Origin of the sequence: Marinobacter sp. DUT-3 (assembly GCF_050379435.1) — a bacterium.
In the GTDB taxonomy this organism is placed as follows: domain Bacteria; phylum Pseudomonadota; class Gammaproteobacteria; order Pseudomonadales; family Oleiphilaceae; genus Marinobacter.
This window is the reverse complement of sequence record NZ_JBNRMG010000001.1, coordinates 1-230,686: the sequence shown is the minus strand read 5'-3', so window position 1 is coordinate 230,686 and position 230,686 is coordinate 1. Positions and strand designations below refer to the sequence as shown.

Sequence of the window (230,686 nt, the reverse complement as noted above, 5' to 3'; positions counted from 1 at the left end):
TCAGGTTCTCGCGGAGAATCGGACCGTATTCGTATTTACCCGGGCACACGAAGGTACACAGCGCCAGATCTTCTTCATCCAGTTCCAGTGCACCCAGCTTCTGTGCCGTTTCCGTGTCGCCCACAATCAGCGAGCGCAGCAGCTGAGTCGGCAGGATATCCAGGGGCATGACCTCTTCATACGTGCCCACCGGCACCATGGCACGTTCACTGCCGTTGGTGGTGGTGGTGAAGTTGAAAAGCTTGCTGCGTGCCAGCTTGGACAGGTAGATGTTCAGCACCGAGAACTTGTTCGGCCCCGGAGACAGCCAGCCCATGAACTCACGCTTATAGCCCTCTTCCAGAACAGATATCTGGTTGGCAAAACGACCAAGATAAGCACAGGGACCGTCACCACGACGACCGCCGAACACCGAGCCGGAGATCATGCGTACATCGCAGTCGGTGGCCAATTCGTCCTTCAGAAGCTCGTTCAGGTTAGCGCCAATACGAGTGCGGATAAGACGCGGCTTAAGGGCCTTGGGACCACCAATGGCAACCACCCGCTCCACCGGCAGTTCTCCGGTTTCAAACAGCCTGGCAATGTCGATCACATCCTGGTAGCCAATCGACCAGACCACCTTGTCACCGGCAATCGGGTCAAGGTAATGGATATGGGTGCCTACGTTACCGGCCGGATGAACACCATCAAACTGGTGAACTTCGACGCTATCCGTTTTGGGAACAGGCACATCCGAGCCAGGCTTACCGGTGACAAACACCTTGCCAGTGGTCAGCTTGCTCAGGATTTTCAGGCCTTTTTCAAACGCCGCGCTGTTTTCCCGGATGATAACGGTCGGGTCAGCAGCCAGCGGGTTGGTATCCATCACAGACACAAAAATGGAATGAGGGGCCGTATCGATAGCCGGCACCTTGCTGTAAGGACGTGTCCTCAGCGTGGTCCACAACCCGGATTCCACCAGGTTATCGACGACCTGCTGCCGCTCCAGGCCGGCCAGGTCCGCCTCGTTATAGCGAGCGAAGGTTTCGGCATCGTCACCATCGATCTCGATGACAATCGACTGGAAAACACGACGCTCACCACGATTGATCTCTTTTACCACACCGGCAGCCGGGGAGGTATAACGCACGCCTTCGGTCTTCTTGTCCGTGAACAGCAGCGTACCGCGCTTGACACGGTCTCCCTCTTTTACAGCCATCGTCGGCTTCATGCCGTTATAGTCAAAACCGATCAACGCCACGTGGCGAACGGGTTTGCCGTCAGTAATGGTCTGCTCAGGAGCGCCGCTGATGGGAAGATCCAGGCCTTTTTTGATCTTGATCATTAGCCTTATCCAATCATCAGAAACTATTCGATGGATTTGTAACGTCGGTCCCTGTGGCCCAGATTCCCTTGCCGGGATGCACCAGGATGGCTGCACCGACGCAGCGAAAGCTTACAGGTTGAGGTTCACCTTGCTTTCGGCAAAAGGGAAAGATGAGAAACGGGTGCCAGACGTACCCAAAATCGCGCCAATTATAGAGATTATGTCATCCTATTTCCACCTGAAACCCGGCGGAGTTTGTGCTCGAACGTAACACAACCATGGTGGAATTCAGGCCAAAAAGAAACCCCGGCAGCATAAGCTGGCGGGGTTTCTGAACAATTTGCCACTGCGAAGGGCCGTCAGGCGCTCCACAACAACAGGCGCTCTACCACTAAAGCATCAGTCGCGAGCACGCTTCGGGAAGATCGGATATGTCACACCGGCCATCTGGTTGACGCAGCGGACCACCTGGGCACTGTAACCGAACTCGTTGTCGTACCACACGTACAGGATCACACGCTTGCCACCGGCAATCGTCGCCTGGGCATCAACAATACCGGCGTGTCGAGATCCAACGAAATCAGTGGACACCACTTCCGGGGAGTTCACGAAATCAATCTGCTTCTGCAGCTCGGAATGCAGCGCCATTTCGCGCAGGTATTCATTCACGCTCTCGACACTCACATCCGCTTTCAGGTTCAGATTGAGGATGGCCATGGATACGTTCGGGGTCGGAACCCGGATGGCATTGCCGCTGAGCTTACCCTTCAGTTCCGGCAAAGCCTTGGCAACCGCCTTGGCAGCGCCGGTTTCAGTAATAACCATGTTCAGAGCGGCACTACGACCACGACGGCTACCCTTGTGGTAGTTATCGATCAGGTTCTGGTCGTTGGTGTAGGAGTGGACCGTTTCAACGTGACCATCCTCGATACCAAACTCGTCGTTGATCGCTTTCAGCACCGGAGTGATCGCGTTTGTAGTACAGGAAGCGGCCGACAGAATCTTGTCTTCGTCGGTGATCCAGTCGTTGTTGATGCCGTAGACGATGTTCTTGATGTCGCCCTTGCCGGGTGCAGTGAGAATGACCCGACTGACCCCCTTGGATTTCAGGTGCAGCCCCAGACCATCTTCGTCACGCCAGATACCGGTGTTATCAACAACGATGGCGTTATTGATTCCGTACTGGGTGTAGTCGACCTGATCCGGCCCCTTGGAGTAGATCACCTTGATGTAGTTGCCGTTAGCGATCAGCGCCGAATCTTCCTCATCCACGGTGATCGTGCCGTCGAAGGGACCGTGCACGGAATCGCGGCGCAGCAGACTGGCACGCTTCTCCAGATCGTTCTCGGCACCGCCCTGACGAACCACAATCGCACGCAGGCGCAGGTTGTTACCGCCACCGGCTTTCTCGATCAGGATGCGCGCCAGCAGACGACCGATGCGACCAAAGCCATACAGGACCACGTCCTTTGTGCCGTTCCCGGCATCTTCCTCGGACTGGGTCGCGTACTGCCCCACAACGGGACCAATCTCGCGGTTAAGGAATTCCTCCAGCGAGCCGCCTTCAGCCTTGAACTTGACCGCCAGCTTGCCAATATCCACATGGGCACGCCCCAGATCCATGCTGTCCATGGCCTGCAGGATCGGCAGGGTGTCGTGAACCGACAGCTCGCTGTCCTCTACCTGACGGACGAAACGGTGAGCACGAATGATGCCGATAACTGACTGATTGATGATTGAGCGGCCGTATACGGAAGTAACCACATTATTCTTGCGGTATAGGCGGCCGATCAGCGGAATCATGGCTTCCGCAGTGGATTCTCTCTCAGTCCAGTTAGACAGGTGCTGGTTAATCTGTTCGTGACTCACGCTTGAACCTCTGCAGTTGGCACTTGGAAAAGTTGGGCGCATATTATCCAACTTAAAATGCCAGACCGCAAATACTGCCGGCATACCTACCATGACAGCCACCGTTGCGACCGGTAGAATACGCGCCTCGCCGCCCCGGACTTAAACTGCAGGAGAAGACAAACGCCCATGACTGACGGTGCATCCTCACTACGCTCCCGCCCTGCCCTGGTGGCTCCGGAATTCCCGGCAAAGGCTGCCGACCACCGCACATGGGGCCAATTGCACGGCAGCAGCGATGCACTGGCCATTTGCGAAAGCGCAAACCGGCACCGGGGCCTGACGCTGGTCATTACCCGCAGCACCGACGAGGCCATTCGCCTTGAACAGGCCATGCGCTTCTACCTCGGGCTGCCAGCCGAGGAAGACGGCACGGCCGTAACCGGATCGGGCCTTGAGCTGCTTTCACTGCCAGACTGGGAAACCCTGCCCTACGATCTGTTTTCGCCTCACCAGGACATTACATCCCGCCGGATTCGCACGCTGCACCGCCTGCCATCAACCCGCCACGGGGTTCTGGTGGTCCCGGCACGCACCCTGATGCATCGCCTGCCCCCGGCTCAATACCTTCAGGGCAACACCCTGCTACTGGAGGTGGGACAGACACTGGAAATAGACGAGTGGCGCCTGCAACTGGAATCCGCTGGCTACCGTCACACCGAGAATGTCTACGAACACGGTGAATACGCCGTTCGCGGCGCCATTCTTGATATTTTTCCGATGGGCGCGACGCAACCCTACCGGATCGACCTTTTTGATGACGAAATCGAGACCCTGCGCACCTTTGACCCGGAAACCCAGCGTTCGATTGATCGTATCAACAGGATCGAACTGTTGCCGGCCAATGAATTTCCGTGGAATAAGGAGGCCCGTTCCGGTTTTCGCAACCGCTGGTTCGAGCATTTTCCCAATGCCGACAAGGACGCCCCGATCTACCAGGACGTCAGCCAGGGCATCACGCCTCCGGGCATCGAATACTACCTGCCGCTGTTTTTTGATGAATCAGCGACGCTGTTCGACTACCTGCCGGAAGGCACTCACGTTTTCACCGCTGACGGCCTGAACGACGCCATCGCCCACTTTGACGCGGATACCCGGGCGCGATATGAAGACCGGCGCCATGACCGCTTGCGTCCGATCCTACCGCCGACCGAGCTGTTCCTGCAGCAGGACGAGCTGTTCGGGCAGCTCAAGCGTTTTCCCCGGGTTACCCTCACGACCACTACGGCAAGCGCCGCCGGCTCCGAGAATTGCAGCACCGACGAACTACCCGACGTCGCCATGGATGGTCGTGCAGCGGACCCCGCCGCTCGTCTGAAACGGTTCATTGAAGCTTTCGGCGGGCGCGTGCTGCTGTGCGCGGAGTCCTCCGGTCGCCGGGAAGCCCTGATCGACAACCTGGCTGACCACAATGTAAAACCGGCAACGCTGAACAACTGGCAGGCGTTCCTGGAAGACACCGATTGCCCGCTGGGCATCACCATCGCTCCCATGGAACAGGGACTGGTGCTGCCAGGAGAACACCTGGCACTGGTCACCGAAACCGCCCTGTTCGGCGAGCGGGTACTGCAGCGCCGTCGCCGGGAAAAACCTACGGAAGTGGACGATTCCGGCTACCGCGACCTGTCCGAGCTGCGCATCGGCGCGCCAGTGGTTCACATCGACCACGGGGTCGGCCGCTACAAGGGCCTGGAAACCATCACCGTGGAAGGCGAAGCCAGCGAGTTCCTGATGCTTGAGTACGCCGGCGGCTCGAAACTGTACGTTCCGGTGTCCAGCCTTCACCTGATCTCGCGCTACACCGGTTCCGACACTGAACACGCCCCTCTTCACAAACTCGGTACCGAGCGCTGGAGCAACGCCAAACAGAAAGCCCTGGAGAAAATCCGCGACACCGCCGCCGAACTGCTGGATGTCTACGCCCGCCGCGAGGCCCGCAAAGGATTCACCTTCGAAGACCCCCAGGAAGCCTACCGCGCCTTCGCCGCCGGCTTCCCCTTCGAGGAAACCCCGGATCAGCAGGTGGCCATTGAATCCGTTTTCGAGGACATGACCAGCGAACGGCCCATGGATCGACTCGTTTGTGGCGATGTGGGCTTTGGCAAAACCGAAGTGGCCATGCGCGCGGCGTTTATGGCGACGTTCTCCGGTAAACAGGTAGCGGTCCTGGTGCCGACGACACTGCTGGCACAGCAGCATTACGAATCCTTCCGTGACCGCTTCTCCGATACAGCGGTGAACGTGGAACTGCTCAGCCGCTTCCGCAGCGGCGCCCAGACCAGCAAAGCCATGGAAGCGATCGAAGCCGGCAAAGCGGATATCGTGATCGGCACCCACAAACTGCTGCAGGGCGACGTCACATTCAAAAACCTGGGACTGGTGATCATTGACGAGGAACACCGTTTCGGCGTACAGCAGAAGGAAAAACTCAAGGCGCTACGGGCGGAAGTGGACATGTTGACGCTCACCGCCACGCCGATTCCCCGCACCCTGAACATGGCCATGGGCCACCTGCGGGATCTGTCCATTATCGCCACGCCCCCGGCGCGCCGGCTGTCAGTGAAAACCTTCGTGCGCCAGCGCGATGACGCCATGGTCAAGGAAGCCATCCTGCGGGAAATCCTGCGGGGCGGCCAGGTGTACTTCCTCCACAACGACGTGGCCACCATCCAGAAAACCGCCGAAGACCTGCGCCGACTCATTCCCGAAGCCCGTGTGGGCGTGGCCCATGGCCAGATGCGGGAACGCGAACTGGAACAGATCATGTCGGATTTCTACCACAAGCGCTTCAACGTGCTGGTGTGTACCACCATTGTGGAAACCGGCATCGACATCCCCAGCGCCAACACCATCATCATTGAACGCGCCGACAAGTTCGGCCTGGCTCAGCTGCATCAGTTGCGGGGCCGGGTTGGCCGCTCGCACCACCAGGCCTACGCCTACCTGCTGACACCACCGCCGCGATCGATCACCACCGACGCGAAAAAGCGCCTGGAAGCCATTTCCGAGGCCCAGGATCTGGGCGCCGGCTTCATGCTGGCCACTCACGACCTGGAAATCCGTGGCGCCGGCGAGCTGCTCGGTGAGGAGCAGAGCGGTCAGATCGAGAGTATTGGCTTCACCCTGTACATGCAGCTGCTTGATGAGGCGGTCAAGGCCATCCGCGAGGGCCGCACCCCCAACGCCGACCTGCCCCTGAGCCACGGCACCGAGATGAACCTGCGCATACCCGCGCTGATCCCGGACGATTACCTCCCGGACGTCCATAACCGGTTGATGCTTTACAAGCGCATCGCCAGCGTCAGCAATAAAGATGAATTAAAAGAACTTCAGGTTGAGATGATTGACCGCTTCGGATTATTACCGGACCCAGCCAAAAACCTGATCCATCAGAGTGAACTTCGGCTGCGGGCGGAAGCCCTTGGTATCGTCAAGATCGACGCTGGCAAGGAGTGGGCCCGGCTGGAGTTTGGGGCATCGACACCAGTCGACCCTCTCGTTCTGGTTAAAAAAGTGCAATCCGCACCAGACCAGTACCGCCTGGAAGGAGCCAACAGTTTCCGGTTCCGGCTGAAGGATGACTCAACCAATGGTAAACTCGACGGCATTTCCGACATGCTCGGGCAGTTGACTCCCTGAATTTCGGACCTGCCCGCCAAACGATAGCAACTGACATTGTGGAGTAAAGCCCTTGCGAATGCCCGGTTATGCCCTGCCCGGAAAGGCCCTGATCACCTTCACCGCTGCCCTGCTGGCGCTTGCGCCGTTGCTTGCCACTGCTCAGGAGGGACACCTCTACCGGGCGGAAATCGTCATTGTTGAACGGATTGTTGATCCTGGAAACGTTGAGGAACACATGGCCAGCCGGATGCCCGAGCCGGCGACCAATGTTTCGAAACAGATGAAGGTAATCCGCGAGGACGGCAGCGTGGGCACAACGCTCCGATTGGCGCCCGACAGCGACCTGAGATTGCAGTCCGTCGCCCAACGCCTGGAGAACAGCGGGCGTTACCGGGTACTGATGACAGCAGGCTGGTACCAGTCATTCCCGCCGGACTACGACGGCGAACCGATGCAGATCGCCGTTGGTGACTGGCTGGCGGGCGCCGGCCACCGTGAAGTGGAAGGCCAGATTACGATTGACCGCCAACGCTACCTGCACGTGAACGTGAACCTCAACCACTGGCAGTCGGCCGCCAATGCGGCTTATCCCGTTCAGGAGAGTACTGAGGGGATTGCACAGCAACCGGCAGACAGCGCTCCCCCGGCGGAGCTTCTTACCTGGATCCGCGAGACACGTCGCATGCGCAGCGAGGAAATCCATTTCCTGGACTCCCCCACCATCGGAGTTCTGGTGTTCTTCAGGCCGGTTGAGGGCTGAGCGCCCCCAGCCCGGCCATGGATTCCTCAAGAATCCGCTTCACCCCGGACATTCCCTTCTCAATGGCGGCCTCAATCTCTTCCATCGTAATGATGTGATCGGATTTGCCGGCCGCCCAGTTGACCACCAGCCCCAGACACACGTAATTCATCTTGAGCTCGGCCGCCAGCGCCGCTTCGGGCATACCGGTCATGCCGACCAGGTCGCACCCGTCCCGCTCCATCCGGGCAATTTCCGCTGCTGTTTCCAGACGCGGTCCCTGGGTTGCCCCATAGACACCGAAATCGGAAAACGACAGATCCAGCGCTCTTGCCGCCTCACCCAGCACCTGTCGAGCAGGCTTGGCGTAGGGAAAGGTGAAGTCGATGTGGGTTACTTCCTCTAGCTCACCTTCAAAAAAAGTGCTCCCGCGGCCCCAGGTATAATCAATAATCTGATCCGGAATCACGATGTGGGCAGGCCCCATGGCCTTGTGAATCCCCCCCACGGCATTAACACCGACCACGGTCCTGACGCCAGCGTGGTGCAAGGCCCAGAGATTCGCCCGGTAGTTCACCTGATGCGGCGGAATGCGGTGAGGATTGCCGTGACGGGACAGGAAAATGACAGGCTGATTGCCCAAGCGGCCCTCAACCAGAGCCGACGAAGGCTTGCCCCACGGAGTGTCCAATTCGCGCTCGCCGGTGATTTCCAGTCCGGACAGGGTGGTCAGTCCCGTTCCGCCGATAATGCCGACTGCCGCCGGCGTCTGTTCGTTCGTCATGCCTCGCTCCCGTCAATCACCATTGCCGCCCCCCGTCGCTTCCGCAGCCGATCCGTACCGGGTGCGCTGGGAGGCATGGGACTTGTCCGACCCCTCATCGTTGTTCTCAATAGGCCCTTCATCGTCACTGGCCGCGCCGGATTTTCCGTTGTCGGCGCTGGCCAGCCGCACGCTGTCCGCCACATGCAAGGTGCGCGTCGGGAACGCCACTTCCGCACCATGGCCCTCGATAATCTCACTGATTTTCAGCAACACATCCTGCTTCACCTCGTGATACTTCACCCATTGGGTGGTCTTGGTGAAGGTGTACACCATGATGTCCAGGGACGAGGCGTTGAACGCCAGGAAATTCACGATCAGGGTCTGGCTACTCTCAATCTCCTCGTGATTTTCCAGCATGGTGCGAATTTCGGAGACGATGGTGGCCATCTCACGAACATCAGCGTAGCGGATGCCGATGGTTTCCGAGATACGGCGGTGACTCATGCGGGAGGGATTTTCCACGGCAATCGTGGTGAACGTAGCATTTGGGACATACAGCGGACGCTTGTCGAAAGTCCGGATAGTGGTCAGTCGCCAGCCGATGTGCTCAACGGTACCCTCGATGTTGCGGTCCGGGGAACGCACCCAGTCACCCACCTTGAAGGGTCGGTCCAGGTGAATGATGAAACCGCCGAAAAAGTTCGCCAGCAGGTCCTTGGCGGCAAAGCCGACGGCAATACCCCCCACGCCACCGAACGCCAGTACACCGGAAAGACTGTAACCCATGGATTGCATGATGATCAGTACCGCTGTAATGATCACCACCGCGCGGGACAGCTTGCTGATGGCATTAACCGTGGTGTAATCCATCGGTTTCTTCATTTTCATCGGGGAGACAAGAATGCTCTCACCTTCCTTCACGAAACGAAGAATGGCCCACACCAGCACCCAGATAAAACCGATCCTGAGCAGATGTTCGTTGACCGCAAAAATCTCTGCCTCGGAATAGTGATAGGCGACTTCCGCCGCCCAATAAACCCCCTGAATCCAGACGAATGCCACCACCGGCTTGCGCGCCGCGTGAAGAAACGCATCGTCCCACAGGTTCCTGGTTTTACTGAGACGCTTTTCAAGTGCGTCCACGACATGGCCGGCAACATAAGCCACAGTTGCGGTTCCGAACACCAGGGCGAAAACAACAACACCCACCCGCCAGCTTTCGGAAAGCAGTTCCCAATTTTCAATCCAGCCATCAATGGCGGCTTGCAGTTCCCCGATCATGGACGTCCTCAGTCGTAAAATATCAATGCCAGCAGGGCCGCACCAATGCGCGACGTTCAGGATTCTTCGATGGTAACGAGAGTGCCCGGAGTGACCAGATCATAAAGCCTGATTACATCGGTATTGCGCATGCGGATGCAGCCATGGGATCTGGGCTCCCCCATGGGTTCGGTATCCGGCGTGCCATGAATGTAGATGAAGCGCCGGAAACTATCGACCCCGGGGCCACGGTTTATACCCGATTCACAACCGCACAACCAGAGAATCCTGGAGAGAATCCAGTCCCGCTCAGGATGGCGGGCGGCGAGTTCAGGGGTGTAGATTTCACCAGTTGGTCGCCGGGCAACAAACACAGTACCTTGCCGCCGCCCCTCGCCCACCATGGCGCGAATATAATGCCTGCCGCGGGGAGTGCAACCGCTACCGTTTTGCTCTCCCGGACCGTTCAGGGCCGTGGACACCGGGGCTTGAAACAGCGGTTCGCCGCCGGCGCTAATCAGCGCCAGCGACTGGGACGCGATACTGATGTGGAGATGGGGAAAGCCCCCCTCTGGCGAGTTCATCTGCAGTTAAGCTCCCGACCGACAATGCCAGTGCTGAAGCCTAACCGAGACAGGACAAGTCAGGCAACCGGAGCCTGACCGAATGACGGCACCAGCATGGCGTCCTCGGCTTGCATGCCAGCAGCCAGGAACGGCACCAGGCGTGCAGCAATTTCCTGGACGGAGGTTTCAACACCCAGCTTGTTCTCGAGAATATCCCGCAATGCATCGCTACTGGACATGGTGAACGCGGTGGCCCCGAGCATGAACTGTATCCGCCAGTATCGATCCACCGCCGACAATTGCGGCGTGGCTTCTTTCAGTAGCCCCATAAAGCGACTGAAAGGCTGACTGTATTCCTGCTCCAGGAACTTGCGCAGGTGACCCTGGGACTGGGTATAGGCGAGCCCGAGCAGGCGCATGAAGATGGAAATGCCCTTCTCGTTGCGCTGGGGCATGCGCACGGCGCTTTCCGTCAATGCCCAGAGGGTCTGATTAAGAGTGGGCGGCTTGCCCTCACAACGCTCCTCCAGCTCATCAAACGACGTTTCCAGGGTGGAGGAAAACGGCGTCAGGAACCGGGCAAACACGGCGTGGATCAAGGCATTCTTTGAGCCAAAGTGATAATTGACAGCGGCCAGATTTACTTTAGCCTTGCTGGTAATCATCCGCAGCGAAGTTTCGGAGAACCCCCGGTCTGCAAACAGCTCCTCGGCGGCATCCAGGATGCGGTCAACGGTATCAGACTGAGCCATATTGTTATCAGTGCCTCTAGCAAACGTCTGTTTGAAACATACGTTTGAGACACCGTCATGTCAAGCTCTCTGCTCGGGTGATGCCGCCACTGACGCCCAACCCCGGTCAATCGCCTCCTGATTGCCATCAAAAAAGGCTTTCTGTACCCGATCGTAGGCTTTTTCCGCCTCCAGCAGGTAGATCAGATAAAGCCGGACATACTCGCGGCGAGTCATGTTCCGGGCCAGGGTCCGGTGCTCCGACAAGGCCAGCAGCTCACTGAATCGCGACGAACGCAGGGCTGCGTTGAACTCCGCCATGCGGGCACACTGCCAGACCAGCCCCTCCTTTCCTTCCAGATGCTCGATATGCTTGCGGGCGTCCCGCAACAACCGCTGTCGCATCACGATGAGATCAAGGTAGGACGGGCGCGAGGTGTAGACTCGGCGAACGGCCGGCACCCCCAGCATGAGGATAATAGTGAACGCACCAAAGCCGCCACCAGCAATCCATGCCGGCACAAACCCTGTCAGCCCGCTGAGGAAAATCAGCGCAGCCACCAGCGCACCGAACAGCCAAAGATCCCGACTGCGCCTGGCTTTGGCGAGAGAGTAATTGTCGGGCCATCCCGACATGGCAAGGGTGTCAAAATCCATCAGTAGTACGCGGTCGCACTGCTTCAGCATCAACCGCAGCTTCCTCTGCCGGGACTCCGCCAGGGCCTTTTCAATGGCTGCCGGCTCCTCCGAGGATTCTGTGGCGTCTGCCTGCCCTTCGTCGGCGCTTGTCGCTTCCATTGACTGCTTATCGGCCTCTGGCGCAGCCTCCGTCGCCCGATCGGTCGATGGGAAAGACTGTCCGGCCGGGCGGGCGTCGCTCCCGGCTTCGGCAGGCACATTCGGAGCGCCGGCCGCAGGCACAGGGTCCGCCGCACGGCCCTGCCGCAACACCGGCTCTCCGGGTTTCTCCGCTGTCTGTCGTTTTTCTGCCATAGCCCCTGCCAACCAAATCCTTGCTTGTGACCGGTCGAGCCGGCCCTATGGTTATCCAATACCCGGGTATCGGCCACTTTACGATAACCTTGACCCCTTGGCATCGGGACACCAGGTCGCTATGCTTTGCCGGTATGTCGCCGGCCCGAAGCTGCCGGCCCCACAAAGAGGTTAGTTCATGTTCACTGGCATTGTTCAAGGCGTTGCCACCATTCGGAAAGTGTCCACGGCCCCCGGGCTGAACACTTACGCCATCCAGCTCCCGGCCGACCGGACTGAAGGCGTGACCATTGGCGCTTCCGTCTCGATTAACGGAGCCTGTCTGACCGTCACACGTCAGGAAGGCGACTTCCTGTACTTCGATGCCATGCAGGAAACCCTGAGGCTGACCACACTGGGAAAGCTGACCCGGGGCGACCGGGTGAACTTCGAACGGGCAGCGCGCATCGGTGATGAAATCGGCGGCCACCTGCTGTCGGGCCACGTCCACACCACCGCGACCGTGGCATCCATTGAGCGGCCTGAGAACAACGTCACCATCGAGTTTGAAGTGCCGGAGGCCTGGGCAAGGTACATCTTTCCAAAGGGCTACATCGCCATCAACGGCGCCAGCCTGACCATTGGCGAGGTGGCCGGTAATCGCTTTAACGTCCACCTGATCCCGGAAACCCTGAGGGCCACCACATTTGGCGATATTCGGGAAGGTGATGTGGTTAATATCGAGATCGACAGCCAGACCCAGACCATTGTGGACACCCTCGACAGGCTGGGTTATGACCGCCCCGCTCCCAGGGACTGATGGCGGGCTGAAAACACCACGAATTTGGGATCGGCCTGCAACTGGGTAACCACAGGAAAATACCGCTTCAGGCTGCGGTGATAACCCAGGTGCCGGTTACCCACCATCAACAGCTGCCCGCTTTTCGCCAGATGCCGGGCAGCCTGCTGAAATAATCGCAGCGCGATGTGATCGCCCACCACACCGCCCTCATGGAATGGTGGGTTGAGCAGGATCAGATCAAACGCTCCCGCGTCTTCCGGAACCCCGTCCCCATGACAGAAGCGGGCCTCCACATCCGGCGCCAACCTTTCAACATTGAGCCGCGCACTGGCGACGGCCTGACTGGACACATCACTGAACATCACGCTGAGTGCCGGCTGGGCGGCCAACGCCTCAAGCCCGAGAACGCCGTTGCCGCAGGCCAGGTCCAGCACCCTTGACCCGGGCGCCAGCTTCGCGGCTGCCTGGCGAACGTCCGGCAACAACAGCCGGGTACCGATATCCAGACGCTCCCGGGCAAATACGGCGGGAAGACCACTGACACTACCGCCCTCACCCAACGGGTAGCCTTTCCACTGCCCCTGCCAACCTTCCAGCCCCTGCTCGCCCGGCCCACAGATCACCACGCGGGCCTTCTTGCGGGCGGGGCAGACCTGCTTCGTCTGAACCAGGTCACTGAACACCTCGGCACTCCGGTCCGGCAGGTGTTTGATCATACCGCCGGCAATCAGGACGCCGTCGGGAGCCAGCACCTCGTTTGCCCAGCGCAGCAGCCAGCTCAAATAATCCAACTGCCGGGGAATCCGCATGACGATGACATCAAAAAGGCCTTCTGGCGGCGTCAGCCAGCTCTTCGGGGCTGCCACGCTGACCTCTCCGTTCAGGCGCCCGTTCAGGACCAGGGCCTCTGACAGACTGGCGCTGTCTGCCAATGATTCCGGTGCCAGGCTGCTGAGCCCCAGGGTGAGCGCACCGAACTGGTCATCCACCACCAGCACCCGCGAACCGACACCCTCCGGCATCCGGGCATACATCTGTTCCAGCAGCAACTCATCGGTAGCATCCCAGGCCCGGAGGCTGCGATCCGTGTTGCCAGGGCGTTTCAGGGTCAGAGCGCCTTTCGGCGTTTGCAGGGTGTCACTTGTCATTTCGGGCACCAAATCAGGCGGTTTTACAGAGCGGGACCATTCTAGGCTGATTATTCTAGAAATTAACCCTAAAGTGCCCTTCAAGTTGATTTGCAACCGATTCAGATGAGAGAGCCACTATGATCCGCGATTCCATCAAGAACCGCCTTGAGTCTGTCCAGGCAGCCGGCAAACGCGTTGAAGGCCAGTTGCGCCCGCAGCTCGACAAGGCATCCGCCGAATTGAAAAAGGTTCTGAGTAACATGGGCGCCGACGTATCCGAGCCCCGCAGCCTGTCTGACGTTGTCAGCCAGATTCGCAGCAAGAACCCGACGTTCCGCGAACTGACCCTGCGCCTGGATGTCGCCACCTACGACCTGCGCAAGAAACTGTGGTGGGACGCCAACATGATGACCGCCTACTTTACCGACAAGGCGGGCAAAACCTACGAGGCCGAGGTCAAGCCCAAGCTGACCGAAGCCCGCAACCGCGCCGAATCCGAAGCCCGCCGCCTGCTTGAACAGGTACGGGAGCTGACGCCGCGCCGCACCGCCCGCGAGCAGGACGACACCAGCCGGGAAGAATGATTTCAGGTTGTCTCCCTTTCTTTTGGAAACAGCCTTTTTGCCCCTCACCCCAGGGGCTTTTTTTCGTCTGCAGAAACGTTCCGCCGGTTACCGGCGCCTGGCGGAATACACGGTAAAACGCTTGTCGGATTGCAGTCGCGTCACCGGACCAATGCACTTGGCCATCAGCGCCTCATAGGGCAGAAAACTGTTGGCCACCAGCCTCAGCTCGCCCCCCGGCTGCAAGTGGACAGCGGCCTGCTGCAGAAAACGTTCGGTCATTGAAATGTCTGTCCGCACCCCGGCGTGAAACGGGGGGTTGGTCACTATGGCACGATACTTCCGGGTCACGCCCGCCAACCCGTCAGACGCCACAACGTCCCCAACGGCACGGGCATTGGCGTATGTCGCCTTCGCGCAGATCACCGCCTGGGACTGGACGTCTACCGCATCAACCGGGGAAGGTTCAACACCCTGCGCCCGCTGCCAGCACTGAATCCAGCTGCCAATAACACCGGCCCCGCAGGCAAAATCCAGTGCATGCCCGCGGGAAAGAGGTTGCTCTGCCAGGCTATGCAGTAACATCGCCGTGCCGTCATCCAGCTCCCCATCGCTGAAGATGCCAGGCAAGCCGGCCACATCCACTTTTATCCCTGCACATTCCACGGTGTGCCACTGCTTCCAGACCTCAAGGTCAAAGGCGGACACCGGCGTGAACGACTCAGCCAACCACACCTGACAATGACGGGCGCTATCCACCTTGGCGGCGTCGGGAGCAACCTCCTTCAGTTGCCGGACCGCCCCGGCAATCCCCTCGCGCTTCTCACCAATCAGGATCAGCCTGGCACCGTCGTCCGCCAGCCAACGCGCCAGCTCCAGCCGGAAGGTCAATTCCGCACGCGCCTTGGGCAGAAATATCACCACGGTATCGGCAGAAGCCGGTTGCAGGGCCCCATCGTCATAACCAAAGGCGGGGAGCCAGCCTTTCAGTACTGGAAACTGGGCAAATACTCCCGCGTGTTCGGTCATCGCCAGCCCACCGTCAGGTAAACGGGACAACAGGGCGGCATCGGAGAGCCCGATCAGGGCAAGGCGCCCACGGATCAGGTCGCGATTTCTGAGCAGGGCCTCATGGGCATTGGGTAATGCAGACATTGGTTTGGAATATCCCGAACTGGTTTACAGGCGGCATACTCTAACCGGATTCGGACCTGGAGTCTCGGTCCATCAAACTCCAGGCCGGGGAGCTATGAAAGGAATGCGCTTACTTGTACCGTGCCACGGTACCGACCCGCAGGGCGTCTTCCGGAGACATTCCCCAGTCTTCCCGTTGTGCGGGTGGACGGGGTTGCTCGCGCCTGTGGTTATGCTCGACAGAATCTTCTGCGCTCTTGCGCTGATTCAATGCATTCAGAGCTTTTTGCATCAATTCTCGCATGGCTCACCTCCTGACTGACAACGGTACAAGTGTACCGGAACCACAGGAGGCTATCTGTGATGACGACGGGGGTCAACAAGTGACCCTCATCACGATTTTTTGACGCAAATTGACAGCTTCTGAATTACTTTGCCTGGCGACTGGCACGTACCGGACGCAGAATCAGCTCATCCACGCTGTTCTGTTGCACGCCCTCAAGCTCCTGCTCACCGGAAATGGACAGCCCCATATCCCGTAACAAACCGTCAGCAACATCGTAGACAAATCCGTGGACCGTCAACGGCTGACCGCGACGCCAGGCTTCCTGCACAATGCTGTTCTGGCACACGTGCCCTACCTGCTCAACCACGTTGAGTTCACACAGGCGATCAACCCGATCCTGTTCGCTGGAGATCTCGTCGAGCACGGGTATGTATTTGTCCCGCACATCCTGAACATGACGCAGCCAGTTGCTGATCAGTCCGAAACCTTCGTTCAGCAAGGCCGCCCGGACACCACCGCAACCGTAATGCCCCACCACCAACACATGCTTGACCTTAAGCACGTCAATGGCGAACTGGAGTACAGACAGACAATTGAAGTCGGTATGGACCACTACGTTCGCCACGTTCCGGTGAACAAACAGCTCTCCGGGCAGCAAATCGACAATCTGGTTGGCGGGCACGCGGCTGTCCGCGCAACCAATCCAGAGGTATTCAGGCGCCTGCTGATTCGCCAGGCGATTGAAAAACTCGGGGTCCCGCGCTTTTATGCCATCCGCCCAGGACTCGTTATTTTTCAGAAGATGATCCAGCTGCCCCATATACCTTTCTCCCGCTAGTGATTCAGATAACGGAATTGAACGGTAATCAGCGGATTAACGCAATACTCAGTTGGTCGCAGCATCGTCATCACCATGAGAACTGTGCATGGTCGCCTGGGCCAGATCCAGCAACTCCCGCAGGGCCACAGAGAACATGGCGTACTCAGGTTCGCGAACCCCCTTGAGCTCCGCCAGCATGGATTTCCAGCGACTGATCATGGTGGCATGCCGGGCCATCCAGTTGTCCACGCAAGCCGGCACTTCGCCGGGTTTGCCTGCGAGCTTGAGTACGCCGGTGGTCAGCGCCCGCTGCTGCCAGTCCAGGTCTTCGCGGAAGCTTTCCCGGGCCAGGGCCTGCCAGTGAGAGACCGGAACCAATGCCGCAATCGCATTGGCAAACCAGCTCAGATCCAGCTTTTCACCGAGGTCATAGTAAAGATTGGCTACGGTCTTCAGGGGCATACCCGTTGCCTCGCGGGCTTCGATAATGCCCAAAGAGGAATACAGATAATTGGTGCCTGAAAGCACCGAAGCCAACTCTTTCGGCAACCCCGCTGCAGTCAGTTGGGTGAACCGCTTGTCCCAGTGAGCCCGCGCCTGCTCGCCCAGATAGTCGGGCAGATCGGCGGTAATTTTCCACACACTGTCAGCAAAGCGCTCCATATGGGTCTGGATGCTGAGTTCGGCACGACGATTCCGCAGCAGCCAGCGCACCGAACGACGGATCAACCGCATCAAATCGTTCATCAGCTCCATCTGCAGCGGCGCCGGAATATGGAAATCCAGGGATTCGATCTTGTCCCACCAGGTATCCAGCCGGAACACATCCCGGGCAATAATCCACGCCAGAGCGATGGAGGCAGAGTCCGCCCCCGTGGACTGCGACAGGCGCTCCACAAAGGTAATGCCCATGTGGTTGACCATGTCATTGGCGATCTGGGTGGCAATAATTTCCCGCCGTAACTGGTGCTCGCCCAGCTCCCGGGAGAACTTGCGGGTCAACGCCTGGGGAAACACCTTGTACATTTCACCCGCCAGCAACGGTTCATCGGGAAGCGTGCTGTCGATCAGCGCCTGTTTAAGATCGCCCTTTACGTAGGATATCAGCACCGACAGCTCCGGGCGCGTCAGCCCCTTCTTGTCCAGCTTGCGCTCGGACAGGGTCTCGTCATCCGGCAGGAATTCCAGAGAACGGTTGAGTTTGCCCTCGCTTTCCATGGTGTTCATCAACCGGCGATATTCCTCCATCCGCGTGCTCGCCTCTTCATTGGCGATACTGATGGCCTGGGTCTGACGGTAGTTATTCTTCAGCACCAGAGCAGATACATCGTCGGTCATGTCCTCCAGCATGATGTTGCGCTGCTTGGAGGTGAGATCCCCCAGGGCCACAGCCCGGTTAAGCAGGATCTTCATGTTCACTTCATGGTCTGAGCAGTCAACGCCGCCGGAGTTGTCGATGAAATCGGTATTCAGGCGTCCGCCGTTAAGCGCAAACTCGATGCGGCCAAGCTGGGTCATCCCCAGGTTGCCGCCCTCGCCGACCACCTTGCAACGAAGCTCGGCACCATTGATGCGCAGGCCGTCATTGGCCTTGTCACCGACATCGCCGTGGGATTCGTTCCGGCCTTTCACGTAGGTGCCAATACCGCCAATCCACAACAGGTCCGCCTGGGCCTTGAGGATGTGAGTAATCAGCATATTCGGCGGCACCCGGTCCGACTTGATACCCAGCAGTTTCTTCATTTCCGGGCTGACCGGTATCGACTTGGCACTGCGGCTGAAGACACCGCCACCCTTGGAAATCAGCTTGCTGTCGTAATCCGTCCAGGCGGAGCGGGGAAGCCCGAACAGCCGCTTGCGCTCCTTATAGCTCTTCTCGACATCCGGTGTCGGGTCGATAAAGATATGAACGTGATTGAAGGCCGCCACCAGGCGGGTCTTCTCGGAACACAGCAGCCCGTTACCGAACACGTCACCGCCCATGTCACCGATACCGATGGCGGTAAACTCATCGAGAGCCGGATTGATGCCGATCTCGCGGAAGTGTCGCTCAACGGACACCCAGGCACCCCGGGCGGTAATACCCATTTTCTTGTGGTCATAGCCGTTACTGCCACCGGAGGCAAAGGCATCGCCCATCCAGAAACCGTATTCCGCCGACAGGCCATTGGCGATGTCGGAGAAGGTTGCGGTGCCCTTGTCCGCCGCTACAACCAGGTAGTGGTCGTCCTCATCGTGACGGATAACCCGCTCCGGCGGCTCAATGCCCGAATCCACCAGATTATCGGTGATGTCCAGCAACCCCCGGATGAATGTTTTGTAGGCCCTGATACCTTCGGCCTGGAAGGCTTCCCTGTCCGCAGGATCGGGGAGGCGCTTGGCGACGAAACCGCCCTTGGCACCCACGGGCACAATCACCGCATTCTTCACCTGCTGGGCCTTCACCAGCCCGAGAATTTCTGTGCGGTAATCCTCGAACCGGTCTGACCAGCGCAGCCCGCCCCGGGCCACCTTGCCGCCGCGCAGATGCACACCCTCCACCCGGGGTGAATACACAAAGATCTCGAACATCGGCAGCGGAAGCGGCACGTCGGGGATCTGGGTCGGATCAAACTTCACACTGATGTAGGGTTTGTTGCTGCCCTGATCATCAAGCTGGAAGTAGTTGGTTCGCAGGGTCGCCTGCATCAACTCCAGGTACAGCCGCAGAACCCGGTCCTCGCTCAGGTTCTCGACCGCATCCAGCCCGGCGCTGAACTCGATCTCCAGCTTCTGTTGCGCTGCCCTGCTCTTGCCCTCGCTCTGGTAGCGATCCGGATTGAAGCGGACCTCGAAGAACTCCAGCAGTGCCTGGGCCAGATCCACGTGATTAACCAGGGTGTTGGAAATAAAGGTCTGACTGTTGGAGAAACGAATTTGCCTCATGTAACGGGCGTAAGTCCGTAACAGGGCAATCTGCCGCCAGCTCATGTAGGAAGACAGCAGTAACCGGTTAAAGGCATCGTTTTCCGCATCGCCATACCAGACCCGGCGGAACAGGTCCTCGAAAATCGGGCGAATACGGTGGATATCCACCACATTGCCACTGTACGCCTGGAGGGTGAAATCGTGGATCCACACGACCTTGCCGTTACGGTCGATCACCTCGAAGGGATGCTCGCCGATCACCCGGAACCCCAGGTTGTCAAAAATAGGCATCACGTCCGACAGGGGCAACGGTTCATTCGCATAGAACAGCTTGAAATGAAGGGTATTCTCTTCCTCTTCCAGGGCACGGTAGAAACTCATCGTGAGCTGGCCATCGGCGGCGCCGGTGATGTGCTCCAGGTCGATGGCGGCGCGCCGGGGGGAGAACATATCGGTATAGCTGGCCGGGAAGCCGCCGGAATATAACCGGTACAACTCGTTACCCTGCTCTTCGCCGTAGACTTCGTTGAGCGCCTCGGCCAGCCCGTCGCGCCAGGACTGGGCCAACTCAATCACCTTCTCGCGAATTTCGGCAATGGGCAGTTGGCGATTCTCAACCTGGGGCACGCGAATGGTGAACTGCACCCGCGCCAGCACAGACTCTGAAAAATGGGTGACAAACTCAATGTCTTCGGCTTCCAACCGGTCCAGCAGAACCTGCTCTACCTTCAGGCGTAACTCGGTGTTGTAGATATCCCTCGGGAAGAACGCCAGGCAGGTCACGAACTGGCCGTACACATCTTCCCGCATGAACAGTTCGATGCGACGACGCTCCTGGATATAGAGGATATTCTTGGCAACAGTGAGCAGTTCCTGGGGCTCAATCTGGAACAGCTCATCCCGTGGATAAAGGGTCAGGATCTGTTCCAGTTCCTTGCCAGCGTAGTCGTCCCGCAGAAAACCGGATTTTTTCATTACGGTCTGGAACTTGCGCCGCAGCAGCGGGATTTCATCCGGGCGTTCGTTGTAGGCGCGGGATGTATACAGGCCCAGGAAGCGCCGCTCACCCACCACTTCGCCCTTGCTGTTGAATTTTTTGACCGCGATGTAGTCCGGGTACGCCGGGCGATGAACCCGCGACCGCTGTGCTGATTTGGCAAAGATGAAAATGTCATCGCTACGGGTCATTTCGTGGCGTGTGCGTTGGGGCAGTTCGTTCAGCCGAACCTTGTCGGGGCGTTCGTTGTTGACCCGCAGAATCCCCAGTTCAGAATTCTCCACGCGACGGACCACCATGCCGCTTTTGTCTTTGGCGAAATCGTATTCGTCGTACCCCAGAAAGGTGAACCGGTCAGAGACCAGCCAGTTAAGGAATGCCCGAGCCTCCTCCTTGTCTTCGTCACTGATCCCGGCATTGGTGGCATCCAGTTCGGAGATGATTTCATTCACCTTGCCGGTCACCACCGGGAAATCCTCAACCGCAATTCTCACTTCATGAAGAATGGTCTGCAGGACATCTTCCAGCTCCTTGAGATCGGCCGGATCACTGTGGCGGTCAATTTCCAGAACGATGAATGCCTCGTACTCGGACCCCGCGCTCGATTTCTTGGTGGAGTGCAGTTTTTGGAGCTTGCCACCCTCATCGCGATCCACCCGCAGGATGGAATGCTGGATCGAGTGTGTGCCGATCTCCCGTTGATTGATGGCGATGCGAATAGAATCAATCAGGAACGGAATGTTCGGATGCAGGATAAAGATGACGGTATGGGTCGACTGCCAGCCATCGCTCTCCAGATCCGGGTTGAAAACCGATACCGGCGTCTTCTCGGTGCCACGTTTTTGCAGGAACTGCCAGGCTGCAAGGATGGCGCCGTAGGTATCCGAGAATCGTCGACTCACCAATTCTTCAAGGGGAATATGGGCGTAATGCTGCTTGGCAAATTCACTGATTTTCTTTGCTTCCGTCTTCGCGATTTTCTGAGCGAAAGCATCAGCCAGCTGTTCAAAAAACTGTTCCTTGCTGGCAACCGTCAGCGCATTCATAGTCGACCTCAGTAAGTGTGAATTAAACGTAATCAGGGTATTGTCACATAAGCATAGTCAAGCCCTTGATTTTTGCCGCCCAGATGCGAAAACTGCGGCAAATACTTAGGTTAAAGAGCCTCCACACAGGAACAACCACTACCCATGTCACTACAGCATACGTTTGGGGAACTCCGGTCTCAGTTAGCGAAAAGGATTATAGGCCAGGAAAAACTGGTGGACCGGCTGCTGATCGCCCTGCTCGCCGACGGACACCTGCTGGTCGAAGGCGCCCCCGGACTGGCCAAGACCACGGCGATCAAGGCACTGGCCGATCACCTGGACGGAGATTTCCACCGCATCCAGTTCACGCCGGACCTGCTGCCATCGGATGTCACCGGCAGCGAAATCTATCGCGCCGAAACCGGCCAGTTCGAATTCCAGCACGGCCCCATCTTTCATAACCTGGTGCTTGCCGATGAAATCAACCGGGCGCCCGCCAAGGTGCAGTCGGCACTGCTGGAGGCCATGGGCGAACGACAGGTCAGCGTGGGCATGCGCACTTTCCCGCTTGATCCGCTGTTCATGGTGATGGCGACCCAGAACCCAATCGAGCAGGAAGGCACCTATCCACTGCCGGAGGCGCAGCTGGACCGGTTCCTGATGCACGTGGTGATTGACTACCCCTCCGCCGATGCCGAAAGGGCTATCCTCCACCTGGCCCGGAACGATTACCGCCAGGGTCAGCCTGCCGCCGCTGTTCGCCTGAGTGCGGATCAGGTGTTCCAGGCACGGTGTGAAATTGCGGATATCTATATGGCGGAACCGGTCGAGCAATACCTGCTGGCATTGGTACTGGCAACCCGTGACCCACAAGGCCTGGACCCGGAACTGGCCCGCTGGACCGCCTTCGGCGCCAGCCCCAGGGGTACCATCGCCCTGGACCGCTGCGCCCGTTCCCTGGCATGGCTGGAAGGCCGTGATTATGTCAGCCCGGACGATGTCCGCAACATTGCGTTTGATGTGCTCCGTCACCGCATCCTGCTGACGTTCGAAGCCGAGGCCGAAGGCATGACCGCCGATGCAGTGATCCAGAGACTGATCGATCATGTCCCTGTCACCGCCTGATCACAGCCGATGATGCAAACGCAAGACGCTATCCATATCGACCTTTCCGGTCTGATCCGTCTCCAGGCCGATGCCCGTGCCCTGAAGCTCCCGTCTGCCCGCCCCGTGCGCAGCAAGCAGGCGGGCCTTCAACGGTCCCCCATGCGCGGCAGGGGCATGGCGTTTGCCGAGGTCCGGCAATACCAGCCGGGAGACGATATTCGCAGTATTGACTGGCGGGTGACCGCACGGCGCCAGTCGCCACACACCAAGCTTTACGAGGAGGAACGGGAACGCCCCGTCCTGCTGTTATGCGACCTGGGCCCGAGCCTGTTCTTTGCCAGCACCGGCGCCTATAAACAGGTGCGCTGCGCCCAGCTTGCCGGCATCCTGTCATGGCTGGCGCTGTGGTCCGGCGATCAGGTGGGCGGCATCGTCTTCAACGGCAGGGAACTGACCGTACTACGTCCTGCCCGCCGCAAGAAATCAGTGCTCCAGTTGCTCGACACCCTGGCCAGGCAGCAGAAAACGCCGGAAACCAGGCAAAGTCCCGATCTTCAGGTGTCATCACTGACGGCCAATCTCGACACCGCCCTGCGGGAAGCCCGCCGTGTCGCCCATACCGGTAGCCGCATCTTCGTGCTCAGCGACTTCCTCACCATCAGTGCCGAAACTTCCCGGCTGCTTGGCGCCCTGGCCAGACACAACACCGTCAGCGCGCTACGCATTGCGGATCCCCTGGAACTTCACTTGCCGGAAAGCGGGCGGTTTGCGGTTGCCGGTGACGATGGCCCGGTATGGTTCGATGCCGACAACCCACGTTTCCAGCAGGCCTGGCACGACAAAGTGGCACACCATGAAACACAACTGGCGGACTGCTTCCGTACCTCCGGCGTGACTCCGGCCACAGTGATGACCGGCGAAGAACCTGCAGTAATCCTGCAATCCTTGCTGGGTCCGCGAGGGAGGATCGGTTGATGGAACAGGATCCGCTAAGCCAGCTCCGTGACATACATCTGCCGGAAACCGGAGGCATCTGGCCGCCTGCACCGGGTTGGTGGGCATTGCTGGCACTTGGTCTGCTGCTGGTGATCGCAGGATTGCTGCTCGTCCGTCGCAAGCGTAGAAAGAACCGCTGGCTCAGGGTTGCCCGTCGGGAACTTGACCAGCTCGCCAGTCACGCAGCACGGGAACCGCAGTGGTTTGCGCAGCTCAATACATTGTTGAAGCAGTGTGCCCGGGAACGGTATCCCGCCGAACGTCCGGAAGCGATGAGTGGGCAGCGGTGGGCTGACTTCCTGATCCGTACCAGTCCGGAAGAACATGCTTCAGCACGCCCCGTTGTGGATGCCATGATTAACAGCAGCTGGCAGCCGGTAGCGGACGCCGAGCCGGATCAGGCGCTGGCGTTCGCACAAGCCTGGCTGGAGGGTCAGAAATGCTGAACCTCGCCTATCCCTGGGTACTGATACTGGTGCTGGCGCCTTTGCTGGTGAAGCTTACAAGGCGCACCGAGCAGTCTGTGGATGCGCCAGTGTTACCGGTGGGTCACTGGCTGTCCGAGCTTCCCGGAGTCAGCCGCAGCGGGAACCGGCTGCCCTGGTGGCAGGCTGTGATGTTACTGGTCATGTGGCTGTTGCTGGTGATCGCGGCCGCAAGACCACAACACGTGGGCGAACCGGTTCAGTTGCCGGTCAGCGGTCGCGACCTGTTACTGGCGGTGGATATCTCACCCAGCATGGACGAACAGGACATGATCATTCAGGGGCGGGGCATCAACCGCCTGCAGGCCGTCAAACGGGTCGTTGACGATTTCATTCAGCGCCGTGAAGGGGACCGCCTCGGGCTGTTGCTGTTCGGCACCGAGCCCTACATCCAGGCCCCGCTGACGTTTGACCTGGCCACTGTCCGAACGCTGCTGCACGAATCCGGTATCGGTATGGCCGGACGCGCTACAGCCATTGGCGATGCCATCGGCCTGGCCGTCAAGCGCCTGAGAGACCGCCCCCAGGAACAACGAGTGGTAATACTGTTAACCGACGGCGCCAACACCGCCGGTGAGATCACCCCGGACAAGGCCACCGAAATCGCTAAGGCGACCGGTGTGCGTATCTACACCATCGGCATCGGGGCTGAATCAATGGTGCAACGCGGTCTGCTCGGATCGAGGCAGGTGAACCCCTCTCGCGACCTGGATGAGGCCCTGCTGGAGCGCATGGCGGAACAGACAGGCGGTGAGTACTTCCGTGCCCGCAGCCTGCCGGAACTGGAACTGATCTACGAGAACATCGACCAGCTTGAACCCATCGAGCTGGAGGGCAAACACTATCGCCCGGTCACCGACCTGTATGTCTGGCCCGCTGCAGCAGCGGTTCTGCTGTGGTTGCTGCTGCAACTGGTTAAACTGGCCCGAGCCACCGGCCGACGACGCTCATCCGGTGGTGAACGCCCCGGCGGCATAGCGCAGAGGTCTCCCCATGGCTGATTTCCATTTCCTGCGCCCATTGTGGCTACTGCTGATCCTGGCAATACCGCTCATGCCCCTGCTCTACCGCAAGGCACGCCAGAGCGACAGCGGTTGGTCGCGTGTTATTCCCGAACCAATGCTACGCCCGCTCATCAGCCGGTTTGGTCAATCAGGCTCGCGGACACGCTCCCCTGTATTGGCTGCCGCGGCGGCACTGCTGATTCTCTCCATCGCCCTGGCCGGACCGGCCTGGCGACAGGCGCCGACACCACTGCAGCAACAGAACGACAGCCTGGTAATCGTACTGGATCTGTCCCTCTCCATGCTCTCGACCGACGTGGAGCCGGACCGGCTGACACTGGCCAAACGTAAAATTCGCGATATTCTCAGGCAGCGGGAAGGCAGCCTTACCGCTCTGGTGGTCTATGCCGCCGATGCCCACGCCGTCAGCCCTCTGACCGATGACAGGAAAACCATCACCGGTATGCTGGGGATACTGGACCCGGTAATCATGCCGGCGGCGGGCAATCGCGCCGATCTTGGCATTGCCAGGGGCCTGGAACTTCTGAAACAGGGGGCGCCGGGCAAAGGCAGGATGCTGCTGATTACCGACAATGTCCGTGATGACTATCAGGATCAAATTACCCAACAACTCCAGGGCAGCCGTTTTTCCCTCAACGCCCTCGTCGTCGGCACAGCGGAGGGCGGCCCGATTCCACTGCCCAAAAGGGGATTCATAAGGGATAATGGCGACATTGTGATTACCAAAGCGAGCCCGTCGGCGTTACAGCACCTGGCCCAAAGCAATGGTGGCAGAAGTCATCAACTGACCATCGACGATACCGACATCAGCAACCTGGGCTTACTGGCCGAGGATGCCGAAGACTGGCAGGAGAGTGAACGGGACCTGACAGTGGATCGCTGGAAGGATGATGGATACTGGCTACTCTGGCTGGCACTGCCCCTGATACTCATTGGCTGGCGCCGGGGAGCCCTGGCCGTCGCGCTGCTTGCAATCCTTCCACTGACTCCCCGACCAGCCCTCGCCCTGGAATGGTCCGAACTGTGGGCGCGGGAGGACCAGCGGGCTCCGGAAATGATTGCCGCGGATCCCGAATCGGCAGCCCGGCGGCTGGAGGACCCGCAATGGCGCGGCTCCGCCCAATACCGTGCCGGCAACTATGACGCAGCTGTGAATTCCTTTGCCTCCGACGACAGTCCCCGGGCGCACTATAACCGGGGCAATGCGCTGGCCAGGTCTGGCAAACTCGAGGAAGCGATCCGTGCTTACGATCAGGCCCTGGAGGCTCAGCCAGACATGGAGGACGCTCGCTTCAACCGCGATATCGTTAAACAAATGCTGGAGCAACAACAGCAGAAAAATGATTCCGGAGAAGGCAACGATTCCGATCAGCAGAACGATGAGCAACAGGACCAACAGCAACAGCAGGATTCCGATGGCGGCTCCGGTGAGCAAAGCCAGGACAATCAGCAGGGTGACCAATCCGGAGACCAGCAGCAGAACAGCGAGCAGCGCCAGCAGGGCGAACAGAGCGGCAATCAGGACCAGGAGCCGTCCTCGCCACAAGACCAGCAACAACAGCGTAGCGGCCAGGCGGACGGCTCGAATGAAACCGCCGAACAAAGCCGACAGGCGCCAGCGGAACTCTCTGAAGAACCGCTGACCCAGGGACAGGAGCAGTGGTTGAGACGAATCCCCGATGACCCCGGCGGGCTCCTGAAACGAAAATTTCTCCAGCAATACCAGCAACGAGATACCCAACCCGATGAGGGCGACACCCCATGGTAAGACGGCATGCGATCCCCTTTATTCTGATCACCCTACTGCTCGCACTGGCCGGGCCAGCCAGCGCCGACAGTGATCTGACGGTTGAGCCAGACCGCACCCGGCTTTACGAGGGCGAAGTGCTGACTCTGACCGTCAGGGGCAGCATGAAGATTGATGTAAACCTCGGCAATCTGTTTGACCTGGATGTCTCCAGCCTGCCCTCACCGGATATAGACAAGGTGGAAGAAAACTTCGACATTGTCGGCCGCAACCAGCGCTACAGTATTCGCACCGTGAATAGCGAAATGGTGGGCGAAATCACCTGGACCTACCAGTTGGCTCCGAAAAAAACCGGACAGCTGACCATTCCCGCACTCACCTTTCAGGATGCCCGGTCCGATCCTGTTGATATCAACGTTATCAGCGGAACGTCGCCCGAAGAGCAATCCGAGCCGCGGGACAGCTTCATCGAACTGTCAGCCGACAAGGACGAAGTGTATGTGCAGGAACAGCTGGTCCTGACCATCAAACTGTTTTTCAGTGGCAATCTCATTCGCGGCGAACTGTCGGAGCCGGAGCATCCGGACGCCATCATCGAAAGCCTGGGTAAGCAGAGGGAATACAGTCGTTACCGCAACGGCGTCCGTTTTCGCGTGGTTGAGAGGCGATACGCCATTTACCCGCAACAGACTGGGGAATTGAGCCTCGATGCCATCCGTTTCGAGGGCCGTGCCCGTACGCCCGAGGGGCAACTGAAATTCCTCCGAGATAGCGAAAAGCTGTTCGACATCCCCGTGAAAGCCATTCCGGCCGATTTCAGCGGTGATACCTGGCTTCCGGCCAGTCAACTGGAGCTTTCGGAATCCGGCCTGCCGAACGAGCAGACTCTTGCCACCGGTCAAAACCTGACCCGGACGCTGGTACTGGAAGCCCATGGCTTGCCTTCCGAGACCTTGCCGCCGTTCCCCGAACAGGCCATTCCCGGCATTCGCACCTACCCGGAGCAGCCTGCACGCGCTGCGGACAGCGACCGGGATGGCATAACATCCAGCCTGACACAGACCACCGCACTGGTCCCGGTTCAGGACGGTGATCTGGTGTTACCGGAAATCCGGATTCCATGGTGGGACACCGAAGCTGACGAAGAGAAAGTCGCCGTTATCCCCGCCCGGACCCTGTCAGTCAGTGCCCCTCCCGGACAGGCTTCCACATCCGTTCAGGACTCAGAAGATCCGACGCAGGGGGAGAACGCCGCAAGCAGGCGCGAGGCGGATGAGGACAGCGAGCCTGCGCCCACTTCCCTGTTCTGGCCAATCCTCAGCCTGATACTGGCCATCGGCTGGCTGGTGACCGCACTCGCTTGGTGGAAGAACCGCGGGAAACGACAGCCTGCTACATCGGCGCATCCTTCTGTCGATCACGAGGAAAAGGCGCTGTTCCGGGAGCTGTGCCAGGCTGCGGATGCAGGAGCCGCGCGAACGCTTGAACTGCTACCCAGATGGGCCTGCCGCTGTTTCCAGGACCAGCAGTTTGACAGCGCTGCCGATGTCGTTCGCTTTGCAGCGGACGACACGCTGACCCAGGAGCTGGAAGTGCTACAGCGGCGGCTGTTCGGCAGGCATCGTGGTAATGTGGAATGGGACGGCAAGCCTTTGATAACCGCCCTGAAGAAACTGCGTGGGAAGGACGCCAACCACCCGGAAAAAAAACAAGATCTGCCTCCCCTGTACCCGGCAGGACTGATCAGTCAGTGACAGAAAAGGCCCCGGATGGGGCCTTTTTCAGTTCCGCAGCTGATGATCAATCACCAGGGTCGCTGCCACCCCTTCATCATCAGTCACGGCCACCGGATCATTCAGCTCACCCTGCCAGTCTCCGGCCTGGGGCATGGCGTTGCCGGAACGGGACAGGCGCGCAACCAGCAGAACTTCGGAAGCCCCGGAGAGCCGGTTGTCCGGTGACATGGCATTGCCATCATCCAGACGGACCTCCGCCGGCAGGTCGCGGGCACTCAGCCGTGCCACTGCCAGCGGCGCCGAACCCTGGCTACCCGCCTTGCGGGCGAAAACGAACAGAGTGGTATCGTCCGGGATTTCTCCCGCAAAGGCCTCCGACAGCTCGATCCGGACGGTCACCCCCGGTCCGGACACGGCGTCTTCGGCGGTATGCGGGGCGTCGCGCCCGAGACGTTCATAGGCTTCGTTAATACCCTGGCGAATCGAGCCAAGCTGGGGGTGATCAGGCGCCGCCTCAACAATACGCTCCCAATAGCGGATGGCATCTTCATAGTTTTCCTGGCTGAAGGAAGATATGCCCAATAACCCAAGGGAATTCACCTCATCGGGATTCAGCGCGCGCGCTTTTTCGATCGCCCGTGTGACATCGGGGTCCAATGCCCCCTGACTCCTGAAGAACAGCGCCTGGGCCGACAACCCCCAGGCCGTGGCTTCCGCCCGGTCATCGTCTTCAACCTGTTCGGCCAAACGTTCAAATGCCCATGCGGCATCCTCAAACTGTTCCAGGCGCATGTAACTGCGACCCAGCATGGCCCAGCCTTCGGTGTTCTCCGGTTTGGCTTCCAGCCGTTCCCGCAACTGGGCCGTCAGCCGGGTCATCTGTTCGACGCGGTCGCCATCCGATGCCGTCATTTCCTGCATCGCCAGGTATTGCTTCAGGTCGTCCATCGCACCCCATTGCTGGTAAAGGAAAATCGCCGCCGCTGGCACCAGCAAGAGACAGACAAAGGCAATCACCAACGAGCTGCGACGGCCACGTCCGGCCACCGCAGGTCTGGTCACCGTCTTGTCGGCATCGGGCACATCGTCAAGCATGCTGCCCGCCAGCTCCTCTTTCAGCTGTTGATAGTTTTCCTGATCGAGATTGCCGGCCTGGTACTCGTTCTCCAGTTCCGCCATGCGCGAGCGATACGCCATCAGGTTCTGATTACGGAGATCAGTCTGCTGCCGTCTGTCGGTCCGGTGGGAAAACAGTGGCCAGACAACAAAGGCCAGGGCCAGAACAATGAGCGCTGCGGCGATAATCCAGAAAGTATCGGTCATAAGAAGATCGTGAAGTTTCCGTGGGGAATTGGGTAGTCAGTTCAGCTGAGGGCATCCCGGTCATCGTCGGATAGCAACCGGTCGACACGAGCCTTTTCTTCCGCGGTCAGCGGCGGTTGCTGGCTGTTGCGTCGGCGGGAGCGAATCACGATGCCGGCAACCACCAGTAAACCACCTCCCACGGCGATGGCGGGTGTTGCCCACAGCAATAGAGTGCGGCGATCTACTTCGGGTTTGTAGCGGACGAATTCGCCGAAGCGGTCCACCAGTGCGTTGACGATCTCCTCGTTGCTGGCTCCTTCCCGCATCATCCGGTAGACCCTGTCACGCATGTCTTTGGAAATGGGAGCATTGGAATCAGCAATATTCTGATTCTGACATTTCGGGCATCGCAGCTCGGCAATCAGATCCCGGTAGCGTTGCTCTTCCTGGAGTGAGTCGAAACCATGCACGTTGGCTTGGTCCGCCACTACCTGAAACGAGAACAGTGCGGCGAGCAGGATCAGGACCAGTCGTGCCATCAGGTGTCCTCCCGGTAACGCTTCACCAGGGGCTCGAGGTCTTCCTGCCAGACTTTCTCATTGACCACCCCCACGTGCCGATAGCGAACCACGCCCTCGGCATCGATGACGTAGGTCTCCGGAGCGCCGTATACCCCGAGGTCGAAGCCCAGGGTGCCTTTGGGGTCGTAGATAGTCAGGGCGTAAGGATTCCCCAGACGGTCAAGCCAATCCAGCGCATCCTCACGATTGTCCTTATAGTTCAGGCCAATAATGTGTATGCCTTTCTCTTCGGCGAGCCACACCAGGTCGTCGTGCTCGTCGCGGCAGGCCGGACACCAGGTACCCCAGACGTTCAGCAGTGAGACCTGCCCCCTGAAAACTTCCGCATCCAGCTGTTTGTCGGCCTCGGCAAGGTCAGACAGCGTGAAGGCCGGAACCGGCTTCCCGATCAATGCCGAATCCAGGTGCGTGGGATCCTTGCCAATCCCGGCAAACAGCACAACGCCCAGGACGATTACCAGGACGAGTGGCAGGAACAACAATACCCGCTTCATGACAGCACCTCTGCGACACCGCGATCGCCCTGACGGCCCGCTTCCCCCGAATCCCGTTTTTCAGCGACCCGCTCACGGATGCGGTACCGCCGATCAGCAATGGCCAGGAAACCGCCGGCTGCCATGAACAGCGCTCCCAGCCACAACCAACGCACCAGCGGTTTGTACTGCAGGCGGATGGCCCAGGCGTCGTCACTGATGCGCTCACCTATAGCCACAAAGACATCCCGGAACAGTCCGGCGTCGATATCGGCTTCGGTCATGACATTGCGCTGAACCTGATACTGCCGTTTCTCCGGGTGCAACGTTGCCACATGCTGGCCATCCTGTGTGACCTCAAATGAGCCGTACTGGGCCGTGAAATTCTGGCCCTGGCGTTCGCCAATTTTGGTAAAGAGAACCTGGTAGTCCCCGACCATCGCAGTGTCACCGGGTGTCATTCGCACGTCCCGCTCGACGCCATAGTTCGACACCACGGTTGCCCCGGCCATGGTAATGGCCAGCCCGAGGTGCCCCAGAACCATGCCGTAGTAGCTTCTGGATTGCCGCTTGAGGCCGTGCAGCCGCCCTTTCTTCGAGGACGACTTGTCCCACAGGTCCCAGGCGGTAGCCACAGTGACCCATATAGCCACGAAACAGCCGGCAAAGGCCCAGGGCCTGAACCCGCCATAGACCACCATGACCGCCGCCGTTGCCACAATGCTGATCGCCAGCGGCCAGAGCAGTTTGCGGCCAAGCCAGCCACCGTCGGTTTTCTTCCAGCGAGAGAAAATACCCGCGCCCAACAGCAGCCCTGCGGCCAGGGCCAGCGGGCTGAAGGTCAGGTTGAAGAAGGGCTCGCCTATCGACAGTCGTCCCATGTCCAGATAGTCCAGAACCAGCGGGTACAGCGTGCCGATCATGACCAGCAGTGTGGCTGACACCAGCAACACATTGTTGAGAAGCAGGAAGATCTCCCGGGACAGGGAGCCATAACGCGACCGTACATGCACCACCGGCGCCCGCACCGCGTACAGGGTCAGGCTGGAAATGATGGTGATGGCCAACAGCGCCAGCAGGAAAGTACCCCGCTCCGGATCGGAGGCAAATGCGTGTACGGACGTCAGCACGCCGGAACGCACCAGGAATGTTCCCAGCAGACTGAGGGAGAAGGTGACAATGGCCAGCAGCACGGTCCAGCTCTTGAAGACGCCCCGTTTCTCGGTCACCGCAAGGCTATGCATCAATGCGGTGCCGGACAACCATGGCAACAAGGAGGCGTTTTCAACTGGATCCCAGAACCACCATCCGCCCCAGCCAAGCTCGTAGTAGGCCCACCAGCTGCCAAGAGCGATGCCCAGCGACAGGAACGACCAGGCGACCGTGGTCCATGGGCGGGACCACCGGGCCCACGCCGCATCAAGGCGGCCATTCATCAGAGCGGCGATAGCAAACGCAAACGCCACGGAGAAACCCACATACCCCATGTACAGCATGGGCGGATGAATAATCAGGCCAAAGTCCTGCAGCAACGGGTTCAGGTCGGCACCATCCGCCGGTACGTTTGGCAGCATGCGGTCAAAGGGATTCGATGTGACGATGATAAACAACAGGAAACCCACGCAGATGATGCCCATGACCGACAATACCTGGGCGATCATCACCGACGGCAGACGGCGACTGAATATGGCCACCGCCAGCGTCCAGCCTGCCAGCATCAGGATCCAGAGCAGCAGCGACCCCTCATGGCCGCCCCACACCGCACTGAACTTGTAGTACCAGGGCAGCATGCTGTTGCTGTTATTGGCCACGTAGGCGACCGAGAAATCATCGGTCACGAAGGCATGGGTCAGGATCGCAAAGGCAATGGCGATGAACACGAACAGTCCGGCGGACAACGGGCGCGCAAACGCCTGCAGTGTGTCACGACCGGTCACCGAGCCCACCAGCGGGACCACGGAAAGGAGCACTGCAAGCAACAGCGCGAGTATCAGTGCAAAGTGTCCGAGTTCCGGATACATCAGACCTCTCCAAACATCAGGAATTTATCGTCTTCTCAGTAGGCCGATTCGGAGCCACTGCCATCGCCTGCCTTGTGTTTGCCAGCGGACGCCCGCTCAAGGGCCTCCGCCACTTCCGGCGGCATGTAATTCTCATCGTGCTTGGCCAGCACCTGATCGGCTACAAAACGGCCATTGTCGGTCAGCCGCCCCATGGCCACCACGCCCTGCCCCTCTGCAAACAGATCCGGCAGGATGCCGGTGTACTCGACCAGCACCGAGGAATTGAAGTCGGTGACCTTGAACTCCACCTTCAGGCTTTCCGTATCCCGCAGCACCGATCCTTCCTCGACCATGCCTCCGGCGCGAATCCTGACGTCCACCGGGGCATCGCCCGCGGCAATCTGGCTGGGATCGTAGAACAGGTTAATATTCTGGCGCAGGGCATACGTCGTAAGCCCAACGGCAACGGCAATCCCTGCCAGCAGGAAGAGAACTATCGTCAGTCGTTTTTTTCGAGTCGGGTGCATCGTTTTTTCTGCCATTCAATCTTGAGAAACGTTCACACGTGTAAAACTGGCGGCCCGGGCTCTTTGGTCCGCAGCCATGTTGCCGGCAGGCGCCCGGGCCAACTCACGCCGCTGGGCTGCCATAACCTGGCGGCGCTGGCGAAGCGACCAGTAGACCAACCCGCCCAGCAGCAGGAAGAAAACGCCATAACAGGTCCAGACATAAGAACCATGCCCTTCCATGGCAATAAACGAAGTCAGGGAATCAAACGCCATGCCGTCAGCTCCTTCCCGCCTGCACCAGCTCTTTAACCCAGCGGGTGCGGCGTTCACGAATCAGAATTTCCGTCTGCATACGCAAGCACGCAAACCAGCCAAAAACCAGATAGAGCCCCAGCACGGATAATAACAGGGGCACCCACATTTCCGCGGGCATGGAGGGTTTCTCCGTGAGCTTGAAAGTGGCGGGCTGATGCAGGGTATTCCACCACTCCACGGAATACTTGATGATAGGTATATTCACCACTCCGACCAGCACCAGCACAGCAACCGCCCGCGCCGAGGATTTCTCATCGGAAATGGCCGCGCCAAGGGCAATCACGCCAAAATACAGAAACAGCAGAATCAGCATGGACGTAAGCCGGGCGTCCCATATCCACCAGGTTCCCCAGGTGGGCTTGCCCCATACCGCACCGGTAAACAGCGCGAGGAAGGTTAACACCGCACCCACCGGAGCCACCGACTTGACGAAAACATCCGCCAGCTTCATACGCCAGACCAGGGTAACCACCGCCGCCACCGCCATCATGATATAAACAGACTGGGCCAGGAATGCCGACGGCACGTGAATGAAGATGATCCGGTAACTGTTGCCCTGAAGGTAGTCCTGCGGAGCAAACGCCAGCCCCCAAATCAGGCCGGCAGACAACATTGCCACCCCGCCCCACAACAGCCAGGGCATCAGCCGGTTGGCAATGCCGAAGAACCATTTCGGCGACCCCAGCTTGTGAAAGATTTGCCACATCAGGTGTTACCTTCTACCTATTAACTGTTAGACAAACTGATACGCAGGGCCGCAGCCGATGCGAAGGGCGCCAGCGTCACCGCCAATGCCAGGAACGCCCCCATCAACGCCATATAGCCACCCACTGGGGCGCCATCCGCCGCCGCAGCCACGGTGCCCGTGCCAAAAATCAGCACGGGAATGTACAGCGGAATGATCAGCAGAGACAAGAGTACCCCCGCCGACCGAAGCCCCAGGGTCAGTGCCGCGCCGATAGCGCCGATCAGACTGAGAACCGGCGTTCCGATCAGCAGCGTTAGACACAAAACCGCGATAGAGTTCCCTTCAAGATGCACCATGACCCCCAAAAGCGGTGCCAGCAACACCAGTGGCAGCCCGGTCAGTACCCAGTGGGCGACAACTTTGGCCAGCACCAGAAGGAACAGGGGCTGGGGCTGCAACACCAGTTGTTCGAGGGTGCCGTCATCAAAATCGTGCCGGAACAGATGATCAAGGGAGAGCAACACCGACAGCAACGCCGCTACCCACAGGATACCGCTCCCCGCCTGCTGCAGAAATGACACTTCCGGGCTAACACCAAGGGGGAATAAAGTCACCACCATGACGAAGAACAGCAACGGGTTGAGCAGATCCTGCCGTTGCCGGAACGCCGACTTGAGGTCACGCAGGAACACCGCCTTCATGGCGTGACCGGTGCCAACCGCTTCGGTAACCGGTCGCCATCCGCCCCGGGAATCAGACGTCATCGCTGCTGCCTCCCAGGGTGATACGCTGCATCGATGGCAGCTGCAGGTCATGGTGAGTGGTCACCACAATGGCGCCACCATCCCGGGCTCGTTGCACCAGCAGGGATTCCAGGGCGGTCACGCCGTCAATATCGATTGCGGTAAACACTTCGTCCAGAATCCACAGGGGCTCGTCGGCAATCAGCAGGCGCGCCAGCGCCACCCGTCGCTGCTGTCCGGCCGACAGGCGCCGGCAGGGTACGTCTTCAAAACCGGCCAGGCCAGTGCCGGCCAGCGCTTGTCCGAGCATGCTGTCACTGACCTTTTTCCTGCCGGCCATCAGCGCACGCAGATTCTCCATGGGTGTCAGCAGCGGTTTGATGCCGGGGCGATGGCCAATGTACAGCATGTTACGCACGAATTCTTCGCGAGTTCGGGACCGGGGTTGTCCCCGCCAGAGCAAGTCACCAGACCAGCCATCATTCAGGCCGGCCAGAATTCTGAGCAAGGTGGTCTTGCCGGAACCGTTGGGGCCCTCGACACGGGTCAGAGTACCGGGCAGTATGGAGAAAGAAAGTTCCCGGAACAGCATCCGGTCGTCGCGCTCACACTGCAGATTGACAGCCTGTAGTAACGGCTCAGACATCAGGGCCCCAGATCTGGAACAACGCGGTGGATACAACCGGCGTTGTGGACATTCAATTCTGCCTCCGTTCAGGTGTCGCGAATCAGGAAGGGGCAGAGATTTCAGACAGGCAATAGTTACCAGCGCGGCGTATTATAACGAAACCGTGACACGATTACTCTTGTCGAGAATCAAAACAGCACCGATGAAATTACCAAACGGTAACCCGACACCGCCGCCGTCCGGCGAACAAACCAGACCGCCCGCAGGTGGGGCCACCAGGGGAGCGCAACCTCAGGACTCCGGGGCCGTATCGGCGCGTCAGCAACTGGACCTATTACAACTCACCAACCGGGAAAGCGTACTGGCCCGGGTCGCGGAAGTCATCAGTCGTCAACAGGATGCCGGGCAGCAATTGCTGCTGGAAGTCCGTGGCCGCAGCCTGACCGTGCAGGCCGCCATCGGCGAGACCTCCCTGGAACCCGGAGACTGGGTCAAAATCATGCGCGCCGGCAATGAGCTGCAATTGATGGGCAAGCTCGCTCCGGCCCAGGAAGCCGGTATCGCCCGTGCACTCGCCCAGCGGCTGCCATGGCAACAGAGTATCGACGGCGGGCTGGCGAAGGTTCTTTCCAGCCTGACCCAGGGTATCCGGCCAGAGACGGGCGGAACCACCCCGCCCTCCGCGCGACAGCCGCAACCACTGCCCCTACCGGTGCGACAGGTTATCGAGCAATTGGTAAACCGACTCCCTGCCAGTACCGGACTGGCCTCTCCAGGCAATGCAAACGAGACAGGGCAGCAGATACGCCAGTGGATTGCCGAAAGCGGGCTGTTTGCCGAGGCCCGGCTCGCCCAGAGTCGGGAGACCGCCCTACCCGACCTCAAACTGGCACTGGGCCGGATTGTGACAGCACTGCTCAGCCACCAGGGCAGCGGTCCGGAACACTTCAACCGGCTGACCCCGCTGGCGACTCCCGAACTGGTCCAGGCCCCCCTGCAGTTCCCCAACACGCTATCGCCTCCGGCGCCACAGAGTTCGGCGGAACCACCCACGGTGGGGCAGATGCTGCGACTGCTCGCCGGCATGCTCAACCGGATCACCGTCAACCAGCTTCACAGCCAGGTGCTATCGACGCGTACCACAGCAGACACGCCGGCACCGGTGTCCACTCTGTTACTGGAGCTGCCCTGGGTGACACCGCAGAGTGAGCCGAGGATTGCGCAGCTGAGAATTGAGCACGAACAGCCAGACAATGAACACACTGGCGGGAAACGTGCCGGTGTCGCGGAATGGCGACTGTCCCTGGCCATGGATCTTGACGAGGCCGGCCCGGTGCATTTTGACGTGGCCCTGCGCCAGGAGCAGGTGTCTGCCCGCGTCTGGGCGGAAAAGCAACGCACCCTGCAACAGGTTCAACAGGACCTGCCAACCCTGCGGCAGAGCCTGTCGGAACTGGGGCTGGAGGTAACGGATCTGGAATGCCGCAGGGGCAGCCCCCGGGGAGCAACCACACGACTGGAACACCGACTGGTGGACACCAAGGCATGAGCAAAACGGATCAGCAGCAATCCAGCGCGGCGGTGGCGCTGAAATACGATGGCAAGTGCGCGCCGACCATTGCCGCCACGGGCACTCACGAACTGGCGGAGGAAATCGTCCGGATCGCCCGGGAACACAACGTCCCTCTCTACGAGAATCCGGAACTGGCCAGTGTCCTGGCGCGACTGGAACTGAACGAGGAAATTCCGGAAACCCTGTACCAGATCATCGCGGAAATCCTGGCGTTTGCCTTCAACCTCCAGGGTAAGACACCGGCGGACGCCGGCAGGACCACCCCGGAGAGCGAGTAACTCCCGACGAATCCCGGCTTAAGCCGCCTCACGCTTCCTGAGCGCAGAGACCAGCTCCGCTTCGGGCCGGGAGATGCCACAGGTGTTCATCAGATCGTCGATATCCGCCCCCAGGTCAACCAGCCTTGAGGCCTCATCGTAGGAAATTCGCAGGGGGTCGTTCTGGCGCATTTCATCCAGTGCGCCGGCGAGCTCATGGAGCTGACGCTCACAGGCTACCAGCCGCTGGCCGACCCCCATGCTGCCGCTGGCGGTGGCATGAAGTTCGCGGCCAAGGGTGTCACAACGATCCTTGAGCCGGGTTCGAAGCTGACGGATCTCACGACGCTGCACAATGGCCTGCACCGCCAGCAGGCCAAGGACCGCTGTTGTCAGCAGCCAGGGAATCAGGGAAGAGTACTCTGCAAACATGATGAACGCCCTCAAGTAGGTTAACCACCGGGGCGTCCATCATGCCGGCCTGTTCCGGAAAGCGTTTCCGGGATTACAGTGCCGCGATTTCAGCCCACTCGTGGTCAGACAGCATCTTGTCGAACTCGACCAGAATGATCAGTTCGCCATCCTTATTGCACACGCCCTGGATAAACTTGGCACTTTCCTCGTTACCCACGTTCGGTGCAGTTTCAATTTCACTGGCTTTCAGGTACACCACCTCGGCCACGGAATCCACTAGGATTCCCATTACCTGGTCCGCGGATTCCATCACCACGATCCGGGTCGCGTCAGTGACTTCCGAGTCCGCCAGACCGAATCGGCGACGGGTATCGATCACCGTGACCACGTTACCACGCAGATTGATGATGCCGAGTACATAATCCGGCGCACCCGGAACCGGTGCAATTTCGGTGTATCTCAGCACTTCCTGAATCTGCATGACGTTCAGACCATAAGTCTCGTCATCCAGGCGGAAGGTCACGTACTGCAGTACCTGATCGTCCTGGGCCTGATGTTGGTGTCCGCTCGGGGATGCCATAGCGTTGTCTCTCCTCTTTGGCTGCCCGGCGGGCAACCTGATCGTCAAAAAATCATCATCAGTGCCCAATACTATAGTTAAGGGCACAAACCGTGCCAGCACCGCACGGTTTCATTCAGTAACGGCTTATTAACTGAGATCCAGGTGGTGCTCCCGCTCCGCCCGGACCAGCAAATCCGCCATGGTGCGCACGTCAATCAGGGCGCACATGTGATTGACCACGGTTCCCGCCAGCCAGGGGCGTTTGCTGCGAGCTGTCCGCCAGCGAACCTCATCCGGCTTCAGGGTGAAGGACTGGGCCACATCATCACAGGCCAGTCCCCAGTCGCTGTTATCCAGCCGGATCACAAAACGATAGTTGTCACGGGCATTGTCGGGTGCCCGCCCCGCCATGATCCACTCCGCAGTGTCCACCACCCGCAGGTTATGATCGCGATCGGCACGGATCCCCATGTACCAGCGGGGGCTGCCGGGAATCGGCTTGATGCTTTCTTCGATGCGGTGAATGGCGCCCAGCAGAATCAGCGGCACCGCCAGCTGCAGGCCCGCCACGGTAAAGATCAGGCATTCAAAAGGCTGTTCAGACCACTCAGGACGCGACGGGGGCGATTCAGGCTCCACCTCCGGTTGAGGCGCCGATGGGGCAGGTGTCTGCTGAATGTCCGCTGCCTTTTTTGTGACGGGCTCCGGCGCGGGTCGGCTGATTTCAATCCGGGGCGCTGGCTCAACCGTTGGTTCCGGTTCCGATTCCACTTCCGGCGCACTAACAGCGACCTCGTCCTGGCGCGCCGTATCCGTCGCCGTGTGCAACAGCTCATCGAGATAACTGGCAATGGCACTGGCGGGATCCGCCAGCTTAGTCAATTTTTCGTCAGCCATGCCTGCGCTCCCGCTCCACGCCAGTACGGGCCATCAGATCCTCGAGCAGGCTGCTGTATGCCCGAACTCCGTGGGTGCCGGCATCCAGGGATGAGGGCACCACCCCGCCCTGGCTGGCGTCGCGGAATTTGGTGTCCACCGGAATGGCAAAACGCCAGAGTGTATCCGGATAGGTTTTACGCAACAGGTTCAGGCTTTTTACGGACGCCTGGGTACGACGGTCAAAAAGCGTCGGAACAATGGTGTAAGCCAGCTCGTTCTTCTGGGATTTCATGATCATCTGCAGGGTGTGCAGCATGCGCTCCAGGCCCTTGATCGCCAGGAATTCCGTTTGTACCGGGATAATCAGGTGCTGCGCGGCCGCCAGTGCATTCACCATCAACACACCGAGGGACGGCGTGTTGTCGAGAATCACATAATCAAAATCATCCCAGAGCTGCGCCAGTGCGCGGGAGATGATCAACCCCATGCCTTCCACGCCCACCATCCGGCGCTCAAGGGTTGCCAGTGCGGTACTGGCCGGCAGCAATGACACGCCTTTGCAGCTGGTTTCAGTAATCAACTGGGCGGCGAGGCCATCTGGCACCTTGCCCTGATGCTGGAACAGATTGAACACACTCTGGGCGATGGTGTCGGGATCATAGCCAAACCAGCTGGTCAGCGAGCCATGAGGATCCAGGTCCACCACCAACACCCGCTTGCCGCGCTCTGCCAATAGCCCGGCCAGCGCCACCACCGATGTGGTCTTTCCGACACCGCCTTTTTGATTGGCTACTGCCCAGATTCGCACGTTACGCTCTCCACTCATTTATCCCCGGATATGCCATGGCACCACAGCGGTCCCTACCCATCGTTATCGGCAGCGGACCGCCCAACTTGAACGCTATCGGCAAGTGTTTGCCGCGAAAGACGGTACAGGGAAGATCAATACAGAAACCATGCCAACCAACAGCAGCGCGATTACCGCATCACCCCACGGATGCTGGCATCACGGGAAATCAGCAAAACCACCCGGCGGTTCCGGCGGCGGCCTTCTTCGGTATCGTTACGGGCCACCGGCTGGTGCGCCCCGTATCCGACAGCGGCCAGCCGTTCAGGTTCCACGCCCTCCATGGTCAGCATTCTAACCACCGCCGCGGCCCGGGCCGCCGATAATTCCCAGTTAGAGGGAAAAGCACTGGTACGAATCGGACGGTTATCGGTGAAGCCTTCCACCTTGACCGCGTTGTCCCGGTTACGCAGAACTCCGGCGATTTTTTCAACCACCGCGAAACCGTCGTAGTGGGGTTCTGCGGCGCCACTGCTGAACAACAGGCTGTCGGGCAGATTCAACTCCAGCCAACGGTCATTGCTTTCCAGGGACACCACGCCCTGGTTGATCAGCTCATCGAATTCCAGGGCGAGCTGGTCAGCCATGGCCCGCAGCGCTTCGGTCCGCCCCTGCTCACTGAGTTCCGGATTACTCGGGGCTTCGGTTACTTCGGGCACAATGACACTGTCGGATGACGAGGAACCTGAACGCCGGGATTGGTCCCCCACCTCTATGGGCTGAAAGGACCGTTGCGGTGCATTGAAAACGCCGGTCAGGGTTTCCGACAGCACCTTGTACTTGCCTTCGTTGACGGAAGACACGGAGTACATGACCACAAAAAAGGCAAACAGGAGGGTGATGAAATCCGCATAGGAGATCAGCCACCGCTCCTTGTTGTGGAGGTCATCCTGAGGTGGTTGCCTACGACGCCGCATAGTCCCGCCCGGCGGTCACTGCAGGAAGCCCCGCAGCCGCAGTTCGATGGATTTGGGGTTCTCCCCTTCCGCGATAGCGATAATGCCGTCAATCATCATGTCTTCGTAGCGGGTACGCTCCCGCACAATTCCGCGCAACTTGTTGGCAACCGGGAAAAACAGCAGGTTCGCCAGAGCTACGCCGTAGATGGTGGCGACGAAAGCCGTTGCGATGCCGCTGCCGAGGGACTGGGGGTCCTCCAGGTTGGTCATCACCTGAATCAGCCCCATGACGGCACCGATGATGCCTATGGTCGGCGAATAGCCACCCATGGCTTCATATACCCGCGCCGATTCCAGGTCCCGCTGTTCGCGGGAATCCAGGTCCACCTCCATGATGCTGCGAATGGTCTCGGTCTCGGCGCCATCGACCAGCAACTGGAGGCCCTTGCGCGCAAACCGTTCCGGCTCCTTTTCCGCCAGCCCCTCCAGCCCCAGCAACCCCTGCTTGCGGGCCTTGACGCTCCAATCGATCACTTTGCCAATGCCATCCTCCAGACTGACATAGGGCGGCAAAAATACCCACCGCACCTGTACAAACGCACGCTTCAGCAATGGCCAGGAGGTCTGCAGGATGGTGGCAGCCAGTGTACCGCCGATGACGATCAGCGCCGCCGGAGCATTAAACAGAGAACTGAGGGCGCCGCCCTCAAGCAGATTGCCGCCCAGGATGGCAGCAAACGCCAGAATGATGCCAAGTAGGCTGAGAATATCCATTAACTCACACCTTCCACCAGCCGCGGACCGATGTCGTTGAGGGCCAGCACCTCATCGGACAACCCGGCCCTGGCAACGGCCATGGGCATGCCGTAGATCACGGAGGATTTTTCATCCTGGGACCAGATCACGGATCCGCCCTGCTTCATCAAACGGCAACCTTCTTTGCCATCAGACCCCATGCCGGTAAGAATGACGCCCAGGGTCTTGCCGGGAAAGCTGCGGGCCAGGGAGCCAAAAGTGACATCCACACAGGGCTTGTAATTGAGACGGTCGTCGCCGGGCAATATGCGCACCCGGGCCTGGCCACTGCGATTCTCGATCATCATCTGCCGGCCTCCGGGCGCCAGCAGGGCCAGGCCGGGCCGAAGCACATCGCCATCCTCGGCCTGGCGCACTTCGATGCGGCAGAGTTTGTTCAGACGCTCGGCGAAGGCAGGCGTGAAGCTGGCCGGCATGTGCTGAACCAGCACGATAGGCGCGGGGAAACTGGCCGGCAACGCGGTTAACACTTTCTGAAGGGCAACCGGACCGCCAGTGGAGGTGCCGATGCCCACCACGTTGTAGTGCCTGGCCGGCCCCCGTCGGGTGGCGCGCCTGGAGGATTCCTCTTCTGCGGGGGGCTCCGGTTGCGTGGAACGTGCCGGAGCCGCAGGCGTATCGGTACGGGGACGCCCACGGGGCATTTCCCTTTCCTGACGAGGCGCGGGCGCTGTGGCCGATTTTGTTGCCGGTGGTGCAGCAGGTGCGGTTTTTGCGCCCGGGCTGCTACCGGCGACATCCAGTATACGACCAATCAGGATCTTCTGGAGCTGGCTGGAATCCCGGGCGATTTCCTCAAAATTCTTGGGAAGGAAATCGACCGCGCCGGCCTCCAGGGCATCGAGCGTCACCCGGGCACCCTCGTAGGTCAGGGACGAGAACATCAATACCGGCACCGGGTGGCGCTTCATGATCTCGCGAACGGCTGAAATGCCGTCCATTATCGGCATTTCGTAGTCCATGGTGATGACGTCCGGCCGCAGCTTTTCCGCCAGCTCCACCCCTTCCCGGCCGTTGGTAGCCGCGCCAACGACTTTGATCTGACCGGATGCCGTCAGGATTTCCGTCAAACGCTTGCGGAAAAATCCCGAGTCATCAACAACCAGGACAGAAACTGTCATCCCATTCTCCTAAACCGTGCGGTCCGTGCGCCTCAACCGTACTGCTGAAGCAGGCTGGGAACGTCAATAATCAAGGCAATACGCCCATCACCGGTAATCGTCGCCCCCGCCATACCCGGCGTGCCCTGGAGTGCTCGGCCCAGGGGCTTGATCACCACCTCTTCCTGGCCGATCAACTGGTCCACAACGAAGCCAACTTTCCGGGTGCCCATCGCGACGATGACAACGTGGGCGTTCTCCGGCTCCGGTTCAGCGGACGCGCCCTTCACCAGCCAGCGCTTGACGTGGAACAGCGGGAAGACCTTCTCCCGCACCACGATGCACTCGCGGCCATCGACGATGTTGGTCTTGCTGAGATCCAGATGGAAGATCTCCACCACATTCACCAGTGGCAGCGCGAACGACTGTTCACCCAGCATGATCATCAGCGTGGGCATGATGGCCAGGGTCAGCGGCACTTTAATGACGATTCGCGAGCCTTTGCCAAGCTCCGATTCCACGTTCAGTTGACCGTTCAGTTGGCCGATCTTGGTTTTTACCACGTCCATGCCGACACCACGGCCGGACACATCGGAAATCTGGTCCTTGGTTGAAAAGCCGGCGGCAAAGATCAGGTTGAAACACTCGCTTTCGGTAAGCCGGTCCGCGGCGTCCTGATCGTATAAGCCTTTTTCAACGGCCTTACGACGCAACACCTCGGGATCCATGCCGGCACCGTCATCCTCGATGGACAACAGGATATGATCCCCTTCCTGCTCGGCATTCAGGGTCACTGTACCGGACCGGGGTTTGCCAGCCTTTTCACGGACATCCGGCGCCTCGATACCATGGTCTACCGAGTTACGAACCAGGTGGACAAGGGGGTCCGAGAGGGCTTCCACCAGGTTCTTGTCCAGGTCAGTGTCTTCCCCGTGCATCACCAGGCTGACTTCTTTCTTGAGGCTCCGGGCCAGGTCCCGCACCACCCGGGGAAAGCGGCCAAAGACTTTCTTGATCGGCTGCATCCGCGTCTGCATCACCGCTGACTGGAGGTCCGTGGTGACTACATCGAGATTCGACACCGCCTTGTGCATGTGCTCGTCTTCGCTTGCGGCGCCCAGACGCTGCAAGCGGTTACGCACCAGCACCAGCTCGCCGACCATATTCATGATGTCGTCGAGGCGCTTGGTGTCCACCCGGACAGAGGTCTCAGTTGCGGGCGCCTGTTCTTTCGATGCTGCGGGTGCTCGGGTTTCGGCTTTCTCGGGCGTCTCCGCTTTGGCGGCCGGCGCCGACTTCGCAGTATCGGGCGCGGGCTTGCTGGCCGCCTTCGGGCTGCTCTCAGCCGTGGGGCCGCCGCCCTTGCCGTGGAGGTCATCCAACAGCTTCTCGAATTCATCGTCAGTGATCAGATCGTCATTGCCCTTGCTGGCCTGATCACCGGACTCGGTCGGTGGCTCGATATCAGCATCACCGGCCGGCGCACCGGCGAATTGCCCCTTGCCATGGAGCTCGTCCAGCAGCGCTTCGAACTCGTCATCGGTAATGTCATCGTCACCGGCGGCGCTGTCGTCCCCTGCTGGGTCAGAGGCAGTTTCCGGACCGGCTTCGGCTTTTTCACCATCCAGCGCGTCCAGCAGCTGTTCGAATTCGTCATCGGTGATATCACCATGATCATCACCGCTGGCGGCGTCACTTGTCGTTTCCACAGGGGCTTTACCGGCACCCGCGGAGGACGCCCCTTCCGGCTCAGCCAGGGCGTCCAGGGCGGCAATCAGAGCTTCCGGAGCTGGCGTCAGTTCCTCATGGTTACGCACCTGCTCAAACATCGCATTGACGTTGTCCAGGACCTCAAGCACCACATCCATCAACTCCGAATCCACTTTGCGCTTGTGATTCCGGAGAATATCGAAGACGTTCTCTGCAGAGTGACAGCAGTTCACCAGGGCTTCCAGCTGAAGGAAACCCGCGCCACCCTTTACGGTATGGAAGCCACGGAATATGGCGTTGAGGAGATCACTGTCATCCGGATTCTGTTCAAGATCCACCAGCTGCTCAGACAGCTTTTCAAGTATCTCGCCTGCTTCAACCAGAAAGTCCTGCAGGATCTCTTCATCGGCATCAAACGCCATGGGTTACCCTCTTAATTCAGAAACCGAGACTGGACAAAAGATCGTCAACATCGTCCTGACCCGATACCACATCTTCACGCTTATCGGCGTTCATCTGCGGGCCAACGCCCTGCTCTGCCGACACTTCGCTTGATTCAATCTCATGTATGGTGCCGGTCAGCTGATCCACATGACTCGCCATCATCACCAGGCCTAGCAGGTGTTCCTCCACTTCCTTCACCAGGTCGGTGACCTTCTGGATCACCTGCCCGGTCAGGTCCTGGAAATCCTGGGCCAGCAGGATTTCCGAGAGGTTGTTGTACATGGTGTCGGCATCCCGGGTCAGCGTTACGAAGAACTGGTCAATCCGACCGTAGAGGTCCCGGAATTCCGCCGGCTCCATTTCCCGCCGACGCAGACGCTGCCACTCGTCTCTCAATACCGCCGCCTCATCACGGATAGCATGGGCCTGAGGCATGGTTTCCTCGACCAGGTCCATGGTGCGATTGGCAGCCTGACCGGTCATTTGCACAACGTATTCCAGGCGATCGGACGCATCGGTCATTTTTGACAGCGCTTCCTGCTGCTCGGCATTGCGGGGATCGATCTGGAAATTGCGAATCGCTTCGTGGAGGCTGCGGGTAAGCCGCCCGACTTCCCGATACAGGCTTTGATCCCGGACTTCGCTGAGATCATTGATTACGTTCATAGCCCCTGCATAGTCACCGGCATTGACCTGTTCAACCAGCTCGTTGGCCTGTGCGCGGAGCTTTTCCGTCACCTCCGGATCAAGGCCCTGCGGGTTCTTTTTGCTATCGCTCATGAGAGCCCATCCGACCTTTGGTTACTGGATTCGTTCGAAGATTTTCTCAATCTTCTCCTTGAGTACTGCGGCGGTAAACGGCTTCACAACATAGCCATTCACCCCTGCCTGCGCGGCGGCGACAATCTGATCCCGCTTTGCTTCGGCGGTGACCATGAGAACCGGAAGGGTTTTCAGGTTTTCATCGGCACGTACAGCCTTTAGCAGATCAAAACCGGACATACCCGGCATGTTCCAGTCAGTCACCAGGAAATCGTATTTACCGCTTTGCAACATGGGCAACGCGGTGTTGCCGTCATCCGCTTCGTCGGTATTGGTGAATCCCAGATCACGCAGCAGGTTCTTGATGATCCGTCGCATTGTGGAAAAGTCGTCCACAATGAGGATTTTCATGTTCTTGTCCAATGGGACCTCCAGTTTTGTCACACCCGGAATGCGTTTTATCTTTCTGCCAGACTCTGGCAGGCCGGTGGTTTAACCGCTTATTGTGTGGTGTTTGAACCCGTTGTAAAGCGCCGGTTACCAAAAGCTACAGACAGCCAACCTCAATACACGTTGGGCTCATGTCGCCAGCCCGTCAGCCTGCCCCGAAGCCTCAGCGCGGCCTGACTGTGGATCTGGCTGACCCGGCTTTCACTCACCCCCAGGACAGCACCGATTTCCTTGAGGTTCAGCTCCTCCTGGTAGTACAGGCTGAGCACCAGTTTTTCTCTCTCGGGGAGCTCGCCAATCGCTTCCGCCAGACTGCGCTTGAAAGCATCGGACGTAATATCGTCCAGCGGATTATCACTGGCCTCTGCTTCCTCTATCGGCAGGTCGCCGGATTCATTGAGCTCATCCAGGCTAAAAAGTTTGCCGCTGTTGGCATCGCTCAGGCTGGAGTGGTATTCATCAAGGGACATCTCCAGCTCTTCAGCGACTTCCTGGTCCTGGGCCTCACGGCCAAGACGATCCTCAACAGCCTTGATGGCCTGGGAGATACGGCGGGCATTACGATGAACGGAACGGGGTACCCAGTCGCCCTTGCGGATTTCATCCACCATGGCGCCCCGGATACGGATACCAGCGTAGGTTTCAAAGGTTGCGCCCTTGGTAGAGCTGTACCTTTGCGCAGCCTCAAGCAGCCCGATCATGCCGGCCTGCATCAGGTCTTCCAGCTGCACCGAGGCCGGCAAGCGGGCCATCAGGTGCAACGCGATCTTTTTCACCAGCGGAGCATGCTCTTCCACTAGCCGGGAAGCACCCCCGACGCCTGCTTTTTGGTAGATTCCCAGGTTTTTCGTCAATGTCATGTATCCAGCTTTTTGGTGACAGGATCAATGTCAGACTTCGACGAGCCGCTCCACAAAGAATTCCAGGTGTCCGCGGGGAGATGACGGCAGCGGCCAGTTGTCGACCTTCTCAGCCAGAGCCCTGATCGCCAGTGACGCTTTGGCCCTGGGGTAGGCATCCAGCACCGCTTTCTGCCTCTGCACCGCTTTCCGGACGGCTTCGTCGTAAGGCACCATACCCACGTATTGTAGTGCCACATCAAGAAACCGCTCGGTGACCCGGGTCAGTTTTTCAAAAAGATGCTTCCCTTCCTGCTCGTTCCGGACCTGGTTGGCAAGAATACGGAAACGGTTGGTGCCGTACTCACGGTTCATCAGCTTGATCAGAGCGTATGCGTCGGTAATGGATGTCGGTTCGTCACACACCACCAGCAGCAGCTCCTGAGAAGCTCTCAGGAAACTGATGACGGATTCGGAAATCCCCGCTGCGGTATCGACGATGAGGACGTCAATCTGGTCACCGAGCTCGCTGAACGCATTGATCAGACCAGCGTGCTCCATGGAGGTGAGCTGGGTCATGCGCTGGGTTCCCGAGGAGGCCGGGACAATCTTGATACCACCCGGGCCATCGACCAGGACATCCCGCAAGTCGCAATCACCCGCCAGCACATCCGAGAGGTTGCGATTGGCGGTGATACCCAGCAGAACATCTATGTTGGCCAGACCCAGGTCAGCATCCAGCAACACGACACGACGGCCTTTCTGGGCCAGGGCAATACCCAGGTTAACTGACACGTTGCTCTTACCAACGCCGCCCTTCCCGCCGGAAACTGCAATCACCTGTACCGGATGTGGTTTGCTCATACTTGGTTTTATCTCTCGCCACGTTTGACCGAAGGCTCAGTTGTATTTCAACGGCGCCTGTTCACGCCGGATAGTCCGTCATCCGGTATGGCCGGGGAGTGTTTCAGGCCCCCTCTGCCACCGCCTGCTGTTGCTGGAGTGTTTTAAGCCGCTCCACGGCCAGTCGAACCAGGGGCACCGCTTCGGCGTGGTGCAGATCTTCGGGAATCTTCTGGCCATCCGTGTAATACGCCACGGGCAGACCGGACTCCATGACAAACCCCAAAGATTCACCCAGGGTCAGGGCTTCGTCGACTTTTGTCATCACACAGCCCGCAAGGTTAGCCATCTTATAGCAATGCCACACTGATTTCATAATACGCGGTTGGCTGGTCGCTGACACTACCAGGTGCGTACGAATCCGGTGATGGCTCCTGGCCAGTTCTGACAGTTGTTGCTCATAGCCCTTGTCAGTGCTGGTCAGGCCGGCGGTATCAATCAGCACCAGGTGGCGATCCGACAACTCGTCGAGGATATCATCAAGGGAATGGCTCTCATCCACCACCCGCACCGGCACATTCAGGATACGACCGAACACAAACAACTGCTCATGGGCGGCCACGCGATAACGATCCGTGGTGACCAGGGCCAGGGAATCCGCACCATGGCGCAGGACATGGCGCGCCGCAAGCTTGCCAATGGTTGTGGTCTTACCGGATCCGGTGGGCCCAACCAGCGCGTATACGCCCCCCTGATCCAGCCACTCGGTTCGTGAGGTTTTCACCCCGGTGGCCAGCATTTTCAGGGACTGCTTCCAGCCATCGTCAAGGCGCCCGCCTTTATGGCGGCGGGACAGGGAGCCGGACAGATCGAGGCTCAGGCCGAATTCCTGCAAACGTTCGGACAGGCGCTGCTGAACCGCGTTGTTCGCCGGCTTTTTCGGCTCGGCGGTCCGGGCCCCCACCATGTCCCGTAATGAACTGATCTCGGCCCGCATCTGTGCAAGCTCATCGGAGTAGCCGCCCGGTGCGCCTGATGAGGCGACCGATCCGGACTCCGTTGCGGCAGACTCAAGCCCCAGCGCCGAATCGTCGATGAACGCCGAGTTATTGGCATACCCGGCGCCAACGCTTGCCCGCTTCTCGCGAACCTCGCGAATACGGTCCCGGGAACGCCCCAGTTCCTGTTCCAACCGGCGATGTTGTTCCGCCTGCATTTCCGCAAGACGGGACCCGTTGGTGGCCTCCCGGGCCTGATCACCAAGACGCTGACGCGCCATGTTTTCGTCGTAGTCCAGCGCCGTCACAATTTCGACACCGCCGTCCACCCGGCGATTGGAGAGTATCACGGCGTCCGGACCCATCTGTTCCCGAACCTGCTTCAGTGCCTCTGCCATGGTCTGAGCAAAAAAACGTTTTACTTTCATGATGCCTCATCCTCCACCGGCAACGCCGTGCCTGCGTTGTCCGCTTTGTCATCCGCGGCCTTACTGCCCGACGGACGCCACAATGGTGATCTGTTTGTTATCCGGAACTTCCTGGTAAGACAGTACGTGCAATCGCTCCACCCCATAACTGGCAAACTTCGCCAGCACCGGTCGCAACGGGCCTGACACCAGCAGAATCGCTGGCTTGCCAAGCATCTCCTGGCGCTGGACACTCTCCTGCAGGGATCGCTGCAGTTTCTCCACCATGTTCGGCTCCAGCACCAGCCCGATGTCTTCCTGACCGCCGGATTGTTGACTCTGTTGAACTGACTTTAGCAATAACTGTTCCAGGTCTGGATCCAGGGTGATCACCGGGATCTCCTGCTCGTTGCCACAAATGCTCTGAATGATCATTCGGCGCAGGGCCTGGCGGGCAACGGTGGTAAGCAGCTTCGGATCCTGACTCTTCGGATGAACGTTCACAATGGACTCCGCGATGGAACGCATATCGCGGATCGGCACCTCTTCCTTGAGCAGATTCTGCAGTACCTTCAACAGCAGGCTGATGGAAATGGTGGTTGGAACCAGCTCTTCCGCCAGCTTGGGAGACACCTTCTCCAGCTGGTCCAGCCACTTCTGGGTTTCTTCGTGGCCAAGCAATTCGTGGGCATGCTTCTGCAATATCTGGTTCAGATGGGTGGCCACCACGGTACTGGCATCCACCACTGTATACCCCAGGGTCTGGGCCTGGTCTTTCTTCTCGGGCTCAATCCAGCTGGCATCCAGGCCAAACGCCGGATCCTTGCCTGCAATTCCCTCGATTTTGCCAAACACCTGGCCAGGGTCGATGGCCAGTTCCCGGTCCGGGTGAATCTCGGCCTCGGCCAAGGTCACGCCCATCAGGGTGATGCGATACACATTCGGCATCAGGTCCAGGTTGTCGCGAATATGGACCGACGGCATCAGGAACCCCAGATCCTGGGACAGTTTCTTGCGCACCCCCTTGATACGACTCAGCAACTGACCGCCCTGGGATTTGTCCACCAACGGGATCAGACGGTAACCCACTTCCAGGCCCACGATGTCGACGGTGGCAACGTCGTCCCAGCCCAGTTCACGGGTTTCGCCCGGCGCAGGCAGAGCCTGCCCCTGATCTCCGCCATCCCCTCCGGGCGGTATATCCCGTCCCGCAGGCTGCGCGCCTCCGCGTACCGGGAATACACCCTCTTCCTCGACCGTCTGGCGGTCACGTTGCCAGATCAGGTAAGCTGCGGTGGCAGCGATACCGCCAAGCCCCAGAAACGCAACGTGGGGCATACCGGGGATGAGCCCGAGAATAATCAGGATAGCGGCAGCAATAGCCAGCGCCTTGGGCGCACTGAACATCTGTTGCAGAATCTGGCCACCCATATCCTGGCTGGACGTTACCCGGGTCACCATGATCGCAGCTGACGTTGACAGCAGCAGCGAAGGAATCTGTGCCACCAGGCCATCCCCGATCGTCAGCAACGCGTAGTTCTGAGTGGCCGTTCCGAAATCCAGGCCATGCTGCAACATACCAATGGCGACACCACCAATCAGGTTGATAGCGAGGATAAGAAGGCCGGCAACCGCATCGCCCTTGACGAACTTGCTGGCACCATCCATGGAGCCGTAGAAATCCGCCTCCTGGGCCACCTCCGAACGCCTGTGCTTGGCCTCTTCCTGATTGATCAGGCCAGCGTTCAGGTCGGCATCGATCGCCATCTGCTTGCCGGGCATGGCATCTAGAGTAAAGCGCGCACTGACCTCAGACACCCGGCCAGCGCCCTTGGTCACCACCAGGAAGTTGATGATCATCAGGATGGCGAACACCACCAGGCCCACGGCGTAGTTACCGCCGATCAACACCGCACCAAAGGATTCGATCACCTTACCGGCGGCATCACCACCCTCATGACCGTTCAGCAGTACGATCCGGGTTGAGGCCACATTCAACGCCAGGCGCAACAGCGTAGCCACCAGCAACACCGTGGGGAACGAGGCAAACTCCATCGGCCGTAAGGCGTAAACGCACACCAGCAGAATCACGATGGACAGGGTAATGTTGAAGGTAAAGAAAACGTCCAGCATGAACGCCGGCATGGGCAGGATCATCATTCCCAGCAACCCCATCAGCATGATGGGTATGCCCAGGTTTCCCCGTGTCAGGGTTTTGACGTTGTTCAGGACTAAAGCTCTGTCCATGCCAGGAAACTCTCCGCGTGGCCGTGCCTGACGGCATTCAAAGGGTCGGAATTATGACGCTGACGCATCGTTTGCAGGGGTCTTCGCAAGATCCGTACCAGCCCTTACGGGATTTCACTTTTCAGTGCCTGACGCAACCTTTCAGATACGGTATCCTTGCGCCAATCCGACCACAGCCGACAGATGAAAGGTGACCCATGCCAATCCACGAGGTTAAACACCCCCTGATCCGCCACAAACTCGGCCTGATGCGCCGCGCGGACATCAGCACCAAAAATTTTCGTGAACTGGCACAGGAGGTTGGCGCCCTGCTGACTTACGAAGCCACCCAGGATTTCTCCCTGCAGGAAAAAACCATCGAGGGTTGGGCCGGTCCGGTGAAAATCGAACAGCTCCAGGGCAAGAAAGTCACCATCGTGCCGATCCTGCGTGCTGGCATGGGCATGCTGGACGGTGTCCTCAGCCTGATTCCCGGCGCCCGCGTCAGCGTGGTGGGCCAGATCCGCAACGAGGAAACCCTGGAAGCCAGCACTTACCTGGAAAAACTGGTGGGCGAGCTGGACCAGCGTATGGCTATGATCATCGACCCCATGCTGGCCACGGGCGGCTCCCTGATCTCCACCATTGATTTGCTGAAAAAGGCCGGCAGTACCGAAATTCGCGCGCTGATTCTGGTGGCCGCGCCGGAGGGCGTGCAAAAGGTTCTGGAGAAACATCCGGACGTGTCCATCTATACGGCCTCAATTGACGAGCGCCTGAACGACAAAGGCTATATCCTTCCCGGACTTGGTGATGCTGGCGACAAAATTTTCGGCACCAAGCAGAAGGACGTCTGAACATGCAGGATCACACCAACGACCCGATCTGGAAACAGGTTGTCGCGGGCTCGCAAATGCTGCTGGTGGCCTTTGGCGCACTGGTGCTGATGCCGCTGATCACCGGCCTTGATCCCAACGTCGCGCTGTTTACCGCCGGTCTCGGCACGCTGATCTTCCACATTGTCACCGGCGGTCAGATCCCCATCTTCCTGGCCTCCTCTTTTGCCTTTATCGCCCCGGTCATTGCCGCCAAGGGCCGCTTCGGCCTGGAAGAAACCCTGGGTGGCCTGATGGCCGCCGGCATTCTCTATATTATCCTCAGTGGCGCGGTCAGACTCCGCGGCACCGGATTCATTACCCGCCTGCTGCCACCTGTGGTGATCGGTCCGGTCATCATGGTGATCGGCCTCGGGCTGGCACCGGTGGCTGTGCATATGGCCTCGGGTCGTAGCGGCGACGGCGCCACAGAACTGGTGCCCTACGACACCGCCATCTGGATTGCGATGATTTCCCTGGTGGTGACCGTCATCATGTCGGTATGGGCAAAAGGCATTTTCCGGCTGATTCCCATCATGTTTGGCGTGATCGTCGGCTATACCCTCTCCGCGTTTGCCGGCATTGTGGATCTGACACCCATTCAGGAAGCGCCCTGGCTTGCGATTCCGAACTTTGTCGCACCGGCATTCAGTTGGAGCGCCATCCTGTTCATGATCCCGGTGGCCATTGCACCGGCCATTGAGCACATTGGCGACATCCTCGCCATCGGCAATGTGACCCGCAAGAACTACCTGGAAAAGCCAGGCCTGCATCGCACCCTGCTGGGTGACGGCCTGGCCACCAGCGCCGCCTCCCTGCTTGGCGGACCGCCCAACACCACCTATTCGGAAGTCACCGGCGCCGTGGTGCTGACCCGCAATTTCAACCCGAAAGTGATGTGGTGGGCTGCGATCATTGCCATCGTGCTGGCCTTTGTCGGCAAATTTGGCGCGGCCCTGCAGACCATCCCGGTACCGGTCATGGGCGGCATCCTCTGCCTGCTGTTCGGCTCCATCGCGGTAGTGGGCCTGAACACCCTGATTCGCCACCAGGTGGACCTGTCCCAGTCGCGCAACCTGGTGATCGTTGCCATCACCCTGGTGTTCGGCATCGGCGGCATGGCTATCGGCCAGTTCGAGGGCATCGCCCTGAGCGCCGTGGTGGCGATTGCCCTTAACCTGATACTGCCGGGCACACGTGAAGCCTGGGGAAAGGCCATTTATGAGCAAAAAGCCGACTGACAGTTCCGGCATCAGCTTTACTGCCCTCTACACCGGTGCCGTCTGGCACCGGCACGGGCTTTCAGACGACGCCCTGTCCACCGAACAGGGCCGCTGGCTCTACCACCTGATGAGCCCCTTCGAAACCGCCAGCAAAGCCGCCATCGGCGGCAACATCCGCACTTTCCTGCTGCAACGCCACCTGATCATCGACCACCTGATAGACCAGGCTGTCCAGGAGGACGGCGTAGACCAGGTCCTGGAAATCGCCTGCGGCATGTCCCCCAGAGGCATCCGATTGCGGGAGAAACACCCCAACCTGAAGATGGTGGAAGCCGACCTGCCCGACATGGCCACCCGTAAAGCGGCCCGTCTACTGGCGGCAGGTCACCTCGGAGAGCACCACCAGGTCACCCCGATCGATATCCTGGCCGAATCCGGCGACCAAACCCTGGAAGCCGTAGTCGCCCGCGCCTTCGACAACACCAAGCCCATCGTGGTGGTCACCGAGGGCCTGACCAGCTACTTCTCCCTGGACGTCATCTCCGAGTTCTGGCAGCGCCTGGCCAAAATCCTGGCCAACCGCCCCGGCTCGGTGTACCTGTCCGAAAGCTACCTGATGCCAAGGCAACCGCTGCTGAGAAACTCCCTGAAAACCCTCGGCGGCCTCCTGGGCACCATGACCCGCAGCCAGGTCAGCTTCCACTTCGAGGATGACCAGCAGGCCTGTGACCATTTCCAAGCTTCCGGGTTTCCTTCAGTTCGCGTCTACAATCCCAGTGAGTTCTATGGCCTGCTGCCGATTCCTGAAAGCCGGCATGATCCTATGGTTCGGGTTGTTGCAGCTCGGGTCTGAGTTTGGTCTTTTTGATCGGTAGCCTGCTGGCTTCGGTGAAGGGCATTTGTTGGTGGCCCTGCCAAAAAACCGCTACAAGCACATCCATGTGCGCTTCTCTCCGGCCATCCATGGCCTCCGAAATTTTTTGGCAGGGCCACCAACAAACGCCCCGATAGCTTTCCGATATATCAACAGGAGCTTGGCCGCTTGTATTCGTTGTAGGCTGGATGACTCGTAGGTCGGATTAGCGAAGCGTAATCCGACAAATGTTATCGATGCGGGGAACGGTGTCGGATTACGCTTCGCTAATCCGACCTACATGTGGACATTGCTGTTGAGATATCGATGGGCCCGGGGTGGTTGTGGTTGCCCCCTCCCAAAAATTTCGGAGGCCATGGATGGCCGGAGAGAAGCGCACATGGACGTGCTCGTAGCGGTTTTTGGGAGGGGGCAACCACAACCACCCTCCCCCAAAACCAGCAGGCTACAAAAGACCAAAAGCACCAAATCAGACATCCCGCCGCATATCAGACGGTATAGGAAAGTCCGGCATACCGGGCCGATCACCGCGCCCCTTGCGGAACTGCCGCAGCTGGAACACGTAGGCCAGCACCTGGGCGATGGCCATGTAGAGACCATCGGGAATCTCCCCGCCGACCTCGGTGTTGTGATACACCGCCCGGGTCAACGGCGGCGTCCGCAGAAGTTCGACTTTGTTCTCGCGGGCAATCTCCATGATCTTGAAGGCCATCTCATCGGCCCCCTTCGCCACCACGATCGGCGCCGCCATGGATTTCTGATCGTACTTCAGGGCCACCGCGTAGTGGGTCGGGTTGGTGATCACCACATCGGCGCCGGGTACGTCCTGCATCATGCGGCGCTGGGCCATTTCGCGTTGCAGCTGACGGATTCGACCTTTCACCTCCGGCTTGCCTTCGGTGTCCTTGAACTCGTCTTTCACCTCCTGCTTGGTCATGCGCAGTTTCTTCTGGTGATCGAAGATCTGGAAGGGCACATCGATGGCAGCAATGATGATAGTCGCCGCAGACAGGAAGAAGAAGGTCCAGCCGAGGGTCCAGAGTACGTGTTCCATGGCCGGTATAGCCGGTTCTTCAGCGATACTCAGCAGGTCTTCGGTGCGCAGGTTGAGGACCAGGATGGCGAGTGCCAGTACCAGTCCGACTTTCAAAATGGCTTTGACCAGTTCGATCAGGGACCGCATGGAGAACATGCGTTTCAGGCCTTTGATCGGGTCCATGCGGTTGAGTTTTGGCGCTATGGCCTTGCCGCTGAACAGTAGGCCGCCAATGCCGATGGAGCCGGCGATGGCGGCGATCAGCAGCAGGATCAGGATGGGTGACAGGGCCAGTGCCGCTTCTTTGGCGGATGCCAGGAGCTGTATGCTCATGTGGCGGGTATCGAAGATGGCGGAGCGTTCCAGCACGAAGCTGTCGCGCATGATGCCTTCGAGGGAAGCGCCCAGGCTGCTGCCAAACATGAGCAGGCCGCCGGCACCGGCCATCAGCACGGCCATGGTGGCCAGTTCTTTGGAACGGGCGGTCTGGCCGTCCTCCTTGGCTTTTTCCAGCCTTCGGGGGGTGGCCTCTTCCGTTTTTTCCTGACTGTTGTCGTTTTCTTCAGCCATCAAGGCTGCCCCTGCAGGTTCCGCATAAACTCGAAGGTTTCCCTCGTGTACTGCTCAAAGTGCGGCAGAAAATTGGCGTGCAGCACCCATATGGAGAACAGTCCAAAAATCAGGCCAATTGGAAAGCCCAGGGCGAAAATATTCATCTGGGGCGCGGCGCGGGTCATCACGCCGAAGGCAATGCTGACGATCAGAACAGCGGAGACCGCCGGTAATGCCAGCAGCATGGCAGACACGAACATCCAGCTGATGCGATGCGCCAGTTCCCAGACCCCGACCTGGCCCAGGCCTTCAAAGCCGACGGGCAGTGTCCGGAAGCTTTCGATGAAGACTTCGAACATCACCAGGTGGCCGTTCATGGCAAGGAACAGCAAGGTGATGGTAATGGTGTAGATCTGTGACAGCACCGGGACGTTGACGCCGTTGGCCGGGTCGACCATGGAGGCGAAGCCGAGGCCCATTTGCATGGCGATCATCTGGCCAGCGACGACGAAGAGTTGCCACAACGCGGTCATGGCGAATCCCAGGCCAACGCCGATGAGGATCTGCTGCAGGGTGATGACTACCGCGTCGGCGCTGAACGCTTCCACCTGGGGCGCCGGAGGGAGCAGGGGCACGATGAGGACGGTGATAAGCAGGGCCAGGCCCAGGCGCGCTCTGGCCGGTACCAGCTGGGTGCCAAAGATGGGAATGACCATCAGGAAGCTGCCGATGCGGAACAGTGGCCAAAGGTGCTGACCAACCCACTGGCCGATCAGGTCAGCACTGATTTCGGTGGGTATCATCAATCAGCCAATCAGGTAGGGAATGCTGGTTATCAAGCCTTCCGCGTGATCGAGCAGTTTCGTCAGCATCCACGGGCCGGCGGCGATGATGACGATCAGGGTGACCATCAGCCGCGGCAGAAAGCTGAGGGTCTGTTCGTTGATCTGGGTGGCGGCCTGGAAGGTGCTGACCACCAGACCGACCACCAGTCCGGGGCCGATGATGACGCCAGCCAGCAGCACGATCATCCACAGGGCTTCACGGACGATGTCTATGACGGTTTCCGGGGTCATACGCGGCTCCTATATCCCGTAACTGGCGGCCAGTGTACCCATGATCAGCGCCCAGCCGTCCACCAGCACGAAGAGCATGATCTTGAATGGCAGCGAGATGATGATCGGTGACAGCATCATCATACCCATGGCCATCAGCACGCTGGCCACGACCATGTCGATGATCAGGAAGGGAATAAACAGTATAAATCCAATCTGGAAGGCGGTTTTCAGCTCGCTGGTGACGAACGCGGGCAGCAGTACCCAGAAGGACACGTCTTCCGGCGAGTCATACTGTTCGTCCGCGATGCGCATGAACAGTCCGAGGTCACTTTCCCGGGTCTGGCCCAGCATGAATTCGCGGAACGGCATGCTGGCGCGTTCGACCGCTTCCAGGGAGGTAATTTCTTCCGACATGTAGGGTTGTAGGCCAACCCGGTTTGCCTCTTCCAGAACCGGCTTCATGATGAAGATACTGAGGAACAGGGCCAGCCCCAGAAGAATCTGGTTGGACGGCGTTGCCTGTAGTCCCAAAGCCTGACGCAGAATGGCAAAAACGACGATGATGCGGGTGAACGAGGTCATCATCATCAGCATGGCCGGCAGGAACGTCAGCGCGGTCATCAGCGCGACAATCTGCAGGGTTACCGAGTATTCTTCGACGCCCTGTTCCTCGCCGGGTGTCATGGTGAAGGCGGGAATACCCGGAAGGTCCGCCAGTGCCGCCGGGCTCCAGCCCGCCAGCAGAAGAAGAGGGATCAGCGCCAGGCCGCGTTTCAGGTAAAGCGCAATCATCGGCTCAGCCTTCCTTCGATGACGGAGAGTTCCAGGACTTGCCAATCATGCCCTGCAACCGGCGGGCGAATTCACTGGAAGAGCCCTGCCCGGGGGTCACGACCGGTTCTTCGAATACGTGAAGGGTGCGAATGGCTGACGGGGTAATACCCACGAGGATCTGCTTGCCACCCACCTCGATCAGGGCAATCCGTTCCCGCGCCCCCAGCGCCATGACCGACACCACTTTCATGGCCTGGTTATTCATTCCGGTCATGCCGTTCATGCGGCGGATAATCCACGCACAGCCGTAGATAATAGCGATCACCGCCAGCAAGCCGCCCCCAAGACTCAACATGGTGACGAGGGTGTCCGGGGCACGGCTGACTTCCTCCGTTGCCGGGGCCTCTTCCGCCAGGGCCAGCAATGGCGCCAGCGCGATCAGGACGACACCGGCAGGACGACACCGGCGCAGGCTGACGATTCCGCTCATTCGCGCCATGTTACTTCTGCAACCGTTTGATGCGCTCACCCGGGCTGATAACGTCGGTCAGGCGGATGCCGAATTTCTCGTTCACCATGACCACTTCGCCATGGGCAATCAACGTGCCGTTGACCAACACGTCCAGCGGTTCACCTGCCAGGCGATCCATTTCAATGACGGAGCCCTGGTTCAGCTGCAGCAGGTTGCGGATGGGAATCTGGGTATTGCCCACTTCCATGGAAATAGTGACCGGGATATCCATAATGACGTCCAGGTCCGGCGACATCCCCGAGCCCTGGGGACCCTCGGCAGATTCCTCGAATTCCTCCATTGGCGCTGCGCGGACATTGTCACCGCCGGCGCCCTCTTTTTCCCCGGAGCCTTCCGCTTCTGACATCGCCGCTGCCCACTCGTCCTCGCGGGAATCGCCGTCATCACCGGACTCTTCCATGGCGGATTCCCATTCAGCCGCCAGTTTCTCGTCCTCGCTGAGTTCCTGCTCGTCTTTTTTGTCGTCGTCAGCCATTGCGTCCCACCTTCAGTTGTTTCTTGATCTTGGGCAGCGTTGCCCGTTCGTGAATTCTCAGCGCCAGTTTTCCGTCACGGGTTCCCATGGTGGCCTTATAAATGGGAATACCGTTGGCCGTGACCGTCAGAAACTCGGGGATCTCGACCGGAATGATGTCGCCTTCCTTCATCTTTGCAATGTCGCGCAGGGATATTCGCCGCCGACACACTGTGGAATTGACCGGTACATTGACTTCCTTGATGTCTTCCTGAAGAGCATTCACCCAACGCTCATCAATGTCGTCAATATCACTCTGCACCCCCGCATCGAGTACGTCGCGAATAGGCTCGATCATGGAATACGGCAGTGCCATATGCAGCTCACCGCCTCCGCCGTCCAGTTCAATATGAAAGGTGCTCACCACCACCACTTCGCTGGGGCTGACGATGTTCGCCATCGCCGGATTCACCTCGGAACTGAGGTATTCGAAATCCACTTTAAGAACAGCGTGCCAGGCTTCCCTCATGTCATGGAATACCTGATCCAGCACCATCTGCACAATGCGGGTTTCCGTCGGTGTGAATTCCCGGCCTTCAATCTTGGCGTGCCTGCCTTCGCCACCAAAGAAGTTGTCCACCAGCTTGAACACCAGTTTGGCGTCCAGCACAAACAGGGAGGTACCGCGCAAGGGGCGGATCTTGCACAGGTTAAGGCTGGTGGGCACATACAGAGTGTGAATGTACTCACCGAACTTCATGATCTGGACACCACCGGTGGACACATCGGCATTACGGCGGAGCAGATTGAACAGGCTGATCCGGGTATAGCGCGCAAAGCGCTCGTTGATCATTTCGAGGGTGGGCATTCGCCCACGGACGATCCGGTCCTGGCTGGCAAGGTCGTAGGACTTTACACCGGCTTCGTCGGTTTCTTCATAGGTATCGATATCCCCATCGTCCACACCGTGGAGAAGGGCATCGATTTCATCCTGTGACAGTAGGTCCTGCATACGTTTTCCTGCCCTGACAAGCCGCCCGTTACCGGGGCCTATTGCACTACAAAATTCCTGAAAAGTACCTGTTTCAGAGGAGGTTCCCCCTCATTTTCCAGCACCTGGTTAATGGTCTGCAGCATGCTGTCAGCCAATGCCGACCTGCCGTCCGGCGTCTGCAGCTCCATGAAGTCACTGCTTCCCAGCAAGGTTACCAGCCGACTGCGAATCAGCGGCAGATGCAGCTCGGCGGCCGCAAGTGCTGGTTCGCCATCCGCCTCCAGGGAAAGAAAGACCTGGGCATAGCGCTGGCGGCCCCCTTCGGCCTGGATCGTCGTCACCAGTGCCTTCTCTATATCGAGGTAGACGCTGGGCCTGAAGGTGCTGACCTCGGTTTCCTCAGAGGACGCATCGCCGCCACCCATGCCCGGCAGCCCTCCTCCGAGGAACCACAAGGTGCCTACCACGGACAGCCCCACGGCCAGGACAATCACCAGAACCAACAGGATAATGAGCTTCAGCTTGCCCTTTTGGGCCGGTGGGGCCGCAGGTGTGTTGTTTTCAGCCATAACCTTCCAATCGCCAGAAATCCGTCATCCGGATGGTTTTTTGGGTATATACGGGGAATGAAGCAAAGGCCGGGCCAACAGACTCAACACCCCGATTCAGGACAGCAGTTTAGCGTTGTGGGAGGGGATCGGCAAAGAAGAATCAAAGCCGGGACCCAGGGGCCCCGGACAGTCCATCAGGCGAAGATATCCACTTCGCCTTTCCAGGTGAGATCCAGGGCATTGACGTGTGCCTCGGCCTCTTCGGGAGACACACCAGCCAGTTCATCACGGGCCCGGCCTTCGGCGTTCTCTGATTCACCATCGGCATCCTGCCCGTTGGTCTGCCGTTGGGCAGAGTCAGCAACATCGAACTGTTCCAGCGACAGCCCCTGCTCACTGAGCATATCCCGCAAGCGGTGGCTGTGAAGTTCCAGCTGATCCCGAACTGCCGGATTGGCCGCGTGCACCGTAATATTCGCCTGCTCCTGGTGGACCTGAACGCGGACTTCCATGGGCCCCATGTCCGGCGGGGTCAGATGAATTTCGGCGACGGACAGTTTGTTGGCGGTCAGCCAGGTCAGTTTCCCCACCATCTTATCGCCCCATTCCGCATGCCCGACCGGCACATCAACCGAGGTGGCATACCCTTTGAGACCAGTGGCATCGGCTGGCAGCCTGGCAGCCGCATTGGCCAGTTGCTGACCCGGAACATCAGCCAGTGTCTGCAGACGGCCAGCGGTCAACAAAGCGGTGTTGTCCTGAGCTCGACCGGATTCCGGCGTCAGTGCCGCCAGGGCGTCGGTCAGCTGGAAGCTGGCTGACATACCCTGCCCTGAACCCGCTGTCTCACCAGGCTTGCCGCCAGGCATGCCCGGCAACCCGGCGATCATGCCGGCAAACCGCTGCATCAGGGGTGCCTGGCCAGTCGCCTTGCCTGGTAACTGCGTTGAGTTTCCTGCCATGCCTGAGGTCCCCCCTGCAGGCTCCAGCATCGCTTGCAGGTTGGCAAAGGTCAGAGATGCAATTTCTTCCGGAATGTCCACATCTGACGGTTTTTCCCCCAGGCCATCAGCTGGCGTCACGGATTCCTCTGAGACTGCCGCCTCTCGGACAGTACCGGAAGAACGGCTCTGTGCTCCGTCTTCGGTACGCTTATCGCGTGCGCCATCCGACCGGGACCTGGCGTCTGCCGGAGCATCTTTTCGCTTGTCAGGGCTGTTGCGGGCATCCTCGCGACGTTCCGCCTGTGCACGCCGGTCCGCCTGTTTGCGGTCCAGGCGCTGCTGTTCCGCCCGGGAAACCGAGTCGAACTGGCTGTCGCCGGATTTTTCATGACCCGCCGGCGCTTTTTTGCTGCCGGTATCGGGCTGCCCCCCTGGGGCCTGGGTTTGTGGTAAAACCATCTGGGACATGGCAACCTCTTGCCGCTTTTCAGGGTTGGAGTTCAGGAAATCCTCGTTACCCGATACACAGCAAAAGCGATGCCATCCTTGGAGGGCGTCGACAATCAGTCGACCAGAAAGCCCTCCAGCATCTCCCGCACCTTGCGGAATTCCGAATCAATCGCCTCCATGAGCGATGCAACCTCGTTAAAGCGTGGCTCCCGCCCGGCATTCTCTATCTCCAGGCACAGGGCGCCCAGACGGGGCGCGCCAATATTAACGCAACTGCCTTTAAAACTGTGGGCGGTTTTGACGAGTGCATCGGCATCACCAGCATCAAGCGCCTGGCGTATGGATGAGATCCGATCAACAGAATCGTTAATGTAGGTACGGATCAATACGTCAAACTCGTCCTCCATAACATCCTGAAGCTCCGCCAGTGCTTCCTCGTCAAGATGCGGCTTGTCGTTCATGACGAACCCCCGGATTGAGTGATGGCCGCGACTTTGCGGTCTCCGGCCTCTGAAAAGTGCCAATCATATACGATTTCAACGTGATTGCCCCGCTCCCTGAACGTCAGTGAGTCCGCCAGTCGCTGCAACAACATCAGCCCACGACCGGCGTAACCAGACGTTTCATCACAGGTATTGGTGTGACCCTGGTAGTCGAATCCGTGACCGCTATCCTCACAGACCACGATCAGACGTCCTCCCGAATCCGTCATTGAATGGGTTAATCGGAACTTGATGTAATGCTCCCTGACGTTACTCAGTCGGCGTTCCCGCTCGGCGTAGTAATGGCCGAACCCATCGGCGGTTTTCTTCCATTCCGACGGCAGTCCGAGAATACCGTGCTCCAGGGCGTTGGTGTACAACTCCGACAGCAGTGTGTAAACCTCGCCACTCCGGCGTCTCAGCCCGGGCACCTCCATGCAGATATGCAGCAACAGTGGCAACGGACTGAACTGGCCGAGGGTCCTGTCCCTGACCTCGTAGACACAGCGCCATTCTGCCGGCCCCTCTAATGCTGACAGCGGCACCTCTTCCGACATGGCTTCAAAGTCTTCGCCTTCGGCCATATCCAGGGTCACCAGCGTCAGGTCATCCTGATCAAGCTGGCCGCCGGAAAACGTCTTCACCTGCTCAATCACCGCATCAAAAGGATGAAGACCGTCAAGGACCTTATCCAGTGCGTGGATCACCCGACGATCGCCAAACATGTCACCATCGGAACCTTCAGTCTCCAGCACGCCGTCAGTCATGAACATCAGGGTATCCCCGGGACGGGTCTGGATGATGGTCATTGAGGCCTCGAAGCTATTGGAGTCAAGCACGCCCAGTGGCAGCTGGGACGATGGCAGCGCCCTGCGACTACCATCCTGACGGACCAACCAGCCGTCGGGCAACCCGCCGTTCCACACCTGCACCTGGTTAAGGGAAGAATCCGCCTGGATCATCGCCGCACAACAGAACATGCCCCCCGGCAGAATACGCTTGAGTTTCTGGTTGATCTCCCGCAGCACATCGCTGCCACTGAACCCTTTGGCCGTCATGCCATAGAAAATCTCCGCCACCGGCATAGCCCCGACCGCCGCCGGCAACCCGTGTCCGGTAAAATCACCGATCAGTATCTGCAGACCGCCGGCGGGACGCGGGCAGGCAAACAGAATGTCGCCATTGAAAATAGACATCGGAGAGGCGTGGAAACGGATGCTATCGGCGTCCAGGCAACCGGTGTGGGCGATGTTGTCGAAGACCCGTTTGGCGACGTGCTGCTCCTCCGTCAGCTTGCGGTTGCGTTCGTGGATCAGATCCCGCTGGTGACTGAGGGTCTGGTGCATAACACGCATACGATTGAAGGCATTGATCTTGGCTTCAATGATTACCCGGTTGTAGGGCTTGGTCAGGAAATCATCACCACCGGCTTCCAGGCAACGGGCCAGCGCATCGGCATCGGAAAGGGAGGTCAGAAAGATCAGGGGTACGAGACGCTCACCCGCCAGGGCCTTGATATTCTTCGCCGCTTCCAGGCCGTCCATGTGCGGCATCATGGCATCCAGAAAAACAAGTTGGGGAGACGCCTGACGAAACAGCTCAACGGCCTCGACACCGTTGGCAGCATCCAGAACGTCATGGCCAAGACGTCGTAGCAGAGCCTTGAGGATCAGACGATCGCTGTCGCTATCATCAGCGATCAGGATCAGCAGGGAGTGATTGCCGGTTTGTGCGTCATCCACATCGGACCTCCCGAAGGGTTTACCCAGCCTCTGTCAGCGGATAGCAAACAACTGCTCGAAGTTGGAAATGGCCAGGATTCGACGAACATCGCTGTTACAGTTTTCAATACTGATGGCGGCGCTGTCGCCACCGGCGTAATCACGAAGCAGCAGTAACATCCCGAGGGCCGAGCTGTCCAGATAGGTGGTGTCGGACAGGTCCACCACATACCCCTTGATATCCTGGTCACCATGCTCATAGGCATCACGGAAGGCCTGATGGGTACTGAAATCAAACCGGCCGTCAATCTTTATGATCAGCGTCTGACCATCCTCGCTGCGGCGCGTGTGAATAGGCATTCCTGATCCTCCGCGGGAATTTTTCCGAAAAGATATTGTACAGGTAAGGATAGCGTAGTCGGGACGTTTTGCACCCACGACACCGGCACAAAACCGTGGAATTATCGCCGTCGCCGGACAAAGGCACGCCCGGCGGCTTCATCGGCAAGTTTTTGTTCTTTCAGGTCTTGCTCGCGTTGTTCCTGCCGCCGGCAGGTCTCTATGTACTTTTCCATGCCGCGACGTCGCTCCCAGGCTTCCTGCCATTGCCGCCGGGATTCATCCAGCCGCTCCGCGAGTATATCCAGTTGCTGTTGTTGCTGTCTGAGCACCTGATCCAGCTGGGCGATAAACGCCTGCCAGGCCTGGAGGCGGGCTACCGGCACCACTCCCTGCTGGTTCTGGCGGATCTGCTCCCGGTATTCCTGCTGGTAGCGGTTCAGGTTATCGATCTGTTCCTGCTGAGCTTCATACCGGTTGCGCGCTTCACCCATCTTTTCCAGCGCTTCCTGCTCTTTGCGTTCTTCCAGGTCCAGCACCACCGCCAGCCGCCGGGACCGGAGCATCATTCAGCCCCTCTCGCCGGTGCCGGGGCGCCGGATTTCCGGCGATCTGGTGAACGACGCTCAGGAACCACCGCCAACAACTGGTCAATACTGTCCTGCAGCGGGGCGCTCTCATTCAGCCCCTGCTTCAGGAACTGGGTCATGTTGCCTATGTGGGTAATCGCAAAATCGGTTTCGGAATCGGAACCTTTGACGTAAGCCCCGACACTGATCAGATCCCTGGCCTGTTGGTAACGGGAATACACCTGCTTGAAACGCTGTGCCCGGGCGAAGTGCTCTTCCCCGGTTACCTGAGGCATGACCCGGCTGATGGAAGCTTCCACGTCAATCGCCGGATAATGACCCTCCTCGGCCAACCGACGGGACAACACGATGTGGCCATCCAGAATCGCCCTGGCGGCATCGGCAATGGGGTCCTGCTGATCGTCCCCTTCGGTTAACACGGTATAGAATGCGGTAATAGAGCCACCACCCTGACGTCCGTTGCCGGTCCGCTCCACCAGTTGCGGCAGTTTGGCAAAAACAGATGGCGGATAGCCCTTGGTGGCCGGCGGCTCGCCCACTGCCAGCGCAATTTCGCGCTGGGCCTGGGCATACCGGGTCAGGGAGTCCATCAGCAGCAGTACCCGCTTGCCCTTGTCGCGGTAATATTCGGCGATTCGCGTAGTCAACATGGCGGCCCGCAGGCGCATCAGGGGGGAGTCATCCGCCGGGGAAGCGACAACCACGGAACGGGCCAGGCCTTCTTCACCCAGAATATCCTCGATAAATTCCTTGACCTCGCGACCCCGCTCACCAATCAGACCAACGATGGTGATATCCGCATCGGTAAAGCGGGTCATCATGCCCAGCAACATACTCTTGCCCACACCGCTGCCGGCGAACAGACCAAGGCGCTGACCCTGGCCAACGGTCATCAGGGAATTGATCGCGCGGATGCCCACATCCATGGATTCGCGCACCGGCGCCCGGTCCAGCGGGTTAATAATATCGCCGTTGAGGGATACCCTGGACTCCACTTGCAGTGGCCCCTTGCCATCCAGTGGCTCACCGCTGCCATCCACAACGCGGCCCAGCATCTGGGGGCCAACCGGCACACGGCTGGCCGCTGACAAGGGCACTACCCTGGCGCCAGGACGCAGACCTTCAATGGCAGTCAATGGCATCAGGTACACCCGGTCATCCTCAAAACCGACCACTTCGGCTTCAACACTGCCGCTTCCCTGCCCCTGGATCACGCAACGGTCGCCCACCACCATGGGGCAGCCCACGCATTCCAGGGTCAGACCCACCATGCGGGTCAGGCGTCCGGACAGTTCCGGGGCCGATTCGCGGTCAACAAATCCCTGAAGTCGCTTCAGACGGTCAGCCAGGTTCCCGGTCATCGTCCTCGCTCCCGTTGGCGTCATCACTGTCGGAGTCCAGCACATCCCGGTGGAAATCGGTCAGGTCACCCATCATGGTATCCAGCTCTTCGCTTTCGCCAGCCTCCTCGTTACCGAGCTGCTGTTCAAGCATGCCCTGAACCGCTTTCTGGAAACGCTTCTCCACCGTGAAGTCTACCAGGCTGTGACGGGTTTCGACCTTGCAACCACCCCGCAGGATGCTGTCATCCTCCACTACCGAGTTGGTTGCTTCAAAACGCTCCGCCACCTGCCTGACCCATTCCGCGTCCTCCGGATTCACCAGAATGCGCACATTGTCTGTGGTGGACGGCAGCGAAGCCATGGCCTGGCGGACCACCTGCCGGATCTGGGAAGAATCAATGGACAGCTCGCGGTAAACCACAGTGCGGGCAAGAATGGTGGTCAGGTTGACCAGGGCGGTTTCCAGTTCGTCTTCGTGACGACGGATCGGAATCAGCAGCTCTCCCAGCAAATGTTCAAGCCGGTCAATGTGGGAGTCCATTTCCTTGCGGGTTTCTTCCAGGCCCTGTTCCGCGCCCTGCTCCCGGCCTTCCGCAAAGCCGGCATCGTAACCGTCCTTATGGCCCTGCTCCCGGCCTTCGTTGAAGCCGGCCTGGTAGCCGGCATCGCGACCTTCAGCGTGGCCATCTTCCCGGGCAGCCTGGCGGATGTCCTCGATGTCCGCCGCCGTCAACGGTTTGACATCCCGTTCCTCTTCCCGGGCAACTTCGTTTCCCCGGGCATCAAGCAGGGGCAACTCCCAGCGCTCGTAGGCCGTCAGTTGCTCCTTGGGAATCCGGTTGAGGCTCTTGTCGGAATCTTTCATCACATCATTTCTTCGCCGGCTCCGCCCAAGGTGATCTCACCGGCTTCGGCCATACGGCGGGCAATGGTAATGATGTCTTTCTGGGCAGCCTCGACCTCACTGACGCGAACCGGCCCCTTGGCCTCCAGATCGTCCTGCAGCAGCTCGGCGGCCCGCTTGGACATATTCTTGAAGATCTTGTCCTGCACCCCGTCATCGGCGCCTTTCAGCGCAACAACCAATACCTCGGATGACACTTCACGCAGCAACGCCTGGATACCCCGGTCATCGATATCCTTGAGGTTGTCGAAGACAAACATCAGATCCTCGATGGTGGAGGCCAGGTCCGGGTCCATATCCTTGATGGAATCCATCAGGTTGCCTTCAACACTGCGGTCCATGAAGTTCATGATATCGGCTGCGCGCTTGACGCCGCCAATACGGCTGGTCTGGGCAGCGGAACCACCTGAGAACTGCTTTTCGAGGATGTTGTTCAGTTCCTGGAGGGCCTGGGGCTGGATGCTTTCCAGCGAGGCCACCCGCATCATCACGTCCAGCCGCACCTTGTCATCCAGTGTACGGAGAATTTCAGCGGCCTGGTCCGGATCCAGGTAGGAAATCACGATGGCCTGAATCTGCGGGTGCTCGTAACGGATGATATCGCCAACTGCCCTGGGCTCCATCCATTTCAGAGTATCCAGACCCGTGGTATTGCCACCGATCAGGATACGGTCAATCAGGCTTGATGCCTTATCGTCTCCCAATGCCTGGGTCAGCATGGTCCGGATGTAGTCATCGTTGCCAACGCCGAGGCCGGTCTGCCCCCCCACCGCATCGACAAACTGATTCAGCACAAAGGTCACGTCGTCCTTGCTGACGTCCTTCATCTGCGCCATGGCCACACCAACACGCTGAACCTCCTTGGGGCCCATGTGTTTCAGTACTTCCGCGGCGTCTGCCTCACCCAGTGACATCAGCAGAATAGCAGCCTGTTCAACACGGGGAATCTTGCGCTGCGGCTTCTGGGGCGCCTGTTGGGCGCCCTCCACCGGACGGTTGGTTTCTTCAGTCATCGACATTCACCCACTGGCGCATCACCTGGGCAACCCTCGCCGGGTCTTCTGCGATCAGGCCCTTCAGTGCATTTAACTGCCTATCATAGCTGTCCGTGGCGCCCGGCAAAAGCAGCTCATCCTGTGACGACATGGCCTGGCGCAATTCATCGCCACCGTCAATCCCGTCAAGACCGCCACCATAATCACCGCCGGCATCGCCCCCACGCTCATTCCTACCAGCGCCGGAAAGACTCTTGAGCGTCGGGCGCAGCAGCCCGAGTACCAGCACCAGGATGACCAGACCGGCCAGTACCTGTTTCATCAGATCCCAGAACCAGGGCTGCTCCCAGAAACCCGGCGCCTCGAATTGTACTTCCTCCTCGGCGGCGAAGGCGGTGTTCATCACCGTAACACTGTCACCCCGTGCGGCGGAGTAGCCCACGGCGTCACGGACCAGCATGTTCAGCCGCTGCAGTTCCTGCTCCGGCCAGGGTTCGTAGCTGACCTCACCGGTTTGCGGATCAACCACTTTCATATCATCCACCGCCAGGGCCACGGTTACCCGCTCTACCCGGCCGAGTTCCTGGCGGATATAGCTGACGGTGCGGTCCATCTCGTAATTGCGGGTGGACTCGCGCCGTACGTTTACCGGCTGTGGCGCGGGCTCGCCGTCTTCACCTTCTTCGGCCTGACCCGCCTGCTCCGGCACCTGGGCCTCGCCCGGGGGCTGGTTGGCCAACGCACCCGGCACGCCACCGGCCCCTCCACTGGTGCGCTGCTCGCTCATTTCCCGCTCGCTTCTAACCGCCTGTTGTTCCGGGTTGAACAACTCTTCCGCCTGCTCCACGGAGGAGAAGTCCAGATCCGCGGTGACTTCCGCCCGGAAACGGCCATCACCCACAATCGGCCCCACCAGCGAGGCCACACGACGGGTCAGACGCTCTTCAATGCGGGTTGTATAGTCAAACTGGTCCTTGATCTGACGACTGTCGCCGTCTGCTTCACGACCGGTCAGCAGGTTGCCGTTCTGGTCGACGACGGTCACGTTGTCCTTGTTCATTTCGGGAATACTGCCCGCCACCAGGTTGACGATGGCGGCGATATGTTCTTTCTCCGGCTTGCGGCCGGCAAACACATCAAGGAATACCGACGCTGTCGGGGTGCGGGCGTCGCGGACAAACACCGAGCGCTCCGGAATCGCCAGATGAACCCGGGCGGACCGGACCCCGCGCATGGCGGCGATGGTGCGGGCCAGTTCGCCTTCCAGGCCGCGACGGAAGCTGACAGTTTCCATAAATTGCGAGGTGCCCAGGCCACGGTCCTGATCAAGCAATTCATACCCCATGGTCTGCTCGTCGGTCACGCCCTCGGCCGCCAGTTTCAGGCGGGCATTGTAGACTTCGTCAGAGGGTACCAGCAGAGCGCCGGTGCGGGGATCCATACGATAGGTAATGCCGCTCTGATCAAGAATGGACGTCACGTCTTGCGGATTGTAACCGGACATATCGCCGACCACCGGCTGGTAGTTCGGTTCCTGGGCCCAGAGTACGACGGCGACGCCGAGGGCGACACTGGCAGCCAGCCCTACCATCAGGCCAATCTGTCGCAGCAGATTCAGGCGATTGAAACCGAACAGCAGATCGCTGCGGCCCTCGCGGTTATCGGTATCCGAAGCTGCCGGTACGTTGGCGCTGGAGGTTTCTGCTGGTAGGCTCGCCATGGCTCTGCTCCGCTATTACACCGGCATGTTCATGATATCTTCGTAAGCCTTCACTACCCGGTTACGAACCTGGGTCAGCGCTTCGAAGGAGACCGAGGCTTTCTCGGAGGCAATCATCACACGGGTAATGTCCACGTTGGGATCACCCATATCGTAGGCCGTCTTCAGGTCGCTCGAGGTTTGCTGCAGCTCATTCACACTCCCCACGGCCTGACTGAGCATATCGCTGAAACTTGAGGTTTCCCGGCCCTGCTCAACACGCTGGGGGCCATCAATTCTACCGCGAACGTCATTGTCCTGTTCAACACGCTGGTTCTGCATCATCTGCGAACGCATGTTGCGGATTTCCGACAGCACATTGTTGATATCTGCACGTTCGACCATTATTCACTCCCCCGGGATTGGCTGCTTCAGCAACACCCCATTGAACTCTGATTCTGTTACCCCGTAGAAAGCAAACAGCAGGCCAACAAGATTTATTTCTTATTTTTCATTAAATTACAGACACACATTGAGATGAAAATCAGGGAAGCGACGGGGATTTGACAGAAAAAAAGGGCACCGCGAGGCGCCCTGAGGAAGGAGTGGAGACAATCCGGATCAGGCCATAGCCAGTTCCGAGTCCAGGTCAATGCCTGCATCACGCATCTGGGCCAGCTTGTATCGAAGGGTCCGGGGGCTGATACCCAGTTGCTCAGCCGCCCGATTACGGCGACCGCGCTCTTTTTTCAGCGTGTCTATGATGATACGGAACTCTCGCTGGCGCAGATCATCCCCAAGCGCAACCTGGCCACTTTCTTCTATAGCAGCGACCGGTGAAACCGCATTACTGGCAGACACGACGTCCTGCTCCGCTGGCACAGATACCGACTCCGGAGCCTGAGCCATCACCGGCGCACTGCCATCCACGCGACCGTTGATCCCTAGTTCGAGGCACAGGTCATTGGCATGAATCACGTTGCCCTGATGCAGCACCAGCGCCCTCTGGATTGCATTATCCAGCTCCCGCACGTTCCCCGGCCAGGGGTGGCTGACCAACGCCTGCCGGGCATCGCCGGCAAAGCTGACGCCGGTGAGCTTCATCTTGCGGCAGTGCTTTTTCAGCAACGCCGTGGCCAGTGGCATGATATCCAGGGAGCGATCCCGCAGCGGTTGCCAGTGCATTGGAAACACCGTCAGTCGGTAATAGAGATCTTCCCGGAACTTGCCCTCGCGGACGTACTCACTCAGATCACGATTGGTGGTGGCAACCACCCGTACATCCAGGGTAATGGTCTTGCGACCGCCGACCCGCTCAACCTCCCGCTCCTGCAGCACACGCAGCAACTTGGACTGAAGCCCCAGGTCCATTTCAGAAATCTCATCAAGCAGGAGGGTCCCGCCATTGGCCTGCTCGAATTTACCGGGCGACGAAGCAACCGCGCCGGTAAACGCGCCTTTTTCGTGGCCAAACAGGATGGCCTCAAGCATGTTTTCGGGGATAGCTGCACAGTTAATCGCTACAAACGGCTGGCCGGCGCGGGGCGATTGCTGATGAATGTAGCGGGCCAGTACCTCTTTACCGGTGCCACTCTCGCCGGAAATCATGACGGTGGAATCACTGGCAGCGACTTTCGCCGCCAACTGGAACATGCGTTTGCTGATCGGGTCCTCGGCCACCGGCTCGTCCCCCCTGGCTTTCTCCCGGGGCCCGCCCACCACTTTGGTGACCGCTTCTACCAGGACCTGGGGCTCAAAGGGTTTTACCAGGTAATCAATCGCGCCGGACTGCATCGCGGACACCGCATGGCTGATCTGGCCGTATGCGGTGATCAGCATCATCGGCAGCCCGGGATACAACCGCTGCACCTCCCCCAGAAGATCGTGGCCGGACATGCCAGGCATGTTGACGTCGCTGACCACCATATCCACTGGAGATTCCGCCAGCCGCGCCAGCGCTTCTTCGGCGTTGGCAGCTTCACGCACCCGGAATTTTGCCAGCTCCAGGGTTGTAACCAGCGCTTCCCGCAAGTCATGGTCGTCCTCAACGATCAGAATCTGGGCCTTGGCCATGGTTGCCTCCAATGATTGTTCTTGATTAACCAACGAGCGGCAGGGTCAGGGTCGCCACCGCCCCCCCCTGCTCCGGGGATTCAATGGCAAACCGCCCCTGGTGCGCTTTTACCACTGCCTGAACAACGGCCAGCCCCAGGCCAGTACCGTGAGACTTGGTGGTGTAGAACGCTTCCATCAGCTGTCCGGCCTGGCCGGTTTCAAACCCCGGACCGTTGTCCGCAACACGAATCATCAACTCGCCTTTCACAGGAACCAGCTGAACCACAACCCGGGTTGCACCGGCTTCCACGCTGTTGTTCACCAGATTGGTACAGGCGCCGACCAGAGCATCGCGATTACACATAACCCGGCAGTCGTCGACCTGGCTGTCCAGATGAACGTTCACCCCGGCCGCCAGTTTCAATCCGTCCAGCGCGGACCCCAGGGCACTGACCAGCGTCTCAGCAGACAGCTCTTCTGCCAGCCGGGTTTCCCCGCGGGCAAAGATCAGCATGTCACGCACCTGCTGTTCCAGATGTGTCAGCCGTGACATCAACCGGGACGCGCAGCGCTGGCGCATCTCTTCGTCGAGGTCTTCCTGGCTGAGATGGCCACCATAGAGAATAGCGGCGGATAATGGCGTGCGAATCTGGTGCGCGAGGGAGGCCACCATTTTACCCATGGCCGACAGTCGCTGTGCGTGAGCAAGCTGTGATTGCAGGTGACGGGTTTCTGTCAGGTCGGTCAGCAGTATCAGCTGCCCCGGCTGGTTTTCCATGGTCCGGATTTCGATACTGACCCGCCGGCCGTCTTTCAGGGACACTTCGTGACCATCGTCCCGGCGCGGCGCGAAACAGCGGCGGATCACATCCACCCAGCGCTCGCCATCCAAGGGCTCTCCCAGCAGGCTGATTGCCGCGGGGTTGGTCTGGGTGACCACACCTTGGCTGTCCAGCACGACAACGCCGGCAGGTAGCGCAGTCAACAGCGTCGACAGCCGGTCTGCGAGTTCTTCCTTCTCTTCCAACTCCTGCTGGCGCTGCAGCGATTCTGCGGTCAGCTCTCCGGACAGCTGGTTCACCCGGGATTCCAGCGTGCGGTAGGAGTCGGTAATCTGTCGCGACATCTGGTTAAACAGTTCGAGGGCCGAACCCACAGCCTCGTCGTCCTGTTCCGGAAACAGAGCGGTAACCTTGTCGTTAACATCCGCCGCGGCGTTGGTCTGCGCCTGCTTCGCGGAAGACTGAACAACAAACTGTAGCTGACTCATAAACTCGTCCCCTGACTCACCCGAACACCGGGTCAAACTCTACGGATGATTTCTTTTCGGGGGACTCAAGCCAGCATCATGCCAACTTGAATTTTTGTTTATATTTCAGCAGGAAAGAAAAATCACCAGCCTGGAAACGACGATTTTACGTCGGCCAGAAACGACGACGGCGCCTCGGGTTACAAACCTTTGACGCCTTCGATTCTATGTACTTTGCGGGATGATTTGACTGGGGAGTGGAGAGTCAGGAGTCCTCGGACTCCCCCTCTCGAAGCCCATACTTGCGAACCTTCTCCACCAGAGTCGTCCGCCGAATCCGCAGCTTCTCCGCAGCACGAGCAACCACACCACTGGCCTCATCCAGCGCCTGCTGAATCAGCTGCTTTTCAAGGTTCGACAGGTAGTCCTTCAGGTCGATGCCATTGACCGGCAGCAAGGCCGGCGCATCCAGGCCCACCAATCCCGGAATGCCGGACGGCATGCCGGAATCCTCGATGGGTCGGTTTTCGTCATAGTCGTCCACGTAGCGGAACTTTTTGGGCAGCTCCTGAACGCCGATGACGCCATAAGGGTGCATGATCGCCAGGCGCTCCACCAGGTTGGCCAGCTCCCGCACGTTGCCCGGCCACTCGTGTCGGCACAGACTCATGATGGCGGCGGAATTCAATCGCAACGAACCGCGCTTCTCCTTTTCCATGCGTGAGATCAGTTCGTTGATCAGCAACGGTATGTCTTCGACGCGATCCCGCAACGATGGCATCTCAATGGGGAAGACGTTGAGACGGTAATAGAGGTCTTCGCGGAAGTCTCCGGTTTCGATCATGTCTTCGAGATTCTTGTGGGTGGCCGCAATCACCCTGACGTCGGCAGACAGGGTGCGGTTGCTGCCAACGCGCTCAAACGTGCGTTCCTGCAGCACCCTCAGGATTTTCACCTGCATATTCAGGGGCATGTCGCCGATTTCATCCAGGAACAGGGTGCCCCCTTCGGCCATTTCGAACCGCCCGACCCGTGCCGTGATTGCGCCTGTGAAGGCGCCTTTTTCGTGACCGAACAGTTCACTTTCCAGCAACTCGGCGGGGATCGCACCGCAATTCACCGGGACAAAAGGCTTTTCACGGCGACTGGAGTGGTAGTGCAGGTTTCGTGCAACCACTTCCTTGCCGGTGCCGGACTCGCCGGTGATCAATACACTGACTTCCTTATCGGCCACCTGCTGCATCAGCTCGCGCACTGACTGAATGGTACGACTGGTGCCAACGAGGCTACGGAACAGTTGCAGGCCGCGCTGCTGGCCGCGCTTCTGGGAGCGGGTGAACTGGTCGTGGTAGATCTGGGCACGGTAGAGCGAGTCCACGAACTTGGTGTACGTCAGGGGCCATGACATCCGGGCGATGATACGCCCGCGATCATCTTCGGATACGCCTTTCAGCGGCGGATCGCCTATCATCAGGAGGGGAACACCCTGAAGCTTGCTGCACAGATCAGACACGGTTTCACTGATCTGCCGGTCTTCACCATTCAGGATGACCACGCTGATGGAAGCCAGCGCCTCAGAGTCGCCGCTGGCCAGCAGTGTACGAGCGTCTTCGCCTGAAAATATCTGTTCTTCGCCAATAAACTCCAGAACGGTAACAATATCGTGGCGGCGGGATTCGTCCTCGCTCAGCACCAGCACTTTGTTATTTTTGGACATCCACATGAATCTCTTGGAAGGATTTGTGCGGTATTTAAGACCCTAAGAGCCCGGGAGTCAATTTTATGACGCTATTTGGAGCGGTTTGTTGAAACGCTTTGGTACGCGCGGGCTGCATTCTTGTTACGGTTCACTCCTTTCAGGGCCTGTTCCGCCTCCTGACGAGATTCCGCTGCCCCGTCGCTGGCGGCGTCGCAGAAGGTCTGGAGACGCTCCAGACGCTCCCTGACCGGCTCCACCGACACCTCACCCGCTTCCAGTTGCGCCATCACAGGCTCAACCGTAGCCTTTACCTGGCTATTGAGCTCCGCCAGTCGATCCCAGTCCTTATCGGCCAGCGCACCGGCAAGCGCCTCGATCAGTTGGTCCATGACCTTGAGATGGTTCGGGGTTCCTGTCATTCATGATTCTCCTGTGCTTACCAGAGCGACCCCGACTGCGGGCGGAAGATGCTCTCCCGCCCGGCGTCCTCACTACCGGCGCGCAGCCCGTCGGGCGGCAGAGGCGGTGAACTGGTTGCCACGGAACCCCGGGTTGAAGTTGTACGCGGGGAAGCCGTCATCCAGGCCGTCAATGTAGTAGCGTTTGGCTTTAAGATCGTACGTCATCTCCATGGTAGTCCAGAACGCCGGCTCACTGTAATAACTGATATTGTGAGCTTCGGAAACGCGCCACAGATTACCCTCGGCATCGTACTCCTCGGACGCCAGGATCTGCCAGCTGTCTTCATCCACATAAAAGACCCGGCGAGCGTATATATGGCTGATGCCCGTACGCAGGACAGCTTCCACCACCCACACCCGGTGCAGTTCGTAACGCGTCAGTTCCTGGTTGATATGGCCAGGGCGAATCACATCATCGGGGCGGACCTCGCCATCGTGCAGCTTGTAGGCGTTGTAGGGAACGAAGATTTCCCGCTTGCCCTTGAGCTCCCAGTTGTACTGATTGGGCGCACCGTTGTACATGTCCTTCTGGTCAACCGAGCGCAGGGAGGAAGAGTTCGGTAAGTCGGTTTCATAGGCCAGGTTCGGAGAGCGGCGCAGGCGGCGGGATCCGGCATCGTAGCGCCAGGCCAGCCGGGGCGAGCGGATCTGGTCGAGGGTTTCGTGGACCAGCGTAATGGTTCCCGCCAGATTGGATGGCGCGATGGTGTCGGTCTTCAGGTAGAAGATCTTGTTGTCGATGTCATCCAGGTCCGCGCCGCTGCGGCTGTAGGCGAAGAAATAATCGTACTCGTTGACCACCTGATTGAACGAACCGTTGACCTGGGGCGTTGCAGAGGCACTGCGGAAGGAAATCTCCTCACCGCGATAACGCAGGATGTGGTTCCAGATCACCTCCAGGCCATTCTTCGGAATCGGAAACGGGCTCGTCATGATGGTGTCCCTGACGCCATTACCGTTGTCCAGCAACTCGGCGGAGACGGCATTCTCGCGGAACTTGTCATACACCTGGTCAGGAAAAGCGGCAGTACGACGCGTCTGGTAGACCGGCATGAAAAAATCCGGGCCGTACTGTTCAAGCATACGGACATGGCCGTCGGTCAGCTTGTCACGGTACAGGTCAAGATTCCCCCGGGTAATCACAAACAACGGCTCGTCTTCCGGGAAAGGGTTAATTTCGACGCTACCGGGCTCCCAGCCTGCCGGTGGTTGCGATAATCCACCCGTCCACTCCGGAATGCTGCCAGAAGCGTTCGCCTGCTTTTCGGCCCCCACCGGGGTCAGTTCACTGTCCAGCTTCCGCGCCTCGGACACACTGACAGCCGCTGCCGCCTGGCCGCTTACAAACAACGCCAATACGGCAACGCCTGTAACCAATTGCTTACGCATCCCTCACTTACCTCCGTTATACCGATGACACCCCGCAACACACTGCAAGGCGACCCACCCTGGCAACACATCAAAATCGTGCAAATGTCGTTCAATGGGCAGCCTTTTTGCCAAATTCAAACGATCGTTTCAACTTAATGTTTGTGTTTTCTTGTTAAACCTATAGGTAGCAACACGGGGGAGGAAATCCATCGCTGAAAATGGTAGACTGTCAAATTAATCTGAAGCGCACTCTTGTCTCGCTTTTGCGCGCCCAACCCGTTTGGCAGGAAACCATGGCATCACAGTGGCATTCACTGGTATCGCAAAAACTGTTTATGGCCAGGACCTTGCTGCGCCAGGTCGATAGCGACGCGAACACCGCTGACCCGCATCGGGCATTGCAACGGGAAGCAGCGATCCAGGGAACCATTGAGCTGGCGTTGCGCGCCCGCAGTCTACTGCTGGTTATGGTCGCCCGCATATACCAGCAGAAAAACGAAGAGCCGGAATCTCTGGCAGCCTTGGCATCACTACTGGGAACCGAGTTGCCGGAAATCGCGGAACTGCTGGCATTGGCTCATCAACCTGGAAGCTGGTGGAATCTTCTGGATCAACTGGATGCCGCCCAGGGCAAGCCGCCAGCCACACGGAAAACGGTCAGCGCGGAGAACATTATTGCAGTTTCTGCGGAAACGGGACCAGATCGGTCGTCACAAGGACTTAACACATTGCTCGACGCGCTCAAACAATTCGCTGACACCCTGGAAGACCGTCACAGCGAGTGGTAAATCGCATGACACAGCAGGGTAGGAATCAACAGAAAGGTTATTTGAATGTCACCATCTTTTTTTGAAATCGTACAACTGAGCGATGGCGATTATGCCCTGCGTCGCATTGATGACGATGCCGCACCGCTGGTACGCATTTCATTCTCTTCAGAAGCACGCGAAATGATGGAAGACCGCGACATGGCGGTAGCCAAAGCCATGATTGCCGCCGGCATCGAGGCGGTTGGCAACGTCACCCACGATATCGACTGGGAAGAGGATGAACTGGAAACCCAGGACGTCCAGCCTTCCTACACACTTCACTGACTTCACCCCCGGCCAGCGCATCATCAGCGCTGGCGCAAGACGACTCCGTGACTGTTCCCTTGGGCGGACGCCTTTTGCAGCGTCTCCAGGGCTTCCCGGCTGAGCTTCCGGGTCCACATCACGACCGCGTGACAGGTACCGGCGCTGAGTGCACGCTCAGCCAGATCGCGCGCCGGGTAATCCGGCGTGGATCTCAACACCAGTAATTCACCGGCAACGATACCGTGCATCTTCTGCCATTTACTGACCAGGGCCTGGGGCGGGTCAATCCAGGCCAACCAGCGTTTTTCCTGGTTGAGCTGGGTCAGCATCGGCAACAATAGCTGAAAATTCTCAACCTGGCCTTCCGGCAGGATAATCTCGGTGACGTTGCCAGTGACCGGCGCAGACGCTGGGTCTGCTCGCCGGGCCCTGGCAGGTCCCGTGCGAACAACGGACGATTTCCCCGAATGCCTGGCAGACGCCTGGTAGCCACAGGCTGCCGGTGAATAAGCCAGATTCTGGTTAAAACTGAGTTGTTCCATGATACGCCTCGCCTTCAAGTTGACCGTTGCGGATCAGTGCATGTCCGAGCGACGGATAACACCAACACCAAGCCCTTCGATGAACAGTTCCTGTTCCGAGAGGTCCACCTCGATCGGTTCAAACTCCTCGTTCTCTGCGATCAGGTATACCTTTGCACCATCCTTGCGGAAGCGCTTGACCGTCACTTCCTCCCCGACCCGGGCCACCACCACTTGTCCGTTATGCACATCCTGGGTGCGATGAACCGCCAGCAGGTCGCCGTCAAGAATGCCAATGTCCTTCATGCTCATACCGCGAACCCGTAGCAGGTAATCCGCCGACGGAGAGAAGAAGTCCGGCTGCAGGGTGCAGTGATCCTCTATGTGCTCCTGGGCAAGGATCGGACTGCCCGCTGCGACCTGACCGATCACTGGCAGGCCGGGGTCCTCCTCCGCTTCCGGCAGACGAATACCCCGGCTTGCCCCCGGCACCATCTCGATGGCGCCCTTGCGGGCCAGCGCCCTGAGATGCTCCTCTGCAGCATTGGCGGAACGAAAACCGAGTTCTGCTGCAATTTCCGCGCGGGTAGGCGGATACCCGGTTTCGTCAACGTAACGCCGAATGATATCCAGTACCTGGGTTTGTCTTGCTGTCAGCTTCATGCGGTTGCCCCGTTATCCCTGTCTTTATATACAGTGATTTGACTATATACAGTGTTTTATCCAGTGTAAAGATCAGTTCCTGTATTTTTTGTCAGCATGCGCCGGGATGCACCACATACGGTCTGTGATATGGTAAGGCCAACCCATTGAGGAGGCACAGGAATGAGCGACCAAAAGGCATGCAGGATGCCAGACATTCTCAGGACCGAATCCGGCGAAGAACGCCGTGTTGGCGTTGAAATTGAACTGTCCGGACTGAGTTACGAAACCCTGGTGCAACTGAGCGAAAAACTCCTGTCCGGGCAAGCCCGCCAAGCCTCCCGCTATGTGGCGGAGCTGGACACCGATCTGGGCAAGTTCACTATCGAGCTGGATTCCGACCCTATCAAGGATCTGGACCTTCAGGATGAGAGGCTGCCGCAGTCCATGCGGGAACTTGGCGGTCAGGCCATGGAGTTCATTGATGCCGCAGCGGAAAAGATCGTTCCACTGGAGATTGTCAGCCCGCCGCTGCCTTTCACGTCACTTGAGCGGGTGGAAGCACTGTGCGACGAACTCAGAAAGGCCGGCGCCCTCGGCAGCCGAGAGGCCCTTTACTATGCCTTTGGCCTGCAGCTTAACCCGGAACTTCCGGATCTCGGGGCGGACACCCTGGTGCGTTATCTCCAGGCGTTCGCCATCCTGTATGACTGGCTGAAATCCAGACATCAGATTGACATCAGTCGCAAGTTCACCAGCTATATTGAACCCTGGAGCAGCACCTACACGGACATGCTGATTGCCGGTGACTACGCTCCGGATATCAAACAGCTGATGCGGGATTACCTGAAGTACAACCCTACCCGCAATAAGGCGCTGGATCTGCTGCCGCTGTTCGCCCACCTGGATAAAGCAGTGCTGGCGGAATTTGTCGAAGATGAGCGCATCAAGAGCCGGCCAACCCTGCACTACCGCTTGCCGGACTGTGATATCGACAATCCACGGTGGCACTTTTCCACCGTCTGGAATGACTGGGTGGTGCTGGAACAACTGGCCAATAACGCCGAGGATCTGGCGGAGCTGAGAGAAATGTTCCGGCAAAGCCGCAAACTGAGCATTCGCAATCTCACTCTGAGCTGGCTTGATACCTGTGAGCAATGGCTGCGTAACAGGGACTATGTCTGACCCTATCGACGAAGCACCCGAACAGCCGGGGCTGACCATCGGCATCAGTGGGCCCGCAAGGCGCAGCACCGCACACCGCCTGATCAGTCTGGCGCTGCGTTTGCACGGGGCGAAGATCCACTATATTCGCCCCGGCTCCAGGGTAGACGTTGCCTTGCTGGATGGGCTGGTACTGTCGGGCGGCACTCACGTTCACCCGGAGCTCTACGGCCAACAGCCGACCGTGACCGCCCGTTACGACCACCGGCGCGACCAGACCGATCACAAGCTGCTGGCAAGGGCGGAACAGCTCTACATCCCGGTGCTTGGCATCTGCCGGGGCGCACAGTTCATCAACGTGTTCCACGGCGGCTCGCTGTGCCAGAACGTCACCCCGCTGCGGATAAACACTCGTCACCGGCCACTGTTGCTACCCATGCAAACGGTGAGGCTGGTGAAGAACTCCCGGCTCGGCCGCCTGATGCATAGCCCGGTCATCGGCGCCAACCGGATCCACAGCCAGGCAATCAAACGCCTGGGGCGTGGTCTGAGAGTGGTCGCCCTGGACAATGACCACTTTGTGCAGGCCATCGAAAACACCGGCCACCAGTGGTTGATGGGCGTGCAATGGCACCCGGAATACCTGCTTTACCACGGCGGCCATCGCCGCATCTTCAGCCACTTTGTCCATGCTGCCCGGGCACGAAAGCTCGAGCGCCTGGAAGAAGAAACCGACGAAGCAACCTGACAACTGTAACCAGAACGGAGATCTGACCATGTTTTATGCACTTAAAAGGCATTTCGTAACCGGCCTGGCCGCTACCCTGATTCCGCTGGCCGCACAGGCCGGGGAAGTGAGCCTGAGCGGCGAGGGTTCGGTAAAATACGCCCCCGATAGCGCCCGCCTCCAGTTCACGGCCAGTGCCGAGCACAACCTGCCTGCCAAGGCCTCGGACAAGGTCAATGAGTTGATGGGGCAGTGGCGTGACAGCATCGGTGAGTACCGGGACCAGCTCAACGATTACAGCGATGCCGACGTCACCCTGTACACCCGCACCCTGCCGGTCCAGGAGCGTGATCAGGAACCCCGGAAAATGGCCGTGGCCTCGCAAACCGTGAGCTTCACGATTGACGACCTGACGCTGCTCAACCCATTGCTGGAACAGGCCCAGAAACTGGGGCTGGACTACCACCTCGGCGCCGGGAACTTTTACCATTCCGACGAGCAGGGACTCGAAAAAGAGGCCCTGGCACGAGCCATTGCCGATGCCAGATCCCGTTGTGAGTTTGTCGCCAGCCAGCTCGACCAGAGCTGCGGTGATGTGGTCAACATCAGCGTCAATGGCGGCCACCGGCCCATGCCAATGATGATGGCGGAAGCCAAATCCCGCTCGGATGCGGTATCCAGTGTTGGAGACCGGGAACTCCAGGCCAGCGTCAGCGCCACGTTCGAGCTGGATTAAAAGTCCCGGGTGTAGAAGATGTCCAGGGAAGCAGCCAGGCCACTGGCTGCTTCCAGATAGAAGTAACGGCCCAGATCATACCGCAACGCCACCGTGGTAATGGGCTCGAAGATACCCACCCCATACCGCAGGCTGAGCTCATCGGTGATGTAACCACTGGCAACAACGGATGCCTCGTCCCCCGTGCCTTCCGCTTCCAGCATCAGGTTGCGAATACCCAGTTCATCCCCGATTCCCTGAGTGAGTTTACTGGCCTGGGTAAGTCCCAGCGACAGCGCCGCACGACTCATTTGCCCTTCATCTCCCCGGCCCTGGGGCGGTCTTCCGAGGATGACGTAAGACAGGGCATCGCTTTGAGGCATTGAGGGCTCGGAGAAGACTTCCGTTTTCGGTTCACTGACCGGCCCACTGAGCCGAATCCCGGCAACCACGGTATCCACATGGCGTACCGCTTCAATATCCAGATATGGCTCGGTAAGCGGCCCGACAAACACTATCCGTGCCCGGCGCAGCTCCAGTTCCTGACCGTAGGCCTCGTACTGCCCGTTCCTGAGCTGCAGCGATCCCCGGGTATCCATGTCATTGCCAATACGCAGCGTGCCCTCAAGGTCGCCGGTCACCCCGAACGCGGCGAAGGTGACCTGGTCCTCCCCTACCACCACGGTGACATCCATGTTGAGGGACCGAACGGCGGGTTCGTCCTGTTCCACTCCCACAATCACCTCATCCTCTGACACCGACACCGCCTGTTCCGGAAGCGCCTGCACTTCGATTTCACCCCTGGGCACGTCCACTCGTCCGGTGACCGACAAATCTCCGTCCCGATAAGCCAGGGTAATATCCGGCGCAACCTCCACCCGGGCATAGGGGTCATAAGTCACTGGCAGGCGGTCCCCGGTGATGGTCACCTCCACGGCCGGCGATGTTTCCCAGGACAGCTCGCCAGACAACCTGCCTTCGCTGCGGTCATTGCTCTTCCAGCGACCACTCAGATCCGCTGAGTAACCCTTCAGCGTCAGCGCGAGCACCACGTCTTCCAGTGGCAGAGGCAGCGAAGGATCCACAAAACGACCACCGCTGAGGGCGATTTCACCATTGACCGCCGGTTTCATCAGCGGTCCGGACAGCTGCCCCTGCCCATTGATTTCGCCCTCGACTTCGTCCAGGCCGGCAACAACGCCAGCCAGCGCAATATCCAGTCCCTCCAGACTGAAATCACCACTGACAGTGCGGTTCCCGGCAGTCGGATCAACCGACAGGTTGACGGCAAAATCCCCGAGTTCCGGCCCGGACAGCCGCAAAGCCACATCCGCCACTTGCGGCTTCATATCCACATTCATGGTAAAAGTCTCGTGGCGTAATGTTTCCCAGTCCTCCTGAACCAGCACCTCGAACTCGCCAGCCCCCGCGTCGAGGGCAATCGAACCATCCGGGCCCTGGTCCGTCATGGCCAGATTGATATTGGCGTTGATCCGCGAACGCCAGCGCAGGGTTTCCGGGAGCAGCGAGGCAAGGGACTGGGACGGAAAGTTACTCACCCGGTAAGCCACTTGCGGATTCGGCATCAGCGTCTGGTCTTCCCCACAGATCGAGCTGTCCTGCCAGCGCCAGCAATGGGCGCCCAGAGCCAGCGTGCCCTGGTTGTCATACTCAAGTTGCGCTGGCTGCTCCAGGGTCCAGGTCTGGGACTGGCCCGGCAGGTCGAGCTCACCGCTGTCGAGGAAACCACGCCAGCTGTCCCAGGCTTCACCAGCGCCGCCCGCCAGAGCCAGTTTGAGGTCAGCTTCTTCATGGACTGCGCGAACCGTTAACCGGTGCTCCTGCTGCGTGCCCGACAGGTCCAGCTCCACTCGCTCCAGGCTTTGGCCACCCGCGCGGATGGCATCCGCTCTTGCGCTGGCGTCCAAAACCAGGCCACTGGCAAGACTGGCTTTGACCTCTGCATTCGAGATGGCCACCTTGTCCTGCCATACCAGGTCATTTGCGGTAACGCTCACCTCGCCCTGGGGATCTTCGGGACTTCCGCTGACCGTCAGAGACGCCCTCAACTCCCCCGCCAGCCCAGGTACCAGGATGTCCGGCTCCGGCACCTGGATATCCAGGTTACCGGCAATCTCGGAGCCCCAACGGCCACGACCATGGATCCGGTTTTTGCCAACCTCAAGGTTCAGGCCCGCGACATCCCAGACACCCGCCACAGCTTTCAGCTCGCCGCTGGTCGTGGCCGGCTTATCCTGCCAGGTACCGGAAATCTCCCAGTCGGCTACCATGTCCGGTAGCCCATCATCCGCCAGTTTCCCCTGGCTGTTGAGATCGCCGCTCAGGTTGGCCTCGAGGATCGGCACCCAGTATCCGGGGTTAAACTCATCGAGGGTCAGGCCGGCATTCCAGGCCAGTTGCCCGGCAAAATCGATATCCGCATCACCGGTAAGAGAGCCGGCACCGGTCCTGACCGTCAGGTTGGTCAGTGACACCGTTTCCAGGTCACCCTCCAGGGCCGTCTCAAGATCCGCATCCCCCAGGGGGCCAGACACGGCAGCGTTCAGCCGGGCGTTGTAGCGGTTATCACTATAGGAGACCTCGCCCTCCAGGCGACGAAGAGCAACCGGCGGCTCCTCGAAGTCGGGAATCAGGCTGTACCAGGGGAAAGACTCCAGACCGATGTTGGCAGTCGCACTCAGGGTTTCCTCCCAGCTTACATCCCCCTGAACCTGCAGGGTGCCTTGTTCCGAACCCTCACCGGGCCCGGCCATCTCCAACACCAGGTCCGATACGCCGGTGGTCGTCAGCAAGCCACGGAGCGAGGTTTCAATCCCCCCCCGCGTACCCGGCAATGTGGTCGTGGAGCGGGTAACGAAGCCTTCTTCAAGGCTGCCATTAACAGACAGTTGCCAGTCTTCCAGGATCAGGGTCGGTGGCAGGGTATCCAGTGCGAGGAACGACGGCGACTGGAGATTGAGCCTGGCGGGCAAACGTTTATCCAGTGGTGCGAGCCGACCTTCAATGGCGGCTGCGAGGTAACCGCTGCTGCGTCCGGACACCCTGAGATCCCTGGCGCTGCCTGTCAGGTTCAGGGCCAGTTGCCAGTTATCGCCTCCGGGGGGCGGCAGCGACACATCCACGTTCAGGTCCAGCGGCCAGTCACCACGGGTTTCCAGGCGTCCGGCGGCGTCCACGGCAATCTCGTCCAGACGGTAATTCACCCGGTCGATCACCCAGTCGGTCCCGGATCCGCCGGCTTGCAATTCCAGCTGGTCCCAGACCTTGCCGTCATTCATGGTGAACGGGCCCAAACGCACGTCGCCAATTCGCACACCCAACGGCAGGTTGACCAGCGGCAGATCGATATCTTCCCGGGGCTCTTCCGGTTCCGATGAAGGTTGCAGTTTCAGATCAATAGCATCGGCATGGAGGGTGTCCAGGCACAATTCCTTGCTGAACAGGCAGCCCGGGGACCAGTCCACCACCACCGCATCCAGGCGAAGTCCGACACCATAACCCTGCCACCGGACCGATTCGGCTTCCCAGTAACCAAACAGAGACCCCCTGTCTCCTTCGGTCTGCAGTCCTGGCACCTGATCAAGCACCCACGCCGTACCAGCCTCAGAGCGCAGCACCACCAGCGCTATGGCGACCAGGATAATCGGCAGCAGGACAACCGTCAGTACCACAACCAACAGCCAGAAACGCCAACTGCGACGCTTGCTACCGTGATCGGCGGTGCCCTGGCTCTCAGGCTCTGTTGTTGATTCCCTTTCCACGTCCGTCACAGCTCCGGCCCCATCGAGAAGTGAATCCGCCAGTCACCACCAAATTCATCATCCAACCCCTTGGCGATATCCAGGCGCAAAGGCCCCACCGGGCTCACCCAGCGAATGCCCATGCCTGCCCCGGTCGCCAGCGGATCGAGCAGGTCGTCCACCGCGTTGCCCCTATCGACAAAAGCGGCCACCCGCCAGTTCTGTATGAATTCATACTGGTATTCGACACTGCCCACCATCAGGTAACGACCACCAACGGCCACGCCGTCCTCATCTTCCGGTGACAGGGTTTCGTAGCCATACCCCCGCACGCTCTGGTCCCCGCCTGCAAAGAAACGCAATGACGGCGGCACGTCATCAAAACGATTGGTGGCCACCCCTCCCATCTGGAAACGCGCCAGGAACCGGTGTTTGTTGGCCAGGGTATACAGCCCCCGGACCAGAAAGCTTACATGGAGAATATCCGCATCGGACAATACTTCCCGGTGCGCTCCGGTCACGTCGAACTGGACCCGATACCCCCGTGAAGGATCCAGTGGCGAGTTGGCGTGCAGTTTTGAATAGCCCAACCCCGGCAGCAACAGGCTACTCGTGTCCTCTTCACCGTCACCGATCCGAAAGCGTTCGCCCTCCCATCGCAGGGAGGCCACCTGCATCCACTCTGAATCCAGCTGATGCTGCCACTGCTGACCGAAGGTGAGCCTTTCGGATTCCACATCCTCAATATCCTCACGCTGATACCCTGCGCTCAGGCGGATGGAATCTGTCATCGGCGGATCCAGGGGCAGCTCATACCAGGTACTGAGGCTCTGGCGTGGGCCGGACAATTCTGTTTCCGCGCCCCGGCGATGGCCCATGGGGTTGATCCAGTGCTCTCGCCAGTTGCCCCGGAGACGCGGGCCAACGTCCGTGGAGAACCCCACACCGGCCGCAACGGACCTGGGCGGACGAGTCCTCAGGTTGATCGTGACCGGAATGACCCGGTTCTCGGCACTGCCGGGAGACGCATCAATGTCCACTCCGGAAAAGTAACCGCTGTTGGACAGATCCCGGCTCAACCTGGCAATTTCATCGGCATGGAAAGGTTGCCCGGGAGCAAAGGTGACAAACCGTTCAAGGAGGTCGTTCTCAAACCCATGCCCCTCTGCAAAGCTCACCTCCCCAAGCCGGTACCGCTCTCCGCTGCGAAAACGGATGACAATGTTCGCGGTTCTTTTTTCCGGATCCACCTCCAGCTTGCGGGTGACAAACTCCCCGTCAAAATAGCCCAGCACCCGGGCGCGGTTCTGGATCGACTGCCGCAGGGAGCTGTATTGACCGTGGTTCAGCACGTCCCCCTCCGCCGGTGACTCCGGTATGGCGCCCAGAAAGCCGCCATCATCCGATGCCGGGCCTTCAATCACCACTTCGCGGGAGGCGATGCGCACCGGCTCGCCGGGTACCACCGTCAATGTCAGTTCGGACAGCGCGTCCTCCCCCTCACCTTCCGCCACGCTCCACTCAATGATGGGATTGTAGTAGCCGAGCGCCTTCAGCGCCTGCTGTACCTGCTTCTTCGCAGTACTGGCGTAACGGCGCAGGTTATCTGCACTTCGTCCTTCAACTTCGCCGACAAATACGTCGGCATTGTCCTGCAATTGAGGAAAGTCACCTTCAACTTTCACCACCACCTGGTTCGCCAGGACCGGCACCGGAAACAACCACAGAAAACACCAAAGCAGTGCGCCTGGAAACCGAACTTGTCTGGTATGAGAGAACATCCGTTTTTGAATCGTCTTATGAATGAGGAAAGAAGGCGCCAGCACGAGCAAGTTTAACGGATTGACCGGACCGACCACCAGCAACGCGGGTTTTGCCAATGGCTCCCGCCGTCGACACGCCCATGATCAGACCAGATTCTATCCAATAACAATCTATCTGATAGTAACAGGAGCGCCGGGTTCCCGCGCGCTTCCACAGGAGACTGACGATGACAAGGGATCCCATAGGACTTGCCCTGTCCATGATGAACCGCCTTGCAGCCAACCCGCTGCTGGACCGCTTTGGCCTGCGTACTACCACCGAGAGAACCGCCTATCACGGCACCCGGGTCGGTTTCCGTACCCTTGCTCTCGCTGGCCGTGAATTCAAACGGGTCTCCAACTGGCTGCCCAGGAAACGCCTGCCCGGCAAACCTGCACCTGCCCTGTTTGATCTTACGCTGGATGACGACCAACAGATGATCGTCGACAGCCTGCACCGCCTGGCGCGGGATACCCTGAAACCGGCCGCGGCGGATGCCGATGAGGCCGGAGCCCTGCCCGCCGATGTATTCGACGCTACAACAGAACTGGGATTGACCCTTTACGCCGTACCAACGGAATTTGGCGGCGTTGCCGAAACCCGGTCCCCCGTCACCAGCGTTCTGATCGCAGAACAACTGGCGTGGGGCGATATGGGGCTGGCGATTGCCCTGCTGGCGCCATTCAGTGTTGCCCAGGCCATTACCCGCTGGGGCACGGGCGAACAGCAGTCCCGGTACCTGCCAGCGTTTTGCGAGGAGCGCCCGCCGGTCGCCACCATCGCCATCGACGAGCCTAGGGCGCTGTTTGACCCGCTCAACCTGACCACCACGGCCGAAACCACAGACAGCGGATACCGGCTGAATGGCGAAAAAAACGGTGTCATCCTGGGTGCCCAGAGTGATCTGTTGCTGATCGCCGCTGCACTCAACGGCCGGCCGCGTCTGTTTATTGTGGAAGCCGGCACCCCGGGTATGACACACCAGGCCGCCCCCACCATGGGACTGCGGGCGGCCCAGCCGGTAACGCTCACCCTGAACAACGTTGAAGTGGCCACCGACGCGCTGCTGGGCGATGACGACTTTGATTACCAGGCTTTTCTGGACCTCGGTGCCCTGTTGCGCTGTGGCCTGGCCATCGGCACCTGCCAGGCCGTGCTGGATTACGTCATTCCTTACTGCAATGAGCGGGAAGCGTTTGGCGAACCCATCAGCCACCGTCAGTCGGTGGCATTCATGATCAGCAACCTGGCCATCGAGACAGACAGCATGCGCATGCTCGCCTGGCGTGCAGCCAGTCGCGCGGAAACCGGCCAGACTTTCCAGCGGGAGGCCAGCCTGGCCAGACTGCTGTGCGGTGAAAAAGCCATGGAAATCGGCACCAACGGCGTCCAGTTGCTCGGTGGCCATGGCTTCGTGAAAGAACACCCGGTTGAGCGCTGGTATCGCGACCTGCGCTCCGTCGCCACCCACACCGGCGGCGTCCACGCCTGAGCCTGAACAACACTGGAGTAGCACCATGAACCTGGAAATACCGAAAAAATTTACCCCGATTGTTCACCAGGCCCGGCAGGTCGCCCAGGAAGTCTTCCGCCCCATTTCCCGCAAATACGACCGGGCGGAACACGCCTACCCTAAGGAACTGGACATGTTTGCCTCCATTATGGACGGCATGAACGACGGCGCGCCGGATGGCGGCGCCGGCGCCGGCAAGCTGGCGCGCTCCGGTGACAACGGTGGCGGATCGGGCAATCGCAATGGCACTAATATGAAAACCGTACTGGGATTGACGGAACTGTGCTGGGGCGATGTCGGCCTGGCCTTATCCATCCCGCGCCAGGGGCTGGGCAATTCCGCCATCGCCGCCGTTGCCAGCGAACAACAACTGGCGCGGCTGGGCGACACCTGGGCGGCCATGGCCATTACCGAACCCGGAGCCGGGTCCGACTCCGCCGCCATCCGCACCACGGCCAGGGAGGATGGCGACCACTACGTGATCAATGGTGAGAAAATCTACGTGACCGCCGGCGAGCGGGCCAACGCCGTCGTGGTCTGGGCCAGCCTTGATCGCAACAAGGGGCGGGCCGCCATCAAATCCTTCGTGGTTGAGAAAGGCACCCCCGGCATGACCGTTGAGCGTCTGGAGAAGAAGCTGGGCATCCGCGCTTCCGATACCGCCGCCATCCGCTTCGAAAACTGTCGGGTACCGAAGGAAAACCTGCTGGGGGATCCGGAAATCAGCGTCGACAAGGGGTTTGCCGGCGCCATGCAGACTTTTGACAACACCCGCCCGGTGGTGGCCGGTATGGCCATTGGCGTGGCCCGCGCCGCGCTCGAGCGCACCCGGGATATAGTGGAACGGACTGGCATCGACCTCAGCTACAGCTCCCAGACCTGGACCCAGCCCGCCGTAACACGCGAGCTTCACCTGCTCGAAGCAGAACTGGAGGCCGCCCGGTTGCTCACCCTGCGGGCCGCCTGGATGGCTGACAACGGCCTGCCCAACTCCAAAGAAGCTTCGATGGCAAAGGCCAAGGCCGGACGCGTAGGCAACACCATTACCCTACGCTGCGTGGAACTGTGTAGCAGCCTGGGCTATGGCGAAACCGAACTGCTTGAGAAATGGGCCCGTGACTCAAAAATTCTCGATATTTTCGAGGGCACCCAGCAAATTCAGCTGCTGATCATCGCCCGCCGGTTGCTCGGGAAGTCGTCCGCAGAGTTGAAATAGGCTAACCTGTGTGAAAATTCACAGGAATTCAGGCACCTGAATGCTGAAAATCAACCGGGAAAATCTCAAGACCAGTCACCAGACGATCTGGCTCATCATCGACTTCCTGATGCTGGGCCTGCTTATCGCCAACCTGTCCCTGATCATTTTTGATTCCGTCTACGCCTTCAGCGCCATTGAAGGCTTTTTCGCGGAACATACGCCAGGATTTCATGGCCTTTACGAGCCGATCCACGAAAACTTCCTGTTCTATGACCTGATCTTCGTCAGCATCTTTCTCACCGAATTCTTCCTTCGCTGGGGATACGCAGTGAAGGCCAGTGTTTACGACCGCTGGTATTTCTACCCCTTCATCCACTGGTATGACCTGGTAGGTTGTATCCCGGTCGGCAGCTTCCGCTTCCTGCGGATCCTGCGGGTTATCTCTATTGTTTACCGGCTGCATCAGTACAAGATTATCGACGTCACCAGCATGCGCGTGTACCAGTTCGTGAACTTCTACTATGAGGCCTTCATGGAAGAGCTGTCGGACCGCATCGTGCTCAAGGTGTTGTCCGGCGTGCAACAGGAGGTAAAGCGAGGTTCGCCGCTGTTTGAACGCATCCAGCACGACATCGTCTATCCGCGAAAGGACATGCTGACGGACTGGATTTCACAACGGGTGGCCCAGGCAGCCCAGGAAGGTTATGTACCCAACCGCGGGGCGCTGCGAAGCTATCTGGAAGACCGGGTGGACAGCGCCCTCAAACAAAACCTTGAACTGTCACGGCTAAAGTACCTGCCGGTGGTGGGCCCCACCATCCAGGAAACCCTCGAAGAAGCGGTAGGCGATATCGTGGCCAACGTTATTCACCAGATCCTCGAGGACCTGGCGTCTGCGTCCAACCACGCCTTCATTGAAGACATCGTCAACGTGTTCATGCCTGATCCGGACGACGCCCGGGCAGAATCCGTCGCAAACGAAGCACTGATCAACCTGATCCTGGAAATCCTGGATGCGGTCAAGACCCAGGTGCGAGTCAAACACTGGCGCGAAGAATTGCCATAACAACAGCAAAAGAGTCGAGATCCATGCCTTCATCACAACAGGCCCTGCACTACCGGCCAGCTCATGAGCTTGTACAGGAACTCAACAACGGTACACTCACCAGCGAAGCCGTAACACAACATTTTCTGGACCAGGTCCGGCATCACAACGACACCATCAATGCCGTGGTTACCCTGGACGAACAACAGGCGCTGAAGAAAGCCCGGGCGGCGGATGACAAACGCGCATCCGGCGCCAGCCTCGGCCCGCTGCACGGCCTGCCCCTGACCCTGAAGGACACCTGGGAAGTGGCGGGAATGACCTGCACCGCGGGCGCGCCGGCACTGCGGGAACATCAGCCACAACACCATGCCGATGTGGTCCAGCGCCTTGAGGACGCTGGCGCCATCATTATCGGCAAGACCAACGTCCCTATCTACGCCACCGATCTGCAGAGCTACAACAAACTGTTTGGCGTGACCAACAACCCCTTTAACCGCGATCACACCCCCGGCGGTTCATCCGGTGGCGCCGCCGCGGCGCTGGCCGCCGGCATGACCCCGCTGGAGGTGGGCAGCGACCTGGCGGGCTCGATCCGCACGCCAGCCCACTTCTGCGGGGTATTCGGTCACAAACCGTCCAGGGCGCTGGTGTCCTTTCGCGGCCATATTCCGGGGCCGCCCGGCACACAGTCCCGCCCGGACCTGGCCGAAGGGGGTCCGCTGGCCCGCACCGCCAGGGATCTGCAACTGTTGCTGAGCGTCATCGCCGGCCCCACGCCACTCGAAACCCGCAGCTGGTCGGTGAACATGGCGCCCGCCGCCTTTTCATCCCTGGACCAGGCCCGCGTTGGCCTTTGGCTGGAAGATCCGCTTTGCCCGGTGGAGGAAGAGCTGACCAACGGTTACCGCACCCTGGGGCGGGAACTCGAACAACGGGGCGCCCTGGTTGCACAGGCCCGGCACCCCCTGCTCAACCTGGAACATATCCTGCCGCCCTACTTCAACTTGCTGGGCAGCCTGTTGAGTACGTCCCTCAAGCCCGCCCAGCGGCGGCAGATGCTCTGGGTGGCGCGCCTGGAAAAGTGGCTGAAATTACTGGGCCCACTCACCCCGTTTATCGGCGAATACGGGCGAGGCGTGAACCAGCCAGTCCACCAGTGGATAGCGGTGAGTGAAACGCGGGAGAAAATGCGCGCAGAGATAGACACCCTGTTCGAGGAATTTGACGTGCTGCTCACGCCGGTCACCCCCACCACGGCGATACCCCATGATCACAGTCACCCGGTGTTCAAGCGCCGCATCTCCGTCGCTGGTCAGCCCAGGGCCTATATGGACCAGTTCTGCTGGATTGCCTTCGCCACGCTCCTCGGCCTGCCTGCCACATCGGTGCCTGTTGGCCGCAGCAAGGACGGACTGCCGTTCAACGTGCAGGTGATTGGCGCCCCGGGGAAAGACCTGACCACGCTCCGTTTTGCGGAACTGCTGGAGCAGGAAGGTCTGGCGGGTTTTACCCCGCCCCCGGGTTTTGAGTAGGCACCCTACTCGATCTCGATCAGCACCTCGCCGGGAACCACTCGGTCGCCCTTGGCAATAAAGACTTCCGAGACCTTGCCGGAAACCGTCGCCTTGACCTCGGTTTCCATTTTCATGGCTTCGATCACCAGTACCGGATCGCCGGCACTGACGGTATCTCCCGGCTGTACCAGCACGTCCACGATGTTGCCCGGCATGGTTGTGGTGACCTGCCCCTCGCGGGAGGCGTTGGCCCGCCGTTTTTTCGGAGAGCCTTCGGAAACGTCACCGACGGATTCCAGGTGAATTTCCTCCGGCATGCCGTCCACGGTCATGAAGAAGCGCCGTTCGGTTTCATTGACCGGGTTGGCTCCAGTCACATGGATGTCATAGGTTTCCCCGTGCACGGTGATACGGAACTCGCTGGACACGCCACCGGCGGACTGCGCCGTCGGTTTCGGCTCCAGGGGTTCCGGTTTCAGCGTGCCGTCCTGACGCTGCTGGAGGAAGCTGCGCCCCTGATCCGGGAACATGGCATAGGTCAGAACGTCTTCGTCGGACGCCGCAAGCTGGCCTATATCGTTCTTTAACGTGGCCAGTTCATGGGGAATGTGGTCTGCGGGGCGATCATCAATCAGCTCCTCCTGGCCCACCGCACGGCGCTGCAGCTGGGCGTTGACCGGCGCCGGCGCCTTGCCATACCAGCCCTGCAGGTATTTCTTCACTTCATTGGTGATGGTGTCGTAGCGCTTGTCGGACAACACATTGAACACCGCCTGGGTACCGACGATCTGGGAAGTGGGGGTAACCAACGGCGGATAGCCAAGATCTTCCCGCACCCTGGGGATCTCCTGGAACACGTCACGAATACGCTCCAGTGCGCCTTGCTCCTTGAGCTGGTTGGCCAGGTTCGACATCATCCCGCCAGGCACCTGGGACAACAGTACGGAGGTATCAACGCCGTTATAGGCGCTCTCGAACTGATGGTATTTGCCGCGCACGTCGCGGAAATGGTTGTTGGCCTTCTCCAGCAACGCCAGATCCAGCCCGGTCTCATAGCCCGCATCGTGCAGCGCCGCCACCAGGGATTCGGTGGGCGGATGGCTGGTGCCACCGGCAAAGGCGGACAACGCCGTGTCGATATGATCGACCCCCGCCTCGACTGCCGCCCACTGACACATCTGCGACATGCCGGAGGTAGTGTGGGAATGCAGGAACACCGGCACCGTGAACTGCTGTTTGAGTTGCCCTACCAGATCCGCCGTGGCCGCCGGTGTCAGCAGTCCGGCCATGTCCTTGATGGCAATACTGTCGACGCCCAGATCCACCATGGCTTTGGCCTGCTCCAGGTAGGTGTCGGTGTTATGCACCGGGCTGACGGTGTAACACAGGGTACCCTGGGCGTGTTTACCGGCCTGTTTGACGGCACGGATGCTGGTTTCCAGATTGCGCACATCGTTGAGGGCATCGAAGATCCTGAACACGTCTATGCCGTTTTCGGCGGCTTTCGCCACAAAAGCTTCCACCACATCATCACCGTAGTGACGATACCCCAGCAGGTTCTGACCGCGCAGCAGCATCTGCAGGCGGGTATTGGGCAGAGCCTGGCGCAGGGTGCGCAGGCGTTCCCAGGGGTCTTCCTTGAGGAACCGCACACAGGCGTCGAAAGTAGCGCCACCCCAGCATTCCAGTGACCAGTAACCGGCCTGGTCCAGCCATTCGCAGGCCGGCAGCATATCCTCCGTACGCAGGCGGGTGGCAATCAGGGACTGATGGGCGTCCCGCAGGATAACGTCGGTAATATGAATCTTGCGTTTACTCATGAACGTTCTCTCCAATATTCAGTTACAGGCCCGCCTGGGAGGCAATAGCGGCCGCAATCGCGGCGGCAACGGATTCAGGGCGGGTCTTGGAGCTGTATTCCAGCAGTTGCGGGTTGCGTTCCACGAAACCGGTGTTAAAACGGGCCGCCCGGAAATCCGGGTGGTCCAGGATCTGCTGGTAATAGGGAATGGTGGTCTGCACACCGTAAATGGCCATGTCCGACAGCGCCCGATGGGAACGCTCAATCAGTTCTGGCCAGTCGCGGGCCCAGACGATCAGCTTGGCGCACATGGAATCGTAGTACGGTGGAATCTCGTAGCCGCTGTACATGGCGGCGTCGGTCCGCACCCCGGGGCCACCGGCGGAGTAATAGCGGCTGATACGTCCGAAGCTCGGCAGGAACCCGTTTTTCGGATCTTCCGCATTGATACGGAACTGGGCCGCAAAGCCACGGTGGCTGATGTCTTTCTGGCTCAGCCCCAGCGGCTCCCCGGCGGCGATGCGAATCTGGGACTTGATGATATCAATGCCGGTGATTTCCTCGGTGATGGTGTGCTCCACCTGCACCCGGGTATTCATCTCCATGAAATAGAAGCTGCCGTCATGATCCAGCAGGAACTCCACCGTGCCGGCATTGACGTAACCGCATTCCCGGGCCACGCGCACCGCCAGTTGTCCGATGTACTCACGCTGTTCGTCGTTCAGCTGGGGTGACGGTGCCACCTCAATCAGCTTCTGGTTACGCCGCTGGATCGAACAGTCCCGTTCATAGAGATGAACCACGGAGCCCTGGCTGTCCGCGAGAATCTGCACTTCGATGTGACGGGGCTCGATGATGCATTTCTCCAGAAACACCTCGGCACTGCCAAAGGCTTTGGTGGCCTCCGAGATAACCCGCTCGTAATTCTGGCGCAGTTCCTTCTCATTATCGCAGCGGCGAATCCCCCGGCCACCGCCTCCGGACGTGGCTTTCAGCATCACCGGATAGCCGATGGCGGCGGCCTGGTTCACCGCGTCTTCCACATCGGATAAATTGCCATCCGAACCGGGCGTTACCGGAACGCCGGCCGCCAACGCCGTTTGCCGTGCCCGGGTTTTGTCACCCATGGCAGCAATGGACTCGGCGGATGGTCCCACAAACGTGATACCGCGCTGCCGGCAGATTGCCGCCAGCTCGGCGTTCTCGGACAGAAAACCGTAACCGGGATGCAGGGCATCACATCCGGTTTCTACCGCCAGGTTCACGATGTGGTGCGGGTTCAGATAGCCCGCGAGCGGATCACTGCCGATGCGATGGGACTCATCGGCCTTCTTGACGTGCAAGGCGTAACGATCCGCCTCGGAAAAAATAGCCACCGAACGGATGCCCAACTCCTTGCAGGCCCGGGCAATCCTGACGGCGATCTCCCCACGATTGGCAATCAGCAATTTGCTTATGGCCATTGGGTACCTCCTGTAGTGCATGAAACGGCGCCGCGATCACGCGGCGCCGCCGGTGAACAGGCCTTCAGAACCGTCCCTGCACGGCGTTGACGATCTCCGAGAACGACGTAGCACGGGGCTTCAGATCCAGCGAAATCCGCGAACGGGCGGCAAGGTCTGCCGCCAGAACCATGCCCCGGAGCGCCGCTCTGCCCTCCTGGTCATCATCCATAATCAACAGACAGGGTTTGTGGGTCTTATCAAATGTTGACACCAGTTCGCCCACCGACGCCTCTATCAGGTCGCGGTAGTGAATGGCGGGCAAGTCGTTTATCCGAATCATGATGTCCTGGACCAGGATATCGCTTACAGCGACGCCCCGACGAGCGGCGAGCCCCAGCGGCACCTCACCGTTAAGGACATCCAGGCTGATAACCCCAACATAGTCGCCCTCCGCATTCACCACCAGCTTGATCGCGGTATCCGCCTGGTTCATTCTCGACCGGGCATCGGGAACGCTCAGCTGCGAATCCATGACCGGCGGTTTCCGGGTCAGGAAATCCGTCAGCAAATGGATTGCAGAATCTTGGACATCCAGATTCAACGAGGGTTCGAGACCATGAATGGAATAGGTGCCATTGAGGCTGCGCAGGCGCAGGGACTGAAATTGGTTGCTCATAATGGACGTTCTCACGTTAATTCTTGCAGGCACACGCAGCAGGTCCTCAACCGAGGATCATCAAATACTGGCGTGTATGGAAGCGGAATCAGGTGAGTGCGGGTGGCGCCTGGGGCAGTACCGGGTAGCTGACAATACGGATGCGCCGGACAACGCCCACGCCCATCCCGACCAGCAATGACGTTGCGTCAACAGGTGCGTCTGAGGAGGATTGGGGCGTGGCGGAATACGGATCATCGCCGGAAGGATTGTCACCGCTGTCCACCAGGAACGATGGGGAGCTGTCCCCGAGCTGGTCAACCAGGCCTTCGTGGAAGGCGGGCGCGCTCCAGGACGCCGACCACAGCGTAAAGCCCGTCATCAGCAGGAGGCAAAGCCCCAGCTGTAACAGTCCCTTATAACGTGTGGTCGATGACATAGAGATATCCGGTTTTGATATTAATCAGAGCGCTTTTAGTTTTAACACATTCCCGGAGGGCGCCGAAAGAAGAATTCTTATCATGCAAATTAAATAAAACACATGATGCAGACGAGCTGGGGAGAGGATCTGACGGTAAGAATGTGGTCAGAAAGAAGCGACAACGCTAGCAGATAGCAATGTTAGTGCAGGGAGATTATGAGAGCGACTCAAAAGCCCCCTTCAGAAACAAGAAAAGCCGGTCAAAGACCGGCTTTTCTTAATATGGTAGCGGGGGCTGGATTCGAACCAACGACCTTCGGGTTATGAGCCCGACGAGCTACCAGACTGCTCCACCCCGCATCAAACTGGTTGTTTACCGGGGAACCCCCGATCAACGAGGTGCGCATGATAAGGGTCGGACCCGCGTCTGTCAAAGGGAAAGTTCAGTTTTTCCCTTTGGAGCCCAAAACTTATCGCTCGAGGATCGCCGTCACACCCTGACCACCTGCAGCGCAGATGGAAATCAGGCCACGGCCGCTGCCTTTCTGTTCCAGCAGCTTCGCCAGGGTAGCGACGATACGGCCACCGGTGGCGGCAAACGGGTGCCCCGTTGCCAGGCTACTGCCCTTGATGTTCATCTTGCTGCGATCGATGCTGCCCAGCGGCTTGTCGAGGCCCAGACGGTCCTTGCAGAAAGCGGGGTCTTCCCAGGCTTTCAGGGTCGACAGAACCTGAGCGGCAAACGCCTCGTGAATTTCGTAAAAATCGAAATCCTGCAGGGTCAGCCCTGCCTTTTCCAGCATCCGGGGCACGGCGTAGGCCGGGGCCATCAGCAGGCCTTCTTTCTTGTCCACGAAATCCACGGCGGCCACTTCGGAGAAGGTCAGGTAGGCCTGCACTTCCATGTTATTGGCCTTGGCCCACTCTTCGCTGGCCAGTAGCACACAGGAGGCGCCATCGGTCAGGGCGGTGCTGTTGGCGGCAGTCATGGTGCCGTTTTCACGGTCAAAGCAAGGCTTCAGGGTCGCCAGCTTCTCCAGCGTGGTGTCCGGACGCAGGATATTGTCCTTGTCGAGACCCGCCAGCGGGGTGATCAGGTCATCAAAGAAACCTTCTTCATAGGCCTTGGCCAGCTTCTGATGGCTATCAAAGGTCAACTGATCCTGCTCATCGCGGGGAATCTTCCACTCGTGAGCCGTCACCTGGCAGTGATCGCCCATGGACATACCCGTGCGAGGCTCACCATTTTCCGGAATTTCCGGCACCAGATGGCCCGGGCGGAAACGACCCAGAATCTTCAGGCGGTCCTTGGTGGTTTTGGCGCGGTTGAGGTCGAGAAGAATTTCACGCAACCCCTCACCTACTCCAATCGGCGCGTCAGACGTAGTGTCTGTGCCTCCGGCGATGCCGCATTCAATCTGTCCCAGTGCAATCTTGTTAGCCACCAGGATGGCAGCCTCCAGACCGGTGCCACACGCCTGCTGGACATCATAGGCGGAAGTTTCGGGTGCCAGGCCGGAGCTGAGCACGGATTCACGGGTCAGGTTGAAATCGCGGGAATGCTTGATCACCGCACCGGCAACCACCTCCCCCATACGCTGGCCCTGCAGGCCAAAACGGTCCACCAGCCCCCGCAGCGCGGACGTCAGCAGCTCTTGGTTGCTGATTTTGCTGTAGGCGGTGTTGGAGCGTGCAAACGGAACCCGGTTACCACCGATAATCGCAACGCGGCGAACGCCGGCCGGCGCGTTGGTTTTTGGCTTGCGCGGGGCCGATGTGGTTTTCTTCTGTGTGGTTTTCTGTGCCTGTGCCATGATGTGATCCTGTATTAACGTGTGTATCCATTGCGGAGCAGTCTAGCGCTAACGGGGTCTGGCTCATTGGCATGCCTGACAATCCGGTCAGGGCATTGAGTCAATCCAAATGCCGCCTGAATCCTTAACCTGTACAACGACTCAAAACCATTGCTCACGGTGAATCCGATTGCATGGCCACCGTTGAACACACTATGAAGGAACGCTCTTATGTCTGACATCTACCTCAAATTCGTCAACACGCCGGTGGGCAAAACTGCGGCCCAATCCCTTGGCTTGCCGTCCCCGGTTCCCCTCAATCGCTGGAAGCGCAGCGACCAGCCATTCATCGAAGGCAATGTATTGGTCGGCGCCGCCAGTGGCGCCAAGGCCATCAGCGCCATCGGCAGCGTGCTGGGAGCCAGCGCTGCCAAGGTGCATCATGCGGATGGTTCGGATACTTTGAAGGATTCCGCCAAGGCTGGCAACAAGGCCCAGCCCCTGAATGTCGGCGGCGAAATCAATGAAAAATTCTCGGCCCTGGTGTTTGATGCCACGGGCATGAAATCGCCTGACGATCTGCGCGCGCTGTACGATTTCTACCATCCGACCATCAAGAAACTCGGCGGCAACGCCCGCGTACTGGTCATTGGCCAGGACCCCGCCACCTGCCGTAAACCGGCCCAGGCCGCTGCACAGCAGGCGCTTGAAGGCTTCGTTCGCGCCGTCGGCAAGGAAATCGGCAAGAAAGGGGCGACCGCAAACCTGCTGTGGATGGCTCCAGGTGCGGACAAACAACTGGATTCCAGCATCCGCTTCTTCATGTCTGCCCGCTCGGCCTATGTCTCCGGCCAGGTGGCCCGCATCGGCAAGAGCACCGCGGCCCCGGCCACCAATCCGGTTGCTCCGCTGTCCGGTAAAGTTGCCCTGGTCACCGGCGCTTCCCGTGGTATCGGCGCGTCCATTGCTGAAACCCTGGCCCGGGACGGAGCCACCGTGATTGGCCTGGATATTCCGCCAGCCATGGAAGAGCTGCAGAAAGTCACCGACGCCATCAAGGGCAAGGCCCTGGCCTGTGACATTACCGATGCTGGCGCACCAAAGCTGATTGCCGATTTCGCGGAAGAGCATTTTGGCGGCATCGATCTGGTCGTCCACAACGCCGGTATCACCCGCGACAAAACCCTGGGCAATATGCCGGAGCACTTCTGGGACATGACCATCGCGGTAAACCTCACCGCCGAAGAACTGATCGATGAAGAGCTGATGCATCGCGAGCTTCTGCGCGAGAATGGCCGTATCGTGTGCATCTCTTCCATCAGCGGCATCGCCGGCAACTTCGGCCAGACCAACTACTCCACGGCCAAGTCCGGCGTGATCGGTTATGTCGAAGCCATGGCAAAGCAGCTGAAGAACGGCATCACCATTAATGCCATCGCGCCTGGCTTTATTGAGACGCAAATGACAGCCGCCATGCCCCTGACCATCCGAGAAGCGGGCCGTCGCATGAACAGCCTGTCCCAGGGCGGCCAGCCGGTCGACGTGGCCGAGGCCATCGCGTGGTATTGCAACCCTGGCTCGAACGGCGTGAACGGGAACGTTGTACGGGTGTGTGGACAGTCGTTGATTGGTAAGTAACGCCAGTGCGTGGTGTCGGATTACGGCCCTCCGGGCCTAATCCGACCTACAAACCACACAGGCACGCAAAAATACCGACAGCCTGACGGCTCGGTTTGCGATAGGACTTCTAGGGGAGAAAATGGTGGGTGGTACTGGGATCGAACCAGTGACCCTCGCCTTGTAAGGGCGATGCTCTCCCAGCTGAGCTAACCACCCGGGAATAAACCAAGAAATAAAAGTGGCGGAGCGGACGGGACTCGAACCCGCGACCCCCGGCGTGACAGGCCGGTATTCTAACCAACTGAACTACCGCTCCGCATCAATTCCAGCCTTTCGGCCCTGAGACCTGTAAAGGTGAAACCTGAAACCGGATGGGGTGATCCGGTGATGCTGCGTGAAAATGGTGGGTGGTACTGGGATCGAACCAGTGACCCTCGCCTTGTAAGGGCGATGCTCTCCCAGCTGAGCTAACCACCCAACTTTCACACTTTCAAACCATCGTCTCTCAACGATTCACTCGCCGCTTTCGCGGCTTGCCAAGTCAGCTGTGCTGTCTCGATCAAGTGAGTGGCGCATTTTAAGCATTTGCCCGGCGGTGTCAAATATTTTCCGAAAATTTTCCAAAAAAAGTGGCAACCCGTTAAAAAACGGGCATTTTATGATCAGATACTATGGTGATGGCTTGTGCTTTTTCTGGCCGTCCACTGACTTCAGCGTCGGTCCCTTCTGACCGGCATTCCGGGCTTTCCTTTGCAGCGACAGTTCACTGACCCGCAGCTTGCGGTCCCCCGGAAGCGCCCTTTCTGCCAGCGTGCGGTTAAGGTGGTCCAGGCGCTGCCTGAACTCTTCTATTCGCTTGCCTGTAGCCTGCACAACCGCAGGTACAAACTCATTGGAAAACCGGCTCATACCGTGCCGCAGCGAATCCTTCAATGACATAGTCCTTTACCCTGTGCATGTGACTAACCCAAGTGTAGTAATGCCGCCAGAGTTCTACAATTGTGAAACTGCTCACACTTTACGTCGCTTTGGCCAATCCGGCCGACTCAGAAAATCCACCAGCCTCCGGATGATTCCGCTTCTTCTTTACGCCTACGCTCTTCTTCCAATGCGGCGTATTCCCGCTCCAGCTCGCGGATTTTCCGGTCACTCTCCAGCGGCACAGCAGGGCCACCGCCAAACGGCCAGAACCAGGAGGGCGAATGGTACTTTCCCTCTTCTTTCATACGCTCGATTTCCAGCTCCCTTTCCTCTTCCAGCAGCACCATCCGACGCTCGAAATCAACGTCCTCATTTTCTTCCACAATGGACGCTGCGGCGTGATTGGGGGCCAGCAAATCACTGTTAAGGAAACGGGTGGACACCAGCTCTGTCGCCTGCATGGCATACGCCCGGCTGACCAGTTGCAGGTCACCCTGGGCCAGCGGATGCTCAGGGTCGAGATCCGGGGCCGGGCGCTCCGGCTCGGCCAGTTCGTTATAGCGTAGGTAATAAATGCGGCCGGGCTCCACCTTCAATGTGGCATCCGCAATCAGGCTCAGGCTGAAAGAGTTCAGCCCCTCCAGCCCCAGCAGTGGTCGGCGCATCGCGATGTGGCGTTCCCCCGGACTGACTTCCAGCCAGGTGAAGCTGTTATTGCGGATGTTGAAATAGTGCGTGTCATCCACGTAGACGCTGGGGGCCTCGATCTCATCCGCCGCCCATTGGGAATGGGTGCGATAGAAATAGATCAGCGCGTTGTCCTGATTCCACTGATCGTTCGCGATATGAACAAAATCGTGGCCGGACACCGGGTGCAGAAAGGATCCAACGCTTTTGCCAATGGACTGATAAACGGTACAGCCGGAAACCAGTACCAGCATCGACAAAAGCATCATGGGTAATCGGGTTTTCATTGTTATTCACTCTTCGTCCTTTGCGAGTGCCCCGATCATAGCAACAGCAAAACGGCAGAACTGAGAGCTACCGCAAGGTCTCGCTCCGCAGCTCATCCACCTGCTCGGACAGGCGCACCAGCCGGGACGTCAGCTGGGAGCGGGAGGAATCGATGGACTCAACCGTGCGTTTCAAGGTTCCCAGCTCAGAACGGACAGCCTTCACATCACTACCGTTGGCCAGCTTCCCGACATCTTTCTCCAGCGCCCCGATGCGACCTTCCAGACCATCAATACCCAATTTCTGTTCCCGCTCGAATCGCTGAATACGGCGATCCACAACCTGGTCCACCCCGTCCAGCGCGGAATTCAACTCTGTCAGCCGCTTATCGGCCTGCTCCGTAGACTCCTTCAGGCTGACAATCTGCTGCCCCAGCTCCTTGCGCAACGACGCCACCTCACCGGACAGGGACGACTCCAGCTCATCCACAGAAGCCGCCAATTGCTCACGGGCAGACACTTCGTCTTCCACGTCACCGGCCAGCGAATCCAGGCGGGTGGCATGCTCATCCAGGCGTTTTTTATTGCGCTCGTTTGCTATGGCCCAGAGCTTGCGGATTTCGCTGTCCGCCGTATCCAGGCGCTCCTCCTGATCCGCCAGGGTCTGCTCGATGGACTGGCCTTTCTCCTCCAGGTTTTCCCCGGTTTCGGACAGATCACCCTCGAACCGCGCCAACGCAAGCTTACTCTGCCGCGCCCAGTAATCCGCGTCCTCCAGCTGCCCTTCCAGGGCCTCGATCTGCTTCGCCTGACTGAACCAGCCGCCCCCGGCAACTACCGTCAGCACTACCAGCGCGACCCACAATCCGGCCTGGCCGCCTCGTCCGTTGCCACCACCGTTGGACTTCGGGGCTTTCGAGCCTGACTCCCCGCCCTTACCGCCACCCGCGTCTTTTGCTGCAGCCTTTTTCGGCTTCTCCCCAGACTCGGGCTTTCTCGGCGCACCACTGCGAATACGGGACTCAGCCCTCAGTTCATCGTCATCTGGACGGATCGGTTCCATTACAACTCCCGGAATTATGGACGGTTCAGGTAATAAGGCTCGATAATACCCGCACTGGCGGAATCATTAAAATGGCGGCGAAACAATAAAGCACGGTTTGCATGCTTATTAGGCAAAACATACAATGGCCGGCTTTCCAACATACACAGGACTGTTGCATATGCAGCCGCTTGTAGGTCTCATCATGGGCTCCAAATCGGATTGGCCCACCATGGAACACGCCGCCAACATGCTCGACAAACTCGGCGTCGCCTATGAAACCCGGGTCGTTTCCGCCCACCGCACACCGGATCTGCTGTTCGATTATGCGAAAACCGCCTCCGACCGGGGCCTGAAGGTCATCATCGCCGGTGCTGGCGGGGCCGCGCACCTACCGGGCATGGTTGCCTCCCAGACATCGCTGCCGGTACTGGGGGTGCCTGTTCAGTCCAAAGCCCTTAACGGCCTCGATTCCCTGCTATCCATTGTCCAGATGCCCGGCGGCATTGCCGTTGGTACACTGGCGATTGGCAAGGCCGGCGCAACCAATGCCGGCCTGCTGGCGGCGCAGATTGTGGGAACGTCCGATGATGGCGTGCGTAAAGCCGTCGATGAGTTCCGTGCGAATCAGACTCAGACGGTTCTGGATAATCCCGATCCAAGGGATCAGTAAGCCTGTCACGGAGTAAAGCGAGTTAAAGCGGAGTTCTTTATGAAGACCTCCCCACCCTGCTCCGCCACCAAGACAAATGGCCATATGATGCCAGGAGAACACAGATGAGAATTGGTGTACTAGGCGCCGGCCAACTGGGACGCATGCTGGCCCTGGCCGGTTACCCACTGGCCAAGACGTTTGTATTCTACGACATGTCCGGCAGCCCCAGCGCCGGGCTCGGTGAAGTCATCATCGACCGGGAAGGCGAGTACCTGGACGACTTCCTCTCCCGCGTTGACCGGGTCACCTACGAATTCGAACACCTGCCGGTTGAGGTGGCCGAAAAAATCGCCGCCCACAAAACCGTGCACCCCAGCCCTCGCGCACTGCAGGTCTGCCAGAACCGCGAAGCCGAGAAAACCCTCTTCGGCGAACTTGGCATCCCCACTCCGGAATGGAAAATCGCAGACAGCGCCGAATCCCTGCAGGCCGCTGCCGAGGAACTGGGCTGCCCCGTCGTTGCCAAATCCAATACCGAAGGCTATGACGGCAAAGGCCAGGCCGTACTCAAAAGCCCGGAAGAAGCTGCCGCTGCCTGGAAGTCCATCGGCCACCCACGCCTGATCGTGGAAAAGTTTGTCGACTTCCGCCGGGAAGTCTCCATCATCGCCGTACGCGGCGAAGACGGAGAGCTTGCCTTCTACCCCATTGCCGAGAACACCCACCACGAGGGCATCCTGCGCTACTCCATCGCCCCCGCGCCCGGCCTGGAGAAACACATTCAGGACGATGCCGAACGCTACATCAAGGCACTGTTGAACGAACTGGACTATGTCGGCGTACTGACACTGGAACTGTTTGAGACCGCCACCGGCCTGGTCGCCAACGAAATGGCCCCAAGGGTTCACAATTCCGGCCACTGGACTATTGAAGGCGCCATGACCAGCCAGTTCGAAAACCACATCCGGGCGGTCAGCGGGCATCCGCTGGGCAATGTCGCGCCCCGGGGCGTGAGCTGCATGATCAACATCATCGGCGAGCATGGAGACATTGAACGTATTCTGGAACTGCCTTACGCTCATGTTCACCTCTACAATAAAGGAGAACGTCCGGGCCGGAAGCTTGGTCACGTGAACGTCCTGGCAGACAGTTACGAAGAACTGGTCTGGCGGGTGAAGAACTGCGCACAGTTTCTGCCCGGCAGCCCCGAGTTTAAAAGTTCTTTAACACCAAAGGGTTGATATAACTCAAAGCAGCCCTATATTCCATAAGTGTCATTCACATAAACAGAGAGAACCAGGGAGAACGACCTCATGGCATTTGAACTTCCCGCACTACCGTACGAAAAGAACGCACTCGAACCGCACATCTCTCAGGAAACCCTCGAGTACCATTACGGCAAGCACCACAACACCTACGTAACCAAGCTGAACGGCCTGGTTGAAGGTACGGATAACGCCAACAAGTCGCTCGAAGACATCATCAAGAGCGCCAGCGGCCCGCTGTTCAATAACGCCGCCCAGGTTTGGAACCATACCTTCTACTGGAACTGCCTGAGCCCGAACGGCGGCGGTGAGCCGACCGGTGCAGCGGCCGATGCCATCAACAATGCATTTGGCTCTTTCGAAGAATTCAAGAAAGAGTTCAACGACAAAGCCGCCAACAACTTCGGCTCCGGCTGGACCTGGCTGGTGAAGAAGGCCGACGGCAGTGTTGCCATCGTCAACACCAGCAACGCGGAAACGCCGCTGACCGGCGCCGACAAGCCGGTTCTGACCGTTGACGTCTGGGAGCACGCGTACTACATCGATTACCGCAATTCCCGCCCGAACTATCTGGAAGCTTTCTGGAAGCTGGTGAACTGGGATTTTGTGAACGAAAACCTGGCATAACATCGCCCGGAATGTCTTGCAGAGCCTGCTCTGCACGAAAAACGCCCGCTGATCAGCGGGCGTTTTTTTGTGTACGATCTACATTAACCTTACAAATTGAAACACCCGTACGCTGAAAACTTTGGAACAATTGCCGATACTGAACGCAGTGGCGCCAATTTGAACCATACTGAATAATAACAAACAGCTTTCGATTCGCCCCCACGGCAAGACTTTAGAGCTAATCCTGACGTAACGGATGAAAATGAGCCTTCATGCAGAACACCTTTGAGGTAGAACATCGCCTGAGTTACCGGGTACTGCGCTGGGTATTGGGCGTCGCCCTGATCAGCGGCATCATCATCAGTGCCATCCAGGTTGCCCTCGATGCTGGTCGGGTGTCCCGATCTCTGGATGAACATGCTACCCAGACCATCGCCCTCGTTCGGGATGCCGCGACCCAGGCCGTGTTCAGCATTGACAGCGAACTCGCCCAGCAAGTGGTTGACGGCCTGTTCGAACAGGAGGCCATTCATCAGGCCAGCATTACCCACCCGGACGGAGAGCCCCTCGGTTCCGGCAACCGCCCGTTGCGACAAGGCCCGTTCCGCCCGATCACCGCTTCCATCTTCAGCCCGGAACGGGAATACCGGGAGGCGCTGTCACGCCCCAGCAACCCCGGCACCGTTTACGGTTACCTGGAGGTTCACTACGATACCGCCCACGCCGCGCGCACCTGGCTTGAGCGCACTGCTGTCACCTTTGTCTCCGGTATCGCCACGGCCATCATTCTCGGCATGGCCCTGTATGTGGTTTTTCATCTACTGCTGACACGGCCATTGCTCCGCATTGTCCACTCCGTCAAGCAGGTCAATCCCGAGCACCCGGATGACCGGCTGCTGTCACTGCCTCAGGGCCACCAGACCGATGAACTCGGCCTCTGGGTCAACGCCACCAATAACCTGCTGGTCTCCATCGGCGATACCCAGAAGCGCCACCTTGAGGCGGAAGACCGGGTCAACCGGCTATCCCGCTATGATCAACTCACAGGCCTGCCCAGCCGCGACACCTTCATGGAGCTATTAAAAGCAAACATTGAAGAATCAGCCGCCAGGAAAAGCTCCCTTTCCCTGATGGTCTGCGGCATCGACGATTTCAAATCCGTCAATGAACAGTGCGGATTCAGTACCGGTGACCAGATCCTGCAAATCATTGCGGACCGCCTGATGCAGCGATTGGGCAGCCACCGCTTCACTGTCGCCAGACTGGGAAGCGATCAGTTCGCCGTGGTGGAAAAAGGCCTGCGGGACGGATACCAGGCCGCCGATACCGCCGAGCTGGTCCTTGATTGTATCAACCAGCTCATGAACTTTGACGACCAGACCGTCGCCATAACCGCCACCCTCGGCATCGCACTCTTTCCCAATGACGCCACCAAGGCCGACCGGCTGCTGCAATGCGCAGAGCAAACCATGGCCCTGGCCAAACAGGGAGGCAACAACCACTTCCAGTTCTACGTTGCCAGCATTGACCGGGAAATCCGTGAACGCAAACAGCTGGAGAAAGACCTTTCCAGCGCCCTGGCCAACCACCAGTTCCATCTGGTCTATCAACCCCAGGTCAACCTGGATAACCGCCGGGTCATCGGGGCGGAGGCACTGCTTCGCTGGGAACACCCAGTCAGGGGGCTGGTGCCACCGGATCACTTTATTCCCATCGCCGAGACCAACGGCGCCATTGTCGAGATCGGTCAATGGGTTCTCGACCAGGCTTGCTGGCAGGCGGCTCGCTGGGCGGCCGATGGCATGCCACTGAGAATTGCCGTCAACCTGTCGGCGGTTCAGTTACGCCAGGACTGCATTGTTGATGATATCCTCAGCACCCTGAAACGACATAACATCCCGGCAGGACGCCTGGAACTGGAAGTGACCGAAACCAGTTTCATGACCAACCTCGAAGACGCCGTGGCGAAACTGCACCGGTTAAACAAGGCGGGCATCAGCATTGCGGTGGACGACTTCGGCACCGGTTATTCTTCGCTGACCTACCTCAAGCGCATGCCGGTCCAGCACCTGAAAATCGACAAACAGTTCATCCGTGACCTGCTGGTGAACGAAGAAGACACCCGCATCGCCAACACCATCATCGACCTGGGGCGCAGCCTGAACCTCTCCGTGGTCGCCGAAGGGGTCGAAACCGCGGAACAGGAATATTACCTGACCCAACGCGGCTGCAAGCTGGCTCAGGGTTATTTCTTCAGCAAGCCATTGTTACCTCGCGATTTTGAGACCTTCGTGGCTGGCTTTCACAAGAAAATAGTAGAAAATAACGCCTGATCTCCCGGCACCACATTCCGGAATCCAAATCGCCCTGCCCGTTTCAAGGAGTTGTCATGGGAACCACCATTATTGGCTTAATCGTTATTGCGGTTGCTGTTTTTTATCTGGTCTACATCTACAACCAGCTGGTGTCTCTCCGTAACCAGTTCAAGAACGGCTTCGCCCAGATTGATGTACAACTCCAGCGCCGCCATGACCTGATCCCTAACCTGGTGGAATCGACCAAAGCCTACATGGCCCATGAACGCAATACGCTGACGGCGGTTATGGAAGCCCGCAACAACGCCGTCAGCGCCCAGAGGGATGCCGCCAGTGAACCCGGCGAAAGCACCAAAATGCAGCGGTTGGGGTCGGCGGAGAACCTGCTCACAAAAGCCCTTGCCAATTTCTACGCCGTCGCTGAAAACTACCCGGAGCTGAAAGCCAACGAAACGGTACAGCAACTGATGGAAGAACTGTCCAGCACGGAAAACCGGGTCGCATTCGCACGCCAGGCCTACAACGACGGCGTGATGGGCTACAATATTTTCCGCGAGAAATTCCCCAATAACGTGATCGCCGGCCTGTTCGCCTTCAAGCCCACGTCCCAGCTTGAGCTGGAGACTCCGGAGGCCCGCCAGGCACCCAGAGTGGCCTTCTGAGGCCATAAATCATGGCTCATCAAGGCTTCTTCCAGCGCCAGGCCAATGCCCGGCGCAATACCACGCTGCTGGTCGTCCTGTTTCTTGCCGCCGTAATCCTGATCACCCTCGGGGTCTGCCTTGTAGGGTATCTGGTGACCCGCAGTGAATCCTCCGGCCTGGCATTCCACCACTGGCTGTTGAGCCAGCATGGCGCGATGACAGCTGCCGCCGTTGTCCTCCTGATTGTACTCGGGTCACTGGTCCGCTGGCTTGACCTGGCCGGGGGCGGTGAACGGGTAGCCAACATGGTCGGCGCACGGGAAATTGCCCCCGACACCGGGGACGCCGAAGAGCGCAAGTTACGCAATATAGTCGAGGAAATGGCCATCGCCAGCGGGGTTACGGTTCCCCGGTTGTATGTGATGGACCAGGAGACCGGTATCAATGCCTTTGTCGCCGGTTATACGCCGGGGGAAGCGGTAATGGTGGTGACCCACGGAGCCCTCACCCACCTGACGCGGGACGAACTGCAGGGCGTGGTGGGGCATGAGTTCAGCCACATCCTGAATGGTGATATGCGACTGAACGTACGGCTGATTGCCATTCTGGCGGGCATCCTGATGCTGGGTCAGATCGGCGGCTTCATGCTACGCGCCGGGTTCTACCGCTCGCATTCGTCGCGCACCTCGAGAGACGGCCGGGGGCAGGCAATCCTTGGCCTGATCGGGCTCGCACTGCTGGTGATCGGGTATATCGGAGTCTTCTTCGGACGGCTGATTCAGGCTGCGGTGTCCCGGCAACGGGAAACCCTCGCGGATGCCTCATCGGTCCAGTTCACCCGCAATCCGGAAGGTATCGCCGGGGCGCTGTTCAAGATCGGCCTGAAGGGTGGCTACCTGGACACCACCAGTCACGCCAGTGACATGAATCACATGTGTTTCGGGGAAAGCGCCCGCATGAAGCTGTCATCCCTGCTGGCATCGCACCCGCCGGTGGAGGATCGCATACAGGCAATCCAGCCGGGCATGCTGGCGCGCCTGCGAAGCCGGCTCAGGGATACGGAAGCCTCTCTGGATCTGTCCTCTGGCCGGGAAACGCCCCGCTCCGCCAACGCGTCTGGCTTTGCCAGTACGCAGTACAGCACGGAGAAACCGGCGGCCGGATTCTCCGGCAGCGTGGGCACCGTGACCCGCGCCGGCGAAGACTATGCCATCGCCCTGCTGGCACAGATCCCCCAAACCTTTCGCAACCTGCTCTACACCCGCGCCGGCGCTGTACAGCTCTGCTACGCCCTGCTGATTCACACCCTGCCCCGCAACGAGCAGGATGACGCTCTGGCGCAGATTACCCGGCACCCGCTACTAAGCCCCCAACGGGACATACTGGACAAGTTCCTTCCCGCCCTCGAAAGCCAGGGAACGGCCATCCGTTTCCCGGCGCTGGAACTGGCCATGCCGGCATTACGAAAACTCGATCCGGAAGAAAGAAACAGACTTCATACCGCGGTGCGGCAACTGATTGGCGCCGACCGAAAGGTCACTCTGTTCGAACTGGCCATGAGCAGCTTCCTGAAGCGCCACCTGACGCCTGAATCCGCACGGGTGGTACCGGTACGATACCGCAACTACAAAGCCGTGCTACCGGCCCTGAAGTGCCTTATGAGCCTGCAAGCCAGGGCTGGCGCCCGGATCGGGGACGAAGCGGAGAATCTGTACCGGGAAGCCATGGCAGGATTCGCCAGCGGCGAGGAGGCGGGAACCCTGCAAACGAGGGTATCGCTGAAAGAGCTTCAACAGGCACTGACGACTCTGAACCAGCTCTCCCCTCTGCTGAAGCCGGCCATCATCGATGCCGCCGGCCACTGTGTAACCCACGATGGGCGGGTGGATGTCACGGAATATGAAATGATGAGGCTGGTGGCGGATCAGTTGGATTGCCCGATGCCGCCACTGCCAGCCTGATCAGGTTACTGGATGCGATCCGGGCCGGGGTTGAACAGGGTATCGATCTCGGGCCGCTGATCCGGCTCAGGCAGCCCCAGCTTCTTGCGCACACCCAGGTTCACTTCCCACAGGCCGTTGTACTTCTCGGATGTCATAGCCACGGAGTCAGCCTTGTCCAGCAGGATCTTCGGGCGCAGGAACACCAGCAGGTTGCGCTTGATACGGCGTTCGGACTCCGAGGAGAACAACCGGCCAATGAACGGAATATCGCCCAACAGGGGCACCTTGCTGCGGTTGATCTGCAGGTCGTCCTTCATCAGACCACCGAGCACGATGGTTTCGCCATCATCCGCCAGCACCGTGGTTTTGATCTCACGCTTGCTGGTTACAATGTCCGAGGCATCCTCGACACTTTCCGCGATATTCTCGGTGGTCTGCTCCACCACCAGCCGTACCAGCCCATCAGCGCTAATGGTCGGCGTGACTTTCAGGGTCAAACCGATGTCGCGGCGCTCTATGGTCGTGAAGGGGTTGGTGGTGCCATCACCAGTCACGGTGGATTGACCGGTACGGAAGGGCACGTTCTGGCCGACAATAATCTCTGATTCCTGGTTGTCCAGGGTGATGATACTGGGCGTAGACAACAGGTTCGCCGCAGCGGAGGTCGACAACGCCTGCAACAGCACGCCCCAGCTCAGACCGTCCTCGTCCCGTTGGCCCGCACCCACAGTGATGCCTCCCGTAGCAGGCGCAATAAGGGACTCGTTAATGATCGCGCCCAGCACATCGCCCAGGCTCTGACCGACGTTGCCGAAGTTGGTACCAGCAACCGGCGTCGACTCGCCAGACTCGTCCCCCACTGCAACCTGAACGCCAAGGTCCTGACCCAGCTCGTCACTGATTTCAACAATGGCCGCCTCAATCATGACCTGGGCCCGGCGCACATCCAGCTGCGCCACAATCTGTTCCGCCTCCTGCATCATGGAAGGTTCACCCCGGACGACCAGGGCATTCAGCCCTTCATCGGCAAACACGGAAAAGCCGGTATTGCGACGCGACCCATTCTGGGAGGCGCCAGAGCCTCCCCCGGCTGCTTCCTGGGCAAGCTCCCCCATGACACCTTTGAGCAGTTCGGACAGGTCTGCGGCATCGGCATGCTTCAGGCGTATAACTTTCGTGGCTCCCCCACTGGCGGAAGGCTGGTCAAGCTTTAGGATCAACCCCCGCATTTTGTTCCGGAAAGTTTCATCACCCCGAAGAATCAATCGATTGCTGCGTTCATCGGCGGTCACGCTATACTTTCGGGCCGCACGTTCACCACCCGCTTGCCCCAGTTCGTCGGGCGCCAGTTCCTGAAGCAGCTCCACCATGTCGCCGACCCAGGCCTCTTCCAGCTGAATGACTTCCACTTCGTACTTGGAGGGGCTGTCCAGCTCGCTGACAATCTGCTCGATACGGCGAATGTTGGCCGAGTGATCGCTGACGATCAGGGCGTTAGCCGCTGCCACACCGGCCAGATGGCCATACTTGGCAACCAGAGGCCGCAGGATCGGCACCAACTCCAAAGCGTTGGCGTTATCAATCTGGATGACCCGGGTGATCAGTTGTTCGGAAGGAGTTTCCGTAAAGCGGTCCAGGGACTCCGCCGACTGCTTGGCGTCCACCTGCTGTACCACCTTGATCACTTCTTCCCCCGGAATGGCCGTAAAGCCGTGGACTTGCAGCACCGCCAGGAACAAGTCGTAGATTTCATCCTTGTTCATCGGAGCGCTGGAGAGCACCGTCACCTTACCCTTGACCCTGGGGTCCACTACAAAGCTGTAGCCGGTGATGTCTGCCACCTGGGTCACAAACGCACGGATGTCCGCATCTTTCAGGTTCAGTCTCCAGGTTTCATCCTGTCCATAGGCAAGAGACATCAGAGGCATCAGGAGGACCAATACCATGGCCCGAAACAGATTCGTCTTATGGTTATACATCTGGCGATTTCGTCCTGTTATCGATGAACCCGGTCAGCGCCACTGCTCGGGTATGGCATAGCTCACGGTCAGGGTGGAACCGTCCCGTTCAATTTCGATTTCCAGCTGGGGCTCCGTGCGCCAGCTGTCCAACAACGACTTGTCCTGCTCAATATCACCCAGGCGCTGCCCGTTGACGGCGGTAATCACGTCACCGGCCCTCAGGTTAACGGCATTGAGCATGGCATTGGAACCGTCGTACACATATCCCCCCGAACCCGAACCATCCGTCGGTGAGAGCCCGTAGGCGGCCAGCGCGGCCGCGCCCTGGCTGTCCAGCTGGTCCCGGGCGTCGGCAAGAAACTGGTCGGGCGATTCTGCCGGCTCCTGCGGTTCATCCGCAACCAGCGCATCTCCGCCGGTCTGTTCGTCGAAAGCGAGAGACTCATACCGACCATTGCGACGGATCAGGATACGCCCGGGTTCCACTTCCACCAATTCGGCATTCCCCGGAAGCGCATCCCCCACCCGGTAATGTTCGGTTTCGCCATTACTTCCAGCAACTATAGCACCTGAGTCCTCTGGGCGCTCCGCCAGCAGCACCCCTTCCAGACGCAATTTCAGCCCGGTTTCAGGAGCCGACCGGCGAACCACCTCCGCCACCCGGTTTTCACCCTGGGGGCGGCCAAACAGTTCGTAATTGGAAATGGGCGTATCCATAGACGCATTGCCCCTGCCTGGACTACCCGCTTCCACCCCGGCGCTTGCAACAAACGGCTGTTCGTCCCACAGCACCAGCCAGGTCACCCGCGCCAGCGTCACCGCGAGATAGACCACCAGCAGCAGCAGTAAAAGGTTCGCCAGCCACCGTGCGATACGCGCCTGCCCCTGAAACGATAGCGCCGCCATCAGAACCCTCCGGGCAGCAACGGCTGCCGGACACGGAACACCACATCATCCGGCTGGGCCGAGCCCGACCAGGGCTGATCCGCCAGATCGACCATGCGCTTGTAGACCCGCAATTCCATGGTGCCGTTCCACTGGATATTGGCTTCCGCCGCTGGCCCATCACCGCCCTGCTCCAATACCGTCAGGGCAATGCCATTGTTGGTGGTGTCCAGGTTCGCCTTCATGGGCGGGAACTCGGCCTGGCCCGTCTGATTCCCCATTGGCCAGGTCACCAGGCCGCCATCCCAGCGGCCGTAGCCGCGGGCATCGGCCAGGCGATTGTCTTCCCAGGCAACCCGGAGGCGATCGATGGTGACGTCTCCCTCGATCATAGCGCCGCCACTCTGGCGGATCAGGGCTTCAAACTCCGCCACGGTCACATAGCCACGGGCATCCAGACTCAGATTGCCCGGCCAGACGACAACGACATCACCGCTCAATTGCGATTGTGACGTGGCAATGGACACCGCCAGCGGCCATTGCAGGGAGGAAACCGAAGGCCAGCCCAGTTCCCAACCAGCACGAACCGGATAACCGGCAACCACCATATCTGCAGCGCCACGCCAGACCGTACCGGAAACCTGCTGCACCTGAACCTGGGGAGGCAGTGTGAGATGGGGTGAGGCCTGATGCCAGATCCAACCAGCCGGTACCCATACAATCAACGCCACCAAATAGACAAGCAATCCAGCCAGCAGAAGCAAAAAGACCTTGCCGGGACGGAGAAAAGATTTTGCTGCAGATTCAGTCATTCAGCGACACATTAAAAATGAACCGGTTGCCGAGTCTAGCAAAGGGAATATGGCAGGTCATGAAACAATTGCACAAAGCCGGAGGTTTTTCTTGTCAAATCATGCCGCCACGGATGCCAGACACAAAAAAACCCGCGCAGGATGATACCTGCGCGGGTTTTTCGGGTCTCCGGCTTGCGGAGAGAGGTTACGGGAGGCTTACATCATGCCGCCCATGCCTCCCATTCCGCCCATGCCACCCATGTCCGGCATGCCGCCGCCAGCTTGCTCGTCTTCCGGCTCATCCGCCACCATGGCTTCGGTGGTGATGATCAGGGAAGCAACGGAAGCCGCAGCCTGCAGCGCGGAACGGGTTACCTTGGCAGGATCCAGGATACCCATTTCCAGCATGTCGCCGTACTCTTCCGTGGCGGCGTTATAGCCGTAGCTGCCCTCGCCCGCACGGATGTTGTTGACCACAACAGACGGCTCGCCACCGGCGTTCTGCACGATCTGGCGCAGCGGCGCTTCCATCGCACGACGCAGGATGTTGACGCCAGCTTTCTGCTCCTCGTTGATCGCATCCACCTTGTCCAGTGCGGCAATGGCACGGATCAGGGTAACACCACCACCGGCAACAACGCCTTCTTCTACCGCAGCGCGGGTAGAATGCAGCGCGTCCTCAACGCGGGCTTTCTTCTCTTTCATTTCCACTTCGGAACCGGCGCCAATCTTGACCACGGCAACACCGCCAGCCAGCTTGGCCACACGCTCCTGCAGCTTCTCCTTGTCATAATCGGAAGAGCTGTCTTCGATCTGCTTGCGGATCTGCTCAACGCGAGCCTCAATGTCGGACTCAGCGCCGGCGCCGTTGATCACCGTGGTGTTTTCCTTGGTGATGTTGATGCGCTTGGCAGTACCCAGGTCGTCCAGAGTGGTGTTCTCCAGAGTCAGGCCCACTTCTTCGGAAATCACGGTACCGCCGGTCAGGATGGCGATATCCTGCAGCATTTCCTTACGACGATCACCAAAGCCAGGCGCTTTCACGGCGGCAACTTTCACGATACCGCGCATGTTGTTGACTACCAGGGTAGCCAGCGCTTCGCCTTCGATGTCCTCGGCGATGATCATCAGCGGCTTGCCAGCCTTCGCGACAGCTTCCAGCACCGGGAGCAGCTCACGGATGTTGGAAACTTTCTTATCAACCAGCAGGATGTATGGGTCTTCCAGCTCTACGGACATGTTGTCCTGGTTGTTGATGAAGTACGGAGACAGGTAACCGCGGTCGAACTGCATACCTTCAACCACGTCCAGCTCGTCTTCCAGGCCACGGCCTTCCTCAACGGTGATAACACCTTCTTTGCCCACACGCTCCATGGCGTCGGCGATGATCTTGCCGATGCTCTCGTCGCCGTTGGCGGAGATGGTGCCCACCTGGGCGATGTTGCGGTTATCATCACACGGCTTGGCCAGGTCACGAATCGCCTGAACAGCGGCGACGGTGGCCTTATCGATGCCACGTTTCAGATCCATCGGGTTCATGCCCGCGGAAACTGCCTTGATACCTTCGCGAACAATGGCCTGAGCCAGAACGGTCGCAGTGGTGGTGCCGTCACCGGCGTTGTCATTGGTCTGGGAAGCAACTTCCTTGACCATCTGGGCGCCCATGTTCTCGAACTTGTCTTTCAGTTCGATTTCCTTGGCGACGGACACACCGTCTTTGGTGACGGTCGGCGCACCGAAGGATTTTTCCAGAACCACGTTACGGCCTTTCGGACCGAGGGTTACCTTGACCGCGTCCGCCAGGACATTAACGCCTTCAACCATGCGCTTACGCGCGCTGTCGCCGAATCTAACGTCTTTTGCTGCCATGTCTTCTATTCCTGTTCGTTAAACCGAATTCGTTGAATCAATCGGAATAATGAGAGTTCGTGCCGGTCGCTTTCGCGATCACTCAAGCACGCCGTAGATATCGTTTTCGCTCATGATCAGGAGCTCTTCACCGTCAACCTTTACGGTGTTACCGGCGTACTGACCGAAAACCACGGTGTCACCAACCTTGACCGCCAGTGCACGGGTTTCGCCGTTATCGAGGATCCGGCCATTACCCACGGCGATAACCTCACCCTGGGACGGCTTTTCCTTGGCATTGCCCGGCAGCACGATGCCACCTGCAGTTTTCTCTTCTTCTTCCTTACGGCGCACGACAACACGATCGTGTAGCGGACGAATTTTCATTGCTCGGTTTCTCCAATAGTCAGATTAATGTGGCAATGACATTTGCTGTTAAAGGTCGGATCAGCGTATGCAACCCGACTGCTGTTGTAGGTCGGATTAGCGAAGCGTCATCCGACAAATTGCCCGGCCATTAACTAGCTGTATTCCAACTGTTATCAGCCCGCAGCGAACTTGTGTGTCCTATTTGGGGTGACCGGCGGGTATTTTCAACACCCGCGATAAAAAATTTTTTACTTTTTTTCGATGCGATCGTGATCGCGCTCGGTTTCGTCCCGGTACTCACCATCGATGATGTCGCCGTTGGCGTCCCGGTCGAACGGACGTTGCTGGCCAAAGGGATTCTCGCGATGATCAAACGGCCCCGGTCCGAACGGCCCCTGGCCACCGCCGGCGCGGAAATGAAATCCGCTGGCCTGGCCAGACACCACCAGCCGCTTCAGCGCCTGAGCAACAAACCAGTGCCGCGTACCCGGAATCAGACAAAGAAAGCCAACGGTGTCCGTGATAAAACCCGGCGTCAGCAGCAGCGCACCGCCAACCGCCAGCACCAGCCCCTCGGCCACCTCCTTGGCCGGCAGCTCACCGCTGTTCAGCCGCTGGTTCGCCCGCAACAACGTGGCCAGACCCTGCTGGCGTAACAGCCAGGCACCGACCACCGCTGTGAGCAAAACCAGGCCAATGGTATTCAACACACCGATAACGCCACCGACCTTGATCAGCACCGCCATTTCGGCAATGGGCATGATAATGAAAAGAAACAGGAAAACGGGCAAGGTGCCTCCTTGATGATATAATCCGCGCACCTACAAGAACCATTCAGGCACACAGAAAACGTAAAACCACTGTAGAACTTAGTTAGGGCAAAACATGAAACTTCAAGATTCCGTGATTGCAATTACCGGCGGTGGCCAGGGTCTGGGCCGTGCCATGGCCGAATACCTCGCGGCCAGGGGTGCGAAACTGGCACTGATCGACCTGATGCCGGAAAAGCTGGAAGAAGCGGCAGAAGCCTGTAAGAAAGCCGGTGGCGATGCCAAATCCTACGTTTGCAACGTCGCCAAAGAAGAGGACGTCGAGAAGACTTTCGAGGCAATCGTCTCTGACTTCGGCCAACTGAACGGCCTGATCAACAACGCCGGCATACTCCGTGACGGTCTGATGGTCAAAGCCAAAGACGGCGAAATCACCAAGCGCATGGAACTGTCTCAGTGGCAGGCGGTGATCGACGTCAATCTCACCGGCGTGTTCCTGTGTGGCCGTGAGGCCTCCACCCAGATGATCAAGAACGGCGACCAGGGCGCGATCATCAACATCGCCTCTATCTCCCGCGCCGGCAACATGGGCCAGAGCAACTACTCCGCCGCCAAGGCCGGCGTATCCGCCCTGGTTCCGGTATGGGCGAAAGAACTGGCCCGCTACGGCATTCGCTGCATGGGCATTGCCCCGGGCTTTATCGAAACCGAAATGACGGCCTCCATGAAGCCGGAAGCCCTGGAGAAAATGACCGCCGGTATCCCGCTCAAGCGCATGGGCAAGCCGGAAGAGATTGCCTCTGCTGCGGCGTTTATCTTTGAGAATGACTACATGTCCGGGCGGATGATTGAAGTGGACGGGGCTTTGCGGCTCTGATCTGCTGACCTGTTAACTGAAATGACTGGCCCTTAATTAGCGGGGGCTGGTCCCGGGGTGGGGATACCTTTTCTTCCGGAAAAAGAACTCGCTTCGCTCAGACACCTTTGTTCCTGCAGAAAAGGTATCCCCACCCCGTGACCGACCTGACTCTCAGGAAAGCCTTCTCCACTGATTATTCCATTGGTGCTATGGCTGCCACTGGAAACGTTTCATCGAAACCCGGCCATTGAGGACTTCTACGCCCTCTTCGCGCAAACGGAAAACCTGGGTCTCGTAGGTATCGGAGCCCTGCGGAAAGGCTATCTGCCCGGAACTGCGGATGACTCGATACCAGGGGATGGAATGACCCGAAGGCAGCTTGCCCAAGGCTCGACCTACAAACCTTGCCTGACGCCCCAGACCCGCCATATCTGCAACTTGGCCATAGCTGGCCACGGACCCCAGCGGTATTAAAGCCACAACCTGCCAGATTTTCTGTTCTTTTGTTGGTTCGGACATGGTTTTGATCCCTCAGGCAATCCAACAAATGCAGTTAACCCGGCCCACACGAACCCGTCTAAATCGGCCCAGGGGTGGGGTGCCTTTTCTGCCGGAATAACGGTGTCTGAGCGAAGCGAGTTCGTTTTCCAGAAGAAAAGGCACCCCACCCCTGGGCCAGCCCCCTATGTTCACCGGGGCTCGGGCACCCCCTCGGCCTCCTCATTACGAGGCGCCAAAGCATCCAGCCGAGCACCCTGGCGGATCATGTAGATAGCCAGGAGGATGGCGGGAACGCCCATGAAGCCGGCGACGAGGAAGAACTGCGCGTAGCCGAAATCTGCCACCACGATGCCGGAGAAGCCGCCGATGAACTTGCCTGGCAGGGTCATCAGGGAGCTGAACAACGCGTACTGGGTAGCGGTGAACGACGCACTGGTCATGCTCGAGAGCCAGGCGATGAGCGCCACGTTGGCGATGCCGCCACTCAGGTTATCGGCGCTGACAACGGCGGCCAGGGTGATCACATTGGGCGGGTACTGAGCCAGCACCACGAACAGCAGGTTCGTGGCCGCCGTCATCACCGCCCCCAGCAACAGGATACGGCGTACGCCGTAGCGCACCACCATGACACCACCAACCAGCGACCCGGCGATGGTCATGAAGAAGCCGAATATTTTGGTCACATCCGCCACCTGGGTTTTGGAGAAGCCCATGAAATCCAGGTAGAACGGGTTGGCCATCACCCCCATGGCGATGTCCGATATGCGGTACACCGCCACCATCAACAAAATCAGCAGGGCCAGTTCCTTGTAGCGGTAAAAAAAGTCCAGGAATGGCCCGGCCACGGCGGCGTAGAACCATCCCACCAGACGGGCCACTCGGGGATTCAGGTGGGCGCGTTTGCTGGCTTCCTCCTCGATCTTGTGGGCAATGTCCTGGGCGGCGGCGAAATGGTTCACTTCAGGCTCACGCACCACCAGCACCGTGACCACCCCAACGCCGACCAGCAGCGCCATCACCTCATAAGACACCTGCCAGGACCAGAATTCGGCCAGATACAGGGCACCCGCACCAGCCACCAGCAGCGCCAGCCGATACCCGAAAATATAGGTAGCCGCGAGAGCCGCCTGCAGCCGTTCCTCGGCAATCTCGATTCGGTAGGCATCAATGGCCACATCCTGGGTGGCGGAGGAAAACGCCACCAACAAACCACAGAGCGCCATCATTTCCGGGGCAGCGATGGCATCCACATGAGCCATCAGGTACAGGCCCGTGGCGATGCCGGACTGGGCCAGCAGGATCCAGCTGCGGCGTTTGCCCAGCAACCTGTCCAGTAGCGGCAGCTTCAACCGGTCCACCACCGGGGCCCAGAACACCTTGATGGAATAGGTGATGCCCAGCCAACTGAAGAAACCAATGGTGGCGGTTTCCACACCCACATCCGCCAGCCGCGCGTTCAGCGTCGAAAATACCAGCAGGAACGGCAAACCAGCGGAAAACCCCAGGAACAACAGGGCGACGACCTGCCAGCGAGTGTAGGTGTAGAGTGCATCCCTGATCAGTGCCAGGCGTGTACCGGATAAGATGATGCGGCCTCCGGATCAGTCGCGGAAATTGTTGAACTGCAGGGGAATATCCAGCTCGGCTTCTTTCAGCATGGCAATGGCGGCTTGCAGGTCATCCCGCTTCTTCCCGGTCACCCGCACCTTGTCACCCTGGATACTCGCCTGCACTTTGAGCTTCGCGTCCTTGATCATCTTGACGATTTTCTTGGCCATGTCGGTTTCGATGCCCTGCTTCAGCAGCAGGTGTTGCTTGACCAGTTTGCCAGCCTTGCTCTCACCGTCCTCGGACAGGGCGCGGCCATCGATGTTGCGCTTGGCAAAGGCCATCCGAAGCATGTCCAATAGCTGCTCCAGCTGGAACTCCTGCTCGGCACTGACGGTAATGCCCTTGTCATCGTGTTCGATATCCGCTTCCACGTTCTTGAAATCCCAACGGTTGCCCAGATCCCGCTTGGCCTGGTCCACGGCGTTGGTGACTTCGTGCATATCAATTTCGGAAACTATGTCAAAAGAGGGCATGGTCGTTATTCTCCGCAATACGTAATGGGTATACTTAGTGTCCCGTCGGGCTAATTCGTTAACCCACTGCGTACCGCTGGTGCCTCTGGCCAAGGCGCCGGTCCGCAGGTGTGGTGGTTCCACATCAAGGGCTGGCAACACAGGTCCAGAGGCACCAGCGGTACGCCCTTCGGGAGCCCCTGAAAGCCTTGAGAGCGGCGTTGCGTCGGCTTGATTTGGAGCCACCAAACCTTCGCCACCGCGCCTTGCTCTCAAGGCTTTCAGGGGCTCAGTGGGTCAACGAATTAGCCCGACGGGACACTAACCACGTAAATTAAGGGCAGAGCATAGCAAGACCCGCCCCTCACCGCATCTGACAATGGACTGGTAAGAAGTAGACAACAATGCCAAATCTGGACCTCCCCATCCTCGTAGTAGACGACGCAAAGTTCAGCAGTATGGTGGTTGGGCGCACCTTGCGAAATGCCGGATATCGCGACGTACGTATCGCCAACAACGCGTTGTCGGCCCTTGAGCTGATGGAACAACGCCCGGTCAGCGTGCTGATTGCCGACTGGCTGATGCCGGAAATGGACGGCCTGGAGCTGACTGACCAGGTGCGCCAGCAGGACGAGCAGGACAACCACTACACCTATATCATCCTGCTGACCGCCCGGGAAAGCGTGGAAGCCCTGTCTGAAGCCTTCGATCGGGGCGTGGACGATTTCATCTATAAATCCGACATGACCAAGCAGCTGATTCCCCGGATTTTCGCCGCCGACCGCATGGCCGACCGGCAAAATACCCTGCTGCGCGCCAACTCCCTGCTGATCGAAAACAATCGGGAACTGGAAGCCACCAACATCATCGACCTGGAAACCGGGCTGTGCAACAACAAATACGCCCGTGACCGACTGGGCAAATCCCTGCGTCATGCGGAGTCCCGCAACGGGTCAACAGCGTACGTGCTGTGCGGCATCCGCAACTGGCAGGAACTCAAGCGCAAGCACCCGCCGTCGGTGATGAGTGAGCTGGCCATCGGTATCGCCCGCCGCCTGAGCCACCTGATTCGCCCCATGGACACCCTGTGCCGCGTCGGGGACAACCAGTTTGCCATCGTGGCCTATTTCCCCCACAGCGAGAACTGCACCACCACAACGTTTCGGCGGATATTTGATGGCATAAATCACAAAGCACTGAAAACCACCGCCGGGTACATTTCCGTGGAAGCCGGCATGGTGTTGTGCAAGTCCGACGCCCAGAGCGGCACGCCCTCGGTCCAGGAGGTGGAGCAGGCAGCGGTTCAGGGGTTGGTGGATGCGTATGAGACGCGGCGGTTTACGGAGACCATGCCGGCGCTTGTTGAGAAGGCTTGAAAACATTGTTGTCGGATTACGCTTCGCTAATCCGACATCACACTCGGTAACACGGCATCACACATCACCAACAGACTTCAGAGCGCGAAAGCCCTATTCTGAAATTGTGGATTCAAGCAGTATCCCCCATGGCGGAGGAGCCGTGTAGTACCTCCGCCGCCGTATGGGAGACGGATCCATCGAATTAACGAATTTTTCAGGCACTTTCGTTCTTTCCTTAAGTTTTGTTGTTAAGCCAGCTCCCATGAGCTGGCTTTTTTATGGAAGGAACAAAAACAAAAACGCCCGGAAAAATCCGGGCGTTTTGCAATCTACTGAACGTCAGCCTTAAAGCTTCCGCCCCTTGCCAGCTGCTATCCGCAACCGCAGCGCGTTCAGCTTAATAAAGCCTTCCGCGTCTTTCTGGTCATACGCGCCCTGGTCTTCCTCGAAGGTTGCGATCTTCTCGTCAAACAGCGAGTCTTCGGACTTACGGCCCACAACGTCGACATTGCCCTTGTACAGCTTCAGCCGCACGGTGCCGTTGACGTAGGTCTGGGTCTGGTCGATCAGCGCCTGCAGCGCCTCACGCTCCGGTGACCACCAGTAACCGTTGTAGATCACTTCCGCATAGCGCGGCATGATGCTGTCCTTCAGGTGGGCCACTTCGCGGTCCAGGGTGATGGACTCAATCGCCCGGTGCGCGCGCAGCATGATGGTGCCGCCCGGGGTCTCGTAACAACCACGGGATTTCATGCCCACGTAGCGGTTCTCAACAATGTCCAGGCGCCCAATGCCGTTGTCACCCGCCATCTTGTTCAGGGTTTCCAGCACCACGTGGGGCTTCATGTCCTGACCGTCGATGGCAACGATATCGCCCTGCTTATAGGTCAGCTCAACATAGGTCGGCGTGTCTGGAGCGGCTTCCGGGGAAACACTCCAGCGCCACATATCTTCCTCGGCTTCCGACCAGGGATCTTCCAGGTTGATGCCTTCATAAGAGATGTGCAGCAGATTGGCATCCATGGAGTAAGGGGACTTGCCCTTCTTCTTCTCCACCGGAATGTTGCGCTCGTCGCAATAGGCCAGCAGCTTCTCGCGGGAGTTCAGGTCCCACTCGCGCCAGGGGGCAATTACCTTTACGCCCGGCTTCAGCGCGTAGGCGCCCAGCTCGAAACGCACCTGGTCGTTACCCTTGCCGGTGGCGCCGTGGGAAATGGCGTCCGCGCCGGTTTCATTGGCAATCTCGATCAGGCGACGGGAGATCAGCGGGCGGGCGATGGAGGTACCCAGCAGGTACTCCCCCTCATAGATGGTATTGGCGCGGAACATCGGGAACACGTAATCGCGCACGAATTCTTCGCGCAGATCCTCGATGTAGATTTCCTTCACGCCCAGCGCCTCGGCTTTCGCCCGCGCGGGCTCCACTTCCTCGCCCTGGCCGATGTCGGCGGTGAACGTCACCACCTCACAGTTATAGGTATCCTGCAACCACCGAACGATAACGGAAGTATCCAGGCCACCGGAATAGGCCAGCACCACCTTCTTGATATCAGACATGCCCTTGCTCCAAATCCTGAAATAGGGGTCAATAAATAAGGCGCATATTGTACGGGAGAGCGGGGGGAATGGCTATTCGGCAGAAAGTAGCGCCGCAACAGGCAACAGAGAGTGCTACCAAAAAAAATGGCCCTTCAACGGGCCATTTTCATGATGGGGGCAGATTCAGACCGCCTGCTGCTGGTTGACCACCTCTTCCCGGATGCCGTCCCAGCCGTCCTTGATGGAGCGGAGCAGACCCGCGACTTCGTCGAGCCTGGCCTGGTCGTTGTGGACATTCGCCTCCCACAACACCCGCTCCATGTAGTCATACAGCGCATCCAGACGCTCAGCAAGATCACCGCCCTGCTCTTTGTCCAGGAAGCTGCGCAGGCCGGCGACAATATCAATCACCTTGACGATCAGCGCGCCTTTGGCCTGATAATCACCTGCCTGCATCCTGGCCTTCGCCATGTTGATCCGCTCCAGGGCGCCGTTGTACAGAAGCTGAATCAGCTTGTGCGGGTCAGCATCGGTAATGCTGGTCTGAGTATTGATTTGCTGGTATTGCTGGAGACCGTTCATTCTATTACCCCTTAACTGTCCTGTTCAGACTAGCCCTGATTGCTCTTGGGAGCCAGAGCCGCCAGTTGTTGGCTGACAAAGTCTCCGGTGCTGTTGAGTTGCGCGATCAGTGAATCCGCTGCGGAGAACTGATTAAACAAACGCTCTTCCAGCGCCTCCAGGCGCATCTCGAGGCGATCACGCTGCTCCTGGATTTTCTCCAGGTCACCGTTCAATCCCTCGGTTCTTGTCGCTAATGCGCCGTCGCTGGCCAGGAAATTACTGACAACGTTGACCGTGCGCTCAGCAATCCCTTCCACACCGTCCTTTTCGGCAAACAGCGCGGTCATAGCCTCCGGGTGGGCATCCAGCTGCTCTTTGAAGCGCGCCTGGTCGAATTCCAGCTTGCCGGTACTCGGATCGGTCTTGATGCCGACATCAGCCAGCATGCGAACCGGAGAATTCTCCAGCCCCGGCGGAATTTCCGTCAGCATCCGGCGTAAGTCGCTCTGGATGTTACGAATGGTCGAATCACCGGTCAGCACGGACCCCTGACCGGATTCCGGATCAAATCCGGACACCTTGTCGACCATGTCCTGGAAGGCATTGAACTTATCGACGAACGCCTGAACGTTCTCTGCGACCGCATCAGCATCACGCTCAATCTTGACGGTCGATGTGCCCTCTGACTTGAGATCAAAGGTGACGCCATCAACCACACCTTCCACGGTATTGGTGGGCCGGCTGATGGCAATGCCATTGACTTCGAGCTGAGCATCCCTGGCTGCAACCGTTTCTTCCAGGTTGCTGGTGGTGCCATCGAATACAAACTGGGATAGCCCGCTGGTGTCCGTGTTGTTGCCGTCGTCATCAGTCACCGACACCTTGACGGAATTCTCAATGCCGGACTCTTCAGCAGACAACACCAGACGAAAACCGGAGCCGGTATCCACCACCCCGGCCGACACTCCGGCATTGGCATCATTAATGGACGCAGCCAGCCCCTCCAGGGTGTTATTGCTGCCATCCACGGTAATGTCTGTGGTGACACCGCCAACATCCAGCGTCAGGGTTCCGGAACCGACCGTCGTGGTATCACGATCCGCAAACGCGCCAGACGCCAGTGATTGCGACTGCGCCAGCTGAGTCACATTCAGGCTGTAGGAGCCACGGTTTGCCGCCAGTGCATCCACCGATACCCCGGCCACACTCTCATTGGAAGAACTGGACGAGAAAGCCTTCATGCCTTCAGGGCTACTCAGCTTCTCCATGGAGGTACGCATCTCTTCCATGGCACTCCGGATAGCGCCGTAGGCCGAAATACGGGTCTCGGTACGCTGTTGCCGCTGATCCAGACGGGCTTCCGTGGGCTTGCGCTCAGCATTAACCAGCTGATCGAGAAGATCGGAGCTAAAAATGCCCGAGCCTGCGCCTAGTGATGTAATTGATGCCATGACCCTGCCTCCTGAAAGGCTAAATTACCTGTATGTTCGTTTAACGGCACCGGGCGGCAAAACTTTGCCATTTCCGACCCCATTTTTTGTAACAGGCTGTAACAAAAAAGACCCTTAACGCAGAGCACCGCCGGCCCTGTTTAGGGGCGGCGGTGCTGAAATGCCATTATTCAGGCCAAGCTTATACCGGCAAGGCTTTACACTTTAACGTTGAATAATGTCAGCGGTTCATCCTGCTGCAAGTTTTCTGCCAACCTCAATGCTACTTCATCAGGGATCTGGCGAATAACCTCATGGGTCTCCTGATCAACCACCCGGACGATGGTCTGACCAAGTTCGTTATTCACTTCAAACTGGAGATCCCGCTGAACCGTCTGAACATAATCGTTCAGCTGCGACACCGCTTCATCCAGTTCTTCCCGCTGGGCCTCGCTACGCCTTTCCAGCCGTTCAGCTTTGGAGGGTTCACGGGCATCGGGAGATTGGATAAGCGCTGGCCGGCCAGCAGATGAAACAGCAGACTGAGCGGAGGCATTACTGCCTTCGACCTGAGGTGACGCAGACGCCCGAGCCGGAGCTTGCTCACTGGAGCGGACCAGCTTCAGATCCGGGCTGTTAAGGTTCACGTCATTCATAGCTCACCCCGCTATCCTCTAACGGCGAGAAGCCACCCCCGGGAGGGGGTGGCCATTACCGCGTTGCCCCAATTACTGCAGGAGGGACAGAACCTGGTTTGGACGGGCGTTAGCCTGTGCCAGTACAGAGATACCCGCCTGCTGCAGCACGTTGGCCTTGGAGAGCTTGGCCGTTTCCGCCGCAAAATCGGCATCCACAATACGGCTGTTGGAGGCGCTCAGGTTCTCAATGTTGGTCGCCAGGTTGTTGATGGTGCTTTCGAAGCGGTTCTGCACCGCACCCAGATCGGAACGGAATGAGTTCACGGTGTCCAATGCGGTATCAAGCGTTGTCAGTGCAGCCGAGGCGCCACTGGCAGTGCTGATGTCGATCGCGTTCACGGCCAGGCCGGATGAGGACATGTCCTGATCGAAGGCGATATCAATGGTCTGACCGGCGTTCGCGCCAACCTGGAAAGACACACCGCTACCGAGCGTACCATCCAGTACATTCTGTCCGTTGAACTGGGTGTCGCTGGAGATACGGGTGATCTCGTCCAGACGCTGGGAAACTTCCGACTGCAACAGAGCACGGTCTTCGTCGGTGTTGGAACCGTTTGCCGCCTGTACGGCCAGCTCACGAATACGCTGGAGGTTGCCAACGGTTTCGTTCAGGCCGCCTTCAGCGGTCTGCACCATGGAGATACCGTCGTTAGCGTTACGCTGGGCAACGTTCAGACCACGAATCTGTGTGTCAAAGCGGGTTGAGATTGCCAGACCAGCTGCGTCGTCCTTGGCGGAGTTGATACGCAGACCGGAAGACAGGCGCTGCAGAGCCTGGTCAGAGATACCCTGAGAGCGGTTCAGCTGATTCTGTGCGCTCAATGAAGCGACGTTAGTGTTGATACCGAGAGCCATATTGCTTCTCCTCAAAACGATTCATTTTCTTTTGAAAGAGGTCTGGCACCCGCTCAGGTTATTTGGGGTAGCCGCCCTACTGTTATGCTTAACGGCCCCCCACAATCATCCTTTAGGAAAAAAAGCAGATTCTTTGTGAACAAATGTAAAGCCTATGAATCCTCATATTCCAGAAGCTCAGGCTCCGGGAACCGGACCCCGGTCCTGGACCAGGGATTGTCTTCCATGGGCCGGGTATCGAACATAACCCGCTCAAAATGATCCGGTAGCCCTTCCAGTAAATCCAGAACCTGCTCACGCCACGTCCGGATAAACCGGTCCCGCTCTTTGCCATCGTGACACGCCAGGCCATGGGAGAGGCCGATATGCACAAGCCGGAGTACCGCCCCCTGCAATATCTGGTTCATGGTCAGTTGCGCGCCGGTAACGCCAACGCTGCCCGGTTTCGGCTTTACCCGCGCAATCAGCGTTTTAAGCTCGTTGGCCAGTATTGCCAAGTCCCTGCCCCCGCCCAGTTTGGCCTTCTTGACGACCCTGGCAAGGGAAGCCGCTTCCCGACGGATTTCCGCCAACAGATCGGGGAGGACTCTGTCCATGCTGTCCTTGTCCAGATCCGCCTCGATGGAGTCCAGACGCTCATCCAGGTTGGGCGGCTCCGCCGTGCCCAGTTCCTGAATCCGTTGGGCGAACGCCTCCTCCGCCAGCCAGGCCGTGCCTTCAATCTCCGCCCCATCCGCACAGTTGAACACCTCGATTGAAGAGGTGGCGCTTTCCAGCTCCAACAAAAGTTGTTCCACGCTGCGCTTGGCACTGTAGTAATCACTGCGGGTGTGTATTTTGCCGCCGCCAACACGGGGGATTTCGAAAGTCTGACGCTTCCGCTTCGCTACTTTTTCGCGGAAGCCACGGGCAAACTCGCTGTCTGCTTTGTCGCCGTGAATGGAGGTGCTGGCGTGGTCCTTATCGACACTTTCAAAACCGTAGTCCGTGCCAAACAGGAAGAGCTTGCGGAAGCCGAGGCTATACCCGATCGACAGGGCGGCGTTGGTACAGGTCGGGTTACAGCTCGGATAGCCATCGCCGGGTAGGCCAAGCAGTGCCGGCAATGCGTTATCAGACTTGAAATAATAACGGGTACGACCAAATAACGCCGGAACGTGGGGGTTAATCTCGTTAACCGCCAGCAGCGGGATATCCGCCAGCGCTTCCCTGCCCTGATCCGCATGAATTTCGTATATGGAATACCCCGGATCCAGCTCCACGTGCAGATCTGGTTTTATACCTGCCATCAAAAGCGGGCGCAGACCAGTGCCGGCACTGACGATCACCACCCGGTCCCGCACGGCTTTCAGGCTGTCGATGCGGTTATCAATGGACGGACCACTCCCGACTACCACTAGCGGATACTCACTGGCCGGCAGGTTCTTTTTCTTCAGGTAGCGCATGCCGGCGTTGACGTTAAACGCGGTGTTTTTCAGCCGGATAAGATGGTCATCGTAGTTGGACCAGTGAGCGGCAATGGTCGCCACATCCTTGGACACGTCCATCGCCGTCTGCGCCAGCTCAATGTCCGCCAGGTGGTTGTAATAGGTGGTCATGAAGGGGTAGAACGGCACGGCACTCTGGAGATGCCGAGCCAGTATATCCCGGATACTCTCGCCGCCAGCCCCTAGGCCAATCGCAAAATTAATGGAGTAGCCCCGGCGCTTGAATTTCGCGCAGATGGCCGCCCAGTCCACGGTGAACAGGCTGAGCGCGAATTTCTCCGGCTCGCGCTCGACAATAAAGGCGCTGACAATGTTCGTGCGCTCCACCAGGGCCTCAATGTGATAGCCCAGCCCGCAACCGAGAAAGACGATCGAGGGAAAGAAATTATTGCCACGCAGGTAGCCCTGAAAGTTCTCGGGCGTGACCGGGCTGGCCTCGAGGATCGTACGCATCTTCCGGAACGCGAACCGGTCCACCGGATAGGAAGAGGGCCACTCGGGCTGGAATGTTTTCAGTGGTTTATCCGGCGGATTATCCTTCAGGAACTGCAGCGCTTCGTCCTGTGAATATTCCTTCGCCAGCCCCCGGTAACAGGATTGACCATCAATCGTCATGTCCAGGTCTTTGGCCCCAGGCGTCACCACCAGCTCGGCGCGTGTCAGCATCAGGTTCTCAAGAACCTGGTAGATCTTCGGAAGGCTGACCTTGAAGAATTCGAGGTTTTTCTGTTTGCGCCGCAGGTAAACCTGTGCGGCGGTATCCTGGTTGTTGCTCATCGAAACCTCGCCATGTATGGCATTACGTTCATTTCCCGGTTAATCATCCCAGGGCCGGCGGTACGCCCCTAGCCTTTTTCAGCTCTGTCCAGACCGGGGCCGCGTCGGTACAGCCGGGTCATCATCGAGCCCCAGTAGGCGTGATGCACGTCCGGCGGAGAGCCCTGCACCGCTCGCAACCAGTGAAGATCATCATCATCCGACCGATAAACGGATTCCCGGTAAAGATCCACATGATCAATCAGCACAAAACCACGCTCGGCCAGCAACTGGTCAACCAGCGCCGATGTAAAATGCTGAAAATGGCTGGGATAATGATGCTGCACCCAGCGGTCCCGATAGAGGTTTGCGACCGTTGACGAGGCATCCGGAGTAGCAGTAATGAAGAAAGCACCATCTTCAGCCACCAGATCGGTCAGCTCTGCAACGACACTCCGGAAATCCAGCAGGTGCTCCAGAACCCCCCTGAGCGTGACCAGCTGCATCGACCTTGGCTCACAAGAGGCCACTGTTTTGCGATAACCCTTCTTTACCAACTGCTCAACAGCCCCGGGTGACAGGTCGTCGCCGTGTGCGGCACTGGCCGGCACATTTCCGTCGGAAACCAGCGCATCCAGAAAATAGCCGCCAGAGGCGCCATAATCAAATACCGGAGCAGGGAGCGGGTCACCCAGCCGGCCCTCCAGCCAGCGAATCTCCTGCCGGTAAGAAACCGCACGGGCCAGATTTTTGGCTTCAGACTTCTGGTGATTGTTTTCATGGTACTGACTGTAATGCTGATCTATCTCTTCGGGTGTTGGTGCCGGCACCGAACAAATGTACAGGCAGTCATTGCAGCGCTGGTATCGCCCGGTCCAGGGCTTAAGATCAGTGCCCCCGCAAAAACGGCATTGCTTCATGGTGTGCTTCCTTCTTGATCAATTGATAGATAAGCACCTCCCAGAAGGACTCATCTATTTCCGCCTCCAGGCCACGACATGCACGCGCCATTTGTGCCCGCTGGCTGCCATTTTCGCAAACGAAGTTGATCGTGCTCTCCAGCTCGGCAGTACTGCTGCCAGCTGACCGCCGGGAACAACCGGACAACTCCAGAAAGCGGTATGCCGGTGTAAAATCGGAACGGCTGCGAATGACCGTCGGGATGCCGAGCAACGCGATTTCAATAGCACTCAACCCACCCTGACAGACAACCAGATCACACTCAGAAAACACGTAATAAGGGAACGGATCAGCAGGATGGTCGTATAGTTTGTGCTCGAGAAAGTGTGAAAGCGTGGGATGACGGCCGGCATCATTGGCCATCGTCAGGATTTGATGCCCGGCCTGGCTCAAAGCGCGCTCAAGAACCGGGGTAAGACCTTCAACATCCGCGCCACCCATCGAGATTCCGATCGTCAGCGCGCCACTCTTCCGATCACGCGGGCCAGCTACGGCTTTCGGGCGATTACAGAGAATTGCAGCCAGATCGGTGAGGAAATGACCCGGCACATCCATTCCATTCAGCGCGGGGGCAACCACAAGATCGACCACATCATTGACATCTGACATGTAGGACAAAGATGCTACCGAACCTGCCCGTACCTTCAGGTTCAGCTCCTCACGCAATTCCAGGCCATCAATAAACGCAACATCCGCCCTGACCGGGTCCTGGAGAGCAAACTCCCGTTCCAGCTCCGGATTCGCCCAGCCCTCTCTGTTGACTATTTTCAGTTCCACATCAAAGGAATGCGACAATATGCGTCGCAGAATCAGACAGCGGGACACATGCCCCCAGCCAACACGGTGGCCGATTTCGGCTATGAGCACCACCTTTGGCCGATTGATCATTGAAGATGCTCTTTACAGAGCGGCGTTCGCTTTTCCACGGCTGAATTGAGTTTCTGGCCTACAACGCCCTCAAGCTCTCCAACCGAAAAATCCCGCTCCGGGCGCAAGGGGACAAAATCCTCCACACACAAGACATGCCCGGCAGGAAGATCCCGACTGAAGTAGAGACCACGACGGGCACGACGGGCAGTGTATTGTTCGGCATCCGTCGGTTCTGTTCGCACCGTTTCCAGCGCCGGCTTCACGCTGCGAACCATCCGGCAGTATTCCGCCAGCCCGGCGGGCGTGACCGAGTGTTTGGCATCAAGCCCACCGTTGTCCGCTGAAAGGGTAAAATGCTTTTCAAACCATTCAACACCCAGCGATGCGGCCAGCATGGCTGCACCATAGCCAACCGAGTGATCCGAATAACCAATCGGAACCTGATAGCGATTCTGCAACCAGGGAATGGTTCCCAGCATTGACTCATCACAGGTGTGGGGGTAAGCCGCAACGCAGTGCATCAGAACAATATCAGAGGTATGTCTCATCAGGCGCTCAACGGCCTGATCAATCTGTTCCGTCGTTGACATTCCGGTTGAAATAATCACCGTTCGACCGGAACGGCCAACCGCATCCAGCAACTCCATGTAATTGTTATCGCCACTGGCGACTTTGACGAAAGGCGGATCCGTTTCGATCAGTTCATCCAGCGAACGCAGATCAAAGGGGGTTGCTGTCATACACCGATAGCCGGCAAGGCTTGCCGCCCGGTCTGCGGTCTGGCGATACTGCTCATGGGGTATGCGGGAATGACGCCTCAGCCAGCGCACCTCATCGATGTCGTAAGTGCCGTATTCATACTGACCATCCGCATAGATTTCCTCATCACGAATAAGCTGGAACTTCACATAATCTGCCCCCGCCTCAAGCGAAGATGCCACGCATCGCCATAGCAAGGGCACGGATCCAAAGTGATTCATGGCGGCTTCGGAAATGATCTTCACGTTATACCTCCAGGAGCTTCAGGAACCGCCGGATACCCGCTTCCTGAGTCTCCCGCAATTGCTGCCAGCGAACGGGGGGCTCAACAGAAACAGGAAATGAGTCCAGGCTTGATTCAATTTTCCCGAGAATTGAATCACGATCTTCAACAATGTTGAGATCATACTGACTCATCCCCAGGGTTTCGATCAGGCTTTCCGAGCGCTCATCGTATGACAGGTTAAGCGCAGGCCTACCCAGAGACCAAAGGGGCAGACTGGTATGGACCCGAAAAGAAATGGCCTCGCTGACACCATCCAGAATCTGAAAATACTCATAAACATCGCTTGTGTAGAGAATCTCCCTGCCAAAGGACATTGCGTACTCAATATCCCTCTGATCGTTACACAGCACCGTTGCCGGCTTTCCCTGCCTTCGCTCAAGGATCTCGAGACACTGCTCGGAAAGCGCATGTACACGGATCTTCTGTGACAAGGGTACGTTCATCTGCTCTGGATTCCGCACAGCCAGCATCGGGTACCGGGTCTCCGCCGATGGGCTCGCTTCGAACTCCGCCGCTGCCAGTTCCGAGATATACACCGAGGGACAACCTCCCACCTGATGGTCAGGATGCTGTGTCAGGGATTCAATGTGCCTTCTGGTCGCCTCATCCCGGGAGAGAACCACATCGGCCCGCTCAAGCAGCGCCCGCAGGTCCGCATCGCTGATTGCATCCGTGCGACGAACATAGGACAGATCGGGGCCATAGATGCGCCCGTAGGATGAGGAATAAATCAGCATCGGACGGCGCAACGCCTGCAATGCGGTCCGGTCTATCGAAATCTCGCCGTTCTCAAAAAGATTGCCGCCACCAACAATCACACCGTCTGCGGTCTGGTTGATATCGTAAACAATTTGCTTGGTCAGACCGGCCTTGGAACCAAAACCTGACGCCGGCACAGTGATAAAATTGATGCCACAACCCGACAAACTGGCCACCATCCGCCGGACCGACTGCTGGATCATGAAATTGCCGATATTGAAGCCCGGACCAAACGGACAGATATGGTAGATATTAAGTCGCACCAGAGAGCCTCCTTTTATAGGCATAGTCTACACGCTCCACACTTCCGGGGCGGGTTCTCTGAAAATCGGGGTCGGCCCACAGCGCGCGAAAAAACCCGGCATCTGTCGCATCATCAATGGTTAACCTGACGGAGGGATCAAACCGGGAGAGGCCGAGATCGTTTGCTGTAACCCCGCGGATGGCGCTCGGAAGAAGTTGCTGCGTAACCGGTGTTATATGTTCCAACTGCTCCTGTGTGGCCTGATCCATATTGATGGCGTTGATCATAGCCGCCCGAAACATTTCGAGTGACACCCCGTAAGGAAAGCTACGATCAACAAGATTCGTTATGACTTGCACCTGATCATCCACTCTCGATAACTGCGCCGCAGCGTATTCGATCAGGGGTTGAAGGAGCAGCGGGCTGTCTGCGTTAACACGCCAAAGCCAACAATGAGGGTTAGTAGCTGCAATAACGCGAAGCCTCTTCAACGGAGCGAAATGATCAGTGATGGCAGTGATACCCTTCAGCCTGGCCCTGTGAACCACAGGCTCGTCAACCGTTCGGGAGGTCGTCGCGATGACCGGCTCAGCAACGCACGGCACTTGTTTAGCAAGCATACCCAGCTGAACCAACAGCTCATCGATGATACATTTTCCGTCCAGCAGCGGCTCAAGAACCTTACCGGGTAGTCGCCGTGAATCAAGCCTCGCAAAGATGACCGGAATAATAACTGCGCTCACATCTGCTTGCCCCCAAATTGCATAGCCGTGCTCACCTCCTGACTCTATTGGTCCGCGCTCAAGTTCAAGACAATACCATGTTACCAATGGGAATTTCATGCAAGTGGAAACTGAAAGCCATCTTTAAATACGATCAGCATAAGTGGCGTTCATATTGAAATGCACCGACCAAAGCTCCCCCTTTCTGCGAGTCGCTTCCCCCTAAAAGAGCGGCAAGTCACTGCCGACAAATGCTGTCACCAATCTGGCAGTTCAGTACCGACATACTCTGCAATTACTAGAAAATGATTATAAATCATAAACCTGCATAGATATTAAAATATTGGCACAAACTTCGCTTGGACTCTCTCAAATCGGCAACATAACTATTTCTGCCGGCAGAGGCGCAGAGCAACGTGGCCCTCTTACCGGCCTTTCTGCCCAGGGAGACAAAACATGCCTCAGATCATTAACACCAACATTGCGTCGCTGAATGCCCAGCGTAACCTGAACGCGTCACAAACCGACGCCAACACCGCCCTGCAACGGCTGTCTTCTGGTCTGAGAATCAACTCAGCCAAGGACGACGCCGCAGGCCTGGCGATTTCGGAGCGCTTCCAGTCCCAGATCACCGGCCTGAACATGGCTCAGCGTAACGCCAATGACGGCATCTCCCTGTCCCAGACGGCCGAAGGCGCGCTGGATGAAATCACCGCCAACCTTCAGCGCATCCGGGAACTGGCCGTTCAGTCCGCCAACGCGTCCAACAGCAACTCTGACCGCGACGCACTGAACCAGGAAGTGCAGCAACGGGTATCGGAGATCAACCGTATTGCCGGGCAAACCTCCTTTAACGGCCTGCGCGTTCTTGACGGCTCACTGCCAACCCAGACTTTCCAGGTCGGTGCCAACACCGGTGAAACCATCCAGGTCAACGGCCTGGATGCACGGGGAAGCCAGCTGGGGTCCGTTATTGGCGACACCTCCGGGCTGTCGAACGCGATGGTCAGTGGCCAGACAGTGGCGGAACTGTTCGAGAATGGCGAAACCGTCGATTTCACTGTCGAACTGCCGCTCCTTGACGGATCAGGCACCACAACCCTGACCATCAACGACGCCAGCTCGTTCCAGGACATCCTGGGCCAGGTCAATGCCCAATCCCCACAGACCGGCATTACCGCCAACCTGAACAAGACCAACGATGAGATCATCTTCTCGTCCGAGTTCGGGCAAGCCTTCAATGTGGATGTCACCGTTGCCAGCGGCACCACCTTTAACGTCGCAACGACCGTTCCGGATGACATGGTCACAGTGAACGACACCGACATCTCCACCCAGCAAGGGGCGGATCTGGCGATGATTTCCCTGGATTACGCCATCGACCAGATCAACGGCCTGCGCGCCGAACTGGGTGCGGTCCAGAACCGGTTTGAATCGACAATTGCCAACCTCAGCACCACGTCGGAGAACCTTGAAGCCTCCAACAGCCGGATAAGAGACGCGGACTTCGCCAAGGAATCCGCCGAACTGGCCCGCACCCAGGTACTGCAACAGGCCGGCCTCTCGGTTCTGTCCCAGGCCAACGCACGGCCGCAGCAGGTATTGCAGCTGCTGCAGGGGTAACGGGGTAGCAACACGGTTGTCGGATTACGCCTTTGGCTAATCCGACCTACGGCCATCGAGCCCACGATAGATATCGAAACGACTGCCGCGGCAGGTTTTACGAGGTGTCCCATGCACGCACAGCATCACATTCAGGTTTCCGATTCCCGCCAGGCGCAGGTTGCCCGGCTGGTGTTACAGGCAAACCTTGCCTACGGTGAATCCAACAGCGCGGCAGGATCGTTTGTTCAGCGCCTGAAAGCGCGCCAGGAATGCCGGGAATACCTGGCGGAGGCGCTTGACCTGGAGCCTGAGAATGCCGGGGCACTGGGCCTGCTGGGGCGGGTAGAACTGGACGATGGCCAGCTCGAAAAAGCCCACACACTGTTCAATGCCAGCCTGAGCCACCAGCCGGAGCAGGCGCAGCAGTACGCCAACCTCGGCTACTGGGCCATGAAGAGCGAGCGCCCGGCCCTGGCGGAGCAGTATTTCCTGGAAGCCCTGGACATTGACCGGCAATCCGCCGCCGCTTTCTGTGGCGTTGCCCATGCCAAACGGCTGCAGGGCCAGTTTGATGTGGCCTACCTGCATTACCGCAAACTGCTGGAAACCGGCGCCCGGTGGGATTCCGTCTACAGTGGCATGCTCACCTGCGCGGAGCACCTGGATGTACAGAAGGCCGACCCCGCCCTGGCGCAGGATGCCATCGCCCTGCTCAGCAAGGACGGCCTGCCCCACCAGGAAATCGGTCGATTTGTCAGCGCCATCATCCACCAGCAATACGACCTGGATAATCCCCAGGCAGAGATATTCCTGGATGCCGCCAGCGAAGACGAACTGCTGATCCTGGCCCTGGAAAAAACCCTGATGCCGAATCCTGCGGTGGAAGAGCTGGTCACCCTGCTCCGCCGTGCGATCACCGCCGAGGTGGCGCAAACCGTACAACTGCGGGACGAACTTCAGCCTCTTACCCTGGCCATTGCTCGCTACGTGGACCGTACCGGCTACGCACTGACCGCCGAAGAGGACGAAGAGCGCCTGATCAGCGCCATCAACGACAGCATCAACGCCCAACTGGTTATGGGCGAGCCCCAGGACGCCATGACGGCCTCGCTGATGCTCAGCGCCATGTACGGCGCGCTGTTCCACCAGGACTTTGCCGTGCATCTTGGCCAATGGAACCTGGTGGACTGGCCGCTGGCGCTGCAGCCGGTTCTGGCCGCCAGCTACTACGACCGCGCCACGGAAGAAGCCATCAAACAGAACTTCGAGGAGAAAGCCGAAGAACTGTGCCTGGCCAAAGCCGACGTGCCCCAGGCCTGGCCGAGCTGGTCAACACTGGCCTACCGCTCTGAAAGCAGCCTGAAAGCGCTGATGGCGGAAGACCTGAAACTGCCGGTGGACCATTTGCCCGCCACCATGCGCATCATGGTCTGCGGCGCCCAGTCCGGCCAGCGCGCGATGGAACTGGCCCATTACCTGGATGATGTGGAAGTCATCGCCGTGGACGAATCCCTGGCCAACATCGCCAAGGCCACCCGCATGGCCGACGACATGGGCATCAACAACATCGTCTTCTGGCCCTGGTCCATCGCCCAGCGTTTCGTAGCAGACGGTCACAAAGTCCACTGGCTGGAAGTCGGCCGCCTGCCCTCCACCGCACTGACCGTGGTCTCACTGGCGGCGTTGGTCAGCTCCGCGACAGAGAATGGCGCGGTGGTCCACATGCACACCGCCGTGGAAGAACACACCGAAGGCGATCACCACATCCGCAGCATGATCAGCCACCACAAACTGGCGCCCACCCGCACCACCCTGCGCCAGCTCCGCCGCATGGTACTGACCAACAAGCAGGATGCCATCTGGCAGTCACTGCTGAAGGAAGAAGACTTCTACTCCCTCGGCGGCTGCCGCGACCGCTGGTTCCAGCCGCAGGACGTACACCAGCTCAAGGAACTCATGGGCATGGTCAGCAATGAGGTTGAGTGGAAACTGGTGAAGGCCAGGGACACCGACGGGCACAGCCTTGCCACTGGTCCGGTACAGCAGCAGATCCAGGCCGAGGCGCTGGGGAGTGAGGTGCAGAGTTTGATGGGACAGGGTTTGAGTGTTTATTTTGTGAGGCGGCGGTGATGGCTGTGTCGGATTACGGCTTCGCCTAATCCGACCTACGGGTATGAGGGCGCAAATTGGGTGTCGGATTACGCCTGCGGCTAATCCGACCTACGGGGGAACATGAGAGTAGCCCTGTAGGTCGGATTAGGCGAAGCCGTAATCCGACAACGAAGCCAAATCAAACGTAAGGAATCAACGACTCCCCATACAAATGCAAATCCTCCAGAATCTGCTGCTTCTGCGGCGTTAACCCGGGATCCGCCGCCAGGCGCTGCAGCTCGTGTCCATAAGCCTCCAATGACCGCCACCCCTTCTTGGGCTGCATCAGCCGCTGGCTGCGAAACACTTCCCAGCGCTCCATTTCTTCCCCGATCAGGGTGCTGGGGTAATTCCTGGCGCGGTAGCGGAACAGCATCTCCTGGAGCCGTTCGTCCTCAAAGCGAACATCCAGTTCCTCCAGATTCTCCACCGGTTGCTCCAGCACCCAGTTCAGTTTTTCACGGTCGGTTTTGCTGATAAAGCCGCCGGCGTAGAGCTGTTCGTCCGGGTCGGTCAGGTCGCTGCCTTCGAAATCCCGGTCAAAGGCTTCAGCAATGCGGGCGGGCAGGTCCGGGGCCTGTCGGAGAAGAGCCAGGTTGGCGCGCAACTGCTCACCATCCAGCGCCAGTTCTTCCAATCGTTCAGGTGAGAGTGTCGATAGCATATTGGCCGGTGCCAGCACCGGGCACTTGTTCAGTTGCACCCCTTTGAGCGCAAACCGGCTGACGCCCTCCCCCAGTTCCGCCTGGGAAGTAAATACCCGCTCACGAATCTGGTCAGCGGTGGCGTTGATCAGCTCGCTGGGGTCTTCCCGCAGGTCGTAGACAATCACCTGGTTCTTGTTGGTGGGATGATCCGCCACCGGGGCCACCATGGCGCAGCAGCCCCGTGACGCTGGATACTTCGCGGAAATGTGGAACACCGGCTTCATGGAAGCGGTATCCAGCATGGCCCGGGCGGAGTGCTTGTCCTTGTTGTTCAACACAAAATCGAACAGTTTGGGCTGCTTTTCCTTGATCAGCTTCGCCACCGCAATGGTCGCTTCCACATCGGACATGGCATCGTGAGCCGCTTCGTGGGCAATGCCGTTCGCAGCCGTCAGTTCCTCCAGCCGGAAACTCGGGCTGCCATCTTCCTTTCGGGGCCAGTTGATGCCCTCGGGGCGCAAGGCGTAGGTCAGCCGCACCATGTCGATGATGTCCCAGCGGGAATTGCCATTCTGCCATTCCCGGGCGTAAGGATCGCGCAGGTTGCGGTACAGAGTGTGGCGGGTGACTTCATCATCAAAACGCAGGCTGTTATAGCCCACCACGCAGGTGCCCGGCTGACTGAAGGCTTCATTGATCTGCGCAATAAACTCCGCTTCCGGGAAACCGTCCTGCAGGGCCTTCTGGGGCGTAATACCGGTAATCAGGCAGGCTTCCGGCGAAGGCAGGTAATCGTCCGTCGGCTTGCAGTAAATCACCAGCGGGTCTTCGATGATGTTCAAATCCGCATCCGTACGCACACCAGCAAACTGCGATGGCCGGTCATGAACCGGGTCCACACCGAAGGTTTCATAATCGTGCCAGTAGAAAGAACGGATCACCAAAAGGACTCCTGCGTCAGGTTAATAGACCAAGCGCAGTGTAGTGTAATCCGGCAATCAAAACATCCCGGTACCGCGATCAATATAATGCGTCTGCTCCCGGGGCACCCCATTCTCAAACACCTGCTGATCCAACGTCATACTGGTGGGCAGGTTAAGAAACACCCCTTTGGCCGCTTCAATCACATTGCCCCCATCGGGACTTTGCCAGTTAACCCCCTCACGCTGAAACGACAGGAAGAAATCATTAGTGAACCCGGGGGCCTCCTCACCGTTATCCGTACCAATATCCATGGAACGCAGATAGCTTAACGGCGCACACTGCACGCCCGCGCTGCAGTCGGTGGAATCACCGGCAAGGCCGAAATGGCTTGCCCGATAGTTGGTGGCGTTGGTGTTGGCGTCAAACAAAGTCGCGGTGGTGGGGTTGCCGTCGGCGTCTTCAATCTGAAGGCCGATGTTGCCGCTGAAGGATTCCATATCCGCCGAAATCGTGCCCCGGGCCTGCTTGAAGCCCATGCGGAAACCGGCCAACTGGTCATCCACCTCCGCCAGTTCGATATACGGCTTCAGGCCCTCAAACGGAACCGTGTCGCCAGCGGCATAGGTTTTACCATTCACCCGCTGAACGCCATCCTCACGGGCGATATGACCCAGCGCCACATTCGTGGCCTGGAAATCGGCGCCACCATCAATGCCGCCCAGCGTCACGCTGTCTGCGTTGACACGGGTCTCCGCATCAATCGTCAGCGACATGCGGGTAAACTGGTGAGCTCCGTCATCCAGGTTCTCGATTGTCATCAAGCCCTGCCCCTGCACCTCACTCATTTCCTGATCGGAAATGGGCTCAAGCTCCGCCTGGGCAACGGGCGTAATACCCAGGCAAACCAGTGCGAGGACAGCGTATCCGTACGCATCCTGTTTCATTGTTGTGTCTCTGATTAGTGTCTATGAGCCTGCTACTGCATTTCCGACGCCCGGCTCACTGCCCGCGGTGTTATTGGAATATTTCCCGCTTAGGACAGACGGCACTTTCTAATGCTTCGAATTTGTAATGTTATGTATCTTATTGGCCGTGAAAGCACTATAGCCCAGGCGTTCAGGCCAATAGAGTGAGCGGTGTCACATTGGGGGATGACGGAAGGTTAAAGAGGGAGGAGTTTGATGTGGGTCACAGATGGGGTTGCCCCTCTCCCCTGGCGGGAAAGGGGCAGGGAAAACGACTTCAGTCCTGCTGCCAGCTCTGCACAGCTTCCTTACCATGCTTCTCACGCCACTCGTTCAGAGTCTTGTGATTGCCGCCACGGGTCTTGACCACTTCACCGGTGTGCGGGTTCTTGTAAGTCTTCATCGGGCGCTTGGGACGGGAACCGCCAGCCGTATCTGCCTTGGCGCCAACAACGGACGGATCAATCGCGCCCAGAATCTGCAGAACGTCTTTCGGGGACTTGTCATAAGACTTCATCAGATCACGAACCTTGTTCTCAAACTCCAGTTCGCGCTTCAGAGCCTGATCCTGCTCCAGCTGAGCAAGTTCAGCGGAGAGCTTTTCCATAAGCTGTTTTTTCTGGTAGTAATCGTTAATCTTGGCCATGAATAAAAACCCTTATGTTTAATGACGAAAAGTCACTGCAAATAATAATTTAAATATCCATTCAAGGCAAAGTTATTTATTTACCAGTCATTAATAAAAAACCAGCCGAAAGGCTGGTTTCAAATCACACTGATCCAAACAGGACTTAAAGCCGTAGATCCGCCTCACCCAGTGGAAGCACCCCTTTCAGATCAAACAAAACGCCATTACCTTTCAGGTAAGCACGAAGTTCCGAAGATGAAAGCGATGCATATTCACGGTGGGGCACTGCCAGCAAAACCGCATCATAATCGCCGTTATTGGGTTTATCGACCAGTGAAATACCGTATTCATGGCGGGCTTCATCGTTATCTGCCCAGCAATCGGTAATATCCACGTTACAACCAAACTCTCGCAACTCTTTTACCACATCAATAACGCGGGTATTGCGCAAGTCCGGGCAATTTTCCTTGAAAGTGAAACCCATCACCAGTACCCGCGCATGAGCAATCGTATGGCCGGCCTTGATCATGGCTTTGACCAGCTCAGAGGCAGCATAGGGCCCCATATTATCGTTCACACGGCGGCCCGCCAGAATGATTTCCGGGTGATAGCCAATCGCCTCAGCCTTGTGGGTCAGGTAATACGGATCCACGCCAATGCAGTGGCCGCCTACCAAACCGGGTTTAAAGGGCAGGAAGTTCCATTTAGTTCCCGCTGCGGCCAACACTTCATGGGTATCGATTTTCAGACGGGAGAAAATCATCGACAGTTCATTCATCAACGCGATATTCAAATCGCGCTGGGTGTTTTCAATCACCTTGGCAGCTTCCGCTACTTTGATTGAACTCGCCTTATGGGTCCCGGCGGTAATAATACTCGCATAAAGGTCATCTACTTCGTCGGCAATCTCAGGCGTGGAACCAGAAGTAACCTTCATAATAGTGGTTACACGGTGCTCTTTATCGCCAGGGTTAATCCGCTCAGGACTGTAGCCGGCATAAAAATCCTGGTTAAACCTCAAACCAGACACTTTCTCCAGAATTGGAACACAGACCTCTTCTGTCGCCCCCGGGTATACCGTCGATTCATAAATAACAATATCGCCCTGCTTAAGCACTTTGCCTACGCTTTCACTGGCTTTAACCAGCGGCGTCAAATCAGGCGACTTATATTCATCAATGGGCGTTGGAACGGTCACAACATAAACCTGACACTCACGGATCTCATCCAGTGAATCGGTAAATGACAAACCACTGGAAGCCGCCAGCTCCTCAGAAGACACCTCCCGGGTAAAATCCACGCCGTCTTTCAGTTCTGCGATGCGCCTTGCGTTGATATCAAAACCAACCACTTCGCGCTTTTCTCCAAACGCAGCAGCCAGCGGCAAACCGACGTATCCCAAGCCAACAACGGCGATCTTCTTCATCATTAAATGAATCCTGTTAAAACGAAATCTTTCGAGCTTATTGGGGGATCATTATCCCTGTTACGCCCAAACCTTGAAACCTGTTTTTCAACGCCACCTTCGCGGCCCTGTCTCCGTGCACAATCCGAATCTCCGCAGGCGGTTGCGGAATACCCTCAACAAACCGAACTAGATCCGATTGCCCCGCATGAGCCGAATAACCGCCCACCTGATGCACACGAGCGCGGATGTCATAACGTTCCCCATCCAACGCCACCCAGCCACCACGGGGCCCGTAGGTCAGAATATCCCGCCCTGGCGTGCCCGCAGCCTGATAGCCCACAAACAACACATCGTTGCGCTCATCTCCCAGCATCGCCTTCAGGTAATTCACCACCCTGCCCCCGGCACACATGCCAGAGCCCGCCAGCACCACGCAGGGGCGGTGGGTATTGGCCAGATATTCCACGGCCTCCAGGTGATCCTTGTGGTCGTTGATTACCGTTAGTTGTTCGAAGGACAACGGGTGGCGGCCTTGTTGAACCAAGTCTGTGGCCTCCGCATCCCAAAACGGTTTTAGTCGGTCGTAAATGCGGGTGAATTCTGCAGCAAGGGGAGAATCCACGACGATTTCCAGATTGCTCCAGGTTAGCTGGTTTGTCGGATTACGGCTGCGCCTAATCCGACCTACGGGGGCGTATTCTTCATCGTAGGTCGGATTAGCGCCGCCCCGCGGCGCGTAATCCGACACCCCGGCGCTGATCGGAGCCTCCCCAAATTCGGCAATCAAACTCTCAATCTCATACAACAACTCCTGCGTCCGCCCGATACTGAACGCAGGCACCAACACCGTACCACCGTCTCGCAGCGCATGCTCCAACACCGCTTTCAGCCGGTAACGCCGGGTTTCCCTATCTTCGTGATCCTTATCCCCGTAAGTACTCTCAATCACCAACCGATCGGCTTTTTCAGGGGGCCGGGGTTCCGGCAACAACGGCGCGTGGGGCGCGCCCAGGTCACCGCTGAATACAATGCGCTCCAGAATATCACCGTCACAGGCATCGCACTCCACATAGGCGGAACCCAGAATATGCCCCGCCCGCTGCAATCTCACCTTCAGAGAACACCGCCCCTCATCGAACACCGAATGCCACTGGCTATAAGGCACAGCCACAATCCGCGAACGAATCAGCCCCAATACCCGCTCGATCAAAGCCCGGTCTTGGGTGAAACCAATCTTCAGGGCATCTTCCAGGATTTCCGGCAACATGATGGCCGAAGGTTCCGAACAGATAATCGGCCCCTCAAAACCGGCAGCAAGCAAATAGGGAATGCGACCAACATGGTCGATATGAACGTGGGTTACGATCAACGCACGAATATGGCCAATCGGAAAATCAATGGCAAGACTGGCGGCATTCGCGCCCTTGCTGGCTTCTTCGCCCTGGAACAGACCGCAGTCAATCAGGACGCCAGAAGGGCCAATGTCGAGCTCGTGGCAGGAGCCGGTGACGCCAGTGGTGGCGCCGTGGTGTTGAATATCTATCATCTAAACATCCTTGTTTAAACATTTGGTGGCCGCTTGCCCTCAGAACGCCCAAACCAACGGAATCAGCGTCACCGATATGCAGCCCACCAACAAACTTAAAGGTAATCCTATACGAATATAGTCCGTAAACTGGTAACGCCCGGGGCCGTAGACCATTAAATTTGTCTGATACCCCAACGGCGTTATAAAGCTTGCCGATGCCGCAAACATAACCGCCACGGCAAAGGGCAGGAAGCTCACACCGAGCTGCTCCGACAGCGCCAGCGCAATAGGAAACATCAACACCGCCGCAGCGTTATTGGTAATGGCCTCGGTGAACACCGCTGTCAGAACGTACACCAGAACCAGCCCCAGCCAGGGAGACATCCCCTCGCCGTTCCCCAGCAACGCTCCTGCCACCGTCGCGGCTGCGCCGGTCTCTGACATGGCGTTGCCCAACGCAAACGACGCGGCAATCACCACCAACACCGGCAAATCGACACTGCGCCGTGCCCGGCTCGCGGTAATGCAGCGGGATACAATCATGCCGCCGGCCGCGAGAAAGGCTGCCTCCATAATACTTAGCAGCCCGCTGGCGCTGAGCACAACCATGGCCAACAGAATCCCCAACGCCAGCGGCGCCTTGCGAAAGTCCGGCGGGGTGGAATCGTTCAGGGCGCTGACCAACAGAAAGTCGCGGCGGAACCGATATTGCTCCGCAAATTCGTGGCTGGCTTCCAGTAACAGGGTATCGCCCATCTTGAACTGGATATCCCCCAGCTTGCCAGACACTCGGCGGCCCTCGCGGGATACCGAAAGAATGACGGCGCTAAAACGCGTACGGAAGCGGCTGTCACGAACGGTCTTACCCAACGCGGGGAATTCCGGCCCAAGCACCACCTCCACAAGACAGCGCTGGTGGTTGGCAATGTCCAGCTTATGAACGCCCGCGCTGGCTGGCCGCAGCCCGTGAATGCGCCGGAGTTCACTGGCACACTCCGGAGCCCCAACAAAATAGAGCTTGTCACCCGGCTGCAAGGTACGGTCAGGCTCTACCGCCGTGATCAGCCGCCCCTTCCGGTCGATTTCGGTCAGATACCCGTAGTTCAGCGCCCGAAGCCCTGCTTCGGCAATCGTCTTGCCAATCAGCGGGCCCGGACTGACCACCTCAACCTCAACGCCGTATTCCCGAACCGCATCCAACTCCTCAGACAAGCCCCCGCGATCCGGAAGCAGGCGAGAGGCAAATAACACCAAAAACGTGCCCCCTGCAATCAATAGCGGCACACCAACCCACGCCAGTTCGAACAACCCAAGATTAATACCCAGGCGGGTCTGCAGCATTCCATCAACCACCAGGTTGGTACTGGTGCCAATCAACGTACAGGTGCCCCCAAGGATGGCGGCATAACTCAAGGGAAGAAGAAGTTTTGAGGCGGGAATCTCCAGGCGCTGGGCCCAGTCCTGAATCGCGGGGATGAACATGGCGACCACCGCCGTGTTGTTCATAAACGCACTGAGAATACCAGTCGGCGCCACCATCCGCATCTGAGCACCTTTAATGGACTTAGGGTGGCCCAGCAAACGGCGGGCAATCCACTGGACAGCACCGGTCTCCTTTAAACCTGCGGCCACCACATAAAGCGTCGCGATGGTAATCACCCCGGGATTGGCAAAGCCAGACAACGCCGACACCGGCGACAACACCCCAAAGATGACCAGCACGGCCAACGCAGCCATTAAAACCAGATCGGCCGACACCCGGGTAAAAACCAGCGTCCCGAGCACCATTGCAAGAATAACCAAGGTAAATACAGCATCCCATGCCATAGGGAGCACCCTTACCCTTGCCGTTCCAGGATCAGTTTCCGATCAAGTAAATAACCGAGAAGCTGCTCCACACACTCATCCACGGATTGCGAAGACGTGTCCAGAACCACTTCCGGGTGCACAGGGACTTCGTATGGCGAATCGATACCCGTAAAGTGCTTGATCTGACCCGCCCGGGCTTTCTCGTACAAGCCCTTGGGGTCACGCTTTTCGCAGGTCTCCATCGGGGTATCCATGAACACTTCGATAAACTCGCCGGCTGGCAACAAGTTACGCACCATTCGACGATCACTGGTAAAAGGCGAAATAAACGCACTCAGAACAATCAACCCGGCATCCGCAAACAGCTTGCTCATCTCCCCGATACGGCGGATGTTCTCCACCCGGTCCTCATCGGAAAACCCGAGATCCCGGTTCAGGCCATGGCGGACATTGTCACCGTCCAGCAGAAAAGTATGATAGCCACGCTCATACAGCGCTACGTCCAAAGCGTTAGCAATGGTGGACTTACCGGATCCGCTGAGGCCAGTGAACCACAATACGCAAGGGTGCTGATTCTTCGGTGCAGCGCGCTCAGCGCGGGTGACCTTGTGATTGTGCCAGACGATGTTATTGCTCAAAACGAAACCCTTTGGACGGCATAAGATTAGTTCGGTGGGCAATATACCAGAAAAGTTTCCCGGCATGCTCGGGGTCCGGGAAATGCGAAGGGTTGTGTCGGATCACGGCTTTGTCTAATCCGACACCAATCAAACAGGCAACCGCCGAACATTCCCTTCTGCCGCCACCTCCTCCACAACTTCGAAGCCACTACACCAAACCAAATCCGCCACATCACTGTTAGGCGCATATCCGGTCGGCGCGGTGCGCAGAACCTCAATCATGCTCTCGCAATCGAAACTCTGGCTGGCCCGCATCAGTTTATCCAGCGTGGCTTCCATTTCTGCCCAGGACATGGACACTTCCCTGGCCATCATAATCCGGGGGTTGACAGTTCCCTGCGGATCGTCACCAATCAGCAGCTCTTCATACAGTTTCTCACCGGGGCGAAGACCTGAGAACACCACCTCAATATCCCCATCGGGGTTATCCTCGGTTTTTTCATCAAGCCCCATCAAGTGAATCATCTTCCTGGCGAGATCGGCAATCTTGACCGGTTCTCCCATATCCAGAACGAACACCTCACCACCCAGGCCCATACTGCCGGCCTGAAGCACCAGTTGGCTGGCCTCCGGGATGGTCATGAAGTAACGGATAATATCCGGGTGCGTGACCGTAACCGGCCCACCATCACGAATCTGATCCCGGAACAACGGCACCACAGAACCGGACGACCCCAGTACATTCCCGAAACGCACCATTGAAAACACTGTGTCACTCTGCCGCTGTGCCAGCCCCTGCAGCACCAGTTCAGCCAGACGCTTGCTGGCCCCCATCACATTCGTTGGCCGTACTGCCTTATCCGTGGAAATCAGAACGAATCGTTCAACTCCCGTAGCAATCGCCGCCTCGGCAGCGTGCCAGGTGCCGAACACATTGTTCTGAACCCCCTCAATCACATTGTGCTCCACCAACGGCACATGCTTATACGCCGCTGCGTGGTACACCGTCTGGATACCGAACGCCTTCATGATCACTTCACAGCGGCGCCGGTGGGTCACACTGCCCAACAGCGGGTGGAGCTCAACATTCAGCCCTTCAATACGATTGATAGACTGCAGTTCACGCTCAATCGCGTAAAGGGAAAACTCGGACTGCTCAAACAACACCAGCACCCGGGGCTTATGCCGAAGAATCTGGCGGCACAATTCAGAGCCGATAGAACCACCTGCTCCGGTCACCATCACAGCTTTCTGATAGAGACTGTCTGCCACCAAAGCCGTGTCTGGCCGGACAGGATCACGCCCAAGCAAATCCTCGATTTCCAGATCCCGGATGTCATTAATCCGAGCCTGACCGGCCACCAATTCGGACATGGAGGGTACGGTCTGAACAGGTATGGTTAACGGCTCCAAACGTTTGAGCAAATCCTTACGATTTACCTTGGAGTCCGCATCCAGCGCCAGCAAAATTCGGCGAACGCCACGCTTTTGGGCGTGCTTGGCAATATGCTCAATACTTACCACTGGCAGGCCATTAATCATGGCCTTATGGTTTGCACGTTGGAAAGTCACAAACAGAACGGGGCGGTATTCTGTGCCCTGGCTCAATGCGGAAGCCAACTGCATGCCGGTCTCACCGGCACCGACAATGGCGACCGCCTCTTTATCGCGCTGACGGGGATGATTCACGATCATGCGAACGCCCAACCGTGTACCACTAACAAACAAAAACGCCAGCGCACCGTAAATTACCGGCACAGATCGGGGAATGAAAACCTGGAGCAGGTACCCCAGAACAATGAGCGAAAGACTGGAAAGAACAACCCCATAGATGATCGTGAGGAATGCCTTATCTCCGAGGAAACGAATAACTGCCCTGTAAAGGCCCAAGCGGATAAACACGCCGATCGTGAAAACAACAGTTATAGCCGCAACGATGGCCTGATCCCAATTTGGCACCCACAAATGCTGCTCAAGGCGCAGCGCAAACGCAGCCCAAATGGCAAAAAATAAAACCACCATATCGGAGGTTACCGAAATGATTCGCTTCTGGTATCGAGGAAGGCTAAGAAAGGTTTTAATCACGCTCAGTCCTTTACGCGATCTCCGACACCTTTTCCCAACACTGTGAGAAAAATGTAGCGAAAATATTGCCGAAGGTTCAGCTCTGCGAGCATTTTAGCATCAGTCTCCGCTAACAACCTTGGTGTGGACATGTCGATATTGTTAATTTGCGCCATTCCGGTAATTCCCGGGCGGGCGCATAACACGCCACGAGCCTCACGCTCCGCAATCAAATCCTCCTGATTAAACAAACACGGGCGCGGTCCGACTAGACTCATTTCTCCTTTAAGCACATTCCAAAGCTGAGGTAACTCATCCAATTTCGTGCGGCGAAGAAACTTGCCAAACGGTGTTATAGCATCCGCACTAGCCAAATGGCTGGCAACAGAGGCCGTGTCCGGCTTCATGGTTCGGAACTTTACCAAAGTAAACGGCTTTTTATTGCGTCCAACCCGCTGCTGCCGGAAGAGCGGAGAACGAGTATCAAAAAAGCCCAGGATCCACAGAATCAATAAAACAGGGGAACCGAACAGCAGACCCAGCAAAGAAAAGAGGAAATCAAACAAACGAATCAACTTGCATTCTCCGAATCAAAACAGCGGCGAAGCCCTTCTTCAACTGAAATGGGTGGCTCCCAACCCAAAACATCGCGAGCTTTCGAAATGTCTACCTGCAAGGAGCCCAACAAGCGCTGCGCGACTCCCCGTTTACCAAGCAGCGCTGCGCAGATCATCAACGCGCGCTCAGGAACGGGTACCAAATGCACTGGTTTTCCAATAGCCATACCAATTCCACGTAACAACTCCGTTGTTGAAAGATCCTCGCCATCCCCGACCAGGAATACCTCGTTGGCGGCATCAGGGTGGTCAATGCAAGTGATAATCAAATCCACTAGGTTATCCAGAGCCACGAAGGAACGCTTGTTGTGGATAGCGCCGAAAGGCAGCGGCAAGCCTTTCTCCACCAACCTGATCAAAGTGGCAAAGTTACCTTTTACGCCAGGACCATACACTAGTGGGGGGCGAATAATCACCACCTCCATGCCGCTTTCTTTTCCAAGGGTCTGCAATGCCTGCTCTGCCTCAAACTTTGAGCGGCCATAAGCATCTCCCGGGGCGGGTTTCGAACCCGCGGTAAAGGGCCGCCCCAATAATGTATGCTCACCATTCACCTTTATAGAGCTAACAAATACAAATCGGCGGACTCCAGATTTAGCCGCCTGCTCCCCCAGATTGAGTGTACCTTGCATATTGACTTTGCGGTATTCGGCTAGTGAGTCGCTTACCTTATCCCGCATAATGTGGGCGCGGGCAGCCGTGTGAACGACCACATCTTTCCCATTCAATGCCCCCGACCAATCCGTAGTTGCCCCCAGCCCATCAACAACACACTCATCGCCGTAATGCGACGTGCCGGGTCGTCGGACTGCACACGTCAATGTTGTGGTATCAAACCGGTCAAGATGATGCGCGAGGCGCTTCCCTACAAACCCCGAGGCACCTGTTAATAGAACTCTCACGAAATAATCCATGCATAGTTACGCATTACCCGACACCTCATCATAGATTTCCAAATGTTGGGCCACGATTTTCTCGATAGAGAACTCCTTTTCTGCCAGCACACGACCAGCCTCCCCCATTTCTCTCCGAAGCTCCGGATTCTCTACCAGCTTTTGGATAGCACCCGCTAAAGCAACAGGATTCCTTACTGGTACTAAAAATCCGGTTTCATTGGGAGTAATCGCATCACGGCACCCCGGTACATTTGTAGTTACCACCGCCCGACCGCAAGCGGCAGCCTCAACCAAACTCTTAGGTAACCCTTCGCGATACGAAGGGAGGCATACAATATGAGCACAGGCATATTGCTCTGCAATATCCGAACGGAATCCCATAAACTCTACTACTCCTTCCTTCTCCCACTCTCCGAGTATGTACTTAGATACACTTGTAAGGTTGCCCGAGTCTATGGAACCGATCAGCCTCATCTGAGCCTTCACTCCTCGATCACGCAGTATTCTTGCAGCTTCGACAAACTCGACTACGCCCTTATCCCGCAATAGGCGCGCAGCCATCACCACAACCGGCTTGCTAACTTCCGGTTCCGGCACATAGCGATAGTCAGCCAACGAAACGCCGGAGCCACGTATCAAACGAGTTTTCTCAACCTCCAAGGCACCTAGCGAGATCAAAGTATCACGATCATCCGGGTTCTGAAAAATTACTCTCAGACACTTCTGCTTGAAAGCAGTCGAGTAAAGTTTGGCTATCAACCATCGGCGAAATTTTGCGAACACAGAGTCTGTCAAAAATACGGTGCCCAAACCCGAAACCGCGGAAATAACCCCAGAGACTCCGGCAAATCTCGCAGCTATGCCACCGTACAACACCGGCTTAATGGTTATGAGGTGAACAAGATCTGGTTTAATTTTTTTAAGCAGCCTGACCAACTTTACCAGCGTTCCTAGCTCCACCAACGGGTTCTGTCCGCTGCGTGCGAAATTAATCGAATGGTAAAAAAAACCCTTCTTTCGAATCTCCTTGACACTATCCCCAAAAGCCGAGGCTACATGGACCTCATACCCCGCTTCTTTGGCAGCAAGGGCTACAGGCAATCGATGCGATAGAAAAAACTCGGGGGAATTGACTACAAACAGTATTACTTTTGATATACCTACCAAAGCTTACTCGCTTTACTTTTAAGAGTGTAAAAAGGCACATTATTTAGGTGGCCTGAACACCCGATTTATGATCTATAAATTCAAATTCGCCTACCCTAGAAGAGGGACACACACCTTACATTATCTATAACCAGCTCACCGGAATTGCCCCACCTTAAAAGATGTGAGCTCTAACGAGCTCGAATCCTAAGGGCTTCTAACTTTAGGTGACCAGATTTTCGATCATCATAGTCACGCATGAACAGGGCATCCGACAACCAGTAAAAAATACTCTATTTAAAACAATGCTCTTTCATTATTAACCAATAACAAACCCTGGATCAATTATGCAAACAATCATGGCAAACCGAAAACACTTTGATACCTTAATTGTAAGGCATCTACATTAAGAAACAAATTGGCAACAATAAACGAAAGCGCGTAAGCAGAAACCAACAAAAAAACCAACCCCCTGAGAGTTCTGTCATATATATTTTTAACAACCATCGGAAGAACCAGTATCTCAAAAATGTAAAAATACATACCAGGCCTACCCCAAAGAAAATTCGTAGTTGCGGCAACATTAAATGCCAGACCAATGATAAACAAAGAAACCAAGAGACACTCAACTTTATATTTTCTATTATGAAAAAGAAAAATGAAAACAATAAAAAATGCGACAACGATCTTTAAAATTATGCCCAGCCCTATACCCGAGGCCTTAGCAGAATGAATAAGCTCAGCATACTTGGAGTAATAAGGAGCATGCAACGCCAAATAATAAAGCGCATTATTTAAATCATAAAAAATCACAAACAAAAGAACAATCAAAAAAGAAATAGACAAAACCACTACGGATAAGTAGCTACACAACAACCTCCGAACAATAACCATCCCCGTCATGGCTACCGCAGAAACGTGAAATAACGATGCAAAGCAAGCAGATAGAAGATATGAAGCTGACTTACCTTTAAGCAAAAGTGGTAACGCCGCATATACCAACATAACAGCAATTGCCTGCCTAATACCATTAAGGCTCATAAACATCATGCTTGACACAAACAGCAGGATACTCAAGTTTAAGTACACACCTCTCAACCCGTACAACCAACCACCTATAAGCGCCAAATAATTGGTAGCAAAACAAGTGAGAAGAGTTACAGAATAAAAATGAAACCCTAACTCTCTTAGGTAGTAATTAACTAAAGAATAACCAACCTCCATTCTAAAGGTATCATGCTGATCATAAAAATAATTTTCGTAGGCGTAATAATCGATTCCAACTCCGTATCGTAGCCCGAATATTAAACTTAATATAAACAGATAAACCACGGCAAGACAGACTGAAATATCATTTCGCTTCTGAAAGACAACAGATAGCAAAATAAACACAAGAGACATTATTACGACTAGATAATACACATGTTTACCTGATTATGAACAATAGAAACTCAAAAAAATCCACACCAAAATTTTTCTACATTTTCCCAGCCAAGAAGGAAGTAAGCCAGACTACGATAGGTATACCTTATTTTCTCTGGACAAAAGAAAGCTAACGCACAAGCTTACGAAAACTCTAGACACAGGCACTCAACAGCACATTTCTCGAACACCCCCAATATCCTTCTTTAGGAATTAGCATCGTAACTCAACATCCAATTTCAGAAGACCAAATGTAAAGGTGAACGTTAGATTCGAAAATCACGAGACCATCCCTCTTGAGAGTCTCAACAGTGGTTTTTCTGGCCTTGATCAACGAGATTACCGGATGAGGTTCGGCTGCTTATATCCAATAATCGGCATCGACCGATAGCGATGAATACATCGCAGGGCTTTGAGACCAAGTAGCAAGTTGCTATAAGACAAAATTGGCCTCTACCAGTCCGTGATCCACCGCTTCCACTATGCTGAGGCCCTGCTGGAGTTCGGCAAAGCGAGCAGTGTTCATGTCGAACTTGCGTGGGTTGTTGCTTGTCTTACTGGGCCACAATGGGTGAACCTAATTAGTTAAGACCGATGATGCTATTTCGTTTTTTTACGAAAATGCCCTGTTAACTGTAAACTATGCTTTTACTGCACCAATTAGCACCGCAACTAGCCTCGGCGCTTGCGCCTGCAACGAATACCAATCAACAACCATTTCCCGCCCTACTTGTCCCATTTCCTCCAATCGGGGACGACCGACCTTAAGCATTTTGGATAGCGCCTGGTGCCACTGCTCCACATTCTCTACTAATTTACCGTTTTCGTCTTCTTTGACAATTTCGCGATTCACACCCACGGACGATGCAACTACAGGTACCCCACAGGCCAAATACTGAATTAATTTGTAGCCACACTTTCCTCGCTCCCAAGGTGAATCAACCAAAGGCATGATACCGATATCAAACTGCTGCACGGATTTCACCTCGGAATCTTCTGACCAAGGCCATGCTTCTACGGGCGTATTTCCAAAGTCTTTAGGGTTGGCACCCACCGCTACAAAACGTACAGGGAACTCTTGCTTAAGTGATGCAAAGACTTTCAACAATGGCTTTAAATACTGACTAGTTTGCGGCGTGCCTATCCATCCGACTGTTAATAATTCAGTGTCAGATAATGGTCTAGATTGGTAGCGATCCGCATCCACCACCGTTGGAATGATTTCGACCTTTCTAGCGCCAGATTTCTTTGCTCGATCAGCCAGATACTGATTACCGGTCGTCACACAACTAGCATGGCGCATAACTAAGTCAATTTTGTGCCCCAATAAAAGGCGTACCAAACGGTTAGTATGACAATCGTAACGGTGAAACAGCGCATCATCGTAGTCCACCACATAAGGTACACGCGCTAGTTTAAGACAGCGTTCTGCAATTGCCGGCATAAAAGGAAAAAGCTCTTTTTCAATAATTATGACGTCAAACCGCCAGGCAGTAAGCAATACCATGATGCGAGATATATAGCCTTTGAGCACTTCTCGCCAGAGAGAGCCACCGGTATACAGCGCCTTCAAATAAGCGTCCGACAAAAGCGGCTTAACCTTGAACTCGATACCTTTTGATTGGAAATATGGTAGATATTGTAGAAAACGAACGCGGGAGCTGGCACCCAGTCGCCCGTAACGCGACAGTAGGAGTACTTTCATCTCATTTAACCCATCCTGAAACTTATACTATTGCCCTAATCAACGACAGTTCTAACTGCCATAACCATCAGTATCTTGCTAAACCTAGTGACATAGCATACCCGCTTTACTTTGATCTTTAAATTAGAAGAATGCTGTACTGACCATCATTCTTTTGTTTCGTAGCGTAGCATTAAAGCTACTATAGAATACTAGGACTGCTTAGATTTTTAATAAGCGGACAACAAACCTCCAAGAACACCTAACAATTTCCAGAACCTTATCGAGATTTAATATTCAACAGAAAGTCATAGATCTTAATATAGCCATAACAACCCAGCAGAGAAGCCACAAAAAGAATACCAAACTTATAACATCTTGGATTAATTAAAAACGCCTTTAAAAGCATAAATCGGCCAGATCTATCATTGCACCTAAGAAAAGCATCCCCCCTCTTGAATAACCACTCCGCCTTCAAATCATTATCTACATTAATATCAGTCTTATTCTTATTGTAAATATTCAACAAAGCTGAGAGATGAGAAGAGACACTAGATGAAATACTTCCATCAGTTGTATTTGCAATGACTAAAGGCTCCTCGATAAATTTGAGCCTAGAAAATTTAGACAAACGTATAGCTAATTCCCAATCCTGATATCGCGCCATTTGAGGATCAAAGCCTTCAACCCTAGATATTAGGCTTTTCCGGACAACTAGTGTCGGCGTGCCCACCACATTTCTTTTTAGCAATGACGAGAACGACTTAGACTGATCAAAGAATTTGACATTTGGCATAATATAGCATTGCCGACCATTCACCTTTATGTATGATGAAAATACAACTCCAATGCCACAATCCTCATTAATAACGCTCATCGATTTTTCTAACTTATGCGGTCTCCACTCGTCATCACTATCATGAAAAGCGATTATATCTGTCTCGGCCAATCTTACACCAACATTTCTCGCCTCAGCACCACCGACATTTTCTTCTAATTTTTTATAGGTAATTCGTGAGTCTTTAAAACCATGAATAACCTCTTCGGTATTGTCTGTCGAAGCATCATCAATAATAATCAGCTCAAAATCTCTAAAAGACTGCGAAAGCACTGACCCAACACTTCTAGGAAGTTCCTTCGCTCTGTTGTGAGTAGGCATTACTACACTGACTTTAGGTTTTAGCGCTTGGGAACCCTCTGGTATTTTGGCGTCATGGCTCATTAGGTTATATGCCCACCCGGATAAAATTTTTATTGACTGCTAATTCATCTTGTTTCAAAAGGCTTGCACCTAGCGAGTTATACCTTTAGGGATCAAAGCTCTGATGTAAGGCTAGAGGGTGTTGATGGTTCGCGGCACTCTCGTAGGATGCTTGACTGACCACTGGGGTACACCTCAATCCTAACCCACAATATCCCGAATAAAAGACCTGGCCCCATTCGCGTTGCTATACCCGCCACGCATCAGCATACTACTGGCAGCTATAACTCTTGAGAAAAATGGCTTTTCGATAACAGCCAAGCGCTGTTTAGTAGTTTCTGTGCGCTGTCGATATCGTTTCTCCAGTGCGGCCAGCTCCGCTTTGTAATGCTCTGGTGCCTTTGTTTTCGCATTGCTAACACCTTCGACAAAAAGCTGTAGCTGCAGTAACCCGCGCCTTACTTGATCTGCCGAGTTTTGGCTTAGCACCTTCTTGATTGTGCTTAAAAGTGCATGAGTGCGGGTAACCTTAGTGATTCTATTTGCGATAAACTGAGACTCATTCGATTCGTGCCGGCGGTAATACTGCAACACGGTCCGATCCATCACTTTAGCGTTCAACCCGTCAGCAAATTGCACCAGCCAGTTGTCGTGGCCTGTTGCGCCAGCGGGTATCGGCATGCACATATCCAACAGTTCGCGACGAACAGCACAACAACAGCCCATGACAAAGCTGTCCATACTATAGCCAGCGGATCGAATCTGACCTACCTTCGTCAACCCCACCTCATTCAGCACATTATCCGTTAACGCAGCATCGTTCATTACTACCAGTGCTTGCGGGTTATGTTCGGCTACGCCAACCATGTGTTCAATTTTTTCCGGGAACCACACATCGTCCTGATCGCTCAGAAATACCAGATCGCCGGTGGTTTTCATCAACGCTGCGTTGAAATTACCGCAGTAGCCTAGATTCTTTCCGTTACGGTAAAACTCAACTTTGAATGGTGAACTTTTAGCAAAGTCGCGAACAATGGTCTCTGTCTCATCGGTTGAACAATCATCTGTCACGATCAGCTCGTCCGGCAGACGGGTTTGGTCCTCAAAACTTTGGAGTTGTGCTTTCAGGTATTCGGAACCGTTGTAGGTAGCCATGGCTATGGATATTTTCATATTTTCTATACCATCGTCAGCAACAGAAATACTTTAGATGTCAAATCTTATACGAAAAGGCTGAAAAATCTTCCTTATAGAACTCAACGATCTTATCGTAGTGCTCAGCGAACATTGCCTCTACCTCTGGATCTTTGACAGAGCGTTTTTCCTGCCTTTCTAGCATTAACTTTGGGCGGACATACTTTTCCCAAAAATTTTTGGGTGCTTGCGCTGAAGAAAGATACAAAAATACTTCTCTCGCTTTATCAACACCGCCTTCTTCCAGTTTAAACACTTGAAACTTCTCGTGATCAGACAGGAAATCTACTTGTGGCCGGATGTGATTGTCGTAGACGTATTGGTTTCTAGAATATTTTTCAAAGGTGTCGCAAATCCATTCGCCGACTCCCAGATCAGTAATCCCTTGAGCTCTCTGCCAATAGTATTCAGACTTGAAGCGATAAAATGGATTTCTTACTACAGTAAAGATTGCATCAAAATTATCGAAGTTCAACAAAAGCTCCAAAGGTTCAACATGTAAATGTTGAAGAGTAGCTTTATAATACTCTAAATTTTTCAGCGCCTTACCTCTTACAGAAAAGCTTTCTTCCCATCCCAAATCGGAACCAATTCGCTCGATACTGGAGCCTGCAGATTTTGGAATATGTACAAACAGAATATTCATTTCACCTTTTGAAAAAACTGGCACTTACCACCTCTTAAGTTTTCTAAAACGCTGTCGGTCTTATCTTTAACTTTTGGAAAACAAAATAAGCCAAGACCAAGTTCCACACTACGATACTTATTGAAACCGCAATAGCTGCACCAACTGCTCCGAAACTCGGAATAAGCATTAGACAAAGCAGAACATTCAATACGACCGCAATAACTTGACCAACGAGTGTATATTTTTCGTTACCACTCATTGACAGGAGGTGTCCAACAGACCCAAAGAAAACATTCAACAGTTGACCTAACGCAATAATTAAGACTGGGAAATAAGATATTGAAGCATAATCTTGCCCAAAGACCAGACTAACTAATTTTTCTCCACCAAAGATCAAGGCCAACGCTACAGGCAGCGACAACACAAAGCTTCCCCGAGCACACCGTTGGGCTAGTTGTTGTAATTTTATTCTATCGCTATCTTGATGGGCCTGGACTATATAGGGAGCAATAACCATGTTTACCAATGTTAAAGACAAGACTACAAACTGGCCGCCTCGCTCTGCGACTCGCATAGCAGCAACCTGATCATCAGAACTAAGCATCCCGAGAAAAATGATGCCAATCTGGGCGTTTAAGGTGCTTACTAGTGCCAGTAAACTGAACGGTAAGAGTGAGCGTCCCCAGCTAGCCCATTTGAAATCTGCTTCGAAGTGATTTGCTTGCGCCGGGTGCACTCTATAAAACATCCAGCAAGCTATTAAAAATACAACAACTGCCCCAATAACCTGTGCCCAAATTGCTTTTTTTGTGTCCAGAACCCCAAACCAGGCAGCAGTTGCAACGAACACCAAAATAAAGATTGGTTGAATAAACTGCTGGGGCATTTCTGCATAAGCCGGTCTCCCTAAACCTTTTATAGCGCCATTTCGAATGGCTCCAAGACCAAGCAAAGGGACTATCAGAACTGCAACCGGTAACAGTGCCCATTTACCATCGCTCGGTATCAGCTCAAAACCAACTCTAAAAAACCAGAACGTCCCTAGAATTATTACTGAACCAGCCAGTACCCAGCCATGAGCCGCCTTCAACGCTCCCTTATAAAATGACCAACTCCCGGAGTGAGCAAAAGCCGCCACTTCTCTGGTTAAAAGCTGTGGCAAGCCTCCGCTGACGGGGAGTGCCAGAAGCGGAACCAGTGCCATCACAAAAGCATATTGCCCAAAATGTTCAGGCCCGAGCACTCGGGCCAAAATTATGCTTGTCGCGAGACTTATGGGGATCGATATTAAATTCATCACCCCAACACCCATGAAATTTCTTATCAATTGTTGCTTATGACTCAACTGAAATGGCCCTGAATATGAGTAGGTGGCATGACCCTATGGGCTCAATCCCAACCTCGAATATCGTTGCACATTGTTAGTAATAAAGCTTTAGCTCAGACTTGGCATCCTCGAGACGCATTCCCTCCCGATCCTTATTCGAAAGCAATGGCTCGTCTGTCCCCTTCAATCCCCAATCTATCCCGATTGCACTATCAGACCAGAGAATCGAGCGCTCATACTCAGGTGCATAAAAATCCGTGCACTTGTACTGAAAATCAGCCGTTCGACTGGTTACCAGAAATCCGTGGGCGAATCCCGGTGGAACCCACAAAATGCGATTGTTTTGTTCCGAGAGATACTCCCCTACCCACTGGCCAAAGGTGGGGGAATTGGTGCGCAAGTCTACAGCAACATCAAACACTTCACCTCGTGTTACACGTACTAGTTTTCCCTGGGGCTGTTTGATCTGGTAATGCAGGCCTCGCAGGGTGTTCTTCACTGAGCGGCTGTGGTTGTCCTGTACGAATGTGGCGTCAATACCCGCTTCGCGGAAGACTTTTTCGTTCCAGGTTTCCATAAAGAAGCCACGCTCGTCACCGAACATTTTGGGTTCGATGAGTTTGACATCAGGAATCTTGGTTTCGGAGATTTTCATAAATTTCGCTTACTTGGCTGACTTGACCAGTTTCTTCAGATAGGCGCCGTAGCTATTCTTTTTGAGGTTTTCTGCTTCGACCAGCAGTTTCTCTTCGCTGATAAACTCCATGCGGTAAGCAATTTCTTCCAAGCATGCGATTTTGAGGCCCTGGCGTTTTTCCAAGGTTTCAATAAAGCCAGCGGCGTCATGCAGGGAGTCAAAAGTGCCGGTATCCAGCCAGGCAAAGCCTCGGCCTAGCAGCTCCACGCTCAGTTCGCCTCTCTCCAGGTACGCCTGATTAATGCTCGTGATTTCCAGTTCGCCCCGGTCTGAGGGTTTTACCTGTTTTGCGATTTCCACGACGTCATTGTCATAGAAGTAGAGGCCAGTGACCGCGTAGTCAGATTTCGGACTGACTGGTTTTTCTTCAATGGATATAGCGTGCTGATTATCGTCAAACTCCACCACGCCGAAACGCTCAGGGTCCGTGACCTGATAGCCAAACACGGTGGCCCCTTTGTCACGCTTAGCGGCCGTTTGCAGCATTTTACTCAAGCCCTGGCCGTAATAGATATTGTCGCCCAGTACCAGGCATACGCTATCTTTGCCGATAAAGTCTTCGCCGATGATGAAGGCTTGCGCTAGGCCTTCCGGGCTGGGCTGGGCGGCATAGCTCAGGCTTATACCCCATTGACTGCCATCGTTGAGGAGGCGTTTGAAGCCATCCTGATCTTCGGGCGTAGTGATGACAAGTATATCCCGTATGCCCGCCAACATGAGAACAGACAGTGGATAGTAGATCATGGGTTTGTCGTACACCGGGAGAAGTTGTTTGGAGATTCCTCTCGTGATTGGGTACAAACGTGTGCCGGAGCCTCCGGCGAGGATGATGCCTTTCATTACGTCTCCAGATATTCGCACAAGGTGAGAGCCAGTTGACTTTGCCAATCCGGAAGCTGGATGTTTAAAGCCTGCTCAAGCTTTGTTACGTCCAACCTTGAGTTCAATGGCCTTTGTGCTGGCGTCGGGTAGGCGCTGGTTGGGATAGGATGGGCTTTTTCGGGATTTAGTGTTAGCTCCTCTCCTGCCCGGCGAGCCTGTTTAAAGATTTCTGTTGCGAAGCCCTGCCAACTGGTTTCACCACTTGGGGATAGATTATACAAGCCCTTTTCCAATTCGTTGTGTATAGCCAGAGTGGTGACCTGTGCGATCAGGCGTGCAGGGGTAGGATTACCAACCTGGTCTGCCACAATATTGAGTTCAGTTTTCTTTTTTGCTAGGCGGAGCATGGTTTTCATGAAGTTGTTCCCCCGAGCACTGTATACCCAACTGGTGCGGAAGATGAGGTGATCGGCACCGCTTTGGTCGATGGCATGGTCACCTTCAAGCTTAGTTTTGCCGTAGTGACTTAAAGGGCCAGTGGGGCTTGTTTCCTGCCAAGGGGATTCGCCTGTGCCAGGATAAACATAGTCGCTGCTGAAATGGACCAGTCGGCAATTTTGCGTTTTGGCCCAAGCGGCCAACTGTTCAGGCAGCCCGGCGTTCAGACGTTCAGCTTCAACCTTCTGTTCTTCGGCTGCGTCGACCGCCGTCCATGCCGCGGCATTTACAATAATCGAGGGTTTAGTGGTGGCCAAATACGCCGCTACCGCCTGTTCGTCCGCCAGATCCAGCTCTGCCCTCCCCGGGGCATTGATCCTACCTAGCGGGGATAGCGTGCGGTGGAGCTCAAAGCCGACTTGACCAGTTTTGCCTAGCAATAAAATATTCATGCGTTTGCACCCAGTCGCTCGCGTTGGTAACTGCCGTCCTGAACTCGCTGGCACCAATTGAGGTTGTTGAGGTACCACTCGACGGTTTTGCGGATACCGGTTTCGAAGGTTTCTTCCGGAAACCAGCCAAGTTCCCGCTGCATCTTGCTGGCGTCTATGGCGTAACGCAGGTCATGGCCCGGGCGGTCTTTTACGTGGGCGATCAGATCCCGGTAGCTGTTTTCCTGAGGGCGCAGCTCCTGGAGGATATCGCAAATGGTGTGGACGACCTCTATGTTCTGTTTTTCGTTATGGCCACCGATGTTGTATGTTTCACCTACTTTACCTTCAGCAACTATTTTGTACAGTGCCCGGGCGTGATCCTCAACATAGAGCCAATCGCGGATCTGATCACCTTTGCCGTAGACAGGCAACGGCTTTCCATCCAGGGCGTTTAGAATCATCAGCGGGATGAGCTTTTCCGGGAAGTGGTAGGGGCCGTAGTTGTTACTGCAGTTGGTTACTAACACCGGTAACCCGTAGGTGCGGTACCATGCCCGCACTAGATGGTCGGAGCTCGCTTTGCTTGCTGAGTAAGGGCTGCTTGGGGCGTAGGGAGTTTGCTCGGTGAATAGGGGGAGAATCTCCCCTCTCTCCGATACGTCGGACCGCCCTGCCCCCTCTCCCGCTGGAGGAGAGGGGGACTCTGCCAGATCGCCGTAGACCTCGTCGGTGCTTATGTGATGAAAGCGAAAGCTGGATTTTCTGTCCGCCTCAAGAGTGTTCCAGTACTGTCTTGCAGCTTCCAATAATGTGTATGTACCTACAATATTGGTTTCGATAAAGGCTGCGGGACCATCTATTGAACGATCCACGTGGCTCTCGGCAGCCAAGTGCATAACTGCATCTGGTTGATGTTCGGAAAATACACGATCGAGCTGAGCCCGGTTGCAGATATCCACTTGCTCAAACGCGTAACGGGGAGAATCACTGGCCTCCGCCAGGCTCTCCAAATTTCCTGCGTAAGTCAGCTTGTCTACGTTTACGATTTCATCATCTGTATTCGCGATGATATGGCGGATAACCGCAGAACCTATGAACCCCGCCCCGCCTGTTATTAATAGCTTCATCAAGATGTTCGCCCGTTCGATTGCGAGTTCTGAATTACTCTGCCGTTTCTTCTGTTAATTGCGACTTCACCAACGTCGCAAACTGTGCAAAGAAGGCCAGGAATACTCCCATCATTCCACCAAAAATTGCTGCAAGAACAACGATTAAAGCGCGGGCCGGACCGGCTTTATCCGCGCTTTGGCGGCTTACTACCAACACTTCCGCAGCCTTGAGCGCCTCAAGATCACTTTCAAGGCCTACTTTGCGCTCAAACGCCTCTGCAATAGCGGCCCCGGTGTCCTCTCCACCTTGCAAAGTTTCGAGTGCCCGCTCCACCGAATCAATGCGGCCCTGGAGGCTTCGCTTTTCCCGCTCGATTAAAGTACCTTGACGCTCCTTAACACTGTCTATTAGGTTCTGATGGGTTTGCTCTACATCGCTTTTATTGTCTACCGAAGCTTCTGATACAAATCGAATTAATCCAGTGTTTTCGGGGTTAGAAAAAGTCACCTTGAAAGGTAACTTCTTGTCAGTCTCTGCGCGAAATATTGTTTCCTGCTCCGGAAGCCAACGATTCTCAAGCGTGGCAATCGTTGTTGAAGGCTCTTCTACGTACTTACTAGGGCCTTTTTCAGCAACCTGAAGCAAGCTGGTGTACTGGTAAGTTTCTTGTGCAAGCAGCGCATAGACCAAGCCCCCCAACGTAGTCACCAAAAACGCCACGTAAAAAATCCGGCGCCGCCTTATAAAAGTGGCAGCCAGGTCCACCAAGCTGATTTCATCATCACAATGCGGTCGCTGATCTAGAGTACTATTCATCGATTCAAGTCCGAGTCATGCTTAAGTTATTGATCCAGGCACGCTACCGCCCCACCAGCCCTATTCAGTGCGTCAGGCGCGGCCCGTTTTCACAAGGAAAACTGCCTGCATGCTATGTGCGTTTGTAAAGATGCGCGAATTCTACGGGAACTGGCGCAGTTTTTCAGTTAATCCTTATTCGAAAGCAGTCAGGATCTGGCAACCGTTACTCTTAGATGAAAGACGATAACTCAGAAATTCCGTTCCTCGACAGGCCCAAAAAAGTAGGAGGGAGCACCAAGGGGAGGGGCAACATATGCCTTACGAGCGCCGGATAGAGGAAACCGGCACTCTCACACTCTGCTGCTTCTGCATAAAACTAATTAATACAATCGCCCGCTCGTCCCCATCATAAGCCTGAAAAATCGCCTCCAGCCCCTGAAACGGCCCCTCACTGAGCTCAATCGACTGCCCCGGCTTAATGCCGCCCTGCTCCGCCACCGTATGCAAGCTATCCCTGACATGCTCAATAACGTCATCCGCGATTGGGGCTGGCTTGTTGGCAAAACCAACCACCCGCAGCACGCCCCGGGTGGAGCGGAGTTTGGACCACATGGGGTCGGTCTGCTCCAGGTTCACAAACAGGTAGCCAGGGAATAGCGGCTCGAGTTTGCGTGTGCGCTTCCCCGCCTTGATTTTCTCCACAGTGATCTTGGGATAGAAGCAGGCGATGTCCTGGTTCTGGAGGTTTTCCAGAGCCCGGTCACCCTGGGCAGGTTTGTGTTGCAGTGCGTACCAGGTCATGGGTTTACTTTCCGGACGCAATGAAATGGGGGTTCAGTACGTCTTCCTTGCCGTATTTTAGCGGTTGGCCTTCCAGGGTTTCCACTTTGCCGCCAGCGGCGATCAGCACTGCGTGGGCTGCACCGGTGTCCCATTCGCAGGTGGGGCCCAGGCGCGGATAGATATCCGCCAGTCCTTCCGCCAGGCGGCAGAACTTCAGGGAGCTGCCGGCCTGCACCAGTTCATGCTCGCCAAGCTTATCTATAAAGCTGCGGGTTGCGTCATTCATATGGTTCTTGCTGGCGACGACCCTTTTGGCGGCTGTCGGCGCAACAACCTGAATGGGGCTGACCTCGCCTGTGTGATCCCGCTTGTAGGCACCCTCGCCTTTGATACCCCAGAAGGCTTCCTTCAAAGCCGGCGCAGTGACCACTCCCATGACCGGTTCGCCGTCGTCAATCAGGGCGATGTTGACGGTGAATTCACCCGTGCGCTGGGTGAACTCCTTGGTGCCGTCGATGGGATCGATCAGCCAGAATCGGCGCCAGTGTTTGCGCTCGTCCCAGGGGATGCTGGCGCCCTCTTCAGACAGAACCGGAATGTCTGGGTTGAGGCTTTCCAGGCCTTTTACAATGACATCGTGGCTGGCCATGTCCGCAGCGGTGATGGGGGATTGATCTTCTTTGTAGTGAACCTCGAAATCGGATTCGTAAATAGGAAGTATCTGCTCTCCGGCTTCATCGGCAATCCTGATGATGTCGGGGAGGATGGCGCTGTATTGCATGAAGGGACGTCCTGCTGGTGGGTTTTGGGGTAGTTTAACGGAGTGGCGGGGGGTGGTGTTAGTGCTGTGGCGATTGATGAACACCAACCCGACACAAATCAAATCGGCACTCCCCACATTGCGCTAAGCTGACTATCAGCACTCACTGAATGGAGTCAGCCCATGAAACTGCGCTTCCTCGGCGGCGCCGGCACCGTAACCGGTTCCCGTTACCTTCTAACAGATGACAAGCACCGGTTGCTGGTGGATTGCGGCATGTACCAGGGTGTAAAAACCCTGCGCAGACGAAACTGGGCGCCCTTCCCGGTAGAGCCTTCCACTATTAACGCCGTGGTACTGACCCATGCCCATATCGATCACAGCGGCTACCTGCCGGCACTGGTGAAAAACGGCTTCAAGGGCAAGGTTTACTGCACCAAGGCCACCCACGATCTGTGCAAAGTTTTGCTGCCGGATGCCGGTTTTCTTCAGGAAGAGGACGCCAAATACGCCTTCCGCAAGAAGTTCTCCAAACATGAAAAGCCAGAACCGCTGTTCACCGAGAAGGACGCCTGGGAAGCACTAAAGCATTTCGAATCCCTGCATTACCATGAAACCTTTGAACCGGTAAAAGGTATGGAGGTGACCTTCACGCCTGCCGGCCACATACTGGGTTCATCCTGCGTGCACGTCCACCAGAAGGCGAGTGATCGCACGGTGGTGTTCTCTGGCGATGTCGGTCGGCAGGAGGATGTGATCATGCGACCGCCGGAGTCCCTTCAGAAAGCGGACATCCTGGTGTGTGAATCCACCTACGGTGATCGGCGCCACGCGGAAACGGATCCCGAGGAAGAACTGGCGCAGATCATCACCAAAACCGCCGGCCGCGGCGGCATTGTGCTGATGCCGGCGTTCGCCGTGGGCCGGGCCCAGATGCTGCTATATCTGATTCACAAGATCATGGGCCAACAGCGTATCCCCAAACTGCCGGTGTACCTGAACAGCCCGATGGCCATAAAAGCCACAGAGATCTTCTGCCGACACAACAAGGAACACCGCCTAAGCGCCGCGCAATGCGAAATGATGGATGACCAGACGCAATTCGTGCGCACCGTTGAGGAATCCATAAAACTGGATTCGGCACGCTACCCCTGCGTGATCATCTCCGCCAGTGGGATGGCCAGCGGTGGGCGGGTACTGCACCATTTGAAGACCCTGCTGCCCAACCCACGCAACAGCGTGGTGTTTGCCGGGTTCCAGGCCCCGGGCACCCGGGGAGACTCACTGGTACACGGCGCGGAGTCAGTAAAAATCCACGGCGAATACTGGCCAGTGAAAGCGGACATCCATAACCTGGATTCACTGTCTGCCCATGGTGACTACCAGGAGATATTGACATGGCTGGGACAGGAACAACTGAAGCCAGAGAAGGTGTATGTCACCCACGGGGAGATGGTGGCCAGTGATGTGATGCGCAAGCGTATTGTGGAGGAGCTAGGGTGGGAGGCTGAGGTGCCGGAGTTGTTTGATGAGGTGGAGGTTTAGGTACGTTGTCGGATTACGGCTTCGCCTAATCCGACAACCTCAGACCACCCCCGGCAATAACCCACCCTGAAGACGGGTCACCCGGTTACTCAACCGCGCCATCCCCAGGTTGAGCGGAAACAGCACCAGGCTTTTGACGGTGTCCCGAACCACCAGGCTGCGGGGCAAACCATCATAAATGTTGATGTACGCGCCAGCCATTGCCACCAGGGAGCGGGACAGGTGCAAGTAATCGCTGTGAATCACAATGCCCAGTTGATAGGTATTGGACAGCAACTGCAGCGCGGTCTGCATACGCCGATGTAAACCTGCCGCACCCTCCCGCCAAAGGGTGCGTAAAGCATCCTCGGTTAACGGCGAGACTTCCCGGCGCGCAAGTGTGTCGCTCAGGCGCTCGATGATTTCCTCCCGGCGCAGTCGGTTCTTGTCGGGGTGGGTACTCATTTCAATCAGCATATCGCCCAGGCGCTCAGTATCCGCCATCAGCACGCTGATGATGTAATCCCTAACAAAGCTCCACTTGCCGGCCATATGCACCGCATTGCCCCAGTCGATCAGGTAAGGCTCCGCATCGGGCGAGACCATGATATTGCCCGGGTGCAGGTCACCATGGAGCTCGTTATAAACAAAGATGTGCTCAAACAGGGTGAACAGGAAGTTCTCCCCCAGGGTGCGCTGGAACTGCTTTCGCTCCGATCCCTGCAGGCTGCCGATGGCTTTTTTGATGGAAACAGCGTCGTCCACGTACTCCATTTCCAGGATACGGCTGGTAGCCACAAACACATCCGGCACATGCCAGGCCCGGGTTATCCGAGCACGCGCCGCAAAACGACGCTGGATGACCGCTTCTTCTTCAAAGTTCAGTTCCTGCTCAAAGCCCCGGGTAAACTCCTTCACCTGGTCCGACAGCGCGTGAAGGAATGGCAACAGTTTGGAGTGCGGCGCCCAGAACTGGCTGCTCACCAGCATCAGCTCAATAGCCAGGTTGCCCATCTGGAACTCCCGCTCCAGGTTATGACGGGCCACCTTGACGATCACCGGCTGCAGGCGCTCCAGCCCGCCGTCGTCCTGAACGACTTTCTTCGTGAGGTACACCGAACCGATCGACCCGGATTTCAAGGGCTTTTTCACATCGAACTGGACGTACATCTCCCCCGGCAACATGCCAAAGCAGTCCATAAAGGCATCGTTGACTTCGTTCGGCGTCATCGGATCAACATCTTCCTGGAACACCGCCAGCTCTGTGGCAATTTCCTCCGGTAGGAAATCGGCATTGGCGGCTGCGACCTGGGCCATCTTGATAAATAGCGGGCCGAATTCCCGGACCATGCGGGCGACAATCTGTGCCTGAGCGGCAAAGTCCTTCGGGTCGGTTTGCAGGAAGGGCTTGATATGACGAATAGCCTTGATCTGCCGCCGCAAAATCACCAGATCCCGACGCAGGACACTGACCTTACGGCCGACATCCGCCAATCCTTCCTGATTGGCCTTGCGGATATCCTTGAGGCGATTCACAAGCTCGACGATCAGCGGTTCGTAGGAACGAAGCACCAGGCGGACGATGTCGAGGTTGAGTTCAATCAGCCCCTTCAGCTCTGGCGCGTCAAGCAGCTCATGAAAGAAGTTCCAGAATTCATCGACGACGCTCTCCGGCACCTCGATCGGACTGCGGGTAACCACCTGCCCCACCAGGAAGCGGATCAGCCCCTCGGTGGTTTCTTCATTGGGAATCAGGCGATACTTGCGCAACACCCGCGTCAGCGAGCGGGACTGCACATTCAGCGGATGCTCATACAGCGTGTCAAACAACTCGTCGAGCGCTGAGCTGAGCTGCGCATGATCAATGGGTTCCAGGTTGCCCGCCAACCGGGCCACTGGCCAGAATGCGCGGGGCACCTTCAGCGTCATCGACGTGAAATTACCCACACCCCGGATCGCGGACCCGGTGCGCTCCCTCAGGACAGGAATGTTGATCTGAATGATTTTCTGCTGGTCTTGCTCGCCCATGTAACCTCGTAACCCGGCACAGTGCTGGATGGGGGGGTACTATGCCAGATTGTTGAGGGGAGGATTGGGTGTTTTTGGGCCGAAATTTTAACGAGACTATGCCAACACAATAGACGCCTGCCCTGTTTAGGCTAGTCCCAATGGACGCTCGGACGAAGCCGCATCGAGGCCAACTATACTGACGTATTTGTTGAAGGCTTAAGCACTTGAGCAGTCGAACTTTTCAAGCAGCCTGATGGACTCATTGGCAAATCGACGACCAAGCAACTTATATCCATCCTCAGTATAGTGAAGCCTGTCAACTGGGGATGCCGCAGAACCTGTATGGAAGTCATTTAAATCGTCTGTATCAACCCAAACGATGTTGGCGCGTTCGCTTGCCACCTTTTCATGGATACGCCTGATAACGCTCCAATGCGGATACTCTTTTTTACCAGTACCAAAATCACTCAATCGTCCGATAACGACATTTATGTTACTACATCCGGTGTCTTTGCTTAGCTCACCAAGCAACCCCTTAAGGTTTGCTTCATAATAAGGCCCCTTCGACTTATATGCGTCCCGCTCACCCTGCATCCACAGAAATGTGACTGATCTAAATTCTGTATTACCTGATATTTCTTTTATTTGTCCGACAGACTTAAGATACAGCTCACCGAGCGATTTTTTAGATTCTGGACGATCTTCTGAGTGCGCATCATACCAAGAAGAAATTGGCTCTGATCCTTTTGCAGCTTTGACTATAGAAACTTTGTTTTCACCAAATCGCTTCTCTACAACTGGGGCGAAATATTTATCTACATCCAGATTCTCCATATTCGACTGACCAGACAGCACAAACAAGTTTTTCGGAGCTGCAGGTTCGCTATAAAGCTCGAGATCACCCCCTATCACACTGAAAAACAATAGAAAAATAAGGCAAACATAGCGTGAGCCGTCCCTGAAGTCATATTCCAATCCTTTTCTCATACCCAAAATTACAGATACTTATTTATATACCCTGAGGCGCCGCTGAATCGTTCTTTCCCAACCAGATCGGCATAGCGTTCGGTGTCTCTTCCTCCGATTGCTATTGGCTTTACAGGAACAACAATTTCAAACGGTGCTACATCCTTCGTTAGCACAACGCCCATGCCGATAATGGCACCCTCACCAATGTGAACACCAGGTGCGACACTAACATTCATACCCACCCAAACATTGTCTGCTATTCTTACGGGTTTTCCAATATTTACTGAATCATAGGGAATTAGATCACCCTCATACCGATGATTTCGCGAGTACAGCGTGAAATTCCTCGAAATATGAACATTATTCCCAAATTCAACTCCACCTTCAGCACGAATATAAGCTCCGTCATTTATATGAACGTTATTTCCCATTGACACTCGCGAGCATCCAGAAACTAAAACACGCCCATTCAACCTGACCCCTCGACCACATGTGGCAAATTTTGTTTTCAAATACTCATTCACACCAAGATAGTACGTCCGCCTTAACACTAAAAAAGCGCGATGAATGACAAAAAAGGGCAGGAACATAATTCGAAACTTCGGGAAGCACACATCCATCAAGAAATTGTATACATCCATCAATCTATTTCTATGCATATCTATCCCCGAGCTTTCCAGCTGCCAGTAAAAGAGCGCCAAGGCCAAGCATTGCTATAACTTGAATTGTTAGAAGAATGTGAACTTTAATCGCGATTTCCAAAGATTCGTTGTTTGAAAATCCAAACAATACCAAGCCACTTACCCAAGCCAACTCAAACGTTCCAACATTTGCAAAGCCTTGAACAGGAATCAGGGATAACGGCGTCATAACAACCGAAACCATCACCATGGCGGCTAGGGGAATCTGATACCCTAAACACGCCGCCAGGAAATAAAAATTACCCAATATGCAGCACCAGATCAGGGATGTCACTATTGCCAGTCTGACCAGCATTCGGACACCAAACCCACTGACATTGGAAACCTTAGCCAATACTCGCTGATGAAGACCAAACCTTTTATGAAACAGCACAATTGACACCACACCAATGCCAAAAGCAATAGACAGGGCTACCCACACAATTCCAGTATCACTTAAACCTAGATCTACCAATAATCGATGCGAGCCATCCCACACAAACAACACCAAGACAAATAGTGCCAACACCAAAAACAAGTCCAGAATGCGACATAGAATCAGTGCCGCGCCAGACTCCAGCAATGTTCTGCCTAGAAAAAACCTGGACAATAAGGGGAATGACAGCTCACCCATTTTCAATGGAAAAAAATAGTTCAAAGCGCCATGCACCAAAGAAACACCCAGCAACGACCTATGTGAGACTTCGCCTGTAAGGAACTCACGAAATCTTGCGGAACGAAAAATATAGTTTGCCAGAAAAAGGGCAGACGACACCCCAAAAAGAAGCCACTGTATGGAATATTCAGCAGGATTTAGTAATTGAATATCAACAAATAGAACAACCAGCACCAATGCCAACATACTGAACAATACTGAGATCAATACCTTGACATAACGTGGGAACTTCACAACTGGTACCCGTAGAGTTCTAAAAGATCTCCACATATATCTTCAAGCAACATGTGTTCGGCTGCGCCAACCTTTTCATAGGGCTGCTCTCCTACATTATAACGCGTTGATATCAGGGCAGACGCCTGCTCTACTCTGTCCTCCGACAAGCCTAGCCAGAGCAAAACATCAATAAACAACTCCCTGTCAGAGAACAAGTCCTCAAATCTAACGACTCGGTACCTTTCCCCCAAGCCTCTACAGCTTTCGCTTATTACTTTATTCACTAAGGTCCAAAACCAGAAAAGCCTTTGGTGCTGAGACATGCACAACCAAGGTTTCTTTGTTCTGATTCCTAAATGTCTGGGCTTGATGAGCCAATAGGGGAAGAAGCGGCTAACCACACCCTTAACCCCTCTAAAAACCCCATGCCTTATGTGCGATTCCGCATACGTCCTTGGATCTCGAACGATATGAAGAATCCGGCCATTTTCGAAATGATTGGAAAGCAGATCGCATAACCCGAACAGAAAGTTGTTAGACTCCACATAGACGCTATGCTCTCCTTTTTTAACCATACTGTTTCTTAAGGTCTTTATAAACACCAAAGCAAGACCATCAGGCAATAGTCCAGCAGCACGGAGTGTAGAGATAATCCTTAAGATTCGACTTGGACGCGGCTCATGATAAGCGGCTATAGAATCCCCCTGAACTTGGTCCAGAACCCTAGCCAAGGACTGCGTACCAGTTCTTCCGGTGGACACGATAAAACTGCACCTCACTCACGGCCCCTTCTTAGTGTTATGTAGATCAGACTAGTGACCTGCTCCGATATCAACCCAATCAGAAAAATGATCACCCCTGTAGTCAACAGTAATGCCGACATATTGGTAAATCTTCCCATCTCAACAAGCGTAAAAATAGCGTAGATTAATCCCGTCAATGCAAATGCGATCGAAATTGGGAAGAACACCTTCAATGGACTGTAAAGAGTTGCAACCTTAAATATTATCAACAAGAAACGAATACCGTCTTTTATCGGGTTGAGATGACTCTTCCCCGTTCGTTTTCTCACATTGATAGGACAGTAGCCCACGGAGTAACCGGAACGGAAGAAAGCCATGGTCAGGGTAGTTGGATACGAAAACTTGTTCGGCAAAAGCTCCAGAAACTCCAATGCCTTTATTCGACTGACAAGCCGAAAACCAGAAGTGAGATCTTCAATTTTTTGCTCAGTAATTTTCGATGCAAGAAAATTGTATATCTCGTTAGCGAGATGCCTATGGTAATTAGCCTGTCCGGACTTGGAGCGCGCACCGACAACCATATCGTAATCACCTTCTTCCCGGCGACTCAACAACTTGCCAATATCGCCAGGTTGATGCTGGCCATCCGCATCCATCATGACTATAAGGTCAGCTTCGGCATTCAGAATACCGGTCTTGATTGCCGCACCATTTCCTTTTGAATACGGGTGACTGATCACGTTTGCGCCAGCCTCTCTCGCCCTCAACTCGGTCTCATCGGAGGAGCCATCGTTTATAACAAGCACCTGATTGACAAAATCAAGGCTGACTAACTCCTGGACCACCCCCCCGATCGTCTCAGCTTCATCCTTAGCGGGGATAATGACATCAATGGCTCCCGTTACTTTCATTCTAGTTTACCTCTTTTATCTTCGATTCCTGAGCCTTGAAAACCCCAAGGGCATTTCTTACATCCCCCAACTGGATTTCATTCTTTCTCTTCTCAAACGGATTAATAGACGAACCGATGATTGCCTCACTCCGATCCAGGAATAACTCGGCGCTTTCGAATAGCCCGGCTGAAGCAAGCAGGTACGCAGCGTTGAGAAGATACCCAACATCCTTGGAGAGTTGGTAATTGGATTCAAGATAGCTAATTGCCTTGTCTAGATTACCCTGCTTCGTTGCCAACTTCGCCATATTGTTTTCAATACTGATTCTCGCGCCCGTTACCTGGGTGAAGGCCTCGGTCTGAAGATATCTTGAGGTAATGGATTCAAGCTCATTCAATTGCAGGTTGCAGCGATCAGTCCCAATCCGCTCGGTAAGCCAGTTGAGGCCTTCAAGACTGGCGTGTTCAAACCTTGCCCTGTCTATAACTTCCAAAAGCCCTTCTAGGTCATAGTCTATGAACCTTTCATTGAAATTATTACACCGATCCACAATAAAGCCATACAGGTAGTACCCGGCATCCCTTTTGATGTAATCCTGGCCTTCCAGGAAGATCCTTTTAGCCTCAGAAAAGCGGCCTTGTTCAAGCTCGTACCGGACAACCTCTATTCGCGCCCTGAGAGATTGGGGGTTGTCTTGTAGCCAAACGTGAAACAGTACGCCCGGCTGCCCCCAGGTTGTAGTAGAGCCAAAAGTCACAATAGCCAGAAGCAGTAAATAGGGGGCAAATACCAGCGCTGTCCCTTTAATTCTCAGAAAATGGTATACCCCGACTACCAACGCAATCCAAAGACCAAGCGACGGCAGGTAATTCCTGTGCTCAAAATACAGCTCCAACGGCAAAAACGTCGATTCCAGAAAGTGGCCAGCAATAAACCACGCCACTCCAAAAAACAACAAAGGCACCCTCTTTCGCAACAAGGTGCCGATTACGATAGTCGCGATCAGAAACAACCAGCAAAAGAATGTAGATAAGGGGTGAAAAAGATTTCTGGAGACCGGGTAATCATCGTGAAACGCCCCGGATTCCGACATTCGGGGAAGGAATATCTGAGCCAGATAGTCGACGATTATGCGACCTTCTGTCAGCAACCTCTCAGTCATTGTAAACGTGCGCTTTGCATACAACTCGCTCATTCGGGAGACATTCAACACGTAATACGAAATGAGCATCAGCACAACCAGAACGGAAAATGCAACTGCCAACCTGTACAAATGGGGATTATCCCCTCGGAGCTGCTTTATCAGAAAGCCGATACACGCTGCATAAAAGACTATTGAAATCGCTGTTTCTTTGAATAACAAACCGACCACAGCGACAAAACCTGCACAGAATATCAGGACGGTCGCTTTAGGGCGCTGATGCTGATTCCAGGCATAGGTTAATAAAATCAAGGCCACCAACGACATGGTTCCAGCCAGCAATGTCATTCGCTGAATGGTCATGAACACGGAGGAAACCTGAATCGGCGCAATGGCCCAGATAAGCGCGATGGTCGCCCCCAAAAAAATCGACTCTTTGCTGGAGTAACGCGGCAATAGCACTAGTAGGCGGTATGCAAGCCAGAACACCAGTAACGCATTCAATACATGGAATAGAACATTGGTTAGCTTGAATTCCAGGGGGGGGGCAGGCCAAGCATTATCATCAATCAACAGTGACAGAAAGCTCAACGGGCGCCCGGTAGCACTTGATCCACTACCAACCAACTCCAGAACCTCAGCGGTGGTGTCAATCTCTCCATCACTACCTGCCAATTTCTGGAAATGAATCGGATCATCCAAAAGAAATGGCCCGGTAACCCCTGGTTTGTACAAGAGGAAAACAACTGTCAGGAGGAAAAAGGGTACGAGCAGTGAAAGCAGGAACTGTCTGTCTATGCGCATAGTGTATCCAAAAAAATGGCCGGCATATATGCCGGCCATTCTAACCACTCTTGGAAGCAGAAAACTTTATCTTCGCAAGCCTGATTACTGATTAACGGCAGTTAGCCGGACGGAATTTGCCAGGTACGTCACCATCAGTACATGTCCATTCGACCGATCCTGCGTTAACAGTACCACGGTAGACGATGGTAGATCCTGCAGTAACACCAGCATCTGCCTTGAAGGCGACGGAGATAGTAGTATTGTTGATAGTAACAGCAGTTACGTACTGCGAGTCAGGTGACGTGTAGCCCGCACTGGTAGCGTTGTCTGGCCAATTCGCCGTGGAAATCCGGTATTCACTCACAGTCGTCCGAGCAGCATTAGCCGCCGCGATACCTTCGGTGATCTTTGCACGGGTGGTGTAGTCCTGATAAGCCGGAATAGCAACAGCCGCCAGAATACCAATGATCGCCACAACGATCATCAGTTCGATCAGCGTAAAACCCTTTTGCGCTTGATTCATCTGAATGTTTTTCATATTGAACCTCAGTGTTAGTCGGTTTTTTGAACTCGGAATGGCTCCGGGGCCGGTGGAGCTGCGCCCCGCAACCGGTTTGAGCCTGAGGGACTTGCAAGCAGGGGGCGTGCCAACATCCTGATTAAATTAATAAATGCCCGGATAACAGCGCGATGCGGGCCCCACGTGAACCAGATCACACTAGACGCAAATGTGAAACAATGTCAATCAGCGTCAGAGTGTGACAATTTTGGTCACCAACCCACTAAATCTCACCACTCTTCCACGCCCTCAATTCTTGAGCAGGATCATGCTTTACAGTTCGTGACTTTCCAAACCATTCCGGGACATCTAAACTCATGTTCATTCGCTCTTGGCAGAGTTTCAGCAACTTAGGCAGCACTCTTTATATCCTTTATGGCTACCAACAAATCCAACGTAACGCTTACCGGCCTCGCACGACGCTTTGTGGAGGACGGGCTGCTCGATGAGGCGACCGCAAAGGACGCCTTTATCCAGGCCTCCCAGAACCGCATTCCCCTGATCACCTATCTTGTTCAGAACAAGTTAGCGGACAGCAGCGGGCTGGCCTTTTCCGCCGCCATGGAGTTTGGCGTATCCGTTCTGGACCTCAGCTCCTTCCTTCCGGAAATGTTTCCGGAAAAAGTGGTTGATGAGAAACTGGTTCGCAAGCACAACGCACTCCCCCTTTACAAACGCGGAAACCGCCTGTTTATTGCGGTTTCTGACCCTACGAATATCCAGGCGCTGGATGAAATCAAGTTCAACACTGGCCTCAGCACGGACGCCATACTGGTTGATGACGCAAAACTGCACGAAGCCATCGACAAGTACCTGGAGTCCCATGATTCTTCGATGGGAGATCTCGATGACGCCGATCTTGAAGGCGTAGAAACCGAAGGTGGCGAACAGGAAGACGATGGAGCAGTTAGCACCAGCGATGTTGATGACGCCCCCATAGTAAAGTATGTCAACAAAATGCTTCTGGATGCGATTCGGGGTGGTGCGTCGGACGTCCACTTTGAGCCCTACGAAAAAGTGTACCGGGTACGTTATCGGACGGATGGCATTTTGAAGGAGATGTCCCGCCCCTCTATCAAGCTGGCCCCCAAGATCTCGGCCCGGGTAAAAATCATGGCGCAGCTGGATATTTCGGAGCGCCGGGTTCCCCAGGATGGCCGGATCAAGATGAAGCTATCCAAGACTAAAGCCATCGATTTCCGGGTTAACACCCTGCCGACGCTGTGGGGCGAGAAGATTGTTCTGCGAATTCTGGACCCCAGCCAGGCCAAGCTCGGCATCGATGTTCTTGGGTACGAGGAAGACCAGAAGAAGCTCTATATGGATGCACTGCAACAACCGCAGGGCATGATTCTGGTAACCGGCCCCACCGGGTCGGGTAAAACCGTTTCCCTATACACCGGCCTGAACATCTTGAATACGCCGGAACTGAACATCTCCACAGCGGAAGACCCGGCCGAGATCAACCTGGAAGGCATTAACCAGGTGAACGTGAATACCAAGGTCGGTCTGGGGTTTGCTGAAGCCCTGCGGGCGTTCCTCCGCCAGGATCCGGACGTAATCATGGTGGGTGAGATCCGTGATCTGGAAACCGCCAATATCGCCATCAAGGCTGCCCAGACCGGCCACCTGGTGCTTTCAACCCTGCACACCAACAGCGCGGCGGAAACGCTTACCCGAATGATGAACATGGGGGTGCCCGCTTTCAACATCGCCACATCGGTGAGCCTAATCATTGCCCAGAGGCTGGGCCGGAGACTATGTAACAGCTGCAAGAAACCCGCAGACATCCCTCACGACGTGCTTATAGCCGAAGGGTTCACACAGGAACAAATTGATACAGGCTTCACGTTGTACCGCCCCAAGGGCTGTGATAAATGCAATGGTGGATATAAAGGCCGCGTCGGTATTTACGAGGTGGTCAAGATTACCGACGAGCTGGCGAACATGATTATGGAAGAAGCCAGCTCCATTAAAATTGCAAAGCAGGCTCAGGCCGAAGGCTTCCAGAATCTTCGCCAGTCCGCCCTTAAGAAAGTAATTGAGGGTGTGACCAGCCTTGAGGAAGCCAACCGCGTGACGAAGGATTAACAATGGCAGAAAAAGCGCAAAAGCTTCAGGCATTTGTCTGGGAAGGTAAAGACCGAAAGGGCAACAAAACCAAGGGGGAAGTGTCCGGTTCAAATCTGGCACTGGTGAAAGCCCAGTTGCGAAAGCAGGGCATCAACCCGGACAAGGTCAAGAAAAAGCCCAAGCCCCTGTTCGGCGGCAGTAAGAAAATCACGCCGTTCGATATCGCCATGTTCACCCGCCAGATGGCGACCATGATGAAAGCCGGGGTACCGTTGGTTCAAAGCTTCGACATCGTTACAGATGGACTTGAAAACCAGGGGCTCAGAGAGCTGGTTGCATCCATCAGGAATGATGTCGCCTCAGGCACCAGTTTTGCCGGAGCTCTCCGCAGGCATCCAAAGCACTTTGATGATCTTTACTGCAACCTTGTGGACTCTGGTGAAAAAGCCGGTGCTCTTGAGCAAATGCTTGACCGGATTGCGACCTATCTGGAAAAGACTGAAATCCTGAAGAAGAAAGTCAAGAAGGCGATGACCTACCCGATTGCGGTTATTGTGGTTGCAATCATTGTTACAGCCATTCTACTTGTAAAGGTGGTGCCGCAGTTTGAAAGCCTTTTCCAAGGCTTTGGCGCAGATCTTCCTGTTTTCACACAATTCATCATCAGTATTTCAGAGTGGATGCAAAAGTGGTGGTTCATCGTACTTTTGGGCATTGTCGGGTCTATATTTCTGTTCAAAGAAGCGGTGCGAAGATCTCAGAAGTTTTCCGATCTTATCGACAAATATCTTCTGAAGCTCCCAATCGTTGGCGAGATTCTCGATAAATCCGCCGTGGCAAAGTTTGGTCGCGTATTATCGACCACTTTTTCCTCCGGGGTTCCTTTGGTGGAGGCTCTGGATTCGGTATCCGGCGCCACCGGTAACGCCATCTATCGGGATGCTGTGCTTCGCATCAAGGATGATGTTTCCAGCGGTACACAGCTTCAAGCTTCTATGAAGCAGGTCGGCGTCTTCCCCGTTATGGCCGTACAGCTGACCGCAATCGGCGAGGAATCCGGTAACCTGGATGAAATGCTGGAGAAAGTCGCAGACCACTACGAAAATGTGGTTGATGATATGGTCGACAACCTGACCGCCCTGATGGAGCCGATGATTATGGTGGTTCTGGGTGTTCTGGTTGGCGGCCTGATCATTGGCATGTACCTGCCGATCTTCCAGATGGGTCAGGTGGTATAAGCGTCATAAATCAGCTAGTTGTGTCGGATTACGGCTTCGCCTAATCCGACCTACGTTTCTTTCCGCTCCTGGTTTTCGGATATTTCATGCTTATTCTTGAGTCCCTGCTGGCCACGCCGTGGCTGCTTTATTTGTCGGTTGTTCTGTTTTCCCTGTGTATTGGCAGTTTCCTGAATGTGGTGATTCTTCGTTTACCGAAGATGATGCATCAGGACTGGCGTTGCCAGTGTGAGGAATTCCTGGAACTGCCGGAGGGGCAGCGCAAGCCTGAAACGCCCGTTACACTGGCTTCCCCCGCATCCACCTGCCCTTCCTGCGATCACAAAATCCGCGCCTGGGAGAATATCCCGGTGGTCAGTTACCTGGTGTTGGGCGGTAAGTGTTCTTCTTGCAAGGCGCGGATTTCTCCCCGTTACCCGATCATCGAGGCACTGACGGCGATTTTCTCGGTGGTGACTGTTGCCATCCTCGGGCCGACGGAATCCTCGCTGTGGGCGCTGCTGCTGGTGTGGACACTGGTCGCGCTGACGATAATCGATTTTGACACCCAGCTGCTGCCGGACAGCATGACCCTTCCGCTGATGTGGGTGGGGTTGGTACTCAATTACTTTGGTGTACTGACGGATTTTCATAGTGCATTCTGGGGAGCTGTGGCGGGTTACTTGTCGCTGTGGTCGGTGTATTGGCTGTTCAAGCTGGTGACTGGCAAGGAAGGCATGGGCCATGGGGATTTCAAGTTGCTGGCTGCCCTGGGGGCCTGGCTGGGCTGGCAGTTGTTGCCGGCGGTGATTTTGTTGTCATCTGTGGTCGGGGCCGTTGTGGGGATTTGTTTGATCATATTCCGCAAGCAGGGGCGTGAGGTGCCGATTCCGTTTGGGCCGTATCTGGCGGCGGCCGGGTTGCTTTGTTTGTGGTTCGGCTCCGAGATTCAGAGTTGGTGGTTTGGGTTCTTGGGGGTGTAATGGCGGTTATCGGGTTAACCGGGGGTATTGGTTCCGGCAAATCTACCGTGGCGCGGATGTTTGGGGCGCTGGGGGTGCATTGGGTGGATGCGGATGATGTGGCCCGCGAGGTGGTGGAGCCAGGCACGCCTGCGTTGGCCCGGATTGCCGAGCATTTTGGCGCAGAGATTCTGCAGGTGGACGGTTCGCTGGACCGGGCCCGGTTGCGAACGATTGTGTTTGAGCACCCGGATGAGCGGGCCTGGCTTGAGGGCTTGCTGCACCCGGTGATCCGCGAAGAGCTGATGCGCCAGCTCCAACCGGCGGACTATGCCCTGCCCTATGTATTGCTGGTGTCTCCGCTTCTGCTGGAGACGGACCAACACCAGTTGGCGGAAAAGGTGGTGGTGGTGGATGTGCCGGTGGAGGTCCAACTGGCCCGCACCATGGCCCGTGATGACAATGATCAGGCGCAGGTTGAGCGTATCATTGCCGCCCAGATGCCCCGCGATAAACGCCTGCAAAAAGCCGATGAAGTGGTCGATAATAATACGATGTTGAGTGACGTGGAACGCCAGGTCAGTGAGCTGCACAAGAAGTTTATGGTGGCCTTTGGGTAATAACCGTCTGGCGGCGCCGGCATTGCTCTGTGGTGTACTGTTGGCGGCTACGGCGGCCCATGCCGCTGACCCTGTTTTCATTATCCGGGAACCAGCCGTTCGCGATGTGCTCTCCCCCGAATCGCTACCGCCCGATTTCTATGATTTTTCCCCCGATGACTACTGGCTCGAACCCAGGGATTCCTATTGGCTGCATTTCAGCAACTGGGTATTGCGCCAGGAGCGCACCCAGGGTTCCCGCGTACAGGCGTTGGGCGAGTGGGCCGACCGCACGTTTTCCGGCGCTGCCGCCGGCATGCCCAACAACCAGAGCTACCTGCGGCTGGGCTTTGCGACCGAGTCAGAATACGGGGATCCCGCCCAGTTGGACCCGGAAGCGCGGTTCCGCCTGGATATTCCCACCGTGGAGGAGAAACTGCGGCTGGTTATCGAGAGTGAAAGCGACGAGCTGATTCCCCTCGCGGAGCGGCGGCGCAACCGCCAGTTGACCGAGGAAGAGCGCTCGGACACCGAGGCGACCGGCGCCCTGCGTTACCTGTCGGAAGTCGGCGATGCGATCAACCTGAGTAACGATGTGGGTGTGCGTCTGCGCTTCCCCACGGATGCGTTCTGGCGGGTGACAGCCGACAAGCGCTGGCGTCTGGATGACGACTGGGGCCTGAAAGTGGAACAGCGGCTGTACTATTTCCACCAGGACGGCTGGGGTGCACGGAGCTCGTTCGGGGCCGGACGGAGTCTGGGCAACGGCTGGAAATTCCTGTCCGCCAGTGAGATGGAATGGGTGCATGTGAAGCGTAAGTTCGAGATGGCACAAACCTTTAACTTCCACAAACGTCTGAACAACCGCGCTACCCTCAGCCCGCGCCTGGGCATGCTGGGCGAAAGCCAGCCAAACTGGCGGCAAACCTCGATTTTTGCGGACCTGACCTATCGCTACCGGCTGCACAGCGATTGGCTGTATGGCGAGATTATTCCCGCGATGGAGTTCCCCCGGGATGAGAGCTTCAAGGACCGGGGCTCCCTGGTGTTGCGGATCGAACTGTATTTCTCGGGTACCATTGACCGATCATGACCTACACACCTGAAGACGCATTGACGTTAACGCCCATCGCCCATGCTCGTTCCTGTTTCCGGGACAAGTTCGGAGTGCCCCGCCAGCCGGGGCTGACTCGCCACGCCCACGCCGATCTGGTGATTGCCCCGCCCTTCGACCGGGAAGACGCGTTCCGGGGCCTGGAAACCGCCAGCCACCTTTGGCTGACCTTCCAGTTCCATGAGGCGGTGCGGGAAGAATGGCGGCCGGTGGTACGCCCTCCCCGCCTTGGGGGAAACCGTAAGATGGGCGTATTCGCCAGCCGCTCGCCGTTCCGCCCCAACAGCCTGGGGCTGTCGGTCGTGCGCAATGAAGGGTTGCGGCGGGAAAACGGCCGGCTGATCCTGCAAATCAGCGATCATGACCTGATTGAGGGCACGCCGATCCTGGACATCAAACCCTACCTGCCCTTTGCAGACTCGATACCCGACGCGACCCTGGGCTGGGCGGATTCGCCACCCACGGAGCGCCTGCCGGTGGTGTTCCTGGAGGAAGCGGAAGCGCAACTGTTGGCCCTGCCCATGGAACCCTACCGCGACCTGCGGCGTCTGATCGAAGACGTGGTGAGTTACGACCCCCGGCCATCGTTCCGCCGCGGGCGTGAGGAGGACCGGATTTACGGCGCTCACCTGTATGATCTGAATGTGCGTTTCCGGTTTATCCATGATCATTCCGGGGAACGTGTCGAAGTGCTGACGGTCTGTTAAACTCGCATCAGTTGAAGGCGGTTTCCGGTTTATAACGTTTTACAAGAAGGAATCGCCAGTTCATTAGTCACAGGGAATACGTGTCTTGCCCTTGATCCGGTTATTCAAACGAATAGGTGTACGGCCACTGGCGGCGAGGCTGCTGGTATATGTGCTGCTGTTCAGCCTGGTACTGTCTCTCGCTGCCACCGGCCTGCAGATGATCGGTGAGTATGAACGCCGTACCGATGAACTGCGCAGCACCCAGGAAAAGGCCGCCGAGCTGATTTCCGGCAGTATGAGCAACAATATCTGGCTGATGAATTTCAGCGAGGTTGCCAACAGCCTGGATGACATGCGGGCCATGCCAGTGATTCAGCACGCCCGCGTGGTCACCGCCAGCGGCGAGGAATTCAGCACCGGCACCTACCCCGAAGGCCGGGTGATCTCCCAGTCCTTCCCGCTGATTTTCAATCGCTCATCATTCCGCGGCACCCAGAACATGGGCACGCTGACCATTACCTCGTCTGCGGAGCAGGTACACAACGAACTGGTGGACCGGGCACTGGTTACCCTCGGGTTCCAGTCGCTGATTGTGCTGCTGGGCACCCTGGGGCTGTTGCTGATCGTCAGGATGATGTTGTCCCGCCATCTGGAAACCATGGCGGACTACGCCACGCGCCTGAACCTGGACGCCCTGATCGAACCCCTGCACCTGCGACGCAAGCCCCCCAAAAATCCGGATGAACTCAGTGAGGTTGAGCAGGCGCTGAACAAGATGCGGCTGCAGTTGCTGGAAGACACCCGTTCACTGAGACAGACCACCCTGCAATCCCAGGGGGAGAGGGATGAGGCCGTTCGCGCCAATCACGCCAAAAACCAGTTCCTGGCGAATGTCAGCCATGAATTGCGCATTCCGCTGCAGTCGGTACTGGGCTACGCCAACCTGCTGACCGACACACCGCTGGACCAGGAACAGCAGGAATACGTCCAGACCCTGCTGAGCGCTTCCGAAAGCCTGTCGTCGATCATCAATGACCTGCTCGATATCTCCAGCATGGAAGCCGGCAAGCTGGTGCTGGAGGATTTGCCATTTGATATGCGGGAAACCCTGAACGATCTGGTGCACATGCTTGGCACCCGCGCCCGCGAGAAAGGTCTTGCACTGGAACTGAGGGTGGACGAAAACCTGCCCTGGGCGCTGCGCGGTGACCCGGTCCGGGTACGGCAGATTCTGCTGAACCTGACTTCCAACGGTATCAAGTTCACCGATTCCGGCCATGTGCTGATCAGCGTGGAAGTGCTTGGTCGCAAGGACAATATGGTGCGCCTGCGGCTGGCCGTGGAAGATACCGGGGTCGGCATCAACCCCGAGGACATCCCGCTGGTGTACGAACCCTATGTCCAGCTGGGCCAGAGTTTCCAGCGCCAGCTTCCCGGGGCCGGCCTGGGCCTGACCATCTGCCGCCAGTTGGTCCGGCTGATGGACGGCACCCTGGAAGTGGAAAGCCGCCCCGGGGAAGGCACCACCTTCTGGGCGGAGCTGTCACTGCCGGTAGCGCCGGAGAGCGCGACCCGCATTCGCCCGGACACCCGAATGATTCAGGGCCGGCGGATTCTGGTGGTGGATTCCTACGAACTGTCCCGCAAGATTACCCTGGAGATGCTGTCACGCCATGAACTGCACATTGAAGCGGTGAAGTCGGCGGGCGAGGCCCTGACCTCGGTCCGTCTCGCTGCGGACAATCAGCAGCCCTATGACGCCATTGTGCTAGACGGCTTTGTGCCGGACATGGACAGCGACCTGCTGTGCCGGCAGATTCGCAGCAACCCGCAGTGGAGCGACATCCGCCTGTTGTTGCTGTCTTCCAACCCGCAGCGGGGAGATGCCGAGCATTTCCGGCAGGCCGGGGCCGATGCGTTTCTCAGCAAGTCCCTGCGGGAATCCTGCCTGACAGCGATTCTGCACCAGCTGTTTGCCGACCGTGCCGCAGGCGAGCGTCGCTTCCTTACCCGGTTCTCGCTCCAGACGGTCAGTGACACATCCCGCCGCAAGGAATTGCCCTGCAGTCGCATGAAAGTGCTGCTGGTGGAAGACAACCCCGTCAACCGCACCCTGACCCGTCGCCTGCTGGAAAAGCTGGGCTGCGATGTGATGACCGCCAATGACGGCGAGGTTGCCGCCACACTCTGGCAATGGCACCCGTTCGACCTGGTGTTCATGGACTGTGTGATGCCCCGCGTGGACGGGTTTGAGGCCACCCGGCGCCTGCGCCAGTGGGAGATCGACAACGGCCGCGACCGGGTGCCTGTGGTCGCCCTGACGGCCAGTGCCATGGAGAAAGACGAAGAACGGTGCCGCGAGGCCGGTATGGATTCCTTTGTTGCCAAGCCTGTCAATATTGAAATGTTGCGTGCAGTACTGGAACAATACTGTAAGGCATCCGCGCCCTCCTGATTCACCGGCTGAAGACACCGTAGGTTTCGCTCTAAAATGATGAAAGTAGAATGCCCCAACTGCAAAAAATCCGTTGAATGGAGCGAGAGCAATCCGTTCCGCCCCTTCTGCTGTGAACGCTGCAAGCTGATTGACCTTGGCGCCTGGGCCAATGAGGAATACCGGGTTCCGGCACAGAATGTATCGCCCGAGGACCTGGACCAGCTGGACGAGAATACCCGGCACTGACGCCGGGTTGCTGATCCATAATCCCGTATTAACAGGCCCTTACTCCGTTTTAAGTTGAGCAGCCCACGGCGTCCCGTTACCATGCGCTCATCTGAACAATCGTCGGCGCCGGCTGATTCCGGCGCCGGACTCCGTTCATTGACCCATGAAAGGTAGAAGAATGAAAGCAACCCGTATTTCCGTTCTTGCTCTGTCACTGGCCGCGGCTCCTGCTCTGGCAGCTGATCTGGACCTGAGCCTGACCAACGATTCCGTCAAGGGCCAGGTGAACTTCTTCGGCAACACGTCCGATCTGCAGCTGGGCACCGGTTACACCTACCACGAAGGTAGTCGCCACATCGGTAACGTGGATTTCCACGCCCAGGGCCAGACGGCTCTGGGAAACCTGCCGACCACCGCGGGTATCGGCCTGCGTGCCATCGGCTGGGATGACGACCACGTCGACGGCGGCGCGGTCGGCCTTGGCGGCTTTGCCACGGTCAACATCCCCGAAGTACCGGGCCTGTCGGTGACTGGCGGCCTGCACTACGCGCCGAGCATCCTGTCTTTTGGTGATTCCGAGGACATGACCAGCTTTGAGCTGCGCGGCAGCTACCGGGTTATCCGTAACGCCGAGGTGTTCGCCGGCTATCGCTACCTGAACACCGACCTGGATTCGCCCCTGCGCGGCGACATCAACCTGGACGAGGGCGTGATGGCCGGCATGAAGATCTTCTTCTGATCCTGCCACGCTCCTCAGTCTGATAGCGGGCGCCCTTCGGGGCGCCCGTTTTCGTTTCGTGCCCTGCCTCACTCTTTGCGTTCACCGCTCTTGCTAGACTGCCAGCTCATGTTCCGATAATGGATTGTCCCAGGCATGGCACTCAGCACACGTTTACCTGCATTCTTTCCCCGTTCCGGCAAACCACGCCTGCTCCCCTGCCTGTCACTGGCGGTGGCCGTTGTAGTGGCCGGTTGCGGCGGCGACAGCGCCGTTGATGAGGCGGGCTCCCGGGGTAACAGCTTTCCTCCGTCGAAGAACCCCCAGAATGACTTCAACCCGGGCAGCACCGGTGATTCCAACAACTCGACCGGTCTGGAGGCCAACGAGGTCCGGGTCACACTCGAAGTGCCGGCGGCGCTGGCGTCGGATGGGGAACTGACGCGCCGCAACCTGCGGATCGTGGCCCCGGACCGGGTCGACGTCTACCGCACCGACCAGAGCCTGCGCAACCTCGGCTCTGTTGACGTCACCCGTCGGACCGAAGACAGTGGCCGGGAAGTCATCGCCTTCAGCAATGGCCTGCCCCTGGGGCCGGATGTGGTGATCGAAGCAACCTATGGCAACATCCGGATGCGCGCCCTGGCGGCGGATGCGGACCGCGATGTAAAGGTCAACCCTTTCTCTGAATACCTGGTCAGCAACACCATCAGTGGTTATTCCCCGGACCAGTTCAGTCAGATCATGGACTGTGTCAACGATGCCTCCGGTGAGCTGTGTCTGAACAAGTATGTGTGGTCCACCCTGGCGGACCAGGTTCACGATTTCGAGATCGATATTCCCGATCAGGTCGATCTTGGAGACGCGCTTGATCACCTCGACAACCGCGGTGACTTCGCCCGTTATGTGGAAGAGATGGCGCGCTACGCGCTTCTGGACGAAGAGTCCTCCGGCAAGATCAGCGCCAGCTCCGCTGACTACAACACCGTGTTCCTCGGGATCGAACTGGGGCAGACCTTCCGCGAAACCAGCCTGGCCGGTTCAGGACAATGGGGGGTACGCACCGCCCAGGAAGAGAGCGTGACCGACAGCAACGGCGGCACCGGCTACGTCTACCCGGCCCTGACCCTGACCAGCTTTGATGCGTTCAATATTCGTGTTACCTCCCTGGCGTCGGATGTGCCCTATGATCGCGAAGCCCTGATCCATCAGGCAGGCAACGGGTTTTATCCCCGGGGGGTAGACCACTGGGATCTCAATACCCACGCATCCTCGCCGGGCGCCGCCACACTGCTCGAAGACACCCGGCTGCTTGCCGGACGGGCGCTTTACCAGAGTGTGACAGGCCGTGGCAGCTCCCAAATCCTCGGCTGGACACGCAACCCCTATTTCCTGGATGGTTTTGTCAGCACCACAGAAGAGGCCAGCGAAGCGCCTGATCGCATGCTGGCCGGGTATTTCAGCGCCGGCAAGGCCATCGAACTGGAGGCGACCGCAGACACCTTGCAACGCAAGTCAGTGCAGGAAGACCACTACCTGTCCGTACTGGAAATGAACCTGTTGCGGGAGGAGGGCTTCAGCCTGAGCGAGCTCAATGGCCGCCAATACAACGTGGTCTTCCTGGCAACCCGGTTTGCGGATGGCGCGGAGCCGCTGGCCATTGAGTCCGGGGTGGGTGACTGGACCATCAGCGGGGAAGATATCGCCCAGGTGATGGCCACCACCTCCATCGGCCGGGACGGCGGTTCCGGCGCCGTCACCGGGCCTGTGGCGGGCAACCGGGACGCCAGCTGGACGATCAGTTCCCGCCCCTCGCGACTCAGTGTGGGTGACCGGGAGATTGGCCGCCTCAATCTGGACATCAGCAATCCGTCCGGGCAATTTGCCACGCCGGATCTGGGCATTGGCGCCAGCACTCCTGACGGCTCCCTGCTGGCGTTCAACCTGGACAACGCCAACACCGGTGACGGCCTGCTCCTCGCCGCCGAGCAGACCACCACGCTTCCCCAGAGCGGCCGATACCGCCTGCAGGGTTTTGCCATGGGCCTGGCGAATGGTGAGAACCGCCTGCGACATTTCGGCAACGCCGTGCTGACCCTCGACTCAGCCACTCAGGCGACGCTGGACAGACGCACCCTTGATATCGTGCATTCGGTGGATGCGGAGAGTGTATCCGGGCCTGCGCCTCTCGACGGCGGCGAGTTGTCTCTGGCTTACTCCCAGGGCGCCAACGGTGAGGTGGCTTTCGTGGCGGGGGATCTGACCCTCACCGGCTTCGTGACGGCGGACCAGGATCAGATTTTTCTGCAATTGCAAAACACCGAAGGCGACGAGCAGCGCCTGGGGCTGCTAATCGCAACTCGGCTGCCGGAGTGATTGTCGGATTACGCTGACGCTAACCCGACATGGGTAACCCGGCCAGGATACAGACACGTATAACCTGTTATAATTCAAGTCATATCGATTGTAACGAGAGGTTTTATGTCTGTAGGTATCCGGGCTATTTCGCTGGTTTTCCCGTTGGTGGTTTTCGCATTCTGGGGCAGTATCCACACACCGGATCCCGACGGCTTGTTTGGTGACGGCAGCGGATCGGATCTCGTTTTGTCTTCTTTGCCCCCACTCCCCGCCTGGGCAGGCGATGAGCTGCCGGATTTCTCCAGTTACCGCGATACCACGGAACGCAAAGCCGCATTTTTCTCCTTTCTCTATCCGCGGATTGTGCTGGCCAATTCACGCATCCTGATCGAACGGGATTACCTGGATGCCCTGGCGCAAAAAGACGAACTGAGCAAATCCGAACGCAGCTGGCTGACCGGCCAGGCGAAGCGTCTGCGGGTTGAGGAAGCGCCGACCAGCCCGGAGCTGTTCAAGCAGCTGCGCCAACGCCTGGACGTTATCTCCCCTTCCCTTATCCTGGCACAGGCGGCCAACGAGTCAGCCTGGGGCACCTCGCGCTTTGCCACCAAGGGGAATAACCTGTTCGGTCAGTGGTGTTTCTCGAAAGGCTGTGGCCTGGTGCCCCGGGGACGCGTGGAAGGCGCCACCCACGAAGTGGCCCGGTTTGCCTCCCCCTATCGGTCCATCCGGGGGTATATCCAGAATCTGAATCGTCACCCTACCTACCAGGCTTTGCGTGACGTGCGGCAGACCGCGCGCGATAACGGAAAGCTGGCTTCGGGGATAGCACTGGCCGCCGGCCTGATTGGCTATTCAGAACGGGGCGAGGATTATGTAAAAGAGATTCGTAGCATGATCCGGTACAACAACCTTGCGTATTTCGACAAGGCTTTCACCGCTACGGTCGATGGCAGCAATACCAAAAAGCTACAAACCCTGGCTTCTGCCAGCAAAGAACGTGTTCTCCTGCCCAACGCCGGAGACAATGACGATTCCGGGGACATCCACTGATGCTCGATTTTTTGCCTGCGCCGCTCAAGGGTACCCTGGCGGCCCTGCTGATATTGCTCAACACCCTGATTCTATATCCGGTGCTGATGGTCTTCTCACTGGTCAAGCTCATTATTCCGCTGACGCCGGTGCGAAAGTTTTGCACCGTGGCGCTGAACAACATTGCGTTTATCTGGATCGGGTTCAATAACCGCTTCCTGGATCTGCTCCACCGGATTGAATGGGATGTGCGGGGAGCGGACAACCTGAGCCGGGAACACTGGTATTTCGTGACCTGCAATCACCAGAGCTGGGCTGATATCCCGGCCATTCAGTATGTGCTGAACAGCCGTATTCCCCTGCTGAAGTTCTTCCTCAAGAAAGAGCTGATCTGGGTACCGCTGCTGGGCGTCGCCTGGTGGGCGCTGGATTTCCCGTTCATGCATCGCCATACCAAGGAACAGATCGCCAAGCGTCCGGAGCTGAAAGGCAAGGACATCGCCGCCACCCAGGCAGCCTGCGAGAAGTTCCGCTACACGCCGGTGACCATTTTCAACTTCATGGAAGGCACACGCCTGACTCCGGCCAAGCACGCGGCCCAGAAGTCCCCCTACAAGCATTTGCTGAAGCCCCGGGCGGGCGGCACGGCCTTTGTGCTAAGCGCCATGGGGGAGATGATTCATACCATGCTGGACGTCAGCATTGTCTATCCCGATGGTCGCTCCGGGTTCTGGGATTTCCTCTGCGGCCGCACGCGCCGGATCATCATCGACATTCGCCTTCGTGAGATTCCTGAGCGTTTCCTGGGTATGGACTACGAGGGGAGCCGTGAAGCCCGGGTGGACTTCCAGAGGTGGATCAGCGAGATCTGGGCGGAGAAAGACGCCCGCATAGAAGCCCTCAAAGCCCCTGCGCCGCACCCCAGCAAAGAAGTAGGTCAGGTTAGCGAAGCGTAACCCTTGCCCCACGTAGGTCGGGTTAGCGAAAGCGTAACCCGACACCGATGCATCTACAGTAGACCGAGCTCCCGCGCGCGGACGATGGCCTGGGTGCGGGATCTGACTTCGAGCTTGGCGTTGATGCGACGGGCGTGGGTTTTTACGGTGTGCAGGGAAATGTGCAACCGGTCGGCAATTTCCTGATTGGACAGGCCGTTGGCGATCAGCTCCAGCACTCCCTGCTCCCTTTCGCTGATGGGCTCCGCCAGTGGTACGGCATTCACCTTGGCCACCGACAGCCCGAACAGCTGCCCCAGTGACCGGGTAAATTCCCCTTCCGGCAGGTGCGGATAGGCCTTCTCCATTAGTTCCCCCATCTCGGTGTAAAGTTCGGCAAAGGGGCTGATAAAGTGCTCCGGCGCCGCGATATTGACCGCCCGGGTTAACAGTTTCTGGGCAGCCGCCACGCCCTTCTCGCGGAACGCCAGCAGGCTTTCCAACAATATAAGGTGCAAATCCACGGCAAACGGCATTACCCGACCATTGTCCAGGCGAATGGAGCGCAGGGTATCCGCCGCCTTGACGTCGTCTCCCCTGGCCAGCTCAATCCTCACCTGCAGCGAATCCAGCAAACCCGGCATCATCGGAATCAACTCCGGCACACACCCGGTGTCCCGGTAGGGTTGCAGGCGCTCCATCGCCTGAGCGGCGCTTTCAATGTTGCCGGACGCCAGCCAGCAGCTCGCTTTCAGAGCCTCCAGCACTGGCACGAAAACGGACTCGTCCACCTCCCAGGCATGCATGGTCCGCTCGGCGCGTCCAATCCACACGAAGGCATCTTCCAGCCGGCCCTGGGTACGACAAATCAATACCCGCAAGGCCATAGCCAGCAACAGCCCCAGATCCCGGGTCTGCTCGGCGTGGCGACTACAGGTCACCAGCAGCCGATCGGCCTCCGCCTGCCGGCCCTGATGCCACAACACCAGCACCAGGTTCAGTTGCAGCCGGGTTTCGCCAACCCGCGTCGGGCGTGCGGTTTCGTTCATGGCGGTATCAAGACCGGTCCGTAGCAACTGCTCGGCGTGTTTCAGCGCTCCCTTGCCCAGCTCAATGCGGGCATGGGTATAAACCGCCAGAGCTTCCGATCCGGAATCCCCGGCTTCACGGGCAAGCCTGGCGGTTGCCCGGTTGGCTTCTCTGGCATCCGCGAATCGCCCGGCTGCGCAAAAAGCGCTGGAACGGACCATCTGAGTCACCAGCTGGCCCTGGGTGGACAGCTTCTCGGCTTCCAGGGCCCGATCGGCAACCTCCAGGGCTTGTTCAACATAACCCTCGCCTCTCAGGATGAAGGCTTCCAGGGCATCAATCCGGCCGGCCAGCGCCTCGCGCTCGGCATCCGGAAGGCCATCCAGCAGGGCCCTGGCCTGGGAGAACTGGCCACCAATAGCGTGAACCCAACTGTACACCAACTGCAGCCGTGCGCTGTGTTCCAGCAGGCCGAGCGGCAGTGAGCGGCGCAAACGCAACAGTGAGGCGGTATCCTGGCCGATCAGCAGCGCCTCGGACCCCTCGGAAGCGATCCTGACGGCTTCATCTGCGTTTTCCGACAGCAACGCGTATCGCAGGGCTTCCGGAAGCTGGTGATGCTGACAGAACCAGCGACTGGCCGCCAACGCGCGATCCTTTGCGCCATCAAGAGCGGAACTTCTCAGCCACTCGTGAAAAAGCGGATTAAGGCGGAACCATCGCCCCCGTCCGGGGAGCGGGCGCAGGGGCAGCCCGGCCTCCGCCGCCACGGACGGCCGAAACCCGGTGTCACAGGCCTGATCCCTCAGGCTGCCAAACAGGTCGTCGGAGACAATGTCCATTTCGGCCATGATTCGCAGGGCCCGCTGCTGGGGCGGAGTCAGGCGGGCCAGCACGGAATCCCGCAGGAAACGTTCCACGCTGACCGTTTCCTGGATCGGCAACCGGGATTCTGCCAATGCTGCCAGCTCCCGCTGATACAACGCCAGTGGGGTAATCCAGCCTTCCGTCAGGGAGTACAGGTGGTCAATCGCGACGGTGGTGAGCTGGCTATTAGCCTGCGCCGAGGCATAGAACTCAAAGGTTTCCTGCCGGGTCAATTCCAGCGTTTCAGGACCAATTCGTGTAAAGCGCCCTTCCAGTTCCGATTTGTGGGTTTCAAACGGCAGAGGTTTGCGGGAAACCAGGGCCAGGGCCAGGCCGTTGGGCAGCTCGGTAATCAGCTGCTCCAGCAACTCAATCAGCATCGGGTGGGTGGCGGACGCCAGGTTATCCAGCACCAGCACGGCCTTGCGCTCAGGCCGTTGCCAGTAGTCCTGGGCCAGGAGCAATGACAGGGCCTCACTGTGATTAGCAGTGGCGTGGGCCAGGGTGCTGTCCTGGGTCGCCTGCAGGTTGAGCGCAAGACCCAGAAACATCATCAGCCGGTCGGGGTCATTATCCTGCGCGGTGAGGGATATCCATTTGATGGCTTCCTGCGGTCGGCCTGATTCATGCAGAGCCGACAGCAAAGCGTGGGATTTACCGTATCCACACGGCGCTTCCAGATAGAGCACACGCCCAGGCTCCAGTGACGACTGGATTCGCCCGGTTAATGCAGGTCGCTTCAGATCACCGGAAGGTGGTGACGGAATACGGACCCGTTGTTGCAAAAGATCTCTGACCAGCTCGCCCCGATGCGCGCCAGACGAAACCGACTGGAACTCATCATTGGCGGCACTGCCATCATCAAATGGTTTCACACTTCGCCCCGCTCAAGTCCGGCTCACGGGCAACCGCGAGTTGCACTGGCGTGCGTCCGGAATATGCAATGTTTGCACAATGTATCTGGGTACCATCATCGGGTACGCCTTTAGTATGAAAGAGAGGTTAAACCAAATGCCGGGCGGGCTGCAAAACTTTGACGTAGCAGTGTGTAAAATGGCGGCGAAATTTCAACATTTTCGCAAAAAAGAAGTCCGCACATAAAAAAACGGCGGGCCCGAAAGCCCGCCGTTTTTGTCGTACGGATAGACGCGTGCGTTATCGTACGCCGGCCCGACGCAGGGCTGCCGGAGTGTACTCACGGGAGCTGCGCTCCACACCGAAGGTGTAGGGGTCGTTTTCCTCATTGGTCAGACCAAGGGCCAGGTAGCGACCGGACAGCAGGTCATACAGCACTTCAATCGCGTACCAGGGAACCTGCTGGTCGTAGAACTGCATGGCATGGGCTTCAGCAACACGCCACAGTTCGCCACGGCCGTCGTAGTGGTCAATCACACTGGCCTGCCAGGAGTCTTCATCCAGGTAGAAATCCCGCTGGGCGTAGATGTGACGCTCACCTTCTTTCAGGGTCGCACGAACGTGCCACACACGGTGGAGCTCATAGCGGGTCAGGTCCTGATTGATATGCCCGGCCTTGATGATTTCATCGTAGCTCAGGTCACGATCAACCAGTTCGTAGGAGTTGTACGGGATGTACATTTCCTTCTTGCCCACCAGCTCCCAGTTGTAGCGGTCTGGCGCACCGTTGAACATGTCGAAGTTGTCGGAGGTACGCATACCGTCCGCTGCGGTACCCGGACCGTCATAGGCCACCTGAGGCGCACGACGAACACGGCGCTGACCGGCGTTGTATACCCAGGCACGACGTGGCTCTTTAACCTGATCCAGGGTTTCGTGGACCAGCAGTACGTTACCCGCCAGACGAGCCGGTGCGGTAATGGCCTGCTTGAAGTAGAACAGGACGTTGGGATCCTGATCCGGCTCATAGTCCTTCAGATAGGCACGCCAGGTCAGCTCATCCTGGAACTTGACCACGCTGAAGTTGCCGCTCTCGGTTGGCGTTACCTGACCCACGTTACGCTGGACAGAACCGCCACGGTAGCGGGTGATGTGGTTCCAGATGGCTTCAACACCGTTGTTCGGAATCGGGAACGGCGTTGCGTCCTGATAGTTGGCGATGCCGTTGCCATCCTTGATCAGTTCAGCGCTGGTCGCGTTCTTGACGGTTTCATCCATCACCGACTGAGGGTAAGTGGCGGTACGACGCGTCTGGTAGACCGGGATCTTGTAGTCATCGTACTTCTTGATCATCGCCACCTGTCCGGGAGACAGATTCTCGGCGTACTGATCCACATTGCTTTGGTCAATGGTGAACAGTACTTCGTCGTCCGGGAACGGATTCACGTAGATGCCGTCATCGTTGTAGCCGGCCGGCGCTTCCTTGAGGCCGCCGTCCCAGGCCGGAATTTCATCCCCGTTGCCGGCTTTCTCGGCGCCGATGGGTGTCAGGCTGTCACCCAGCTTGGCGGCTTCTTCGGCGGGTACCACACCGAAGGCATTGCCGGCAAACATGGATGCTGCCAATACGCCGGAGGCTAATAATTTCTTGTTCAGTTTCATTTAGATTACCTCGTTAAACGAATTCGCACCGGTTCAGAAGGAGTAAGACACACTCGCGCTTACAAAATCACGATCGGTTAACTCGTTATACGGTTTACCGCCGAAAAAGTTCGTATAACCGATTTCACCGGTGATCTTGTTCTGATATACGCCTTCCAGAGAGACACCAATGGCCTTCTGGCCTTCATTAAATGCGCCACCTGGTTGCGGGCCGTAACCCTCGACATCATGACTCCAGGCCAGTTGCGGTGACAGGTTGATCCCCGCAATCGCGTTCGGGTAGCTCCAGACCAGACGGGTACGATAACCCCAGGAGAAATCCGTCACGAAACCGTCGTTGGTGCAGTAGCTGGCATTGATGTTCAGCGCGGCTCCAGTGGCGCCGCTGCCATCACAGGCGCCGCCCGGCAGCTCACCGATACCAAAGGTACCTGAACGGCCGTAACGGGCTTCATCCTGGTCCGGCAGATCGTGAACGTAGGTTGCACCGAATTCGGTAATCAGCGACAACCGGCTTGCACCCATGACCTGGTCGAAGAACTTGATCAGGGTGAACTGTGCCTGGGAAACGTTGAAGCGGTCATAACCTTCCACTTCCTGCCCTCGGAGATCAGCGCCACCAGCTTCAGCTTCACGCTGAACCTGCAGCAAACTGGCCGGCTCGCCGGTTTCCGGGTTCACCTGCTGGAGGCCGCCGTAGATCAGTTCAAACGCGTTCCACTGGATCGGCATGTTGTCACGGAAGGAGTATTCCGCACCCAGCGACCAGCCGCCCGGCGTGGTGGTGTTGATACTGATACCGTAGAGGTTGATGTTTTCCGGGTACTCGATGAAGTAGGACGGGAAACGCTCGCCTTCGCGATCATCACGCACGGTACCGCTGACGTATGGCAGCCGGCTGTTGTACTTGATGTAGTAGAAGCCAAGTTCCGAGTCATTCAGCGCGGGCACGTACCAGCGCAACGCCACACCGAACTGGTCTTTGGAATCTGCTTCCTTGTCACCCAGACGCGGAGCAATGAAGCCCTGGGCGAGTGCCTGGGAATCCGGCAGCTGACCGGCCAACAGAACCGGGCCGCAGCCATCGGGAGCAAAATCGTTGGTGGAGAAAAAGGTGCCGCAGTCGTCCGGACGAACCGGTTCCCAGTCGGCCTGGACAAAGGTTTCAACGGTCACGTTCTCTGTTACACCGGCGGACATGTAGAACATCTCCACCGGCAGCAGCGCGTCTTTCAGCTCAGAACCCGGCGCGCGGAAGGCCGGTACGTCAACCGGGTTAATGACGTTAATGCCGCCCTGAATAAAGGTACTCTCACCCCAGCTCACCACCTGCTTGCCGTAGCGCAGACTGACCGGCACATTGCCGAAAAACCAGTCGGAGAAGACGTAGGCATCCAGGAACTCGCCGCCGGAGGCGTTGTCCTTGGCTTCATCGTTGAGCTCACGCTGCTGACCAACGTCATCAACGGCGCGATCACCGTCCTTCAGTTCGAAGTCGTACCAGTAACGGCCCCGGACCAGTGCGCCAACACGATCCAGATAGTCGCCCATCACGTTGTAGTTCAGGAACAACTCACTGTTGCCCTTGGCAACATGAGAGACCACATCGCCCTTTTCGAAGTTGAGGTTGCCGTCGTCGTAGTTGTTGGTGGAAGCACCAACTGTGGTGTTCGCAAATTCGGGCCCGAGGTTACCCTGGGCGATCAGACGCCGGTCACGTTCCTGGGTTCGCCAGGTAGCGCCGTATGACAGCGTGGTGTTGAACTGGGCTTCCACGTCCCCCATGTAAAAAGAATAGGCAGCTGCCTGCCCGGACATACCGGCTGCAACTGCCACGGCCAGCGGCAATTTGGCCCACTGATGCCATTGTTGAGTTTTTCTTGTCATTGGAAGGCTACTCCATTGTTGTTCTGAGTCGCTGCTCTGATTATTGGTGTTCACGATGTTTGGAGGCTTCATGCACAGTGCTCGTGATGCTGGCACTATAGCTAACGCCCTCGGGCGCTTTGATCAGTCAAAAGTATGATTTTGCGGTCACACCCTGTTTTACCGCCGGGTTCCCTCGCACTGAATCACTATAGACAACAATAGTGGATGCAACCACCTTGTTTAGATGTCCATTGCCGGGGAAGGAGATAGGCTGAATGAGGTGCAAGCACGGAGGGGCGTTTGCCTTTCGAAAACTGTGCGGAGCCATGGATGGCGGAGCCCAAGCGTACAGGGACGTATTTACAGCGTGTTTTGGAAAGGCAAATTCCCCTCCCCAAAACACCCATGGCCGAAGTCCTCGAGATACAGGAGCAAACGGCCAAGAACAGTCTTACAACATTTCGATAGCCATGGCCGTAGCTTCACCGCCACCGATACACAGCGCTGCGACGCCTTTCTTCTTGCCGTAACGCTGCAGGGCGTACATCAGGGTGACCAGCAGACGGGAGCCGGTGGAGCCGACAGGATGGCCCTGGGCGCACGCGCCGCCGTGGATGTTGACCTTCTCCGGGTCCAGACCCAGCTCGCGGATCGGCATCATTGCGACCATGGCGAAGGCTTCGTTGATCTCGAACAGATCGACGTCTTCCTTGCTCCAACCTGTTTTGGAGAACAGTGTTTCGATCGCACCCACCGGCGCACAGGTGAACTCGGACGGGTGTTGAGACTGAGTGCTATGACCAACGATGCGGGCCAGCGGCTTAAGGCCGCGCTTCTCGGCTTCGGACTCACGCATCAGAACCAGCGCAGATGCGCCGTCGGAAATAGAAGACGCGTTGGCGGCAGTGACGGTGCCATCTTTGGCAAACGCCGGACGCAGACTCGGGATCTTCTCGATATTGGCGTTATGGGGCTGCTCATCGTCTTCCACAACCACGTCGCCTTTACGGGTCTTGACGGTAACCGGAACGATTTCGTCCTTAAGCAGGCCCTCGTCAATGGCTTTCTTGGCCCGGGTCAGAGAAGTGATGGCGTATTCATCCATTTCTTCCCGGGTGTAGCCCTTCTTGTCCGCCATTTCCTGAGCAAAGGCGCCCATCAGCCGGCCGGTTTCAGCGTCTTCCAGGCCGTCCAGGAACATATGATCCTGCGGCGCCTGGCCTGGCCCCATGCGGTAACCTTTGCGAACACCCTGGAGAACGTAAGGGGCGTTGGACATGCTTTCCATGCCGCCGGCAACCAGAATGTCGTTGCTGCCAGCCTTGATGATGTCGTGGGCAAACATGGCGGCTTTCATACCGGAACCGCACAGCTTGTTGATGGTGGTGGCGCCAGTGTTGTCCGGCAGGCCGGCCTTGCGCATGGCCTGACGGGCGGGGCCCTGCTTGAGACCAGCGGGCAGTACGTTGCCCATAACCACTTCCTGTACGTCTGCCGGCTGCAGGCCGGCGCGCTTCACGGCCTCGGCGATGGTGATGGCGCCCAGGTCCGGAGCGCTGACGTCGGCCAGACTGCCCTGGAAACCGCCCATGGGGGTGCGGACGCCGCTGACGATGACTACGTTATCTGTGCTCATAACTGAATCTCTCTGTTGGTTGTTTGGTAGGTTTGTCGGATTACGACTGTGTCGAATCCGACCTACTCTTTGCTTGTGGTTGAACCGGTGGTGGCGGATTACGGTTTATGCGCCGCTTCCAGATACTCCCTGGATTGCATCTCCAGCAACCGGGATTCGGTCCGCTCAAACTCAAAACCCAGGCGGCCACCGGCGTACAATTCGGTGATGGCGGCAGCGGCGGAGATGATGACCTTGACGTTACGGTCGTAAAACTCATCAATCATGTTAATAAAACGACGAGCCTGGTCGTCCTTTTCACCACCCAGCACCGGTACGTTGCTGATGATGATGGCGTGGAACTGACGCGCCAGTTCGATGTAGTCGTTCTGACTGCGGGGGCCGTCGCACACGTCTTTGAAATCGAACCAGACCACGTCATCCGCGTGGGCGATGGCGGGGATCTTGCGGCCGTTGATTTCCATGGATCTGCTGTGTTTGGCCGCTTCCACCGCCAGGGCATCGTAACTCTTGCGGAGACTGACGTCGGCTTCGTCGTCCAGCGGGAAGTGGTAGAGCTCGGCCTGTTCGAGCGTACGCAGGCGATAATCCACACCGCCGTCGACATTGACCACTTCGGTGTGTTTTTTCACAAGGTCAATGGCTGGCAGGAAGCGGGCGCGCTGCAGGCCGTCCTTGTAGAGTCCGTCGGGAACGATGTTGGACGTACAAACCAGGGTCACGCCGCGGCTGAACAGGCCGTCCATCAGGGTAGCCAGGATCATGGCGTCACCGATGTCGGAAACAAAGAATTCGTCGAAGCAGATCACCCGGGTTTCATCGGCGAACTTTTTTGACACCAGTTCCAGCGGGTTTTTCTCCCCTTTCAGGGATTTGAGTTCGTTGTGGACACGCTGCATAAAGCGGTGGAAGTGAACCCGCATTTTGCGATCAAACGGCAGTGACTCGTAGAAGGTGTCCATCAGGTAGGTCTTGCCACGACCCACCCCGCCCCAGAAATACAGCCCTTTGACCGGCTCTTCCTTACCCTTTTTCAGTTTTCTTCGCAGTTTTGCCAATCCTTTATGGCGTTCGCTTTCGGCTTCCACGAGTTTGTCGTACAGTGACTGCAAACGCTGGACGGCATCTTCCTGTGCCGGATCCCGAAGAAAATCCGGGCGTTCGAGATCCTGCTGGTAACGTTGCCAAGGGGTCATGTGGTCGGTCATCAAGCCTATTCCCGAAGTGTGGTCGTTCATTTACGGCGGCGCATTGTGGCCGATTTTGGGATTTTTCGCCACGTTAGTGCTGGCGCATGGCCTCTGATCCGGCGGCCAGGGCGCTCCTGGCTGAAGCAATACGACGATTGGCTCAGGCTGCATGGATGGGCGCAGGCGGCCTGGAACGTTATACTCCATTAACGGGCTGAGCTCTTAATACGTAAAAGGACGACACATCTTATGACGAACCTGATTCTGGCAGCGATTGCCGCATTGGTTGTTGGCATTGTCATTGGCGTACTGGTCGGTCGCTCGGGGCAGACTACGAATCTGCGTCAGCGCCGTGTCGAGCAACAGATTGAGGAGCTGCGTAGCGAATATACCCGCTACCAGGCCCAGGTGAATGAGCACTTTATGGAGTCGGCCCATCTGCTGCGCCGTTTCAATGATTCGTATCGCGATGTGAATCAGCACATGGCGCGGGGGGCGAACCGGCTGTGTAATGATGAGGACTGGATGAATGAGCTTGAGCGGGAGACGTCCCGTGCTCGTCTTGAGGATGTTCGCGAGGATGGCGTGGAGCCGCCTCGGGATTATGCGCCGAAGGCCGGTCCTGAGGAGAAGGGCACGCTGGCTGAGGACTTTGGGCTTAAGAAGGGCGACAAGCCTTCAACCTCTAAGGCCTGAATCTTTCGGTGAAGTGACTGGTTGGGCCTATCTTTCCAAAACACGCTCAAGCACATCCATGTGACGCTTGGGCTCCGCCATCCATGGCTCCGCACAGTTTTGGAAAGGGCCCCTCAACCAGTCACCCTGACTTTCGAGGTGCCTTCCCCACTACCTTTTAAACCGGGTTGTCGCAATCGATAAACTGGTGAACCACACCAAATTCTTTCTCCAACGCCTTACCCAGAGCCTGAACCCCATAACGTTCCGTTGCATGATGTCCGGCTGCGTAGTAGTGAATTCCACATTCCCGGGCGGTGTGGGTCGTCGGTTCTGAGATTTCACCACTGATATACGCATCCAGGCCGGCGTCCAGTGCCGCGTTGATGAAGCCTTGCGCCGCGCCGGTGCACCACCCTACCCGTTTGATTTCCGGTTTTCCTTCGCCCACCCACAGCGGTTCCCGGTGGAGCTTTTCGGCAATGAGCTGGCCGAACTGTTCGGGGCTGATGGCGTGTGGCAGTTCGCCTTCCCAGACCAGCCCGCCGAGGGGGCGCGGGTTTTCGATGCCCAGCACGTCGGCCAACTGTCGGTTGTTGCCGTATTCGGGATGGTCGTCCAGTGGCAGGTGGTAGGCGACGAGGCTGATGTCGTGGTCCAGGAGTTGTTTGATCCGCTGGCGTTTCATGCCTTGGATGCGCTGATCTTCACCTTTCCAGAAGTAGCCGTGGTGGACGAGGATCATGTCGGCGTTGGCTTCGATGGCGGCGTCGATGAGGGCTTTTGAGGCGGTAACGCCGGTGACGATGGTGTTAACGTCGTCTTTACCTTCGACCTGGAGGCCGTTTGGGCAGTAGTCCTGGAAGTTTTCAGGCTGGAGCCATTGTTCGATTGTTTTGAGAATCTCGTTGCGGTTTGCCATAGAACTCTCCGTCTGTCTGTAGACTTTGGAGTTATCGGCCAACAGGGAGGGGTGTTCCGGGAAACGCTACAAGCACATCCATGTGCGCTTGATCTCCGGCCATCCATGGCCTCCGACATTCCCGGAACACCCCTCCCTGTAGGCCTTGATCCAGCATGGGTGCTTTACAGGGCTTTAATGCCTTCAATCAGGGCATCGTTCTGCTGAGCGGTGCCAATTGTGATTCGGAGGAAGTCACTGATTCTGGGCTTATTGAAGTGACGGACGATGATGCCCTGCTCTCTCAGGCCTTTTGCCAATGCTTCGCCGGCCTGAGTTTTGTGGCGGGCGAAGATGAAGTTGGCTTTTGACGGTAGCACCTCGAAACCCAGATCTTCCAGCGCGCTGGTGACTCGTTCGCGTTCCGAGATAACGCCATCACAGCATTTCCGGAACCAGGCTTCGTCTTCGTAGGCGGCTTTTGCGCCGGCGAGGGCCAGGCGGTCCAGGGGGTAGCTGTTGAAGCTGTTTTTGACGCGGTTGAGGGCCTCGATGAGGTCCGGGTGCCCTACTGCAAAGCCGACACGCAAGCCGGCCAGTGAGCGGGCCTTGGACAGGGTCTGGGTCACCAACAGGTTCGGGTATTGATCGACCAGCGCTATGGTGCTTTCGCCGCCGAAATCGATGTAGGCCTCGTCTACTACGACTACGCGGTCAGGGTTGGCCTGCAGGATAGCTTCTACATGCTCCAAACCGAGGTAACGCCCGGTCGGCGCATTCGGGTTCGGGAAGATGACGCCGCCGTTGGGTTGTTTGTAGTCGGCCGGGTTGATTTCGAAGGTGTCGGTCAGGCGAACGGTTTTGCCTTCGATGTTGTAGAGGCCGCAGTACACCGGGTAGAAGCTGTAGGTGACGTCCGGAAACAGGACCGGTTCGCCGTGCTGGAACAGGCCGTAGAAGATGTGCGCCAGGACTTCGTCGGAGCCGTTGCCGAGGAAGACTTGCTCGGGTTTGACGTTGTGGTAGCCGGCGATGGTCTGGCGCAGGCTTTCGCCTTCCGGATCCGGGTACAGGCGCAGGCTGTCGTTCAGTTCGGCCTGGATGGCGTCGATGACTTTGGGTGACGGGCCGAAGGGGTTTTCGTTGGTGTTCAGTTTCACCAGGTTGGCCATCTTCGGCTGCTCGCCCGGTACATAAGGCACCAGGTCGTTGACCAGTGGGCTCCAGAATTTACTCATTTCTGTTTTTACTCCGTGCAGGCGGTCGGCGGGTAGGGCTTCCAAAAAACCGCTACGAGCACATCCATGTGCGCTTCTCTCAGGCCATCCTTGGCCTTCGAAATTTTTTGGAAGCCCTACCCGCCGACCTTGCAAACTTGGGCAATAGCATCATGTAGGTCGGGTTAGCGCAGCGTAACCCGACAAACCAACTCAATCTTTAACCCGATATTCCGCCGACCGGGCGTGGGCCGTTAACCCCTCACCCCGTGCCAACACCGACGCCACGCGCCCCATTCGATCCGCCCCTTCGGCGCTGAAACCAATGATGGACGAGCGCTTCTGGAAGTCATAAACCCCCAGCGGCGAGGAGAACCGTGCCGTGCCGCTGGTCGGCAACACGTGGTTCGGGCCGGCGCAGTAGTCGCCGAGGGCTTCGGCGGTGTAGCGGCCCATGAAGATGGCGCCGGCGTGGCGGATTTCTTCCACCAGGGCCTCGGGGTCTTCAACGGAGAGCTCCAGGTGTTCCGGGGCAATCCGGTTGGAGACTCTGGCGGCTTCGCTGAGGTCGGCGACCTGGATCAGCGCGGCGCGGTCGGTCATGGAGGTACGGATGATGTCTGCGCGCTCCATGGTCGGCAGCAGTTTGTTGATGCTGGCTTCGACCGCGTCCAGAAATTCTGCATCCGGGCTGATCAGGATGGACTGGGCCTGTTCGTCGTGTTCGGCCTGGGAGAACAGATCCATGGCGATCCAGTCGGGATCGGTTTTGCCGTCGCAGATAACAAGAATTTCCGACGGACCGGCGATCATGTCGATGCCGACAGTACCGAAGACTTCGCGTTTGGCAGTGGCCACAAAGATATTACCCGGGCCGACGATCTTGTCGACGGCGGGAATGGTTTCCGTGCCGTAGGCCAGAGCCGCAACCGCCTGCGCGCCACCGACAGTGAATACGCGGTCGACGCCGGCAATGGCTGCGGACGCCAGCACCATGTCGTTCACTACACCATCCGGTGTCGGAACGACCATGATCACCTCGCTTACACCCGCAACCTTGGCCGGAATGGCGTTCATCAGCACGGAAGACGGATAGGCAGCCTTGCCACCCGGAACATACAGGCCTGCACGATCCAGCGGTGTCACTTTCTGGCCAAGCACCGTGCCGTCTTCGTCCTCGTACTGCCAGGACTTCTGATTCTGGTGTTCGTGATAACTCCGCACCCGCTCGGCGGCCTTTTCCAGGGCTACACGTTGGTCTTCCGGTATGGCACCCAACGCCTTTTGCAGTCTGCTCTGGTCCATTTCCAGCTCGGAAACGCTGCCGACCTTCAGACGATCAAACTTCTCGGTAAATTCCAGAACCGCCTGGTCACCGCGGGTTTTCACTTCATGCAGGATATGACGCACCGACTCATTCACCTGATGATCCACGCTATCGTCCCAGGCCAGCAGTTTGGCCAGTGCGCTGTCAAAGTCACTTTGGGAGGCGTTTAGTCGTTTGATGTTCACAGTCATGAATCAAATCCTGTATGGATTAACGGCTTACAGATGCTGAATCGCCACGATGGCTCGGGAGCCGGTCGGGAAGGGCTTCCCAAAACTGTGCGGAGCCATGGATGGCGGAGCCCAAGCGCCACATGGATGTGCTTGAGCGTGTTTTGGGAAGCCCTTCCCGACCGGATCTTACACCTAGTCCTGTCGGCGCTTGTCCACGGCAGCGGACATTTTTTCAATTATGGGGTTAATGCGCTCGTGTTTCATCTTCATGGACGCGCGATTAACCACCAACCGGCTGCTGATGTGTTCGATCAAATCTCTCGGCTCCAGGCCATTGGCCTTCAGCGTGTTGCCGGTATCAACGATATCGACAATTTCGTCCGCCAGATTAAGAATCGGAGCCAACTCCATCGCACCGTATAGTTTGATGATATCTGCCTGCCGTCCCTGCGCCGAGTAATAGCGGCGGGCCAGGTTAACGAACTTGGTAGCGACACGAATGCGCCCCGCCGGGGCCGGCTTATCCTTGGGGCCGGCGGTCATCAGACGGCAGCGGGAAATGTTCAGATCCAGCGGCTCGTACAGGCCGTCACCACCGTGCTCCATCAGGACATCCTTGCCGGTTACCCCGAGATCCGCCCCGCCGTACTGCACATAGGTCGGAACATCGGTGGCGCGAATAATCAGCACCCGCACATTGGGATCGGTGGTGGGAAACACCAGCTTGCGGGATTTCTTGATGTCGTCAACCAGCTCAATGCCTGCTTCCGCAAGCAATGGCAGGGTTTCATCGAGGATTCGCCCCTTCGACAATGCGATGGTGATGGAGTCGGTCATGTGTCCTTCCGGTTTCTGATCCGTGTCGATCATGCTGGCAGACGGCGGATACTGGCGCCCAGCAGCTGCAGTTTCTCTTCAATACACTCGTAGCCACGGTCAATGTGGTAGATGCGATCCACAATGGTGTCGCCATCCGCCATCAGACCGGCAATAACCAGGCTGGCAGAGGCGCGCAGGTCGGTCGCCATCACCGGTGCTCCGGTCAGGTACTCAACGCCCTTGATGATCGCCGCGTTGCCCTCGAGGGTGATGTCCGCGCCCATTCGGCTCAGTTCATCCAGGTGCATGAAGCGGTTCTCAAACACCGTTTCCACGATAGTGCCGGTACCTTCCGCGACGGCGTTCATGGCCGCGAACTGGGCCTGCATGTCTGTCGGAAATGCTGGATACGGCGCTGTGCGCAGGCTCACCGCTTTCGGGCGGTTGCCTTTCATATCCAGCTCGATCCAGTCTTTGCCGGTGGTGATGTGCGCCCCGGCTTCTTCCAGCTTTAGCAGCACCGCTTCCAGCAGGTCTTCACGGGTATCTTTCAGTTTCACCCGGCCACCGGTCGCGGCTGCGGCCACCAGATAGGTGCCGGTTTCCACGCGGTCAGGCAGTACGTCGTAGTGGCAGCCGTGCAGGCGCTCCACGCCGTTGATTTCGATGGTCGCGGTGCCATGGCCCTTGATGTCTGCGCCCATGGCAATCAGGCATTCAGCCAGATCCACCACTTCCGGTTCGCGCGCGGCGTTTTCCAGGATGGTTTTGCCGTCCGCCAGGGCCGCAGCCATCATCAGGTTTTCGGTACCGGTGACGGTCACGGTATCGAGAAAGATGTGGGCGCCCTTCAGGCGACCATTGGTCTTGGCCTTGATGTAACCGTTTTCCACCTTCACTTCCGCGCCCATCATTTCCAGGCCGTGGATGTGCAGGTTCACCGGCCGGCTGCCGATGGCACAACCGCCCGGTAACGATACTTCCGCCTCACCGAAATGCGCCACCAGCGGACCCAGCACCAGGATGGACGCCCGCATGGTCTTGACCAGTTCGTAGGGCGCATGGAAATGCTTGATGGTGTTGGCGTGAACTTCCACGCTCATTTTTTCATCAATCAGCAATTCCACGCCCATGCGGCCCAGCAGCTCGATCATGGTGGTGATGTCATTCAGGTGCGGCAGGTTACCCACGGTGACCGGCTCGTCCGCCAGCAGGGTGGCAGCCAGTATGGGCAGTGCGGCGTTCTTGGCGCCGGAAATCCGGATTTCACCATTCAGGGGCTTACGGCCCCTGATCAGAAGTTTGTCCACAATAGTCTTCCTGTTATTGGCGGGCAGCTATCAGCCCTGGCGCGCGGCCCACTCAGCCGGGGTAAATGCTTTCGGATGCAGGGCGTGTATGGTGCCATCCATGATGTGCTGGAAAAGCACCTTGTTGATCATTTGCTGCCGTTTGATGGTTGGCAGGCCTTCAAAAACCTCCCCTACCACGACAACCATATAATGGGTGCCATCGACCTGAACCTGCACGTCGCAATCCGGCAGGGCCTGCTTTACCAGTTCAGTAACTTCGGCGGCTTCCATAGAAAATCCTCGGGTGTTTATAAATCAGGGGCGAGATTGTAACCAATTACGCGGCCCGGGTCAGCCAGCAACGAATGACAGAATGGAGAGAGTCAACGGTAGGGGGCAACAGAGACAGGTATCAGGCGACGCCCGATCGAAAACCCGGCAATTGTTCTTCCAGGTTGCTCAGGGCTGCCAGTGAGTTCAACCGGTCACTGACGCCACTGAACGACAGGGCAAGCCCCTGGCTCCCGGCGAGCCGCTGCCAGCAAAGCAACAGGGACAACACCACGCTGTGTGCCGTTTCCATGGCGCTCAGGTTCACGGTCAGATCGCCGGTGGCGGACCGGATCAGCGTCTCACCCTGCTTTCTGGTTGCCAGCACGGTGAGCGGGTCAATCGTCCCGCTCACCGCCAGGGTATCGCCGCGGAGTTCTACCCGGGCGGCTGAACTCATGAATTATCCACTTCGTCTTCGAGGTTGAGGGCTTCCACTGCACTGTCCCAGCCATTGATCACAGCCTGGACTTTCCCCGCATTCTTTTCCATTTCCTGGGCGAAACGGTCACGGAAAGCCAGCCCGATATTGATACCCTCAACGATGATGTTTTCCATCATCCAACGCCCGTCGCCGTTCATGTACATGGAGTAGGTCACCGGATAACGGTTGCCGCCGGCGGTCTGCACTTCCATCTGGACAGAAGCACGCTCACTGTTATTGGCATTGATTTCGGCGCCCAGGACTTCGATAGAGAAGTCATCCGCACTCACCAACGCCTGGGCGTAACTGTCGAACAGGCTGCGCTTGAATTTCTCAACGAATTCATCCCGCTGCTCAGGAGAAGTCTGGCGTGCGTACCGGCCCATCACCCGGGCCGCGATGCGGCGAAAGTCCACGAACTCCCGCAGTTCCTGATCCATACTGCTATAGAAGGCTTCGGGGTCTGTGTCATACAGCCCTTTTTCTGCGTTCAGCTTGTCTACCAGGCGCTGAGTGTTTTCGTCCACATACTTTGCCAGGTCTTCCTCCTGGCCGGCGTGAGCGGGAAGCACCAGGGCCGCCATTACGAAAGCAACAAAGAGCATGCTGCGTCTGATCAATACCATGTCTTTCTCCTGTAACGTTTCAGATCCTTGTATCCCCACCCCTTCATCACTCGTACTATTTGCCGGAGGCAAAATTGGTGATCAGGCGCTCAAGATTCATGGCTGACTGGGTTGAATAAAAGCTGTCGCCGGGTTTCAGGGAGTCCATGTCGCCACCGATCGAAATATCAATGTACTGATCCCCGAGTAACCCGGATGTACGTATTACTGCGGAACTGTCCGCCGGAATATTGTCCACGTCTGCATCTATTGCCAGCTCCACCCTGGCCTGGAAAGTCTCCCTGTCCAGGGTCACGCTGCGCACCGAGCCCACCGTGACACCCGCCATGGCGACCTTGCCCCTGCGCGAAATCCCGCCAACATCATTGAAGCTGGCGTACAGGGTGTACGTGTCGCCCGCGTTCTTGGTTGACAGCCCGCTCACCTGCAACGCCAGGACTAATATCGCGGCGAGCCCCGCTATGATGAACAGGCCGGTGATGATTTCCGTGGTTCTCTGCGCCATTTCCGGCTCCCGATTAAGTTCTGGTCAATTCTGCTGTACTCGCACCGACAATCCGGGTCAGAAATCCCCGAACATGACGGCAGTAAGCACAAAATCCAGGCCAAGCACGGCCAACGATGAATACACAACGGTTTTGGTGGTGGCCGAACTGATCCCCGCGGAGGTCGGCACGCAATCGTAACCCTGGTAGACCGCAATCCAGGTACAGACAAATCCGAAAACCACCGTTTTCACCACGCCGTTCAGCACGTCATCCACAAAGCTGACCGATGACTGCATATTACCCCAGAACGCACCCTCGAAAACGCCTAGCCATTCGACGCTCACCAGCATACCGCCCCAGATACCCACCACTGAAAAGATCACAGCCAGGATCGGCATCGCGATAAAGCCGGCCCACAGCCTGGGGGCAATCACCCGCCTGAGGGGATCCACCCCCATCATTTCCATACTGGACAGCTGCTCTGTGGCCTTCATCAGGCCGATTTCAGCGGTCAATGCCGAGCCGGCCCGACCGGCAAACAGTAGCGCCGTCACGACCGGACCCAGCTCACGCACCAGTGTCAGCGCGATCATCTGGCCCACAGCGGCTTCGGAGCCGTAGTCACTGAGGATGGTATAACCCTGCAGCCCCAGCACCATGCCGATAAACAGCCCCGACACCACAACAATCGCCAGGGACAATACCCCCACGGCATATAGCTGACGCACCAGTAACGGGAACCCCACCGAGGGCTTCGGCACTCCGGCCAGGGCGCCACCCAGGAAACGGCCGGCGCGGCCCACTGCGGCAACGGTATCAAGCCCCAGGCGGCCAAGCGCGGCAATCCGATCCATCATCTGGAGCCTCCGGAAATTCCCCAGTCGGTCGCGGCATCCGCAGCCGGATAGTGAAACGGCACGGGGCCATCCGGTTGACCCTGCAGGAACTGCTGCACCTGTTCGGACGGGTGCTGCCTGAGCTCATCGGGAGTCCCCTCGCCGATCACCTGGCCGTCGGCGATGATACAGGCGTAGTGGCAGATGCTGAGGGATTCCGGCACGTCGTGGGATACCAGCACACTGGTCAGGCCCATGGAACTGTTGAGATCGCGGATCAGCTTAACCAGCACGCCCATGGCGATCGGATCCTGCCCGGCAAAGGGCTCGTCATACATGATCAGTTCCGGATCCAGGGCGATACTGCGGGCGAGCGCCACCCGGCGCGTCATGCCTCCGGACAGCTCTGAGGGCATCAGGTTCCTCGCACCCCGGAGACCGACAGCTTCCAGCTTCATCAGCACGATATCCCGGATCATGTCTTCCGGCAGCGAGGTGTGTACCCGCAGGGGAAAGGCGACGTTTTCAAATACGCTCAGATCGGTGAACAGCGCGCCGCTCTGGAACAGCATGCCCATCTTTTCCCGCAGGGTGTACAGGGCCTTGCGTTTGAGACCGGGCACATTCTCACCGGCCACGGTAATGGCGCCGGAGTCGGGTTTGAGCTGGCCGCCGATCAGCCGCAGCAGCGTGGTCTTGCCGGTTCCGCTCGGCCCCATGATGGCAGTGATCCTGCCGCGGGGGATATCGAGGGTAACGCCATCGAAAATGCGCCGCCCCGAGCGGGTGAACACCACGTCCCTCAATGTTATGTATGCGTCCGAAGCCATAACCCATCCCTATCAAACAGGGGCCTACATTATGCGAACCCGGTTGGAAGCTCAATCCGTCCTTCACAAAATGTCCTGATCGCAATGATCAGTTTCCTTCAACAAGGCCCTGCAGCCTCGTGAAGTGATATACTCTCGCCAATTCATTCAGTGTCCCCAATGACGACAAGGTGCGAGCCGAAAACATCATGAGCGACAGCAACAAGTCCACAGCCGACATCAATCAGACCTTCCGGGACTCGGCGCTCCGGGCCATTGAAATCGAGAAGGACGCCATTGCCGCCCTTTCGGACCGCATCGATGATCACTTCATCCGCGCCTGCGAGGTCATCATGGCGTGCAAGGGGCGCGTGGTGGTTACCGGCATGGGAAAATCCGGCCATATCGGCAACAAGATTGCCGCCACCCTGGCCAGCACCGGCACCCCGTCTTTTTTTGTGCACCCCGGCGAGGCCAGCCATGGCGACCTGGGTATGATTACCGGCCAGGATGTGGTGCTCGCCATCTCCAACAGTGGCAATACCAGTGAGGTGGTCACGATTCTACCGCTGCTGCGCCGTATGGGAGCGCCCCTGATCAGCATGACGGGCAACGCGGATTCCACCCTGGCAAAGGAAGCGGTGGCAAATCTGGACGTCAGCGTGACCCTGGAGGCCTGCCCCCTGGGGCTGGCGCCCACGTCCAGCACCACCGCCACCCTGGTGATGGGGGATGCCCTGGCGGTCGCACTGCTGGAAGCCCGGGGCTTCAGCGCTGAAGATTTTGCGTTTTCCCACCCGGGTGGCAGCCTGGGCCGCCGCCTGCTGCTGCGGGTTTCCGACATCATGCACACCGGTGACCGCATTCCCCGGGTAACCGGCGACACCCCCCTGAGCGGTGCACTGCTTGAAATGTCCCGCAAGGGCCTGGGCATGACCACTGTAGTGGATGCGGACGGCAACATGACAGGCGTGTTCACCGACGGCGACTTGCGCCGCACGCTGGACAAATCCTTTGACGTTCACACCACCCCCATTCACCAGGTGATGACCCACAACGGCAAGACCATCCAGGCCGACCATCTGGCCGCGGAGGCGCTGAATATCATGGAAGAGATGAAGATCAACGCCCTGCCTGTCACCGATGAGAACGGTCAACTGGTCGGCGCGATCAACATGCACGACCTGCTCCGCGCCGGCGTAATCTGAGGAGCCAACGGATGACAGACACCCTGCGCCCGCAGTGGCCCGCACGCATTCTCGACAAGGCCGCCGGCATTCACCTGCTGGCCCTGGATGTCGATGGCATCATGACCGATGGCAAGCTGTTTTTCAGTGCCACCGGCGATGAAATGAAGGGCTTCAATATTCTGGACGGACTTGGCCTCAAACAGGTCATGGCCGCGGGCATGACCGTTGCCGTAATTACCGGGCGCACGTCGCCGCTGACCGAGAAGCGTATGAAGGATCTTGGCATTCCGCACCTGATGCAGGGCCGCGAAGACAAGAAAGTGGCGCTGCAAGAGCTGGTGGACACGCTGGGGGTAGCTGCGGAAAGCATCGCCTATATGGGAGACGACCTGCCGGATCTGCCGGCCATCCGTTTCGCCGGCCTCGGTATCACAGTACCTAATGGCTATTGGCTGGTCCGCGAACACGCGGACGTATGCACATCGGTTGCCGGCGGCAGTGGCGCGGTGCGCGAGGTGTGCGATCTGCTGCTGACCGCGCGCGGCAAGCTTGACTCCACCCTGGCAAGCTACACCCAGGCCGACTGAAGGATCCCGTCACCATGAGAGGCAACCTGCTTTCGACCCTGCTGCTGGCTGACCGCCCCGTGCTTAGAACCCTTGCGCTCGGCTGTACCGCTGTAGCCCTGGTAGTGATGATGTGGCAGAGTGACGACCCTCAGGAACCGGTGGAGGCCGCAGCCCTGAGGGGGCAGTCCGAACCCGATGGTTTTGTGGTCAACGGTCGATACCGCTCGTTTGATGACACCGGAAGACTGACCGTGTGGTTTGAAAGCCCACGCATTGAACAGTTTGAATCCGACAACAAGGCGATCATGGCGTCCCCCAGGGCACGATTATACAGCGAGGGCGAAGAAGAGCCCTGGCGCCTGAGCTCGGATAGCGGAACCTTCCTGGAAACGGAGGGCCTGCTACTTCTGGAGGACAATGTCGAAGTGATTCGTCATACCAGCGATAACCGGCAGGGCACCCTGACGACTTCCAGACTGACGCTGGACAACGAAAGCCGCACAGTCTACACAGACGCACCGGTGAAACTGACCGACTCCTTCAGCGTTACCCGGGCCATCGGCATGAAGGCGTGGATTGATGACCGCATACTCGAACTTAACTCACAGGTGGAAGGACGCTATGAGCCTGGCCAACAAGCCAATCCGTAAATTGACCGCCGCGCTGGCCGCCTTGCTGGTTGCCGGATCCGCTGCTGCTTTCAACCTGGATTCCGACACCCCGATCACTGTCAACGCGGACAACGCGCGGCTGGACGACAGCAAGGGCGTTGCCACCTACACCGGTGATGTCATCCTGACCCAGGACGCTACCGAGCTTACCGCCGACAAGGTGATCCTGTACCGGGACGAGAACGGCCTCCGGCGTATCGAGGCAACCGGCCGGCCCGCCCATTACCGGCAACCCGCCCGGGATGGTCAGGGTGAAACCGATGCCCGCGCCCTCAATATCACCTATTCCGCTCCGGAGAGCCGGCTGACGTTCGAACGCGAAGCGGAAATCGAACAGAACGGCAACCTGTTCCGTGGCGACATCATTCATTATGATAGCGTCGATCGGGTAGTTACCGCCGAAGGTGCTGCAGAAGAAACCAACGGCAGTGGCCGTGTTGAAATGGTTATCCAGCCACGCAACAGCCAAAACAGACAGGATTCGGATGGCAGTTCTCAGGGCCAGTAATCTGGCGAAAAGCTACAAGCAAAAGAAAGTGGTCCTTGACGTCTCCCTGGAGATCCGCAGCGGCGAAATCGTTGGCCTTCTGGGTCCCAACGGGGCCGGCAAGACCACCTGCTTCTACATGATCGTGGGTCTGGTGCCGGCGGATAATGGCCGCATCACCATCGACAGCCAGGACATCACTCCGCTGCCCATGCATGGCCGGGCGCGCAGAGGCATTGGTTACCTACCCCAGGAAGCGTCGGTGTTCCGCAAGCTGACGGTGCGGGACAACATCATGGCCATCCTGGAAACCCGCAAGGAACTCAAGCGGACCGATCGCGAGAGCAAGGTGGAAGAGTTGCTGGAGGAGTTTCACATTACCCACATCCGTGACAGCGTTGGTATGGCGCTGTCCGGCGGTGAGCGGCGGCGGGTGGAAATTGCCCGGGCACTGGCCATGGAGCCGGCGTTTATCCTGCTGGACGAACCGTTTGCCGGTGTTGATCCGATTTCAGTCAGCGATATCAAGCAGATAATCCGCCACCTGCGGGACAAGGGCATCGGCGTTCTGATCACCGACCACAACGTGCGTGAAACCCTGGATATCTGTGAGAATGCCTACATTGTGTCGGGCGGCCACATCATTGCCTCCGGCAATTCCGAGGAAATCCTGGCCAACCAGCAGGTGAAAGAGGTTTACCTTGGCAATGAATTCCGACTTTGACGTAACGCATATTCCGACACCGCCGTCTTCATGACCCAATTGTCATGTTGGTGACAAGCAAGTACACTCGGCAAAGAACTTGCTTGGTCTGGCAAGTAGCCAGCATACAACGAATTTTTTTGCAATCACCCGTTAAGACGGTGCTATTGAGTCACGGATCCTGAACCATGGTTATGAAAGCGTCATTACAGTTAAAACTGGGTCAGAGCCTGACCATGACGCCCCAGTTGCAGCAGGCGATCAAGCTTCTGCAACTCTCCACACTGGACCTGCAGCAGGAAATCCAGCAGGCGCTGGACTCGAACCCCATGCTGGAAACGTCGGAAGATGACGACGCGCCCGACGCCAACGAATCCGGGCAGGACAACGAGGAGTCGGCCAAGGCCGAGGAAACCGCTTCAGCGGCGGAATCCGCCACCGACTGGGATGAATCCGAGAATGGCCCCGACTGGTCGTCGGAGAACGACATTCCCGACAACATCCCCGATGACCTGCCGGTAGACACCGCCTGGGATGACATCTACCAGTCCGCGCCAGCACCGGCGGCCCGCAACGACGACGAAAACGACAGCGACTTCGAAACCCGCAACTCCCCGACGGAAACCCTTCAGGACCATCTCGAATGGCAGCTGAACCTGACGCCTCTCAGCGAACGGGACCAGGCCATCGCCCACGCCCTGATGGACGCGGTAGACGAACGCGGATACCTGACTACCTCCATTGAGGAAATCCATTCCGGACTGGTTGACGACACGGAAGACGACCCGCTGGAACTGGATGAAGTGGAGGCCGTGCTGCACCGCCTGCAACACTTTGATCCTCCCGGCGTCTTTGCCCGTGACCTGCAGGGGTGCCTGCTGATCCAGCTGAACCAGTTGCCCCCGGACACCCCCTGGCTGGCCCAGGCGCGACTGGTTATCACCCATTACATCAACCTTCTGGGCAACCGGGATTACGCGCAACTGCTGCGCCGCAGCCGCCTGAAGGAAGACCAGCTGCGGGAAGTGCTGGCGCTGATCACCAGCCTCAACCCGCGCCCGGGCGATTCGGTGGACCGGGCGGAGCCGGACTATGTCATTCCCGACGTGATGGTTCGCAAGCATAACGGGCGCTGGCGTGTTGAACTCAATCCGGACATTGCGCCACGAATCCGGGTCAATGCCAGCTATGCCTCCCTGATCAAGCGCGCGGACAGCAGTGCCGACAACACCTACCTGAGAGATCAGCTGCAGGAAGCCAAATGGTTCATCAAGAGCCTGCAGAGCCGGAACGAAACCCTGCTCAAGGTGGCAACCCGCATTGTCGAGCACCAGCAGGGATTTCTGGATCATGGCGAGGAAGCCATGAAGCCGCTGATCCTCTCGGACATAGCCCAGGCCGTGGAAATGCATGAGTCCACCATTTCCCGGGTGACCACACAGAAATACATGCACACCCCCCGTGGCATCTTCGAACTGAAGTACTTTTTCTCCAGCCATGTCAGCACCGATGAGGGCGGAGAGTGTTCCTCAACCGCGATCCGTGCCATGATCAAGAAACTGATTGCGTCAGAAACTCCGAAAAAGCCATTGAGCGATAGCAAAATTGCAGCCATGCTAGGAGAACAGGGCATCAAGGTAGCCAGGCGGACCGTAGCCAAATATCGGGAGGCTATGCACATTCCGCCATCCAACGAACGAAAACGGCTGGTTTGACCCGACAGGATCCGCCGGCGTGAACAGCGCTGGCACACCGTCAGCCCTTAACAGGGGCCGGCAAGATGACGACAGGAGACGCCTATGCAACTCAATATTTCAGGCCACCATGTAGAATTGACCCCCGCACTGAAAGATTACGTATCAGGCAAGTTTGAAAAGCTCGAGCGCCATTTTGACCACATCAGCAACTGCCAGGTAACGCTTGAGGTGGAGAAGGTACGGCAGATGGCGGAGGCGACACTCCATGTGATTGGCGGTGAGATTCACGCAAAGGCGGAAAACGATGACATGTACGCAGCGATTGATTCGCTGATTGACAAGCTGGACCGTCAGATTCTCAAGCACAAGGAAAAGAACGTCGATCGTATGCATGGTAACGGCGCCCGTTAAGGCGCTGTTTTCCAGGCATTCAAAACAATCGAGCTGCGGCATGGGTTAACATGCCGCAGCCTTTTTTTTACGGAATTGCAGTCGATCCATGAGCGACACATCCCTGACTATAGAAAACATACTTGCACCGGAGCTGACCCTTTGCCGGGTAGCTGCGTCCAGCAAGAAACGCGTTCTGGAATTCATTGCCGAGGAGGTAAATCAGCAGGACGCCTCCCTCAGTGAGACCCAGATCTTCAACAACCTGATCTCACGGGAGCGGTTGGGAAGTACCGGCATCGGCCAGGGGATCGCTATCCCTCATTGCCGCCTGGACGGCCTGGACCGAGTGGTAGGCGTGCTGTTTACGCTGGAAGAAGGCGTGGGCTTTGACGCCATTGACAATCAGCCGGTGGACCTGGTGTTTGCCCTGATTGTTCCCAAGGAAGCCACCAGCGAACACCTGGAACTGCTCAGCCAGCTGGCGGAGAAGTTCAACGATCGCGGATTTTGCGATCAACTGCGGCAGTGTACCGATGCCCAGTCTCTTTACAGCCGCATGCTGGACAGTAACGGCTGATATTTTACTGACCGGAGGCAAACAGGCGATGAAACTGATTATTGTCAGTGGCAGGTCGGGCTCAGGGAAAAGTACGGCGCTGCATGTACTGGAAGACCTTGGTTTTTACTGTATTGATAACCTGCCCATTGGCCTGCTCTTCCCCCTGACCAAGGAAGCCGCCAGCCACAGCGACACTCCCGGTCGCCTGAAGAAGATGGCGGTCAGCATTGATGCCCGCAACCTGGCGGGTGAACTGACCAATTTCGAAGCCATTTACCGCCAACTCCAGAATACCGGCGTGACCGTCGAGATCATTTACCTGGACGCGGACGAACAATCCCTGCTTCAGCGTTTCCATGCCACCCGGCGCAAGCACCCGCTGAGCGACGACAAGACCTCGCTCCGTGAGGCCATCAGCAACGAGAAAAAACTGCTGGAACCGCTGTCCAAACTGGCCGACCTGTACATCGACACCACCGGTATGTCCATGTATGAGTTACGTGACATGGTCAAACAACGGATCGTCGGTCGCAAGGAGCAGGAACTGGCGCTGCTGTTCCAGTCGTTCGGGTTCAAGCACGGCGTGCCACTGGACTCTGACTACGTCTTCGACGTGCGCTGCCTGCCCAACCCTTACTGGGACACAAGCCTGCGACAGTTTGTCGGCACTGACCAACCGGTCATCGATTTCCTGGAAAAGGAACCACTGACCCGCAAGATGGTCGAGGACCTGACCACGTTCCTGGAAAGCTGGCTTCCTACCTTCGCTGACAGCAACCGAAGCTATATGACCATCTCCATCGGCTGCACCGGCGGCCAGCATCGCTCCGTCTACGTCTGCGAACAACTTGGCCAGCATTTCCGCCAGAAGTACAGCAACGTTCAGGTGCGCCACACGGAACTGCCGCACCTGCAACCCCGGGACCCAGCGTAACCTGCTTATGATTCGCCGAAACATCACCATTATCAACAAGCTGGGGTTGCACGCACGGGCAACCGCCAAGCTGGTTGCAACGGCGTCCGCTTACCAAAGTACCGTGAGAATCTGCGGCAAGGGCCGTGAGGTTGATGCCAAGAATATCATGCAGGTCATGATGTTGGCGGCCAGCAAGGGAACGGAAGTAGAGCTGATTGCAGACGGCGAGGACGAACAACAGGCCATTGAAGCCCTGGCCGAGCTAATCAATGACTATTTTGGCGAAGGCGAGTAAGGCCCCGTCTCGCTCGCCGGGCGGTTTTCTTCGACATTCACCTACAACTCTTTCTCACCTGTACCGCCTAACTCCGCTATAATACGGGGGTTTTCTGACTGTGGGTGATTCATGACCGATATTCTGGAAAAAAGCCAGGCCCGCCAGCGCCTTCGCTCCCTCAGCGAAGCGTTGGACAGTGGTGCGCTGAAACAGGTTGCACGCATCCTGAATGGCGGCCTGAGCCCCAGTGATATTGCTCACCTGCTGGAATCGTCACCGCCCCGCCAGCGGGCTCTGCTGTGGAACCTGGTCGATAAGCAGCTTGAAGGGGAGGTTCTCCAATACCTCAGCGATGACATCCGGGGCTACTTCCTCAGCCAGCTTAATGCCCAGGAACTGGCGGACATCCTGGAAGATTTCGAGTCGGATGACCTGGCCGACTTGCTGCAGCAGCTGCCGGATACCGTCATCCAGGAAGTCCTGGATACCATGGACGAGCAGGACCGGCAGCGGGTAGAGGAAGTTCTGTCCTACCCGGAGGACACCGCTGGCGGCCTGATGAACACGGACACCATCACGGTGCGCCCGGACATCAGCATCGATGTGGTATTACGCTACCTGCGCAGGCACCGCAACCTGCCGCCAATGACCGACAGTCTGATCGTGGTGAGCCGGCGGGATGAATTCATTGGTATGCTCCCGATCACCAAGATGCTGGTCTCCAATCCGGCGGCGACGGTGCGGGAAGTGATGGACACTGACATTGAACCCATTCCGGTGCTGTTGTCGGACACCAAGGTTGCCACCCTGTTTGAGCGCTACGACCTGATTTCCGCGCCGGTAGTGAATGAGGATGGTCGCCTGCTGGGCCGTATCACCATCGATGACGTGGTAGACGTTATCCGCGAGGACGCAGACCATTCGCTGATGAGCATGGCCGGTCTGGATGAGGACGAGGATACGTTCGCGCCAATCCTTAAAACGACCCGGCGCCGGGCCATCTGGCTGGGCATCAACCTGATTACCGCGTTCATTGCGTCCGGCGTTATCGGCATTTTTGAGGACACCATCGCCAAGGTGGTTGCACTGGCGGTGTTGATGCCCATTGTCGCCAGCATGGGCGGCATTGCCGGCAGCCAGACCCTGACTCTGGTGATCCGCGGCATGGCCGTGGGCCAGATCAGCGGCGTTAACGTCCGCTGGCTGCTGAACCGGGAGTTTGTGGTGGGCATGCTCAACGGCGTGCTCTGGGCCGTGGTGGTTGCCACGGCCGCAACGCTCTGGTTCAAGGATGTGTTGATTGGGGGTATCATTGCCGCGGCGTTGATTATCAATCTGGTAGCCGCCGCCCTGGTGGGTACGGTCCTGCCGCTGTTTCTCAAATCCCGTAATATTGACCCGGCGCTGGCCGGCAGCGTGATTCTGACTACGGTTACGGATGTGGTGGGTTTCATGGCCTTTCTCGGGCTGGCTACCATCTTCTATGCATAAATCCCTGTCGGATTAGCGAAGCGTAATCCGACGAACAGGCAACATTATGAACGATCACCAAGACAACGACGCGCCGGAATACTCTGGCCCCAGCAAATCCCAGCTGAAGCGGGAAATGCACGCCCTTCAGGATCTCGGCAAACGCATGCTGGAGCTGAGCAATGACCAGCTCGAAACCCTGACCATCAGCGACACCCTGAGGGCTGCGATCGAGGAATCCCGCCGCATTCGCCAGAATGAGGCCAAGCGCCGGCACCTGCAGTTCATCGGCAAGGTGATCCGCCAGGAAGACGATCCGGATGCCCTGAAGCGGGCGATTGATGCATTCGACGCCGGCAGCGAGGAACACACCCGCCGCCACCACCTGGCGGAACGCTGGCGTGACCGCATGATCAGCGAGGGCGATTCAGCGGTGGGCGAATTCGTGAACTATTGCCCCGGCGCCGATATCCAGCACCTGCGCAACCTCGCGCGTAATGCCCGCAAGGACGCGGAAAAGCAGAAGAATACCGGACAGGCGAGAAAGCTGTTCCGGTACTTGCGGGAAGCGATTGACGACGTGGAGTAGTTTTTTATAATCGCCGATGTTCCCAGACTGGCATGCGGGTGCGGACGTTGGCCAGGTGGTCGGCGTCCAGGGCTGCGGTCACCACTCCGGGGCCTTCTTCTGTAATCTCCGACACCACCTTGCCCCAGGGGTCGCAAATCAGGCTGTGGCCGTAGGTACGGCGGCGCTCGCTATTCTGACCGCCCTGCCCGGCAGCCACCACCCAAACCTGGTTCTCGATAGCCCTGGCGCGGATCAGCGCGTGCCAGTGGGCGTCCCCGGTCTGCCAGGTGAACGCACTGGGCAGGCAGATCCAGTCCGCCTCTTTGTCCCGCAGTGCGCGAAAGAGTTCGGGGAATCGCAGGTCATAGCAGATCGCCATCCCCAACCGGCCAAAAGGCGTTTCAATAGTCACCACGGCATCGCCGGGTTCGAACGTATCGGATTCCCGGTATTGGCCGTGGGCGTCTTCCACCATGGCGTCGAACAGGTGAATCTTGTCATACCGGCCAACCTCTTTGCCCTGATCATCGTAAACCAGGGCGGTGGCGCGGACCCGACCGTCGATCGCTGATCCGTCCGGGCGAGTGCCCATGGGTAATGAGCCCCCCACAATCCAGATCCCCAACCGGCGCGCCTGGTCAGCAAGGAATTGGCGGATGACCGGCGCGTCTGATGCCTCCTGCTGGCCACAAGTGACCATCTGGGAGGTGGCCAGCACCGCGAAGTTTTCCGGCAACACAGCCACACGGGCTCCTGCCCGCGCCGCTTCAGTCAGTAACCGGCCGGCTTCGCGCAGGTTGGCATCAATATCGTGGGTACTCACCATCTGGATGGCGGCGACGGTGGGTGCAGAAATATTGGTCATGGTCAGGCTCCGTTATCGTGCCGGGTTACGGGAATCACTCGCCGGTGTCGAATACCCGCCGCAGGTCTACCTCCGGCTCATCCCAGCTTCCGGTTACACTATAGGACGCACTGGTCAGTTTGCTCAATGGGTCTCCAAGAATCTTGTCCAGTACGAACAGGGCTCCGCCGATGGGCGCGCCGGCTCCCATCAGCAGTGCAGCCAGTGGCAGATTCTGGGTCAGCGGCAAGACCACCACCAACCGCATGTCCAGGGTTTCTTCCTCCATGTCGGTTGTACCGGACAGCTTGAAGGCGCCGGATGGCCCCACCACCTGTAACTCCGGATCCCAGCTAAGCAACCCATCGGTAATCACGGCTTTGCCGGAAATGGCGTCGAAGGCAACGCCCGCCTCGTACAGATCGGAGAAGTCCAGCTTCAGGCGACGCCAGAGGGTATCGGCGTTCAGCAGGTTGAACACGCGGAACACCTGGGCGGTATTATTGCGTTCCAGAATAACACCGTCATCCAGCCGCAGGCTGACCGATCCGCTCAGGGCATCGAACCCGAATTCATTGGGGCGGCCCGGCCAGTCAAGGTCCAGCTGGATGGCGGTTTCTTCGTTACGCAGCGGAATATCGGCATCAAACAGGTTGCCCAGGTCTCCCAGGGTGCCGCCCTCGATATTGCCCGCAAAGCGAGTCATCTCCCTGTCGCCGGCAATACTCCAGGTCATGTCACCGGCCAGTTTCAGCGAGTTGAGCTGGCCCTCAATCGCCTCCACCTTCAGGCGAAAGGGTTCCGGTCTGAGGCGAAAGGCCCAGCGGCCCAGCTCATCGTCGTTCAGCCTGAGTCGGGCGATACTCACGTTGATATCCGGCCACTCCCCTATTTCCAGCGCACGAAATGCTTCCAGCTGCTCATCAACCGTCAACAATTCCCTCTGATCCGGCTCTGTTCCGCCTTCACGAGTCAGATGAAGACTCTCGAAATCAGCAGTAATGGGATCATCGCCATCCGGCAGCACCACTCGCCCGACTGCCCGGTCCGAGCGGGTGTTGACGACCCACTGATCCCCCAGGTCACTGGCCGCGACGTCAATGTTCGTCAGTAGCTGGCGCCCCAGCCACAGCCGCTCGATATCCAGGTCAAAACCACCGGATTTCCGCAGAAGATCGAATGACAGCCGGTTCTCCCAGGTCACGGCGATGCCAAGGCCACCTTCACGGGCCGGGTCAATGGTCACGCTCAGGGGGGCTCCCTCATCCGCGGTTTTGGCCAGCGGTTCGGGCCAGTCAACGGACACGCCTTCCAGATTGGAACGGATGGTCACCGTCGACGCGGTTTCCGGCGACACATCCAGGGTGGCGGTGTAATCCGTTTCACCCTCCAGACCCAGGCCCACGTCGCGCCCAAGGCCCGCTCGGGTAAACGCCTGCGGCAGGCTGATCCGCCCCCGCTGCTGGATGGTCATGGCGCCGCTGCCATCATTCCGAGACAACGAGACAGTAACCGGATCACCCAGGAACACCGCTTTCAGCGGCTCGCCAGAAAATCCGGAGGTATTGCTGAACCCGAGCTCCCCTGACAATTGCTCCCAGACCAGATCCGCTTCCGGATAGGCGACCTGTCCGTTCTGTGTCGCCACCCTGGCTTCCACGTCCGGCTCGCCACTACCATCCAGGGGCATCTGCAGCCCCAGATCCAGCTGATAGTCACCACCAACCGATATGCTCCGCCCGGCAGCCCCCGCCATTTCGCCCAGCGGGCTGTTCTCCATCCAGTACGACACCGCCGCCCCTGGAACCGCCGCAGATGCGTCCACGAAGAGCCGCAGGCGATTGTCCACCGGCTCCACCCGCACCTGCCCCCGCTCGAGTTGCAGTTGTCCGGTGGTGCCCTGCTCCAGCTCAACCCGGGTCTGTCCGTTGTGAATGAACACTTCGCCCCGGCCGTTTTCCACGGCCGGCCAGCGCTCGTCGTAACGCACGCTGGCGTTATCGAAGCGATACCGCATGGATGACACGAAGGACCCCGGTGGCGCGTCCCGGTTGATCAGCCCGTGACCGTAATAGACGCCCTCGGTGATATCCGCATCGGTAATGGCTGTGGTCAGCCTCTCATACAGCCCGGGATCAACAACATGCACCGGCACAAACTCCGCCAGCATGTCAGCCTCACCATTCCTGACGCCCACCTGCAGGCTGAGGTTATCCTCACCCTCACGATCCATGCGCAGATCAAACGCCCCGGTCAGTTCGGTGTTCTCGCCATATTCCATGCGGATGTCGTCGGACCAGACCCGGGTAATGGGCCCCTCCATCTGCCACGCCACCCTTGCGCCGATAGAGGTCATTATCCAGTTATCGCGAAACAACAGGGGGAAACCCAGCGTCGCGTTCTCGCTATCGGCCACCACATAGCCGCGACGGTGATCCATCACGATACGACCATTCAGCCCCCGCACTTCCGGAGCCCCGCGATAGGCTTCGACACTGACGTCGTCCAGAATCCCGAAGAGCTCAAACCCTTCGCCGTCCTGACCGGGCACCTGCACACGCAAATCGTCAAGCCGGCCCCCAGGGCGGTAATTATCCAGCGCCTGACTCGCGACCGGGGGCAACAGACCAATGCTGGAGACCACCCTCCGCAACGGTCTGAGCGGCACGTCATCAGCGATGATATCCAGCCCTTCTTGGCGCCGGATCACCCGCAGGTTGAAGGGAGACACCTGATCGCCATCCCAGGTCCACTCCAGGTCATTGAGATGAAGCTCGCCATCACCGGCCAGGGTTTCAAGGTCGACCGGTTCATCTTCCGTCAGCCCGGTCTCGCTGCGACGCCAGCCAAACCTGGCACGAATGTCCTCCAGTGGCGCCAGGGACTCACGATCCACTCCAAGCTGAAGATAGGGTGTTTCCACCGTGCCGGTCACCTGTTCCAGACGCCCTTCGCGGAAGGTCAGCCAGGCATGGCCGCCCAGGTCGAAACCCTCCACGCGGATGTTCCGCCAGCTATATTCGTCAACCAGACCGTCGAACAGCCGTCCCGAGTTCACATCGACATAAAGCTGGCCGGTGAAATCGCCCCGGAAAAAGTGCTGTCCCAGCAGGCTGAAGCTGGCCAGTTGCTCGGTGGTTCCCGCCTGCATGGCACGGCCCGACGCCTTGAATAGCCCACGGTGGTATACCAGGTCCAACTGCGGAATATCGAGGTGGCGGATCTTGTCGTTATTGTCCCGGACTCCGAGACTGACGCGGGTAATCTTCACGCGGGGGTCCGACAGCCAGTCTCCGGCCCGGTCCAGCCACAGCTTAAGGTCGTTGGTGACCGGTTTCGGCAGATCCGCCCCTTCGACGGAAACCGCCCCACGGGGTGTCTGATTGAGGGTCAGCGCCAGACCATCGGCTTCGAACTCGCCAAATACAATGCGGAAACGGAACAGGGAGGAGAGGGTGTCCAGGCGGATACGAAGGTGCTGCAGGGACGCCGCGATCTCGCTGCCGTCCTCGCTTCTGACGACAAGGTCGCGAGCCTCAAGGGAAGGATCCAGCCAGGTCCAGCCGGATCTCAGGGACCCTATCGAGATCTCGTGCCCGAGCTCCTGCGACAGGCGTGCTTCAATGTCATCCCGGAAGCTGTCGATGTTCTGGGTCAGTTGCCGCCCGATTCCGGCAAACAGCGCCAGCAGGACCAATGCGACCAGCAGCGACCACCACACCAGGCTGGCCAGTCTGGAGGCCAGCCGGACCGGTGTGCTCTCCGGATCCTGGTCGTCGATCATGGATGACATCGCTTATCTATGATTACAGCAGGACTACGTCGTACTGTTCCTGGCTGTAGAATGGCTCTACCTGAAACCGGATGGTTTTCTCTATGAAGGTTTCCAGGTCGGCAACGTTATCGGATTCCTCATCCAGCAGCCGATCCACCACGCTCTGGGAAGCCATCACCAGGTAGCTTTCCGTGTCGTAGGCCCGGTTCACCCGGAGAATTTCCCGGAATATCTCATAGCATACCGTTTCGCTGGTCTTCAGGAAGCCACGGCCATCACAGATCGGGCAAGGCTCACAGAGGATCTGTCCCAGGCTTTCCGTGGTCCGCTTGCGGGTCATTTCCACCAGCCCCAGTTCCGATACCCCGGTTATCTTGGTCTTGGCGTGGTCACGCTCCAGCATCTTTTCCAGCATACGGTGGACCTGGCGCTGGTGCTCGGAATCTTCCATGTCGATGAAATCAATGATGATAATGCCGCCCAGATTCCGCAAGCGCAGTTGCCGGCTGATGGCCCGGGCCGCCTCGAGGTTGGTCTTGAAGATGGTTTCTTCCAGATTCCGGTGCCCGACAAACGCCCCGGTGTTGATGTCGATGGTGGTCATCGCTTCGGTCTGGTCGATGATCACGTACCCGCCGGACTTCAACTGAACCTTGCGGCTGAGGGCTTTCTGGATCTCATCTTCCACGGAATACAGGTCAAAGATGGGCCGCTCGCCGGGGTAATATTCCACCTTGTCGGAAAACTCCGTGACGAATTCCTCAACGAATTCCATCACTCGCTGGTGGCTTTCCCGGCTGTCGATGCGGACCTTTTCAGTCTGGGGGCGGATCAGGTCGCGAATGGTGCGAATAAACAGCGGCAGGTCCTGATAGACCACTGTCGGCGCCTGAACCCGGGCAATGCGTTCATGGATGGACTGGCTGAGCCGGTGCAAATAGGCCATATCACCGATCAGGTCGTCTGGAGCGGCAGCCTCCGCCGCAGTGCGGATAATATAACCGCCCTCCGCGTCGGTCTGCTTCGCAGCGGATTCCTCTACCAGGGTTTTCAACCGCGCACGCTCGTTGTCATCCTCAATACGCTGGGAGATACCAACGTGAGAGGTACCCGGCATAAACACCAGGTAACGGGAAGGGATCGACAGCTGGGTGGTCAGGCGCGCCCCCTTGGTACCAATCGGGTCCTTGGTCACCTGAACCACCAGGGACTGACCTTCCCGCAGAAGGGTGCGGATATCGGGCACTACCTTTGGAGCTTCGTTGACCTCCTGTGCCGTTGACTGACTGACGACAACGTCGGAGGCGTGAATAAAGGCAGCACGCTCCAGCCCGATATCGACAAAGGCCGCTTCCATACCCGGCAATACCCGAACAACCTTGCCCTTGTAGATATTACCAACAATACCCTTGCGGCTGGTCCGCTCAATGTAGGCTTCCTGTAGCATGCCGTTTTCGACAAGAGCCACCCTTGTCTCGACCGGGGTAACGTTGATCAGAATTTCTTCACTCATTGTGGCTCTCCAGACTACGTTGCCAGACTTTCCAGACCGGGTAACCGGCTTGCGCCAGCAGTGTGGCGGTCTCCTGCAGCGGCAAACCCACCACCGCGCTATAACTGCCCCGTATTTCCTTTACAAAAATACCACCAAGTCCCTGAATTCCATAACTTCCTGCCTTATCCATCGGCTCCCCGCTTGCGACATAGGCGCGTATCTCTTCACTGGACAGACTCCGGAAGGTCACATCGGTAGTGACCAGACAGGTCGAGCAACGACCCTGGGACGCCAGCGCCACGGCGGTCATCACCTGATGAGTGTGGCCGGACAGCCGGCTCAGGGTTGCCTCGGCCTCGGCGGCATCGGCAGGCTTGCCAAGAATGTGGCCGCCCAGCACCACCGAGGTATCGGAACCGAGAACCAGCCATTCCGGATCCACCGCGCCTGCCAGGGCTTTTTCCCGCGCCAGGCGCTCGACGTAGGCCGAGGGGAGTTCCCCCGCTTCAGGCGTCTCGTCGATATCCACGGGCCGGGTATGAAAAGACAGACCAATCTGCGTCAGCAGTTCGGCGCGTCTGGGAGAGGCCGAAGCCAGAATGATGGACTGCATGGGAACATCCTATCCCAGTTTGCGGTTAAGGTTATCCAGCAGCACACACACAATGGGCCAGACAATGGCGCTGGTCAGTGCTGGCCAGAGGTAACTGAAACCGGCATCCTCACCGCCCAGCATCTGCTTTATGAAGTGCACCAGCATCTGGTTGATGCCAAGCAACAGGAATACCATCAGGCACTGCTGGGGCATTGGGTACATACGCAACCGCTGGTGAATGGTCAGCACCAGGAAGGCAATCAGCCCCATCGCCAGGCCATTGACGCCCAGCGGCGTGGCCTCCAGTACATCCAGCAGCAGCCCCAGGCACCAGGCCAGCAGGATGCCAAACTGTGCCGGGGCCCGAAACGTCCAGTAGAACACCATCAACCCCAGCCATTCGGGCCGGAATTCAAACCAGCCCACCGGGAACAGGGAAATACTCAGCACCAAAGCAAGGACCACACTGAGGGCGAAGACCGGATAACTGATCACAGATAACATCAGCGCACCTCTTCCCCGCCGGCTTCAACGCCGACGTTCACTGCGGCGCCGTCCTGGCCCGGCACGTTGCCGTCCTCGTCTCCCTCACCATCGGGCGGGAAGACCACCAGAACCAGACTGCTCTGGTTAAGGCGGGCTTTGGGGGTTGCATCAATATTCACGAAGGGTTCACCCGGCTCCTTGGTAATGCTGGCCACCTCGGCTACCGGATAGCCTTTGGGGAAACGCCCACCCAGGCCTGAACTGACCAGCAGGTCCCCCTCGCGGATATCAGCGGTGTCCGGCACATGCACCAGCTCCAGTGAATTAATATCGCCGTTGCCCAGCAGGATGGCTCGCAGGCCGTTACGCACCACTTCCACCGGTACCGCGTGGCTGCTGTCGGACACCAGCAGGACCCGTGAGGTGAAGCTGCTGGTTTGTTGCACCTGTCCCAGCAGGCCGTTGGCGTCGAGGATGGCCTGACCGACGGTGACACCGTCCCGACTGCCTTTGTTAATGATAACTTCATGGGAAAACGGATCCGGCGACACGCCCACGATTTCGCCCACAATGACGCGGTCATCCAGCACTTCCGATGAGTTCATCAGGCGACGCAGTTCGTTGTTCTCGGATGCCAGGGCCGCGTATTTCAGGGCGCGACGTTCAAGAATCAGCAGGCGGGCCCTGAGGTCTTCGTTCTCGGCCTGCAGGTCTTCGCGGGTTGTGAACAGGCCGGCAACCCAGTGCTCCAGCTCGGATGGCGCGTTGCCCAGCCAATGGATCGGGGCCAGGCCGGTACCGATCACACTGCGGACCGAGGTCAGTTTGTCAAAACGGGCGTCCGCAACGATCATTACCGCTGATATCACAATCACCAGCAACAATCTGAAACCGGGAACGGGGCCTTGCACAAAGATGGTTTTAATGGCTGATCCTCCCGCCATTAAATACCGGGCAGATACGACAACCGCCGCAGTGGTAGCCCACTTGCGGCGGTCGGGGACGAGAGGGTGTCAGGCGTGATGCCAGTACCACGGTATTACGCCTCCTGAGAGAACATTCCGATTCCACCCCGGTCAATCACTTCCAGCGCCTTGCCGCCACCGCGGGCGACACAGGTCAGCGGGTCTTCGGCAATAATCACCGGCAGGCCGGTTTCCTCGCTGATCAGCTTGTCGAGGCCACGCAGCAAGGCGCCACCACCGGTCAGCACAATGCCGCGCTCGGCGATGTCGGAAGCCAGTTCGGGCGGAGACTGTTCCAGCGCGCTTTTGACGGTCTGGACAATCTGGGCCAGGGACTCCTGCAGGGCATCGAGAATTTCTTCGCTGTTCAGGGTGAAGGCCCTGGGTACGCCTTCAGCCAGGTTGCGACCGCGAACATCGATCTCGCGGATGTCCAGACCTTCATAGGCACAGCCGATTTCGTGCTTGATGCGTTCGGCCGTGGAATCACCGATCAGGCTGCCGTAGTTGCGGCGTACGTAGGTGACGATGGCTTCGTCAAACTTGTCACCACCAACCCGGACGGATTCGGCATAGACAATGCCGTTCAGGGAGATGATGGCAATTTCGGTGGTACCGCCGCCGATGTCGACGATCATGGAACCGCTGGCTTCTTCTACCGGCAGACCGGCACCGATCGCCGCAGCCATGGGTTCTTCGATCAGGTAGACTTCACGAGCACCTGCACCGAGGGCGGATTCACGGATGGCTTTGCGCTCAACCTGGGTCGATTTGCTTGGCACACAGACCAGTACCCGCGGGCTGGGGGTGATGAAGCTGTTTTCATGCACTTTGTGGATAAAGTGCTGCAGCATTTTTTCGGTCACCACGAAATCTGCGATCACGCCGTCTTTCATGGGGCGGATGGCGGTGATGTTCCCGGGCGTGCGGCCCAGCATCCGTTTTGCTTCGGAGCCGACTGCGGCGACCATTTTCTGGGAGTTACTGGTGCGGATGGCCACAACGGAGGGCTCATTCAGCACAATTCCGCGCTCACGCACGTAGATTAGGGTGTTCGCGGTGCCCAGGTCGATGGACAGGTCGCTGGAAAACATTCCTCGGAGTCTTTTAATCAACATTCGTGTAGTTTCAACCTGAGAGTTGCAGTCGCAGAAAAGATGCGGCAACTTTAGCAGTGAGCACCCCCGCAGGCAAGGCACGATCAGGCCCTGAGCCCATCCATTAACACTTTGCCACAAGTTTGCTACACAAAGTGGCCCCCTCCCGCCAATGCCGGAATCTGTTACCATACCGCTTTTATCTCTAGCTTGGGTGCAGGGCGCCTGGGAGACGGCTTTCCAAAACACGCTGTGAATACGTCCTTGTACGCTTGGGCTCCGCCATCCATGGCTCCGCACAGTTTTGGAAAGCCGTCTCCCAGGCACCCTCGTAGTCCGTGCAATTTTCGGCTGGCGTCAGCTCAGCCCATAAGTTACTGAAACTTCATATTTCTGGGAGGCAATGTGACCATTTCCCGCAAGGACATTGAAAAAGTCGCTGTGCTCGCCCGCATTCGTGTGGACGAGGAGCAGGTCTCGGCACTTGAGAAAGACCTGGGCAATATTCTGGACCTGGTCGATCAGCTGGGTGCGGCGGACACGGACAATGTGGAGCCCCTGGCCCACCCGCTGGATGCGGTCCAGCGCCTGCGCGCAGATGAGGTTACGGAGACCAATCAGCGGGAAGCTTTCCAGGCCATAGCGCCGGCGACCGAAGACGGTCTTTACCTTGTACCCCGCGTTATCGAGTGATCGGACGAACAGCGACGTAAACAGGAAGTATCATGCATAACAAATCTGTAGCAGAGCTCTCCCGCGAGCTGGAACGCGGCGAGATTTCCAGTGTGGAGCTGACTCAGCAGTTTCTTGACCGCATCAAGCAGGAAGACGGTCGGTTCAACAGTTTTATTACGGTGACCGAAGAGCAGGCACTGGCGGATGCGAAGGCGGCGGACGAGCAACGTGCTGCCGGTAACGCCACCCCCTGGACTGGTGTGCCTTTTGCCCACAAGGACATTTTCTGCACCAGCGGGGTTCGTACCACCTGTGGTTCGAAGATGCTGGAGAACTTTGTGCCTCCTTATAACGCCACGGTGACGGAGAATTTCCGTAATGTCGGCGCGGTGTGTCTGGGTAAGACCAATATGGATGAGTTCGCCATGGGCTCTTCCACGGAGTCGAGTTATTTTGGCGCCACTGCTAACCCGTGGGGTCTGAGCCAGGGCGAGAAGCGGGTTCCGGGCGGGTCGTCCGGCGGTTCTGCTGCCGCGGTGGCCGCGCGGTTGGTGCCGGCAGCGACGGCGACGGATACCGGCGGATCCATCCGCCAGCCGGCAGCCCTGTGTGGCGTTACCGGCCTGAAGCCGACCTACGGGCGGGTTTCCCGTTATGGGATGATTGCGTTTGCCTCCAGTCTGGATCAGGGCGGCACTATGGCGCGGACGGCGGAAGACAACGCACTGATGCTGAACGTGATGGCGGGCTTTGATCCGAAGGACTCCACGTCTATTGACCGGGAGGTGCCGGATTACACCGCGACGCTGAATGAGCCATTGAAAGGCCTGAAGATCGGGTTGCCGAAGGAGTACTTCAGTGATCAGCTCAGCCCGGCGATGGAGGAGCAGGTTCGCAATGCGGTGAAGGAATACGAAAAGCTGGGGGCGACGGTTAAAGAGGTGTCGCTGCCGAACGCTAAACTGGCGATCGCCGCTTACTACGTGATTGCGCCTGCCGAGGCGTCCGCCAACCTGTCTCGTTTTGACGGGGCGCGTTACGGTTACCGCTGCGAAGACCCGAAAGACCTGATGGACATGTACACCCGCACCCGCGCTGAAGGTTTCGGTAATGAGGTCAAGCGCCGTATTCTGGTGGGCACCTATGCGTTGTCTGCCGGCTACTTTGATGCCTATTACCTGAAGGCTCAGAAAGTTCGCCGCCTGATTCAGCAGGACTTTATCAATGCCTTCAAGGAAGTGGACGTGCTGATGAGCCCGACCACGCCATCTCCGGCGTTCATCCAGGGCGAGAAGACCAACGATCCGGTCACCATGTATCTGGAGGACGTGTTCACCATCGCCATTAACCTGGCGGGCGTGCCGGCCATGTCGGTGCCGGCCGGTTTCGTGGATGGCCTGCCGGTAGGGCTGCAAATTATCGGGGATTATTTCTCCGAGGCCCGCTTGCTGAACGCCGCCCATCAATTCCAGCAGGTGACCGACTGGCACCAGCGTGAACCGCAATAAGCCCGAGACAGGAGAATGAGTATGCAGTGGGACATTGTGATCGGGCTGGAAATTCACGTTCAGCTCGCCACCCAGACCAAGATTTTTTCCGGCTCCAGCACCGCCTACGGCGCCGAGCCCAACACCCAGGCCAACGCGGTTGATCTGGCCATGCCAGGCACCCTGCCCGTGCCCAATGAACAGGCGTTCCGCTACGCAGTGATGTTTGGCTTGGCAGTGAATGCCGAGATCGAACGCCGTTCAGTGTTCGAACGCAAGAACTATTTCTACCCGGACCTGCCCAAGGGCTACCAGACCACCCAGCTGGAACGCCCGATTGTCGGCCCCGGCTATGTGGACATTGACCTGGCCAGCGGCGAATCCAAACGCGTGCGCATTCACCACGCCCACCTGGAGGAAGATGCGGGCAAGTCCCTGCACGAAGACTTCCACGGCATGACCGGCATCGACCTGAACCGCGCCGGCACGCCGCTGATCGAGGTGGTCACCGAGCCTGACATGACCAATGCCGAGGAAGCCGTGGCGTTTGCCAAGAAACTTCACGGCATTGTGACGTCACTGGGCATCTGTGACGGCGACATGTCTCAGGGCTCCATGCGTTTTGACGTCAACATCTCGCTGAAGCCGAAGGGCTCCGACACCCTGGGCACCCGCACGGAAACCAAGAACCTGAACTCCTTCCGTTTCATGGAACAGGCCATTGCCCACGAAGTCGAGCGGCAGATGGACATTCTGGAAGACGGCGGCACGATCGTGCAGGAAACCCGCCTGTACAACGGCGACCGGGATGAGTCCCGTTCCATGCGGACCAAGGAAGAAGCCAACGATTACCGCTATTTCCCTTGCCCGGACCTGTTGCCGGTGGAAATCGATGATTCATTCATCGAGGAAGCCCGCAACAGTCTCCCGGAACTGCCGGATGCCCGTAAAGCACGTTTTATGGATCAGTACGGCCTCAACGACTACGATGCAGGTCTGCTGGCCGGGGATTCAAGACTGGCCGCTTTCTTCGAGGAAGCCGTCAGCCATGGTAAAGACGCCAAGCTGACATCTAACTGGATCCAGGGCGAATTCTCCGCGCGGCTGAATGCTGAAGAGAAATCGGTAGCCGACTCCCCCATTACCGGCGCCCAGTTGGGTGATCTGGTGGTGCGGATTGCCGACAACACGATTTCCTCCGCTGGCGCGAAGAAGGTATTCGAGGCGCTTTGGAGCGGCGAGAACGACAATGTCGACGCCATCATCGATGCCAAGGGCCTGAAGCAGGTCTCTGACACCGGCGCCCTGGAGTCGATGGTCGATGAGGTTCTGGCCGGCATGCCGGATCAGGTGGCCCAGTACCAGAATGAGGAAGATCCCAAGAAGCGCAAGAAAATGCTTGGCGGCTTCATGGGGCCTCTGATGAAGGCATCAAAAGGTCAGGGAAATCCGAAGCTGTTTAACGAGATTCTTGTTAGGAAGCTTGGGGGCTAGGCCTTTTGCTGGGTCGTGCCTGTATAGCGCGGCCCTAGCCTGATAGCTTGAGGGAGGGGCGTGTTTGATGCCCCTTCCCAAAAACCGCTACGAGCACATCCATGTGCGCTTCTCTCCGGCCATCCATGGCCTCCGAAATTTTTGGGAAGGG

At 57.5% G+C, this 230,686-nt stretch carries 208 protein-coding genes and 4 tRNA genes (1 of these 212 cut by a window edge); 64 read left to right on the top strand and 148 right to left on the bottom strand.

Annotation, left to right across the window (positions count from 1 at the left end):
- Positions 1-1,324 carry the 5' portion of a Na(+)-translocating NADH-quinone reductase subunit A gene (locus tag ACQUWM_RS01060; RefSeq protein ID WP_407001094.1) on the bottom strand. It extends 23 nt beyond the left edge of the window, so the window shows 1,324 of its 1,347 coding nt (coding positions 1-1,324); it begins with the start codon at positions 1,322-1,324; its stop codon lies beyond the left edge, outside the window.
- A gap of 381 nt (positions 1,325-1,705) precedes the next feature.
- Positions 1,706-3,217 carry a glyceraldehyde-3-phosphate dehydrogenase gene (locus ACQUWM_RS01055; protein ID WP_407001093.1) on the bottom strand — a complete coding sequence of 504 codons (1,512 nt, stop codon included), beginning with the start codon at positions 3,215-3,217 and terminating at the stop codon, positions 1,706-1,708.
- A 126-nt stretch (positions 3,218-3,343) separates the two neighbouring features.
- On the opposite strand from ACQUWM_RS01055, the gene mfd reads away from it, so the two are divergent.
- A complete protein-coding gene (gene mfd, locus ACQUWM_RS01050; protein ID WP_428920892.1) occupies positions 3,344-6,853 on the top strand; it encodes a transcription-repair coupling factor in 3,510 nt (1,169 codons plus the stop codon).
- Positions 6,854-6,911: 58 nt separating this feature from the next.
- Positions 6,912-7,595, top strand: coding sequence for a CsiV family protein (locus tag ACQUWM_RS01045; protein WP_428920891.1), 684 nt, complete (start codon positions 6,912-6,914; stop codon positions 7,593-7,595).
- On the opposite strand, the gene ACQUWM_RS01040 is transcribed toward ACQUWM_RS01045, so the two are convergent.
- From ACQUWM_RS01040 to ACQUWM_RS01020, 5 genes are read right to left on the bottom strand one after another with little or no spacing between them, the layout of a single operon-like run.
- Positions 7,576-8,358, bottom strand: a complete 783-nt coding sequence (locus ACQUWM_RS01040; protein WP_407001090.1) for an S-methyl-5'-thioinosine phosphorylase — start codon at positions 8,356-8,358, stop codon at positions 7,576-7,578. The two genes, ACQUWM_RS01045 and ACQUWM_RS01040, sit on opposite strands and share 20 nt — an antisense overlap.
- A gap of 12 nt (positions 8,359-8,370) precedes the next feature.
- Positions 8,371-9,621 (bottom strand): mechanosensitive ion channel family protein, encoded by a 1,251-nt coding sequence (locus tag ACQUWM_RS01035; protein WP_428920890.1) that lies wholly within the window; start codon positions 9,619-9,621, stop codon positions 8,371-8,373.
- 56 nt (positions 9,622-9,677) lie between these two features.
- A complete protein-coding gene (locus tag ACQUWM_RS01030; RefSeq protein WP_428920889.1) occupies positions 9,678-10,184 on the bottom strand; it encodes a L,D-transpeptidase family protein in 507 nt (168 codons plus the stop codon).
- Between the two features lie 59 nt (positions 10,185-10,243).
- Entirely contained in the window at positions 10,244-10,918 is a 675-nt protein-coding gene (locus tag ACQUWM_RS01025; protein ID WP_407001087.1) for a TetR/AcrR family transcriptional regulator, read from the bottom strand.
- Positions 10,919-10,978: 60 nt separating this feature from the next.
- Complete coding sequence (locus tag ACQUWM_RS01020) at positions 10,979-11,890, bottom strand: hypothetical protein (RefSeq protein ID WP_428920888.1); 912 nt, start codon at positions 11,888-11,890, stop codon at positions 10,979-10,981.
- Between the two features lie 178 nt (positions 11,891-12,068).
- Here ACQUWM_RS01020 and ACQUWM_RS01015 point away from each other — a divergent pair, with 178 nt between their 5' ends.
- Positions 12,069-12,689, top strand: coding sequence for a riboflavin synthase subunit alpha (locus ACQUWM_RS01015; RefSeq protein WP_428920887.1), 621 nt, complete (start codon positions 12,069-12,071; stop codon positions 12,687-12,689).
- On the opposite strand, the gene ACQUWM_RS01010 is transcribed toward ACQUWM_RS01015, so the two are convergent.
- Positions 12,662-13,819, bottom strand: a complete 1,158-nt coding sequence (locus ACQUWM_RS01010; protein ID WP_428920886.1) for a class I SAM-dependent methyltransferase — start codon at positions 13,817-13,819, stop codon at positions 12,662-12,664. The genes ACQUWM_RS01015 and ACQUWM_RS01010 overlap by 28 nt on opposite strands.
- Before the next feature lie 119 nt (positions 13,820-13,938).
- On the opposite strand from ACQUWM_RS01010, the gene ACQUWM_RS01005 reads away from it, so the two are divergent.
- Positions 13,939-14,385, top strand: coding sequence for a hypothetical protein (locus ACQUWM_RS01005; protein ID WP_428920885.1), 447 nt, complete (start codon positions 13,939-13,941; stop codon positions 14,383-14,385).
- A gap of 87 nt (positions 14,386-14,472) precedes the next feature.
- On the opposite strand, the gene ACQUWM_RS01000 is transcribed toward ACQUWM_RS01005, so the two are convergent.
- The 4 genes from ACQUWM_RS01000 to ACQUWM_RS00985 all read right to left on the bottom strand — a co-directional run bounded on the left by ACQUWM_RS01000 (position 14,473) and on the right by ACQUWM_RS00985 (position 21,554).
- A complete protein-coding gene (locus ACQUWM_RS01000) occupies positions 14,473-15,519 on the bottom strand; it encodes a methyltransferase (protein ID WP_407001082.1) in 1,047 nt (348 codons plus the stop codon).
- 109 nt (positions 15,520-15,628) lie between these two features.
- A complete protein-coding gene (locus tag ACQUWM_RS00995) occupies positions 15,629-15,802 on the bottom strand; it encodes a hypothetical protein (RefSeq protein WP_407001081.1) in 174 nt (57 codons plus the stop codon).
- A 124-nt stretch (positions 15,803-15,926) separates the two neighbouring features.
- On the bottom strand, positions 15,927-16,604 hold the full coding sequence (gene can / locus ACQUWM_RS00990) for a carbonate dehydratase (protein WP_407001080.1): 678 nt from the start codon (positions 16,602-16,604) through the stop codon (positions 15,927-15,929).
- 66 nt (positions 16,605-16,670) lie between these two features.
- Positions 16,671-21,554 carry an NAD-glutamate dehydrogenase gene (locus tag ACQUWM_RS00985; RefSeq protein WP_428920884.1) on the bottom strand — a complete coding sequence of 1,628 codons (4,884 nt, stop codon included), beginning with the start codon at positions 21,552-21,554 and terminating at the stop codon, positions 16,671-16,673.
- Between the two features lie 144 nt (positions 21,555-21,698).
- Here ACQUWM_RS00985 and ACQUWM_RS00980 point away from each other — a divergent pair, with 144 nt between their 5' ends.
- The 6 genes from ACQUWM_RS00980 to ACQUWM_RS00955 are packed head-to-tail and all read left to right on the top strand — an operon-like array spanning position 21,699 to position 28,650.
- On the top strand, positions 21,699-22,661 hold the full coding sequence (locus tag ACQUWM_RS00980; RefSeq protein ID WP_428920883.1) for an AAA family ATPase: 963 nt from the start codon (positions 21,699-21,701) through the stop codon (positions 22,659-22,661).
- 12 nt (positions 22,662-22,673) lie between these two features.
- Positions 22,674-23,618, top strand: coding sequence for a DUF58 domain-containing protein (locus ACQUWM_RS00975; RefSeq protein ID WP_428921415.1), 945 nt, complete (start codon positions 22,674-22,676; stop codon positions 23,616-23,618).
- Positions 23,618-24,085, top strand: a complete 468-nt coding sequence (locus tag ACQUWM_RS00970; RefSeq protein ID WP_428920882.1) for a DUF4381 domain-containing protein — start codon at positions 23,618-23,620, stop codon at positions 24,083-24,085. Before ACQUWM_RS00975 ends, ACQUWM_RS00970 begins: the two co-directional genes overlap by 1 nt.
- Positions 24,079-25,125, top strand: coding sequence for a vWA domain-containing protein (locus ACQUWM_RS00965; RefSeq protein WP_428920881.1), 1,047 nt, complete (start codon positions 24,079-24,081; stop codon positions 25,123-25,125). Before ACQUWM_RS00970 ends, ACQUWM_RS00965 begins: the two co-directional genes overlap by 7 nt.
- On the top strand, positions 25,118-26,917 hold the full coding sequence (locus ACQUWM_RS00960; RefSeq protein ID WP_428920880.1) for a VWA domain-containing protein: 1,800 nt from the start codon (positions 25,118-25,120) through the stop codon (positions 26,915-26,917). Before ACQUWM_RS00965 ends, ACQUWM_RS00960 begins: the two co-directional genes overlap by 8 nt.
- Complete coding sequence (locus ACQUWM_RS00955; RefSeq protein WP_428920879.1) at positions 26,911-28,650, top strand: BatD family protein; 1,740 nt, start codon at positions 26,911-26,913, stop codon at positions 28,648-28,650. Before ACQUWM_RS00960 ends, ACQUWM_RS00955 begins: the two co-directional genes overlap by 7 nt.
- Before the next feature lie 27 nt (positions 28,651-28,677).
- Here ACQUWM_RS00955 and ccmI read toward each other — a convergent pair whose 3' ends face one another.
- The 9 genes from ccmI to ccmA are packed head-to-tail and all read right to left on the bottom strand — an operon-like array spanning position 28,678 to position 35,895.
- On the bottom strand, positions 28,678-29,955 hold the full coding sequence (gene ccmI / locus ACQUWM_RS00950; protein ID WP_428920878.1) for a c-type cytochrome biogenesis protein CcmI: 1,278 nt from the start codon (positions 29,953-29,955) through the stop codon (positions 28,678-28,680).
- Between the two features lie 41 nt (positions 29,956-29,996).
- Complete coding sequence (locus ACQUWM_RS00945; RefSeq protein WP_428920877.1) at positions 29,997-30,476, bottom strand: cytochrome c-type biogenesis protein; 480 nt, start codon at positions 30,474-30,476, stop codon at positions 29,997-29,999.
- On the bottom strand, positions 30,476-31,012 hold the full coding sequence (locus ACQUWM_RS00940; protein WP_407001069.1) for a DsbE family thiol:disulfide interchange protein: 537 nt from the start codon (positions 31,010-31,012) through the stop codon (positions 30,476-30,478). Before ACQUWM_RS00940 ends, ACQUWM_RS00945 begins: the two co-directional genes overlap by 1 nt.
- Positions 31,009-33,012: a heme lyase CcmF/NrfE family subunit gene (locus ACQUWM_RS00935; protein WP_428920876.1), complete on the bottom strand. Its 2,004-nt coding sequence runs from the start codon at positions 33,010-33,012 to the stop codon at positions 31,009-31,011. The genes ACQUWM_RS00940 and ACQUWM_RS00935 overlap by 4 nt, the downstream gene beginning before the upstream one ends.
- Positions 33,013-33,047: 35 nt before the next feature.
- The gene (ccmE, locus tag ACQUWM_RS00930; protein WP_428920875.1) at positions 33,048-33,521 is read right to left on the bottom strand and encodes a cytochrome c maturation protein CcmE; all 474 of its coding nucleotides are present in this window, start codon (positions 33,519-33,521) and stop codon (positions 33,048-33,050) included.
- Between the two features lie 15 nt (positions 33,522-33,536).
- Positions 33,537-33,776, bottom strand: a complete 240-nt coding sequence (ccmD, locus tag ACQUWM_RS00925) for a heme exporter protein CcmD (RefSeq protein WP_407001067.1) — start codon at positions 33,774-33,776, stop codon at positions 33,537-33,539.
- A gap of 4 nt (positions 33,777-33,780) precedes the next feature.
- Positions 33,781-34,524 carry a heme ABC transporter permease CcmC gene (ccmC, locus tag ACQUWM_RS00920; protein ID WP_428920874.1) on the bottom strand — a complete coding sequence of 248 codons (744 nt, stop codon included), beginning with the start codon at positions 34,522-34,524 and terminating at the stop codon, positions 33,781-33,783.
- A gap of 20 nt (positions 34,525-34,544) precedes the next feature.
- Positions 34,545-35,270, bottom strand: a complete 726-nt coding sequence (gene ccmB, locus ACQUWM_RS00915; RefSeq protein ID WP_407001065.1) for a heme exporter protein CcmB — start codon at positions 35,268-35,270, stop codon at positions 34,545-34,547.
- Positions 35,260-35,895, bottom strand: coding sequence for a cytochrome c biogenesis heme-transporting ATPase CcmA (gene ccmA / locus ACQUWM_RS00910; protein WP_407001064.1), 636 nt, complete (start codon positions 35,893-35,895; stop codon positions 35,260-35,262). The genes ccmB and ccmA overlap by 11 nt, the downstream gene beginning before the upstream one ends.
- Before the next feature lie 184 nt (positions 35,896-36,079).
- Here ccmA and ACQUWM_RS00905 point away from each other — a divergent pair, with 184 nt between their 5' ends.
- Positions 36,080-37,426, top strand: coding sequence for a flagellar hook-length control protein FliK (locus tag ACQUWM_RS00905; protein WP_428920873.1), 1,347 nt, complete (start codon positions 36,080-36,082; stop codon positions 37,424-37,426).
- Positions 37,423-37,728 (top strand): EscU/YscU/HrcU family type III secretion system export apparatus switch protein, encoded by a 306-nt coding sequence (locus ACQUWM_RS00900; RefSeq protein WP_407001062.1) that lies wholly within the window; start codon positions 37,423-37,425, stop codon positions 37,726-37,728. Before ACQUWM_RS00905 ends, ACQUWM_RS00900 begins: the two co-directional genes overlap by 4 nt.
- A gap of 18 nt (positions 37,729-37,746) precedes the next feature.
- Here ACQUWM_RS00900 and ACQUWM_RS00895 read toward each other — a convergent pair whose 3' ends face one another.
- From ACQUWM_RS00895 to flhA, 14 genes are all read right to left on the bottom strand, one after another.
- Positions 37,747-38,139, bottom strand: a complete 393-nt coding sequence (locus ACQUWM_RS00895) for a DUF2802 domain-containing protein (RefSeq protein WP_428920872.1) — start codon at positions 38,137-38,139, stop codon at positions 37,747-37,749.
- Between the two features lie 73 nt (positions 38,140-38,212).
- Entirely contained in the window at positions 38,213-38,701 is a 489-nt protein-coding gene (locus ACQUWM_RS00890) for a chemotaxis protein CheW (RefSeq protein WP_406984747.1), read from the bottom strand.
- Positions 38,702-38,830: 129 nt separating this feature from the next.
- Entirely contained in the window at positions 38,831-39,580 is a 750-nt protein-coding gene (locus ACQUWM_RS00885; protein WP_428920871.1) for a chemotaxis protein CheW, read from the bottom strand.
- Entirely contained in the window at positions 39,573-40,370 is a 798-nt protein-coding gene (locus ACQUWM_RS00880; protein ID WP_406985028.1) for a ParA family protein, read from the bottom strand. Before ACQUWM_RS00880 ends, ACQUWM_RS00885 begins: the two co-directional genes overlap by 8 nt.
- A 170-nt stretch (positions 40,371-40,540) precedes the next feature.
- Positions 40,541-41,326 carry a flagellar motor protein MotD gene (gene motD, locus ACQUWM_RS00875; protein ID WP_428920870.1) on the bottom strand — a complete coding sequence of 262 codons (786 nt, stop codon included), beginning with the start codon at positions 41,324-41,326 and terminating at the stop codon, positions 40,541-40,543.
- A 15-nt stretch (positions 41,327-41,341) separates the two neighbouring features.
- The gene (locus ACQUWM_RS00870) at positions 41,342-42,082 is read right to left on the bottom strand and encodes a flagellar motor protein (RefSeq protein ID WP_406984744.1); all 741 of its coding nucleotides are present in this window, start codon (positions 42,080-42,082) and stop codon (positions 41,342-41,344) included.
- Positions 42,082-43,245: a protein-glutamate methylesterase/protein-glutamine glutaminase gene (locus ACQUWM_RS00865; RefSeq protein WP_428920869.1), complete on the bottom strand. Its 1,164-nt coding sequence runs from the start codon at positions 43,243-43,245 to the stop codon at positions 42,082-42,084. Before ACQUWM_RS00865 ends, ACQUWM_RS00870 begins: the two co-directional genes overlap by 1 nt.
- Positions 43,246-43,277: 32 nt before the next feature.
- Complete coding sequence (locus ACQUWM_RS00860; RefSeq protein WP_428920868.1) at positions 43,278-45,356, bottom strand: chemotaxis protein CheW; 2,079 nt, start codon at positions 45,354-45,356, stop codon at positions 43,278-43,280.
- Between the two features lie 16 nt (positions 45,357-45,372).
- Positions 45,373-46,158 (bottom strand): protein phosphatase CheZ, encoded by a 786-nt coding sequence (locus ACQUWM_RS00855; RefSeq protein WP_407001056.1) that lies wholly within the window; start codon positions 46,156-46,158, stop codon positions 45,373-45,375.
- Positions 46,159-46,179: 21 nt separating this feature from the next.
- Positions 46,180-46,563, bottom strand: a complete 384-nt coding sequence (gene cheY, locus ACQUWM_RS00850) for a chemotaxis response regulator CheY (RefSeq protein ID WP_012136125.1) — start codon at positions 46,561-46,563, stop codon at positions 46,180-46,182.
- A gap of 140 nt (positions 46,564-46,703) precedes the next feature.
- A complete protein-coding gene (locus ACQUWM_RS00845) occupies positions 46,704-47,450 on the bottom strand; it encodes an RNA polymerase sigma factor FliA (RefSeq protein ID WP_428920867.1) in 747 nt (248 codons plus the stop codon).
- A gap of 30 nt (positions 47,451-47,480) precedes the next feature.
- The gene (locus tag ACQUWM_RS00840; protein ID WP_407001053.1) at positions 47,481-48,293 is read right to left on the bottom strand and encodes a MinD/ParA family protein; all 813 of its coding nucleotides are present in this window, start codon (positions 48,291-48,293) and stop codon (positions 47,481-47,483) included.
- A gap of 103 nt (positions 48,294-48,396) precedes the next feature.
- Positions 48,397-49,698, bottom strand: coding sequence for a flagellar biosynthesis protein FlhF (gene flhF / locus ACQUWM_RS00835; protein ID WP_428920866.1), 1,302 nt, complete (start codon positions 49,696-49,698; stop codon positions 48,397-48,399).
- A gap of 60 nt (positions 49,699-49,758) precedes the next feature.
- Positions 49,759-51,924: a flagellar biosynthesis protein FlhA gene (gene flhA / locus ACQUWM_RS00830; RefSeq protein WP_428920865.1), complete on the bottom strand. Its 2,166-nt coding sequence runs from the start codon at positions 51,922-51,924 to the stop codon at positions 49,759-49,761.
- A 197-nt stretch (positions 51,925-52,121) separates the two neighbouring features.
- Here flhA and upp point away from each other — a divergent pair, with 197 nt between their 5' ends.
- The 3 genes from upp to ACQUWM_RS00815 are packed head-to-tail and all read left to right on the top strand — an operon-like array spanning position 52,122 to position 54,854.
- Positions 52,122-52,760, top strand: a complete 639-nt coding sequence (upp, locus tag ACQUWM_RS00825; RefSeq protein WP_428920864.1) for a uracil phosphoribosyltransferase — start codon at positions 52,122-52,124, stop codon at positions 52,758-52,760.
- Between the two features lie 2 nt (positions 52,761-52,762).
- On the top strand, positions 52,763-54,019 hold the full coding sequence (locus ACQUWM_RS00820; protein WP_428920863.1) for a uracil-xanthine permease family protein: 1,257 nt from the start codon (positions 52,763-52,765) through the stop codon (positions 54,017-54,019).
- Positions 54,000-54,854 carry a class I SAM-dependent methyltransferase gene (locus tag ACQUWM_RS00815; RefSeq protein ID WP_428920862.1) on the top strand — a complete coding sequence of 285 codons (855 nt, stop codon included), beginning with the start codon at positions 54,000-54,002 and terminating at the stop codon, positions 54,852-54,854. The genes ACQUWM_RS00820 and ACQUWM_RS00815 overlap by 20 nt, the downstream gene beginning before the upstream one ends.
- A gap of 490 nt (positions 54,855-55,344) precedes the next feature.
- Here the strand turns inward: ACQUWM_RS00815 and flhB are convergent, their stop codons facing one another.
- The 23 genes from flhB to ACQUWM_RS00700 all read right to left on the bottom strand — a co-directional run bounded on the left by flhB (position 55,345) and on the right by ACQUWM_RS00700 (position 77,146).
- Complete coding sequence (gene flhB / locus ACQUWM_RS00810; protein WP_428920861.1) at positions 55,345-56,481, bottom strand: flagellar biosynthesis protein FlhB; 1,137 nt, start codon at positions 56,479-56,481, stop codon at positions 55,345-55,347.
- A complete protein-coding gene (fliR, locus tag ACQUWM_RS00805) occupies positions 56,481-57,266 on the bottom strand; it encodes a flagellar biosynthetic protein FliR (RefSeq protein WP_428921414.1) in 786 nt (261 codons plus the stop codon). Before fliR ends, flhB begins: the two co-directional genes overlap by 1 nt.
- A gap of 3 nt (positions 57,267-57,269) precedes the next feature.
- Positions 57,270-57,539, bottom strand: a complete 270-nt coding sequence (gene fliQ / locus ACQUWM_RS00800; RefSeq protein ID WP_406988167.1) for a flagellar biosynthesis protein FliQ — start codon at positions 57,537-57,539, stop codon at positions 57,270-57,272.
- Between the two features lie 9 nt (positions 57,540-57,548).
- The gene (gene fliP / locus ACQUWM_RS00795; RefSeq protein WP_406988169.1) at positions 57,549-58,313 is read right to left on the bottom strand and encodes a flagellar type III secretion system pore protein FliP; all 765 of its coding nucleotides are present in this window, start codon (positions 58,311-58,313) and stop codon (positions 57,549-57,551) included.
- Between the two features lie 4 nt (positions 58,314-58,317).
- The gene (gene fliO, locus ACQUWM_RS00790) at positions 58,318-58,785 is read right to left on the bottom strand and encodes a flagellar biosynthetic protein FliO (RefSeq protein ID WP_428921413.1); all 468 of its coding nucleotides are present in this window, start codon (positions 58,783-58,785) and stop codon (positions 58,318-58,320) included.
- Positions 58,786-58,795: 10 nt separating this feature from the next.
- Positions 58,796-59,302, bottom strand: coding sequence for a flagellar motor switch protein FliN (gene fliN / locus ACQUWM_RS00785; RefSeq protein ID WP_428920860.1), 507 nt, complete (start codon positions 59,300-59,302; stop codon positions 58,796-58,798).
- Positions 59,295-60,293, bottom strand: coding sequence for a flagellar motor switch protein FliM (fliM, locus tag ACQUWM_RS00780; protein ID WP_407001042.1), 999 nt, complete (start codon positions 60,291-60,293; stop codon positions 59,295-59,297). Before fliM ends, fliN begins: the two co-directional genes overlap by 8 nt.
- Before the next feature lie 38 nt (positions 60,294-60,331).
- Positions 60,332-60,844 carry a flagellar basal body-associated FliL family protein gene (locus ACQUWM_RS00775; RefSeq protein WP_428920859.1) on the bottom strand — a complete coding sequence of 171 codons (513 nt, stop codon included), beginning with the start codon at positions 60,842-60,844 and terminating at the stop codon, positions 60,332-60,334.
- A gap of 176 nt (positions 60,845-61,020) precedes the next feature.
- A complete protein-coding gene (locus tag ACQUWM_RS00770; protein ID WP_428920858.1) occupies positions 61,021-62,238 on the bottom strand; it encodes a flagellar hook-length control protein FliK in 1,218 nt (405 codons plus the stop codon).
- 95 nt (positions 62,239-62,333) lie between these two features.
- Positions 62,334-62,681, bottom strand: coding sequence for an Hpt domain-containing protein (locus ACQUWM_RS00765; RefSeq protein WP_428920857.1), 348 nt, complete (start codon positions 62,679-62,681; stop codon positions 62,334-62,336).
- Complete coding sequence (locus ACQUWM_RS00760) at positions 62,678-64,444, bottom strand: ATP-binding SpoIIE family protein phosphatase (protein WP_428920856.1); 1,767 nt, start codon at positions 64,442-64,444, stop codon at positions 62,678-62,680. The genes ACQUWM_RS00765 and ACQUWM_RS00760 overlap by 4 nt, the downstream gene beginning before the upstream one ends.
- A 33-nt stretch (positions 64,445-64,477) precedes the next feature.
- Positions 64,478-64,783 (bottom strand): STAS domain-containing protein, encoded by a 306-nt coding sequence (locus tag ACQUWM_RS00755; protein WP_297792136.1) that lies wholly within the window; start codon positions 64,781-64,783, stop codon positions 64,478-64,480.
- A 101-nt stretch (positions 64,784-64,884) separates the two neighbouring features.
- Positions 64,885-65,328 carry a flagellar export protein FliJ gene (gene fliJ, locus ACQUWM_RS00750; protein WP_407001147.1) on the bottom strand — a complete coding sequence of 148 codons (444 nt, stop codon included), beginning with the start codon at positions 65,326-65,328 and terminating at the stop codon, positions 64,885-64,887.
- The gene (gene fliI, locus ACQUWM_RS00745) at positions 65,328-66,713 is read right to left on the bottom strand and encodes a flagellar protein export ATPase FliI (RefSeq protein ID WP_428920855.1); all 1,386 of its coding nucleotides are present in this window, start codon (positions 66,711-66,713) and stop codon (positions 65,328-65,330) included. Before fliI ends, fliJ begins: the two co-directional genes overlap by 1 nt.
- Entirely contained in the window at positions 66,694-67,560 is an 867-nt protein-coding gene (locus ACQUWM_RS00740; protein WP_428920854.1) for a flagellar assembly protein FliH, read from the bottom strand. Before ACQUWM_RS00740 ends, fliI begins: the two co-directional genes overlap by 20 nt.
- Positions 67,560-68,612: a flagellar motor switch protein FliG gene (gene fliG, locus ACQUWM_RS00735; protein ID WP_406988186.1), complete on the bottom strand. Its 1,053-nt coding sequence runs from the start codon at positions 68,610-68,612 to the stop codon at positions 67,560-67,562. Before fliG ends, ACQUWM_RS00740 begins: the two co-directional genes overlap by 1 nt.
- Entirely contained in the window at positions 68,605-70,314 is a 1,710-nt protein-coding gene (gene fliF / locus ACQUWM_RS00730) for a flagellar basal-body MS-ring/collar protein FliF (RefSeq protein ID WP_428920853.1), read from the bottom strand. The genes fliG and fliF overlap by 8 nt, the downstream gene beginning before the upstream one ends.
- Before the next feature lie 15 nt (positions 70,315-70,329).
- The gene (gene fliE / locus ACQUWM_RS00725) at positions 70,330-70,698 is read right to left on the bottom strand and encodes a flagellar hook-basal body complex protein FliE (protein WP_407001033.1); all 369 of its coding nucleotides are present in this window, start codon (positions 70,696-70,698) and stop codon (positions 70,330-70,332) included.
- Positions 70,699-70,914: 216 nt separating this feature from the next.
- A complete protein-coding gene (locus ACQUWM_RS00720) occupies positions 70,915-72,366 on the bottom strand; it encodes a sigma-54-dependent transcriptional regulator (RefSeq protein WP_428920852.1) in 1,452 nt (483 codons plus the stop codon).
- Between the two features lie 25 nt (positions 72,367-72,391).
- On the bottom strand, positions 72,392-73,618 hold the full coding sequence (locus tag ACQUWM_RS00715) for a sensor histidine kinase (protein WP_428920851.1): 1,227 nt from the start codon (positions 73,616-73,618) through the stop codon (positions 72,392-72,394).
- 244 nt (positions 73,619-73,862) lie between these two features.
- Entirely contained in the window at positions 73,863-75,314 is a 1,452-nt protein-coding gene (locus tag ACQUWM_RS00710) for a sigma-54 dependent transcriptional regulator (protein ID WP_407001030.1), read from the bottom strand.
- A gap of 71 nt (positions 75,315-75,385) precedes the next feature.
- Complete coding sequence (locus ACQUWM_RS00705) at positions 75,386-75,715, bottom strand: SOS cell division inhibitor (protein WP_428920850.1); 330 nt, start codon at positions 75,713-75,715, stop codon at positions 75,386-75,388.
- A gap of 72 nt (positions 75,716-75,787) precedes the next feature.
- Positions 75,788-77,146, bottom strand: a complete 1,359-nt coding sequence (locus tag ACQUWM_RS00700; protein WP_428920849.1) for a DUF1329 domain-containing protein — start codon at positions 77,144-77,146, stop codon at positions 75,788-75,790.
- Positions 77,147-77,421: 275 nt separating this feature from the next.
- Here ACQUWM_RS00700 and ACQUWM_RS00695 point away from each other — a divergent pair, with 275 nt between their 5' ends.
- Positions 77,422-77,916: a DUF6586 family protein gene (locus tag ACQUWM_RS00695; RefSeq protein ID WP_428920848.1), complete on the top strand. Its 495-nt coding sequence runs from the start codon at positions 77,422-77,424 to the stop codon at positions 77,914-77,916.
- 45 nt (positions 77,917-77,961) lie between these two features.
- The gene (locus ACQUWM_RS00690) at positions 77,962-78,222 is read left to right on the top strand and encodes a hypothetical protein (protein ID WP_406988203.1); all 261 of its coding nucleotides are present in this window, start codon (positions 77,962-77,964) and stop codon (positions 78,220-78,222) included.
- 23 nt (positions 78,223-78,245) lie between these two features.
- Here ACQUWM_RS00690 and ACQUWM_RS00685 read toward each other — a convergent pair whose 3' ends face one another.
- The gene (locus ACQUWM_RS00685; RefSeq protein ID WP_406988205.1) at positions 78,246-78,746 is read right to left on the bottom strand and encodes a cell division inhibitor SulA; all 501 of its coding nucleotides are present in this window, start codon (positions 78,744-78,746) and stop codon (positions 78,246-78,248) included.
- Between the two features lie 33 nt (positions 78,747-78,779).
- Entirely contained in the window at positions 78,780-79,388 is a 609-nt protein-coding gene (lexA, locus tag ACQUWM_RS00680) for a transcriptional repressor LexA (protein ID WP_407001025.1), read from the bottom strand.
- 162 nt (positions 79,389-79,550) lie between these two features.
- Here lexA and ACQUWM_RS00675 point away from each other — a divergent pair, with 162 nt between their 5' ends.
- The 3 genes from ACQUWM_RS00675 to ACQUWM_RS00665 are packed head-to-tail and all read left to right on the top strand — an operon-like array spanning position 79,551 to position 81,994.
- Positions 79,551-80,552, top strand: a complete 1,002-nt coding sequence (locus ACQUWM_RS00675; RefSeq protein WP_428920847.1) for an amidoligase family protein — start codon at positions 79,551-79,553, stop codon at positions 80,550-80,552.
- A complete protein-coding gene (locus ACQUWM_RS00670) occupies positions 80,545-81,279 on the top strand; it encodes a gamma-glutamyl-gamma-aminobutyrate hydrolase family protein (RefSeq protein WP_407001023.1) in 735 nt (244 codons plus the stop codon). The genes ACQUWM_RS00675 and ACQUWM_RS00670 overlap by 8 nt, the downstream gene beginning before the upstream one ends.
- A 28-nt stretch (positions 81,280-81,307) precedes the next feature.
- Positions 81,308-81,994, top strand: coding sequence for an SIMPL domain-containing protein (locus ACQUWM_RS00665; RefSeq protein ID WP_428920846.1), 687 nt, complete (start codon positions 81,308-81,310; stop codon positions 81,992-81,994).
- Here the strand turns inward: ACQUWM_RS00665 and ACQUWM_RS00660 are convergent.
- Positions 81,991-85,755, bottom strand: a complete 3,765-nt coding sequence (locus tag ACQUWM_RS00660) for a translocation/assembly module TamB domain-containing protein (RefSeq protein ID WP_428920845.1) — start codon at positions 85,753-85,755, stop codon at positions 81,991-81,993. The genes ACQUWM_RS00665 and ACQUWM_RS00660 overlap by 4 nt on opposite strands.
- A gap of 5 nt (positions 85,756-85,760) precedes the next feature.
- Complete coding sequence (locus ACQUWM_RS00655; RefSeq protein WP_428920844.1) at positions 85,761-87,446, bottom strand: autotransporter assembly complex protein TamA; 1,686 nt, start codon at positions 87,444-87,446, stop codon at positions 85,761-85,763.
- Positions 87,447-87,724: 278 nt separating this feature from the next.
- Between ACQUWM_RS00655 and ACQUWM_RS00650 the strand changes: the two genes are divergently transcribed.
- Genes ACQUWM_RS00650 through ACQUWM_RS00635 form a run of 4 tightly spaced genes read left to right on the top strand, consistent with a single transcriptional unit; the run spans position 87,725 to position 92,828 of the window.
- Positions 87,725-89,029, top strand: coding sequence for an acyl-CoA dehydrogenase family protein (locus tag ACQUWM_RS00650; protein ID WP_428920843.1), 1,305 nt, complete (start codon positions 87,725-87,727; stop codon positions 89,027-89,029).
- Positions 89,030-89,054: 25 nt separating this feature from the next.
- Positions 89,055-90,266 carry an acyl-CoA dehydrogenase family protein gene (locus ACQUWM_RS00645; protein ID WP_428920842.1) on the top strand — a complete coding sequence of 404 codons (1,212 nt, stop codon included), beginning with the start codon at positions 89,055-89,057 and terminating at the stop codon, positions 90,264-90,266.
- A 40-nt stretch (positions 90,267-90,306) separates the two neighbouring features.
- Positions 90,307-91,314 carry a hypothetical protein gene (locus ACQUWM_RS00640; RefSeq protein ID WP_428920841.1) on the top strand — a complete coding sequence of 336 codons (1,008 nt, stop codon included), beginning with the start codon at positions 90,307-90,309 and terminating at the stop codon, positions 91,312-91,314.
- 23 nt (positions 91,315-91,337) lie between these two features.
- Positions 91,338-92,828, top strand: coding sequence for an amidase (locus tag ACQUWM_RS00635; RefSeq protein WP_428920840.1), 1,491 nt, complete (start codon positions 91,338-91,340; stop codon positions 92,826-92,828).
- Positions 92,829-92,833: 5 nt separating this feature from the next.
- Here ACQUWM_RS00635 and oadA read toward each other — a convergent pair whose 3' ends face one another.
- The 6 genes from oadA to ACQUWM_RS00605 all read right to left on the bottom strand — a co-directional run bounded on the left by oadA (position 92,834) and on the right by ACQUWM_RS00605 (position 98,946).
- The gene (gene oadA / locus ACQUWM_RS00630; protein WP_428920839.1) at positions 92,834-94,630 is read right to left on the bottom strand and encodes a sodium-extruding oxaloacetate decarboxylase subunit alpha; all 1,797 of its coding nucleotides are present in this window, start codon (positions 94,628-94,630) and stop codon (positions 92,834-92,836) included.
- Between the two features lie 22 nt (positions 94,631-94,652).
- Positions 94,653-96,074 (bottom strand): acetyl-CoA carboxylase biotin carboxylase subunit, encoded by a 1,422-nt coding sequence (locus ACQUWM_RS00625; RefSeq protein ID WP_428920838.1) that lies wholly within the window; start codon positions 96,072-96,074, stop codon positions 94,653-94,655.
- 64 nt (positions 96,075-96,138) lie between these two features.
- On the bottom strand, positions 96,139-96,732 hold the full coding sequence (locus tag ACQUWM_RS00620; protein ID WP_428920837.1) for a CBS domain-containing protein: 594 nt from the start codon (positions 96,730-96,732) through the stop codon (positions 96,139-96,141).
- A gap of 88 nt (positions 96,733-96,820) precedes the next feature.
- Positions 96,821-97,150: a hypothetical protein gene (locus ACQUWM_RS00615; protein WP_428920836.1), complete on the bottom strand. Its 330-nt coding sequence runs from the start codon at positions 97,148-97,150 to the stop codon at positions 96,821-96,823.
- Between the two features lie 265 nt (positions 97,151-97,415).
- A tRNA-Met gene (locus tag ACQUWM_RS00610) sits at positions 97,416-97,492 on the bottom strand.
- A 110-nt stretch (positions 97,493-97,602) separates the two neighbouring features.
- On the bottom strand, positions 97,603-98,946 hold the full coding sequence (locus ACQUWM_RS00605) for an acetyl-CoA C-acetyltransferase (RefSeq protein WP_407001006.1): 1,344 nt from the start codon (positions 98,944-98,946) through the stop codon (positions 97,603-97,605).
- A 210-nt stretch (positions 98,947-99,156) separates the two neighbouring features.
- Between ACQUWM_RS00605 and ACQUWM_RS00600 the strand changes: the two genes are divergently transcribed.
- Complete coding sequence (locus ACQUWM_RS00600; protein WP_428920835.1) at positions 99,157-100,563, top strand: 3-oxoacyl-ACP reductase; 1,407 nt, start codon at positions 99,157-99,159, stop codon at positions 100,561-100,563.
- A 122-nt stretch (positions 100,564-100,685) separates the two neighbouring features.
- Here ACQUWM_RS00600 and ACQUWM_RS00595 read toward each other — a convergent pair.
- From ACQUWM_RS00595 to ACQUWM_RS00570, 6 genes are all read right to left on the bottom strand, one after another.
- Positions 100,686-100,761, bottom strand: a tRNA-Val gene (locus ACQUWM_RS00595).
- 23 nt (positions 100,762-100,784) lie between these two features.
- Positions 100,785-100,861 (bottom strand) — tRNA-Asp (locus ACQUWM_RS00590).
- A gap of 85 nt (positions 100,862-100,946) precedes the next feature.
- Positions 100,947-101,022 (bottom strand) — tRNA-Val (locus ACQUWM_RS00585).
- Between the two features lie 192 nt (positions 101,023-101,214).
- A complete protein-coding gene (locus ACQUWM_RS00580) occupies positions 101,215-101,484 on the bottom strand; it encodes a hypothetical protein (protein ID WP_428920834.1) in 270 nt (89 codons plus the stop codon).
- A 107-nt stretch (positions 101,485-101,591) separates the two neighbouring features.
- Entirely contained in the window at positions 101,592-102,440 is an 849-nt protein-coding gene (locus tag ACQUWM_RS00575) for a DUF2846 domain-containing protein (RefSeq protein ID WP_428920833.1), read from the bottom strand.
- 67 nt (positions 102,441-102,507) lie between these two features.
- The gene (locus tag ACQUWM_RS00570; protein ID WP_428920832.1) at positions 102,508-103,482 is read right to left on the bottom strand and encodes a hypothetical protein; all 975 of its coding nucleotides are present in this window, start codon (positions 103,480-103,482) and stop codon (positions 102,508-102,510) included.
- Positions 103,483-103,642: 160 nt separating this feature from the next.
- Here ACQUWM_RS00570 and purE point away from each other — a divergent pair, with 160 nt between their 5' ends.
- The 6 genes from purE (at position 103,643) to ACQUWM_RS00540 (ending at position 110,910) form a co-directional block, all read left to right on the top strand.
- Positions 103,643-104,134 carry a 5-(carboxyamino)imidazole ribonucleotide mutase gene (purE, locus tag ACQUWM_RS00565; RefSeq protein ID WP_428920831.1) on the top strand — a complete coding sequence of 164 codons (492 nt, stop codon included), beginning with the start codon at positions 103,643-103,645 and terminating at the stop codon, positions 104,132-104,134.
- A gap of 104 nt (positions 104,135-104,238) precedes the next feature.
- Positions 104,239-105,357 (top strand): 5-(carboxyamino)imidazole ribonucleotide synthase, encoded by a 1,119-nt coding sequence (locus ACQUWM_RS00560; RefSeq protein ID WP_428920830.1) that lies wholly within the window; start codon positions 104,239-104,241, stop codon positions 105,355-105,357.
- A gap of 72 nt (positions 105,358-105,429) precedes the next feature.
- Complete coding sequence (gene sodB / locus ACQUWM_RS00555; protein ID WP_406998893.1) at positions 105,430-106,008, top strand: superoxide dismutase [Fe]; 579 nt, start codon at positions 105,430-105,432, stop codon at positions 106,006-106,008.
- 254 nt (positions 106,009-106,262) lie between these two features.
- Positions 106,263-108,323: a putative bifunctional diguanylate cyclase/phosphodiesterase gene (locus ACQUWM_RS00550; RefSeq protein ID WP_428920829.1), complete on the top strand. Its 2,061-nt coding sequence runs from the start codon at positions 106,263-106,265 to the stop codon at positions 108,321-108,323.
- A 56-nt stretch (positions 108,324-108,379) separates the two neighbouring features.
- The gene (locus tag ACQUWM_RS00545) at positions 108,380-108,967 is read left to right on the top strand and encodes a LemA family protein (RefSeq protein ID WP_406998897.1); all 588 of its coding nucleotides are present in this window, start codon (positions 108,380-108,382) and stop codon (positions 108,965-108,967) included.
- An 11-nt stretch (positions 108,968-108,978) separates the two neighbouring features.
- A complete protein-coding gene (locus tag ACQUWM_RS00540; protein WP_428920828.1) occupies positions 108,979-110,910 on the top strand; it encodes a M48 family metallopeptidase in 1,932 nt (643 codons plus the stop codon).
- Between the two features lie 5 nt (positions 110,911-110,915).
- Here ACQUWM_RS00540 and gspD read toward each other — a convergent pair whose 3' ends face one another.
- From gspD to ACQUWM_RS00510, 6 genes are all read right to left on the bottom strand, one after another.
- A complete protein-coding gene (gene gspD / locus ACQUWM_RS00535; RefSeq protein WP_428920827.1) occupies positions 110,916-112,871 on the bottom strand; it encodes a type II secretion system secretin GspD in 1,956 nt (651 codons plus the stop codon).
- A gap of 33 nt (positions 112,872-112,904) precedes the next feature.
- Positions 112,905-113,759 carry a type II secretion system protein N gene (locus tag ACQUWM_RS00530; RefSeq protein ID WP_428920826.1) on the bottom strand — a complete coding sequence of 285 codons (855 nt, stop codon included), beginning with the start codon at positions 113,757-113,759 and terminating at the stop codon, positions 112,905-112,907.
- Positions 113,759-114,550, bottom strand: a complete 792-nt coding sequence (gspN, locus tag ACQUWM_RS00525) for a type II secretion system protein N (protein WP_428920825.1) — start codon at positions 114,548-114,550, stop codon at positions 113,759-113,761. The genes ACQUWM_RS00530 and gspN overlap by 1 nt, the downstream gene beginning before the upstream one ends.
- Positions 114,551-114,748: 198 nt before the next feature.
- Complete coding sequence (gene groL / locus ACQUWM_RS00520; protein WP_428920824.1) at positions 114,749-116,401, bottom strand: chaperonin GroEL; 1,653 nt, start codon at positions 116,399-116,401, stop codon at positions 114,749-114,751.
- Between the two features lie 78 nt (positions 116,402-116,479).
- Complete coding sequence (gene groES / locus ACQUWM_RS00515; protein ID WP_011785505.1) at positions 116,480-116,767, bottom strand: co-chaperone GroES; 288 nt, start codon at positions 116,765-116,767, stop codon at positions 116,480-116,482.
- A gap of 230 nt (positions 116,768-116,997) precedes the next feature.
- Positions 116,998-117,540 carry an FxsA family protein gene (locus ACQUWM_RS00510; RefSeq protein ID WP_406998908.1) on the bottom strand — a complete coding sequence of 181 codons (543 nt, stop codon included), beginning with the start codon at positions 117,538-117,540 and terminating at the stop codon, positions 116,998-117,000.
- 94 nt (positions 117,541-117,634) lie between these two features.
- Here ACQUWM_RS00510 and ACQUWM_RS00505 point away from each other — a divergent pair, with 94 nt between their 5' ends.
- Positions 117,635-118,396 carry an SDR family oxidoreductase gene (locus ACQUWM_RS00505; RefSeq protein ID WP_406998910.1) on the top strand — a complete coding sequence of 254 codons (762 nt, stop codon included), beginning with the start codon at positions 117,635-117,637 and terminating at the stop codon, positions 118,394-118,396.
- Between the two features lie 189 nt (positions 118,397-118,585).
- On the opposite strand, the gene ACQUWM_RS00500 is transcribed toward ACQUWM_RS00505, so the two are convergent.
- From ACQUWM_RS00500 to ACQUWM_RS00490, 3 genes are all read right to left on the bottom strand, one after another.
- Complete coding sequence (locus tag ACQUWM_RS00500) at positions 118,586-118,897, bottom strand: MGMT family protein (RefSeq protein ID WP_428920823.1); 312 nt, start codon at positions 118,895-118,897, stop codon at positions 118,586-118,588.
- Positions 118,898-119,067: 170 nt separating this feature from the next.
- Entirely contained in the window at positions 119,068-120,438 is a 1,371-nt protein-coding gene (locus ACQUWM_RS00495) for an AmpG family muropeptide MFS transporter (RefSeq protein ID WP_428921412.1), read from the bottom strand.
- Between the two features lie 42 nt (positions 120,439-120,480).
- Complete coding sequence (locus ACQUWM_RS00490) at positions 120,481-120,963, bottom strand: YajQ family cyclic di-GMP-binding protein (RefSeq protein ID WP_428920822.1); 483 nt, start codon at positions 120,961-120,963, stop codon at positions 120,481-120,483.
- 383 nt (positions 120,964-121,346) lie between these two features.
- On the opposite strand from ACQUWM_RS00490, the gene ACQUWM_RS00485 reads away from it, so the two are divergent.
- Positions 121,347-122,318, top strand: coding sequence for a response regulator (locus tag ACQUWM_RS00485; protein WP_428920821.1), 972 nt, complete (start codon positions 121,347-121,349; stop codon positions 122,316-122,318).
- A 327-nt stretch (positions 122,319-122,645) separates the two neighbouring features.
- Here the strand turns inward: ACQUWM_RS00485 and ACQUWM_RS00480 are convergent, their stop codons facing one another.
- The 11 genes from ACQUWM_RS00480 to ACQUWM_RS00430 all read right to left on the bottom strand — a co-directional run bounded on the left by ACQUWM_RS00480 (position 122,646) and on the right by ACQUWM_RS00430 (position 134,250).
- Entirely contained in the window at positions 122,646-123,857 is a 1,212-nt protein-coding gene (locus ACQUWM_RS00480) for an argininosuccinate synthase (protein WP_406988257.1), read from the bottom strand.
- A gap of 165 nt (positions 123,858-124,022) precedes the next feature.
- Complete coding sequence (gene fliS, locus ACQUWM_RS00475; protein WP_406998918.1) at positions 124,023-124,421, bottom strand: flagellar export chaperone FliS; 399 nt, start codon at positions 124,419-124,421, stop codon at positions 124,023-124,025.
- Between the two features lie 29 nt (positions 124,422-124,450).
- Complete coding sequence (gene fliD / locus ACQUWM_RS00470; RefSeq protein WP_428920820.1) at positions 124,451-125,854, bottom strand: flagellar filament capping protein FliD; 1,404 nt, start codon at positions 125,852-125,854, stop codon at positions 124,451-124,453.
- 197 nt (positions 125,855-126,051) lie between these two features.
- Positions 126,052-126,489 carry a flagellar protein FlaG gene (locus tag ACQUWM_RS00465; RefSeq protein WP_428920819.1) on the bottom strand — a complete coding sequence of 146 codons (438 nt, stop codon included), beginning with the start codon at positions 126,487-126,489 and terminating at the stop codon, positions 126,052-126,054.
- Between the two features lie 72 nt (positions 126,490-126,561).
- Positions 126,562-127,386, bottom strand: a complete 825-nt coding sequence (locus ACQUWM_RS00460) for a flagellin domain-containing protein (protein ID WP_428920818.1) — start codon at positions 127,384-127,386, stop codon at positions 126,562-126,564.
- A 152-nt stretch (positions 127,387-127,538) separates the two neighbouring features.
- Complete coding sequence (locus tag ACQUWM_RS00455) at positions 127,539-129,650, bottom strand: motility associated factor glycosyltransferase family protein (RefSeq protein WP_428920817.1); 2,112 nt, start codon at positions 129,648-129,650, stop codon at positions 127,539-127,541.
- 68 nt (positions 129,651-129,718) lie between these two features.
- Positions 129,719-130,549, bottom strand: a complete 831-nt coding sequence (locus tag ACQUWM_RS00450) for a methyltransferase domain-containing protein (protein WP_428920816.1) — start codon at positions 130,547-130,549, stop codon at positions 129,719-129,721.
- Positions 130,518-131,366, bottom strand: a complete 849-nt coding sequence (locus tag ACQUWM_RS00445; protein ID WP_428920815.1) for a hypothetical protein — start codon at positions 131,364-131,366, stop codon at positions 130,518-130,520. The genes ACQUWM_RS00450 and ACQUWM_RS00445 overlap by 32 nt, the downstream gene beginning before the upstream one ends.
- Positions 131,367-131,473: 107 nt before the next feature.
- The gene (locus ACQUWM_RS00440; protein ID WP_428920814.1) at positions 131,474-132,463 is read right to left on the bottom strand and encodes an N-acetylneuraminate synthase family protein; all 990 of its coding nucleotides are present in this window, start codon (positions 132,461-132,463) and stop codon (positions 131,474-131,476) included.
- A gap of 1 nt (position 132,464) precedes the next feature.
- Complete coding sequence (locus tag ACQUWM_RS00435) at positions 132,465-133,526, bottom strand: hypothetical protein (protein WP_428920813.1); 1,062 nt, start codon at positions 133,524-133,526, stop codon at positions 132,465-132,467.
- On the bottom strand, positions 133,516-134,250 hold the full coding sequence (locus ACQUWM_RS00430) for a cytidylyltransferase domain-containing protein (RefSeq protein ID WP_406998934.1): 735 nt from the start codon (positions 134,248-134,250) through the stop codon (positions 133,516-133,518). Before ACQUWM_RS00430 ends, ACQUWM_RS00435 begins: the two co-directional genes overlap by 11 nt.
- A 435-nt stretch (positions 134,251-134,685) precedes the next feature.
- On the opposite strand from ACQUWM_RS00430, the gene ACQUWM_RS00425 reads away from it, so the two are divergent.
- Together ACQUWM_RS00425 and ACQUWM_RS00420 are read left to right on the top strand one after the other, a co-directional pair.
- Positions 134,686-135,852, top strand: a complete 1,167-nt coding sequence (locus ACQUWM_RS00425) for a flagellin (RefSeq protein ID WP_428920812.1) — start codon at positions 134,686-134,688, stop codon at positions 135,850-135,852.
- 111 nt (positions 135,853-135,963) lie between these two features.
- Positions 135,964-137,964: a tetratricopeptide repeat protein gene (locus ACQUWM_RS00420; protein ID WP_428920811.1), complete on the top strand. Its 2,001-nt coding sequence runs from the start codon at positions 135,964-135,966 to the stop codon at positions 137,962-137,964.
- Positions 137,965-138,124: 160 nt separating this feature from the next.
- Here ACQUWM_RS00420 and sbcB read toward each other — a convergent pair whose 3' ends face one another.
- The 24 genes from sbcB to cysQ all read right to left on the bottom strand — a co-directional run bounded on the left by sbcB (position 138,125) and on the right by cysQ (position 164,556).
- Positions 138,125-139,573: an exodeoxyribonuclease I gene (gene sbcB / locus ACQUWM_RS00415; protein ID WP_428920810.1), complete on the bottom strand. Its 1,449-nt coding sequence runs from the start codon at positions 139,571-139,573 to the stop codon at positions 138,125-138,127.
- A 57-nt stretch (positions 139,574-139,630) separates the two neighbouring features.
- The gene (locus ACQUWM_RS00410; protein WP_428920809.1) at positions 139,631-140,500 is read right to left on the bottom strand and encodes a hypothetical protein; all 870 of its coding nucleotides are present in this window, start codon (positions 140,498-140,500) and stop codon (positions 139,631-139,633) included.
- A 298-nt stretch (positions 140,501-140,798) separates the two neighbouring features.
- Positions 140,799-141,167, bottom strand: coding sequence for a histone-like nucleoid-structuring protein, MvaT/MvaU family (locus ACQUWM_RS00405; RefSeq protein WP_406998943.1), 369 nt, complete (start codon positions 141,165-141,167; stop codon positions 140,799-140,801).
- Positions 141,168-141,312: 145 nt separating this feature from the next.
- Positions 141,313-142,575 carry a Vi polysaccharide biosynthesis UDP-N-acetylglucosamine C-6 dehydrogenase TviB gene (tviB, locus tag ACQUWM_RS00400; protein WP_428921411.1) on the bottom strand — a complete coding sequence of 421 codons (1,263 nt, stop codon included), beginning with the start codon at positions 142,573-142,575 and terminating at the stop codon, positions 141,313-141,315.
- A gap of 37 nt (positions 142,576-142,612) precedes the next feature.
- A complete protein-coding gene (locus ACQUWM_RS00395; RefSeq protein WP_428920808.1) occupies positions 142,613-144,103 on the bottom strand; it encodes an MBL fold metallo-hydrolase RNA specificity domain-containing protein in 1,491 nt (496 codons plus the stop codon).
- Positions 144,104-144,142: 39 nt separating this feature from the next.
- The gene (locus ACQUWM_RS00390) at positions 144,143-145,912 is read right to left on the bottom strand and encodes an SLC13 family permease (RefSeq protein WP_428920807.1); all 1,770 of its coding nucleotides are present in this window, start codon (positions 145,910-145,912) and stop codon (positions 144,143-144,145) included.
- A gap of 11 nt (positions 145,913-145,923) precedes the next feature.
- Positions 145,924-146,532: an adenylyl-sulfate kinase gene (cysC, locus tag ACQUWM_RS00385; protein ID WP_428920806.1), complete on the bottom strand. Its 609-nt coding sequence runs from the start codon at positions 146,530-146,532 to the stop codon at positions 145,924-145,926.
- Between the two features lie 129 nt (positions 146,533-146,661).
- The gene (locus tag ACQUWM_RS00380; protein WP_428920805.1) at positions 146,662-148,599 is read right to left on the bottom strand and encodes a polysaccharide biosynthesis protein; all 1,938 of its coding nucleotides are present in this window, start codon (positions 148,597-148,599) and stop codon (positions 146,662-146,664) included.
- A gap of 2 nt (positions 148,600-148,601) precedes the next feature.
- Positions 148,602-149,153, bottom strand: a complete 552-nt coding sequence (locus ACQUWM_RS00375) for a sugar transferase (protein WP_428920804.1) — start codon at positions 149,151-149,153, stop codon at positions 148,602-148,604.
- Positions 149,150-150,097, bottom strand: coding sequence for a UDP-glucose 4-epimerase family protein (locus tag ACQUWM_RS00370; protein ID WP_428921410.1), 948 nt, complete (start codon positions 150,095-150,097; stop codon positions 149,150-149,152). Before ACQUWM_RS00370 ends, ACQUWM_RS00375 begins: the two co-directional genes overlap by 4 nt.
- A gap of 18 nt (positions 150,098-150,115) precedes the next feature.
- The gene (locus ACQUWM_RS00365) at positions 150,116-151,258 is read right to left on the bottom strand and encodes a glycosyltransferase family 4 protein (RefSeq protein WP_428920803.1); all 1,143 of its coding nucleotides are present in this window, start codon (positions 151,256-151,258) and stop codon (positions 150,116-150,118) included.
- Between the two features lie 336 nt (positions 151,259-151,594).
- A complete protein-coding gene (locus tag ACQUWM_RS00360) occupies positions 151,595-152,638 on the bottom strand; it encodes an EpsG family protein (RefSeq protein ID WP_428920802.1) in 1,044 nt (347 codons plus the stop codon).
- A 661-nt stretch (positions 152,639-153,299) separates the two neighbouring features.
- Complete coding sequence (locus ACQUWM_RS00355) at positions 153,300-154,364, bottom strand: glycosyltransferase family 4 protein (protein ID WP_428920801.1); 1,065 nt, start codon at positions 154,362-154,364, stop codon at positions 153,300-153,302.
- A 259-nt stretch (positions 154,365-154,623) separates the two neighbouring features.
- A complete protein-coding gene (locus tag ACQUWM_RS00350; protein ID WP_428920800.1) occupies positions 154,624-155,565 on the bottom strand; it encodes a glycosyltransferase family 2 protein in 942 nt (313 codons plus the stop codon).
- A gap of 180 nt (positions 155,566-155,745) precedes the next feature.
- Entirely contained in the window at positions 155,746-156,699 is a 954-nt protein-coding gene (locus tag ACQUWM_RS00345) for a glycosyltransferase (RefSeq protein WP_428920799.1), read from the bottom strand.
- Between the two features lie 58 nt (positions 156,700-156,757).
- Positions 156,758-157,408 carry a sulfotransferase family 2 domain-containing protein gene (locus ACQUWM_RS00340; protein WP_428920798.1) on the bottom strand — a complete coding sequence of 217 codons (651 nt, stop codon included), beginning with the start codon at positions 157,406-157,408 and terminating at the stop codon, positions 156,758-156,760.
- 19 nt (positions 157,409-157,427) lie between these two features.
- Positions 157,428-158,678, bottom strand: coding sequence for a flippase (locus ACQUWM_RS00335; RefSeq protein ID WP_428920797.1), 1,251 nt, complete (start codon positions 158,676-158,678; stop codon positions 157,428-157,430).
- A gap of 109 nt (positions 158,679-158,787) precedes the next feature.
- Positions 158,788-159,348: a dTDP-4-dehydrorhamnose 3,5-epimerase gene (rfbC, locus tag ACQUWM_RS00330; RefSeq protein WP_428920796.1), complete on the bottom strand. Its 561-nt coding sequence runs from the start codon at positions 159,346-159,348 to the stop codon at positions 158,788-158,790.
- 9 nt (positions 159,349-159,357) lie between these two features.
- Positions 159,358-160,230: a glucose-1-phosphate thymidylyltransferase RfbA gene (gene rfbA / locus ACQUWM_RS00325; RefSeq protein ID WP_428920795.1), complete on the bottom strand. Its 873-nt coding sequence runs from the start codon at positions 160,228-160,230 to the stop codon at positions 159,358-159,360.
- Positions 160,230-161,102: a dTDP-4-dehydrorhamnose reductase gene (gene rfbD / locus ACQUWM_RS00320; protein WP_428920794.1), complete on the bottom strand. Its 873-nt coding sequence runs from the start codon at positions 161,100-161,102 to the stop codon at positions 160,230-160,232. Before rfbD ends, rfbA begins: the two co-directional genes overlap by 1 nt.
- The gene (locus tag ACQUWM_RS00315; RefSeq protein ID WP_428921409.1) at positions 161,099-162,211 is read right to left on the bottom strand and encodes a dTDP-glucose 4,6-dehydratase; all 1,113 of its coding nucleotides are present in this window, start codon (positions 162,209-162,211) and stop codon (positions 161,099-161,101) included. Before ACQUWM_RS00315 ends, rfbD begins: the two co-directional genes overlap by 4 nt.
- A 34-nt stretch (positions 162,212-162,245) precedes the next feature.
- Positions 162,246-163,010: a Wzz/FepE/Etk N-terminal domain-containing protein gene (locus tag ACQUWM_RS00310; RefSeq protein ID WP_428920793.1), complete on the bottom strand. Its 765-nt coding sequence runs from the start codon at positions 163,008-163,010 to the stop codon at positions 162,246-162,248.
- Between the two features lie 300 nt (positions 163,011-163,310).
- On the bottom strand, positions 163,311-163,793 hold the full coding sequence (gene rfaH, locus ACQUWM_RS00305) for a transcription/translation regulatory transformer protein RfaH (protein WP_428920792.1): 483 nt from the start codon (positions 163,791-163,793) through the stop codon (positions 163,311-163,313).
- 4 nt (positions 163,794-163,797) lie between these two features.
- Positions 163,798-164,556, bottom strand: coding sequence for a 3'(2'),5'-bisphosphate nucleotidase CysQ (gene cysQ, locus ACQUWM_RS00300; RefSeq protein ID WP_428920791.1), 759 nt, complete (start codon positions 164,554-164,556; stop codon positions 163,798-163,800).
- 162 nt (positions 164,557-164,718) lie between these two features.
- On the opposite strand from cysQ, the gene ACQUWM_RS00295 reads away from it, so the two are divergent.
- Positions 164,719-166,080, top strand: a complete 1,362-nt coding sequence (locus ACQUWM_RS00295) for an MBL fold metallo-hydrolase (RefSeq protein WP_428920790.1) — start codon at positions 164,719-164,721, stop codon at positions 166,078-166,080.
- 39 nt (positions 166,081-166,119) lie between these two features.
- Here the strand turns inward: ACQUWM_RS00295 and ACQUWM_RS00290 are convergent, their stop codons facing one another.
- The 7 genes from ACQUWM_RS00290 to ACQUWM_RS00260 form a co-directional block, all read right to left on the bottom strand.
- Positions 166,120-168,087, bottom strand: coding sequence for an AarF/UbiB family protein (locus tag ACQUWM_RS00290; RefSeq protein ID WP_428920789.1), 1,968 nt, complete (start codon positions 168,085-168,087; stop codon positions 166,120-166,122).
- Positions 168,088-168,285: 198 nt separating this feature from the next.
- Positions 168,286-169,044 carry a sialate O-acetylesterase gene (locus tag ACQUWM_RS00285; RefSeq protein ID WP_428920788.1) on the bottom strand — a complete coding sequence of 253 codons (759 nt, stop codon included), beginning with the start codon at positions 169,042-169,044 and terminating at the stop codon, positions 168,286-168,288.
- Positions 169,045-169,064: 20 nt separating this feature from the next.
- Complete coding sequence (locus ACQUWM_RS00280; RefSeq protein ID WP_428920787.1) at positions 169,065-169,697, bottom strand: acyltransferase; 633 nt, start codon at positions 169,695-169,697, stop codon at positions 169,065-169,067.
- Positions 169,690-170,628, bottom strand: coding sequence for a lysylphosphatidylglycerol synthase transmembrane domain-containing protein (locus ACQUWM_RS00275; RefSeq protein WP_428920786.1), 939 nt, complete (start codon positions 170,626-170,628; stop codon positions 169,690-169,692). Before ACQUWM_RS00275 ends, ACQUWM_RS00280 begins: the two co-directional genes overlap by 8 nt.
- 757 nt (positions 170,629-171,385) lie before the next feature.
- Positions 171,386-172,264, bottom strand: a complete 879-nt coding sequence (locus ACQUWM_RS00270) for a glycosyltransferase family 2 protein (protein WP_428920785.1) — start codon at positions 172,262-172,264, stop codon at positions 171,386-171,388.
- Position 172,265: 1 nt separating this feature from the next.
- Positions 172,266-174,230: a tetratricopeptide repeat protein gene (locus ACQUWM_RS00265; protein ID WP_428920784.1), complete on the bottom strand. Its 1,965-nt coding sequence runs from the start codon at positions 174,228-174,230 to the stop codon at positions 172,266-172,268.
- Positions 174,231-174,282: 52 nt separating this feature from the next.
- Complete coding sequence (locus ACQUWM_RS00260; protein ID WP_428921408.1) at positions 174,283-174,696, bottom strand: pilin; 414 nt, start codon at positions 174,694-174,696, stop codon at positions 174,283-174,285.
- Positions 174,697-175,107: 411 nt separating this feature from the next.
- On the opposite strand from ACQUWM_RS00260, the gene pilB reads away from it, so the two are divergent.
- The 12 genes from pilB to ACQUWM_RS00200 all read left to right on the top strand — a co-directional run bounded on the left by pilB (position 175,108) and on the right by ACQUWM_RS00200 (position 189,115).
- On the top strand, positions 175,108-176,823 hold the full coding sequence (pilB, locus tag ACQUWM_RS00255; RefSeq protein WP_428920783.1) for a type IV-A pilus assembly ATPase PilB: 1,716 nt from the start codon (positions 175,108-175,110) through the stop codon (positions 176,821-176,823).
- A gap of 2 nt (positions 176,824-176,825) precedes the next feature.
- On the top strand, positions 176,826-178,043 hold the full coding sequence (locus tag ACQUWM_RS00250) for a type II secretion system F family protein (protein ID WP_428920782.1): 1,218 nt from the start codon (positions 176,826-176,828) through the stop codon (positions 178,041-178,043).
- An 86-nt stretch (positions 178,044-178,129) separates the two neighbouring features.
- Complete coding sequence (locus ACQUWM_RS00245; RefSeq protein WP_428920781.1) at positions 178,130-179,005, top strand: prepilin peptidase; 876 nt, start codon at positions 178,130-178,132, stop codon at positions 179,003-179,005.
- Entirely contained in the window at positions 179,005-179,604 is a 600-nt protein-coding gene (gene coaE / locus ACQUWM_RS00240) for a dephospho-CoA kinase (RefSeq protein WP_428920780.1), read from the top strand. Before ACQUWM_RS00245 ends, coaE begins: the two co-directional genes overlap by 1 nt.
- Positions 179,597-180,676, top strand: a complete 1,080-nt coding sequence (locus ACQUWM_RS00235; RefSeq protein WP_428920779.1) for a hypothetical protein — start codon at positions 179,597-179,599, stop codon at positions 180,674-180,676. Before coaE ends, ACQUWM_RS00235 begins: the two co-directional genes overlap by 8 nt.
- Positions 180,673-181,404 (top strand): tRNA (N6-threonylcarbamoyladenosine(37)-N6)-methyltransferase TrmO, encoded by a 732-nt coding sequence (tsaA, locus tag ACQUWM_RS00230; RefSeq protein WP_428920778.1) that lies wholly within the window; start codon positions 180,673-180,675, stop codon positions 181,402-181,404. Before ACQUWM_RS00235 ends, tsaA begins: the two co-directional genes overlap by 4 nt.
- An 85-nt stretch (positions 181,405-181,489) precedes the next feature.
- Positions 181,490-183,841, top strand: coding sequence for a response regulator (locus ACQUWM_RS00225; protein ID WP_428920777.1), 2,352 nt, complete (start codon positions 181,490-181,492; stop codon positions 183,839-183,841).
- 39 nt (positions 183,842-183,880) lie between these two features.
- Positions 183,881-184,069 (top strand): DNA gyrase inhibitor YacG, encoded by a 189-nt coding sequence (gene yacG / locus ACQUWM_RS00220; RefSeq protein WP_406988449.1) that lies wholly within the window; start codon positions 183,881-183,883, stop codon positions 184,067-184,069.
- A gap of 160 nt (positions 184,070-184,229) precedes the next feature.
- Positions 184,230-184,790 (top strand): YfaZ family outer membrane protein, encoded by a 561-nt coding sequence (locus ACQUWM_RS00215; RefSeq protein ID WP_406998995.1) that lies wholly within the window; start codon positions 184,230-184,232, stop codon positions 184,788-184,790.
- A 135-nt stretch (positions 184,791-184,925) separates the two neighbouring features.
- Positions 184,926-187,145: a hypothetical protein gene (locus ACQUWM_RS00210; protein ID WP_428920776.1), complete on the top strand. Its 2,220-nt coding sequence runs from the start codon at positions 184,926-184,928 to the stop codon at positions 187,143-187,145.
- 105 nt (positions 187,146-187,250) lie between these two features.
- Positions 187,251-188,180: a glucosaminidase domain-containing protein gene (locus tag ACQUWM_RS00205; protein ID WP_428920775.1), complete on the top strand. Its 930-nt coding sequence runs from the start codon at positions 187,251-187,253 to the stop codon at positions 188,178-188,180.
- Positions 188,180-189,115 carry an acyltransferase gene (locus ACQUWM_RS00200; RefSeq protein ID WP_428920774.1) on the top strand — a complete coding sequence of 312 codons (936 nt, stop codon included), beginning with the start codon at positions 188,180-188,182 and terminating at the stop codon, positions 189,113-189,115. Before ACQUWM_RS00205 ends, ACQUWM_RS00200 begins: the two co-directional genes overlap by 1 nt.
- 53 nt (positions 189,116-189,168) lie before the next feature.
- Here ACQUWM_RS00200 and ACQUWM_RS00195 read toward each other — a convergent pair whose 3' ends face one another.
- The 5 genes from ACQUWM_RS00195 to zapE all read right to left on the bottom strand — a co-directional run bounded on the left by ACQUWM_RS00195 (position 189,169) and on the right by zapE (position 198,208).
- Positions 189,169-191,865: a helix-turn-helix transcriptional regulator gene (locus tag ACQUWM_RS00195; RefSeq protein WP_406999003.1), complete on the bottom strand. Its 2,697-nt coding sequence runs from the start codon at positions 191,863-191,865 to the stop codon at positions 189,169-189,171.
- A 280-nt stretch (positions 191,866-192,145) separates the two neighbouring features.
- Positions 192,146-193,507 carry a DUF1329 domain-containing protein gene (locus ACQUWM_RS00190; protein ID WP_428920773.1) on the bottom strand — a complete coding sequence of 454 codons (1,362 nt, stop codon included), beginning with the start codon at positions 193,505-193,507 and terminating at the stop codon, positions 192,146-192,148.
- A 33-nt stretch (positions 193,508-193,540) separates the two neighbouring features.
- Positions 193,541-195,394 carry a DUF1302 domain-containing protein gene (locus tag ACQUWM_RS00185; protein ID WP_428920772.1) on the bottom strand — a complete coding sequence of 618 codons (1,854 nt, stop codon included), beginning with the start codon at positions 195,392-195,394 and terminating at the stop codon, positions 193,541-193,543.
- Between the two features lie 433 nt (positions 195,395-195,827).
- Positions 195,828-197,012, bottom strand: coding sequence for a thiolase family protein (locus tag ACQUWM_RS00180; protein WP_406988392.1), 1,185 nt, complete (start codon positions 197,010-197,012; stop codon positions 195,828-195,830).
- A gap of 98 nt (positions 197,013-197,110) precedes the next feature.
- Entirely contained in the window at positions 197,111-198,208 is a 1,098-nt protein-coding gene (gene zapE, locus ACQUWM_RS00175) for a cell division protein ZapE (protein ID WP_428921407.1), read from the bottom strand.
- Positions 198,209-198,451: 243 nt separating this feature from the next.
- Here zapE and ACQUWM_RS00170 point away from each other — a divergent pair, with 243 nt between their 5' ends.
- Positions 198,452-198,898 (top strand): YhcB family protein, encoded by a 447-nt coding sequence (locus ACQUWM_RS00170; protein ID WP_406999010.1) that lies wholly within the window; start codon positions 198,452-198,454, stop codon positions 198,896-198,898.
- Between the two features lie 157 nt (positions 198,899-199,055).
- Here ACQUWM_RS00170 and ACQUWM_RS00165 read toward each other — a convergent pair whose 3' ends face one another.
- From ACQUWM_RS00165 to ACQUWM_RS00115, 11 genes are all read right to left on the bottom strand, one after another.
- Entirely contained in the window at positions 199,056-199,799 is a 744-nt protein-coding gene (locus ACQUWM_RS00165) for a Nif3-like dinuclear metal center hexameric protein (RefSeq protein ID WP_428920771.1), read from the bottom strand.
- A gap of 164 nt (positions 199,800-199,963) precedes the next feature.
- Entirely contained in the window at positions 199,964-201,016 is a 1,053-nt protein-coding gene (gene hisC / locus ACQUWM_RS00160; RefSeq protein WP_428920770.1) for a histidinol-phosphate transaminase, read from the bottom strand.
- 192 nt (positions 201,017-201,208) lie between these two features.
- The gene (gene hisD, locus ACQUWM_RS00155; protein WP_428920769.1) at positions 201,209-202,513 is read right to left on the bottom strand and encodes a histidinol dehydrogenase; all 1,305 of its coding nucleotides are present in this window, start codon (positions 202,511-202,513) and stop codon (positions 201,209-201,211) included.
- A gap of 174 nt (positions 202,514-202,687) precedes the next feature.
- Positions 202,688-203,332, bottom strand: a complete 645-nt coding sequence (hisG, locus tag ACQUWM_RS00150) for an ATP phosphoribosyltransferase (RefSeq protein ID WP_428920768.1) — start codon at positions 203,330-203,332, stop codon at positions 202,688-202,690.
- Positions 203,333-203,361: 29 nt separating this feature from the next.
- Positions 203,362-204,624 carry a UDP-N-acetylglucosamine 1-carboxyvinyltransferase gene (gene murA, locus ACQUWM_RS00145; RefSeq protein ID WP_406988402.1) on the bottom strand — a complete coding sequence of 421 codons (1,263 nt, stop codon included), beginning with the start codon at positions 204,622-204,624 and terminating at the stop codon, positions 203,362-203,364.
- Positions 204,625-204,654: 30 nt separating this feature from the next.
- Entirely contained in the window at positions 204,655-204,897 is a 243-nt protein-coding gene (locus tag ACQUWM_RS00140; RefSeq protein WP_406988403.1) for a BolA/IbaG family iron-sulfur metabolism protein, read from the bottom strand.
- A gap of 121 nt (positions 204,898-205,018) precedes the next feature.
- The gene (locus tag ACQUWM_RS00135) at positions 205,019-205,336 is read right to left on the bottom strand and encodes an STAS domain-containing protein (RefSeq protein ID WP_406999022.1); all 318 of its coding nucleotides are present in this window, start codon (positions 205,334-205,336) and stop codon (positions 205,019-205,021) included.
- Positions 205,333-205,986 (bottom strand): MlaC/ttg2D family ABC transporter substrate-binding protein, encoded by a 654-nt coding sequence (locus tag ACQUWM_RS00130; protein ID WP_428920767.1) that lies wholly within the window; start codon positions 205,984-205,986, stop codon positions 205,333-205,335. The genes ACQUWM_RS00135 and ACQUWM_RS00130 overlap by 4 nt, the downstream gene beginning before the upstream one ends.
- Before the next feature lie 55 nt (positions 205,987-206,041).
- On the bottom strand, positions 206,042-206,491 hold the full coding sequence (gene mlaD / locus ACQUWM_RS00125) for an outer membrane lipid asymmetry maintenance protein MlaD (protein WP_428920766.1): 450 nt from the start codon (positions 206,489-206,491) through the stop codon (positions 206,042-206,044).
- A gap of 57 nt (positions 206,492-206,548) precedes the next feature.
- Positions 206,549-207,331 (bottom strand): lipid asymmetry maintenance ABC transporter permease subunit MlaE, encoded by a 783-nt coding sequence (gene mlaE, locus ACQUWM_RS00120; protein ID WP_428920765.1) that lies wholly within the window; start codon positions 207,329-207,331, stop codon positions 206,549-206,551.
- A complete protein-coding gene (locus ACQUWM_RS00115) occupies positions 207,328-208,140 on the bottom strand; it encodes an ATP-binding cassette domain-containing protein (RefSeq protein ID WP_428920764.1) in 813 nt (270 codons plus the stop codon). The genes mlaE and ACQUWM_RS00115 overlap by 4 nt, the downstream gene beginning before the upstream one ends.
- 188 nt (positions 208,141-208,328) lie before the next feature.
- Here ACQUWM_RS00115 and ACQUWM_RS00110 point away from each other — a divergent pair, with 188 nt between their 5' ends.
- From ACQUWM_RS00110 to yjgA, 12 genes are all read left to right on the top strand, one after another.
- Entirely contained in the window at positions 208,329-209,327 is a 999-nt protein-coding gene (locus ACQUWM_RS00110) for a KpsF/GutQ family sugar-phosphate isomerase (RefSeq protein WP_406999032.1), read from the top strand.
- 11 nt (positions 209,328-209,338) lie between these two features.
- Positions 209,339-209,896: a KdsC family phosphatase gene (locus tag ACQUWM_RS00105; RefSeq protein ID WP_406999034.1), complete on the top strand. Its 558-nt coding sequence runs from the start codon at positions 209,339-209,341 to the stop codon at positions 209,894-209,896.
- 14 nt (positions 209,897-209,910) lie between these two features.
- Positions 209,911-210,528 (top strand): LPS export ABC transporter periplasmic protein LptC, encoded by a 618-nt coding sequence (gene lptC / locus ACQUWM_RS00100; RefSeq protein WP_428920763.1) that lies wholly within the window; start codon positions 209,911-209,913, stop codon positions 210,526-210,528.
- Entirely contained in the window at positions 210,500-211,057 is a 558-nt protein-coding gene (lptA, locus tag ACQUWM_RS00095; RefSeq protein ID WP_428920762.1) for a lipopolysaccharide transport periplasmic protein LptA, read from the top strand. The genes lptC and lptA overlap by 29 nt, the downstream gene beginning before the upstream one ends.
- Entirely contained in the window at positions 211,035-211,760 is a 726-nt protein-coding gene (lptB, locus tag ACQUWM_RS00090; RefSeq protein WP_406988418.1) for an LPS export ABC transporter ATP-binding protein, read from the top strand. Before lptA ends, lptB begins: the two co-directional genes overlap by 23 nt.
- Before the next feature lie 173 nt (positions 211,761-211,933).
- The gene (locus tag ACQUWM_RS00085; protein ID WP_428920761.1) at positions 211,934-213,454 is read left to right on the top strand and encodes an RNA polymerase factor sigma-54; all 1,521 of its coding nucleotides are present in this window, start codon (positions 211,934-211,936) and stop codon (positions 213,452-213,454) included.
- An 84-nt stretch (positions 213,455-213,538) separates the two neighbouring features.
- Positions 213,539-213,847, top strand: a complete 309-nt coding sequence (gene hpf / locus ACQUWM_RS00080) for a ribosome hibernation promoting factor (RefSeq protein WP_406988422.1) — start codon at positions 213,539-213,541, stop codon at positions 213,845-213,847.
- 88 nt (positions 213,848-213,935) lie between these two features.
- The gene (gene ptsN, locus ACQUWM_RS00075) at positions 213,936-214,406 is read left to right on the top strand and encodes a PTS IIA-like nitrogen regulatory protein PtsN (RefSeq protein WP_406999042.1); all 471 of its coding nucleotides are present in this window, start codon (positions 213,936-213,938) and stop codon (positions 214,404-214,406) included.
- A 28-nt stretch (positions 214,407-214,434) separates the two neighbouring features.
- Positions 214,435-215,322: an RNase adapter RapZ gene (rapZ, locus tag ACQUWM_RS00070; RefSeq protein ID WP_428920760.1), complete on the top strand. Its 888-nt coding sequence runs from the start codon at positions 214,435-214,437 to the stop codon at positions 215,320-215,322.
- Between the two features lie 7 nt (positions 215,323-215,329).
- Positions 215,330-215,599: an HPr family phosphocarrier protein gene (locus tag ACQUWM_RS00065; protein WP_406999046.1), complete on the top strand. Its 270-nt coding sequence runs from the start codon at positions 215,330-215,332 to the stop codon at positions 215,597-215,599.
- A gap of 111 nt (positions 215,600-215,710) precedes the next feature.
- Positions 215,711-217,072 (top strand): magnesium transporter, encoded by a 1,362-nt coding sequence (gene mgtE / locus ACQUWM_RS00060; protein WP_406999048.1) that lies wholly within the window; start codon positions 215,711-215,713, stop codon positions 217,070-217,072.
- Positions 217,073-217,118: 46 nt separating this feature from the next.
- On the top strand, positions 217,119-217,640 hold the full coding sequence (gene yjgA, locus ACQUWM_RS00055) for a ribosome biogenesis factor YjgA (RefSeq protein ID WP_406999050.1): 522 nt from the start codon (positions 217,119-217,121) through the stop codon (positions 217,638-217,640).
- A gap of 4 nt (positions 217,641-217,644) precedes the next feature.
- On the opposite strand, the gene ACQUWM_RS00050 is transcribed toward yjgA, so the two are convergent.
- The 7 genes from ACQUWM_RS00050 to ACQUWM_RS00020 all read right to left on the bottom strand — a co-directional run bounded on the left by ACQUWM_RS00050 (position 217,645) and on the right by ACQUWM_RS00020 (position 226,897).
- Positions 217,645-218,487, bottom strand: coding sequence for a carbon-nitrogen hydrolase family protein (locus tag ACQUWM_RS00050; protein WP_406999052.1), 843 nt, complete (start codon positions 218,485-218,487; stop codon positions 217,645-217,647).
- A gap of 34 nt (positions 218,488-218,521) precedes the next feature.
- Positions 218,522-222,259 carry a YhdP family protein gene (locus ACQUWM_RS00045; protein ID WP_428920759.1) on the bottom strand — a complete coding sequence of 1,246 codons (3,738 nt, stop codon included), beginning with the start codon at positions 222,257-222,259 and terminating at the stop codon, positions 218,522-218,524.
- A gap of 13 nt (positions 222,260-222,272) precedes the next feature.
- The gene (rng, locus tag ACQUWM_RS00040; protein WP_428920758.1) at positions 222,273-223,754 is read right to left on the bottom strand and encodes a ribonuclease G; all 1,482 of its coding nucleotides are present in this window, start codon (positions 223,752-223,754) and stop codon (positions 222,273-222,275) included.
- Positions 223,747-224,349 (bottom strand): Maf family protein, encoded by a 603-nt coding sequence (locus tag ACQUWM_RS00035; protein ID WP_428920757.1) that lies wholly within the window; start codon positions 224,347-224,349, stop codon positions 223,747-223,749. The genes rng and ACQUWM_RS00035 overlap by 8 nt, the downstream gene beginning before the upstream one ends.
- A 9-nt stretch (positions 224,350-224,358) precedes the next feature.
- Positions 224,359-224,835, bottom strand: a complete 477-nt coding sequence (gene mreD / locus ACQUWM_RS00030; protein ID WP_406988437.1) for a rod shape-determining protein MreD — start codon at positions 224,833-224,835, stop codon at positions 224,359-224,361.
- A complete protein-coding gene (gene mreC / locus ACQUWM_RS00025; RefSeq protein WP_406999094.1) occupies positions 224,835-225,671 on the bottom strand; it encodes a rod shape-determining protein MreC in 837 nt (278 codons plus the stop codon). Before mreC ends, mreD begins: the two co-directional genes overlap by 1 nt.
- Before the next feature lie 185 nt (positions 225,672-225,856).
- Entirely contained in the window at positions 225,857-226,897 is a 1,041-nt protein-coding gene (locus ACQUWM_RS00020; protein ID WP_406988454.1) for a rod shape-determining protein, read from the bottom strand.
- A gap of 387 nt (positions 226,898-227,284) precedes the next feature.
- On the opposite strand from ACQUWM_RS00020, the gene gatC reads away from it, so the two are divergent.
- From gatC to gatB, 3 genes are read left to right on the top strand one after another with little or no spacing between them, the layout of a single operon-like run.
- Positions 227,285-227,572, top strand: a complete 288-nt coding sequence (gatC, locus tag ACQUWM_RS00015) for an Asp-tRNA(Asn)/Glu-tRNA(Gln) amidotransferase subunit GatC (protein WP_406988438.1) — start codon at positions 227,285-227,287, stop codon at positions 227,570-227,572.
- Positions 227,573-227,604: 32 nt separating this feature from the next.
- Positions 227,605-229,062, top strand: a complete 1,458-nt coding sequence (gene gatA / locus ACQUWM_RS00010; protein ID WP_428920756.1) for an Asp-tRNA(Asn)/Glu-tRNA(Gln) amidotransferase subunit GatA — start codon at positions 227,605-227,607, stop codon at positions 229,060-229,062.
- Positions 229,063-229,083: 21 nt separating this feature from the next.
- Positions 229,084-230,535 carry an Asp-tRNA(Asn)/Glu-tRNA(Gln) amidotransferase subunit GatB gene (gene gatB, locus ACQUWM_RS00005; protein WP_428920755.1) on the top strand — a complete coding sequence of 484 codons (1,452 nt, stop codon included), beginning with the start codon at positions 229,084-229,086 and terminating at the stop codon, positions 230,533-230,535.
- Positions 230,536-230,686: the final 151 nt, after the last annotated feature.

Coding starts and splice junctions, on each gene's coding strand:
- ACQUWM_RS01055 (WP_407001093.1), bottom strand. CDS start 3,217: ATGCGCCCAACTTTTCCAAGTGCCAACTGCAGAGGTTCAAGCGTGAGT.
- mfd (WP_428920892.1), top strand. CDS start 3,344: ATGACTGACGGTGCATCCTCACTACGCTCCCGCCCTGCCCTGGTGGCT.
- ACQUWM_RS01045 (WP_428920891.1), top strand. CDS start 6,912: ATGCCCGGTTATGCCCTGCCCGGAAAGGCCCTGATCACCTTCACCGCT.
- ACQUWM_RS01040 (WP_407001090.1), bottom strand. CDS start 8,358: ATGACGAACGAACAGACGCCGGCGGCAGTCGGCATTATCGGCGGAACG.
- ACQUWM_RS01035 (WP_428920890.1), bottom strand. CDS start 9,621: ATGATCGGGGAACTGCAAGCCGCCATTGATGGCTGGATTGAAAATTGG.
- ACQUWM_RS01030 (WP_428920889.1), bottom strand. CDS start 10,184: ATGAACTCGCCAGAGGGGGGCTTTCCCCATCTCCACATCAGTATCGCG.
- ACQUWM_RS01025 (WP_407001087.1), bottom strand. CDS start 10,918: ATGGCTCAGTCTGATACCGTTGACCGCATCCTGGATGCCGCCGAGGAG.
- ACQUWM_RS01020 (WP_428920888.1), bottom strand. CDS start 11,890: ATGGCAGAAAAACGACAGACAGCGGAGAAACCCGGAGAGCCGGTGTTG.
- ACQUWM_RS01015 (WP_428920887.1), top strand. CDS start 12,069: ATGTTCACTGGCATTGTTCAAGGCGTTGCCACCATTCGGAAAGTGTCC.
- ACQUWM_RS01010 (WP_428920886.1), bottom strand. CDS start 13,819: ATGACAAGTGACACCCTGCAAACGCCGAAAGGCGCTCTGACCCTGAAA.
- ACQUWM_RS01005 (WP_428920885.1), top strand. CDS start 13,939: ATGATCCGCGATTCCATCAAGAACCGCCTTGAGTCTGTCCAGGCAGCC.
- ACQUWM_RS01000 (WP_407001082.1), bottom strand. CDS start 15,519: ATGTCTGCATTACCCAATGCCCATGAGGCCCTGCTCAGAAATCGCGAC.
- ACQUWM_RS00995 (WP_407001081.1), bottom strand. CDS start 15,802: ATGCGAGAATTGATGCAAAAAGCTCTGAATGCATTGAATCAGCGCAAG.
- can (WP_407001080.1), bottom strand. CDS start 16,604: ATGGGGCAGCTGGATCATCTTCTGAAAAATAACGAGTCCTGGGCGGAT.
- ACQUWM_RS00985 (WP_428920884.1), bottom strand. CDS start 21,554: ATGAATGCGCTGACGGTTGCCAGCAAGGAACAGTTTTTTGAACAGCTG.
- ACQUWM_RS00980 (WP_428920883.1), top strand. CDS start 21,699: ATGTCACTACAGCATACGTTTGGGGAACTCCGGTCTCAGTTAGCGAAA.
- ACQUWM_RS00975 (WP_428921415.1), top strand. CDS start 22,674: ATGCAAACGCAAGACGCTATCCATATCGACCTTTCCGGTCTGATCCGT.
- ACQUWM_RS00970 (WP_428920882.1), top strand. CDS start 23,618: ATGGAACAGGATCCGCTAAGCCAGCTCCGTGACATACATCTGCCGGAA.
- ACQUWM_RS00965 (WP_428920881.1), top strand. CDS start 24,079: ATGCTGAACCTCGCCTATCCCTGGGTACTGATACTGGTGCTGGCGCCT.
- ACQUWM_RS00960 (WP_428920880.1), top strand. CDS start 25,118: ATGGCTGATTTCCATTTCCTGCGCCCATTGTGGCTACTGCTGATCCTG.
- ACQUWM_RS00955 (WP_428920879.1), top strand. CDS start 26,911: ATGGTAAGACGGCATGCGATCCCCTTTATTCTGATCACCCTACTGCTC.
- ccmI (WP_428920878.1), bottom strand. CDS start 29,955: ATGACCGATACTTTCTGGATTATCGCCGCAGCGCTCATTGTTCTGGCC.
- ACQUWM_RS00945 (WP_428920877.1), bottom strand. CDS start 30,476: ATGGCACGACTGGTCCTGATCCTGCTCGCCGCACTGTTCTCGTTTCAG.
- ACQUWM_RS00940 (WP_407001069.1), bottom strand. CDS start 31,012: ATGAAGCGGGTATTGTTGTTCCTGCCACTCGTCCTGGTAATCGTCCTG.
- ACQUWM_RS00935 (WP_428920876.1), bottom strand. CDS start 33,012: ATGTATCCGGAACTCGGACACTTTGCACTGATACTCGCGCTGTTGCTT.
- ccmE (WP_428920875.1), bottom strand. CDS start 33,521: ATGCACCCGACTCGAAAAAAACGACTGACGATAGTTCTCTTCCTGCTG.
- ccmD (WP_407001067.1), bottom strand. CDS start 33,776: ATGGCGTTTGATTCCCTGACTTCGTTTATTGCCATGGAAGGGCATGGT.
- ccmC (WP_428920874.1), bottom strand. CDS start 34,524: ATGTGGCAAATCTTTCACAAGCTGGGGTCGCCGAAATGGTTCTTCGGC.
- ccmB (WP_407001065.1), bottom strand. CDS start 35,270: ATGACGTCTGATTCCCGGGGCGGATGGCGACCGGTTACCGAAGCGGTT.
- ccmA (WP_407001064.1), bottom strand. CDS start 35,895: ATGTCTGAGCCGTTACTACAGGCTGTCAATCTGCAGTGTGAGCGCGAC.
- ACQUWM_RS00905 (WP_428920873.1), top strand. CDS start 36,080: ATGAAATTACCAAACGGTAACCCGACACCGCCGCCGTCCGGCGAACAA.
- ACQUWM_RS00900 (WP_407001062.1), top strand. CDS start 37,423: ATGAGCAAAACGGATCAGCAGCAATCCAGCGCGGCGGTGGCGCTGAAA.
- ACQUWM_RS00895 (WP_428920872.1), bottom strand. CDS start 38,139: ATGTTTGCAGAGTACTCTTCCCTGATTCCCTGGCTGCTGACAACAGCG.
- ACQUWM_RS00890 (WP_406984747.1), bottom strand. CDS start 38,701: ATGGCATCCCCGAGCGGACACCAACATCAGGCCCAGGACGATCAGGTA.
- ACQUWM_RS00885 (WP_428920871.1), bottom strand. CDS start 39,580: ATGGCTGACGAAAAATTGACTAAGCTGGCGGATCCCGCCAGTGCCATT.
- motD (WP_428920870.1), bottom strand. CDS start 41,326: ATGCGGCGTCGTAGGCAACCACCTCAGGATGACCTCCACAACAAGGAG.
- ACQUWM_RS00870 (WP_406984744.1), bottom strand. CDS start 42,082: ATGGATATTCTCAGCCTACTTGGCATCATTCTGGCGTTTGCTGCCATC.
- ACQUWM_RS00865 (WP_428920869.1), bottom strand. CDS start 43,245: ATGACAGTTTCTGTCCTGGTTGTTGATGACTCGGGATTTTTCCGCAAG.
- ACQUWM_RS00860 (WP_428920868.1), bottom strand. CDS start 45,356: ATGGCGTTTGATGCCGATGAAGAGATCCTGCAGGACTTTCTGGTTGAA.
- ACQUWM_RS00855 (WP_407001056.1), bottom strand. CDS start 46,158: ATGAGCGATAGCAAAAAGAACCCGCAGGGCCTTGATCCGGAGGTGACG.
- ACQUWM_RS00845 (WP_428920867.1), bottom strand. CDS start 47,450: ATGACATTGACGAAAAACCTGGGAATCTACCAAAAAGCAGGCGTCGGG.
- ACQUWM_RS00840 (WP_407001053.1), bottom strand. CDS start 48,293: ATGAGCAAACCACATCCGGTACAGGTGATTGCAGTTTCCGGCGGGAAG.
- flhF (WP_428920866.1), bottom strand. CDS start 49,698: ATGAAAGTAAAACGTTTTTTTGCTCAGACCATGGCAGAGGCACTGAAG.
- flhA (WP_428920865.1), bottom strand. CDS start 51,924: ATGGACAGAGCTTTAGTCCTGAACAACGTCAAAACCCTGACACGGGGA.
- upp (WP_428920864.1), top strand. CDS start 52,122: ATGCCAATCCACGAGGTTAAACACCCCCTGATCCGCCACAAACTCGGC.
- ACQUWM_RS00820 (WP_428920863.1), top strand. CDS start 52,763: ATGCAGGATCACACCAACGACCCGATCTGGAAACAGGTTGTCGCGGGC.
- ACQUWM_RS00815 (WP_428920862.1), top strand. CDS start 54,000: ATGAGCAAAAAGCCGACTGACAGTTCCGGCATCAGCTTTACTGCCCTC.
- flhB (WP_428920861.1), bottom strand. CDS start 56,481: ATGGCTGAAGAAAACGACAACAGTCAGGAAAAAACGGAAGAGGCCACC.
- fliR (WP_428921414.1), bottom strand. CDS start 57,266: ATGATACCCACCGAAATCAGTGCTGACCTGATCGGCCAGTGGGTTGGT.
- fliQ (WP_406988167.1), bottom strand. CDS start 57,539: ATGACCCCGGAAACCGTCATAGACATCGTCCGTGAAGCCCTGTGGATG.
- fliP (WP_406988169.1), bottom strand. CDS start 58,313: ATGATTGCGCTTTACCTGAAACGCGGCCTGGCGCTGATCCCTCTTCTT.
- fliO (WP_428921413.1), bottom strand. CDS start 58,785: ATGAGCGGAATCGTCAGCCTGCGCCGGTGTCGTCCTGCCGGTGTCGTC.
- fliN (WP_428920860.1), bottom strand. CDS start 59,302: ATGGCTGACGACGACAAAAAAGACGAGCAGGAACTCAGCGAGGACGAG.
- fliM (WP_407001042.1), bottom strand. CDS start 60,293: ATGCAGGACCTACTGTCACAGGATGAAATCGATGCCCTTCTCCACGGT.
- ACQUWM_RS00775 (WP_428920859.1), bottom strand. CDS start 60,844: ATGGCTGAAAACAACACACCTGCGGCCCCACCGGCCCAAAAGGGCAAG.
- ACQUWM_RS00770 (WP_428920858.1), bottom strand. CDS start 62,238: ATGTCCCAGATGGTTTTACCACAAACCCAGGCCCCAGGGGGGCAGCCC.
- ACQUWM_RS00765 (WP_428920857.1), bottom strand. CDS start 62,681: ATGAACGACAAGCCGCATCTTGACGAGGAAGCACTGGCGGAGCTTCAG.
- ACQUWM_RS00755 (WP_297792136.1), bottom strand. CDS start 64,783: ATGCCTATTCACACGCGCCGCAGCGAGGATGGTCAGACGCTGATCATA.
- fliJ (WP_407001147.1), bottom strand. CDS start 65,328: ATGCTCCGGTCCCGGCGGCTGGCGGTGGTGCTGGACCTGGAAGAACGC.
- fliI (WP_428920855.1), bottom strand. CDS start 66,713: ATGACCGGGAACCTGGCTGACCGTCTGAAGCGACTTCAGGGATTTGTT.
- ACQUWM_RS00740 (WP_428920854.1), bottom strand. CDS start 67,560: ATGAAAGATTCCGACAAGAGCCTCAACCGGATTCCCAAGGAGCAACTG.
- fliG (WP_406988186.1), bottom strand. CDS start 68,612: ATGACTGAAGAAACCAACCGTCCGGTGGAGGGCGCCCAACAGGCGCCC.
- fliF (WP_428920853.1), bottom strand. CDS start 70,314: ATGGCGAGCCTACCAGCAGAAACCTCCAGCGCCAACGTACCGGCAGCT.
- fliE (WP_407001033.1), bottom strand. CDS start 70,698: ATGGTCGAACGTGCAGATATCAACAATGTGCTGTCGGAAATCCGCAAC.
- ACQUWM_RS00720 (WP_428920852.1), bottom strand. CDS start 72,366: ATGGCCAAGGCCCAGATTCTGATCGTTGAGGACGACCATGACTTGCGG.
- ACQUWM_RS00715 (WP_428920851.1), bottom strand. CDS start 73,618: ATGAGTCAGCTACAGTTTGTTGTTCAGTCTTCCGCGAAGCAGGCGCAG.
- ACQUWM_RS00710 (WP_407001030.1), bottom strand. CDS start 75,314: ATGTCCAAAAATAACAAAGTGCTGGTGCTGAGCGAGGACGAATCCCGC.
- ACQUWM_RS00705 (WP_428920850.1), bottom strand. CDS start 75,715: ATGACAGGAACCCCGAACCATCTCAAGGTCATGGACCAACTGATCGAG.
- ACQUWM_RS00700 (WP_428920849.1), bottom strand. CDS start 77,146: ATGCGTAAGCAATTGGTTACAGGCGTTGCCGTATTGGCGTTGTTTGTA.
- ACQUWM_RS00695 (WP_428920848.1), top strand. CDS start 77,422: ATGGCATCACAGTGGCATTCACTGGTATCGCAAAAACTGTTTATGGCC.
- ACQUWM_RS00690 (WP_406988203.1), top strand. CDS start 77,962: ATGTCACCATCTTTTTTTGAAATCGTACAACTGAGCGATGGCGATTAT.
- ACQUWM_RS00685 (WP_406988205.1), bottom strand. CDS start 78,746: ATGGAACAACTCAGTTTTAACCAGAATCTGGCTTATTCACCGGCAGCC.
- lexA (WP_407001025.1), bottom strand. CDS start 79,388: ATGAAGCTGACAGCAAGACAAACCCAGGTACTGGATATCATTCGGCGT.
- ACQUWM_RS00675 (WP_428920847.1), top strand. CDS start 79,551: ATGAGCGACCAAAAGGCATGCAGGATGCCAGACATTCTCAGGACCGAA.
- ACQUWM_RS00670 (WP_407001023.1), top strand. CDS start 80,545: ATGTCTGACCCTATCGACGAAGCACCCGAACAGCCGGGGCTGACCATC.
- ACQUWM_RS00665 (WP_428920846.1), top strand. CDS start 81,308: ATGTTTTATGCACTTAAAAGGCATTTCGTAACCGGCCTGGCCGCTACC.
- ACQUWM_RS00650 (WP_428920843.1), top strand. CDS start 87,725: ATGACAAGGGATCCCATAGGACTTGCCCTGTCCATGATGAACCGCCTT.
- ACQUWM_RS00645 (WP_428920842.1), top strand. CDS start 89,055: ATGAACCTGGAAATACCGAAAAAATTTACCCCGATTGTTCACCAGGCC.
- ACQUWM_RS00640 (WP_428920841.1), top strand. CDS start 90,307: ATGCTGAAAATCAACCGGGAAAATCTCAAGACCAGTCACCAGACGATC.
- ACQUWM_RS00635 (WP_428920840.1), top strand. CDS start 91,338: ATGCCTTCATCACAACAGGCCCTGCACTACCGGCCAGCTCATGAGCTT.
- oadA (WP_428920839.1), bottom strand. CDS start 94,630: ATGAGTAAACGCAAGATTCATATTACCGACGTTATCCTGCGGGACGCC.
- ACQUWM_RS00625 (WP_428920838.1), bottom strand. CDS start 96,074: ATGGCCATAAGCAAATTGCTGATTGCCAATCGTGGGGAGATCGCCGTC.
- ACQUWM_RS00620 (WP_428920837.1), bottom strand. CDS start 96,732: ATGAGCAACCAATTTCAGTCCCTGCGCCTGCGCAGCCTCAATGGCACC.
- ACQUWM_RS00615 (WP_428920836.1), bottom strand. CDS start 97,150: ATGTCATCGACCACACGTTATAAGGGACTGTTACAGCTGGGGCTTTGC.
- ACQUWM_RS00605 (WP_407001006.1), bottom strand. CDS start 98,946: ATGGCACAGGCACAGAAAACCACACAGAAGAAAACCACATCGGCCCCG.
- ACQUWM_RS00600 (WP_428920835.1), top strand. CDS start 99,157: ATGTCTGACATCTACCTCAAATTCGTCAACACGCCGGTGGGCAAAACT.
- ACQUWM_RS00580 (WP_428920834.1), bottom strand. CDS start 101,484: ATGTCATTGAAGGATTCGCTGCGGCACGGTATGAGCCGGTTTTCCAAT.
- ACQUWM_RS00575 (WP_428920833.1), bottom strand. CDS start 102,440: ATGAAAACCCGATTACCCATGATGCTTTTGTCGATGCTGGTACTGGTT.
- ACQUWM_RS00570 (WP_428920832.1), bottom strand. CDS start 103,482: ATGGAACCGATCCGTCCAGATGACGATGAACTGAGGGCTGAGTCCCGT.
- purE (WP_428920831.1), top strand. CDS start 103,643: ATGCAGCCGCTTGTAGGTCTCATCATGGGCTCCAAATCGGATTGGCCC.
- ACQUWM_RS00560 (WP_428920830.1), top strand. CDS start 104,239: ATGAGAATTGGTGTACTAGGCGCCGGCCAACTGGGACGCATGCTGGCC.
- sodB (WP_406998893.1), top strand. CDS start 105,430: ATGGCATTTGAACTTCCCGCACTACCGTACGAAAAGAACGCACTCGAA.
- ACQUWM_RS00550 (WP_428920829.1), top strand. CDS start 106,263: ATGCAGAACACCTTTGAGGTAGAACATCGCCTGAGTTACCGGGTACTG.
- ACQUWM_RS00545 (WP_406998897.1), top strand. CDS start 108,380: ATGGGAACCACCATTATTGGCTTAATCGTTATTGCGGTTGCTGTTTTT.
- ACQUWM_RS00540 (WP_428920828.1), top strand. CDS start 108,979: ATGGCTCATCAAGGCTTCTTCCAGCGCCAGGCCAATGCCCGGCGCAAT.
- gspD (WP_428920827.1), bottom strand. CDS start 112,871: ATGTATAACCATAAGACGAATCTGTTTCGGGCCATGGTATTGGTCCTC.
- ACQUWM_RS00530 (WP_428920826.1), bottom strand. CDS start 113,759: ATGGCGGCGCTATCGTTTCAGGGGCAGGCGCGTATCGCACGGTGGCTG.
- gspN (WP_428920825.1), bottom strand. CDS start 114,550: ATGACTGAATCTGCAGCAAAATCTTTTCTCCGTCCCGGCAAGGTCTTT.
- groL (WP_428920824.1), bottom strand. CDS start 116,401: ATGGCAGCAAAAGACGTTAGATTCGGCGACAGCGCGCGTAAGCGCATG.
- groES (WP_011785505.1), bottom strand. CDS start 116,767: ATGAAAATTCGTCCGCTACACGATCGTGTTGTCGTGCGCCGTAAGGAA.
- ACQUWM_RS00505 (WP_406998910.1), top strand. CDS start 117,635: ATGAAACTTCAAGATTCCGTGATTGCAATTACCGGCGGTGGCCAGGGT.
- ACQUWM_RS00500 (WP_428920823.1), bottom strand. CDS start 118,897: ATGTCCGAACCAACAAAAGAACAGAAAATCTGGCAGGTTGTGGCTTTA.
- ACQUWM_RS00490 (WP_428920822.1), bottom strand. CDS start 120,963: ATGCCCTCTTTTGACATAGTTTCCGAAATTGATATGCACGAAGTCACC.
- ACQUWM_RS00485 (WP_428920821.1), top strand. CDS start 121,347: ATGCCAAATCTGGACCTCCCCATCCTCGTAGTAGACGACGCAAAGTTC.
- ACQUWM_RS00480 (WP_406988257.1), bottom strand. CDS start 123,857: ATGTCTGATATCAAGAAGGTGGTGCTGGCCTATTCCGGTGGCCTGGAT.
- fliS (WP_406998918.1), bottom strand. CDS start 124,421: ATGAACGGTCTCCAGCAATACCAGCAAATCAATACTCAGACCAGCATT.
- fliD (WP_428920820.1), bottom strand. CDS start 125,854: ATGGCATCAATTACATCACTAGGCGCAGGCTCGGGCATTTTTAGCTCC.
- ACQUWM_RS00465 (WP_428920819.1), bottom strand. CDS start 126,489: ATGAATGACGTGAACCTTAACAGCCCGGATCTGAAGCTGGTCCGCTCC.
- ACQUWM_RS00460 (WP_428920818.1), bottom strand. CDS start 127,386: ATGGCTCTCGGTATCAACACTAACGTCGCTTCATTGAGCGCACAGAAT.
- ACQUWM_RS00455 (WP_428920817.1), bottom strand. CDS start 129,650: ATGAGCAACAACCAGGATACCGCCGCACAGGTTTACCTGCGGCGCAAA.
- ACQUWM_RS00450 (WP_428920816.1), bottom strand. CDS start 130,549: ATGAAGCAATGCCGTTTTTGCGGGGGCACTGATCTTAAGCCCTGGACC.
- ACQUWM_RS00425 (WP_428920812.1), top strand. CDS start 134,686: ATGCCTCAGATCATTAACACCAACATTGCGTCGCTGAATGCCCAGCGT.
- ACQUWM_RS00420 (WP_428920811.1), top strand. CDS start 135,964: ATGCACGCACAGCATCACATTCAGGTTTCCGATTCCCGCCAGGCGCAG.
- ACQUWM_RS00410 (WP_428920809.1), bottom strand. CDS start 140,500: ATGAAACAGGATGCGTACGGATACGCTGTCCTCGCACTGGTTTGCCTG.
- ACQUWM_RS00405 (WP_406998943.1), bottom strand. CDS start 141,167: ATGGCCAAGATTAACGATTACTACCAGAAAAAACAGCTTATGGAAAAG.
- tviB (WP_428921411.1), bottom strand. CDS start 142,575: ATGAAGAAGATCGCCGTTGTTGGCTTGGGATACGTCGGTTTGCCGCTG.
- ACQUWM_RS00395 (WP_428920808.1), bottom strand. CDS start 144,103: ATGATAGATATTCAACACCACGGCGCCACCACTGGCGTCACCGGCTCC.
- ACQUWM_RS00390 (WP_428920807.1), bottom strand. CDS start 145,912: ATGGCATGGGATGCTGTATTTACCTTGGTTATTCTTGCAATGGTGCTC.
- ACQUWM_RS00360 (WP_428920802.1), bottom strand. CDS start 152,638: ATGTCTCTTGTGTTTATTTTGCTATCTGTTGTCTTTCAGAAGCGAAAT.
- ACQUWM_RS00355 (WP_428920801.1), bottom strand. CDS start 154,364: ATGAAAGTACTCCTACTGTCGCGTTACGGGCGACTGGGTGCCAGCTCC.
- ACQUWM_RS00350 (WP_428920800.1), bottom strand. CDS start 155,565: ATGAGCCATGACGCCAAAATACCAGAGGGTTCCCAAGCGCTAAAACCT.
- ACQUWM_RS00345 (WP_428920799.1), bottom strand. CDS start 156,699: ATGGCTACCTACAACGGTTCCGAATACCTGAAAGCACAACTCCAAAGT.
- ACQUWM_RS00335 (WP_428920797.1), bottom strand. CDS start 158,678: ATGGGTGTTGGGGTGATGAATTTAATATCGATCCCCATAAGTCTCGCG.
- rfbC (WP_428920796.1), bottom strand. CDS start 159,348: ATGAAAATCTCCGAAACCAAGATTCCTGATGTCAAACTCATCGAACCC.
- rfbA (WP_428920795.1), bottom strand. CDS start 160,230: ATGAAAGGCATCATCCTCGCCGGAGGCTCCGGCACACGTTTGTACCCA.
- rfbD (WP_428920794.1), bottom strand. CDS start 161,102: ATGAATATTTTATTGCTAGGCAAAACTGGTCAAGTCGGCTTTGAGCTC.
- ACQUWM_RS00315 (WP_428921409.1), bottom strand. CDS start 162,211: ATGAAGCTATTAATAACAGGCGGGGCGGGGTTCATAGGTTCTGCGGTT.
- ACQUWM_RS00310 (WP_428920793.1), bottom strand. CDS start 163,010: ATGAATAGTACTCTAGATCAGCGACCGCATTGTGATGATGAAATCAGC.
- rfaH (WP_428920792.1), bottom strand. CDS start 163,793: ATGACCTGGTACGCACTGCAACACAAACCTGCCCAGGGTGACCGGGCT.
- cysQ (WP_428920791.1), bottom strand. CDS start 164,556: ATGCAATACAGCGCCATCCTCCCCGACATCATCAGGATTGCCGATGAA.
- ACQUWM_RS00295 (WP_428920790.1), top strand. CDS start 164,719: ATGAAACTGCGCTTCCTCGGCGGCGCCGGCACCGTAACCGGTTCCCGT.
- ACQUWM_RS00290 (WP_428920789.1), bottom strand. CDS start 168,087: ATGGGCGAGCAAGACCAGCAGAAAATCATTCAGATCAACATTCCTGTC.
- ACQUWM_RS00280 (WP_428920787.1), bottom strand. CDS start 169,697: ATGCATAGAAATAGATTGATGGATGTATACAATTTCTTGATGGATGTG.
- ACQUWM_RS00270 (WP_428920785.1), bottom strand. CDS start 172,264: ATGAAAGTAACGGGAGCCATTGATGTCATTATCCCCGCTAAGGATGAA.
- ACQUWM_RS00265 (WP_428920784.1), bottom strand. CDS start 174,230: ATGGCCGGCATATATGCCGGCCATTTTTTTGGATACACTATGCGCATA.
- ACQUWM_RS00260 (WP_428921408.1), bottom strand. CDS start 174,696: ATGAATCAAGCGCAAAAGGGTTTTACGCTGATCGAACTGATGATCGTT.
- pilB (WP_428920783.1), top strand. CDS start 175,108: ATGGCTACCAACAAATCCAACGTAACGCTTACCGGCCTCGCACGACGC.
- ACQUWM_RS00250 (WP_428920782.1), top strand. CDS start 176,826: ATGGCAGAAAAAGCGCAAAAGCTTCAGGCATTTGTCTGGGAAGGTAAA.
- ACQUWM_RS00245 (WP_428920781.1), top strand. CDS start 178,130: ATGCTTATTCTTGAGTCCCTGCTGGCCACGCCGTGGCTGCTTTATTTG.
- coaE (WP_428920780.1), top strand. CDS start 179,005: ATGGCGGTTATCGGGTTAACCGGGGGTATTGGTTCCGGCAAATCTACC.
- tsaA (WP_428920778.1), top strand. CDS start 180,673: ATGACCTACACACCTGAAGACGCATTGACGTTAACGCCCATCGCCCAT.
- yacG (WP_406988449.1), top strand. CDS start 183,881: ATGAAAGTAGAATGCCCCAACTGCAAAAAATCCGTTGAATGGAGCGAG.
- ACQUWM_RS00215 (WP_406998995.1), top strand. CDS start 184,230: ATGAAAGCAACCCGTATTTCCGTTCTTGCTCTGTCACTGGCCGCGGCT.
- ACQUWM_RS00210 (WP_428920776.1), top strand. CDS start 184,926: ATGGCACTCAGCACACGTTTACCTGCATTCTTTCCCCGTTCCGGCAAA.
- ACQUWM_RS00205 (WP_428920775.1), top strand. CDS start 187,251: ATGTCTGTAGGTATCCGGGCTATTTCGCTGGTTTTCCCGTTGGTGGTT.
- ACQUWM_RS00200 (WP_428920774.1), top strand. CDS start 188,180: ATGCTCGATTTTTTGCCTGCGCCGCTCAAGGGTACCCTGGCGGCCCTG.
- ACQUWM_RS00190 (WP_428920773.1), bottom strand. CDS start 193,507: ATGAAACTGAACAAGAAATTATTAGCCTCCGGCGTATTGGCAGCATCC.
- ACQUWM_RS00185 (WP_428920772.1), bottom strand. CDS start 195,394: ATGACAAGAAAAACTCAACAATGGCATCAGTGGGCCAAATTGCCGCTG.
- ACQUWM_RS00180 (WP_406988392.1), bottom strand. CDS start 197,012: ATGAGCACAGATAACGTAGTCATCGTCAGCGGCGTCCGCACCCCCATG.
- zapE (WP_428921407.1), bottom strand. CDS start 198,208: ATGACCCCTTGGCAACGTTACCAGCAGGATCTCGAACGCCCGGATTTT.
- ACQUWM_RS00170 (WP_406999010.1), top strand. CDS start 198,452: ATGACGAACCTGATTCTGGCAGCGATTGCCGCATTGGTTGTTGGCATT.
- ACQUWM_RS00165 (WP_428920771.1), bottom strand. CDS start 199,799: ATGGCAAACCGCAACGAGATTCTCAAAACAATCGAACAATGGCTCCAG.
- hisC (WP_428920770.1), bottom strand. CDS start 201,016: ATGAGTAAATTCTGGAGCCCACTGGTCAACGACCTGGTGCCTTATGTA.
- hisD (WP_428920769.1), bottom strand. CDS start 202,513: ATGACTGTGAACATCAAACGACTAAACGCCTCCCAAAGTGACTTTGAC.
- hisG (WP_428920768.1), bottom strand. CDS start 203,332: ATGACCGACTCCATCACCATCGCATTGTCGAAGGGGCGAATCCTCGAT.
- ACQUWM_RS00140 (WP_406988403.1), bottom strand. CDS start 204,897: ATGGAAGCCGCCGAAGTTACTGAACTGGTAAAGCAGGCCCTGCCGGAT.
- ACQUWM_RS00135 (WP_406999022.1), bottom strand. CDS start 205,336: ATGAGTTCAGCCGCCCGGGTAGAACTCCGCGGCGATACCCTGGCGGTG.
- ACQUWM_RS00130 (WP_428920767.1), bottom strand. CDS start 205,986: ATGGTATTGATCAGACGCAGCATGCTCTTTGTTGCTTTCGTAATGGCG.
- mlaD (WP_428920766.1), bottom strand. CDS start 206,491: ATGGCGCAGAGAACCACGGAAATCATCACCGGCCTGTTCATCATAGCG.
- mlaE (WP_428920765.1), bottom strand. CDS start 207,331: ATGATGGATCGGATTGCCGCGCTTGGCCGCCTGGGGCTTGATACCGTT.
- ACQUWM_RS00115 (WP_428920764.1), bottom strand. CDS start 208,140: ATGGCTTCGGACGCATACATAACATTGAGGGACGTGGTGTTCACCCGC.
- ACQUWM_RS00110 (WP_406999032.1), top strand. CDS start 208,329: ATGAGCGACAGCAACAAGTCCACAGCCGACATCAATCAGACCTTCCGG.
- ACQUWM_RS00105 (WP_406999034.1), top strand. CDS start 209,339: ATGACAGACACCCTGCGCCCGCAGTGGCCCGCACGCATTCTCGACAAG.
- lptC (WP_428920763.1), top strand. CDS start 209,911: ATGAGAGGCAACCTGCTTTCGACCCTGCTGCTGGCTGACCGCCCCGTG.
- lptA (WP_428920762.1), top strand. CDS start 210,500: ATGAGCCTGGCCAACAAGCCAATCCGTAAATTGACCGCCGCGCTGGCC.
- lptB (WP_406988418.1), top strand. CDS start 211,035: ATGGCAGTTCTCAGGGCCAGTAATCTGGCGAAAAGCTACAAGCAAAAG.
- ACQUWM_RS00085 (WP_428920761.1), top strand. CDS start 211,934: ATGAAAGCGTCATTACAGTTAAAACTGGGTCAGAGCCTGACCATGACG.
- hpf (WP_406988422.1), top strand. CDS start 213,539: ATGCAACTCAATATTTCAGGCCACCATGTAGAATTGACCCCCGCACTG.
- ptsN (WP_406999042.1), top strand. CDS start 213,936: ATGAGCGACACATCCCTGACTATAGAAAACATACTTGCACCGGAGCTG.
- rapZ (WP_428920760.1), top strand. CDS start 214,435: ATGAAACTGATTATTGTCAGTGGCAGGTCGGGCTCAGGGAAAAGTACG.
- ACQUWM_RS00065 (WP_406999046.1), top strand. CDS start 215,330: ATGATTCGCCGAAACATCACCATTATCAACAAGCTGGGGTTGCACGCA.
- mgtE (WP_406999048.1), top strand. CDS start 215,711: ATGACCGATATTCTGGAAAAAAGCCAGGCCCGCCAGCGCCTTCGCTCC.
- yjgA (WP_406999050.1), top strand. CDS start 217,119: ATGAACGATCACCAAGACAACGACGCGCCGGAATACTCTGGCCCCAGC.
- ACQUWM_RS00050 (WP_406999052.1), bottom strand. CDS start 218,487: ATGACCAATATTTCTGCACCCACCGTCGCCGCCATCCAGATGGTGAGT.
- ACQUWM_RS00045 (WP_428920759.1), bottom strand. CDS start 222,259: ATGTCATCCATGATCGACGACCAGGATCCGGAGAGCACACCGGTCCGG.
- rng (WP_428920758.1), bottom strand. CDS start 223,754: ATGAGTGAAGAAATTCTGATCAACGTTACCCCGGTCGAGACAAGGGTG.
- ACQUWM_RS00035 (WP_428920757.1), bottom strand. CDS start 224,349: ATGCAGTCCATCATTCTGGCTTCGGCCTCTCCCAGACGCGCCGAACTG.
- mreD (WP_406988437.1), bottom strand. CDS start 224,835: ATGTTATCTGTGATCAGTTATCCGGTCTTCGCCCTCAGTGTGGTCCTT.
- mreC (WP_406999094.1), bottom strand. CDS start 225,671: ATGATCGTTGCGGACGCCCGTTTTGACAAACTGACCTCGGTCCGCAGT.
- gatA (WP_428920756.1), top strand. CDS start 227,605: ATGCATAACAAATCTGTAGCAGAGCTCTCCCGCGAGCTGGAACGCGGC.
- gatB (WP_428920755.1), top strand. CDS start 229,084: ATGCAGTGGGACATTGTGATCGGGCTGGAAATTCACGTTCAGCTCGCC.